Origin of the sequence: Bacteroides sp. AF39-16AC (assembly GCF_003602735.1) — a bacterium.
Lineage (GTDB): Bacteria > Bacteroidota > Bacteroidia > Bacteroidales > Bacteroidaceae > Bacteroides > Bacteroides uniformis.
Window position 1 is genome coordinate 1 of sequence record NZ_QTLN01000005.1, and the last position, 198,580, is coordinate 198,580.

The 198,580-nt window shown below is 48.7% G+C and carries 125 protein-coding genes and 2 tRNA genes; 88 read left to right on the plus strand and 39 right to left on the minus strand.

Annotated features, from left to right (window positions below):
- Positions 1-189: 189 nt before the first annotated feature.
- From DW039_RS06650 to DW039_RS06675, 6 genes are all read left to right on the plus strand, one after another.
- The gene (locus DW039_RS06650; protein ID WP_016272490.1) at positions 190-3,585 is read left to right on the plus strand and encodes a TonB-dependent receptor; all 3,396 of its coding nucleotides are present in this window, start codon (positions 190-192) and stop codon (positions 3,583-3,585) included.
- A 22-nt stretch (positions 3,586-3,607) separates the two neighbouring features.
- Positions 3,608-5,293, plus strand: coding sequence for a RagB/SusD family nutrient uptake outer membrane protein (locus tag DW039_RS06655; RefSeq protein ID WP_008662805.1), 1,686 nt, complete (start codon positions 3,608-3,610; stop codon positions 5,291-5,293).
- A gap of 208 nt (positions 5,294-5,501) precedes the next feature.
- Entirely contained in the window at positions 5,502-6,116 is a 615-nt protein-coding gene (locus DW039_RS06660) for a hypothetical protein (RefSeq protein ID WP_008662802.1), read from the plus strand.
- Positions 6,117-6,226: 110 nt separating this feature from the next.
- Positions 6,227-6,583 carry a hypothetical protein gene (locus DW039_RS06665; RefSeq protein ID WP_034529289.1) on the plus strand — a complete coding sequence of 119 codons (357 nt, stop codon included), beginning with the start codon at positions 6,227-6,229 and terminating at the stop codon, positions 6,581-6,583.
- Positions 6,584-6,689: 106 nt separating this feature from the next.
- Positions 6,690-7,130 carry a nucleotidyltransferase substrate binding protein gene (locus DW039_RS06670; RefSeq protein WP_008662800.1) on the plus strand — a complete coding sequence of 147 codons (441 nt, stop codon included), beginning with the start codon at positions 6,690-6,692 and terminating at the stop codon, positions 7,128-7,130.
- A gap of 3 nt (positions 7,131-7,133) precedes the next feature.
- Positions 7,134-7,442, plus strand: a complete 309-nt coding sequence (locus tag DW039_RS06675; RefSeq protein ID WP_005824948.1) for a nucleotidyltransferase domain-containing protein — start codon at positions 7,134-7,136, stop codon at positions 7,440-7,442.
- A 148-nt stretch (positions 7,443-7,590) separates the two neighbouring features.
- Here the strand turns inward: DW039_RS06675 and DW039_RS06680 are convergent, their stop codons facing one another.
- Positions 7,591-8,214, minus strand: coding sequence for an HU family DNA-binding protein (locus tag DW039_RS06680; RefSeq protein ID WP_008662797.1), 624 nt, complete (start codon positions 8,212-8,214; stop codon positions 7,591-7,593).
- A gap of 371 nt (positions 8,215-8,585) precedes the next feature.
- Between DW039_RS06680 and DW039_RS06685 the strand changes: the two genes are divergently transcribed.
- The 15 genes from DW039_RS06685 (at position 8,586) to DW039_RS06760 (ending at position 33,203) form a co-directional block, all read left to right on the plus strand.
- Complete coding sequence (locus DW039_RS06685; protein WP_008662795.1) at positions 8,586-10,679, plus strand: BT4734/BF3469 family protein; 2,094 nt, start codon at positions 8,586-8,588, stop codon at positions 10,677-10,679.
- A 230-nt stretch (positions 10,680-10,909) separates the two neighbouring features.
- Complete coding sequence (locus DW039_RS06695) at positions 10,910-12,076, plus strand: exo-beta-N-acetylmuramidase NamZ domain-containing protein (RefSeq protein ID WP_034532683.1); 1,167 nt, start codon at positions 10,910-10,912, stop codon at positions 12,074-12,076.
- A gap of 144 nt (positions 12,077-12,220) precedes the next feature.
- Positions 12,221-13,675: a sodium:solute symporter gene (locus DW039_RS06700; protein WP_008662791.1), complete on the plus strand. Its 1,455-nt coding sequence runs from the start codon at positions 12,221-12,223 to the stop codon at positions 13,673-13,675.
- 15 nt (positions 13,676-13,690) lie between these two features.
- Entirely contained in the window at positions 13,691-16,801 is a 3,111-nt protein-coding gene (locus tag DW039_RS06705) for a xanthan lyase (protein ID WP_008662789.1), read from the plus strand.
- A gap of 19 nt (positions 16,802-16,820) precedes the next feature.
- Positions 16,821-18,680 carry a PQQ-binding-like beta-propeller repeat protein gene (locus DW039_RS06710; protein WP_008662787.1) on the plus strand — a complete coding sequence of 620 codons (1,860 nt, stop codon included), beginning with the start codon at positions 16,821-16,823 and terminating at the stop codon, positions 18,678-18,680.
- 24 nt (positions 18,681-18,704) lie between these two features.
- Positions 18,705-20,165, plus strand: coding sequence for a glycosyltransferase family 2 protein (locus DW039_RS06715; RefSeq protein WP_008662785.1), 1,461 nt, complete (start codon positions 18,705-18,707; stop codon positions 20,163-20,165).
- A 1-nt stretch (position 20,166) separates the two neighbouring features.
- Positions 20,167-21,099, plus strand: a complete 933-nt coding sequence (locus DW039_RS06720) for a DUF4922 domain-containing protein (RefSeq protein WP_005824968.1) — start codon at positions 20,167-20,169, stop codon at positions 21,097-21,099.
- 41 nt (positions 21,100-21,140) lie between these two features.
- Positions 21,141-22,460 carry a SpoIID/LytB domain-containing protein gene (locus tag DW039_RS06725; protein ID WP_005834675.1) on the plus strand — a complete coding sequence of 440 codons (1,320 nt, stop codon included), beginning with the start codon at positions 21,141-21,143 and terminating at the stop codon, positions 22,458-22,460.
- Between the two features lie 27 nt (positions 22,461-22,487).
- Positions 22,488-23,810 (plus strand): MFS transporter, encoded by a 1,323-nt coding sequence (locus tag DW039_RS06730; protein WP_005824972.1) that lies wholly within the window; start codon positions 22,488-22,490, stop codon positions 23,808-23,810.
- A 48-nt stretch (positions 23,811-23,858) separates the two neighbouring features.
- Complete coding sequence (locus tag DW039_RS06735) at positions 23,859-25,100, plus strand: exo-beta-N-acetylmuramidase NamZ domain-containing protein (RefSeq protein ID WP_005824974.1); 1,242 nt, start codon at positions 23,859-23,861, stop codon at positions 25,098-25,100.
- A 175-nt stretch (positions 25,101-25,275) separates the two neighbouring features.
- The gene (locus DW039_RS06740; RefSeq protein WP_022401094.1) at positions 25,276-28,236 is read left to right on the plus strand and encodes an FAD-binding and (Fe-S)-binding domain-containing protein; all 2,961 of its coding nucleotides are present in this window, start codon (positions 25,276-25,278) and stop codon (positions 28,234-28,236) included.
- A gap of 33 nt (positions 28,237-28,269) precedes the next feature.
- On the plus strand, positions 28,270-29,454 hold the full coding sequence (locus DW039_RS06745; RefSeq protein ID WP_008662773.1) for an acyltransferase family protein: 1,185 nt from the start codon (positions 28,270-28,272) through the stop codon (positions 29,452-29,454).
- A 129-nt stretch (positions 29,455-29,583) separates the two neighbouring features.
- Positions 29,584-30,423 carry a BadF/BadG/BcrA/BcrD ATPase family protein gene (locus tag DW039_RS06750; protein ID WP_005824980.1) on the plus strand — a complete coding sequence of 280 codons (840 nt, stop codon included), beginning with the start codon at positions 29,584-29,586 and terminating at the stop codon, positions 30,421-30,423.
- Positions 30,424-30,469: 46 nt separating this feature from the next.
- A complete protein-coding gene (gene murQ / locus DW039_RS06755; RefSeq protein ID WP_005824981.1) occupies positions 30,470-31,279 on the plus strand; it encodes an N-acetylmuramic acid 6-phosphate etherase in 810 nt (269 codons plus the stop codon).
- A 28-nt stretch (positions 31,280-31,307) separates the two neighbouring features.
- Entirely contained in the window at positions 31,308-33,203 is a 1,896-nt protein-coding gene (locus DW039_RS06760) for a serine hydrolase (protein WP_005824982.1), read from the plus strand.
- A 144-nt stretch (positions 33,204-33,347) separates the two neighbouring features.
- On the opposite strand, the gene DW039_RS06765 is transcribed toward DW039_RS06760, so the two are convergent.
- The 12 genes from DW039_RS06765 to DW039_RS06820 form a co-directional block, all read right to left on the minus strand.
- Positions 33,348-33,992, minus strand: coding sequence for an FKBP-type peptidyl-prolyl cis-trans isomerase (locus tag DW039_RS06765; protein WP_005824983.1), 645 nt, complete (start codon positions 33,990-33,992; stop codon positions 33,348-33,350).
- 68 nt (positions 33,993-34,060) lie between these two features.
- Positions 34,061-35,602, minus strand: a complete 1,542-nt coding sequence (locus DW039_RS06770; RefSeq protein ID WP_005824984.1) for a glycine--tRNA ligase — start codon at positions 35,600-35,602, stop codon at positions 34,061-34,063.
- 238 nt (positions 35,603-35,840) lie between these two features.
- Positions 35,841-38,177: a glycoside hydrolase family 3 protein gene (locus DW039_RS06775; protein WP_057256294.1), complete on the minus strand. Its 2,337-nt coding sequence runs from the start codon at positions 38,175-38,177 to the stop codon at positions 35,841-35,843.
- A gap of 13 nt (positions 38,178-38,190) precedes the next feature.
- Positions 38,191-39,387, minus strand: a complete 1,197-nt coding sequence (locus DW039_RS06780) for an esterase (RefSeq protein ID WP_044468058.1) — start codon at positions 39,385-39,387, stop codon at positions 38,191-38,193.
- 35 nt (positions 39,388-39,422) lie between these two features.
- Positions 39,423-40,964, minus strand: coding sequence for a DUF1593 domain-containing protein (locus DW039_RS06785; protein ID WP_005834667.1), 1,542 nt, complete (start codon positions 40,962-40,964; stop codon positions 39,423-39,425).
- A gap of 21 nt (positions 40,965-40,985) precedes the next feature.
- Complete coding sequence (locus tag DW039_RS06790; RefSeq protein ID WP_005834665.1) at positions 40,986-42,533, minus strand: RagB/SusD family nutrient uptake outer membrane protein; 1,548 nt, start codon at positions 42,531-42,533, stop codon at positions 40,986-40,988.
- 20 nt (positions 42,534-42,553) lie between these two features.
- The gene (locus DW039_RS06795) at positions 42,554-45,610 is read right to left on the minus strand and encodes a TonB-dependent receptor (protein ID WP_005834663.1); all 3,057 of its coding nucleotides are present in this window, start codon (positions 45,608-45,610) and stop codon (positions 42,554-42,556) included.
- Between the two features lie 74 nt (positions 45,611-45,684).
- Complete coding sequence (locus tag DW039_RS06800) at positions 45,685-46,701, minus strand: GRP family sugar transporter (protein WP_005834661.1); 1,017 nt, start codon at positions 46,699-46,701, stop codon at positions 45,685-45,687.
- 35 nt (positions 46,702-46,736) lie between these two features.
- On the minus strand, positions 46,737-48,161 hold the full coding sequence (locus tag DW039_RS06805; protein ID WP_005830248.1) for an L-fucose/L-arabinose isomerase family protein: 1,425 nt from the start codon (positions 48,159-48,161) through the stop codon (positions 46,737-46,739).
- A 38-nt stretch (positions 48,162-48,199) separates the two neighbouring features.
- On the minus strand, positions 48,200-49,678 hold the full coding sequence (locus DW039_RS06810) for a glycerol kinase (protein WP_005830250.1): 1,479 nt from the start codon (positions 49,676-49,678) through the stop codon (positions 48,200-48,202).
- Between the two features lie 48 nt (positions 49,679-49,726).
- Entirely contained in the window at positions 49,727-50,650 is a 924-nt protein-coding gene (locus tag DW039_RS06815) for a transketolase family protein (RefSeq protein WP_005834658.1), read from the minus strand.
- 1 nt (position 50,651) lies between these two features.
- Positions 50,652-51,485, minus strand: a complete 834-nt coding sequence (locus DW039_RS06820) for a transketolase (RefSeq protein ID WP_005830255.1) — start codon at positions 51,483-51,485, stop codon at positions 50,652-50,654.
- A gap of 254 nt (positions 51,486-51,739) precedes the next feature.
- Here DW039_RS06820 and ribB point away from each other — a divergent pair, with 254 nt between their 5' ends.
- Together ribB and DW039_RS06835 are read left to right on the plus strand one after the other, a co-directional pair.
- Positions 51,740-52,354 (plus strand): 3,4-dihydroxy-2-butanone-4-phosphate synthase, encoded by a 615-nt coding sequence (gene ribB / locus DW039_RS06830; RefSeq protein WP_005830259.1) that lies wholly within the window; start codon positions 51,740-51,742, stop codon positions 52,352-52,354.
- A gap of 7 nt (positions 52,355-52,361) precedes the next feature.
- Positions 52,362-53,123: a DeoR/GlpR family DNA-binding transcription regulator gene (locus DW039_RS06835; protein WP_005830261.1), complete on the plus strand. Its 762-nt coding sequence runs from the start codon at positions 52,362-52,364 to the stop codon at positions 53,121-53,123.
- A 79-nt stretch (positions 53,124-53,202) separates the two neighbouring features.
- Here the strand turns inward: DW039_RS06835 and DW039_RS06840 are convergent, their stop codons facing one another.
- A complete protein-coding gene (locus tag DW039_RS06840) occupies positions 53,203-54,729 on the minus strand; it encodes a hypothetical protein (RefSeq protein ID WP_005830263.1) in 1,527 nt (508 codons plus the stop codon).
- A 138-nt stretch (positions 54,730-54,867) separates the two neighbouring features.
- Between DW039_RS06840 and DW039_RS06845 the strand changes: the two genes are divergently transcribed.
- Entirely contained in the window at positions 54,868-55,971 is a 1,104-nt protein-coding gene (locus DW039_RS06845; RefSeq protein WP_044467387.1) for a glycoside hydrolase family 43 protein, read from the plus strand.
- Positions 55,972-56,052: 81 nt separating this feature from the next.
- Here DW039_RS06845 and DW039_RS06850 read toward each other — a convergent pair whose 3' ends face one another.
- The gene (locus tag DW039_RS06850; protein ID WP_009037737.1) at positions 56,053-58,050 is read right to left on the minus strand and encodes a glycoside hydrolase family 2 protein; all 1,998 of its coding nucleotides are present in this window, start codon (positions 58,048-58,050) and stop codon (positions 56,053-56,055) included.
- Between the two features lie 244 nt (positions 58,051-58,294).
- Here DW039_RS06850 and DW039_RS06855 point away from each other — a divergent pair, with 244 nt between their 5' ends.
- From DW039_RS06855 to DW039_RS06990, 28 genes are all read left to right on the plus strand, one after another.
- Positions 58,295-62,305 carry a hybrid sensor histidine kinase/response regulator transcription factor gene (locus DW039_RS06855; RefSeq protein ID WP_057256296.1) on the plus strand — a complete coding sequence of 1,337 codons (4,011 nt, stop codon included), beginning with the start codon at positions 58,295-58,297 and terminating at the stop codon, positions 62,303-62,305.
- 119 nt (positions 62,306-62,424) lie between these two features.
- A complete protein-coding gene (locus tag DW039_RS06860) occupies positions 62,425-65,601 on the plus strand; it encodes a TonB-dependent receptor (protein ID WP_005834643.1) in 3,177 nt (1,058 codons plus the stop codon).
- Positions 65,602-65,644: 43 nt separating this feature from the next.
- Positions 65,645-67,267: a RagB/SusD family nutrient uptake outer membrane protein gene (locus DW039_RS06865; protein ID WP_009037735.1), complete on the plus strand. Its 1,623-nt coding sequence runs from the start codon at positions 65,645-65,647 to the stop codon at positions 67,265-67,267.
- Between the two features lie 40 nt (positions 67,268-67,307).
- Positions 67,308-68,765: a glycan-binding surface protein gene (locus DW039_RS06870; RefSeq protein ID WP_005834641.1), complete on the plus strand. Its 1,458-nt coding sequence runs from the start codon at positions 67,308-67,310 to the stop codon at positions 68,763-68,765.
- Between the two features lie 138 nt (positions 68,766-68,903).
- Positions 68,904-70,337: a cellulase family glycosylhydrolase gene (locus DW039_RS06875; protein ID WP_005830286.1), complete on the plus strand. Its 1,434-nt coding sequence runs from the start codon at positions 68,904-68,906 to the stop codon at positions 70,335-70,337.
- A gap of 31 nt (positions 70,338-70,368) precedes the next feature.
- Complete coding sequence (locus DW039_RS06880; protein WP_057256297.1) at positions 70,369-72,441, plus strand: glycoside hydrolase family 97 protein; 2,073 nt, start codon at positions 70,369-70,371, stop codon at positions 72,439-72,441.
- A complete protein-coding gene (locus DW039_RS06885; RefSeq protein ID WP_243635016.1) occupies positions 72,438-76,163 on the plus strand; it encodes a glycoside hydrolase family 2 TIM barrel-domain containing protein in 3,726 nt (1,241 codons plus the stop codon). Before DW039_RS06880 ends, DW039_RS06885 begins: the two co-directional genes overlap by 4 nt.
- 26 nt (positions 76,164-76,189) lie before the next feature.
- Positions 76,190-78,250, plus strand: a complete 2,061-nt coding sequence (locus DW039_RS06890; protein ID WP_005830295.1) for a beta-galactosidase — start codon at positions 76,190-76,192, stop codon at positions 78,248-78,250.
- 22 nt (positions 78,251-78,272) lie between these two features.
- Positions 78,273-81,380, plus strand: a complete 3,108-nt coding sequence (locus tag DW039_RS06895; RefSeq protein ID WP_057256299.1) for a glycoside hydrolase family 2 TIM barrel-domain containing protein — start codon at positions 78,273-78,275, stop codon at positions 81,378-81,380.
- Positions 81,381-81,437: 57 nt separating this feature from the next.
- Positions 81,438-83,054 (plus strand): alpha-L-fucosidase, encoded by a 1,617-nt coding sequence (locus DW039_RS06900; RefSeq protein ID WP_057256300.1) that lies wholly within the window; start codon positions 81,438-81,440, stop codon positions 83,052-83,054.
- A 14-nt stretch (positions 83,055-83,068) separates the two neighbouring features.
- Positions 83,069-85,459 (plus strand): TIM-barrel domain-containing protein, encoded by a 2,391-nt coding sequence (locus DW039_RS06905; protein ID WP_057256301.1) that lies wholly within the window; start codon positions 83,069-83,071, stop codon positions 85,457-85,459.
- Positions 85,460-85,508: 49 nt separating this feature from the next.
- The gene (locus tag DW039_RS06910; protein ID WP_229031904.1) at positions 85,509-88,349 is read left to right on the plus strand and encodes a family 43 glycosylhydrolase; all 2,841 of its coding nucleotides are present in this window, start codon (positions 85,509-85,511) and stop codon (positions 88,347-88,349) included.
- Positions 88,350-88,507: 158 nt separating this feature from the next.
- Positions 88,508-88,633, plus strand: a complete 126-nt coding sequence (locus DW039_RS21420; protein ID WP_255342453.1) for a hypothetical protein — start codon at positions 88,508-88,510, stop codon at positions 88,631-88,633.
- Positions 88,634-88,770: 137 nt separating this feature from the next.
- Positions 88,771-91,452 carry a DNA gyrase/topoisomerase IV subunit A gene (locus DW039_RS06920; RefSeq protein WP_009037727.1) on the plus strand — a complete coding sequence of 894 codons (2,682 nt, stop codon included), beginning with the start codon at positions 88,771-88,773 and terminating at the stop codon, positions 91,450-91,452.
- Between the two features lie 61 nt (positions 91,453-91,513).
- Positions 91,514-92,368 (plus strand): DUF3316 domain-containing protein, encoded by an 855-nt coding sequence (locus tag DW039_RS06925; RefSeq protein ID WP_005830316.1) that lies wholly within the window; start codon positions 91,514-91,516, stop codon positions 92,366-92,368.
- A 44-nt stretch (positions 92,369-92,412) separates the two neighbouring features.
- Positions 92,413-93,429, plus strand: coding sequence for a S41 family peptidase (locus tag DW039_RS06930; protein WP_085931088.1), 1,017 nt, complete (start codon positions 92,413-92,415; stop codon positions 93,427-93,429).
- 76 nt (positions 93,430-93,505) lie between these two features.
- A tRNA-Leu gene (locus tag DW039_RS06935) sits at positions 93,506-93,587 on the plus strand.
- Positions 93,588-93,755: 168 nt separating this feature from the next.
- A complete protein-coding gene (locus DW039_RS06940; RefSeq protein ID WP_005830320.1) occupies positions 93,756-96,620 on the plus strand; it encodes a hypothetical protein in 2,865 nt (954 codons plus the stop codon).
- A 178-nt stretch (positions 96,621-96,798) separates the two neighbouring features.
- The gene (locus DW039_RS06945; protein ID WP_057256302.1) at positions 96,799-99,822 is read left to right on the plus strand and encodes a TonB-dependent receptor; all 3,024 of its coding nucleotides are present in this window, start codon (positions 96,799-96,801) and stop codon (positions 99,820-99,822) included.
- Between the two features lie 18 nt (positions 99,823-99,840).
- Positions 99,841-101,391 (plus strand): RagB/SusD family nutrient uptake outer membrane protein, encoded by a 1,551-nt coding sequence (locus DW039_RS06950; RefSeq protein WP_005830324.1) that lies wholly within the window; start codon positions 99,841-99,843, stop codon positions 101,389-101,391.
- Positions 101,392-101,403: 12 nt separating this feature from the next.
- Positions 101,404-103,503, plus strand: a complete 2,100-nt coding sequence (locus tag DW039_RS06955) for a family 43 glycosylhydrolase (protein WP_057256303.1) — start codon at positions 101,404-101,406, stop codon at positions 103,501-103,503.
- Between the two features lie 17 nt (positions 103,504-103,520).
- Positions 103,521-104,912 (plus strand): glucoamylase family protein, encoded by a 1,392-nt coding sequence (locus DW039_RS06960; protein WP_057256304.1) that lies wholly within the window; start codon positions 103,521-103,523, stop codon positions 104,910-104,912.
- A 134-nt stretch (positions 104,913-105,046) separates the two neighbouring features.
- Complete coding sequence (gene bglX / locus DW039_RS06965) at positions 105,047-107,338, plus strand: beta-glucosidase BglX (RefSeq protein WP_005830329.1); 2,292 nt, start codon at positions 105,047-105,049, stop codon at positions 107,336-107,338.
- A gap of 137 nt (positions 107,339-107,475) precedes the next feature.
- Complete coding sequence (locus tag DW039_RS06970; RefSeq protein WP_057256305.1) at positions 107,476-110,511, plus strand: TonB-dependent receptor; 3,036 nt, start codon at positions 107,476-107,478, stop codon at positions 110,509-110,511.
- An 80-nt stretch (positions 110,512-110,591) separates the two neighbouring features.
- Positions 110,592-112,112, plus strand: coding sequence for a RagB/SusD family nutrient uptake outer membrane protein (locus DW039_RS06975; RefSeq protein ID WP_009037721.1), 1,521 nt, complete (start codon positions 110,592-110,594; stop codon positions 112,110-112,112).
- A 271-nt stretch (positions 112,113-112,383) separates the two neighbouring features.
- Positions 112,384-114,714, plus strand: a complete 2,331-nt coding sequence (gene bglX / locus DW039_RS06980; RefSeq protein ID WP_057256333.1) for a beta-glucosidase BglX — start codon at positions 112,384-112,386, stop codon at positions 114,712-114,714.
- Between the two features lie 39 nt (positions 114,715-114,753).
- Complete coding sequence (locus DW039_RS06985) at positions 114,754-115,617, plus strand: endonuclease/exonuclease/phosphatase family protein (protein WP_008662722.1); 864 nt, start codon at positions 114,754-114,756, stop codon at positions 115,615-115,617.
- A 44-nt stretch (positions 115,618-115,661) separates the two neighbouring features.
- Complete coding sequence (locus DW039_RS06990; protein ID WP_035447069.1) at positions 115,662-116,996, plus strand: glucoamylase family protein; 1,335 nt, start codon at positions 115,662-115,664, stop codon at positions 116,994-116,996.
- A gap of 87 nt (positions 116,997-117,083) precedes the next feature.
- Here the strand turns inward: DW039_RS06990 and DW039_RS06995 are convergent, their stop codons facing one another.
- The 12 genes from DW039_RS06995 to DW039_RS07045 all read right to left on the minus strand — a co-directional run bounded on the left by DW039_RS06995 (position 117,084) and on the right by DW039_RS07045 (position 136,528).
- Complete coding sequence (locus DW039_RS06995) at positions 117,084-119,615, minus strand: TonB-dependent receptor domain-containing protein (RefSeq protein ID WP_117922851.1); 2,532 nt, start codon at positions 119,613-119,615, stop codon at positions 117,084-117,086.
- Positions 119,616-119,765: 150 nt separating this feature from the next.
- The gene (locus DW039_RS07000; protein WP_022402137.1) at positions 119,766-121,061 is read right to left on the minus strand and encodes a DUF4010 domain-containing protein; all 1,296 of its coding nucleotides are present in this window, start codon (positions 121,059-121,061) and stop codon (positions 119,766-119,768) included.
- 34 nt (positions 121,062-121,095) lie between these two features.
- Positions 121,096-121,563, minus strand: a complete 468-nt coding sequence (locus DW039_RS07005) for a CYTH domain-containing protein (RefSeq protein WP_005830347.1) — start codon at positions 121,561-121,563, stop codon at positions 121,096-121,098.
- Between the two features lie 19 nt (positions 121,564-121,582).
- Complete coding sequence (locus DW039_RS21425) at positions 121,583-121,717, minus strand: hypothetical protein (RefSeq protein WP_005830349.1); 135 nt, start codon at positions 121,715-121,717, stop codon at positions 121,583-121,585.
- Positions 121,718-121,797: 80 nt separating this feature from the next.
- On the minus strand, positions 121,798-122,913 hold the full coding sequence (prfB, locus tag DW039_RS07010; RefSeq protein ID WP_005830350.1) for a peptide chain release factor 2: 1,116 nt from the start codon (positions 122,911-122,913) through the stop codon (positions 121,798-121,800).
- Positions 122,914-123,027: 114 nt separating this feature from the next.
- Positions 123,028-123,780 carry a carbohydrate-binding family 9-like protein gene (locus DW039_RS07015; protein WP_022402138.1) on the minus strand — a complete coding sequence of 251 codons (753 nt, stop codon included), beginning with the start codon at positions 123,778-123,780 and terminating at the stop codon, positions 123,028-123,030.
- Complete coding sequence (locus DW039_RS07020; RefSeq protein ID WP_120381827.1) at positions 123,777-125,180, minus strand: family 10 glycosylhydrolase; 1,404 nt, start codon at positions 125,178-125,180, stop codon at positions 123,777-123,779. The genes DW039_RS07015 and DW039_RS07020 overlap by 4 nt, the downstream gene beginning before the upstream one ends.
- A gap of 5 nt (positions 125,181-125,185) precedes the next feature.
- Positions 125,186-126,412, minus strand: coding sequence for a DUF5009 domain-containing protein (locus tag DW039_RS07025; protein ID WP_057097756.1), 1,227 nt, complete (start codon positions 126,410-126,412; stop codon positions 125,186-125,188).
- Between the two features lie 11 nt (positions 126,413-126,423).
- Entirely contained in the window at positions 126,424-128,874 is a 2,451-nt protein-coding gene (locus tag DW039_RS07030) for a glycoside hydrolase family 9 protein (protein ID WP_005834585.1), read from the minus strand.
- A 424-nt stretch (positions 128,875-129,298) separates the two neighbouring features.
- Positions 129,299-130,900 (minus strand): SusD/RagB family nutrient-binding outer membrane lipoprotein, encoded by a 1,602-nt coding sequence (locus DW039_RS07035; protein WP_181989123.1) that lies wholly within the window; start codon positions 130,898-130,900, stop codon positions 129,299-129,301.
- A gap of 15 nt (positions 130,901-130,915) precedes the next feature.
- The gene (locus DW039_RS07040) at positions 130,916-134,005 is read right to left on the minus strand and encodes a SusC/RagA family TonB-linked outer membrane protein (protein WP_005830357.1); all 3,090 of its coding nucleotides are present in this window, start codon (positions 134,003-134,005) and stop codon (positions 130,916-130,918) included.
- 717 nt (positions 134,006-134,722) lie between these two features.
- Entirely contained in the window at positions 134,723-136,528 is a 1,806-nt protein-coding gene (locus DW039_RS07045; RefSeq protein ID WP_117922853.1) for a long-chain fatty acid--CoA ligase, read from the minus strand.
- A 217-nt stretch (positions 136,529-136,745) separates the two neighbouring features.
- Between DW039_RS07045 and DW039_RS07050 the strand changes: the two genes are divergently transcribed.
- Positions 136,746-137,363 carry a porin family protein gene (locus DW039_RS07050; RefSeq protein ID WP_005834577.1) on the plus strand — a complete coding sequence of 206 codons (618 nt, stop codon included), beginning with the start codon at positions 136,746-136,748 and terminating at the stop codon, positions 137,361-137,363.
- A gap of 90 nt (positions 137,364-137,453) precedes the next feature.
- The gene (locus DW039_RS07055; RefSeq protein WP_117588744.1) at positions 137,454-138,524 is read left to right on the plus strand and encodes a M20 family metallo-hydrolase; all 1,071 of its coding nucleotides are present in this window, start codon (positions 137,454-137,456) and stop codon (positions 138,522-138,524) included.
- A 7-nt stretch (positions 138,525-138,531) separates the two neighbouring features.
- On the opposite strand, the gene DW039_RS07060 is transcribed toward DW039_RS07055, so the two are convergent.
- The 4 genes from DW039_RS07060 to dut are packed head-to-tail and all read right to left on the minus strand — an operon-like array spanning position 138,532 to position 142,779.
- Positions 138,532-139,833: a murein hydrolase activator EnvC gene (locus DW039_RS07060; RefSeq protein WP_005830365.1), complete on the minus strand. Its 1,302-nt coding sequence runs from the start codon at positions 139,831-139,833 to the stop codon at positions 138,532-138,534.
- Between the two features lie 49 nt (positions 139,834-139,882).
- On the minus strand, positions 139,883-140,470 hold the full coding sequence (locus DW039_RS07065) for a DUF4292 domain-containing protein (protein ID WP_008662710.1): 588 nt from the start codon (positions 140,468-140,470) through the stop codon (positions 139,883-139,885).
- Positions 140,448-142,298 (minus strand): tetratricopeptide repeat protein, encoded by a 1,851-nt coding sequence (locus DW039_RS07070; RefSeq protein WP_117588745.1) that lies wholly within the window; start codon positions 142,296-142,298, stop codon positions 140,448-140,450. The genes DW039_RS07065 and DW039_RS07070 overlap by 23 nt, the downstream gene beginning before the upstream one ends.
- 46 nt (positions 142,299-142,344) lie before the next feature.
- Positions 142,345-142,779 carry a dUTP diphosphatase gene (gene dut / locus DW039_RS07075; protein ID WP_034532753.1) on the minus strand — a complete coding sequence of 145 codons (435 nt, stop codon included), beginning with the start codon at positions 142,777-142,779 and terminating at the stop codon, positions 142,345-142,347.
- 212 nt (positions 142,780-142,991) lie between these two features.
- On the opposite strand from dut, the gene DW039_RS07080 reads away from it, so the two are divergent.
- On the plus strand, positions 142,992-144,320 hold the full coding sequence (locus DW039_RS07080; RefSeq protein ID WP_044468530.1) for a deoxyguanosinetriphosphate triphosphohydrolase: 1,329 nt from the start codon (positions 142,992-142,994) through the stop codon (positions 144,318-144,320).
- 28 nt (positions 144,321-144,348) lie between these two features.
- On the opposite strand, the gene DW039_RS07085 is transcribed toward DW039_RS07080, so the two are convergent.
- Together DW039_RS07085 and DW039_RS07090 are read right to left on the minus strand one after the other, a co-directional pair.
- Positions 144,349-145,326: a GNAT family N-acetyltransferase gene (locus DW039_RS07085; RefSeq protein ID WP_008662703.1), complete on the minus strand. Its 978-nt coding sequence runs from the start codon at positions 145,324-145,326 to the stop codon at positions 144,349-144,351.
- A gap of 43 nt (positions 145,327-145,369) precedes the next feature.
- The gene (locus DW039_RS07090) at positions 145,370-146,188 is read right to left on the minus strand and encodes a 1-acyl-sn-glycerol-3-phosphate acyltransferase (protein WP_034523012.1); all 819 of its coding nucleotides are present in this window, start codon (positions 146,186-146,188) and stop codon (positions 145,370-145,372) included.
- Positions 146,189-146,403: 215 nt separating this feature from the next.
- Here DW039_RS07090 and DW039_RS07095 point away from each other — a divergent pair, with 215 nt between their 5' ends.
- The 17 genes from DW039_RS07095 (at position 146,404) to DW039_RS07180 (ending at position 166,576) form a co-directional block, all read left to right on the plus strand.
- Positions 146,404-146,907 (plus strand): RNA polymerase sigma factor, encoded by a 504-nt coding sequence (locus tag DW039_RS07095; RefSeq protein WP_008662699.1) that lies wholly within the window; start codon positions 146,404-146,406, stop codon positions 146,905-146,907.
- A 376-nt stretch (positions 146,908-147,283) separates the two neighbouring features.
- Positions 147,284-147,787: an RNA polymerase sigma factor gene (locus tag DW039_RS07100; RefSeq protein WP_117922854.1), complete on the plus strand. Its 504-nt coding sequence runs from the start codon at positions 147,284-147,286 to the stop codon at positions 147,785-147,787.
- Positions 147,788-147,955: 168 nt separating this feature from the next.
- Positions 147,956-149,377 (plus strand): glycoside hydrolase family 125 protein, encoded by a 1,422-nt coding sequence (locus DW039_RS07105; protein ID WP_085931532.1) that lies wholly within the window; start codon positions 147,956-147,958, stop codon positions 149,375-149,377.
- A gap of 521 nt (positions 149,378-149,898) precedes the next feature.
- Positions 149,899-150,375 carry a division/cell wall cluster transcriptional repressor MraZ gene (gene mraZ, locus DW039_RS07115; protein WP_005834563.1) on the plus strand — a complete coding sequence of 159 codons (477 nt, stop codon included), beginning with the start codon at positions 149,899-149,901 and terminating at the stop codon, positions 150,373-150,375.
- Positions 150,376-150,385: 10 nt separating this feature from the next.
- Complete coding sequence (gene rsmH / locus DW039_RS07120) at positions 150,386-151,306, plus strand: 16S rRNA (cytosine(1402)-N(4))-methyltransferase RsmH (protein ID WP_008662693.1); 921 nt, start codon at positions 150,386-150,388, stop codon at positions 151,304-151,306.
- Between the two features lie 9 nt (positions 151,307-151,315).
- The gene (locus DW039_RS07125; protein WP_005830386.1) at positions 151,316-151,666 is read left to right on the plus strand and encodes an FtsL-like putative cell division protein; all 351 of its coding nucleotides are present in this window, start codon (positions 151,316-151,318) and stop codon (positions 151,664-151,666) included.
- 87 nt (positions 151,667-151,753) lie between these two features.
- Complete coding sequence (locus DW039_RS07130) at positions 151,754-153,892, plus strand: penicillin-binding protein (protein WP_005830388.1); 2,139 nt, start codon at positions 151,754-151,756, stop codon at positions 153,890-153,892.
- A 45-nt stretch (positions 153,893-153,937) separates the two neighbouring features.
- Positions 153,938-155,386 (plus strand): UDP-N-acetylmuramoyl-L-alanyl-D-glutamate--2,6-diaminopimelate ligase, encoded by a 1,449-nt coding sequence (locus DW039_RS07135; RefSeq protein WP_009037699.1) that lies wholly within the window; start codon positions 153,938-153,940, stop codon positions 155,384-155,386.
- Positions 155,387-155,508: 122 nt separating this feature from the next.
- The gene (mraY, locus tag DW039_RS07140; protein ID WP_005830392.1) at positions 155,509-156,777 is read left to right on the plus strand and encodes a phospho-N-acetylmuramoyl-pentapeptide-transferase; all 1,269 of its coding nucleotides are present in this window, start codon (positions 155,509-155,511) and stop codon (positions 156,775-156,777) included.
- Between the two features lie 105 nt (positions 156,778-156,882).
- A complete protein-coding gene (gene murD, locus DW039_RS07145; protein WP_022402146.1) occupies positions 156,883-158,217 on the plus strand; it encodes a UDP-N-acetylmuramoyl-L-alanine--D-glutamate ligase in 1,335 nt (444 codons plus the stop codon).
- Positions 158,218-158,308: 91 nt separating this feature from the next.
- Entirely contained in the window at positions 158,309-159,625 is a 1,317-nt protein-coding gene (locus tag DW039_RS07150; RefSeq protein WP_005830397.1) for an FtsW/RodA/SpoVE family cell cycle protein, read from the plus strand.
- A 99-nt stretch (positions 159,626-159,724) separates the two neighbouring features.
- Positions 159,725-160,948 (plus strand): undecaprenyldiphospho-muramoylpentapeptide beta-N-acetylglucosaminyltransferase, encoded by a 1,224-nt coding sequence (murG, locus tag DW039_RS07155; RefSeq protein ID WP_117922855.1) that lies wholly within the window; start codon positions 159,725-159,727, stop codon positions 160,946-160,948.
- A 69-nt stretch (positions 160,949-161,017) separates the two neighbouring features.
- On the plus strand, positions 161,018-162,463 hold the full coding sequence (murC, locus tag DW039_RS07160; RefSeq protein WP_057256314.1) for a UDP-N-acetylmuramate--L-alanine ligase: 1,446 nt from the start codon (positions 161,018-161,020) through the stop codon (positions 162,461-162,463).
- Positions 162,456-163,193 (plus strand): cell division protein FtsQ/DivIB, encoded by a 738-nt coding sequence (locus DW039_RS07165; RefSeq protein ID WP_005830403.1) that lies wholly within the window; start codon positions 162,456-162,458, stop codon positions 163,191-163,193. The genes murC and DW039_RS07165 overlap by 8 nt, the downstream gene beginning before the upstream one ends.
- Positions 163,194-163,276: 83 nt before the next feature.
- A complete protein-coding gene (ftsA, locus tag DW039_RS07170; protein WP_008662688.1) occupies positions 163,277-164,710 on the plus strand; it encodes a cell division protein FtsA in 1,434 nt (477 codons plus the stop codon).
- Positions 164,711-164,743: 33 nt separating this feature from the next.
- Positions 164,744-166,057, plus strand: a complete 1,314-nt coding sequence (gene ftsZ / locus DW039_RS07175) for a cell division protein FtsZ (RefSeq protein ID WP_005830408.1) — start codon at positions 164,744-164,746, stop codon at positions 166,055-166,057.
- 69 nt (positions 166,058-166,126) lie between these two features.
- Positions 166,127-166,576 carry a GatB/YqeY domain-containing protein gene (locus DW039_RS07180; RefSeq protein ID WP_005830410.1) on the plus strand — a complete coding sequence of 150 codons (450 nt, stop codon included), beginning with the start codon at positions 166,127-166,129 and terminating at the stop codon, positions 166,574-166,576.
- A gap of 337 nt (positions 166,577-166,913) precedes the next feature.
- Here DW039_RS07180 and recO read toward each other — a convergent pair whose 3' ends face one another.
- The gene (gene recO / locus DW039_RS07185) at positions 166,914-167,642 is read right to left on the minus strand and encodes a DNA repair protein RecO (RefSeq protein WP_005834546.1); all 729 of its coding nucleotides are present in this window, start codon (positions 167,640-167,642) and stop codon (positions 166,914-166,916) included.
- 288 nt (positions 167,643-167,930) lie between these two features.
- On the opposite strand from recO, the gene DW039_RS07190 reads away from it, so the two are divergent.
- From DW039_RS07190 to gyrB, 3 genes are all read left to right on the plus strand, one after another.
- Positions 167,931-168,002 (plus strand) — tRNA-Glu (locus DW039_RS07190).
- 40 nt (positions 168,003-168,042) lie between these two features.
- Positions 168,043-168,297, plus strand: a complete 255-nt coding sequence (rpsT, locus tag DW039_RS07195) for a 30S ribosomal protein S20 (RefSeq protein WP_016272441.1) — start codon at positions 168,043-168,045, stop codon at positions 168,295-168,297.
- A gap of 205 nt (positions 168,298-168,502) precedes the next feature.
- The gene (gene gyrB / locus DW039_RS07200; protein ID WP_008662686.1) at positions 168,503-170,464 is read left to right on the plus strand and encodes a DNA topoisomerase (ATP-hydrolyzing) subunit B; all 1,962 of its coding nucleotides are present in this window, start codon (positions 168,503-168,505) and stop codon (positions 170,462-170,464) included.
- 124 nt (positions 170,465-170,588) lie between these two features.
- On the opposite strand, the gene DW039_RS07205 is transcribed toward gyrB, so the two are convergent.
- On the minus strand, positions 170,589-171,170 hold the full coding sequence (locus DW039_RS07205; RefSeq protein WP_005830425.1) for a DUF3109 family protein: 582 nt from the start codon (positions 171,168-171,170) through the stop codon (positions 170,589-170,591).
- Between the two features lie 112 nt (positions 171,171-171,282).
- Complete coding sequence (gene gpmI / locus DW039_RS07210) at positions 171,283-172,797, minus strand: 2,3-bisphosphoglycerate-independent phosphoglycerate mutase (RefSeq protein WP_120381828.1); 1,515 nt, start codon at positions 172,795-172,797, stop codon at positions 171,283-171,285.
- A 266-nt stretch (positions 172,798-173,063) separates the two neighbouring features.
- Between gpmI and DW039_RS07215 the strand changes: the two genes are divergently transcribed.
- On the plus strand, positions 173,064-173,990 hold the full coding sequence (locus tag DW039_RS07215; RefSeq protein ID WP_005834540.1) for a magnesium transporter CorA family protein: 927 nt from the start codon (positions 173,064-173,066) through the stop codon (positions 173,988-173,990).
- 6 nt (positions 173,991-173,996) lie between these two features.
- On the opposite strand, the gene DW039_RS07220 is transcribed toward DW039_RS07215, so the two are convergent.
- A complete protein-coding gene (locus tag DW039_RS07220; RefSeq protein WP_120381829.1) occupies positions 173,997-174,605 on the minus strand; it encodes a ribonuclease HII in 609 nt (202 codons plus the stop codon).
- Between the two features lie 97 nt (positions 174,606-174,702).
- Here DW039_RS07220 and DW039_RS07225 point away from each other — a divergent pair, with 97 nt between their 5' ends.
- The 9 genes from DW039_RS07225 (at position 174,703) to DW039_RS07265 (ending at position 193,580) form a co-directional block, all read left to right on the plus strand.
- The gene (locus DW039_RS07225; protein ID WP_008662676.1) at positions 174,703-176,325 is read left to right on the plus strand and encodes a tetratricopeptide repeat protein; all 1,623 of its coding nucleotides are present in this window, start codon (positions 174,703-174,705) and stop codon (positions 176,323-176,325) included.
- Positions 176,326-177,352: 1,027 nt separating this feature from the next.
- Positions 177,353-180,430, plus strand: coding sequence for a TonB-dependent receptor (locus DW039_RS07230; protein WP_119958260.1), 3,078 nt, complete (start codon positions 177,353-177,355; stop codon positions 180,428-180,430).
- A gap of 28 nt (positions 180,431-180,458) precedes the next feature.
- A complete protein-coding gene (locus DW039_RS07235; RefSeq protein ID WP_005834532.1) occupies positions 180,459-181,994 on the plus strand; it encodes a RagB/SusD family nutrient uptake outer membrane protein in 1,536 nt (511 codons plus the stop codon).
- 126 nt (positions 181,995-182,120) lie between these two features.
- Positions 182,121-184,130 (plus strand): trehalase family glycosidase, encoded by a 2,010-nt coding sequence (locus tag DW039_RS07240; protein ID WP_044467897.1) that lies wholly within the window; start codon positions 182,121-182,123, stop codon positions 184,128-184,130.
- A gap of 69 nt (positions 184,131-184,199) precedes the next feature.
- Positions 184,200-187,436 (plus strand): glycoside hydrolase family 2 TIM barrel-domain containing protein, encoded by a 3,237-nt coding sequence (locus tag DW039_RS07245; protein ID WP_117704098.1) that lies wholly within the window; start codon positions 184,200-184,202, stop codon positions 187,434-187,436.
- Positions 187,437-187,537: 101 nt separating this feature from the next.
- A complete protein-coding gene (locus tag DW039_RS07250; protein WP_016272434.1) occupies positions 187,538-187,816 on the plus strand; it encodes a LysO family transporter in 279 nt (92 codons plus the stop codon).
- Positions 187,813-188,415 carry a lysine exporter LysO family protein gene (locus DW039_RS07255; RefSeq protein WP_005830487.1) on the plus strand — a complete coding sequence of 201 codons (603 nt, stop codon included), beginning with the start codon at positions 187,813-187,815 and terminating at the stop codon, positions 188,413-188,415. The genes DW039_RS07250 and DW039_RS07255 overlap by 4 nt, the downstream gene beginning before the upstream one ends.
- Positions 188,416-188,487: 72 nt before the next feature.
- Entirely contained in the window at positions 188,488-191,631 is a 3,144-nt protein-coding gene (locus tag DW039_RS07260) for a glycoside hydrolase family 2 TIM barrel-domain containing protein (protein WP_117704099.1), read from the plus strand.
- Positions 191,632-191,651: 20 nt separating this feature from the next.
- Positions 191,652-193,580, plus strand: coding sequence for a trehalase family glycosidase (locus tag DW039_RS07265; RefSeq protein ID WP_120381830.1), 1,929 nt, complete (start codon positions 191,652-191,654; stop codon positions 193,578-193,580).
- A 154-nt stretch (positions 193,581-193,734) separates the two neighbouring features.
- Here the strand turns inward: DW039_RS07265 and buk are convergent, their stop codons facing one another.
- The gene (buk, locus tag DW039_RS07270) at positions 193,735-194,817 is read right to left on the minus strand and encodes a butyrate kinase (RefSeq protein WP_005830498.1); all 1,083 of its coding nucleotides are present in this window, start codon (positions 194,815-194,817) and stop codon (positions 193,735-193,737) included.
- Positions 194,818-194,861: 44 nt separating this feature from the next.
- Positions 194,862-195,782 carry a phosphate acyltransferase gene (locus DW039_RS07275; protein ID WP_005834523.1) on the minus strand — a complete coding sequence of 307 codons (921 nt, stop codon included), beginning with the start codon at positions 195,780-195,782 and terminating at the stop codon, positions 194,862-194,864.
- Positions 195,783-196,040: 258 nt separating this feature from the next.
- Between DW039_RS07275 and DW039_RS07280 the strand changes: the two genes are divergently transcribed.
- Genes DW039_RS07280 through DW039_RS07290 form a run of 3 tightly spaced genes read left to right on the plus strand, consistent with a single transcriptional unit; the run spans position 196,041 to position 198,449 of the window.
- Complete coding sequence (locus DW039_RS07280; protein ID WP_005830507.1) at positions 196,041-196,979, plus strand: LD-carboxypeptidase; 939 nt, start codon at positions 196,041-196,043, stop codon at positions 196,977-196,979.
- Positions 196,976-197,989, plus strand: a complete 1,014-nt coding sequence (locus DW039_RS07285; RefSeq protein ID WP_005830510.1) for a M28 family peptidase — start codon at positions 196,976-196,978, stop codon at positions 197,987-197,989. The genes DW039_RS07280 and DW039_RS07285 overlap by 4 nt, the downstream gene beginning before the upstream one ends.
- A gap of 37 nt (positions 197,990-198,026) precedes the next feature.
- The gene (locus tag DW039_RS07290) at positions 198,027-198,449 is read left to right on the plus strand and encodes a SufE family protein (RefSeq protein ID WP_034525971.1); all 423 of its coding nucleotides are present in this window, start codon (positions 198,027-198,029) and stop codon (positions 198,447-198,449) included.
- Positions 198,450-198,580 lie beyond the last annotated feature (131 nt).

Sequence of the window (198,580 nt, forward strand, 5' to 3'; positions counted from 1 at the left end):
AAGTTCCGTCTGGACTTGGCAAACAAATAGAAAAACAAGAGATAATATAAAGTTATAAACCTTTAAAAAGAGAAAATGCCTATGGAAAAAGAAACAATCCTGCAAGTTGAATAGTCTCACTATTCGGTCCTTATTACCCTTACCCTAAATTTAAGAAGTATTTAATTAACAACAAATCATCAATCATTTATGAATGAAGATCACAAAAAACGAGGACTAACACATAGCAAACTCCTCACAGCAGTGGCAATCAGCTCACTGTTATTAAGCAGCGGCAACGTGATGGCTGCACAAGCCAATCCTGATAATTCGCTTGGCGTAACAGAACAATTACAAGCTATCACTATCAGCGGTTTAGTTGTCGATGCAGCCGGCGAACCGATTATCGGTGCCAGCGTAGTAGAAAAAGGGACTACCAACGGCGGAATTACCGACTTAGACGGTAAGTTTACATTGACCATAACACCGGGAGCAACACTAAAAATATCATTTGTGGGCTATCAGACACAAGAAGTGAAGGCAGCCAAAACGATGAGAATAACTCTGAAAGAAGATACCGAGATGCTGGATGAAGTAGTAGTAGTAGGCTACGGTGTACAAAAGAAGGCTAACTTGACAGGAGCAGTTTCTACAGTGGACTTAAACAAGACAATGGCAGGTCGTCCACAACAAGATGTAGCCAAAGCATTGCAAGGGGCTGTTCCGGGACTAAGCATTCTCACCACAAGTGGTGCCATCGACGAGACAGCCTCCATGCGTATACGTGGTTTGGGGACATTGAGTAATGGAGAAGTCAGCAATCCACTCATTGTAGTGGACGGCGTTCCGATGGATGACATTTCTTTCCTCGATACGCAAGACATCGAAAATATTTCCGTACTGAAGGACGCTTCCGCTTCCTCCATTTATGGAACGCGCGCCGCTTTCGGTGTGATTCTAATCAATACCAAGAGCGCAAAGCCTAGCGAAAAGGTTACCATCAATTACAGCAACAATTTTGCATGGGATCAAGCTACTTACCTGCCGGACTATCCCGATGTACCCACACAATTAAAGATGGGTATCGAAGCCAGTATGAACGGTGGTGCCGGTATGCCTGAATTGTTCGGTATGTATTTCGACAAATTGTTACCTTACGCCGAAAAGTGGCAGCAACAGAACGGCGGCAAGACCGGCTACCGTCCTATGAACCTCTACCAAAGCGATAGTAACGTGGGTGACTATATCGTATTGGACGGCACTCCTTTTTATTATGCTGACTGGGATGTACAGGACATCTACTTCAACAAAGCTGCTCCTTCCATGAGCCACAATGTTTCTATACAAGGAACATCTGGTAAGACCAATTACTACCTATCTTTCGGCTACAACGAAAAGCAAGGACAGATGAAGATTCACCCGGACGAACTAAAAAAGTACAATGCCTCAGTCAATGTCACCACTAATGTTTACGACTGGCTACAGGTGGGTGCACGCATCAACTATAGTCGTAAGAACTATAAACGCCCGGACACATGGGCCAACACCTACCAATATTTGTGGCGTTGGGGTTCTTATTTCATTCCTTCGGGCACAATCGACGGCTATGACACACGCGTCATGGCCATGCAGAAGCAAGCTGCCGATCGTGAAGTGACAACAGACCTGACCCGTATGAACACCTTCTTGAAAGCTGAAATCGTTAAAGGACTGACCCTTAATGCAGACTTTACATATGCCATTCAGAATATGAACAGCGGTTCGCAGGACAACTCCGTTTACGGCATCAATTGGAGCGGGAAACCGGTACCCTCTTACATCGTCACTAAAGGCAATAGCGGTATCTGGAGAGACTTTTCCAAACAGAACACATGGACGGCCAACGCATACGTAAACTATACCAAAACATTTGCCAAAAAACACAACCTGAATGTAATGGCAGGTGTCAACGCAGAAGAAGAGGAATACAAATATCTGTATGGTACCCGCAATGTGATGTACGATCAAGAGGGATACCCCGAACTGAATATGGCTGGCAAGGATGGACAAGATTTGAGTTGGAATCATACATCCCGCGCTTCTGCCGGTTATTTCGGCCGTATCAATTATGACTACAAAGGCATTTATTTATTGGAACTGAACGGACGTTACGACGGTTCTTCCCGTTTCCCCCATACCGACCAGTGGGCCTTCTTCCCTTCTGCATCCATCGGCTACCGCTTCTCCGAAGAAGCCTACTTCGCCCCACTGAAACATATTGTCAGCAATGGTAAGTTGCGTGCTTCTTTTGGCGAAATCGGCAACGAGGCTGTGGGCGACTACATGTTCGAACAATTAATAAGCCAACGGTTGAACAATAAAAGTACCGGCTATATCTATTGGATTGAAAACAATAATGCCAACGCTAATCTCCTGACCATGTATAACATGCCGGATTTGGTATCAAGTACTTTGACCTGGGAGCGTATCCGCACCCTCAATATAGGTCTTGACCTGGGTCTCTTGAATGACGAACTGACTATAGGTTTCGACTGGTTCCAACGTGAGAATCGTGACATGCTGGCACCGGCACAAGTATTGCCGAACACTCTGGGTGCTTCTGCTCCTTATGAAAATGCCGGTACCTTACGTACACGTGGATGGGAGTTGAACTTGAACTGGCGCCATACCTTCGGCGACTTCGACGTATATGCCAACTTCAACATCGGTGACTCCAAGACTAAAGTAACAAAGTGGGACAATGATTCCAAACTGCTCAGCACCTATTACACCGGTAAAACCTACGGTGACATTTTCGGTTTTGAAACCGACCGTTACTTCGAGGAAAAAGACTTCACCAGCCAAAATGCAGACGGCTCATGGAATTATGCAAACGGCATTGCAAGCCAGGCAGGACTGGAATCCGGTAATTTCCATTACGGCCCGGGAGACGTCAAGTTCAAGGATTTGGACGGCAATGGCAAGATTGACGGTGGAAAAGGCACAGCAGACGACCACGGCGATTTGAAAGTCATCGGAAACTCTATGCCACGCTACGAATACAGCTTCCATTTAGGCGGAGCGTGGAAAGGTATCGACCTTGACCTCTACTTCCAAGGTGTAGGCAAACGTGAGGACTGGACGACTTCTTCCCTAAACCTTCCCGCCATGGTACATGCCGACGTAGCCATCTATTCCCACCAAACAAGCTATAACAAAGTGCTTTGGAATTCAGACTATACCGCCATTACCGGTTATGAGGTAAATCAAGGCAACCGTTATCCACGTCTTTATCGTGGTACAAATAATAGTGGAGGTACCGTATCCGGTATAGCTAACGGCTGCAACAACTACTATCCCCAATCCCGCTATTTGACAGACATGTCCTATCTTCGTCTGAAGAACGTAACTGTGGGATATACCCTTCCGAAAGAGTGGACACGCAAAGCCTACATTGAGAAAGCACGTATCTACTTCAGTGGCAGCAACCTCTTTCTGCTCCACAAAGGGAATGACCTTCCAGTCGACCCCGAAATCAGTACAGGCAATGGACTTACAGCCGGTGGATGGGGACGTATAGCTCCTATTACACGCACATTCTCATTTGGAGTCCAGGTAACATTATAACAACCTCAAAAACTTAAGAACAATGAAGAAATTATTTATATATGGGGTCACAGCGCTGGCGATGTTAACCGGTTGCAACGATTTGCTGGACAAATCCCCCTTGGATACCTTCACGAATACTCCGGCATACTGGAGCAACACCGATAATTTGGATAATCAGTGCAATACTTTTTATAACAACTTTACCGGCTTTGGCAACGGAGCCAGTGGAGGATGGTTCTACTTCAAAACAATAAGCGATGACCAGGTAGATGCAGAAAGCCATAACTGGACTTACACTAACGTGGTCGCATCTTCCACAAACTGGTCAGCCCCTTTCACAGAAATCCGACGCGCCAACTATATCATTGCCGGTGTACAGTCTTCCTCTCTTGATGAAGCAACAAAGGCCCACTATGAAGGTCTTGCACGCATGAACCGTGCGTGGGAATACTATCAGTTGGTCCGTATGTACGGCGATGTGCAATGGATAGACAAAGTTATCGACCCAGCCGACAGCGAAGCCCTCTACGGACCACGCACCGACCGGGATGAAGTGATGGACCATGTGCTGGCAGACATCAATTATGCGTGCGAACACATTACCGCAAACAGCAATCGGCAACGTTTCAGCACCGACATGGCATATGCCATGAAAGCAGACATCACCTTATATGAAGGTACATACTGCAAATATCGCACTCAAGCCGAGAATGGCAAAGCCGCTGATGAGAGCCGCGCCAACAAATACTTGCAAGAATGTGTATCAGCCTGCGAATATCTTATGGCCAAAAACTACTCTCTAAGTAACAGTTACAAAGCCAACTATAATTCTGTCAGCCTGGCAAGCAATCCGGAAATGATTTTCTACAAGCCTTATGCACAAAGTTCGCTAAGGCACTCCACCATTGACTACACAATCAACACAAGTGGTACGCACGGCATTTCAAAGGACGCATTCGACAGTTTCCTTTTCCTTGATGGAAAACCGTTGGCAACAACCTCGAAAAACAAGGACGATGCAGCCGTATTGGATGCAGACAAAAATTACTCTATAAGAGAGGTTTTGGCCGTACGCGACAAGCGCCTGTCCGAAATTCTTGACCCGGTACTTTCTTTCAGAGGCCACGCCTACAGCCGTGCCGGTGTAGCAGCCTTCACCACATCGACCGGTTATGGCATCGCCAAGTATGATAACCCCGAAGAATTGAGTGTAAGCGACCGAAACAACATCGGCTACCAATACACCGACTGCCCGCTCTATTGGATTTCAGTTATTTATCTGAACTTTGCAGAAGCCAAAGCCGAAATGGGTTCTCTCACACAAGACGATCTCAACAACTCCATAAACAAGCTTCAAGCTCGTGCCGGCCTGCCGGCTATGACAACTACTCCAGATGCCGATCCTGCCAATAATATGGGAGTAAGCAATCTGATTTGGGAGATACGCCGCTGTCGCCGTTGCGAACTGATTATGGATAACTGGTACCGATATTGGGATTTAATCCGTTGGCACCAGCTCGACAAATTGGATTCAACCAAGTACCCGAACACCATGTTGGGCGCCAACGTAAGCAATGTGCCTGACTGTGAAGAAGCGACCAAGAACGGATATATAGATGCCTCCGATGCACAAATCCGTACTTATGAAGCCAAACATTATTTCTACCCGATTCCAACTACACAGTTGACCCTAAATAAAAACATGAAGCAGAATCCGGGTTGGTAATCAACTAAAAACAGCATATCGCGCTGTACCTCGTTTGGATTTAATTAAAGCGTTCATACATTCCATGTATCTAAATACAAATGTATGGACGCTTTTGTTATTCCCTTTAAAAGGTGTATAGAAACACGAATAGCACCTTCTAAAAGGAACCATAAATCAATATCATATACTTTCCCTTCGTTCATAACATACTAACAAGAAACATATCATGAAAAAGAAGAACATATTTTTCGTACTACTAATCTGCTTCATCAATAGTAGTTGCAACAAAGAAGAACAAACAGACGAGTTACAAGATAAGGATTTCTATTCTGATGTCACAACACGTGCTTCCTACATAAGCGGTACTATTACGGGCGAAATGAACCCCTATGTTAGTGATGGTTACTACACTTATGATTTAAGTATTCCTATACAAAAACAATCTGTAGGTATAAGAATTTCAGCAGTCGGTGGAGAAGCACGATTCAAAACAAACTACCAAGAACGATTCGAGAGTACATGGGTAACCCAAATTCCAGCAGGAAAAAACCATTTTCCAATAAATGTATTATGGACTAAAGCAGGTAGTAATTCTACCCTGATGGTACGTCCTGAAAAAAGTACAATCGAACTTACCGCAGATCTAAGAAACATCAATGTCAAAATGAAACCTATGCCAATCAATGCCCCTTCAACATTTGAATTGGGAGATACGATAACACTTTGGTGCAATTATTCCATAAACAAAGATACGGGCATAAAGTGGACTTACGATAAAAATCTATTCGCTGAAATCTCTCAAAGTGCATCTGCTACAACAGTAGTAAAAGTTTCAGTATAAAAGACCAACCTCCCGGTTCGAGTGTACAATGGAGTACTACCGGAGGGACAAACCCACAAAACTACATAGGAGATGTTTATACTTGTAAAAACATTAGTTCTACCATTACAATGCCCAGATTATACGCAACTATAGTCTTACCCTCTGGATTCACAATAGAAAAAGAAAGCTATCTCAGACTTTTCAATCCAAATGCTTCTTTTGAAAAAGGGAATTTAGTTCCAGACCAAATCGATGCTGTCAATGCAAATATCACTGTAAGTTTAATGGGATATCCAAATTGGGCCACTAATTTTACTTGGTCATCGACAAACGTCTCTGAAATTTGCATACAAGGGCAATCATGGACATGTATTTCTTACAACTCTTTTGAAGTATGGGATAATGAAGTAGAGATTAAAGTCGCATATCAATCACCTTGTGGGGACTGGTATGAAGTCAGTGAAATGTTCCCAATCGTTCATTAATGATAATACTATAACATATCGCCCTCACAAGCGAAAAAGCACCCGTCCATTTGCTCGTTACACAAAAGAAGCTTATATTTGCTTACCTAAAAAACAAACAGCTATCATGGTACAGCAAGACATACGATGGATACAGCGTTTTTCCAACTACCGCAAGGCTTTAGCCAAATTAAGCCAAGCCATGGCAATCATGTCCGAACAATTAGCGTTCAACGATGGAGTGGACGAATTATTGCAGGAAGGCATGATACAGCGTTTTGAATATACCCACGAACTGGCTTGGAAAGTGATGAAGGACTATGCCGAGTATCAGGGGTATACCGACATCCGCGGCTCCCGTGATGCCATACGCAAAGCCCTTGAAATGGGATTGATTGATGACAAGCAATGGATGGAGACTATAGAAGCCCGAAATCTGACATCGCACAATTATGACAACGATGTAGTCTCTGAAATCTATGAAAACATCACAAACTTCTATTTCCCCCTATTCTGCAGATTTGAAGAGAAAATGCAATCCTTGAATACACCATCCTTATTCGATTGAGCTATGTACGGATTGACCGACAATGAACTGGAAAAGCTATGCAATCTCTTCCGGAAACATGAAGAAATAGAGCAGGCTGTTTTGTACGGCTCACGAGCCAAAGGAAATTTCAAGCCTTTTTCCGACATAGACATCACGCTGATGGGAGACAGACTTACGTATAATACTTTAAGCAGCCTTTCCGATGAAATAGACGACCTGCTTTTGCCTTACAGCGTAGACCTTTCCATCTATGGCAAATTAAAGAATGCCGACCTTTTGGAACATATACACCGTATGGGAATACCCATATTCAGCCGCCCATCAAACTAAACTAAATTTCACACATCCACCCTCACCACCCTCACCTTTCGCACGCATCGCCCTATTCATCGGCATTCAAGAGGTGGGTGAGAGCAAATTTAAAAAGTGAGGGCAAAATTTGCCCTCACCACAAGATTTCTTCGTTCAAAGTTATAAGTCACTCATTCTTACCGTAATATCCTGAAACGGGTACATAAATCGGTTGCAGCATTGTTCCCTCATTCTTCAACTTTCCTTCGGTGCGCAGCCGACGGATATGCCGCATGGCAGTAGTACGCATCATGCCGCAAACGCTTTGAAAGTCATTCCGTGTCATAAAAGGGCGAGTGGCGAAATAGTTGGTCAGCCGACGGTCTATCTCTTTATCCGTCAGTTTAGCCGAATGCTCGTTTGCCTTCAAAACCTTTGCCTTGATGGTACCAATTTCATTTTTCAGTTTCTGGTCGGCACGAAATTTCACACCCGCCATCTTCACCTTCGTCAACTTACGCTTGGTAGCAGCCACTACCGGTTCGGTCGTGGTGAGCGACACGCGAAAGTAGCCGATGCCGTCGAGATGCACCTGCCTTCCTTCGGCAAGTTCCCTGCCCATGACGTGCGACACAGCATCGAGCACAGCCGTCACATCGGTTTCTGTCAATGAGCAACGTGCCTGGATGTCCCGCCGCAATTCATCGGTAGACCTGCTCCCATTTAGGCGGAGACGGGGATGAAGGATTTTATCTTCCGGAGATTTGTCGTACGAGTCCGGATTCTCGTACCAATCAAACAAAATAGCCATAGTTCAAACTGCGTTAAAGGGTTACATTATACGATAAAGCACTGCACGGAACACGTGCGAAGTACGTACGCAGTCTGTTGAAGTACAAAGGTTATATCACAGCCCAGCCCGTGAGCAGAACCGTTCACTGTAGTGAGCTGCTCCGTTCACTAATATGAACAAGAAAGACCACTTTAGTGGACTGTTCATAAACTCTGGTGTAAAAGTAGACAAAACTATGGGGATAAGCAAAGAAACAAACACCTTTTATAAAAGAAACATATAGACATTCCACCCCAAAAAAGAAGCCAATCGGAAAATAATCCTTGAAAAGCTTGTATCCCCCCCTTTCCCGGCGTATCTTTACAAGAATATTACATACACGATAAAGAATGAAAATCACACTGATCAGAGAGGAACGCGAAAGCGGAAAAGAGGCCGTCAGCACACAAGAAACGGACATGTTGATGGAAAAGCTGAAAACCGAGAACAAGACCGGATACATTACGGAGCTGCGTAGCATCATCCCGCATTTGAAAGGGACCAACGCCCGATATGAGCATATCGACAGACTGCCGCGTCTCTATCCCGCCGTAGAAATGACCCGCACCAAAGCAGGAGAACATCGGATAAAGACCTACAACGGGCTGATACTACTGGAAGTAAACAATCTGGCCGGGGTGGCCGAAGCCGAACTGGTGAAACAACAAGCCGCCCTGCTGCCGCAAACCTTTGCCGCCTTCTGTGGCTCCAGCGGACGAAGCGCCAAAATATGGGTACGCTTCACCCTGCCCGACGGAGGGCTTCCAAAGAATGAAGACGATATCGCCTTATTCCACGCCCACGCCTACCGCCTGGCAGTGAAGTGCTACCAACCCCTTCTCCCTTTCCCCATCACCCTCCAGGCTCCTTCACTCCTACAAAGCTGCCGGATGACCGTGGACGAACAGCCCTATTATAGCCCCACCGCCGTGGCCTTCTGCCTGGAACAGCCCTGCGCCCTGCCCTCGGAAGACAACTACCGCCAACGGAAACAGCAGGAAAGCAATCCGTTGCTGAGAATGACTCCCGGCTACGAAGTGGCGGACACATGCAACCTGCTCTTCGAGGCCGCCCTCGACCGCGCCTTCCGCGATTTGGACAACTGGCGACAGGGCGACGACCTGCGCCCGCTGCTGTCCCGCCTTGCCGAACATTGCTTCAAAGCCGGCATTCCTGAAGAAGAAGTGGTGCGCCAGACACTGATGCACTACTACCGAGAGGCAGACGAACCCCTTGTACGCCTGACGCTGCATAACCTTTACGGGGAATTGAAAGGCTTCGGCACCCGCAGTAGCCTAAACAAAGACCAGGAAACAGCTTTCCGGCTGGAAGAGTTCATGAAACGCCGCTACGAATTCCGCTACAACACCGTGCTTGGCGACTTGGAATACCGGCAGCGCGACTCCATCCACTTCTACTTCCAGCCTGCCGACCAGCGCGTACGCAGCAGCATCGCCATGAAGGCACTGAAAGAGGGAGTACGTGTGTGGGACCGCGACATCACCCGCTTCCTGTCTTCGGACTACGTGCCGCTATACAACCCCATCGAAGAATATCTCTATAACACCGGACGCTGGGACGGCAAAGACCGCATCCGCGCATTGGCCGACCTCGTGCCCTGCCACAATCCCCACTGGAGGGAACTGTTCTACCGGTGGTTTCTTGGCATGGTGGCACATTGGCGGGGAATCGACAAACAGCACGGCAACAATACCTCGCCCCTGCTCGTAGGTCCGCAAGGTTACCGCAAAAGTACTTTCTGCCGTATCCTATTGCCACCGGAACTGCGTTTCGGCTACACCGACAGTATCGACTTCAAGAGCAAGCAGGAAGCGGAGCGCAGCCTTGGCCGCTTTTTTCTGATTAACATCGACGAATTCGACCAGATAAACGCCAATCAGCAAGGCTTCTTGAAGCACCTCCTGCAAAAACCGGTTGCCAACCTGCGAAAGCCCTACGGTACCACTATTCAGGAAATGCGCCGCTATGCCTCCTTCATCGGGACCAGCAATCTGAAAGACCTGCTGACCGACCCGTCGGGAAGTCGCCGTTTCATCTGCATCGAAGTGACCGGTCCTATCCAGACAAACGTCACTATCAATTATCACCAGCTCTATGCCCAAGCCATGCACGACATCATGAAGGGTGAACGCTACTGGCTGGACGACACTGACGAAGCAATCGTAAAGGAGTACAACCGGGAATTCGAGCGGGTAGACCCATTGGAAGAACTTTTCCTTTGCCATTTCCGTGGCGCGGAGGAGAGCGAAGAAGGCGAATGGCTCACAGCCATGCAGATTTTCAACGACCTGCAACAGAAAACGAGGGATAAGTTGGCCATCAACCGGATAGCAGCTTTCGGGCGCACGCTCCGCAAGCTGGACATCCTCAACAAGAAATCGAACCGGGGAACACTTTATCATCTGGTAAGAATAGAAGAATGAACCGGCACTCCCACCGATTGTACCAAAGTGAGGGCAAACTTGGCCCTCACTCTTTTTATAAAAAGTATTTCCGTACGCAGCTGATGCAGTTCAACCATTATTTAATAAGGTGAACAGTTGACTATTTGCAAATTATGATTGATAATACTAAAAATACCCAAATAAGTGTTTTTGATATTAAAATAAAACGTATCTTTGTTGCAAACAACGTCCTCCTTAATAATACTATTATGAAGAAACTGCTGCTTTTAGCCTTTGTGCTATGTAGTTCTTTACTGTGCCGGGCACAAGAAGAACGAGTTATTTTAGGTGATGAACAGACTTCCGAGTATTTTCCAATCCTAAAAGATAAACGAATTGCCATATTCTCCAATCATACTGGAATGATAGGAGACAAGCATCTGCTGGACATTCTGCTGGAAAACAAGTTCAATGTAGTAGCCATTTTCTCCCCTGAACACGGTTTCAGAGGAGATGCCGACGCAGGCGAACACGTGTCCAGCTCGGTAGACAAGAAGACCGGAGTACCTATCCTCTCGCTGTACGACGGGAAATCCGGAAAACCAAGCGAAGCATCCATGCGCAAGTTTGATATCCTTGTGGTAGACATCCAGGATGTAGGCCTGAGATTCTATACTTATTATGCCTCTATGTGCCGGCTGATGGACGCTTGTGCAGAATACAACCGCAAGGTGCTGATACTGGACCGCCCCAATCCGAACGGACACTACGTGGACGGCCCGATACTGGACATGAAATATAAATCCGGTGTAGGTTGGCTGCCGATTCCCGTGGTGCACGGCATGACGCTGGGCGAACTGGGCCTGATGGTAAACGGCGAACGCTGGTTGCCGGCGTCACGCACTTGCGACCTGACCGTCATTCCCTGCAAGAACTATACGCACCAGACCCTATACAAGCTGCCGATTCCCCCGTCCCCCAATCTGCCGAACATGAAGTCCATCTATCTGTACCCCTCGACCTGCTATTTCGAGGCCACTCCGGTCAGTCTGGGAAGAGGAACCGACCTCCCCTTCCAGGTCTACGGGCATCCCAACATGACGGGCTACAGCTACAGCTTCACCCCGCGCAGTGTTCCCGGAGCCAAGAATCCGCCCCAGCTGGGCAAGCTTTGCCACGGCGTGAACCTGAGCAACATGAGCGACGAGGAAATCTGGAAACGCGGTATTGACTTGAGTTACGTGATAGACGCTTACCGGAATCTGAACATGGACGACCACTTCTTCCGTTCCTTCTTCGAACTGTTGATAGGCACCGACTACGTGCGCAAAATGATAAAGGAAGGGAAGAGCGCCGAAGAAATCAAGGCAAGATGGAAAGACGACGTAGAGAAATTCAAGGTACAGCGCAAGCCCTATCTGCTCTACGAAGAATAAAGACATGTACAATTCACTATTTACAATGTACAATTTCAGAGAAGGTACAATTCAAAAGTAAATGGGAAGGTACAACAGTTTATACTAAAGAAACGCCGCATGGTAAATTGTAAATTGTAAATGAACAAATTGTAAATAAACATTATGACTCCACTATCCGTAATCATCACCATAGCCGCCTACTTCGCGATACTGTTCACGGTATCCTATATTGCAGGAAGGAAGGCAGACAACGCCGGCTTCTTTGTAGGTAACCGCAAGTCATCCTGGTATGTCGTGGCGTTCGCCATGGTCGGTTCCGCCATTTCAGGTGTGACCTATGTATCTGTACCCGGCATGGTTGCCGCCAGCAGCTTCGGCTATCTGCAAATGGTGTTGGGCTTCATTGCCGGACAGCTCATCATAGCCTATCTGCTGGTACCGCTGTTCTACAAAATGAACCTGGTATCCATCTACGAATATCTGGAGAACCGTTTCGGCATGTCTTCCTACCGCACGGGTGCCTGGTTCTTCTTCATCTCCAAAATGCTCGGTGCCGCTGTCCGTCTGTTCCTCGTATGCCTGACGCTGCAACTGCTGGTATTCGAACCTTTCGGACTGCCTTTCCTGCTGAACGTGGCCATCACGGTGGCACTGGTCTGGTTGTACACTTTCCAGGGTGGCGTAAAGTCTCTTATCTGGACAGACTCTCTGAAGACATTCTGCTTGGTGGTGTCGGTCGTACTCTGCATCTGGTATATCGCTTCCGACCTCAATCTGTCATTTACCGGTATGGTAAGCACCATTGCCGACAGTGACATGTCCCGCATCTTCTTCTTCGACGATGTGAACAGCAAGCAGTACTTCTTCAAGCAGTTCCTCGCCGGTGCCTTCACCATGATTGCCATGACCGGGCTGGATCAAGACATGATGCAGCGCAACCTGAGCTGCAAGAACTTCAAGGACTCACAGAAGAACATGATTACCAGTGTCATTTCGCAGTTCTTCGTCATCCTGCTTTTCCTGATGCTGGGCGTGCTGCTCTACATCTTTGCCGCCAACCAGCAGATTGCGGTGGAGAAGAGTGACGAACTGTTCCCGCTGATTGCCACCGGCAACTATTTCCCTGCCATTGTGGGCATACTGTTCATCATCGGCCTGATTTCTTCTGCCTATTCAGCCGCAGGCTCGGCACTCACCGCGCTGACCACTTCCTTCACCGTAGACATTCTGGGAACGAAAGGCAAGTCGGAAGAGACGGTTGTGAAGATGCGCAAGAAAGTGCACATCGGCATGGCGGTTGTTATGGGAATCACCATTTTCGTATTCAATCTTCTGAACAACACCAGTGTCATCGATGCTGTATATATCCTGGCAAGCTATACCTACGGTCCTATCTTGGGTCTGTTTGCTTTCGGCATCTTCATGAAACAACAAGTGCGTGACAAGTACATCCCGCTGGTTGCCATCGCCTCCCCGGTTCTCTGCTTCATTCTGCAGAAAAATTCCGAAGCCTGGTTCGGAGGTTATCAATTCAGCTACGAGTTGCTGATTTTCAATGCACTGTTCACTTTCATCGGTCTCTGTCTGTTGATTAGGAAAGATAAAAAGAACAATTAACTTAATACATCATCTATGAACGTAAGACGTCAGTTTTTACTAAGTTTGCTTGCCGCCTCCCTCTTCCCCCAATGGGGAGGTGCGCAAGAACTTCCGACGGATGTCCGCCAGGAAATCGGGAAATTCCTGGATACCACCGCACGGAAAGAAGTTTCCGTAGGACGTATCAGCATCGACTCAGTGGCCGTGGAAGGAAATACGCTGCAACTGTTTGCCAACATGAACTGTGCCTATATTCCTTTCCGCGAGGACAATGTAGCCGAAATATACCAGGGCGTAAGTGCCCTGCTACCGGCGGAGTTTACCAAATACAAGCTGCAAATCCGTACCAACAAGCGCAGCATCGAAGAACTGGTTCCCCAAGTCCTGCGTAGTAAAAAAGACAAAAAGACGAAGACATTCAATCCCGTCGCTTCCAAGCCTTTAGTTACCGACATTTCCGCCCCCTACACCCCTACCAACGGCTTGCAGAACCGGCACATCGCCCTATGGCAAAGCCACGGCTGGTACTACGAGCCGAAACTCGACCGTTGGGAATGGCAGCGTGCACGTATCTTCCAGACCGTGGAAGACCTCTACACCCAAAGCTACGTATTGCCTTTCCTCGTGCCGATGCTGGAAAATGCCGGTGCCAACGTGCTGCTTCCCCGCGAACGCGATTGCCAGACGGCAGAAGTCATCGTAGACAATGACGGTTGCCTGACCGGCCGTTCCGTCTATACAGAAAATTCCGGTGACAAGCTCTGGAGCCAGGGAGCAGGACAAGGCTTCGCCCACCTGCGCCCCCAATACATAGACTTTGAGAATCCTTTCAAGGAAGGCACTTACCGCGCTATAGAAACCATCAAGAAAGGAAACGCAAGCACCGCCGAATGGATTCCCGAAATCCCTTCGACCGGACAATACGCCGTATACGTCTCTTACCAAACCTTGCCAAACAGCGCGGACGATGCCCTTTACACCGTCTATCACAAAGGCGGCACCACGCAGTTCAAGGTAAACCAGCAAATGGGAGGCGGCACCTGGATTTACCTCGGCACCTTCGGCTTCAATGCCGGTCGGAACAATGAATGCAAAGTCGTTCTGAGCAACCTTTCCTCCAAAGTAGGAAGAATCATCACCGCCGACGCCGTGAAGATTGGCGGCGGTATGGGGAACATCGCCCGCCGCATCTCCAACGAGGGCGCTACGGAAAACCTGAAAAGCTCCGACACCCGCAACCTGCAAAACACCCATACAGGCAACATCCAAGACCGTGTAACCTATTCTCCATTGTCCACTATCAATTATCAACTATCTAACTATCCCCGTTTCTGCGAAGCCGCCCGCTACTGGCTGCAATGGGCAGGCATACCGGACAGCGTATATTCAGAAAGCAACGGAAAGAACGACTATACCGACGACTACAAATGCCGTGGTATCTGGGTGAACTACCTTTCCGGAGGCTCTGCCGTGAATCCGACGGAGAGAGGGCTGAACATCCCCGTCAACATGGCCTTCGCCTTCCACTCCGATGCAGGAACTACACTGAACGATTCCATCATCGGGACACTCGGCATCTACTATACCAACGCCTACAATGAGAAATTCGCCAACGGAGCATCCCGCTACTTGAGCCACGACCTGACAGACTTGATTCAGTCCAACATCGTGCGTGACGTGCGTACCCTCTACGAACCCCAATGGACACGCCGGGGCAAATGGAACCAATCCTACTATGAGGCCCGTGTACCCCGCGTACCTACCATGCTACTCGAACTACTTTCCCATCAAAACTTTGCAGACATGCGCTACGGACTGGACCCGCGTTTCCGTTTCACCGTAAGCCGCGCCATCTATAAAGGTATGTTGCAGTTCCTCTGCTCACAATACCACATGGATTATGTAGTGCAACCGCTACCGGTAGACCACATGGCCCTGCGCATGACCGGTGAAAATGAAGTGGAACTGACCTGGCGACCCGTAGCGGATGCGTTGGAACCGACTGCCATAGCAGAGAAATACATTGTCTATACCCGCATCGGCGACGGAGATTTCGACAACGGAGTATTGGTGGACGGCAACAGTTACCGCACCACACTCCCCGCCGGCATGGTGTGCAGCTACAAGGTTACCGCTGTCAACAAGGGCGGTGAAAGTTTCCCTTCCGAAATTCTTTCTGCCGGACGGGCGTTCAATTCCAAAGGTACCGTATTGGTGATAAACGGATTCGACCGTATCAGTGCCCCTGCCGACTTTACGGCACCCACCCCCGCCGACACCCTCCTTGCCGGATTTCTGGATGAGCAGGACCACGGGGTCCCCTATATCCGGGACATCAGCTACATTGGCAAGATGAAGGAATACCGCCGTTCCATTCCCTGGATGGACGACGATGCCTCCGGTTTCGGCGACAGCTATGGGAACTACGAAACTCAAGTGATTGCAGGAAATACGTTCGATTATCCTGCCATACATGGTGCCGCTATCCTGAAAGCGGGATATTCGTTTGTATCGGTTAGTAATGAAAGTCTCTCCCCCGTAGGAAAGGGAGAGAAGAATACTCCAGTGGATATGAGGGAGTATAGGTATGTGGACTTGATACTTGGGAAGCAATGCCAGACCAAGATGGGACGGGGAGGCGTAAAACCGTTGGAGTTCAAGACTTTCAGCAAACCGATGCAGGAGGCTATTGTGGCTTATTGTAAGCAAGGTGGAAATATCTTTGTTTCGGGCGCTTTTGTAGGAACGGATTTATGGGACAACCGCCTTGCAACTGCCGACGAAGCCGACAAGAAATTTGCGATGGAAGTACTGAAATATAAGTGGCGTGTGGGACAAGCGGCTACAATGGGTAAGGTGAAAAGCGTAGCTTCTCCGTTCCCCGCCCTTTCAGGAAACTATACCTATCACAATGAGCTGAATGCCGATTCGTATGTGGTGGAATCACCGGACGCCATTGAACCGGCAACCAAAGATGCACACACCGTAATGCGGTATTCTGAAAACAACCTGAGTGCCGGTGTGGCCTACCAGGGCGACTACAAGACTTTTGTATTGGGATTCCCTTTTGAATCCATACGTACTGATTCTGAAAGAGAGGCACTCATGAATGCTGTGCTGACATTCTTCAACGACAACAAATAATATCAACCAATCATCATCTATGAACAGAAGACTGTTAATAATTGTCCTGATGGCTTGCCTGCTCCCCCTGGGGATGCAGGCACAGCAAGGGACATTCCGTTTTGCCCAACTGACAGACATTCATCTGACCCCGAACAATCCGAATCCCACTGAGGACTTGCTGCGTTCCATAGCACAGATTAATGCCACCGACAGTATTGACTTTGTCCTGGTGACGGGCGACCTGACCGAAGAAGGCGACCGTGCCACCATGGAAAAAGTGAAATCGTGCCTTGACTTGCTGAAAGTACCCTACCACGTAGCCCTTGGCAACCATGAAACGAAATGGAGCGACTCCGGCTGCACCGCTTTCGGAGAAATCTTTGGCGGCGAACGCTTCGAGTTCGAGCATAAGGGATTCCTTTTCCTCGGCTTCAACTCCGGTCCGCTGATGCGTATGGCCTACGGGCATGTAGTGCCGCAAGATATCCGTTGGATGACGGAGGAAATGGAGAAAAATGGCAAAGACAAACCGGTGATACTTGTCACCCACTACCCGCTAATGGACGGGGATGTGGACAACTGGTATGAGGTGACGGATGCCGTCCGCCCTTACAACGTGCGCCTGTTTATCGGCGGGCATTATCACAGCAACCGGGATTTACGTTATGACGGCATTCCGGGCGTACTGATGCGCAGCAACCTGCGCGACAAAGAAGGAAAACCGGGTTATGGCATTTACGAAGTAACCAAAGACTCCATCCGTGTATACACGCAACGTATCGGCGAGCCTAAGAAGCAATGGGCTGCCTTCTCGCTGGCCGGGCAATATTACGACCGCAATGGAAAAGCGGAGAAATATCCCGACTTCTCGGTCAACAAGGAATATCTGAAAGTAAAGGAACAATGGATGGTACAGACGGGTGCAGGCATTTACTGCTCGCCCGCCGTAGAAAAAGATAAAGTGTTCGTAGGAGACGATATGGGACGGCTGACAGCCTACGCCCTGAAAAACGGCAAAAAGCTATGGAGCTTTGAATCCGGCAAACGTATTGTCGGTACTCCGGCCGTAAGCGAAGGTATCGTTGTATTCGGGTCTGCCGACCGCCACATCTACGGATTGAATGCCAAAGACGGCAACCTGCTCTGGACGGTAAGAGCTGCCGAACCGGTACTCGGAGCCGTGACCATCGCAGACGGTACCGCCTACATCGGTGCCAGTGATGCCACTTTCCGCGCCACAGACATCCATACAGGAAAAGTAATCTGGACCTACACCGGCGTGAAGGGCTACATCGAAACCAAGCCGTTGGTGACGGAAGACAAGGTCATCTTCGGCGCATGGGACAATACACTGTATGCCTTGAACAAGACTGACGGACGTGAGTTGTGGAAATGGACGGGCGGACTGACCCGCATGCACTTCTCTCCTGCCGCCGTATGGCCGGTAGCTGCCGACGGCAAAGTATTCATTACCGACCCGCAACGCGCCATGACCGCCATAGACATCCATACGGGCAATACCGTGTGGCGCACCTTCCAGTCCATGGTGCGCGAGACCATCGGACTTTCCGAAGACGGTGAACGTATCTATAGCAAAACGATGAACGACAGCATTGTTTGCTATGCAGCTCAAGGAGATACTCCGCGGGAGTTGTGGGCAACCAATGTAGGTTTCGGTTATGAGCATGCCCCCTCCATGCAAGTGGAAAAAGAGGGGGTAATGTTTGGCAGTACCAAAGAAGGACTTATCTTCGCACTGGAAGGAAAAACAGGCAAAGTACTGTGGAAACATAAAATAGGAAATTCACTCATCAGTACCGTAGTTCCGTTGAACGGCCACGAAGTTCTATTCACGGCAACCAGCGGGGAAGTGGGACTTCTGAGAATTAAAAATTGAGAATTAAAAATTAAAAGATATATCATGAATAAAATCAGTTGCTTTCTTCCCTACGCAGGAAAAGAACAAGTAGAAAAAACAGTGAATAGCCTACAGGCGACAGGACTTATAGAAGAAATCCGGTTAATCACGACCGATGCCACTCTGGAATCGCTCCCGGACTGCGAAATATTGTTTGTTGACATGCCCTACAGCAGTGCAACTCTCAAAGCTATTGCTAATGCAGCCAAGGGAGAATACACATTGCTTTATACCAAAGAGACTACGCTCGAAATGGGTATGTTTGCACTGGAACGTATGATACACATCCTTGAAGATTCAAGCGCCGGTATGGTATATGCCGACCACTACCAAATAGCAGACGGCAAGCAGAGCAACGCTCCGGTAATCGACTACCAATTCGGTTCCTTGAGGGATGACTTCAACTTTGGCTCCCTGCTCCTTTTCAACACCGAAAAACTAAAGGAAGCCGCCGGACACATGAAGTCTGACTACAACTTCGCCGGACTTTACGACCTGCGCTTGAAATTGAGCCAACATTCAAACTTGGTACATATCAACGAATACTTATACAGCGAGGTGGAAAACGATACCCGCAAGAGCGGCGAAAAGATTTTCGACTATGTAGACCCCAAAAACCGTGACCGCCAGATTGAGATGGAGCAGGCATGTACCGAACATCTGAAAGAAATCGGGGGATATCTGGCACCGGAGTTCAAGAAGATTGAGTTCTCTGCCGGTAACTTTGAGTATGAAGCTTCGGTCATCATTCCGGTGCGCAACCGTATCCGTACCATCCGCGATGCCATCAAGTCGGTACTGATGCAGAAGACAGACTTCAAATATAATCTTATCATCATCGACAACCACTCCACAGACGGCACAACGGAAGCCATCGACGAATTCAAGGACGACGAACGCCTCATCCATATCGTCCCCGAACGCAACGACCTCGGTATCGGCGGTTGCTGGAATGTAGGTGTACACCACCCCAAGTGTGGCAAGTTTGCCGTGCAGCTGGACAGCGACGACGTATACAAAGACGAAAACACACTCGCCATCATGGTACGCGCCTTCTACGAACAGAACTGCGCCATGGTGGTAGGCACCTATATGATGACGGACTTCAACATGAACATGATTGCTCCGGGCATCATCGACCACAAGGAATGGACTCCGGCAAACGGACGCAACAACGCCCTCCGCATCAACGGTCTGGGTGCCCCGCGCGCCTTCTATACCCCGGTACTGCGCGAAGTGAAAGTACCCAATACCAGCTATGGCGAAGACTATGCACTGGGACTGAACTTCTCCCGCCAGTACCAGATAGGACGCGTGTACGACGTGGTCTACCTCTGCCGCCGCTGGGACGACAACTCCGATGCCTCACTGGACATCGTGAAAATGAACGGACACAACCTCTACAAAGACCGCATCCGTACCTGGGAACTTCAGGCACGCATAGCGATGAACAAAAACAAGTGATATGAATCAAACGATACACCATCTTCTGACTGGACAATTGGCATCCTGGGAGACGGCACGCAACAACTATGCCGCCCTCTCCGGTGTGCGGGTGAAAGAGCTGAATGTAAACGGGATACTTTATAAGGTACAGTTCAACCCCGCACGCATCGTTTCCTCCGGTGCCAAAGTGGATGCCAAGTCCATCCTGGAACGGAAATGCTTTCTGTGCCCGGCCAATTTGCCGCCGGTACAGAAAGGTATCCCGTTCGGAGGACACTACAATATTCTGGTGAATCCGTTCCCCATCTTCCCCCGCCACCTGACAGTACCGGAACTGGCACATACCCCTCAACGCATAGCCACCCGCTTCACCGACATGCTGGAGCTGGCCGAGGCGCTGACGGATTACACCATCTTCTACAACGGTCCCAAATGTGGTGCTTCCGCCCCCGACCATGCTCATTTCCAGGCAGGAAACAAAGGGTTCATGCCTATTGAAAAGGACTGGCGCGGACAGACTGCCGGGAAAATAGCCGATTATAGGAAAGCAGCACTGTGGTATCTTGACGACGCTCCCCGTGCCACACTTGTGATTGAATCCACCTCCAAAGAGGACGCGGCAGACTTGTTCGACATCATTTACCGTTCTCTGGACGTGAAACCCGAAGAAGACGAGCCGATGATGAACGTACTGGTCCTATACGAGGCCGACCGTTGGGTGGTCTTTGTCTTCCCGCGCGAGAAACACCGCCCCGCCTGCTATACTGCCGAAGGAGAAGCCAATCTGTTGAGCAGCCCGGCATCCGTCGACTTGGGAGGTGTCTTTATCACCCCCGTAGAAAAGGATTTCTTGAAAATCACTGCGGAAGACGTGGCGCAGATATTAAGTGAAGTATGCCTCTCTGCCACAGATTTCCACAAGGTACGGCAGCGTATCAGGGAAAAAATATGACTTCTGAAATCCAAGAACTCTAATTTTAAAGAAATACCATTATGAAAGAGCCCAAAGTACAAGTAGGCATTCTGTTTGAACCGCAGATAGAATTCGTTTTGCTGAATCCGTATCGCATGGACGGAACGGAAGTCAGCGGCAAGCAGGTAGTGACCTACGACGAAGGCAAGATTCTCTGGAATGGACGCCGGTATGACGAACTGCTGTTTGAACCGCAACACGAGCAGACCGATGCCTTCGAACTATTGGACGTTACCATCGGCATCAATTTCCATTGGGAGCGCAAGGAAGACCAGCGTTTTCTGGGTGCTCTCAAAATCATCGTTGAGAATGGAAAGCTCACCGGCATCAACGTCATCCATGTAGAAGATTATCTGACCAGCGTCATCTCCTCCGAGATGAGTGCCACCGCTTCTCTGGAGCTGCTCAAGGCACACGCTGTCATCTCCCGAAGCTGGCTACTGGCACAAATACAAAAGAATAAGGAAATCACCGAAGCCCAAGCTAACTACTCGGCCTTTACGCAGACCGACGAAGAGCTGATTCGCTGGTACGACCGAGAAGACCACACACGTTTCGATGTATGCGCCGACGACCATTGTCAACGCTACCAGGGCATTACACGTGCCTCTACCGATATTGTGAAACAAGCCATCTCCGCTACCCGCGGCCAGGTACTGACATCTGATGGTAAGATTTGCGACGCCCGTTTCTCCAAATGCTGCGGCGGTGCTTTCGAGGAGTTCCAATACTGCTGGGAAGACATCAAATACCCCTATCTTGCCCAACAACGAGACAGCAAAACGCACGCCACACTGCCCGATTTGACGCAGGAAGTCGAAGCGGACCGCTGGATTCGTACCTCCCCCGAAGCATTCTGCAACACCACCGACAAGAAAATCCTCTCGCAGGTACTCAATAACTATGACCAGGAGACTACGGACTTCTATCGCTGGAAAGTGGAATATACCCAGGAAGAGCTTTCAGCCCTCATTCTGAAACGTTCAGGCATTGACTACGGACAAATCATCGACCTTATCCCCATAGCCCGCGGAACCAGCGGACGCCTCTGGAAACTGAAGATTGTGGGAACCAAACGCACACTCACCATCGGCAAGGAACTGGAAATCCGCCGCACGCTCTCCACTTCACACCTCTACAGCTCTGCCTTCGTGGTAGACAAAGAGGAGTTGTCCGCCGAAGGCATTCCCGGACGCTTCATCCTCACCGGTGCCGGTTGGGGGCATGGTGTGGGACTTTGCCAAATAGGTGCAGCCGTGATGGGCGAGCAAGGGTATAAGTATGATGCAATACTGTTGCACTACTATATAGGTGCCAGCATTGACAAGCTGTATGAATAATCGAATAGAACACAATAAATCAATATCATGAACCATACAAAAAACATATCGCCATGGGCATGGGTACCCACCTTGTACTTTGCACAAGGCATTCCATATTTTATCGTAAACAACATCTCCGTGATGATGTTTACCAAAATGGGCGTACCGAACGGAGAAATGGCCTTGTTCACAAGCCTGCTCTATCTGCCATGGACTATCAAACCCTTCTGGAGCCCGTTTGTCGACATCATCAAGACCAAAAGATGGTGGACCCTTTCCATGCAGATTCTGATGTCTGTGGCATTCATCCTGCTGACGCTGTCCATTCCACGGCCGGACGAGGCGACTATGGCGGCCGGAACAACCCCCATCAGCATGTTCAGCATCACGCTGATGCTGTTCATCATCACGGCTTTTGCCTCTGCCACACACGACATTGCCGCCGACGGCTTCTACATGCTGGCACTGAAACAGAGTGACCAGGCAGCCTTCGTTGGCATCCGAAGCACGTTTTACCGGCTCGCCTCTATCTTCGGACAAGGCGTGCTCGTAGCCATTGCCGGCGCCATCGAACTGAGAACCGAAAACATTCCGCTGTCATGGACCATCACGATGCTGGTTACAGCCGTTCTGTTCAGCCTGGTGACGTTCTATCACCTCTTTGCAGTCCCCAAACCCACCTCAGATAAGTCAACACTGGCTGCCGATGCCGCCACTGCAGGAGCTATATTCAGAGAATTCGGACGAACATTCGCCACCTATTTTACCAAACCGGGCGCATTGCTGGCCATCGTGTTCATGTTGCTGTACCGCCTGCCTGAAGCATTCCTCATCAAAATGTGTATGCCTTTCCTGGTTGCCTCCAAAGAATCGGGAGGTCTGGAACTATCGACAGCAGAAGTAGGTATCGTATACGGCACCATCGGAGTCATATTCCTCACCCTGGGCGGTATCCTCGGAGGATTGTTCGCATCACGCATTGGCTTGAAAAAATCCATCTGGTGGATGGCAGGATGCATGACTCTGCCATGCCTGACGTTTGTCTATCTTGCCATTGCCCAGCCCGACAATCTGTTTGCTATCTCAACCGCCATCGCCATCGAGCAATTTGGCTACGGCTTCGGTTTCACGGCCTACATGCTCTACATGATGTACTTCTCCGAAGGTGAATTCAAAACATCCCACTATGCCATCTGTACCGCATTCATGGCACTAAGCATGATGATACCAGGTATGTTTGCGGGATATATCCAGGAGGCTATCGGATATACGGACTTCTTCTGGTTGGTAATGATATGCTGTTTCGCCACGGTTGTTGTCACCATTTTTGCAGACAGAAGGATAGACCCGGAATATGGAAAAAAATGATTAATGGTTAATGATTAATGTTTTGTGAGTAATATTTAGTGATTGGTTATGAAGAGGACTATTATTATATCCTTGCTCTGCCTCCTTTGCGGAGGTGCGATGCAAGCACAGAAGATCAGAATAAAGACCGGTATCGAGGTACTGAAAGAACAGAATTTCCGATGCCTGGAAGGTAAGCGTGTAGGATTGATTACCAACCCGACGGGGGTGGACAACCGGATGAGGTCCACCATTGACATCCTGCACGAGGCGCCCAACGTGAACCTTGTGGCACTCTACGGCCCCGAACATGGCGTGCGCGGCGATGTGCACGCAGGCGACCATGTGACGGACATCAAAGACGCGACTACCGGACTGCCCGTCTATTCGCTTTACGGAAAGACCCGCAAGGCCACGCCGGACATGCTGAAAGATGTGGATGTATTAGTGTATGATATCCAAGACATCGGTTGCCGTTCCTTTACCTACATCAGCACCATGGGACTGGCCATGGAAGCCGCTGCCGAAAACGGCAAGGAATTCATTGTGCTGGACCGGCCCAATCCCGTAGGCGGATTGAAGATTGAAGGCAACTTGGTTGAAGATGATTGCATTTCTTTTGTAAGCCAGTTTAAAATTCCGTACCTTTACGCCCTCACTTGCGGTGAGCTGGCACTGATGCTCAATGGCGAGAAGATGTTGAAGGATGGGGAACAATGCAATCTCCACGTAGTGAAGATGAAAGGCTGGAAACGCAAGATGGATTATACCCAAACCGGACTGCAATGGGTTCCCTCCTCTCCACACATTCCACATCCTCATTCTGCATTCTTCTACCCCGTCAGCGGCATTCTGGGCGAACTAGGATATATGTCTATCGGCGTGGGGTATACCATTCCGTTCCAGATGTTTGCCGCACCATGGATGGAAGCGGAAAAGCTGGCCGGAAACCTGAACCGTCTGAACGTACCGGGGGTCATCTTCAGACCGATGTACCTAAAGCCGTTCTATAGTGTAGGCAAAGGCGAGTTGCTGCAAGGTGTGCAAGTGCACATCATGGATTTCGGCAAAGCACCGTTGAGCGACCTGCAATTCCTGGTCATGCAGGAAGTCGCCGCCCTCTATCCTGACCGTGCCGTGTTTGACCATGCCGACAAGGGACGTTTCAACATGTTCGACAAAGTAAGCGGTTCGCGGCAGATACGCGAGCGCTTCTCGAAACGGAACCGTTGGGAGGACATACGCGACTACTGGTATAAAGATGCCGAAGACTTCCGTAAGTTGTCGAAAAAGTATTATTTATATAAATAAATTTACAGATAAATAAGGAAGGGAAAAGAGCCTGATACGGAGACTATTTCAGTCGTATACAGAACCACATTCAGTCGTATACTTAAATATATTCAGTATACGACTGAATGTACCCCCTCGTAAGACACGTTTACAGAGCACTTTGAAGCGAAGTGATGCAATAAAAAAAGTGAACATGAAAGAGCATAGTTACATGGCTTTCCTGCAGGAAGCAAAACAATTCATTCCGCAGGAAAGGATTTACACCGACGAACTTCGCCGGCTGGCTTGGGGTACGGATGCCGGTTTTTACCGACTGATTCCCCAGATTGTAATCCGTTCGAAAGACGAAGATGAAGTTTCACAACTGTTGAAACTGGCGAGCCGCCACGGGCTGCCCGTCACCTTCCGAGCGGCAGGGACCAGTTTGTCGGGTCAAGCCATTAGCGACTCCATCCTCATCGTAGCCGGTAAGAATTGGGAAAAATACAGCATATCCGCCGACTACGAACAGATAACCCTCCAACCGGGCATCATCGGACAACGTGTGAACGAACTGTTGGCTCCCTACGGCCGTAAGTTTGCACCGGATCCCGCCTCGGTGAAAAGCGCCATGGTAGGCGGTATTGTCATGAACAATGCTTCCGGCATGAACTGCGGTACGCACGCCAATAGCGACAAGGTGCTTGTTTCCGCCCGTATCATCCTAATGGATGGTACCCTGCTGGATACCGGAAATCCCGTCAGCCGCGCCTCCTTCGAAGTGAGTCACCGTGACTTCATTCGCCGCATCTGCGAACTGCGCGATGAAATACGTACCAACGAAAAACTGGCCGAACGCATCCGATACAAATATTCCATCAAAAATGTAACCGGGCTCAATCTGCTGCCCTTCGTCCGTTTCGACGACCCATTCGAAATCATTGCCCACCTCATGGTAGGTTCCGAAGGTACACTGGCGTTCCTTTCGGAAGTGACGATGAAGACTGAATATGATTATCCCTACAAGGCCAGCGCTATGCTCTACTTCAAGACCATCAAAGAAGCGAGCCGCGCTGTGGTAGCCATGAAGAAGCTGGTCGACGAAACCGGCGAATGGACAGTAAAAGGGGCTGAAATGCTAGACTATAAGAGCCTTTCTTCCGTCAATGACCCCGTATTCCTAAAATACAAAGGCAAAGTTGCCTCCTCTGCCCTCCCCGGCGTGGAGCCCGGCGACGAAACCGGGTTGACAGCAGTGCTGACCGAAACCAAAGCCCGTACCCCGGAAGAACTGCAACAGAACATATCTGCCATTGAAGCTTGCCTGCAAGCCTTCACCACCTATATTCCGGTACGCTTCACCGACCGTCCGGAGGAATATTCCAAATACTGGGCCATCCGTTCCGGCATCTTCCCCTCTGTGGGAGGTACGCGCCAGCCGGGAACCACTTGCCTCATCGAAGACATCGCCTTCCACATTGAAGACCTTCCGGAGGCAACGGCAGAACTGCAACAGCTCATAGCCCGCCACGGATATAATGACGCCTGCATCTACGGCCATGCTCTCGAAGGCAACTACCACTTCATCATCAACCAGTCCTTCAGTACCCAAGCGGAAGTGAAACGCTACGAAGACTTGATGAATGACATCAAGACCTTGGTAGTAGATAAATATGACGGTTCCCTAAAAGCCGAGCATGGCACGGGCCGGAATATGGCTCCCTTTGTCCGCCATGAATGGGGAGATGACGCCTACAAAGCCATGAAAGCCGTCAAAGAGCTGTTTGACCCACAAGGATTGCTAAACCCCGGTGTCATTTTCAATGATGACCCGCAATGCCATATCAAGAACTTCAAGCCGCTGCCTTTATTAGTGATGAGTGACAAGAGACAAGCTACGTCACTCGTAGCTGACAAATGCATTGAGTGCGGTTTCTGCGAAGTCAACTGTCTCTCCTGCGGCTTTACCCTTTCCTCGCGCCAGCGTATCGTGTTGCAGCGCGAAATATCCCGGCTGAAACAAAGCGGTGAGGACCCGACACGCCTTGCACTGCTCGAAAAACAATACCGCTATCCCGGCAACCAGACTTGTGCCGGAGACGGCCTCTGCTCCATGTCGTGCCCGATGGGTATCAATACGGGCGACCTTACCCATATAATCCGCCAGGAAGCATTACCCAAAGGCAGTCTGGGATACAAAGCCGGAGACTTTGTCGCCAATCATTTCGCTGGTGTCAAGAGTGCACTGCGTCCCGTATTGTCCTTAGCCAACTTCGGACATTCACTATTAGGGACAAAGGCGATGAGCGGCATTACCAAGGGGCTGCACAATGCATTAGGCATACCTCTATGGACGCCGGCTATGCCGAAAAGTTATCAGTTACAAGCTACGGAGTTACAAGCTACAAGCACTATGCAGCATAATAGCGCAGCACTTGTAGCTCGTAGCTCTGTAACTCGTAACTACAAAGTCGTCTACTTCCCCAGCTGCATCAACCAGACTATGGGTCTGGCAAAGAAGTCTCCCGTAGAGCAGCCATTGGTAAATAAAATGGTGTCCTTGTTGCAAAAAGCCGGTTACGAAATCATCTTCCCGAAAGATATGGACAAGCTTTGCTGTGGCACCATTTGGGAAAGTAAAGGGATGCTGGACATTGCCGATCGCAAGACAGCCGAACTGGAGGCCGCACTTTGGGAAGCCAGCGAACAAGGCAAATACCCCGTCCTCTGTGACCAAAGCCCTTGTCTGCACCGCATGCGCGAATGTATCAAGAAGATGAAACTGTATGAACCTGCAGAATTCATCTATACATTCTTACGTGAGAAGCTGATTTTCACACCTATTAACCGCCCCGTAGCAATCCACATCACCTGCTCCATGCGGAAAATGGGACTGGCAGATACCATTATAGCCCTTGCACGCCTTTGCTCCAGTAAAGTCATCGTGCCGGAAGAAGTAGGTTGCTGCGGTTTTGCCGGAGACCGGGGATTCACCTATCCTGAGCTGAACTCGTACGCCCTACGCAAACTCCGCCCGCAAATAGAAGCGTCCGGAGTGAATATAGGCTACTCTAACAGCCGTACTTGTGAAATCGGATTGACAACAAACTCAGGTATCCCCTATGTATCCATTGCCTATCTGGTAGACGAATGTACAAAGGCAGCTGATAATTAGGATTGATAATTAACTTAACACACAAATATTACAATGAACAGTACAAAAGTAAGTAAACGCATCCTTGCACTCGACATTCTCCGTGGTGTCACCATCGCAGGTATGATTATGGTAAACAACCCCGGTTCGTGGGGACATATCTATGCCCCCTTGCGGCATGCAGAGTGGAATGGTCTGACCCCCACCGACCTCGTCTTTCCCTTCTTCATGTTTATCATGGGAATTTCCACATACATTTCCCTGAAGAAATACAACTTCGAGTTCAGCCACGCCGCCGGCATGAAGATACTGAAACGCACCATCGTCATTTTCCTTATAGGCATGGCTATCGGCTGGTTCTCGCGTTTCTGCTATTACTGGGCCTCCGCTCCGGACGACCTCAGTTTCGGAGAGAAGCTATGGGCTTCCGTCTGGACATTCGACCGTATCCGTATTCTGGGTGTCATGCAACGGCTGGCCCTTTGCTACGGAGCAGCCTCCATCATTGCACTAACCATGAAGCATAAACATATACCTTATCTGATAGCCGGCCTATTGACAGGCTACTTCATACTGTTGATGTGCGGCAACGGTTTCGCCTATAATGAAACAAACATTCTTTCCGTGGTAGACCGTGCCATCCTGACCCCTGCACACATGTACAAGGATAACGGCATAGATCCCGAAGGTTTGTTAAGCACCATTCCTGCCATTGCACATGTGTTGCTGGGCTTCTGTGTAGGGCGGCTGATGCTGGATGGCAACAAGTCGGAAGACCGTGCCTCATTTCTCAATTCGCAGCTTATCACACTGTTGCTGGTAGGTGTTATCCTTACTTTCTCCGGTTTCCTGCTAAGCTACGGTTGCCCCATCAACAAGAAAATATGGTCTCCTACCTACGTACTCGTCACTTGCGGACTGGCATCCAGTTTTCTGGCATTGCTTATCTGGATTATTGATGTGAAAGGCTATAAGAAGTGGAGCATGTTTTTCGAGGCATTCGGTGTGAATCCGCTGTTCATGTATGTATTGGGCGGCGTACTTAGCATACTTTTCGGTAGTATCAGTTTCCCGTGGGGAAACAGCAGCATCAGCATACACGGATTCTTATACAATATAGTCCTCATGCCCGTTTTCGGTGAAACCGCCGGTTCCCTTGCCTTTGCCCTGCTGTTTATCGCCATTAACTGGTGTATCGGCTACCAGTTGTACAAACGAAAAATATATATCAAAATATAAGGATTAGGGGTTAGTGATTAAGGATTAGTGATTAATACGTTGCCTATAATTAAGAAACAGTATCACCTACCATTAATCACTAATCCTTAATCACTAACCCCTAATCCCTAATCATTAAACATTATTTATATGATTCTAATAGCAGACAGTGGCTCTACAAAGACCGATTGGTGTGTTGTAGAGAATGGAGTACTTCTCCAACAGATATTCACGAAAGGGACGAACCCTTTCTTTCAGTCGGAAGAGGAAATCAGTAATGAAATAGCAACAGCGCTATTACCTCAGCTGAAGACAAGTGAGCTGGATGCCGTATACTTTTATGGTGCAGGATGCGGATTTCCCGACAAGATAAGTATGGTGCACCGTGCCATAACCAAACACCTCAGTGTGAAAAATGAAGTGGAAGTCAATACCGATATGCTGGCTGCCGCACGTGGCCTCTGCGGACATGACTCAGGCATTGCCTGCATCATGGGGACCGGCTCCAACTCATGTTATTATGACGGAAAAAGCATTGTCACCAATGTATCTCCTCTGGGATTCATCTTGGGAGACGAAGGCAGCGGAGCCTGCTTGGGCAAACTGTTGGTAGGCGATATCTTGAAAAATCAGATGACACCCGAGCTGAAAGAGAAATTCCTCAAACAGTTCGACCTGACACCTGCTGATATCATCGACCGTGTCTACCGTAAACCTTTCCCCAACCGTTTCCTGGCAAGCTTGTCACCATTTCTTGCACAGAATCTGGGTGAACCTTGTGTACGCGCTCTGGTACTGAACAGCTTTAAGGCATTCCTTAAACGCAATGTCATGCAATATGAAGACTATCAGCATCAAAAAGTACATTTCATCGGTTCCGTAGCCTTCTATTACAAGGAAGTTCTGGCAGAAGCTGCCAAAGAAATGGGTATCCAACTGGGTGCAATCATCAAGAGCCCCATGGAAGGACTCATCAAATATCACAACTGAAAGTGACAAATCGTAAATAGTAAATCGTCAAATAGTAAATAGCCTTATGTTCGTAAAAATCTCAGAGCAACCATCGCTCTACAATGACTTGGAAAAGAAATCAGTCCGTGAAATTCTGGAAGACATCAATACCGAAGACCAGAAAGTGGCGCTTGCCGTACAGAGGGCAATCCCTCAAATAGAAAAGTTGGTAACCCAGATTGTGCCCCGCATGAAACAAGGCGGACGCATCTTCTACATGGGTGCGGGTACCAGTGGACGTCTGGGCGTACTCGACGCTTCGGAAATTCCACCGACTTTCGGTATGCCCCCCACGCTGGTTATCGGCTTGATTGCCGGTGGTGACACTGCATTGAGAAATCCGGTAGAGAATGCCGAAGATGACATTCACCGCGGTTGGGAAGAACTGACGGAACGCAATATTACAGATAAGGATACGGTCATCGGTATTGCTGCATCCGGTACCACCCCCTACGTGATTGGTGCCATGCACGAGGCACGCGAACACGGCATACTGACCGGCTGTATTACCAGCAACCCGGACTCTCCAATGGCAGCAGAGGCAGATGTAGCCATCGAAATGATTGTAGGGCCTGAATATGTGACGGGAAGCTCACGCATGAAATCGGGAACAGGACAGAAAATGATACTGAATATGATTACTACTTCCGTCATGATACAGTTGGGACGCGTGAAAGGCAACAAAATGGTGAATATGCAGCTCAGTAACAAAAAGCTTGTGGACCGTGGTACCCGTATGATTGTAGAGGAACTCGGACTGGACTATGGCAAAGCCAAGGCGCTGCTGTTGATGCACGGTTCGGTGAAAAAGGCAGTGGATGCGTACCGGATTTAGCTATTACTCACTCTTAAATTCCTTTATTATGAAAGCAATATATTTTTTTCTCTTTTCTCTTTGTCTGCAAGCTGCCACCGCGCAACCCTTGCAACGCGTAGCCCCTGAACAAGTGGGAATGGACTCACGCAAGTTGATGTATGCTGACGAAGCGATTGAAACAGCCATCTCCAACAAGGATATTCCCGGTGCCGTACTTGCTGTAGTACGTAACGGCAAGATGGCCTATCTGAAAGCTTACGGCAACAAGCGTATTTATCCCAATGTGGAGCCTATGACTGCCAATACTATCTTTGATATGGCATCTTGCAGCAAATCCATGTCGACCGCCGTATGTACGATGATACTGGCAGAACGCGGCAAGCTCCGTATGCTGGACCCCGTCAGCCTCTACATACCCCATTTCAAGAATTGGGAAAGCGAAGACGGCAAAGAGAAAAAGGTAATCCGCATTGCCGATTTGATGACACACACTTCCGGTCTTCCTCCCTATGCACCGGTAGCCGAGCTAGAAAAGCAGTACGGTTCTCCCAATCCTGATGGGCTTATGGAATATATTGCTACTTGTAAACGCGACTTCAAGCCGCAGACTGATTTTCAATACAGTTGCCTCAACTTCATCACTTTGCAGCACATTATCGAGACTATAAGCGGACAGAGCCTGCGTGACTTTGCACGTGAAAACCTATTTGATGTACTCGGCATGGAGCATACCGACTATCTGCCTTGCCAACGTGATAAGGATGGTAACTGGATTACGATAGTTGACAAAGGAACGAGAAAACAAGGACACAAGGAAAACAACGTAGCCAATTCTCAATTTTCAATTCGCAATTCTCAATTGAATAACATTGCCCCCACTGAAAAGCAACCTAATGGACAAGTTCTCTGCGGACAAGTTCATGACCCGCTGGCACGTGTCATGAACGGAGGTATCAGCGGTAATGCAGGAGTATTCTCTTGTGCTGATGATATTGCCATACTCTGCGCAGCCCTGCAAAACGGAGGTGAATGGAACGGACGCCGCATCCTGAGTCCGCTGGGTGTAAAAGCCATGCGTACTGTGCCACGCACTACCGCCAGTCTGGGACGCACTCTCGGTTGGGATAATTTTACAGCCTATGCCTCCAACAATGGAGATTTGTTTGGTCCTAATACCTATGGGCATACCGGCTACACGGGTACCTCCATCATTATCGATCCGGACAATGACACTTCCGTCATACTCCTTATCAACGCCGTACATCCGGAAGACGGACACAGCGTAGTTCGCCTGCGTTCATTGGTTGCCAACGCTGTGGCGGCTTCCATCTACCCCATTCCGCGTATTTATACAGACCATTACTACAAACGTTTCCTACAGTTTATGGATGAGCCTGCCATTACAAGCAAGGACATCGTCATGCTTGGCAATAGCCTGACTGAAGGTGGCGGTGACTGGTCTGCCCGTCTTGGTAAGAAGAATGTACGTAATCGCGGCATCATCGGTGATGAAGTGATGGGTATCTATGACCGCCTGCATCAGATACTTCCCGGACATCCCGCCAAGCTGTTCCTGCTTATCGGAGTCAATGACATTTCCCATGACTTGGCACCAGACAGTATTGTAGACATGATTCGCATGACGGTGGAACGCATCCGGAAAGAATCTCCCGACACAAAACTCTACCTACAAAGCCTACTCCCTTTCAATGAAAGTTTCGGCCGATACAAAAAACTGACTGGAAAGACAGATATGGTTCCTGAAATCAACTCCCGTCTGGAGGCGTTTGCCAAAGAGGAAGGCATTGCCTATATCAATCTTTTTCCACTATTTACAGAGAAGGGAACAAATGTACTACGCAGTGAGTTGACCGGCGACGGACTGCATTTGAATGAGGATGGATACAAAATCTGGGTAAAGGCCATTAAGAAGAAAATATAAAACGAACCAGTCTCCGAACGTCTGCCACACTACCAACAGGCTAAAGAAGACATCTCTCCATTAACTAGATTCCCCCTGCCATAGACATCTATAGCAGGGGGAATTCTTATATTCGGGGCGTTTCGGCACACACCCTCTTTTATCTCATTCGGCAAAGCTAACCAGTTGCAAGTCAAACGTCAACAGAGAGCCTCCGGGGATTGTATTTGTAGAATAAGGAGCAGTATAATCATTTATACCATATCCGCTTTGATAAGGGATATACAACATCCACCGCTCACCCATCCGCATAAGCTGCAAGGCAGCTGCCCAACCGGCAACGACACCCGAAACTTCAAAATCCACGAATGAATCAAAAACCGTAGGTTCTTTTACCGGAGGAATAGGTATATCGCGGTCAATAGCACTATAACCGTCAAAGCAACCGTCGAATTCTTCGCCATTCACATAAGTCCCATAATAATAAGCATTCACCTTTGAATGATAACCCGTATACAACGGGCGTTCACCCGTCTCATTCTTCACAAGCTTCTTGCAATAGACATACTGAGCACCTTCAGAAGTGCTTGCAGTCGTCTGTATGGCATACAGTTTCCCGAGTTCCATAGCATCGGCCTGCTCTGCTGTGGCGACATAATTCTCGCCAGTCAGCCTTTTTATCGAGTCAACAAAAGCCTCGCCGCGTTCTCTCCAATTATCATACTTTCCAGCCTCTTCCACTTCTTCACAAGAGATAAAAGCACCCACCAGCAACAGCAAGAAAGGCAAAAACAAAAGGGACTTTTTCATTTACTATTTTACTATTTTACTATTTACTATTTCAGTTTGTTCACGCACCGGTCTATTCCATAACCGCTTTATTGCAAGGTTTTCAGCAACGATGTGATGCTTACACGGTCTGCAATAATATTATTCAGTTCAGAGATAGCCACGCGCTCTTGCTGCATGGTGTCACGATTACGCAGTGTCACACAGTTATCTTCCAAAGTCTGATGATCCACGGTGACACAGTACGGAGTACCAATGGCATCCTGGCGGCGGTAACGCTTACCAATAGAATCTTTCTCATCATACTGACAATGGAAGTGGAACTTCAGATTGTCAATGATTTCGCGCGCTTTTTCGGGCAGCCCATCTTTCTTTACCAACGGCATTACGGCCAGTTTCACCGGTGCCAGTGCAGCAGGCAACTTCAAGACAACACGGGATTCACCGCTATCCAACGTCTCTTCACAGTAGGAAGCCGACATGATGCTAAGGAACATGCGGTCTACACCGATACTAGTCTCGATGACATACGGGGTATAGCTTTCGTTGGTTTCCGGATCGAAATACTTGATGTTCTTGCCGGAGAACTTCTCATGCTGGGACAAGTCGAAATTTGTACGGCTGTGAATACCCTCTACTTCCTTGAAACCGAAAGGCATCAAGAACTCAATGTCTGTAGCAGCATTAGCGTAGTGGGCCAGTTTGTCGTGGTCGTGATAACGGTAATGGTCATCACCGAAGCCCAGCGCCTTGTGCCATTTCAGGCGAGTAGCCTTCCAACTCTTGAACCAGTCAAGCTCTGTACCCGGCTTCACAAAGAACTGCATTTCCATCTGCTCGAACTCGCGCATACGGAAGATGAACTGGCGGGCTACAATTTCGTTACGGAAAGCCTTACCAATCTGGGCGATACCGAAAGGAATCTTCATGCGACCGGTTTTCTGTACATTAAGGTAATTTACGAAGATACCTTGTGCCGTTTCCGGGCGAAGGTATATCTTCATGGCACCATCGGCGGTAGAGCCCATTTCAGTTGAGAACATCAGATTGAACTGGCGTACCTCTGTCCAGTTCTTTGTGCCACTGATAGGGCAAACGATTTCTTCGTCAAGGATAATCTGACGGAGTTCGTCCAGATTATTATCGTTCAAAGCCTTGGAAAAACGTTCATGCAAGGCATCACGTTTGGCCTGGTGTTCCAGCACACGACCGTTGGTACTGCGGAACTGAGCCTCATCGAAAGCCTCACCAAAACGCTTGGCAGCTTTGGCCACTTCTTTGTTTATCTTGTCATCGTACTTAGCAAGCTGGTCCTCTATCAACACATCGGCACGATAACGTTTCTTGGAATCGCGGTTGTCAATCAAAGGGTCATTGAAAGCATCTACGTGTCCGCTGGCTTTCCAGATGGTGGGGTGCATAAAGATTGCTGAGTCGATACCGACAATATTTTCGTGCAGCAGCACCATACTCTGCCACCAGTATTGCTTGATGTTATTTTTCAGTTCCACACCCATCTGACCATAGTCATACACAGCTCCCAGTCCATCATAAATCTCGCTGGAAGGGAACACAAAACCATATTCCTTACAGTGTGATACGAGTTTCTTAAAAACGTCTTCTTGTGCCATTTTCTGTTGTATCTAAATTAATTTGAATCTTATTTTCAGCTAAAAAGCGCCACAAAGATAGGGATTTATATCGTAAGTAGGACACGGAGGGTATTAATTTATCTTATTACCAAATAAAAGAAGAAGCTACCTCATAACTCCGAGGCAGCTTCTTTCCCAATTTTACCCAATTACAATTAATTTACCTAAGCACTACAAATCAACCTAATCACAACCAAGAATAATATTATACTCACCTTCAGCGTTTTATCGTATTAACAGTCTCTTGTGGTTTCAATATGTCATTTGTTTTTTCCACAACTGATACCACATCAACATCAAGTACAGCCTTAATATCCTTGGAAGAGGTTCCAATCAAAAACTTATAATTTCCAGCATCCACTACCCATGAAGAAGAAGCTTCATCATAAGAAGCCAAATCCGTAGTGTTCAGTTTCAAAGTGGCAGTAACAGTCTCACCTGGCCTCAATTCCTTAGTTTTGGTAAAAGCTTTAAGTTCTTTTTCCGGTTTGTTCATCTGAAACCTATTGGGAGTGGAGACATAAAGCTGAACAACCTCTTTCCCTGCAAACTTACCAACATTCTTCACATCAATAGAAACAGTATATATACCATTATCAACTTTGACAGACGGATTGACATACTCGAATGTTGTATACGAAAGACCATAGCCGAAAGGATAAGACACTTGCTTTCCGAAACTATCGAAATAGCGATAACCGACAAAAATATCTTCTTCATAATCCGTATAGTCTACATTCTTCACTGAAGAGCTTTTGTCCTCCTTATTCCTCACATCTGTATTAGCCCTAGCATCCATAGGAAAATTGGTCGAAGAAGCAACGTCCATCAACTTGTTCGGGAAAGTCATTGTCAACTTACCCGATGGAGATACCTTACCGCTCAACACATCCGTCACACTATTTCCACCCTCCTGTCCTGCCTGCCAAGCCAGCAAAATAGCATCCGGTAGTTTTTTCCAAGAAGCTGTTTCGATTACACCTCCGATATTCAATACCACCACCACTTTCTTCCCAGCAGCATGGAAAGCTTGGCTGACGGACTTCAGCAGTTGCAATTCTTCCTCACTCAGTTCAAAATCACTGACATTACGGTCTACAAATTCACCGGAAGTACGTCCCAGCGTAACCAATGCAACATCCGCTTTAGCAACTTGTTCTGACAACACCTTTGTAGTAGGGATAAGTTCTGTCGGGCGAGGTACCGGCATAAATCTGGAGAAAGGCTGAGACGAGTCAGGAGTATTTTTCTTATTCTCGGCCTCAATATACTGTTCATAATCGGCCTTCAATGCTTCATCTATCTGGTATCCAGCATTCTTCAAACCATCCAATAATGAGACTGTATAGGCACGATTCACATTACCTGAGCCGGTACCTCCTGCTATGAAATCATAGGAAGTACACCCGAAAAGAGCTATATTTCTGACCTTCCTTTCAAATGGCAAGGTTTCGTTATTATTCTTCAACAAAACCATTCCTTCAGTCGCTGACTGGCGGGTAACTGCTGCGTGCGCCTTCAAATCAGGTTTATTGGAATATTTGTATTCTTTAAAATGAGGAGTTTGGAGAATAAGTTCAAGAACACGCTTCACATTACGATTCAGTATGGATTCATCCAATTTTCCGGATTTCACCCCTTCGATAATCATATCATACTGGTTAGCCCTTCCCGGTTGGAGCATATCATTACCTGCTATCATCTGAGCCACGGCATCCTTCCCTCCAAACCAGTCAGTTACCACCATACCCTCGAAATTCCACTCATCACGCAATAAAGTGGACAGCAAGTCTGTATTCTCAGAAGCATAGGTGCCATTAATATGATTGTAAGAGGACATTACTGTCCATGGTGCCGATTCCTTCACTGCAATTTCGAACCCCTTCAAATAGATTTCCCGTAAGGCACGGGGAGTGACACGAGCATCATTGGCATTCCGATTGGTTTCCTGATTGTTGACAGCAAAATGCTTGATGGAAGTTCCCACTCCATTGCTCTGTACCCCTCTGACATAAGCGGCAGCTATCTTGCCGGATACAAGCGGATCTTCGGAATAGTATTCAAAATTACGCCCGCACAACGGGTTCCGATGGATATTCAAGGCAGGAGCCAACAAGACATCCGCACCATATTCCAGCACTTCATTACCTATCGATTTCCCGACTTCCTCCACCAAATCTTGATTCCAAGTAGAAGCAAGTAATGTACCGATAGGGAAATGCGTACAATAATAAGTAGCAGAATCGCCTTCGCGGACAGGATCGATACGCAGGCCGGCAGGTCCATCTGCCAACACAATGGCCGGGATTCCCAAACGGGGTATCGGATAAGTGGTGCCCGCAGCACCGGGAACCAGCTTCTTGGTAGTGCCAATCACCGTGCTGTCACCCGAGGTACCCGCCATTCCGGTACCGATAACCAAGCGCGCCTTTTCTTCCAGCGTCATAGCGCCAATGACATCCTCAACGGAATCTTTACCCAGTTGGGGAGCCGCCGGTCCACAAGCGCTCAAAACGCTTGCGACCAACAGCAGACTGAATAGTTGTTTCTTCATGGTGTGTTATGATTTATTTGAACAACTTGGGAGCAAATACAGAGAGATAAATACGCCAGCAAGTCCATACATGCCCACCGGGAGTTTCCATAAACTCATACTTATATCCCTTCTTATCCAAATCGGCGCGATAGGCGGCATTGTTCTTATACAGGAAATCGTCTTTGCCGATACCCAGCCAGTAGAGTTTAGGAGCTTTTTCAAACTGGACAGCCAGCTTCTTGTCCATATCCTGATAAACCGGGCTATTCCGCTGGCCTGCACTCTGGACATTAAGAGCGGCAGAGAACAAACCTACATAATCGAACATATCGGGATAGTTCAAAGAAATATTGGCAGAATGAAAGCCACCCATTGAAAGGCCTGCAATGGCACGGTGTGCCTTGTCTGCCTGCACACGGTAATTACTTTCTACGAACTTCACAATCTCGGGGAAATAGGTTTCAAATGCACCGTCCATGGTTCCGTTCTTCATGTGGTAGGGCTTATAGTAACCCAGGCTGCTTTCACCCGGTGCAGCTTCCATGGCGGCATGTCCATTGGGCATCACGACAATCATCGGTTCAGCCTTGCCTTGTGCTATCAGATTATCGAGAATCTGTGCCGCACGTCCGAAAGTAGTCCATTCGTCTTCATCACCGCCCATGCCATGCAACAAGTAGAGCACAGGATATTTTCTGTTACCGGACTGTTCATAACCCGCCGGTGTGTAGATGTTGATACGGCGATCCATTTTCATGCCATCAGAGTGATACCAACGGTGGGCCAATGTTCCATGAGGCACTTTATTGACCTTATATAAATCAGCCTTGCCATTCCCTACGATGAATACATTGCTTGTTGTGGCAAAGTCACGATAGACATAAACATTGTTGGGGTCTATGGTCGGTACGCCGTCTACCATGAATTCATAACTGTAGAGTTCCGAGTCCAGCGGTTTGGTGGTATAGGTCCAGATTCCTTCGGCATTCTTCGTCATGTCTATCAGGCCTGCGCCCACCATACCGCCAATGTGTTGTCCCTCCGCCCTTTCGGCAAAGTCACCTGCAATCTGTACCTTCTTGGCATCGGGAGCCTTGAAGTTAAAAGTCACTGTGTTGTCTTTATTCACGATTGCAGACTCGAGGTCTTGCGCAACAAACAAGTTCTGCTGGGCAGACATTTGCAGTCCACAAGCTGCCATAAATGCAGCCAATATAATCTTTTTCATTTCAGTTCTTCAAATTAAAGTTCATTGATTCAAGTTCATTCTGCCACTGTAATAATCAGGCGGTGATAGCGGTTCATCTGTGGCGTACCGTTATCCGTAGCTTCCAAAATCAAGTGGATGGTATCACCGGGGTTGGCATCAGCCGGAACAGTAAAAGCTGTATTTGCAGAAGCAGGGTCATCTACCGTTACTTTGCCCCGATATGTACCGGCTGACACATACTGCCACCATTTAATGGTAAGGGCATCCTTATCCGGATCGGTTACAGTGTATTTAAGTTTCAGCTTCTCACCCGGCTTGGCACTCATGGCAAGCGCCCCTTTTATCACCGGCTCATGATTTGCGTCGGCATAGTTTGGAGTGACCGACCATTTAAAGCGGGCAGCCAATCCATTCATTACCGGAGCTGTGAAGTCGGGCAAAGGATAGTGCTCGGCTCTATACTTCATCTGCTCCATGCGCGGAAGATTCTTCACCGAATCGGGAAGGACGGTTCTTCCACCGCACCATCCCCCATAAGTGGGGTCTTCGTGACCACGCAGGCCGTTACCTATCAAATTCAGGAAACAGTAAGTATCGCCTTCAGCCAGATAGGAGCCTTTCGGCTGGATTCCGGTCCAAACCACATAGCCTTGCTTTTTCAATTCATCAACCGTATAACCCGACAAACCGAAGAAATCGAACTTATCACCTTTCACCATCTGCTTACCGTCTCCCCAGACCCGATACATTTCACCGAAAGGACCTTTACTGCGGATGTTCTCCTGCATCCATTCCGGAGAGTAGAAAACCTGATTTTCCTTGGAGGCTCTTAACTGTGCATTATAAGCCAGGCCGACTGTCATCCCCCCCATCTCCATTTGTCTGAGTTCCGGCCAGAAAGGTCGGATATACCGTGCATACGTATCATCCTGATCACCCGAAAGGGAAAGGACCACTTTTCCTATTATCTTCTCACGGATGCCTTTCCAGGCATCGGTATGCTCATAAATATCCTGAATGGACTTCAAGGCACGGGCGATGGTGCTGCCACCTCCCCAAGCATTGATGAATACCGGATCCGTACAATCATCGAGCAATACAGCTTTAATCAGCTCCGACCCCGGAGTGTCCTTGGAAATATCACCGTCGAACTCGATATTACCGATACGCACTTTAGACTTCAGGTATTCGGGAGTCGGATAAGACGGGTCGTGCACTTTCAGATTGGGATATACTTTCTCGTAAGCTTCCACGGCATCGTCAATGAAACGTTCATCCGGATCCCAACGCCAGCTTTCCATAGGTCCGTAGTCTATGCCATTACGGGAATATTCACGTCCAGGCACATACCACTTCGTGCCGTGCCCGTCACCTTTCCAATGGAACTGGCTGCTGGCATAAATCAAGCCTTCCACACGGAAATCCGTACTGAAAAGCAGGAAACGTATCAAAGAGTTCAGGTCATCAAGTTCCGGGTCACAAGTAATGATGACACGCGGTTTTGACGATTTTTCACCGGGCGTCTGCTGTCCGCTCATGCAAACCGGCATCACAGCCATAAGGCCTGATAGGAATAAGCATTTTAATTTATTCATAAACTAAGTTTTATTGATTAATTACCAACCCGGGTTCTGGGTCATATTCTTATTGACATTCATTTCAGTAGCAGGGAACGGAAGCAGTTCATGCTTACCGCTCTTGAAGCCGGCAGAAGCATTTTTCTGTTCATCCCAACTTACACGGCCGTCTTTGTAAAGAGCCGGTCTTTCCTGCCCTCTCTTGGCAAGTACCGTAGCAGCATCACCCCACCGAATCAAATCCTGGTAACGGCAGCCTTCCATCCAAAGCTCCAGACGCTTCTCTTTCTTGATATCATCCATAGAGACGCTGCCCAATGCAGGCAACTGGGCACGGTCACGCACTTTATTCACATATCCGGCAGCCTTACTTGCATTTCCGGACTGAAGACTCGCTTCAGCAGCAAGCAGCAGAACCTCGGCATAACGCATGGCACGGGTATTGTTAGGACAACGCAACCACCAATAGTTGATGACATCTGCTTCATAAACACGGTATTTCCAGCTGAAGTAACCGGCATTGTCCGGCATATAAGCTATGGCATTGCTCAATGAGATACCCATATCCTCCATTTGCCGGTATGTCTTGATAGAGGCATTCAAGCGATAAGTATCTCCCATTTCGACAAACGCATCGTAGCTTTCCTTCGTCGGATTAAAAAATCCCCAGCCGCCATGAGAATAGATTTGAGTAGGCTCATTGAATGCAAGCATGTCTCCACGCCAATGCACATATACCCAAATCATGTTACTCATAATGCCGGTAACATTGTTGGCGTCGTAAACATAATTACTTTCAAACAGACTTTCACAATTCGCCTCGCCTTTGGTAGTCTGGATATTCTCATAATCACTGTAAAGGTCGTACTTCCCGCTATTGATTACCTCATCCAAAACTGTAACAGCAGCACCATAATTCTTCTGGAATACGTATGCCTTGCCCAACAAGGCTTGTGCAAATTGTTTGGTGATACGATAGGTAAAGTTGTCCAAGCTTGTCTTTTCCTCCAAATTGCCACTGTTGACAGCTTCGGTCAAATCTTGGTTCACCAATGCCCAAAGCGCCTCTGTATTACCATTTGCCTGGGAATATTCGTTTGCTTTCAACGGATGGTCCACCAACGGCGGAGTTCCCCAAAGACTGATCAATTCGATGTAGGACATCGCACGGAAAACCTTTGCCTCTGCACGTGCACGAAGCTTAACCTCAGAATCATCGCCTACATACTGCAAAACAATGTTGGCGGCATAAATCACTTTATAAAGATTCGTATACAACGTTTTAATATGGGAAAAATCAGAGTCGAACGTATAAGTCGACAGCAACTGTGCACTGGCAGCCGTCCAGCTTTCCCCTGCCGAATAGCAATCGTCAGAAAGAAGATTCTTCAGCCAGAACGCAGGCGCATAGGTGTCCTTCCAATTGCTATAGCAGGCTATAATGGCTTCTTCCGCATCGGCATCCGTTTTATAGAAATTTTCGAAAGTGCTTACCCCATGCTGCGAAATATCCAGATTGTCCTCACAAGAGGAAAAGAAAGTGCAGCCGGCAAGTAACAGACTTGATAAAATATATTTTGCTTTCATATTTCGTATTGAATTAAAGATTAAAATACTACGTTAAGACCGAGCACGACTTTCTTGCTGGACGGATAAGAGCCCATATCCAAACCCATCGCATTGCCTGTACTCGTAAATTCAGGATCAAATCCGGGATATTTGGTAAATGTGAAGAAGTCGTCTAAAGAACAATACAAACGAAGGTTACTCAAACCCACCTGCTTCAACAAATTCTTAGGCAGGTTATAGCCCAACTGTATCTGCTTGATTTTAAAATATGAACCGTCGAATACAAATTTGGAGCTCTTTAAATACTTATCATAATTGCTGGGATTGGAACGGGCATATTTTGCATTGTCTCCCACAGCAGTCCACCGTCCGTCATAGAATTCCTTCAAGGTATTCGCTTTCATACGGGAAGTACGGTTATAGCCGGCAAACACATCATTGCCATGAGAACCGGAACCAAAGATTGTCAGGTCAAGGCCTTTCCAGGCAGCTGTCAAAGTAATACCATAAGTAAAGTCGGGAATGGCAGAACCGATTTCTGTCTGGTCGGCATCTCCAATAATGTCATCATCATTCTTGTCTTTGAATATTGGGTCACCCGTTTGCGGATCAATACCCGTGCACTCATAACCGCGCATGTACCAAATGGGATGTCCTTCTTCAAAATAATTCATAGTGCCGATACCTGCACTTGTTGTACTGGCAATACGCTCCAATGTTTCATGAAGATAAGTTACTTTATTCTTCAAAGTAGCGATGTTAGCTTTTACACTATAACTGAAATCTTTGATATGATCACGCCATGAGAGTTCAAACTCAAATCCGCTGTTCTTGACATTTCCCGCATTCATAGGTGAAGTAGTGTTACCCACAATCAAAGAAGGAGTAATACCGGTTACAATCAAGTCTTTGGTTTTCTTCTCATAATAGTCAAATCCGAAGCTCAAACGGTCATTCAGCATCCGGAGGTCAATACCCAAGTCTATCTGTTCGGAAGTTTCCCACTTCAAATCATAGTTACCGGTTGCAGATGGCAACGAACCTGTTTCATAAGACACATCACCGGACATTGGATAATTGATTCCAGACAAAATCGTAGCATCATACATATAGTCTGCCAAACCGGCGATACTACCATTCTGTCCCCAGCTTGCACGCAACTTCAAATGAGAGATTGACTTGAGGTTTTCCATAAATTTCTCGTTGGAAAGTACCCAGCCGACAGACACAGCCGGGAAATAGCCCCAACGTTTCTGCAAAGGAAGGATAGACAAGTCGGCTGCATCCGCACGAAGGGTGAATTGGGCAAAATACTTGCCTGCATAGTCATAAGATGCCCGGCCAAAGTAAGAAAGATTGGCATACCTCCGTTTCTCTCCACCACTTACCGTACGGGTGGCAGTACCGGTCCGAAAAGCAAAATAGGCATAATTGGGATCCAACTTGGTAATACCCAAATCAACCTTGTCGCCGGAACGGCTACCATTGATTCCTCCCGTCACTCCAAAGGAAGTATTGGAAGAATAGGACATACCAAGCATCACGTTTACATTGTGCTTATCTGCAAATGTCTTGGTATAGTTGGCAAAGTTTTCCCATTGCCAGTACGTGGTGTTGGAGCTTGTCGCACTTACCGATACATAGTCCTGATAAAGGTCAGAGCAGGTAATGTTAGGCATAACATAGCCGTAGGAATTGCTGTAAGTATAACGGTATCCCAAACGTGAAGTGATGACCAGCTCTTTAATCGGAGTAAAATCCAGATAAGTGGAGCCGCTGAACACAAAACCATCTCTTTTCGTTGTACCACGGTCACGCATAATATACGGATTGATATTATTGGAGTCACCATAAGGGGAAATAGAATAATAATCACCATTGGCATTCTGAAGCAAGGTATGCCCTTGGTTCATATAATTAATCATAGTGTCGGGCAGTTTATCCGGTGTATAGGTAACTGGAGTAAGAGGGTCAAGCTGAATGGCAGACAGCATCAAAGAACCGGTTGCTGAGCCTTCGCTTACAGACTGTACATGATAACGGGAAAATGAATTGTTTGTCGTGAACTTCAACCAATCCTTTACTTTATAATCTGCATTGACAGTGCCGGTAATACGGTCAAAAACGTCCTTATTGCCTACAATGGGACCATTGTTGCTTAAATAAGAAAGCGATGCAAACAGTGAACCATTATCATTGGCCCCTTGGAAATTGACATTGTGACGTTGCATCATGGATGATTCAAACGTTTCTTTCACCCAATCAGTATTTGTCTTTCCATCCCAATACCTATCTATTGTTTCTCTGGGAATAAGATTGCCTTCAGTCATATAATTGACGTATTCCTGAGCATTCAGAATATCAGGAGTACGACCCAAAGACTGGGAGGACAACTGGAAATCATAAGAAATACGGCGGACTCCCTTTTTTGCCTTCCGGGTGGTAATCAAGACAACACCGTTACCGGCCTGGGCGCCATAGATAGCAGCAGAGGCAGCATCCTTCAATACTTCCATACTCTCAATATCGTTCGGATCGAGGTTGCTGATGTCTTTCGTACGCAGACCATCGACTACATACAAAGGATCTGAGCTGGCATTACTGCTATATCCACGGATACGAATGGCGGGATTCGAACCAGGAGCCGCAGATGCAGAAATAATTTGCACACCGGCTGTCTTACCCTGCAAGGCCTGCTCGGCATTGGTAATGGTACGATTTTCAAAATCTTCAGCCTTTACGGAAGAGATGGCCCCCGTTACGGAGCTTTTCTTCTGTACACCATATCCCACTACAACCACTTCATCCAAGGTCTTGTTATCTTCTTTCAGTACTATATTCATAGTACCCGCAGCGGCTTTCTTTTCCTGGGTCACATAACCTATATACGAAAAGACGATAGTGGCGCCCTCATTCACCGACAAGGTATAATTACCATCCAAATCAGTTATGACACCATTTGTCGTACCTTTTTCCAATACACTTACACCAATCATCGGTTCATTAAGTTCATCGGTGATTCTGCCAGATACACTTACATGTTTCTGTGCAAAAACAGATGTCATACCTACCAAAAGGAACAGCACCAAGACCATTAACCTTTTCTGTTTAATTTGTCTTACAATCGTTTTCATTTATTATTATTTTGGGTTAACAATGAATTAAAATATCAGTTTGAAAGCGTAATCAGTACCAGCCCCACAACAAAGAGTACAAACATAGTCGCAATCATAGGTACAGTTCCTTTGGGAGCTCCTTTGAACTCTTTCCATACAAAGAATCCCCAAATCATGGCTACCACCGGTGCGGCATTGCTCAGCGCATAGGCTATGGCCGGATTGGCTGATCCGGCTCCCATAAAGCTGACCACCATACCGCTCATCCAGATAAAGCCGCCCAACATACCGATCAGGTGTGTACGGGTATCACCTTTCAGATAGTCCTTCATTGTGACCTTGTTTCCTTGAGCCGGATGACTCATGGCAAACGTATTGAAAATGGGAGTAGTGATAAGGACACCGGCGGCAAAGCAAAATACGCCGGTATAGGGAGTCAGTGTTCCCGTACCACCCGCAACATACTGGGGATCGAGTGATTTTACAACCAATCCATAGAAAAACATGATGGCCAATCCTGCCACAATAGCCAATAAGATACCTTTTTTAGGGGTGGATGCCTGACTCGCCGACATCTTTCCATAAGCCTTCCCGCAAATGCAGATGGCTACAATGATAACAACTACCCCTATCCAAAGCAATGCCTGGTTTCCGGGGTATACTTCACCGGCCAAAGTTATCAGCAGATAATTAAAAATTATACCGCCTATCCAGGCTAAGCCTCCGCCAATGGGAAACCCTATCGACATACCGGCCACAGCGATGGCTGCCGTCAGAAAGATATTACCGAAATTCCAGACAATACCACCCAACAGTGCATACTTCATACTGTTCCAGTCCATTGCCGCCAAGTCCTCAAAGAAAGTACGGCCTTCACTTCCCAAGCTTCCCAATGTCAGAGCCCCCAACAGAGCCGTGAAAAACAAACCGAAAGCCAAGTCCCAATAGAAAAGCTCGAAACTCCAGCTTTTCGAGGTCACCATCTTCTGCGTATTCGCCCAAGAGCCCCAACAGAGGCAGCAATAGACACAACACAGAATGGCCAAAATATAGTTGTCAACAAGTATCATAATTTATCTTCTGTTGTTTACCGTGTGTTTACTTTTCATTCATGCACATATAGATTCCAGCCCAAATAGTCCTCGATGGCTTCGTTCAGAATTTCCTTCACATCATTGCGAACCATAGCCACATGATGTTCAAAACCATTTTTACAAATATACTTCATCAGAGTCTGCAAGTTATTCACCTTGGTGACAGCTATGCATCCATCCATTCCATACGGGTCATCCGTGATTTCACCAGTACCCAAATAAGCCTTGATAGCGCCTTTTGTATCATCTGTGGAAATACGGAAGAATGTGAAATCACCTTTGGTCACTTTACCATATACGGCACCGAATGTATTGACCTTGCCCAGCGTACGTCCCAAAACGCCCAGTGTACCAAGCTTCAAGTCATTTCTGACAAACGATTTCGGGAAGTTACCGCAATGGGTACATACACATTTGTTCCGGTCTTCTGCAAAATTGTTATTCCAGTCAAGCAATGCCGATTGACCTTGCGCTGCCAATGTCAAAGCATACATGGACACAGCGCCGGCAATATCTACCTCACAAGCGGCAGGAAGTAATTTTTCACCCAGCATACTCATTGTCACACATGCTGCACAACCATAATTTTGTTCCAAAGAGTCCCAACACTGAACAGCAACAGCATCAATCTGATTGGCTTCGATCCAACGTTCTACAGCCACACCGAATTTTGCCTGAAGCACCAGCTTGTCACTATATTCCTTGGGAACTGCCGCATAGCACTTAATTTCTTCAAGCTTCTTCAGCAACTCCGCATCCGTATCCTCAATCTTACGGGCAGCACCGAGTATTTCAGAAAGGTCGACCGGAACGACTGTAATGCCACTCTTCTGTAACAGTTTCTCACTTGCACGTACAGTCTGGAAACCAGCCGGACGAGCACCGATAGCACCGATACGTGCATGGCGCAAGCCATTGACTACACGACAGATACCAGCAAACTTATTGATATCCTTGGCCAGTAATTCGGAGTATATAGAATAGGTGTGTAGCGTGGTATCTGTAAAAGGTATGCCATATTGATACAGATTGTTACAAACAGAAATCTTACCGCAAAAAGCATCACGGCGGCTGTCCAGATCCACCTTGTCGTTCTCGTCGTCACAAGCCTGTACCAAAACGGGGACATTCAAATCGGCCACGCTGATAGCATTGATGATTCCAATCTCAAAGCCAAAGTTGGGCAGGGAAACTATGATACCGTCAATGCGGTCACGATTCTGTCGGAACAGTTCCGCACACTTCAATCCGTCTTCGCGGGTTTCAATACTGCTACTGCCGGTAGGAGTAGCGTCTTCAGGTAAGATCACATAATCATAGCCTTCGTCGGCAAGTGTTTTCAACAATTGTTTGCGAACATCTTTAGCCAATTCTGAATTAAAATAAGCACGAGTGCCGATAATTATACCGAAACACATTCTTTCCTTGTTTTTCATTGTAGATAGTGGGTATTTAAATTATACTTTGAAAATATTTATCTGATTAATTGGTTTACCGCTTTCAACCAGCCTTCACACCATTTTTCTACCTGTGATAGGTTACTTTGCGGCTCTATGCGGTAGCGGCTCCGGCGTAATACGGACACCTGCTCAAAGCTCGTCCATATCTTGCGAGCCATTCCGTTCATTACAACGGCTCCCAAGGCCGAAGCTTCTTCAACATCCGAACAATTGATCGGTACACGTAAGCAGTCGGCCTGGAACTGCATCAGGAATTTATTTTTTGTAGGTCCTCCATCGGCTCTGACTTCTTTCAGCTTTATACCTGCCTGACTGGTCATCGCTCTGACCAAATCATTCACTTGATAGGCTATGGATTCAAGTGCTGCCCTGAGAACATGCGGTTTCCCGGTACCTAAGGTCATCCCTAAAATGGCAGCCTTTACATCCCCTTGCCACCAAGGAGCTCCCAACCCGGCAAAAGCCGGTACGACATACACACCTCCATTGTCTTTTACTGTAGCCGCCAACTCTTCCGCTTCGTCTGGCGAACTAATCATCTGCAATCTCTGTTCTAGCCACTTGATGGTAGCACCAGTACAATGGATATTGCCTTCAAAAGCATAGAATATTTTTCCAAGTGCGGCAAAACCGATGGAAGTGACCAATCCACGGGGAGCAACGGCAGCTTTTTCACCAATATTCACCATCACTGATGAGCCGGTTCCATAAGTGACCTTGCCCAGCCCTTCTTCAAAGCACATCTGACCGGCCAGTGCACCGTGTGAATCCCCCAATACACCGGCTATGACAATAGGATTCTTAAATAATCCTCCCACCGTAGTTTCTCCAAAAACAGCATCACATGGCAGTAATTCAGGCATCATAGTTTCGGGGATGGTAAATAGCTCCAGCAGGTCACTGTCCCATTGCATCGTATGAATATTAAACAAAAGAGTCCTGGAAGCATTGGTATAATCTGTCACATGGCGTTTACCATCAGTCAATTTCCAAATCAGCCACGTATCAATGGTTCCCATCAATAAGTCACCGTTATCAGCAGCCTGACGGGCTCCTTCCACATTGTCAAGTATCCACTTCACACCACTGGCTGAGAAATAAGGATCCAATAGCAAACCGCTTTTCGCCTGTACTATTTCGCTGTACCCACTGGCTTTCAACTCATTACAGATATCAGCACCACGCATGCATTGCCATACCACAGCATTGCATATCGGTTTGCCCGTATGCTTATTCCATACAACCACTGTTTCACGTTGATTGGTGATGGCCAACGAATACATATTGTCTGCCACTTCCTCCTTTATCAGTTCGGCTATACTTTTCTGTACATTCCGATAAATTTCTTCAGCATCATGCTCCACCCATCCGGATTTGGGATAATATTGTTCATGGGTGACATTGACGCGCCTCAGCATTTCACACCTCTCATTGAATAGCATGGCTTTGGTAGCCGAGGTGCTTTGGTCTATTGCAATTATCAGGTTTTCCATTTCAGGTATTATTAAAGGCTAATTGATTTCAAATTTATCGAATCGGAGTTACTTAAGGAAGTCAAGGGCAGTTTTCACGATACCGGATGAGTCGAGTCCATAATGGGCAAAAATTTCCAGGGAGTTCCCATGCACCACATTCTCATCAGGGATACCCAGGATTTTCACCGGTACGGGATGCTCGGATATGATTTCAGTCACCATCGCCCCAAGACCTCCATACTGGCTATGCTCCTCAACCGTGATGATTCGCCCGGTTTCGGAAGCGGCTTTCAAAACAGCTTCCTCATCACAAGGTTTAATAGAGGACATATCCAATACCCGGGCCGAAATACCATATTCGCGTAACTTCAAAGCCGCCTGACGTGTGTGGTATACGGTTTCACCGGTTCCGATAATAGTCAGATCTGTTCCGTCCAGCAACATGTTGGCCTTACCTATGGCAAAATCAAAATCATCATTTTCATAGACATCGGGAACTGCTGCACGACCTACACGTACATAAACCGGTTCGGGATAATCAACCAAAAGCTCAACCAGTTTTTTAGTCTGTCGGGCATCGCAAGGTAACACGATATTCATTCCGGGAAAAGTACGCAGCACGGCAATGTCGTGTAAGCTATGATGGGTAGCCCCCAAAGCTCCGTAAGCTACTCCTCCACTTACTCCCAATATTTTTACGTTGTTCTGGCTATAAGCCAAGTCCACCTTTACCTGTTCCAAGCTACGAGCCACATAAAAACAAGCCGGACCACATACAAACACTTTCTTTCCGCTATGAGCCAACCCGGCTGAAATACCCACAGCATCCTGCTCCGCAATACCACACTCCACGAATTGCTGCGGCAATTCTTTGGCAAAATCATTTAACGTCACCGAGCCACGGGCATCCGTCGTCACAGCAATGATGTCCTTGTCCATCCGAGCCAATGACAACAAAGTGTCGGTGAAACTTTTTCTGCAAGCTATCATATCAATTATATTCTAAATCCTTAATTCTTTCTGATATTTCTTGAATGGCCTGTTCATACTGTTCGTTACTCGGAACCCCATGATGCCATTTAGCTACCCCTTCCATGAAAGATACTCCTTTCCCTTTTGTCGTATGAGCCACCAGCAAATGAGGGTGACGGTTTGCATAATCAATGGAACGGAAAGTCCGGATAATATCTTCCATGTCGTCACCATTCATATCCTTTACCTCCCAGCCGAATGCCGTCCAGCGATCATGGATATCATCAATTCCCATCACATCTTCCGTATTTCCGCTAATCTGCAAATGATTACGGTCTATTATAGCCACCAAATTATCTAATCTATACTGCCGGGCAGCCATTGCTGCTTCGTAGATGGAACCTTCACCCTGTTCACCATCCCCCATCAACACATAGGTTTTATAATCCCTGTTGTCCATTTTGGCAGCTATCGCTATACCTACCCCAACAGACAAACCATGTCCCAAGGCTCCGGTATTCACTTCAATACCCGGAACTCCGATAGTGGGATGTCCCGAAAGGATAGAGCCATATTGTCCCAATGTATCCAAAATGCCTTCTGTTATAAACCCTTTGGATTCCAGCGTCACATACAAAGCCTCCACACAATGCCCCTTGCTCAAAATGAAACGGTCACGCAAATCATCTTTAGGACTGTCCGCATTCACATTCATCACATCAAAGTAAAGAGCCGTAAGAACATTGAGGCAAGACAAATCTCCGCCGATATGACCGGCTTTTGCCTTATAGATAATTTCAATTAATCTTTTTCGATTCCTTTCTGATTGAAGAGTCAATTCTTTTGTTTTCATAGCTTATTTGCTTTCATTTCTTTGCAAAGAAAACAAATAAAAACCACAAAACGAAAGAAAACGAAAGTTTTCCATTGTTTATTAACATGTTTTATAATTAGACCAGGGCGAAAAACGAAACAAATAAATAAAAAAGAGAAAGGAACTACAGTGCAAAAGATAATATATAGAATAAAAAAGAAGAAAAACAGCAAGAATAGACTTTCATTTGACTTTTTCTGACTACCTTTGCGGAAAAATTAAATGATTATACAATGCTCAATACTGTAGACGAAGGAATAGAAGCGGTTCGACAAGGGAAAATAGTGATAGTTGTCGATGATGAAAATAGAGAAAACGAAGGCGATTTTATTGTATCCGGTGAAAAAATAACTCCTGACATTGTTAACTTCATGATTACACACGGAAGAGGGCTTCTTTGTGTACCGCTACCGCGTTCACGTTGCAAAGAACTCCAACTGCCCCCAATGTCGGAAGACAACACTTCCCTTTTAGGCACGCCGTTCACCATGTCCGTCGATCTGAAGGGCTATGGCTGCACAACGGGAGTTTCCGCCTATGACCGCTCCGCTACCATACGTGCTTTGGTTACCGGTAATATAAAGCCCTCGGAACTGGCACGTCCCGGACACATTTTCCCCCTTTACGGACATGAGGACGGAGTATTGGGACGTGACGGACATACAGAAGCATTACTCGACCTGACAAGAATGGCAGGATTGACACCCGGCGGCGCTCTCATTGAAATACTGAACCAGGATGGGACAATGGCCCGCTTGCCACAACTACTTGAAATGGCAAAAAAGTTCCGACTGAAGATTATAGCGATCAAAGATATACAGGATTATCGTAGAAACAACAATATATAAAGTAGATATGGCACTAAACCAAAGAAGAGTCAAGATTCTGGACCTTATCCGCGAAGACGGGCATGCAAAAGTTCAAGAATTAAGCAGGATTTTCAATGTAACGGATGTAACAATCAGACAAGACCTGGAAGCCCTTGAAAAATTAGGGTATATCCAAAGAGAACACGGCGGAGCCTTCCTGAAGGATGTGGGCTCATTTGCAAAAACCGGAAAGGTTTTCAATCAGACCCATATTGAGGAAAAAAGAGAAATAGCCCAAAAAGCAGCGTCGTTTATCAGTGAAGGTGAATGTATCATTCTCGACTCCGGTTCTACTACCACAGAAATAGCCAAACTACTTACACAATACAAAGAGCTGACCGTCATTACCAATGCTCTGAACATAGCACTTATATTGGGCGAAAATCCAGGCATCAACCTCATTGTGACAGGAGGAGAATTCAAAGCACCCACCCTTTCATTGACAGGAAAGATGGCAGCCGATTCACTCAAAGGTTTCCATGCCAACAAACTATTCCTTGCCACAGCAGGAATATCCCCAGACATGAGTCTGACCTATCCGAGCCTCAGCGATCTGATGGTTAAATCGGCCATGATAAAAGCCGCCGAGGAAGTCATTCTGGTAGCTGATTCCTCCAAGATAGGAATTAGTGCATTTGCCAGTTTAGGTTCAATATCTATGGTAAATTCTTTCATCACAGACAGCAATATCTCGGAAGAGAATATCGAAAAGATGAAAGAAAAGAACATAAACCTTCTAATTGGATAACTTAAAAGATTACCCCTTCCAGAAGATATTGAACAGACAATATAGTAACGATTGGAATAAGGAACAATTAGAAGTAAAACTATAAAACATGTTTTTTAGCCAGCCGATACGCTTCCCCGACCACTTCCTTCGGATAACCGCACATCTCGATAATCCGGATGGCATTACGTTCCGTCGCCGGTCCCGGTTTCAGCTTATAATCAAAAGACAAGGTATTGTCGGCAACACATTCACAAAAATGAAACGATTCATATTCGTTCTCAAGTAAGGAAGCCAGTTCAACGTCGTGAGTGGAAGCAAACACGATACTGTTCTTGTGTGCCAAAGCAGATAGCACAGCTTTGGCTATAGCTATCCGTTCCACCGTGTTCGTCCCTTTGAACAACTCATCCAGCAGGAAAAGCTGCCTACGTCCCTTTCCGACCTCCAGCATCTCTCGAACAATCTGTACCTCCTGCAGAAAGAAACTTTTTCCTTCCATCAGACTATCCTCCAGATGGATAGCAGAAAACAATGCGGTATCCATGGGAAAACGAAAACTGCGGGCGAAACAAGTATGGAACACTTGTGCGGAAAGCAGGTTAAGTCCGATAGCACGGATAAAGGTTGTCTTACCAGACATATTGGAGCCGGTAACAAGGACAGAACTGCCACAAAGCGTAATGTCATTGGGGATACAATGCTCTATAAGCGGATGATAAAGGCCCTCTGCATGAAGCGTTTCACCCTCGTCACAAGCTTCCGGAAGAGTATAATAGGGCAGCCCATCCCGAAGCTCGGAAACAGAGCAAAGCGCATCCACCAATCCAAAATAGCGGAAAACCTCTTCAATCTGTTCTTGCCTGCCCTGCAATAGAAAGAAAGCCTTGGAAACCGGAATAACCTCCCGCAGGAAAAACACATTCACCATCTCGATGAAGAAATAAGCAAGAATGGCGATGTCGCTCTCCAGCTTGATACTGAAACGGAAAGTGGAAAGTTGCTTTCGTAACGGACGCAGCGCCTGCAAAGTCTTTTGGATATCCCGATGCACCGATACACACAACGGAATCTGTGCCAGCCTCTCCGCTTGCCTGAGCAGCAGCCATAACTGAGGGATGGAAAAGAAATAGCCCTGAATCCGTGCCTTGCTGCGATAGTGCAATACCATGTTCACCAATACCGATATACACAATAACCCCAGAACGTAAAGCGAAGATGTAACATAAACCATCCCTGACAAAACAAAAGGCACGAACTGCAATATACTTAGCAAACGGTAAAAGCGGCGGGAATATATGGGATGGGAAATGGAAAACAACGATGCAATGGCGCAAGCATCCGGCGTATCCAGTTTCTGCAACTCCGACCGGATTTCTGCACGCAACTCCTTGTCGGCAGAGAGTTCGCGAATCACTTCCTCCTGTTCCGAAATCTCCGAAAGGCGGTTGTAATGCAACAAGTCGTAGAGGTACTGTCGGCCCACACAAGAAGAGGTACGGTCGGCCCATTCGAAAAAGTCATCCAGATTGAGGTCGTCCCAGGTTTTCTGTGACACCAAATGTTCTTTCTCCTTCACCGACCGGTACTCGTGGTATAGCGATATATCCGAAAATGACTGTCCCATCAAAGAATTATTTAGAATGATGCACAAAAATAATGAAAAGCTTGCATTCTATCTAATTTCCTTGCAGCTTTCCCTATATTGTGTTTACTTTGCAGATACAAACACTTTTCGTTACTTCAACATTTAAATTCTAACAAGATGAAGCACACCCTTTTCACATTGGCACTGGTCTTATTGGCTCTGCTGTCAGCATCATGCGGAGATAAGAAGAAAGTAGTATATCAGAACCCACTTCCCATGGCCTTCGGAGACCCGTTCCTCCTGAAAGCTTCCGACGGGAAATTCTATATGTACGGGACGGGGGGAGTACAGAACGGCTTCAAAGTATATTCCTCCGATGACCTGGTGACATGGAAAGATGAGGGTCCCGTCTATCAAGGCGGCACATCCGACTCATGGGCCACCGACTGTTTCTGGGCGCCCGAAGTGTATGAGCGCGACGGCAAATACTACTTATGGTTCAGCGCCAACTGGAAGGAAAACCCCACTCAGGAGCAAGAGAACTTCCGTATCGGCGTAGCCGTAGCCGATAAACCCACCGGGCCTTTCAAAGATTTGTCCGACCGCCCGGTATTCGACCCCGGCTATCCTATCATCGACGCAAACATACTCTTTGACGATGCATCCGGAAAGACCTACCTCTACTACTCCCGCTGCTGCTACAAACATGCCGTCGAGAGCGAAGTCTCAGCATGGGCCAAAACAAAGGGCTGGTTTGACGAGATTGAGGAGAGCTGGATTTACGGCGTGGAGCTGAAACCGGATTTCTCCGGTGTCATCGGAGAGCCGGTAGCATTGCTTTGCCCGCCCAAAACGATGGACGACCCTCAAGCGAAATGGGAGAACCGTTCGGTGACTACACATGAGGTCAACAGACGCTGGACAGAAGGTTCGTATATGGTGAAACACGGGAATCTCTATTACATGCTTTACTCTGCAAACTTCTTCGGAGGAAAGAATTATGCGGTGGGCTATGCAACCTCCCAAAGTCCTTTAGGCCCATTCACAAAGGCTGCCAACAATCCGGTGCTGCAAAAGAACACAGAGCAAGGCGGCATCGTGACCGGAACCGGGCATTGTATGCTCATCGACATTCACAATCGGCTCTACTGTGTCTACCATGGACGCACCGAAACCACCGGTGACGAACGAATGGTATTCATCGACCTCATAGACATCCAACCAGACGGGAAACTGGTAGTCCACGGACCGAATACGGATTTACAGAAAATCACATATTAAAGCTATCAGGCGCAGACTGTACAGCATTTCACGGTTCATTATTCCCCGTGGCTCTCCTATACATTCCGCGCCTGATGAAAATTAAAAAGGACATATCCATACACAACAATCCGCTCCATATTTGTTCCTGACTTCAATTCTATTTTCACCGGTATCCAATACAATGCCTTTCCATTCCAGTACATTTACGGAATCAGGTTTTGCAGTCCCATATGCTTTGCCATTGATATACAATTTGGCAGCTCCGCTATTGCTGAATACTTGCACATCAACGGTTTTGCGGGTTCTGTTTACCAATCGTTTTCCTGCGATATATACAAACTTATCTTCTTGATTCCAGTTTGCCTTATAAAAGTAAAAGGCATCTTTCTTTATTTTCCGGTCGTAAGTCACCAGCCCCTTATCGTTGCGTCCCATAATGGATCCCTCCCTACGGCCTGCCGCCGAAAAGTCGAACATGCACCAGATGAAGTTGCACCACAAGAATTCACGTTCCTGAAGCTGTTTCCAATTCTCCACATGATAATAAGTCTGCCAGTTTTCGGGATGCCATTGCCCCCACGGTTCCGGATGCCTCAGCGAGTCTGCCTGCTGGAATACGCATGCCCCGGCACCATACTCGCTGATGCCCATCTTCCGCTCCGGATGTGCTGCATGCTCGCGGTCTATCCAGCGCCCCATGTCATCCATGTTGTCGCCATACCAGCCGAAATACTTGTTGAAAGCAATCAGGTCGGTGAATCCGTTGAAGTCGTCATCCTGATTACTGGCTCCCATAGTGGGACGGCTCGAGTCCAACTGACGGGCCAAAGCATGAAGCTCTGCCGCCATACGCGAAGGACGGTCCAGCCAACCGGAATTTATCTCATTGAACAGCCCCCAGAACAAAATGCAGGGGTGATTGTAGTTCTGTAAAATCAGTTCCTTCAATTGCAGGCGCAAGTTTTCATCATAAGCAGGATTATTCACATAAACATTGACAAAAGGAATCTCAACCCATGCCACCAGTCCCCGCTTGTCCATCTGTTGATGCATGTATTTGGCTTGCGGATAGTGACAAAGACGCACGGCATTGCATCCCATTTCCTGCATCAAGTCCAAATCTTCATCATGGTCTTGCGGATAAAATGCCGAAGCGCGTTCTGCCCTATCCTGATGCCGGTTCACGCCATTCAAGCGATAAGGCTTTCCATTCAGGAAGAAACCTTTCTCCGCATCGGCATGAAAGTAGCGGAAACCTATCTCTTCTTCGCGGCGGTCTATCTCTTTTCCATCCTTACGCAATATCACCACTCCTTTATATAAATAGGGATTCTTCACTCCATCCCACAAATGAGGCCTTTCAAGCACTATGTCCATCATCACCTTTTTATCCTCACCCACCTCTGCACTGGCAACACGGCAAAGCAACTTTTCCTTGTCATATAGTCGAAACTCCACCTCGCAACCGGTCACAGTAGTTTCCCTTGCCGAAAGCAGTGCTTCAATTTTCAAATGGGCCTTTTTCTCCGATACATCGGACTGAGTGAAGAATACACCTGAAGAGGCATAATAAGCAGGTTCTATGCAGACATCCTCCGTTACCAGCAGCTCCACTCCCCGATACAACCCGCCAAACATATTGAAGTCACCGCAAATGGGAGCGATATCCATAGTCTGAGCATTGCTGACACGAATTTCCAATACACTTTCTTTTCCCGGAACCAAGAAATCAGTCAGTTCTGCTACAAATGCCGTATAACCACCTTTATGTTGCATCACAAAATAATGGTCGATAAAAATGTCGGCAACCGTCTGTGCAGCCATCACTTTCAAGAAAAAACGTTTGCCCCGATAATGGGCAGGAACAGACAACTTACGACTGTAATTGCATAATCCCCTATAATAATCGGCATTGCCAAACATGCCATCGCCCGCATTCCAAGTGTGAGGCAAAGTAACCTTCACTATTTCCGAAGCAGGTGCCTGAAAACCCCGGTGGAAATTCCATCCTTCATTCAGTGGAATCACCTCTACGGCAAATACACATGTTGACAATATTCCCAAAGAGAATAAAAATAAAATGATGAATCTGTTCATTTTCGATAAAGTATTAGAAGGTTAATCATATTGGCAGGAACCAGTCCTTCCCTGCAAAGGTATGAAATAAATGTTGAATAATAAATGAGAAAAACACTTCAAGACACGCAAGACAACAAACGGATGACATGTTTAAGACTTATACGACCGCGATGCAACATTACAGACCTATTAATGCAACATATTTACGTTTATTTAAATAAGATATTGCTATCTTTGAGAATTCAATTTCAGATTATATAGTATGTCTTTTACAAACTATTTACACAAATTAGTGTTCCCCCTCATTATTCTGTTACTGGCTTATCTGCCGTTAGCAGGACAAACTCCGTATGTATTTCGCCATCTGAAAGTAGAAAACGGGCTTTCAAACAATAACGTAAAAACCATATTGAAAGACTGTGAAGGCTTTTTATGGATAGGGACCGCCAATGGATTGAACCGATACGACGGATATAACTTTAAAGTGTATCAACCCAAAGAAAAAGACATCCATTCTTTATTGTCTAACGACATCTGGAACTTACAGGAAGACGGTTTGGGCAATTTGTGGATTGGAAGCGAGGCAAGATATTGTATATACGACCGAGACAAAGACAACTTCATTACCGATATTCCCTCATACCTCCTTAAAATAGGCATCCAGATAAATGGTACCTACAAAGTACATGTTGACAAAAGACACAATTTATGGGTACTGCAAGGCCAAAATGCTTTTTACTTCAATTTTTCTCATAAAACCCTTAAAACATTCAAAATAGAAAACTTTCCAGAAGAAACTCCGGAACTGAGTATCAGCGATGATGGTGAAAACCTATATCTTCTTTGGAATTCGACCTTATTGAAACTAGAGAACAACGCAAAGAAATGTAAACGGGTAGATAACATCAGCTTACCCTCCAACTCTATTATCGAAAAGCACATATACATTGATTATCATGGAGGCATCTGGCTATATTCATATACCGATGAACAAATATTCTATAAGAAAAACATAAAATCGGAATGGAACCAAATCAATCTCCATTCCAAAATAGAGACAAAAAGTAATGCGGTAAGGAGCATACTGGATGACTCGAACGGACATGTCTGGATAGGAACGGACCATAAAGGAGTATTCATTTATGACTACGTAAATGATAACCTTGTCAACCTCCTGAATACCCCTATGTCTTCCACATCCCTTGCTTCCAACAGAATAAATACAATCTACCGTGATGATTCAGGCGTCATTTGGTTAGGAAATTTCAAAAAAGGAGTTTCTTATTATCACGAAAGCTTCCATGAATTTATTGATACCCAGCATAAAGAATGCGGTGATATAGCCTCCATTTTAGAGGATAAGGCCGGAAACATTTGGCTGGGAACAGATGGGAACGGACTTTATGTAAAAGAAAAGCAAAAAGGATTTGCCATTCGCAAACTATCCATCCCCGACATAGCCATCATCAGTCTTCTCGAAGACCATAAAGGACGGATTTGGGCAGGAAGTTATCAAGACGGATTGTTCTGCTATGAGAACAACAGTATTCGCCATTTTACTCCAGAGAACAGCCAACTGCCATACAGTGGCGTATGGAGTATGAAGGAAGACCGATATGGAAACTTATGGATAGGTTATGTACTGGAAACTTTGGTTTGTTTTAATCCGGACACAAATACTGCGACAAGTTATCTACTACCTGATGGGAATAATATCAATGTACTCAATATCTGTTATGACTATGGAGACAAAATGTATATCGGGACTACATACGGACTCTGTGTAATGGACATCGTGACGAGAAAACCCGAAATGATTTATGCCAATCGAAAAGAGACACAGCCATTCAAGCAGCTCTTCATTTCCACTGTATTCAAGGACGACAGAGATATATTGTGGTTAGCCCATAAACAAGGATTGACTGCCTGGGACTTAAAAAATGATTCACTACACTGGTTCGACGTAAACAACGGATTGTGTGACAATCTCATTAACAGTATAACCCAAGACAATCATGGTAACATGTGGCTTGCAACAAGTAACGGATTGTCTATATTGGAAGTAACCCCAGACACCCAGGAAGGAGTAGACTTTTCTTTCAAGAATCTTTCTACCAGAGACGGATTGCCAGAAAATCATTTCAACTCCCATTCCGCTTGTAAATTGTCCAGCGGAGATTTACTGCTGGGAGGCACCAGTGGCTATACATCTATAAATCCGAACAAGCTGACCGAAAAGAGCCGACCGCTGGCAAAGGTGTATTTTACAAATCTGACCATTGGCAATCAACATATAGAAGTAGACTCAATATATGAAGGGCGTAAACTATTAACAACTGTACTTGGCAGAACCCCATCATTGTCTGTCAGATATGACGATTATTTAATCTCCATCGAATTTGCCGCAGGCGATTTGCTGAATGCTGATAAAATAAGATATGCCTATAAACTGGAAGGATTAAATACCCAATGGTACTATACAAACGAGAACAAAGTAGCTTTCACCACCCTTCCTCCTGGCAATTACAAACTATTGATTAAAGCTTGTAACAGTGACGGTATATGGAATGACGAAGCTAGTGAGTTGAATATAACCGTTTCATCTCCAATATATTTATGTAATGTTGCTATCATCTTATACATATTGTTTGCCATTGGTATAATATCCTATGTAATATACCGATTCAAAAAGCATCACAACATAAGACTGGAGCAACAACGAGCAAAACTGGAGCAAGAACAAAAGTTGCTCCTGAATGAGATGAAGCTAAAGTTCTTTACAAATATAAGCCATGATTTACGTACACCACTGACGCTTATCATTAGCCCGTTACAAATGTTATTGTCAGAAACCCTGGATGACGGAATACGCAAAAAACTAAATACAATCAATAAAAATGCACAACAATTACTTACATCGATAAACTCTCTGCTTGATTTCCGGAAACTGGATGTAGGAGCCGAGACAGCTCATTACAAATCGGGAGATATTGTCAACTTTATCCGCGAGATTTGCAGTACTTTTCAAGAGTATGCTCTTGACCATACCATCAGCTTCTGTTTCATGTGCGAAGTAGAAAACCTGAACATGTCCTTCGATCCGGTTAAAATAAAAAAAGTAATGAACAACTTGTTGTCCAATGCCTTCAAATACACTCCTGATAAAGGAGAAATCAATGTACATCTTTATCGCGAAGATGACAATGTATGCATCTGTGTGGCAGACAACGGACAAGGTATCATAGACAAAGACAAGAAACATATCTTCGAACGTTTTTATCAGGTGCAACAAACTTCGGAAAAAACCGGCAGTGGAATCGGCCTGCATATTGCAAACGAATATGTACATCTACACAAAGGAACAATCTCCGTTACAGACAATTTTCCTAAAGGTTCCGTATTTACCGTTAAATTGCCTATCGTCACATATGCCAGTGAAAAGGAGGAATTACTTCCGGAACTGCTAAACAATGACAAAGCTCCGAATGAACTTCCCGTTCCAAATGCGGAAGAATTGCGGTATACCATCTTGTTGGTGGACGACAACAAGGATTTCTGTAGTTTCATGTCTGAATACCTGTCCGATGAATACGCCATACAGGTTGCCTACAATGGAGCAGAGGCATTGAAGATATTAGAAAAAAACAGTGTCAATATTGTAATAAGCGACATCATGATGCCAGTGATGAATGGAACAGAGCTATGTCGGCAAATCAAAACAAACATGCAATGGTCCCACATTCCCGTTATATTGCTTACAGCCCGTATGGCAGAAGAATACAAAAGTGAAGGATTTGAGCAAGGAGCCGATGACTATATCGTAAAGCCTTTTGACTTCAAATTACTAAAGCTGCGCATCAGGAAATTTATTGAATGGACAGAAAAAAGCCATCGTAAATTCAGTCAGAAAATAGAAGTGACACCTAATGAAATAACAATCACTCCACTAGACGAACAATTTATTGAAAAAGCTATCAAAATAGTAGAAGAGCGCATGAGTGATTCCGACTTCTCTGTGGAAATGTTAGGAGCAGAATTGGGGTTGAGTCGTAGCCATCTCTACAAAAAGCTGATGTGTATCACCGGTAAAGGTCCGGCAGAATTCATCCGGATTATCCGTTTGAAGCGCAGTAAGCAACTTCTAAAGGAAAGCCAGAAACAAATTGCAGAAATTGCCTATGAGGTGGGATTCAGTTCTCCAAAAAGGTTCACTGTAAACTTCAAGAATGAATTTGGAATATCACCATCTGATTACATCCGCAGTCTAAAATGATAACTTGAAACATAAAGGTATGTTATTTGAGACATGATAGACCTATGCTATTATGATAACTTTCCATATTTGCAGTAGCTTTTAATAACAGTTATTTTTAAATCTTAAATTAAAGTATTATGAAGTTACACGCAAATGTATGCTCTCAATGGGAATGGACAAAATTGAGACAATTGCTTGTTATCGTGTTACTAGGTTTGGGTATTGTTTCCACGTATGGACAAACCAAAACAGTATCCGGTATCGTTAAATCAGAATCGGGCGGTGAGCCACTTGTAGGAGCCACCGTCAAAGTGAAAGAAACCAATACGGGCGGCATTACCGACATCGACGGCCGTTACACCATCCAGGCAAATCTGGGACAAACATTGATAGTCTCTTACATCGGCTACCGCACCAAAGAGGTGAAAGTAGAGCGCACCACCCGCATCGACATACTGCTGCAAGAAGACAATGAGATGCTGGACGAAGTAGTAGTAGTGGGATACGGTACGATGAAACGCAGTGACCTGACCGGTTCCGTAGTCAGCGTGACGGGTGACGAACTGAAAAAGTCCGTAGTCACCTCGCTCGACCAAGCTTTGCAAGGACGTGCCGCCGGTGTGCAGGTGACCCAGAATTCCGGAACTCCGGGTGGCGGTATCTCGGTCAGCATCCGTGGTATCAACTCCTTGAACGGCAACGAACCGCTCTACGTTATCGACGGTGTAGCCATCTCAGGCAACAACACCAGCAACAGCAGCGTGCTCAGTTCCATCAACCCTGCAGACATCGTTTCCATGGAAGTATTGAAAGATGCATCGGCCACAGCCATCTATGGTAGCCGCGCCTCCAACGGTGTAGTACTCATCACCACCCGTCAGGGCGAAGAGGGCAAAACGAAGGTCTCCTACGAAGGTTACTATGCCTTGCAACAGCTTCCCAAGAAACTGGAAACACTGACACTCCCCGAATATGCAGTTTACCAGAACCTCCGCGCCGCCACCATCGGCTTCGGTGCACGCGAAGAGTTCAAAGACCCCTCACTCCTCAGCCGCGGTACCGACTGGCAGAATGAAATCTTCCGCACTGCCCCGATGCACAACCATCAGATAAACATCTCCGGAGGTTCGAAGAGCATGAAATACTCGCTCTCCGGCGGCTACATGCAGCAAGACGGTATTGTATTCGGTTCGGACTTTGAGCGTTTCTCTTTCCGCGTCAACATGGACAACGACATCAACAAGTGGCTCACCACCGGCTTGCGCGCCTCCGTAGCCCGTACACAGCAGACCAACAACGTAGACGGTTCGGGTGCCATCTACAATGCCCTGAACCAGCTCCCCGAAGTGCCTGCCCGCAACCCGGACGGCAGTTTCGGCATGCAGACGGAGAACATGTATGGAACTTACTTCTCCAACCCCCTCTCCGACCTTATCCAAAATGAAAACTATAGTCGCAACACACAAGTCTATGTCAACGCCTTTGCCGACATCAAGCTGTGGAAAGGACTCGTATTCCGCACGGAATATGCCGCCAACTTCAATTACAGCAACGACTATAAGTTTACCCCCTCCTACGACTACGAGCACTTCAAGCAGCAGTCGTCAGCAAGCCGTGGAGCCGGCAACGGAAGCAACTGGACATTGAAAACTTACTTTACTTATAATAATACCTTCGGCAAACACGGCCTCTCTGCCATGCTGGGACACGAAGCGCAAGAAAACAAGTACGAGTCGCTGAGCGGCAGCCGTACCAACTTCCTCTTCAACTCCGTACACGAACTGGATGCGGGTGATGCCACAACAGCAAAAGCCAACAGTTCCCGTGGTTCATCCGCCATCGAATCATACTTCGGCCGTCTGAACTACAACTACGACGACCGCTACTTGCTGACCGCTACGCTCCGTGCCGACGGTTCGTCTTCGTTTGCCAAAGAAAGTCGTTGGGGTTGGTTCCCTTCGGTAGCATTGGCTTGGAAAGTCAACAACGAAGCTTTCCTCAAAGATGTGGAAGCCATCAACTCACTGAAACTCCGCCTGGGTTGGGGTGTAGTAGGTAACCAATGGGCGGGTTCCTATGCCTACGGCGTCACCATGGCTTCGGCAGCCTCCATCTGGGGTACTGGTTTCTATGCAGGCAACTATCCTAATCGTGAACTGAAGTGGGAAGAAACAAACTCCTTCAATGTAGGACTCGACCTCGCCCTCTTCAACAACCGCATAGAGTTCATCGCCGATGCTTATTACAAGAAAACGGACAATCTGCTGATGCAAGCTTCTCTTCCTACCTACGTAAGCGGTCTGATTCGTGCACCGTGGGTCAATGCCGGTGCCATGACCAACAAAGGTGTAGAATTTACCCTGAACACGCACAACATCCAGACACGTGATTTCACCTGGACCTCAGGACTCACCTTCTCCATCAACCACAACGAAGTGACGAAGCTCTACTCCGAATCATCCGCTATTTCGGGAATCAACGGTTCGGAAACACTGACCTACACCATGGTGGGCGAACCGGTCGGGCAGTTCTACGGCTATAAAGTAATCGGTATGTTCAAGGAAGAAGGAGATTTCTACAAGAAAGGTGCCGACGGCAACTTCCTGCTCGACGAAACGGGCAACCGCATCCAAGTAGCCATCCCGAAAGACCAGACCATCGGCAAATCGGGCATCTGGGTAGGTGACTACATCTATGAAGACCGCGACAACAACGGTGTAATTGATGAGAAAGACCGCACGTTCCTCGGCAATCCGGCACCCAAATTCACGTTCGGCTTCAACAACTACCTTTCTTATAAAGGATTTGACCTCAACATCTTCCTGAACGGCTCGGTGGGCAATAAGGCTATCAACCTGATTCGCCGCACCTTCACCGATCCCATGCGTAACAGCAACCTGCTGAAAGAAGCTACCGGCATTGCCCAAATCGCCATGCACGACCCCGAAGTGGGCGACGAGGTACTTTCCAATGTTTACGTGGCCAACGCCGATGCAGCCAAAGTACAACGCATCACTACCAGTAGCGCCAACGACAACAACCGTATCTCCGACCGCTTTGTTGAAGACGCTTCCTACCTCCGCATAAAAAACATCTCGCTGGGGTACACCTTCCCACAGAAATGGTTGCGCCGTTTGCAGATAGACCATCTGCGCCTCTACGTCAACATCCAGAACCTCTGTACCATCACAGGCTACAAAGGCTACGATCCCGAAATAGGCGCTTTGAACTACAATGTATTGCTACGTGGTGTGGACGATGCGCGCTATCCTTCGCAACGTATCTATACATTTGGCCTTAACTTCAATTTCTAATGAGCCAGACAAATCATTTATCATTTAAAATCTCAATATAGTTATGAAACACAGATTTCTAACCCTTATATCATCGCTCCTTCTGCTTACGGCATGCAGCGACTCATTTTTGGAACGTGCTCCCGAAGGAAACTACGTAGATGTGACATACTACACTTCCGACGATGCACTCGAACAAGCCACTGCACCGCTTTACAACCGTGCATGGTTCGACCTCAACTCCCGCGCCATCGTGCCGCTGGGCAGTAACCGTGCCAACGATAACTTCAGTCGCTGGGGAGCTCCCGAGTTCACCAACTTCAAGGTGACAGCCCTGAGCGAAAACCTTGCCAATGCATGGACAGGTTTCTACTCGGTCATTACAATGGCCAATGCAGTTATCAGTGATGTGCAGACCAAATGTAGCAACAGCGTAAGCGAACGTGCCAAGCGCACAGCCATTGCCGAAGCCCGCCTGATGCGTGCTTGTGCCTACTTCTACATGGTTCGCCTCTGGGGACCGGTTATCATCATCGAAGACAACGACAAAGTGGTTGCCAATCCCATGCAACCGCTCCACCGCGAAGAAGATGTGCTGGAACTCGTTATTCGTGACCTCACTTATGCAGTCGAGAATCTTCCTGAAGTGGCAACCGCCAAAGGACGTGTCAACGCATGGGGTGCAAAAGGCATGCTTGCCAAAGTCTACCTCGCCCGCTCAGGCTGGAAAGGAGGCACACGCGACAACGCCGACCTGGAGAAAGCCAAGGAACTGGCCGCCGACGTGATAAACAACAGCGGCATCAGCCTTTACGAAAACTATGAAGACCTCTTCAAGTATAAGCACAACAACAATCCCGAATCGCTCATTGCCATGCAGTGGGTGCCACTGGGTGATTGGGGCGTATGCAACACTCTGCTTGCCGACCTCGCCGGCAACAGCAAGATGACCGGCGGTGTAAACGTATGGAGCAGCTATCAGGCAAGTATAGATATGCTCCAGCAATATGAGTTGGGCGACACTATCCGCCGCAACGCCACCTTCTGCACACCGGGTACATACTATTCATACATCTGCATTGCCGACGGTGGTTATACTTACGACGGCGCCACCTCTTGCATTAAAAAAGGTGTACCGGGCGGTCCGGACGACGACAACGACGGTTATATCCAGTCCATGAACTCTCCGCTCAACACCTACATCCTACGCCTTGCCGATGTTTACCTGACCTATGCCGAAGCTTGTCTGGGCAACAGCGAAGAACTGACCGGTGGTCCCGGCCTGGAAGCATTGAACCAGGTGCGCGACCGTGCACGTATCCCCCGCAAGGAACGCGTAACCTTCGAAGACATCATTCGCGAACGCCGCGTAGAGTTCTCGATGGAGTATTGTAACTGGTATGACATGGTATCGTGGTATCACTGGAAACCCGACTACATGCTGAATTACTTCCAGAACCAACACCGCGGCTACACAGTAGACCTCATCGTGAAAGACGAAGACGGTTACCTCCACTTCGGCAAGAAAGAAGGCGACACTTTCCTCGAAGGCATAGAAAATTGGCAGGAACCGGGCGAGAACATCGAAATCCACCACGGCAACATCCTGATGCCTTATCCGGAAAGCGATGTCATCCAGAATCCGCTACTGAACGAAGAACCGGTAGCATACGAATTCAGTGAATAAACCAAGTTATACATTCATTATCTCAAATAACGACTTTAATATGAAATATATACATTTTCCTTTTGTGTTGCTCACCATCCTGTTGGCATGCAACCTTTTCACCGCCTGCAACGATGACGAGGGCGGCGGTGTTCCCGTAATCCACCACATCCGTCTTGTCGACCCAGAGAAGGCCGACAGTACGTTCACCGATGTAAATCCGGGCACCATGATTGTAGTCATCGGCGAAAATCTGAATGATGTGCGGAAAGTGTTCATCAACGAACAAGAAGTTTCGTTCAATAGCAACTACGGCACTTCCACCAGTCTCATCCTCACTATCCCCGGCGAATTGCAACTGACGGGTGCCAACCCCGAACTGAAAGGCGAACTGCGTATCGAGACCTCGCACGGCATTGCCACGTACTCCATGCATGTACTCTCGCCCGCACCCTACATCACCCGTGTAGCCACAACCTTCCCCGTGGAGACGGGCACGCCTCTGCGCATCGTGGGCGGTAACTTCTACGAAATTCAGCGCGTTTATTTCACCACTGCCGTGGACGACATCACCAATGCACCTGTTTCGGTAGAAGTAACGGACTACACGGTAAACAAGAACTTTGACGAAATATCATTCAATGCTCCCGCAGGCCTGATTGATGAAGGCAGTCTGGTAGTGGAGTGCTATACCGCATCCGCATTTACTCCCTTCCGTCGCACAGCCCTCCCACCAAGTATCAGCAAGGTAAGCTCCATGATGCCTATCACGGGTACCACAGTTACCGTACTGGGACAGAATTTTATGGATATCGCCTCCATCACAATGGGCAATCGCTCGGTAGATCTCTCTACTGTTACCGTAAGCGAAGCTAACGATATGCTTACCTTTACCATGCCGCGTGCACCGCAAGGCACTTGCTCACTCGCCATTACCACAATGGGCGGTACTGCCGAAGTTCCGGGCTTCTATCCTTTGGAGAATATAGTATTGAACTATGACAACATCGGTTGGTTCTCCTGGGGCGGGCAAGCTGTACCCGTCACTGCCGACGGTACAGCAGCTCCTTTCTTCTCGGATGGTAAATGCTACAGCATATCAGGGGAACTTTCAGCATGGAATTACTGGTGGGGCCAATTGCAGAACGGTGCCGTATGGGGCATTGACACAGCCTTCCTGCCTACCGATACACCGACTTCCGAACTGGCTTTGCAGTTCGAATGCTTCGTGGCAGTGGAATATGGCGAAGGTCCTGTATTCCGCATCTACCTCAAAGGGAATGAGGCTCACAACTACACGAACTATCGTCCGGTGAGCGACTTCACCGGAAAAACCGAAGTAGGCCAATGGATGCAGTGCAGCATTCCGCTCTCCGAACTGGTAGACGAAACCACTTGGGGCGAGTTCCAAAAACGTGACGGTGACGAGTTGGCACTCCAGATGACAAACCCCAGCGAAAACGGTCCGTACAACATCGAAATGTATTTTGATAATTTCCGAGTTGTCAAGATACAATAATTCAATAATTTGAATTAAAATCGGGCACGGGATTACACAAAGTGACACCTTCTTTTAAACTCTTAGACGCTGATTCAATTGAATCAGCGTCTAAAAATAAATACACCGAAATTATTAAAACGAAATTTTACCGATACCATGACACAAATCTTCAAGAAAACCTTATTAACCAGCCTGGTTCTATTTCTGATGACAGCTTGCTCTGACGATAAAAAGGAGCTGAAAATCATCGTAGAGCCTACTTCTTTCCATTTTGAACAAACGGGTGGTAGCAAGAAATTCGGTATCACCCCCAATGAACCAGCCACTTTCCAAAGTTCGGAAGCATGGTGCAAAGTAACCTCGGAAAGCAGCACTCCCGTACAGGCAATCTATAACATAACCGTAGAACCCAACACTACGCCCGACGTGCGCAACGCCATCATCACCGTCAGCGTAAAGGAGCATATACAAGAAATCAACGTGGAGCAGGCGGCCTATATCCAAAGCGATGAACCGGAAAAATACACTGTACGCGAGAATCTCACAACCCACCAACTGATTAACGAAATGGGACTGGGCATCAACCTGGGCAACACGCTGGATGCCGTGGGCGACTGGATAGACCCAAGCAACATTCTCAATTACGAACAAGCATGGGGAAGCCCTATTATCACACAAGAAATCATTGAAGGATATGCCAAAGCGGGCTACTCATCTCTGCGCATACCGGTCAGCTGGGGCAATCTGCTGTCCGACGACTTCAAAGTGCATCCTGACCTGATGGACCGCGTAGAGAAAATCCTGAACTGGACCCTCGACTGTGGCATGGTGGCTATCATCAATATCCACCACGAAAACGAATGGATTAAACAAGTACCCACCGACAGCAAAGCAAAAGAAAAATTCACTTCCATCTGGAAACAGATATGTGAACGCTTCGAAAAGTACGGTGACCACTTACTGTTCGAGCCAATGAATGAAATCGGATACGATGAGATTTGGACTCCGTGGGGCGGTAGTGAAGCCGACAAGGCAAAGGCACTGGGATACGTGAACGACCTCAACCAGCTCTTTGTCGACATAGTAAGAAACAGTGGCGGCAACAACGCCAAACGTCATCTGTTGGTGGAAATCTACAACACCAACTTGGAGTATGCTTACGACCCCTTGTTCAAGATGCCGAATGATCCCGCAAACCGACTTGCTCTTACAGTGCATTACTATACTCCCGCAAACTTTGCCATACTGGGTGGAGGCGAGGTTGTCGATTGGGGTGTAGGCCGGGAAAGCTGGGGAACGGAAGCTGACTTCAAGGAACTGAACGACAATATGGACCTACTGAAGAAGAATTGCGTAGACAAAGGAATCCCCGTCATCATAGGCGAATATTGCGCCGACTCCAGAAACAGAACAAAGGAAGTGATAAGGCTCTTCTGTGTTTCCGTAACCGAAGCCATCTACTCGCGCGGCATGTGCCCGATGCTCTGGGACACTCCGGGGGGACAATACAACCGACAGACTTGCCAGTTTGACGATCCTCTCTTCTTAGAAGAAATGATGGCTATTCCGGTTAAATATCCACGGAATTAAACAAATATTCATAATCAATAATCAAATAAAAATGAACAGAATCAGCACTTGTTTCGCCAGCCTATTGCTTTCTTGTGCATTGACGGCACAAGCACAGCAATATCAACTGAATTCACCGGACGGAAAACTAATTGTCAACATCGAAGCCGGACAAACCCTCAACTGGGCGATTGCCCACGACGGTACCACCGTTCTTTTGCCTTCAGACATTGCCATGCAATGCACCGAAGCTGAGGGAAAGCCCATTGCTTTCACCTTCGGCAAAAATGTGAAGGTGACCAAAGCTACCCGTACTTCCGTCGACACTTCCTTCCCCACTCCTTTCTACAAAAAGGCGAATGTGAAGGACACTTATAACCAACTCACGCTGAAATGCCGTAACGGCTATAGCATACAGTTCCGCGCCTACGACGACGGAGCCGCCTATCGTTTTGTTTCCGAACTGCGCAAACCTTTCTGCGTGAAGGACGAGATTGCCGAGTTCAACTTCGACCGCGATTACCACGCTTTCGTGCCCTATATTAACGACAATCGCGCCGGCGAGCGTTACTGCTACTCCTTCGAGTCCTACTACGATGAGGCCCCCCTCTCTCGCATGTACAAAGACTCGCTTGCCATTACTCCGCTGATGGTAGAACTGGAGAACGGAAAGAAAGCCGTCATTATGGAAGCCGGATTGTCCAACTATCCCGGCATGTTCCTCACTGCCAACCCACAGATGCCCCACGGAGTGAAGGCAGAATTCGCCCCCTATCCACAGGAAACAGTCATCGGAGGCTATGACCGCTTGAACCTCGTCCCTACCAAACGTGCCGACGTTATCAGCAAGCCCAACAATGCCCCCTACTTCTGCCCCAACGGGCGTCCCACAGGGAAACAGACCTATCCTTGGCGTGCCGTGCTTGTTGTTACCCACGACACACAACTCGCCAACAACGACATGATGCAACGCCTCGCACCCGAATGCCGCATCGCTGACACATCCTGGATTAAACCCGGAAAAGTGGCATGGGACTGGTGGAATACTTGTAACCTGACCGGCGTGGACTTCAAGGCAGGCATGAATACGCCCACCTATAAGAAATACATCGACTTTGCCGCCGAAAACCAGCTGGAGTATATCATCATCGACGAAGGTTGGAGCGGAAAGGAATCATTAATGGAAGACATCAGTCCCGAAATCAATCTCGAAGAACTGGTGGCATACGGCAACCAAAAGGGCATAGGCATCATCCTCTGGGCAAGCTGGCGCAATCTTACGGGAGGAGGCGACATCTCCCCTGCCGTGGAACAAGTTATCAGCCACTACGCACAAATGGGAATCAAAGGTTTCAAAATTGACTTCTTCGACCGCGACGATCAAATCGCCATCTCTTCTACCGAACAGCTCGCAGCATGCGCCGCCAAACATCACATGTTGCTTGACCTACACGGACTGAAACCCTTTGGTATCCAGCGCGCCTATCCCAACATCCTCAACTTTGAAGGTGTGAAAGGACTGGAAAACAGCAAGTGGGAGCCCATCGTGAACGGTGCGCCCTTGCATGACTTTCCACGCTACGACGTTACCGCTCCCTATCTGCGCCAACTCGTCGGTCCGATGGACTATACGCCGGGAGCTATGGTAAATGCCACCCGTTCCTTGTTCCGCTCCGTCAACGATCACCCCATGAGCCAAGGTACGCGTGTACACCAGATGGCTATGTACACCGTCTTCGAGGCACCCTTGCAGATGCTTGCCGACAGTCCCAGCAAATACATAAAGGAACAGGAATGCACCGACTTCATCGCCAAGGTTCCCACTACCTTCGACGAAACCATTGCCCTTGATGGTAAAATAGCCGAATACATCACGATAGCACGCCGCAAAGGAAACACTTGGTTTGTAGGCAGCATGACCAACTGGACTCCGCGCAGCTGCACCATCGACCTCTCCTTCCTCGGCGAAGGAAACTATGAAGCTGAAATCTTTGCCGACGGCGTCAATGCCGACCGTGAAGCTACCGACTATAAAAAAGAAGTACGCATCGTCACTGCCAAAGACAAACTCAATGTACAACTGGCACCCGGCGGTGGATGGACAGCACGAATTACAAAAAAATGAATCTGAGAAAACTGTTTCTGCCATTGTGTTCAGTAGCCTTGTGCCTGCAATCCTATGCACAAGACAAATCCTTCCTTAAGGATATGCTCTGGTATATAGACAACCCTTCTGTATTTGAAAAAGGACAAGAGGAAGGACACGCTTGGCATATGCCCGAAAAGAGCATGCTACTGAATGGGACATGGAAGTTTTTCTGGTGCGATACACCGGAAGGGATACTTGCACACTTTTTTAACCCCGAATTCCCGGATAAGCAATGGGGCGACATCAAAGTTCCCTCAAACTGGGAAATGCAAGGTTATGGTGACAAGCTGTTCAGAAATGTATCTGCTCCCTTCGGGGTGAATCCACCACATGCTCCCAAAGAGTATAACCCTACCGGACTATACCGGCGAACATTCAAGGTACCTGCAAGTTGGGCAGCAAAAGACCAGATATTTTTAAGGTTCGAGAAAGTGGCATCCGCTTCTTTTGTATGGGTCAACGGTCATGAAGTGGGCTACAATGAAGGAGCACAAGAACCTGCCGAATACAACATCACTCCTTATTTGAAGCCGGGCGAAAACACGCTGGCTGTCTGTGTACTAAAGTATTCGGACGGCTATTACCTGGAAGGACAAGATTATTGGCGACTGGCCGGAATCTTTGACGACGTATGGTTGTACGCCACACCTGCTGTCAGGATATTCGACTGGCAAGTAATCACAGAGTTTGATAATACGTATACCGATTCGCAGTTAAGTATTCAGGTAAAAATCAAGGACTACCAAAAGAAGCCAAATGAGAATTATGGATTGAAAGCTTACTTAAAGGATAAAAACGGCAAGATTATCTGTAACTTTTCCGCAGCTCCATTTGAAATGGACGCTGCGGAAAAGACAATACAGTTGCATACCTTGGTACAAGAACCCCGGAAATGGACAGCCGAGACACCCGAGCTTTATACGCTCGGTCTGGAATTATCCAATCCGGCCGGTCTGCAGAAAGACAAGATAGAAACGGTCATCGGATTCAAAAAGACGGAAATCAAAGACGGTGTTTTTTATCTTAACGGTATCCCACTGAAAGTCAATGCACAAAATTCGCACATGCAGCATCCCGAAGAGGGACATGTCATGGACGAAGCCACCATACGCAAGGATTTTGAATTGTTGAAACAGTTTAATTTCAATGCCGTACGTACCTCTCACTATCCTCCGGTGAATAAGTATTTGGAACTGGCCAATGAATACGGGCTTTATATCATAGACGAGGTGGGCGATGAAGCCCATGCCTCGGAATGGATTTCAAGTCTCCCGGAATACGAAGAGATGTATCGCGAGCGATGCCGCAGAATGGTGTTACGGGACAGAAACCATCCCTGCGTCTTGTTCTGGAGCGCAGGAAACGAAAGCGGTGAAGGTATCAACATTACCCACACCATTGAAGAAGGGAAATCGCTGGACCCCACCCGCTTCTGGATGTATGGCGGAAATGCATTCTCCCATCCGGCAGAAGATATTATCGGACCCCGTTACCCTACTCCTATGGAACTGGAAATGCAGGTAGGCATAGGAGAGGATTCCCGACCATCGTTTATGGATGAATACTTATCGGTTGCAGGCAATGCCGGCGGTGCCCTGGACGATTATTGGGAAGCCATCTACCGACATCCCCGCCTGATGGGAGGGGCCATCTGGGATTTTGTAAGTCCGGGACTGACCGAACGGATAAGGCAAGTGGACGACCTTTCGCCCTTCCATACTCCCGCCCATCTGATGGGAAATGCCCGCTTAGTGAAGGAAGGAAAGAACACGGTGCTGGACTTGAACGGTCACGACCAATGGGTAGAGGTCTATCGTGCAGACAATGTGGAGTTGAACAGTAATGAACTGACACTCACTTGCAGAATCTACCCCCGGAAACTAGTAAGCAGTTGCGGCTCATTCATCACAAAAGGCAATTATCAGTTCGGGCTGCAACAACGCGGTAAAGACAAACTGGAATTTTATATCTATACTGATAAAAAGCATTCCGTATGCGCCTCCTTGCCTACTGACTGGGAATACAACTGGCATCAAGTGACGTGCGTCTACGACGGACAGAAAATGTCCATCTATATAGACGGAGCAGAAAAGGCCTCCACACAAGCATCGGGCAATATCCGGAACTTCCCCTACCCCGTCAACATCGGTCGGAATGCAGAAACACACGGCCAAGAGACTTCGGTCTACATCTGCGATGCTCAAATGGACGAAGTCGGCATTTTCGCCAAGGCACTGACTTCCTCTTTTCACCCGGAAGAAGCCGCTCTGTGGCTAGATTTTGAGCAAGAGACGGAAAATGGTACATTCTACAGTTACGGCATCGGTGCACGTACGTACGGCAGCATCTGGCCCGACCGTAGCGTACAGCCCGAAATGTGGCAAATGAAGAAAACCGGACAACCTCTTTCTTTTTCCATGTCGGATGTGACAGAGGGAGTCGTTGAGTTATGGAATCGCAATCATTATACAAATGCTTCCCGATATGCCATACGATGGGAATTGAAAGAAGATGACAAGGTTATTCAATCGGGCGACTTGGCACTCTCAACAGCGCCGCTTAGCCAAGAGCTGGTGCACATACCTTATAAGAAGCCAGCCCTGATTCCCGGCAAAGAATACCGCCTGATGCTTCATGCCGTCCTGAAAAAAGATGAATTGTGGGCAAAAGCCGGACATGAGGTGGCATGGGAAGAACTTGAACTGCCTTGGAGCCTGCCATGCTCTTCGGAAGAAAAGGCTCAAGGCGTACCTTCCTATTCACTTTCGGAGAAAGAATTGGTTGTCTCCGGAGATGGCTTCAAATATGTATTCAACCGTACCGACGGACAACTGACGTCGATGGTTGTTCAAGATATGGAACTGCTGGAATCACCGCTCCGGCTGAATCTTTGGCGTGCCCCGCTGGCCAATGAGCTGGACAACTGGAATGCCTCCAGCGCCCGCTCCTCCAACTGGAAAGAAGGTTACGGATACACGGTAGCCACAGAAATGTATTCTGCAGGGATTGACCGCCTGACACATCAGCCCCTCTCTTTTTCGGTGTCCGAAACCACCGAAGGCGTACATATACACATCATTGATGCGGAATTGATGGGCAAAGGAGAAAAAGAGAAAAAAGACCTCTACATCGAAGGAGTACAGAACAACGGCATCATCAACCACTATGAGTATATTATCAATAGTGAAGGGACGATAGAGATACGCCATGTATTGAAGCCTGAAGGGAAAATGCCGCTTTGGTTTCCTCGCATAGGACTTACGCTGACCGTAAGCGATGCGCTCGACCAAGTGAAATGGTACGGCCGAGGACCGCAAGAGAACTATCCGGACCGGAAAACCGGCTATCCGATGGGGATATATGCCTCTACCGTACAAGCTATGTACGAGCCCTATCTAATGCCACAAGATTACGGATTGCGGACAGATGTACGCTGGCTGCAACTGACCACGGACAAAGGCATCGGCCTTCAATTCAAGATGAACGAATGGTTCAACTTCAACATTTATCCGTACAGCACAGACAATCTGACGAAAGCGATGTATACCTACCAATTGCAGAAGCAGAAAGGCATGACCCTGAATCTCGATTATGCCACTACCGGGGTCGGCTGTACGGCCCGCGGTGTATTCGGTGCTTACAAGGCGATGCCGCAGGAATATCGGAGAACCATCAGCATAAGACCTATGATGAAATAAAAATATTGTATCGGACTGGTAAGATTATGAAAAACAAAAATTACTTTATTCTATTAGTGTTGTTTTTAAGCGCTTTACAAATAAAAGCGCAGTATTCATTCGACAACGTGCTTTATGGTGCAGCCTACTATCATGAATATATGCCCTATGAGCGACTGGATGAAGATATCCGGCTGATGAAAAGAGCCGGCCTGACAGTAGTGCGCGTTGGAGAATCTGCCTGGGGAGTATTTGAGCCGCAAGAAGGAAATTTTGAATTTGAATGGATGGACCGCATTCTGGACAAGATGCATGCAGCAGGAATCAAAGTCATCTTGGGAACTCCCACCTATTCCATTCCTGCATGGCTGGCATACAAACACCCGGAAGTGCTGGCAGAACACGCCAAAGGAAACAAAGCCTATTATGGAATCAGACAGAACATGGATTTTACAAACCCGACCTACCAATTCTATTGCGAACGGATTATCCGCAAGATGCTGGAAAGATATGCACAGCATCCGGCAGTCATCGGGTATCAAGTGGACAACGAAACAGAAGCGCGCGGAGTAAACAACAGAGACTATTTCTTCGGATTCAGGAACTACATCAAACAGAAATTCAACAATGACCTGAATCTGCTTGCCAAGGAATGGGGAATGAACTACTGGGGAATGAACATCAACACCTGGGAAGAGTTCTATCCGCGCGATGGAGTGACAAGCCCCTCGTACAAGAATGAATGGGAACGCTATAACCGGAAGGAAGTGGCCGATTTTCTGAATTGGCAGTGCGACCTTGTAAATGAATACAAGCGTAAAGACCAATTTGTCACCCACTGCTTTATGCCCGACTTCCATAATATAGACCAAGTGGAAAGTTTCAGGCAGATGCAATATCCTGCCATCAATGTCTATCACGATGTACAGGATAAACAAGACGGCCAGCGCATCGCTTATGCCGGTGACTTCGTGCGCACCGTGGCCGACAACAATTACATCGTCATGGAAACCAACGCACAAGGCATCGGCTGGGATGCCCGCACCCAGTTTCCTCCCTACGACAACCAGTTGCGGCAGAATGTGTACGCACATTATGCTTCCGGAGCCAATATGGTGGAATACTGGCACTGGTCTACCCTGCACTACGGGCAGGAGACATACTGGCGAGGCGTGCTGGGCCATGACCTCCAGCCCAACCGCATATACAAGGAATTCACCACCACCGCCAAAGAGTTGGAAAGAATAGGCAGCCACATCGTGAACTTGAAAAAGAAAAACCGGGTAGCTATCCTCTACAGTCATGATTCTTATCATGCTCTCGGCTTCATGCCCTACACTTACAAGAGCAATTATCCCATTGATATGGTGCATAAAGCCCTCTATTTCCAAAACATAGAAACGGACATCATCCCTTGTGACAAGACAACCGATTTCAGCGGATATGACATGCTTGTCATTCCCCCTTTGTATGTGGCTACCGACCAATTGCTATTAGCCATTGATGAATTCGTACAGTCCGGCGGACACGTGGTAATGATGCACAAAAGCGGTTACTGCAATGAGCACTCCGCAGTTCGGGCCACCTTGGCTCCCGGGCCGCTACGCAAAGCCTGCGGCTTCCATTACCAGGAATTCTCCACTATCGGTGACTTATCATTAAAGGATAACCCCTTTCAATTAGAGGGAAAGAACCAGATAAGCGACTGGTATGAATTCCTGATTCCCGAGACAGCCACCCCGTTGGCTTATGCAGAGCATCCGTTCTTCGGCAAATGGCCCGTTGTCACCGAAAACAAGTATGGCAAAGGCAAACTGACCTACATAGGAGCCTACCCTTCGCAGGAATTGCTGAATGCCATCGTGCGAAAGGCAGCCATCCATGCCGGTATCATCTCTTCAGAGAGCGACGTGTTCCCCATCATACAGCGTTCGGGAATAAACAAAGCCGGAAAAGCCATCCGTTACTTCTTCAATTACAGCAGCGAGAGTAAAGAAATCACTCATAACTATCCGACATCCAAAGAGCTGATTTCCGGCAAGACTGTAAAAGAAGGAGACCATGTAACATTGCCCCCCTGGGGAGTTCTCATCATGGAAGTTTATTGACCATCAGAAAACATGAGAAAAAATGAGAAAAAAGATATTTGCCTTTCTATTGCTAAGTGCCCTATATGCCGGCGCCCAAGAAGCTCCGGACTGGGAGAATCCTATTGTAGTCGGCATCAACAAAGAGCCGTATCATGCCACACTGACATTGCCTTCGCAAAAAGTCGATTGCAAAGAAATCATATCCCTGAACGGCAAGTGGCGATTCCAATGGTCTGCCGACCCGGGAAAGCGCCCGGCCGACTTCTACAAGAATGATTTCAATACCGACACATGGGATACCATCACAGTGCCGGGAGCATGGCAATTGCAAGGTTATGGGAAACCTATCTATTCCAACGTAAACTATCCCTTCCAGAAGGATGCACCCAGAGTGACAAGCGAGCCTCCCGCCGAATATTACAGTTACGGGCACAGAAATCCCACAGGCTCTTATGTCACCACGTTCGAAGTGACGCCCGATATGAAAGACAAGTGCCTATACCTTCACTTTGAAGGAGTAAAATCGGCCATGTATGTCTGGGTAAACGGAGAGCGGGTAGGCTACAGCCAGAATTCGATGTCGCCTGCCGAGTTTGACATAACCGAATTTGTGAAGAACGGAGCCAATCGTCTGGCAGTGGAAGTGTATCGGTGGTCGGACGGCAGTTATCTGGAAGACCAGGACATGTGGCGGCTTAGTGGAATACTCAGGCCGGTAGAGCTATGGGTACGTCCCCGGACAAATATCCGGGACTATAGGTTCAGCAGCGACTTGTCGGACGACATGCGTTCAGCTACATTCGGAACCGAAATTTGGATAAGAAACCAGACCGACCGCAAAGTAAAAGACCTGACCGTAGAAATAAACCTGGTGGGGAAAGACAACAGAGGAAATAAACTCGACAAAAAAATGGTGGCTCCCGTAGGTACTATTCAGGCCTTTTCTGAAACGAGCGTCACACTGTCCGAAATGCTCCGGGAGCCTCAACTATGGTCTGCCGAAAAACCGCATCTATATGACATCCACATCAAGCTTCGCAGGAAGAATGAACTTTTGGAATCGTTCGAATACCATTGGGGCATACGGAAAATAGAAATCGCGGGAGACGTCTTCAAAGTCAACGGGAAAGCCGTCAAGCTGAAAGGAGTGAACCGTCACGACTTCCATCCCCGTATGGGATTCTTTGTCGACAGCCGGACGATGGAGAGAGATATCCGGCTGATTAAACAAGCCAACATCAACATGATACGCACGTCCCACTATCCACATCTGCCATTGCTGTACGAGCTATGTGACAAGTATGGAATCTACGTAATGGACGAAGCGAACCACGAAAGTCATGCCTACGGTTTGGGGAACAAAGTATTAGGAGACAACCCTCAATGGACACTGGCCCATGTGGACCGGGCAGTAGCCGTGGTGGAAAGGGACAAGAACCATCCGTGCATCCTATTCTGGTCATTGGGCAACGAGGGTGGAAGCGGTGCCAATTTGCGAGCTATGGCAGACACAATCCGTGCCTTAGACCCCACCAGACCGATATACGACGATACAGACCGCACCGTATCCGATGTCTATGACGAAGCTTATCTGCATCCCGACGCTTTGAAGGAACTTGGCGAGAAAATAACCGACCGCCCCGTATTCATGAGAGAGTATGCCTACGCCATGGGAAATTCCATCGGCAACCTCAAGGAGTATTGGGATGTGATTGAAAAGGACGAAAGTATTATCGGAGCTGCCATTTGGTGCTGGGTAGACCAAGGCATTCCTAAAAAGCTTAACGGTGCACCGTTAAGTTTCGGCGAGAGCCCCTCGTCACTCCCATTACTGCCCGATGAATTCTGGGCGTATGGAGGAGATTTCGGGGACTATCCCAACGACGGTCCCACCGGCATTAACGGGCTGGTATCTCCCGACCGGGTGCCTCACCCCCATTACTATGAAGTACAAAAAGTATATCAATACATCAAGTTTGAAAAGAAGGGAACACAGCAAATCAAATTGACCAACGGGTATGCGTTTTCCGATTTGGATGAATTCGATTACAGCTATGAGTGGATATGCAACGGAAAGGCTGTACGCAACGGCGACCTCCACTTGTCCGAAGGGAATCTGCTGGAGGTACCTTCAAGACCGGATAAGTGTGGGGAACTTTGCCTCAATGTATATGCCACGTTGAAGGAATCCACGACGTGGGCAGAGAAGGGCTTCAAAGTTGCCAAGGAACAACTTACGTATCATGACTATGAATTCCCACAATTGAAGGATGACGGCGGGAAGGCCACGTTTAAGGAGACACCCGAAGCGGTGGAAATTATAGCCGCCGATGCCTTGTTCACCATAGAAAAAGGTACCGGTGCTTTGGTGAGTTGGCGAGTCAAGGGAGAAGAGTTGTTGCACAGTGCCTTGGAACCCTATTTTTGGAAACCGGCAAATGACATTCAGGTCCGCAACGGCTACAATGAACGTTTGAGCGCTTGGAAAAATGCAGAGCAAAAACGTATCGTAAAGGCATACCAAGCAACCGTAAACGATGGTATGGTGATAGTGGATGCCAGTCTCTCCCTCCCCCGGATAGGAGCCGGTTACCATCTCCGCTACACTGTGGACGGCAAAGGCCGCATACAAGTAGAAGCAACCTATCAGCCTGAAAAGGAAGATATTCCGCTGATGCCCAAATTCGGTATGCGCATGAGAATGCCCTCGGCGCTGAACCGGATAGCCTGGTACGGACGCGGCAAGTTCGAGAACTATCCCGACCGCAAGAGCGCCGCTTTCCTGGGAGTCTACGAGTGTGGCATACACGAATTTATCACGAACTACATCGTACCGCAAGACAATGCCAACCGGTGCGATACACGCTGGTTCATGCTGGGAGACAGTGAGCGATGGAAAATACAAGTCAAAGGCTTGCAACCCCTATGTTTCCGTATATGGCCCTACGGGGAAGAAGACCTGGAAGGGAAAGAGCATGCGCACGAACTGCCCGAACGCGACTTCATCAACCTGAATATCGACTCCAACATACACGGAGTAGGTGGAAACGACGGATGGGGCGCACAGACCATGAAGCCATACACCATTGACGGCAATCGCTCCTACCGGTATGGGTTTATCATGGAGTATATGGACAAAACAGAATAATCCGTTCATCAATGCATTCAAAAAGGGAATAAACATTTTGTAAACAACAATAAAGGTATGAAAAGAAACATCTTTAAAACAATTCTCCTATCCGCCTGCATCCTGCAAGGGGGCAGTGCATTGGCACAACAAGAGAAAGCAGAACCGGGCAAGTTCTCACCTACCTGGGAGTCATTGTCCCAATACGAAGTGCCCGAATGGTTCCGCAACGCCAAATTCGGCATATGGGCACACTGGGGTCCGCAATGCCAACCCGAAGCCGGCGACTGGTACGGTCGTGGCATGTACGAAGAGGGCGGTGCTGCCTACAAGTGGCACTTGGAGCATTACGGACATCCTTCGGAATTCGGCTTCAAGGATGTAATCAACGAATGGAAAGCCGAAAAATGGAATCCGGAGAGGCTGGTAGCCCTTTTCAAGAAAACCGGTGCCCGATATTTCTTTGCTATGGGCAACCATCACGACAACATGGACTTGTGGGACAGTAAATACCAATCATGGAACTCCGTCAACATGGGCCCCAAGCGAAACGTACTGGGCGAATGGGAGAAAGCGGCCCGCAAAAACAAACTTCCCTTCGGTGTCAGCATCCACTCCTCCCATGCTTGGACATGGTATGAAACTGCACAAGGAGCCGACAAGAAAGGCCCATACGCAGGAATCTCCTACGATGCCCGCGTAGTGACTAAGGAAGACGGCAAGGGAAAATGGTGGGAAGGCTACGACCCGCAAGAGCTATACGTACAGAATCATGCCCTGAGCGGACATGCTTGGGCTGCATGGGACTGGCCCGAAGGAACCTCTGTCCCCCCACAGAGCTACTACGACAACTTCTTCGACCGCACAGTGGACATGATAAACAAATATCATCCCGACCTGGTCTATTTCGACGACAGCGTACTCCCCTTCTGGCCCATCAACGATACGGGGCTGAAAGTCGTGTCGCACTACTATAACCAGAACATGAAGCTTCACAAGGGCAATCTCAATGCTGTAGTCTTCGGAAAGAAGCTGGAAGCTAAACATAAAGAGGCCATCGTATGGGATGTAGAAAAAGGGGTTCCATCGGAATGCCAGGACAAGGCGTGGCAAACCTGTAGTTGCCTCGGTACTTGGCACTATAACCGCTCTGCTTACGAAGACAACTGGTATAAATCAGCCGGGACCGTCATCCACATGCTCATTGACATCGTCAGTAAAAATGGCAACCTATTACTAAGCGTACCAATGAAAGGAAACGGCACCATCGACGACAAGGAAGAAAAAATTCTGGAAGACATAGCCGCCTGGATGGAGGTGAACGGAGAAGGAATATTCGACACACGTCCCTGGTGTATTTATGGTGAAGGTCCCTCCACAGAAACAGCAATACCTTTGGACGGAGCAGGATTCAACGAAGGCAAGAACGCACCCTACACTTCTGCCGACATCCGGTTTGTGAAAAAAGGGAAATACTTGTATGCCCATATCATGAAATGGCCCTCAGACGGAAAAATACAGATAAAATCACTGGCTACCGGCAGTCCCTACTGCAAAGGAGAAATCGAAAAGGTAGAATTATTAGGAGGCGGAAAGGCAAAGTTCAGAAGAACTTCCAAAGGCTTGCTTATTGACCTTCCCAAAGACAAGACACCCAATCCTATTTCTTTGGTACTGAAAATCACTAACCGTTAAACTGCTGATATTGTATGAAAAAGGGATTTTTTTTAAGATTATTTGTCCTGCTGATGCTGACATTTTTCATAGCAGAACAAGGCAGAGCACAAACCTACCAACGCACCTCACAAGGCATAAAAAGCACTGTGCAAGGTATAAATATAGATATTAGCTTCTTCTCTCCTGTCACAGTGAGAATCTTAAAATCGCCTGACGGCTGGAAGTATACCAAAGAAAGCTTGTCGGTCATCGGGCAACCGGAAAAAGTAAAACTATCCGTCTCTTCGAAAGGGGGCATATTGACTATCAAAAGCCATCAGCTTACAGTCCATCTCAACGAAGAGACCGGACAAATAACTTTTGCCTCTTCCGATGGAAAATCGCTGTTGCAAGAACAAAATAAAGGTGCACGTTTTGATGATTTCAACGATGCCGGCACAAAAACCTTCAGCGTTTATCAATCGTTCACCTTAGAGAAAGACGAAGCTATTTATGGATTGGGACAATTGCAAAACGGCAAAATGTCGCAACGTAACCAGACCAAACGCCTTATCCAAGACAATCTTGAAGATGTGATTCCCTTCTTCCAGTCCGTCAAAGGCTACGGTCTCTTTTGGGACAACTATTCGCCAACCATCTTCAAAGACAATCAAGAAGAGACATCCTTCCTTTCTGAAGTCGGCGACTGCATTGACTACTATTTCATGTACGGCGAAAATGCCGATGGAGTAGTTGCCCAGATGCGCTACCTCACAGGACAAGTGCCCATGTTTCCATTATGGACATATGGATTCTGGCAAAGCCGTGAACGCTACAAAAGCCAAAAAGAGATTGTTGGCGTAGTGCAAAAATACCGCGAACTGGGTGTGCCCCTCGATGGAATTATCCAGGATTGGAGATACTGGGGAAGCAACTACCTGTGGAACGCAATGGATTTTTTGAACGAAGAATTCTCCGACCCCCAAAAAATGATGGAAGACATACACGGAATGAACGCCCACATTATTATCTCCATTTGGTCAGCTTTCGGACCACATACCAAACCCTATCGCGAGTTAGACAAAGGGAACATGCTCTTCAACTTCCGCACATGGCCCGAATCCGGTTCCGAGAAGTGGCCTCCCAATATGGACTATCCATCCGGTGCCCGCGTGTACGATGCCTACCATCCGCAAGCACGCGACATCTATTGGAAGTACCTGAACGAGAACCTACGTTCTGTGGGTATAGACGGCTGGTGGATGGACTCTACCGAACCCGACCATTTTCACCCCATTCCTGAAGATTTTGACACGCCCACCTATTTGGGGTCATTCCGTAAAGTACGCAATGCCTACCCTTTAATGAGTGTAGGTGGAGTGTACGACCACCAGCGTGCCGTAACTTCAGATAAACGCGTATTTATCCTTACCCGCTCAGCCTTTGCCGGCCAGCAACGTTATGGTGCCAATACATGGACAGGAGATATCACAGCATCATGGGAAGTTTTGGAGAAGCAAATACCTGCGGGATTAAACTTCTCACTATGTGGCATTCCCCATTGGAACAGCGATATCGGCGGATTCTTCCTATGGCAATATCCCTTGATGCTGGATGACCCGGATTATCGCGAGCTTTATGCCCGTTGGATACAGTTCGGTACATTCTGTCCCATGATGCGGTCACATGGGGAAGGTGCTCCCAGAGAAATCTATCAATTCGGCAAAAAAGGCGAGCCAATATACGATGCGATTGAGAAATACATTCGGTTACGCTACAGTTTGTTACCATACATCTACACAACTGCCTGGGAGGTAACTGCCAATCAGTCCAGCTTCATGCGTGCCTTGGCAATGGATTTTGCCCACGATCGCAACGTGTGGAACATCCACAATCAGTATATGTTTGGCAAATCCCTATTGGTATGCCCTGTAACCCAACCCATGTATACCCAAACAGTTTCGGACACCATCCGTGTAGAAGATTTCAGTACCGTTAAGTCTATACGAATATATCTGCCTAAAAATACGGAATGGTATGATTTTTGGACCAATCAGAAACACTCCGGCGGACAATATATCGTGAAAGATACCCCTATTGACATTTTACCACTTTATGTGAAAGCAGGTTCCATCCTGCCAATAGGTCCCGAAGTGCAGTATAGCACCGAAAAATCATGGGACAACTTGGAGATAAAAGTGTATCCCGGTTGTAACGGCGAATTCACACTTTACGAAGACGAGAATGACAACTACAATTATGAAAAAGGAATGTACAGCACCATTACGATGAAATGGAATGACCGTACTCGCATGCTCACTATTGAAAATCGGAAAGGAGAGTTTTCCGGTATGTTGAAAGAACGGAAATTCAACATAGTAACTGCTGATGGCGCAAAAAAGGCAGTGGCTTATAATGGGAAAAAAGTAACGGTTAAAATGTAATGGTTTCTAAAAACAGCTATTAATTTGCATTATGGAAATAAATACTCGTATGAAAAAATACCATCATTATCTTACCCTTTTAAGTTTATTTATGCTGCTCGGCATCCTGAAATTGCAAGCAGCGATACAACTCCCTGCCATATTTTCCAACCATATGGTGCTACAACGTAACTCAGAACTTACTTTCTGGGGATGGGGTATTCCGGGAGAAACAATTTCCATCGCCCCCGAATGGATGAAAGGAGAAATAATCAAAACCCAAGTCAATAATACGGGGAAATGGTCAGCCCGTGTACCTTCCGGCGAAGCCGGCGGACCTTATGAGATTCGTTTCAGCGGCTCGTCAGAAGTAACCTTGACCGATGTCATGCTAGGCGAAGTTTGGCTGTGCAGCGGACAATCCAATATGGAATGGAGCGCCAACCACGGCATAAAGAACGGAGACGAGGAAACGGCAAATGCCCATTGTCCCAATCTCCGAATTTTTCACGTGGCCAGAATAGCCGCCCCGTTCCCTCAAGAAAACTGTTTCTCGCAATGGACACAGTGCACGCCCGAAACGATGCGCAGCACGAGTGCCCTGGCCTACTTCTTCGGCCGCAACATCCAGGAAGAGCTGGACGTGCCGGTAGGAATCATCGTAGCCGCATGGGGCGGAACCACCGCCGAGACATGGACGCCCCGCGAATGCGTAATGAGCGACCCGGTCTTGTGCGACTATCCGTATGAATCCAATCCTTGGTTTCCGGCTGAAACAGGCACGTTGTACAACAGCATGATTTATCCCGTGATGCCCTACGGCATTGCCGGATGCATCTGGTATCAGGGAGAAGCCAACCAAGGCCGTGCCAGCTCCTACGCCCGGGTGATGCAGCGGCTGATAGGCTCGTGGCGTACCGGATTTAACAAGGAATTCCCATTCTATCTGGTCCAGATAGCCCCCTTCCAATACCACTCCAAAGACAACGGACCGGCACTGCTACGCGAGCAGCAGGCCATGTTGCCCGAAATGCTGGACAAGGTCAAGATGATTACCGTGTCAGATTTGGTGGACAATGTGCAGGACATCCATCCACGTGACAAAAGAAGCGTAGGCAAACGTCTCGCCAATCTTGCACTGGACGATACATACCATATATATGCAGGCCCCTATAAAAGCCCGGTCTTTGAAAGCGCCTGCCGCAAAGGCAACCATGTGACAATCTCTTTCAAAGACATAAAGAACGGACTGGCCGTACACGGGAAAAGGATAGAGGGGCTGATGATGGCCGCAGCCGGCCAGGAATGGCAAGAGGCCCGGGCCAGGATAGACGGGGGAAAGCTGATTGTCCCGGTAAAAGGAATCGAAAGCCCGGTTTCCATTCGCTACTGCTTCAGTGACGCTGCTCAAGGCAACCTTTTTTCAACGGAAGGCATCCCCTTAGCCCCCTTCCGGGCAGACAGCATTGCCTCTTCTGAAAACATTCCGGTTTCTACAGACAGCGCTTTGGAAGAATCTTTTGAATTCTCGCCCAAGTTCTCTACCGGCAATGCCAATCCCCTTCTCGACTTCCAATACATGGCCGACCCCACAGCAGTGGTGCACGACGGCCGCATTTATGTGTACGGTACTAACGACCACCAGCAATATGATGTAGTGGGCCGTAACGGGAAAAACACCTATCAGCACATCCATTCGCTGACGATGGTCTCTTCTGACGACATGGTGAACTGGACTTATCACGGAGTAATCAATGTAAAGGCTCTGGCTCCCTGGGGAATGGCTTCGTGGGCACCTTCCATCGCTTCGCGCAAGGAGGCCGACGGCAAAACCCACTTCTATCTGTACTACTCCAACAGCGGTTCCGGTGTAGGTATGCTGACCGCCACTTCCCCCGTGGGGCCCTGGACAGACCCATTGGGCAAATGCGTGGTAGACGGCAATACTCCAGGACTCGGCAAGTGTAAAGCTCCCTTCGATCCGGGAGTAGTCATCGACGACAAGGGCATCGGCTGGCTCTCCTTTGGCGGGGGCGACAGCGACGACTACATTCCCGGAGACGCACGCATCGTGCGGCTGGCAAATGACATGAAGACGCTGGACAGCGAAATAGTTGAAATAAAAGCGCCATACCACTTTGAAGCAAACGAACTGAACTATCTGAACGGCACTTGGATTTACACCTACAACACCAACTGGAAGAACCGGGATGCATGGCCCCACAAGGATATAGACAAGCCGAGCCGGTGCTGCATGAGCTACATGACGAGTCGCACGCCACTTGAGACAGACAGCTGGACCTATCGGGACAACTACTTCAAAAATCCCGGCGACTATGGCATGTCCGACAGCAACAACCATACACATCTGGTAAAATTTCAAGGGAAGTACTATCTCTTCTACCACTCACTGGGCTTGCAGGACAGCCGCGACCTCAAAGTGGGTGTCCGCAGTATCTGCGTGGAAGAAATAGAGGTGGACGAAAAGGACCTCACTATCCACATGGGCACAGCCACAGCCAAGGGCGTTTCACAAATCAAGCCTCTCGACCCGTTTGCGCAGCAACAGGCCGAGACCACAGCCGCCACACGCGGCGTTGCCTTTGAACCGACCGGACAGACAGGCAACATGTCTGCCGTAGGAAACAAGAGCGGACAGGCCATCTGTGTCCGCGGTGCGGAATTCCCGCAATCACCTCAAGCCATACAGATGAAGATAAAAGGGAAAGGCTCCATCGAAATACACATGGACAGTCCAGACGGTCCGCTCCTATCCACCTTGACCTTTGATACCGATACGTGGCAAACATTGACAAAGCCGTTGGACAAACGGATAAAAGGCAAACACGACATTTACTTCGTATTCGGGAACGGAAAGTTCTTATTTGACGAATGGAAATTCACAAAATAATGAATCCGTCGGCAGAATCTGCCCAGTATCTCTTCACCCTTGTGATGATATCGCTGCACAATTCGAGCCAACACACAACAAGCCAGCAAGTTACTTTGCCAGCGTTTTGCCACCATATTGGCAAAGTTTTGCCATGCCTTTGGCAAAGCTTTGCCAATGTGGTGGCAAAACCTTGCCAACTTGTCGGCAAGAAAGACAAAAGCAACATCGCTGTCCGCAAAGAGGCGGAAGCACGTCCTCAATATAATTCCGCTAACGGGAAAGAGACAGATTGGTTCCATTAACGGGCAGAAGTTTTAAAAAATGGGAAGGATTTGGCACAATAGTTCCGCGCAAATTCTCATTTATCGAACAAAAATTGTATTTTTGCCTGCGACTGAAAAATCAGTAATATCATAGAATAGACAATTCCCGAACAAATATGAGCGAAGATTTTGAAGCACCGAAAGATGATTTGGACAAGGAACTCCCGGCCGGGAGCGAAGAACACTCGGATTACAAACCTGCGGACGCAAAGGATGCCAATATAAAGCACCAACTGAGCGGCATGTACCAGAATTGGTTTCTGGACTACGCCTCATACGTTATATTGGAACGTGCCGTACCCCATATCATGGATGGTCTGAAACCCGTACAGCGGCGTATCCTCCACTCCATGCGCCGCATGGAAGACGGGCGCTACAACAAGGTGGCGAACATCGTAGGACATACCATGCAGTTCCATCCGCACGGTGATGCTTCTATCGGCGATGCTCTGGTACAACTGGGACAAAAGGACTTGCTCGTGGATTGCCAGGGAAACTGGGGTAACATTCTGACGGGTGACAGCGCCGCTGCCCCCCGTTATATCGAAGCACGTCTCTCCAAGTTCGCACTGGACGTGGTATTCAACCCCAAGACCACCGAATGGAAACTCTCTTATGACGGGCGAAACAAAGAACCGGTTACACTACCGGTAAAATTCCCACTGCTGCTTGCACAAGGTGTGGAAGGTATTGCCGTAGGCCTGTCATCCAAAATATTACCACATAACTTCAATGAGCTGTGCGATGCTTCCATCAGCTATCTGCACAACGAAGAATTCAAGCTGTACCCCGACTTCCAGACGGGAGGCAGTATCGATGTATCCAAATACAACGACGGTGAACGTGGCGGTGCGATACGCGTGCGCTCCAAAATAGAAAAGATAGACAACAAGACACTTGCCATTAAGGAAATTCCTTACGGGAAAACGGTGGCCAGTGTATGCGACTCCATCGTAAAGGCCAGCGAAAAAGGAAAAATCAAGATACGTAAGGTAGAGGACCTAACATCCGGCAGTGTGGAAATATTAGTGCATCTAGCCCCGGGTGTATCATCCGACAAGACCATCGATGCCCTCTATGCCTTCACCGACTGTGAAGTGAGCATCTCTCCCAACTGCTGTGTCATCGACGACCAAAAGCCCCACTTCCTCACCGTGAGTGATGTATTGCGCAAATCAGTCGACAACACATTGGCACTGCTACGCCAGGAACTGGAAATCCGTAAGGGAGAGATACTGGAAAGCCTGCATTTCGCTTCACTCGAAAAGATATTCATTGAAGAACGTATTTACAAGGATAAGGAGTTTGAACAAGCCAAAAACATGGATGCCGCCTGCGAACATATCGATGAGCGCCTGACTCCCTACTACCCGACTTTTATCCGCGAAGTGACCAAGGAAGACATCCTCCGGCTGATGGAGATAAAGATGGCACGTATCCTCAAATTCAACTCCGACAAGGCAGAGGAACTGATAGCACGCATGCGAAAGGACATAGAGGAGATAGACTGCCATCTGGCAAACATCGTGGAATATACCGTCGACTGGTTCCGTATGTTGAAGGACAAGTACGGCAAAGCCTTCCCCCGCCGCACGGAACTGCGTAACTTCGACACCATCGAAGCAACCAAAGTCATCGAAGCCAACGAAAAGCTGTACATCAACCGCGAAGAGGGTTTCATCGGAACTGGATTGAAGAAAGACGAATTCATAGGCAACTGCTCGCCCATAGATGACGTGATTATCTTCTTCCGCGATGGAAAATATATCATCACACCGGTGGCCGACAAGAAGTTCGTGGGCAAGAATATACTTTATGCCAACATTTTTAAGAAGAACGACAAACGTACCATCTACAATGTCTGCTACCGTGACGGCAAGGAGGGGACAAGCTATATCAAGCGTTTTGCCGTCACTTCCGTGGTGCGTGACCGCGAATACGATGTGACGCAAGGTACTCCCGACTCCCGTATCACCTACTTCACCGCCAATCCCAATGGAGAAGCTGAAATCATCAAGGTAACCCTGAAACCCAATCCCCGTGTACGCCGTATTATCTTCGAGGAGGATTTCAGCAACATCAATATCAAGGGACGGCAGGCCATGGGAAATATACTCACGAAACTCCCCGTACACAAGATAGCCTTGAAACAACGTGGAGGCTCCACGCTGGGTGGACGGAAAGTCTGGTTCGACCGTGATGTGCTACGTCTCAACTACGACGGGCGCGGAGAATATCTCGGAGAATTCCAGAGCGAAGACACCATCCTTGTCGTACAGAACAGCGGAGAGTTCTATGCCACCAACTTCGACTTGAACAATCACTATGACGATGGCATACGCGTATTGGAGAAATACGATCCGAACAAAGTATGGACCGCCGTACTCTACGATGCCGACCAGCAGAACTATCCTTACATCAAGCGTTTCTGCTTCGAGGCAACCGCCCGCAAGCAAAACTACTTGGGAGAAAACAAGAACAGCAGCCTCATTCTGCTGACAGACGAGTGCTACCCGCGTTTAGAGGTGGTGTTTGGCGGCCACGACAATTTCCGAGAGCCGATGGTGGTGGAAGCCGACGAATTCATCGCCGTGAAAGGCTTCAAAGCAAAAGGTAAGCGCCTGACCACCTATACTATAGAAACCATCAACGAGCTGGAGCCTACCCGTCAACCGGAACCCTCGCAGAAAACCGAAGAGCAGGAAACGGATGAAGAACCGGAAATTCTGGACCCCGACCACGGTAAAAGCGAAGGGGACATACTGGACGAGATGACAGGACAGATGAAACTCTTTTGATGAAGGACGGAAATGAAGTATTAGTGGCTAACGATTACTAATTTGTAATTGATAATTTAATATGTACATATACAAGATAATAATCCTATGCGGACTGCTCTTGGGAAGTGTCGGACTGAAAGCACAAGAAGCACAATGCAGCATCGACCGGAAGCTACGGGCTGACTCCACCAACCGTAACCGTATTATCACCCGTGCCACCATGTATGGTGTCGGCTTCACCAACGTGTTCGACACTTATCTTTCACCTCAGGAGTATAAGGGAATCGATTTCCGTATCTCCCGCGAAAGCATGCGGATGACACGGTTGATGGACGGCAACGTGTCTCTGCAAACTTTCTTCCAGGCAGACTTGGGATATACACACAACAAAGTAGACAATAACAATACATTCTCCGGACTGGCCAACTGGAACTACGGCCTGCATTATAATTTTCCAATCACGGGCAATTTCAAACTGCTTGCCGGAGGAGTCGGCGACTTCAACGGTGGCTTTGTCTATAATCTGCGCAACGGAAACAACCCCGCCCAAGCACGTGCCTATATCAACCTTGCCGCATCGGGAATGGCTATTTGGGACTTGCGCATCAAGAACCGTCCCATCACACTACGCTATCAGGTAAATCTTCCCTTGGCAGGTATCATGTTCATGCCCAACTATGGACAGTCCTACTACGAGATATTTACGTTAGGACATTGGGACGGAGTAGTGAACTTCACCTCCCTGCACAACCAGCCCTCTCTGAGACAAATGCTGACCGCAGACTTTCCGGTGGGACGTGCCCGGATGCGTTTCGCTTACATATGGGACGCACAACAGTCCAAAGTAAATGAAATAAAGACACATACTTACTCGCACGTATTCATGGTGGGGTTCGTAAAGGAACTCTATCTGTTTCCTAACAAGAGAAAGTAAAAAGTGACAAGGTGATAAACGATAAGATGATAAGGATAATGTGCATGAAAAGAAGATATATTTTAATAATTTGGAGTATCCTACTCACGTTATTGCCCCTATTGAACGGATGTATTCGTGAGGAAGAGTTCGACAATACCCCACAAGGCAATTTCGAAGCCTTGTGGAAAATAATAGACGAACAGTACTGCTTCCTGGACTACAAGCAAATAGACTGGGATGCCATCCATGACAAGTACCAGCCACTCATTACCCCGGGAATGAGTTACGACGGTCTATTTGAAATATTAGGTAACATGCTTGCCGAGTTAAAAGACGGACATGTCAACTTGTACTCTTCTTCCAACATGGCGCGCTACTGGGACTGGTATCTGGATTATCCTCGTAACTTCAACGAAAGTATCATTGAAAAGTACCTGGGAAGAGACTACCGCATTGCTGGAGGCGCCAAATATACCATATTGGAGGACAACATAGGATATATCTATTACGGTGATTTCTCCAGCGGCATCGGAAACGGCAACCTGGATGAGATTCTGTTATACCTTTCCGCTTGTAACGGCCTGATTATCGACGTGCGCAACAATGGTGGCGGCAACCTGACAAACGCCACCCGAATGGCACAACGCTTCACGAATGAAAAAGTACTGACGGGATATATTCAGCACAAGACCGGCAAAGGCCATAGCGATTTTTCAGATCCGACTCCCATTTATGTGGAACCTTCCAACAGTATCCGCTGGCAAAAAAAGGTAATTGTCCTGACCAACCGTCATTCCTATAGTGCAACCAATGATTTTGTCAACTCCATGCGCTGTTTTCCCAATGTCACCCTGGTTGGTGACAAAACCGGCGGCGGGTCGGGCCTGCCATTCTCTTCGGAACTGCCCAACGGATGGGGGGTACGCTTTTCTGCCAGCCCGCACCTCGATGCCCAAAAACAGCATATCGAGTTCGGCATCGACCCGGACAAGAAAGTGGATATGAGCAAAGAAGATGAGAACAATGACTTGGACACCATCATTGAGGAAGCAAGAAAAATACTGAAAGTGACTTTCTAAAACGACTTTATCTACAAAACAATTTGCCAAAACGAAAATTCTTTCTATCTTTGCTCCCGCTAATCGGAATTATTCCGCGGATGTGGCGTAATTGGCAGCCGCGCCAGACTTAGGATCTGGTGCCGTGAGGCGTGTAGGTTCGAGTCCTATCATCCGCACAATCCCTATAATAAATTTCAAAAGACAAACAACTAAGAGGGGAGGATATTCATTAAGAAGCATCCTCCCTAACCGCTTCAAGTACCTTTTTTATCTCATCAAAACACAATATTTAGAATACTTATTGTATCTTTGCTTCCAAGAAACACTTCGATTAACCTGAAAAAATGAAACAAAATACGATAAGACCGATGCTTTTCAAGTATTGGGTAGTGTGCCTTCTATTGTTCATCCTCTTCATCCAGGCCAGGGCTTCTTCCTTCATGCCCGCCGTCACCAACTATCTTGCCAAAGACTATGAAGCCGGTTATCAGAACTGGGCATGTGCGCAAGGCAGCAACGGCGAAATGTATTTCGGCAACAGCCAGGGGCTCCTGGTATATGACGGTTATCGCTGGACTCTCCACAAAGTGCCGGGGAACCATATTGTCCGTTCGGTGTATGTGAAAGAAGACCGTATCTATGTGGGGGCATTCGAGGAATTCGGCTATTTCAAGTATTCGGAGGCAGGCACTCTCCGATACCATTCTTTGAGCAAATTCCTGAAAAATTTCCCCATGGAGAACAACGAGATATGGAACATTGTAGAGCTGGACGGTCGCATCTACTTCCAGTCGTTCAGCGCCTGGTTCTCCTACGACGGGAAGATGGTACACGCTTTCCGCAACAGACAGCAACAGCCGCTCTACTTCTACACCCAAAACGGACATATCTACACACAGATGATTGATGAGGACTTCTATGAATTCGACGGCAAGGATTTCCTTCATCTCTTCCCCCGCAGCCAAGTGAACGATGACAATGTAGTGGCATTACTGCCCGACGGGGACGACAGCTTCCTGATGGTCACAGAGAATAACGGATTGTTCCGCTACAACGGTGACATCACCCCCTGGAAAACAGACATTGATGCAGAGCTGAAGAAACAGCGGGTGAACCGCGCCGTCATGACCAATGATTCCATATTCATGATAGGTACAGTCTTGAATGGCATATACGCCATCGACCGCAAAGGACATTGCCTCTGGCACTTCAATCTGGATAACCGTCTGGACAACAACACAGTCCTGGGCTTGTTCTGTGACAAAGACAACAACGTATGGGCAGCATTGGACGACGGCATCGCATACATCCACCACAACTCACCCGTCATGCTGCTGACTCCTGCCAACCATGAAACCAAACTGGGCATGGTGTACGACATAGCCCACCGGGGCGACTGTTTCTATCTGGCCACCAACCAGGGCTTGTACGAATACCACCAGGTTACCGAGAATCTGCGCCTGCTTCCCCATACTGAAGGACAGAACTGGTATGTGAAGGACATTGACGGGCAACTCTTTGCAGGCAACAATGCCCATACCTTATTAATAGGCGAAAAAGGGAATGTTTCCGTCATAAGCAATACCAACAGCAGTACGTGTCTGATAAAGTGCACCCTCTATGGCGAAGAGATACTGTTGGAATCATCCTACGCCAATTTGCGTATCTATAAAAAGAAGAACGGGCAATGGACCTTTTCGCATGTCATAGACGGCTTCATTGCACCGGTCATGCACTTGGAGGTGGACCAAAGCGGTGTCATCTGGGCTTCACACATGTATCAGGGAGTCTATAAAATAGTCTTGAGCGATGACTTGTCGGCTGTAAAAAGCGTACGGCACATCTCCCATTTAGGCTCGGAATATATCATCGGCCCTATCCAAGTAATGAAAATGCGAGGACGTATCGTCTTTTCCAGTCCCAACGGCTTCTATACCTATGACGACATCACCCGGCAGATTATCCCCTTCCAAAAGCTGAATGCCATTCTGCCTTACATCAGGAATGCTCATTCTGTGGTATCCGTCACGAACGACCGCTTCTGGCTGTCCGGTTCACATGAGTACGTACTGGTAGAGTACGCAGAAGGAGAGTACATCGTGAAGCAGCGCATCCTCATCGAACTGTTTGATTCTCCATGCATAGAGAACTACAACAATGTGTTCGTCGACAATGACGTTGTCTATTTTAATCTGAACAACGGAATCGCCAGTTACAGCAAAAACACAGACAGCCTCAGTCCTACTCTGGAGTCCGCCCTCTCACTGAGCTCGGTCACTGCTTCCTCTTCCGATAAAAAGGAGAAACGCCTGCCTCTGTCTGGAAATGTCGAACTGGAAAGCAATTACCGGGATTTGCTGTTCTCAGTAAGCCTGCCGCATTACAATAAATTGTCCGTACATTTCCATTATGTCCTGCAAGGAGGACAAGGCATGGCGCTGACATCGGACCTGAAAGAGCCCGAAATCCGCTACGGTAGCCTGGATTACGGAGAATACACATTCCAGGCAGAAGCCTATAATGATTTGGGACAGAAAATCGGTGAGGTGGAATATCATTTTGCCATAGCCCGCCCTTTCTACCTCTCCTATTATGCCTTTGCGCTCTATCTCATAGTTCTCACAGCGCTTGTCTACTTTTTCTCCAAGTGGCGCGCCAACCGTGCCATGGAAAAGAAACGGAAGGAGTATGAGGCAGAGCAGGTGCAGCAGAACATCAAGATGCGCGAGCAGGAGCATCTGATAACTCTGCAGCAACAGCAATTGCTGGAAGCCGAGTTGTCGGCAAAGAGTAAAGACCTTGCCAGCATGGCACTGGGTGTATTTGCCAAGAACGAGGTCCTGGAGAAACTTCGTACTGTCGTACAAGAGTCCCTGGTGAAAGGGCAATATGGACGCAAGAACCTCGAATCTCTGCTGAAGCTCATCAACGAAAACATCGAGACACAGGAATTTTGGGATGTATTCCAGAACAATTTCGACCTGATTCATGAGAAATTCTTCCGTAATTTGCGCGAACGTTATCCCAGTCTTACCGCTACCGACCTCCGTTTTTGTGCGCTGCTGCGCCTGAATCTTTCTACGAAAGACATTGCGCAAATGACCAACCTCACTATCCGGGGAGTAGAGGCAGCACGCTACCGTTTGCGCAAGAAACTGGATATCCCCGACGGAACGGGATTAGTGGATTTTCTCATCGACTTGAAATAAAGCGGCTACAAATCATTCAATCACAACAAACTGATTATTAGAAACAAGTAACACGAAAACGTAGTAAAACGGTACCCATTTTTACCCTAAACGTATTATCGTGGTAGTGTTTTTTTTTGCCTTACTTACCGTAATTACTTCCTTTGCCGGCAGAATTATTAACTCTTAAATTTAGTTTATGAGAAGGCAAACTTTATTTCTTCTATTCATGATTTTGTTCTCATTGCCACTGACAGTTTTGGCACAAGGAACAAAGACAGTTAAAGGAACTGTTGTTGATCAGAACAACGAACCGATTATTGGAGCCACGGTTGTAGTAAAAGGCTCTACTATTGGAGCAGCTACCGACCTCGACGGTAACTATGTACTGAACGGCGTCCCCGAAGACGCAACTCTCGTATTCAACTATTTGGGCATGTTGCCGCAGGAAATAAGCGCTGCGGGACAATCCGTCATTAATGTAAAGCTACGTGAAGATGCACAACTACTGGAAGAAGTTGTTGTTATCGGTTACGGTTCGGCCAAGGCGAAAGACCTGACGGCCCCGATTGACGTTGTCAAAGAGAAAGAACTTATCAATGTTCCTACCTCCTCCCCGATGGCAGCATTGCAGGGAAAGGTACCGGGTGTTAACATCATCAATTCGGGAACGCCGGGCGAAGGTCCTAAAGTGACCATCCGTGGTATGGGTTCCTTCGGTGACACCTCTCCTCTCTATGTAGTGGACGGAATGTTCTACGACAACATCAACTTCCTGAACAATTCCGACATTCAGGACATGACCATCTTGAAAGACGCATCCGCATCTGCCATCTACGGTGTACGCGCCGCCAACGGTGTTGTAATCATCACCACCAAGAAAGGAAGCCGCAACCAGGATGCCAAGATTACCTATAACGGTTATGTAGGTATTCAGAAAGCCACCAACCTGCTGGAGATGTGTAACTCTCACGAGTATGCCACCATGATGTTGGAAGCCAACCCGGAAGCTTACCGGTCGATTTTCGAAAAGTCAGTAGCCGAATTCGGAGGCAATATGGAAAACCTGCAATTCAATGCCGATACCAACTGGTATGACGAACTGTTGCGCACAGCCATGATGACCAATCACAGCTTGAATATCTCCGGTGGTACGGAAAAAGCGACCTACTCTGCCGGCATGAGCTATCTGGCACAAGACGGTATCATGGACGTGGAAAACTACTACCGCCGCTTGAACTTCCGTGCCGCCCTTGACTACGAAGCCCGCAAATGGCTGAAAGTAGGCTTCAACGGCGTATTCAGCAACTCGCAGCAGCAGCTTCCCAAGAATGCCGCATGGCAACAGGCATACAACACACCGTCTATCATCCCGGTGTATGATGACCGCCGCGACGATGCCGTATTCCCTAAGAAGTACACATCACCCGAGCAGGTGGGCTTGACCAACAACTTCAACAATCCGGTAGCCACTGCCAACTATTACGACAACCGGAACGAGACCTACCAAGTGCTGACCAACTTCTATGCACAGCTCAACCTCATCCCCGACAAGCTGAATATACGCAGTAGCTACAGCTACGACTACTCAATGATTCGCGGTTCTGAGTTCACTCCTACCTACTATGTAGGCACCAACCAGAAGAAAGAGGTTACCGAACTCACTAAAAAGAACACTAACTACTACAAATATATATGGGACAACGTGGCCACTTATACTGACAAGTGGGGCAAACACTCCTTTACCGGTATGCTGGGTGCATCCATGCGTCAAGAGCAATACCGCCTGCTCGAAGGTACCGCCACCAACGTGCCCGAAGGTGAGGACGTGTGGAAATACATCGCACTGGGCAACAAGGAAGGCGCTACGGTGAAAGACGACGGCTGGAAATACCGCGGTCTCTCCTATTTCACCCGACTGAATTACAACTACAACGACAAGTACATGTTGATGTTCACCTTCCGTGCCGACGGCTCGTCCAAGTACAACGACAAATGGGGCTACTTCCCCTCCATCGGTGCCGCATGGGTCATCTCCCAAGAACCGTTTATGAAGAACCAGAATATCTTCGAATACATGAAGCTGCGTGCCAGCTGGGGTAAGCTGGGTAACGACAAGATTGCTGCCAGTGCAGGCTTCGCAAGCATACAGAACGTACAGTCCGTATTCGGTCCCAATACCGCCATCGACGGATTCATCAACACCACCAACTTCAGCTGGCTGGGTTGGGAAGTAGTGAACGAAACCAACGTGGGCGTCAACTTCAGTACACTGAAGAACCGCTTGAACGCCGACATCGACTGGTACTACCGTCTGACTGACAACGCCGTGATTTCACCCAAGCTCCCGATGAGTGGCGAGCTGCTGGCCGGCAACAACGGACAGATTCTGAATACCGGTATCGACCTCTCCTTGAACTGGAACGACAAGATTGGCCAGGACTTCAATTACAACATCGGCGTCAATCTCTCTTATCTGCATAACGAAGTGAAAAGCCTAAAAGGAAACATGAAAATCATCAAAGGCGGAAAGACCGTGAATATGGTGGGCGAGACGATGAACTCATTCTATGGCTACAAGGTCATCGGCATCTACCAGACTCCTGAACAATGTGCTGCCGACCCCATCGCCGTGGCCAACGGACTGGAACCCGGCGACTTCATCTACGAGGACGTGAACGGCGACCATGTGATAGACGGAAACGACAAGCAGGTGTTGGGCTCATACGTGCCCAGCTTTACTTATGGCTTCAATGCCGGATTCTCTTATAAGAACTTCGACTTCAGCCTCACTACCTACGGACAAGCAGGCGGCGAACTGTGGAACCGTAAGCGTGCCCTGCGCTATGCAGCCGACTACTATAACTTTGACCGTGCACAGTATGAGAACCGCTGGACGGGTGCAGGCTCTACCAACGAACATCCGTCGGCCAAGGCTCTTCTCAAAACCTGGAACAAATCAGACAGTAACAACGCTTCCTATTTCGTAGAAAGCTCCGATTACTTCCGCATCCAGAACATCACGCTGGGCTACTCGTTCAAGAACTTGAAGATAGGCAGCTACGTGATGCCGGGACTCCGCCTCTCATTGACGGCCGACCGCCCCTTCACTACCTTCAAGGCCAACAGCTTCACACCTGAAGTGTCGGATGCCGAAGGTTGGGATACCGAAGTATACCCTCTGACTTCAACCTATACTTTCGGAGTGCAAATAGATTTCTAAACCCTAAAACGTAAAACAATGAAATTCTTAAAGAAAACATTCGCATATATACTTCCGGCCATGATGGTACTGGGAGGAGCTACCGCTTGCACCGATTTCATAGAAATCGATCCGGAGAACAAAGTTCCCGAACAAGGCGTGGACTTTACCAACAAGAACAATATGTACCAACCCGTAGTGGGTGCCTACTCCAAAGTACGCACACAGGGCATGCACTGGTGCAACGCACTATTGATGTTCACCCGCGACGGTGACGTGTGGTCGGGCCGTACCGATGACCAGGGCGATGCCGTGGCCTTCGGACGCAAGTTCAACTACAACAACTCATTCTGGGCACTGAACCAGGTATGGATGAACTTCTACGACATCATCCGCATCACCAATGCCGCCCTGCAAAGCCTCGACGGTTATGCCGAATATCTTGCTGCAGGAAGCGAAGATTACAAAACCTACGAATCCTATTGCGGCGAAGTACGTACCATCCGTGCATGGGCTTACTATTGTCTGGTGACCAATTTCGGTCCCACCGTCATCTACCGTGACAACCTGCAGACCGATTTTCGCCGTTCTACCGTAGAGGCCGTATATAATTATATGCTGGAAGATTTGAACTACGCCATCGACAAACTGCCCCGCATGCGTCCCAACCAGATGGAACACAAGGGAGCCGTGACAGCCTTCACCGCCCAAGCATTGGCCGCCCGCATCTATCTGCTGAAAGGAGACTATGCACAAGTGGAGACACTGACCGATGACATCATCAAGAACGGTGGATTCCGTCTCTACGACGACTTCTACCAGCTGTTCAAAATTCCCGGAAAGTTGTGTGACGAATCTTTGTTCGAATGCCAGGTAACAGACTACGGCAATGGTTCTGGCGATTACCTGGGCGTAGACCAATGGTTCAATTTCCAGGGTCCGAACATGGCAGAGAGGTATGATGAAGTAGTGAACGCAGACGGTACCATCAGCTACAAGCAAGCCGAAGGCACCAAGTCCATAGGCGGCTGGAATTTCATAGGCTATGAACCCGAGTTCGTGGCATGGGCCGAAGCCCGTGGCGAAGGTGTGCGTGCCGAGACTTCTTTCCTGAAAGCCCTGAGCAAGACACGCGAGGGTTGGCAGGTAGGTCCCACATCGGCCACCAAGACCGACTGTTGGAACGGCAAAGGTTACCTTCCCTACAATCAGATGACTCTTCCACGTACGACCTACGGAGCCAACAACAATGTGCGTATCATCCGCTATGCCGAAGTGCTGCTGATGAACTCCGAAGCCAAAGTCAGACTGGGCAAGGATGGAGACGCAGGCTACAACGAAGTGCGCCGGCGTGCAGGCATGAGCACCAAAACCGGTGTTACCCTGAAAGACGTGATGGACGAACGCCGGATGGAGCTTTGCGGCGAATGGTGTGCCCGTTATGTGGACTTGGTGCGTACCGGCGATGCCGCCACCGTACTCGGTCCCAAAGGATGGACAGCAGAAAAGACTTATTGGCCCATACCGGCCAACCAGTTGGACGACCTTCCTGATTTGAAGCTGGAACCCATTGACGGAATTGCCGAATAAATCCGTTCCAATATGGTAAAAAGATTCCTAATCAGTTGTGGAATAGCCTTTGCCGCTCTGGCGGCAAAGGCAACCCCTGACGATTCCATCAAAGTGGTGAAGGGGCAAGTCAGTGACTATTACATCACTGTAACCCAAGACCGTATCGTAAAAGGACACGTACTGGACACCAACCGCCAGCCACTCGCAGGCGCCACAGTCATGTTCTTCGCAAGTCCCATGCACAATACCACTGCCCACGACGGCAGCTTTGCCATCAAAGGAGCGAAGAACGACGTGCACCTGTATGTCTACTATCCCGGGAAAAAGATAGTGAACAGAATCCTGGCACTGGATGAAACCGATATTGAGGTAGTGATGGAAAAAGAGGTACACAAGGCAACCGCAATCCGCCGCCCCGCCCAGGCGACCCGGTGGTATGACCCACAGGCGCCTCTGTCGCGCACCTTCTGCAATCCGATGAACATCAGTTACAACTTCGAGCCTTTCAACAACAATGTGCGTCCCAACGGTTCGTTCCGTTCCTCTGCCGACCCGATGGCGGTGGAATACAAGGGAGAATACTTTCTGTTCTCCACCAACCAGGGCGGTTTTCACTATTCCAAGAACCTGGTGGATTGGGATTTCGTTCCTGCCGGCTTCCAACGCAAGCCTACGGACGACGACCAGTGCGCACCGGCAGCCTATGTAAGCGGTGACACGCTGTTCTATACCGGCTCCACCTACGAAGGCCTCGCCGTGTGGTACAGCACACACCCCAAAACGGGACGTTTCAAACGTACCATCGAAAAGAATGTGCTTCCCACATGGGACCCCTGCATGTTTCTGGACGATGACGGCAGACTGTATATGTATTATGGCTCCAGCAATGAATATCCGCTAAAGGCGGTGGAACTGGACCGAAATGATTTCTATCCCATCAGCAAGATTCACGACGTGATGATGCTCCGCCCCGAAGAACACGGCTGGGAACGTTTCGGCATGAACAATGACGATGAAGTGACACTCCGCCCATTCACAGAGGGCGCTTACATGACCAAACACAATGGCAAATATTATTTCCAATATGGTGCTCCGGGCACTGAATTCAAAGTCTATGCCGATGGCGTATATGTTTCGGATTCCCCGCTGGGCCCGTTTGTCTACCAGAAGCATAACCCGATGTGCTACAAGCCGGGCGGTTATGTGCAAGGTGCCGGTCATGGAGGCACGTTTCGCGACGTGAAAGGCAATTACTGGCACGTTGCCACCTGCATGCTCTCCCTGAAGTACAAGTTCGAACGCCGCATCGGTCTTTATCCGGTGGCTTTCGACAAGGATGGTGTCATGTATTCGTCCACTGCCTTCGGCGATTATCCCAACTGGGCAGAACCGATGGACGTAAAGAACCCTGCAGAGCGTTTCACGGGATGGATGCTTCTGTCCTACGGCAAACCGGTGGAGGTATCATCTACGGATAGCATCCATGCAGCTTCCAACCTGACGGACGAAAGTATGCGCACCTACTGGGCAGCCCGTTCCGGCAACCCTGGCGAATGGGCGGGGATAGACCTGGGCAGCACAAAGAATGTACGTGCCGTGCAGTTGAACTTCTACGACCATAAAGCGGTTCAATACAACCGTGCCATGGATATTTATCACCAATACCGTATTTTTGCTTCCGAAGACGGAAAAGAATGGACATTGGTCATAGACAAGAGCGACAGTGACAAGGATTGTCCGCACGACTACATCGAGCTCAACGAGCCGTTGCGTGCCCGTTATCTGAAATACGAGAATGTGCACATGCCTACGGGAAATGTCGCCTTGTCCGGCTTCCGCGTCTTCGGGAACGGTGACGGCGATGTCCCGCAAGCCGTGAAAGGACTGACTGTGAAACGTGACAGGAAAGACCGCCGGAATGCCCTTATCTCCTGGCAACCCGAAGCAAGCGCCTATGGCTACAACATCTACTACGGCACCGCCGAAGGCAAGATGTACAATGCCATCACGGTACTGGGACAGACGGAATATGACTTCCGCGGACTGGATGCGGACACGGACTATTACTTCACTATCGAGGCGCTGAACGAAAACGGCCGCTCGCCATTGTGCAAGACGACAAAAAATTAAACACAAGAAATAAAGATATGAAAAAACCAATAATGATACATGTGCTGGCTTTGTTCCTGATTTCCACATTGGCGGGCTGTGCATCCTGCTCTTCCGACTTGAAGGAAAACGGGAAAGAGAACGGAAAAGAGGAAAAGCCCGACACAGAGGAAGTACGTCCCGAATCATTCGCTTCGGATGACGAAATGCTTGATTACATCCAGAAGGTACATTTGAACTACATGTGGGACGGTGCGGAACCGACCTCCGGACTGGCACGCGAACGCATCCACCTGGATGGGGATTATCCCGAAAAGGACCAGAATGTTGTCACCACCGGCGGCAGCGGATTTGGTATAGCCGGACTGCTGGTAGGCATCGAACGCGGCTTCATCCCCAGGGAAGAAGGCGTGAAGCGCCTGACCAATATTGCCGATTACCTGAAACGCGCCGACCGCTTCCACGGCGTATGGCCCCATTGGTTGTACGGCCCTACCGGTAAGGTGAAACCTTTCGGACAAAAAGATAACGGCGGAGACTTGGTGGAAAGCTGCTTCCTGATGCAAAGCTTGCTTTGCGTACGCCAATACTTCCGCGACGGCAACGAGCAGGAAAAGGCGCTGGTAGAGAAGATTGACCAATTGTGGAAAGAGATGGAGTTCAGCTGGTATCAGAATGGCAAGGATGTCATCTACTGGCACTGGTCTCCCGAATACAACTGGGAAATGAACTTCCCGCTGGAAGGCTACAACGAAGCATTGATTGTGTATGTGCTCGCAGCCTCCTCCCCCACTTATCCCGTTCCGGCTTCAGCCTACCACAACGGCTGGGCACGCGGCGGCGGCATCAAGTCCGACTCTGCCCCCTACGGCCTGCCTTTGGAATTGAAACACAACGGAGCCGAGAAACTGGGCGGTCCCTTGTTCTGGGCACAATACTCGCACATCGGTCTGGACCCGCGCAACCTGAGCGACCGCTATGCCAACTACTGGAACGTGGTGCGCAACCATGCCCTCTCCAACTACCGCTACTGCGTGGAGAATCCCAAACAATACAAAGGTTACGGCGAGGACTGCTGGGGACTGACCGCCAGCTACTCTACCAAAGGCTATGCAGCCCACTGCCCGGGCGACAACGACCATGGTGTCATCACACCGACAGCAGCCTTGTCCAGTTTTCCCTACACACCGGAGGAATCCATGCGTGCACTGAAGTATTTCTATTCCAAAGGCGACTGGATTTGGGGCAAGTACGGATTCTACGATGCCTTCTCCGAGGGAAGTGACTGGACGGTGCCCCGCTATCTTGCCATCGACCAATGCACCATTGCCCCGATGATTGAGAACTATCGTTCCGGCTTGTTGTGGAAACTCTTCATGAGCTGTCCCGAGGTTCAAGAAGGATTGCAGAAGCTGGGATTTAAGGCTTAGGGATTTACGATTTGACGATTTACGATTGAAGTTAGTATGCGACATGATGGAGCAGCTAAGCTTAAGTTGAATTTCTATATCACTATTCCCCTCCCCCTTCAGGGTGCCGGAGGGGATAATCAAAATTATATCATATGAAGAAATACACATTATTAGCAGCCTTGGCTTTCTCTGCCCTCACCGTGACGGCAACGCCCAAAGAAAACACATCCCAAGGCAATCCGCAGGAGATGGATAAATTCATTACGGAGCTGATGGGCAAAATGACGCTGCACGAGAAAATCGGTCAGCTCAACCTGCCGGTAACGGGAAACATCGTCACCGGACAAGCCAAGAGCAGCGACGTTGCCGGTAAAATCCGCAACGGTGAAGTCGGAGGTCTGTTCAACCTGAAAGGCGTGAAGAACATCCGCGAAGTGCAGAAACTTGCCGTAGAGAACAGCCGCCTGGGCATCCCCTTGCTGTTCGGTATGGACGTGATTCACGGTTACGAAACGGTATTCCCCATCCCCTTGGCACTCTCGTGCAGTTGGGACATGGAGGCTATAGAGAAATCGGCCCGTATCGCCGCCATTGAGTCGAGTGCAGACGGTATCTGCTGGACGTTCAGCCCGATGGTGGACATCTGCCGCGATGCCCGTTGGGGACGTGTATCAGAAGGCAACGGTGAAGACCCCTTCCTGGGTTCAGCCATTGCACAAGCCATGATTCGCGGTTATCAGGGCAAGGATATGAGTGCCAACAACGAGATAATGGCTTGCGTAAAGCACTTCGCACTGTATGGCGCCGGAGAAGCCGGCCGCGACTACAACACGGTGGATATGAGCCGCAACCGTATGTTCAACGAATACTTCCCTCCCTACAAGGCTGCCGTAGAAGCCGGTGTGGGTAGCGCAATGACCTCCTTCAATGAAATTGACGGAGTACCCGCCACTGCCAACCACTGGCTGCTGACCGACGTACTGCGCAACCAATGGGGCTTCGACGGCTTCGTGGTGACAGACTATACAGCCATCTCCGAAATGATAGACCACGGAATCGGCGACCTGCAGGAAGTATCCGCACGTGCCCTGACCGCCGGAACAGACATGGACATGGTAGCCGACGGATTTATCGGCACACTGGAAAAGTCTCTGAAAGAAGGCAAAGTGACCGAAGCCGACATTGACAAAGCCTGTCGACGCATCCTGGAGGCCAAATACAAGCTGGGATTGTTTGCCAACCCGTACAAATACTGCGACGTGAAGCGTGCCGAAAAAGAAGTGTTCACTCCCGAGCACCGCTCCATTGCCCGCCAGATTGCCACAGAGACATTCGTGCTGCTGAAGAACCAAGACAACCTACTGCCCTTGCAACGCAAAGGCAACATCGCCTTGATTGGCCCGCTTGCCAACACCCGTGCCAACATGCCGGGCACTTGGAGTGTGGCAGCCACAGCAGACAAATACAGCACCCTGCTGGAAGGTTTCAAGAATTCTGTCGGCTCCAAGGCCAACATTCTCTATGCACAAGGTAGCAACCTGATGTACGATGCCGACTACCAGACACGCGCCACGATGTTCGGCCGTGAACTGCCCCGTGGCAATGACCAAGAACTGCTGGACGAAGCCCTGAAAGTAGCCGCACAAGCCGATGTCATTGTAGCCGCCCTCGGCGAGTCCTCCGAGATGAGTGGTGAGAGCAGTAGCCGTTCCGAACTGGAAATGCCGGACGCACAGCGCCACCTGCTGGAAGCATTGCTGAAAACGGGCAAACCCGTAGTATTGGTATTGTTCTCCGGACGTCCCGTAGTGCTGACTTGGGAGAATGAAAATGTTCCCGCCATCTTGAATGTATGGTTCGGAGGTAGTGAAGCTGCAGACGCCATTGCCGACGTAGTGTTCGGAGACGTTTGCCCCAGCGGTAAGCTGACCACCACTTTCCCGCAGAATGTGGGCCAGTTGCCTATGGCATACAACCACAAGAATACCGGCCGTCCTCTGAAAGAAGGCAAATGGTTCGAGAAGTTCCGCAGCAACTACCTGGATGTGAGCAACGACCCGCTGTATCCTTTCGGCTATGGCTTGAGCTACACCACCTTCCAGTACAGTGACATCACGCTCAGCTCCAAGCAACTGAATGCGGACGGCAAGCTGACCGCTTCCGTAACCGTAACCAATACGGGTAACTACGATGCAGATGAAATCGTACAGCTCTATATCCGCGACTTGGTGGGCAGCATTACCCGCCCCGTGAAAGAGCTGAAAGGCTTCGAGCGCATCCACCTGAAAAAAGGCGAAAGCAAGCAGGTGACCTTCACCATTACCCCCGAATTGCTGAAGTTCTACAACTACGACATACAGTATGTATACGAACCCGGCGAGTTCCATGTAATGATTGGACCCAACAGCCGCGATGTAAAGACTACGAGTTTTGAGTTGAAATAGGTATAGTTTTGCTTTTAGGTAAGAGGGCAGTCCGCGAAAACCGGGCTGCCCTTTTTTAACACCGTCACCAAATCTTTTTTGCATTTTGATTGTTCAGAGGAGAAACTGAATGATTTATCCACTAAAAAATCAATGTAATGAAGAAGAACCTAAACCTTCCCAAGAAGAAAACCGGAAGACTGAGAAACCTATTTCTGACGGTGTGCCTGCTGGCAAGTACCGCCGCATCGGCGCAGGAGAAAACAGTAACCGGTACCGTGACCGATGCCCTGGGTGACCCGCTGATTGGTGCCACCGTATTGGTGCAGGGAACCTCCAATGGCGTGATTACCGACATAGACGGCCGGTACTCCATCCAGGCCACCCCGGAGAACACATTGGATTTTTCCTATGTAGGCATGGTGAAGCAAGCTGTCAAGGTAGGCAGCCAGTCGGTAATCAACGTCCAGATGAAAGACGACTCGCAGATGCTGGCCGAAACCGTTGTCATCGGTTATGGCAGCGCCAAGAAGCGAGACCTTACGGGCTCCATCACCAACATTAAAGGCGACGAAATCGCCAACAAGCCGGTGGTCAACCCCGTATCCGCACTGCAAGGAAAGATTGCCGGCGTGCAGGTGATAAACTCCGGCAAGGCAGGCTCCGACCCGGAAATCCGTGTACGCGGAACAAACTCCATCAACGGCTACAAGCCACTCTATGTGGTGGACGGACTGTTCAACGACAACATCAACTTCCTGAATCCGCAGGACATCGAATCCATGGAGATACTAAAAGACCCGTCGTCGCTCGCCATCTTCGGTGTGCGCGGTGCCAACGGCGTGATTATCATCACCACCAAGAAGGCGAAAGAGGGACAGACACGCGTCAATATCAACGGCTCGTTCGGTTTCAAGTCCGTCACCGACAAAATTGCACTGACGGATGCCGAAGGCTTCAAACTGCTGTACAACGAACAGTTGAGGAATGAAGGCAACCCGGAATACAACTTCTCGGACTGGACGGGAAACACCAACTGGCAGGATGAAATCTTCCAGACTGGGTTCATCACCAACAACAACATCAGCATCACGGGTGCCTCGGACAAGAACAGCTTCTATCTCGGTGCGGGCTATGCCTACGAACAAGGCAACATCAAGCACGAGAAGTACAGCAAGATTACGCTGAACATCAGCAACGACTATAAAGTGACGGACAACCTCAAGGTAGGTTTTCAATTCAACGGGGCACGCATGCTGCCCGCCGACACGAAGAGTGTGGCTACAGCCCTGCGCGCAGCTCCGGTGGCGCATGTATTCAACTCCGAGTACGGCCTCTACACCTCACTGCCCGGATTCCAGAAGGCACAGATGAACAACCCGATGGTGGACGTAGACCTGAAGGCGAATACCACGAAAGCCGAGAACTACCGTGGCTCGGGCAACGTGTACGGGCAATGGGATTTCCTGAAACACTTCCAGTTCAAGGCCATGTTCTCCCTGGACTATGCCTCGAACAGCACACGGACATACACCCCGGTTATCCAGGTATATGACGCAAGCGTCGAGGGAGACATAGCCACGCTGGGCAACGGCAAGACCGGAGTGTCCCAAGCCAAAGAAACGGAAATGAAGGTACAGAGCGACTATCTGCTGACCTACACCAACTCCTGGGGAGACCACAGCGTGACGGCCACAGCCGGTTTCACCACCTACTACAACAAGCTCGAGAATCTGAACGGCGCCCGTACCCAAGGGGTAGGCCTGGTCATTCCGGACAATCCCGACAAATGGTACGTAAGTATCGGCGACGCAGCCACCGCCACCAACGGCAGTACGCAGTGGGAGCGCTCCACCGTGTCCGTGCTGGCACGCGTGCTCTACAACTACAAGGGCAAGTACCTGTTCAACGGCTCCTACCGCCGCGACGGTTCTTCCGCCTTCTCCTACACCGGCAACCAGTGGCAGAACTTCTACTCCGTCGGCCTGGGCTGGCTGATGAGCGAGGAAGCATGGATGAAGGACATCACCTGGCTGGATATGCTGAAACTGAAAGGCTCATGGGGCACACTGGGCAACCAGAACCTGGACCGCGCCTATCCCGCCGAACCGTTGCTGACGAATGCCTACTCCGCCGTATTCGGCACCCCGTCCGCCATCTATCCGGGCTACCAGCTTGCCTACCTGCCCAACCCCAAACTGCGCTGGGAGAAGGTGGAAGCCTGGGAAGCCGGTGCAGAAGCCAACTTCCTCCGCAACCGCCTGCACTTTGAAGGCGTGTACTACAAGAAGAAAACCAAAGACCTGCTGGCCGAAGTGCCGGGCATCTCCGGAACCGTACCGGGTATCGGAAACCTCGGCTCCATCGAGAATTCGGGCGTAGAGCTGGCCCTAAGCTGGCGCGACCGGATAGGCGACTGGAACTACAACGTGGGGATGAACCTTGCCACCATCAAGAACAAGGTACTGAGCCTCGTGCAGGAAGGCTATTCCATCATAGCCGGAGACAAGCAGCAGAGCTACACAATGGCCGGATACCCCATCGGCTACTTCTACGGCTACAAGGTGGAAGGTGTCTACCAGACCCAGGAGGAGATTGAGCACTCTCCCAAGAACACGCTGGCAACCGTCACCCCGGGCGACCTGAAGTTCCGCGACGTGAACGGTGACGGTGAAATCACCACGGCAGACCGTACGATGATTGGTAATCCTACACCCGATGTCACCTACGGCTTCACGCTCGGCCTGGGCTACAAGAACTGGGAGCTGGCAGTAGACATGATGGGACAAGGCGGCAATCAGATTTACCGTACCTGGGACAACTACAACTGGAGCCAGTTCAACTTTATGGAGCAACGCATGGACCGCTGGCACGGTGAAGGGACCAGCAACACCCAGCCGCTGCTGAACACCAAGCATACCATCAACAACCTGAACTCCGAGTATTACATAGAGGACGGCTCGTTCTTCCGCATCCGTAACGTGTCGCTGGCATACAACTTCGACAAGGCGCTGATTTCGAAGATAGGCATGCAGGCGCTGAAGCTCTACGTGAACATACAGAACCTGAAGACGTGGAAGCACAACACCGGATATACCCCGGAACTGGGCGGAAGCGCCATCGCCTTCGGGGTGGACGACGGCAGTTATCCGATGCCGGCGATTTATACGTTCGGATTTAATCTGACGTTCTAAAAGCCTCTCCCCTAAAAAAGAGTAACTTCAAACCTCCCCCGACTCCTTCAAAGGGAACGGGGAATGAAAAATATAAATTTATGAAACTGATAAAATACATATTTACATTGCTGGTGGGTGCAACAGCCCTCTCACTGACATCCTGCAACGACTTCCTGGACCGCGATCCGCTGGGGCAGTTCACGGAAGATGACTCTCCCAACGCCCTTGTAGGCGGGAAGATATTCAACGTCTACTACCTGATGCGCTCGTACGACATCACTGCCGGTATTCCTGCTTTTATGGTGCACATGGTGCGCAGCGAGGACTCCGAGAAAGGCAGTGACGCCGGCGACGGCAGCAACGAGGCCGCCATGTGGGACGACTTCGAATACACTGCCTCCAACGGCCCTCTGAGTGCCTATTGGGGACAGAACTACAAAATCATCTACCAGTGCAACGAAATCCTGGACGACATTGAGAAGAGCGGACACAAGGACGACACCGAAGCCATCCGCAACCGTGGCGAAGCGCTCTTCTTCCGTGCCTGGTGCTACTTCAACCTGGTACGCGCCTTTGGCGAAGTGCCGCTGGTCACCATCAAGGTAGTGGAAGCCTCCGATGCCAACGTGCCCAAGACCACGGCGGAAAAGATATACGAACAGATTGACAAAGACCTGACCGAAGCCGAAGAATGCCTGCCCCTGCGGTGGGACAGCGACTACACGGGACGGCTGACCTGGGGCGCCGCACGCTCCCTGCACGCACGCACCTATATGATGCGGAACGATTGGGACAATATGTACACAGCCTCCACCGAAGTGATAAAATCGGGCATCTACAACCTGAATACACCGGTCGACAAAGTCTTCACCGTAGAAGGGGAGAATTGCGGTGAGAGCATCTTCGAACTGCAATGCGAAGCCACCGATGCCATGAAAGAGGACGCCAGCATCGGCAGCCAGTTCTGCCAGGTGCAAGGGGTGCGCGGAGCCGGCGAGTGGGACCTGGGATGGGGCTGGCACATGGCCACCAAACTGATGGGAGAAGCTTTTGAACCGGGCGACCCGCGCCGGAACGCCACATTGCTCTACTTCCGCCGCAGCACGGACGAGCCCATCACACCGGAGAATACCAACCAGCCTTATGGCGAGTCACCCGTATCCACCGCCATGGGTGCCTACTTCAACAAGAAGGCCTACACGGACCCGACACTGCGCCGCAAGTACACCCGCATGGGTTTCTGGGTAAACATCCGCCTCATCCGCTACCCGGACGTGCTGCTGATGGCTGCCGAAGCCGCCAACGAGAAAGGGCTGACGGGCGAAGCCGCCGGGTATCTGGAACAAGTACGCGCCCATGCCCGCGGCACACTGGCAGACGTGCTTCCGAAGGTAGAATCTGCCAGCCAGTCTGTGCTGCGTGACGCCATTCGCCACGAACGCCGCGTAGAGCTGGCACTGGAACCCGACCGCTTCTACGACCTCGTGCGCTGGGGCATTGCCAAAGAAGTGCTGCAAGCTGCCGGAAAGAATTACCAGGACAAGAATGCGCTGCTGCCTCTGCCCCAGACAGAGATAGACAAATCGAACGGAGTACTGGTGCAGAACCCCGACTATTGATACCCGGCCAAAGGAAACAGCCGACCCAATCAATGGCAAAAGGTCTATTTCATAACTTGCTTTCAATCAAAGCATTGCTACTGCAAAGAGCTGCAAACTTTTTGCAGTGGCACTGCAAAAGTGTTGCAGTAGCACTGCAAATCGTTTGCAGTATCACTGCAGAGAAATTGCAGCACCGTTGCAAAGAAGTCATAGCGCCACTGCAATAGAGTTACGGCAATCTAAAAACAATGAAGGGAACATACTTACAAACAATTAATTCAATATGAATATGAAGAAAATTTTCAAGAGAACAAGTCTGCTGCTCGCGACCGCTTTAATAGGCGTCACCGTGCAGGCGCAGAAGTCTCCGCAGGACATGGACCGCTTCATCGACGCACTGATGCGCCGGATGACTGTGGAAGAGAAAATCGGCCAGCTCAACCTGCCCGTGACCGGAGAAATCACCACCGGTCAGGCAAAGAGCAGCGACGTGGCCAAGAAGATTGAGCAGGGGCTCGTGGGAGGGCTTTTCAATCTGAAAGGAGTGGCCAAGATACGCGACGTACAGAAACTGGCCGTAGAGAACTCCCGCCTGGGCATCCCCCTGCTGTTCGGCATGGATGTGATACATGGCTATGAGACCATCTTCCCCATCCCCCTCGGCCTCTCCTGCACGTGGGACATGGCAGCCATCGGGCAGTCTGCCCGCATCGCCGCCATCGAAGCCAGTGCCGACGGCATCTCATGGACCTTCAGCCCGATGGTGGACATCAGCCGTGACCCGCGCTGGGGACGTGTATCCGAAGGTTCGGGCGAAGACCCGTTCCTCGGAGGCGCCATCGCCCGCGCCATGGTGTTGGGGTATCAGGGAAAAGACCTGAACGACCAACTGACACGGAACGACGAAATCATGGCATGCGTCAAGCACTTCGCACTGTACGGTGCCGGAGAAGCCGGACGCGACTACAACACCGTAGACATGAGCCGCAACCGCATGTTCAACGAATACATGTACCCCTATGAAGCAGCCGTCCGCGCCGGAGTGGGTAGTGTGATGGCCTCCTTCAACGAAGTGGACGGCGTGCCCGCCACCGCCAACCACTGGCTGATGACAAACGTGCTGCGCAAACAATGGGGCTTCAACGGTTTTGTGGTGACCGACTTTACCGGTATCTCCGAAATGGTGGAACACGGAATCGGCAACCTGCAGACCGTTTCCGCTCGTGCGCTCAACGCCGGTGTGGACATGGATATGGTGAGCGAAGGTTTCGTGGGCACGTTGAAAAAGTCGCTCACCGAAGGCAAAATAACCATGAAGACACTAGATGCAGCCTGCCGCCGCATCCTTGAAGCGAAATACAAGTTAGGGCTGTTCGATGACCCTTACAAATACTGCGACCTCAGCCGTCCCGCACGCGACATCTTCACCCGCGAGCACCGCGCCGCCGCACGCCGGATTGCCGCCGAAAGCTTTGTACTGCTGAAGAACGAACCTTTTGAGGGACAAGGCAAGCAGTCTTCTCGTCCCGTCCTTCCCTTAGAGAAGCAAGGCACCGTCGCCGTCATCGGCCCCCTGGGCAATACCCGCAGCAACATGCCCGGCACCTGGAGCGTTGCCGCACGCCTGGACGACTATCCCTCTCTGTACGAAGGATTGAAAGAAATGACAGCCGGCCGGGTGAACATCACCTACGCCAAAGGCAGCAACCTCATCGGTGATGTAGCCTACGAGGAACGCGCCACCCTATTCGGCCGATCGCTGGGCCGGGACAACCGTACGGATAAGGAACTGCTGGACGAAGCTTTGAAGGTGGCCTCCGGTGCCGACGTGATTGTAGCCGCCCTGGGCGAGTCTTCCGAAATGAGCGGTGAAAGCTCGAGCCGTACCGACCTCGACATCCCCGACGTGCAACGCACCCTGCTGGAGGCCTTGCTGAAGACCGGAAAGCCCGTTGTACTAACCCTCTTCACCGGCCGGCCGCTGACGCTCACCTGGGAGCAGGAACATGTGCCCGCCATCTTGAACGTATGGTTCGGTGGCAGTGAAGCGGCATACGCCATCGGCGACGTACTGTTCGGCGACGTGAACCCAAGCGGTAAGCTGACCATGACTTTCCCGAAGAACGTGGGGCAGATACCTTTATTCTATAACCACAAGAATACCGGTCGCCCGCTGGCTGCCGGCAATTGGTTCGAGAAGTTCCGCAGCAACTATCTGGATGTGGACAATGAACCGCTGTATCCCTTCGGATACGGACTCTCATACACCACTTTCCAGTACAGCGACATCGCCCTCAGTACCCCGGTCATGGGACAAAATGGCTCCACCACTGCCGTAGTCACCGTGACCAATACCGGCAAGCGTGACGGCGCAGAAGTCGTGCAGCTCTATATCCGCGACCTCGTAGGCAGCATTACCCGCCCCGTACGCGAGCTGAAAGGCTTTGAAAAGGTGTTCCTGAAAGCGGGCGAAAGCAAGACCGTATCCTTCAAGATTACCCCTGAGCTGCTCCGCTTCTACGACTACGACCTCAACCACGTGGCCGAGCCGGGAGATTTCGATGTGATGATAGGTGGCAGCAGCCAGGCAGAAAAGACAGCCCGACTGACACTGAAATAAAATAAAATATTTAATATTGCACTCTAAAAACAAGAAAACATGAGATATACTACTTTACTCCTTTGTTTTTGCAGCATTCTGCTCCTTGGCAGCTGCAAGAGCCAGCCCTCCGCACAGAACGGACAGCCGCTGGAAGTGATGACGTTCAATGTCCGCCTGGATATTCCTTCGGACAGTGTAAACAACTGGAATTACCGCAAGGGTGACGCCTGCCGTATGATAGCCTACTACAGCCCCGACTTGCTGGGCATGCAGGAAGTGCTTCACAACCAAATGGAAGACCTAAAACGCGGGCTGCCGCAATACACAGCACTCGGTGTGGGGCGCGACGACGGCAAGGAAGCAGGCGAATACTGCCCGATATTCTTCCGGACCGACCGATTTACACTGGTGGAATACGGTAATTTCTCCCTCAGCGAGCAACCCGAAACTATCGGCATCAAGGGCTGGGACGCTTCCTACAACCGTGTCACCACCTGGGCGATACTGCAGGAAAAGAACAACGGACAAAAGTTTGTATATTTCAACACCCATCTGGACAACGACGGAAAGACAGCCCGCAAAGAGGGCGTGCAACTCATTCTCGACAAAATCAAGGAGATAGCACCGGACATGCCCGCCATCATCACTGGTGACTTTAACTGTACGCCCGGTGAAGAACCTCTGCAAACGCTGGAAAAGGGAGGAATGGAAAATGCCGCAAAGACAGCTGCCGTCACCTACGGTCCGTCCTGGTCTTTCCATGACTTCGGCCGTCTGCCGGTGGAGGAACGCGTACTGCTGGACTATGTCTTCGTGACCAAAGGCGCAAAGATAGACCGCTACCGCGTTATCCAAGACAAACCGGAGAACAGCTACCTTTCCGACCACTGTCCTATACTTGTTGAATTGACCGTGCAATGAATATAGATAAGTAAATGATAAAAAAACAAGTAAGCATTGGTACAATGAAAATACAATACTGTTTATTATTGTTCCTGCTGTTGCTCGGTTTCACGCAATGCAAAAGCCCCGCCGCCAAAGAAGACCGGCTGAGCGACGATGCCCTGATGGACACCGTACAGCGCCGTACCTTCAACTACTTCTGGGAAGGTGCCGAGCCCAACAGCGGACTGGCACGCGAACGCATCCACATGGACGGTGTCTATCCGGAGAACGACCAGAACGTAATCACGTCCGGCGGAAGCGGCTTCGGCATCATGGCCATACTTGCCGGTATAGACCGCGGCTATGTCACCCGCCAGGAAGGGCTGGAACGAATGGAGAAAATCGTCTCCTTCCTCGAAACCGCCGACCGTTTCCACGGTGCCTACCCGCACTGGTGGTATGGCGATACGGGCAAGGTGAAACCCTTCGGGCAGAAAGACAATGGCGGCGACCTGGTAGAAACAGCCTTCATCATGCAGGCGCTGCTCTCCGTCCACCAGTACTACATCGACGGTTCGCCCGCCGAGCAAGCCCTCGCCGCCCGCATCGACAAGTTGTGGCGCGAAGTGGACTGGAACTTCTACCGCCAGAACGGCCAGAACGTGCTCTATTGGCACTGGAGTCCGGAATACGGTTGGGAAATGAACTTTCCCGTACACGGTTACAACGAATGCCTCATCATGTATATCCTTGCCGCCGCCTCGCCTACCCACGGCGTGCCTGCAGCAGTCTATCACGAGGGCTGGGCGCAGAACGGGGCCATTGTAGACCCTCATAAAGTGGAGAATATCGAGTTGCATCTGCGCTATCAAGGCACAGAAGCCGGACCGCTCTTCTGGGCACAATACTCGTTTCTCGGCCTCGACCCCATCGGGCTGAAGGATGAATACTGCGCCAACTACTTCGACGAGATGCGTAACCTGACGCTTGTGAACCGTGCCTACTGTGTCCGCAACCCCAAGCACTACAAAGGTTTCGGGCCCGACTGCTGGGGACTGACAGCCAGCTACTCCGTCAACGGATATGCCGCCCACGCTCCCAACGAACGCGACGACCAGGGAGTCATCTCTCCAACTGCCGCCTTGTCATCCATCGTCTATACCCCGGAACAGTCGTTGCAAGTGATGCGTCACCTCTACGAGATGGGAGATAAGGTCTTCGGCCCCTATGGCTTCTACGATGCTTTCAGCGAAACGGACAACTGGTATCCGCAGCGCTACCTCGCCATTGACCAGGGCCCGATAGCCGTCATGCTCGAGAATTATCGGTCGGGACTGCTGTGGAAGCTCTTCATGAGTCATCCGGATGTGCAGAAAGGGTTGAAGGAGTTGGGGTTCTCAACAGTCAGCAAGTAACTTACTATCATAAAAAATCCCCTTCTGAAACTTGTATTCTCTGATGAATAGCGAGGTACAAGTTTCAGAAGGGGATGTATTTACAACCTATTCACCGCCGCCACCGGAACCACTGCCACCGCTCTTCACATCATCATTGCTGATAGTGCGCGCAGCCTTTTTCACGCTTGCCTTCAACTCACCGATACGGTAGCTGACGCTTATGCCGAAGCGTTGGCGGCTGTACTTATAATTGCTTTCCCGTATAAAACCGCTGCCTTCGGTGGTGGAGCTTTGGTCCATATACTTCTTGAAGAAGTTGCTGGCAAAGGCAGACAAGGTGAGGCGCTTGTCCAGGAAGGACTTGTTGACGCTCAAGCCATAATCAAAGAAGCTGCTGCCCTTACCTTGCAGCATAATCCACGGCGTCTGTCCGAAGACATTCAGACTGATGCGCCAGTCATGGGGCAGCGTCTGCTGTGCACCGCCGTAGGCAAAGAGGCTCCAGCCATCGTTACGCATGCCTTCACTGCCCTCCAGATAAGAGTAATTGCCGCTCATGTTCATGTAGATACGTGTACGTGGAGTGGCATTCCAGTTGACGTAGCCGTTCACACTGGCATAACGGGTCTTGCCAATGTTGGCATAGGTAGAATAAAGCACATCCTTGCCCGTGGGATTCTTCAATCCCTCAATCTCCGTATCGGGCATGAGCCTTGTCACATTCTCAATACTGTTGTTGGTAAACGAGTAACGGGCCGAGATATTGATGTTGAACTTCTGTGTGAAGTTACTGTAACTCAAGTTGAAAGCATGGCTCTTCTCGCTGTCCAGCTCCGGATTACCCTGGCTGATGTAGGAGGGGTCCGTATCATTCAGATAAGGATTCAGAGACCAGATTCCCGGACGATAGATACGCATGTTGTATCCTAAACGCAGATTGGACATATCCGTCAGCTTGTAGCCGATGGAAGCGGAAGGCACTACGTCGTCAAAGTTCTTTGTGAAATCCTCACCGCGGCCCACCAGATACTTCACATCTTGGATGGTATGCTCGTAGCGTAATCCCAAACGGCCCGAAAGTCTCTTCACCTTCAGTCCATATCCCAGATAGGCGGCGATAATATCGTTCAAATGCTTGTAGTGTGAGCTCTGGTCCTTGTTGTATTCATACTTTCCGGTATCGTCCGCATCAAAACGGTCGTCTTCGGAGGAGTTGTTGCGCAGAATGTACTTGGCACCTGCCTCCAATGTATGCAGCTTGCCGATAGGCGTGGTATAGTCGGCCTGGAACGTATGCTCCGTGGTATTCTGCTCACCGTCGTTATGCTGGTTCTTCAAACGGTTCAGATAGTCTGCCCAATCGGGGTTATAGCCATTGTCTATTTCATATTCCGTATAGGAATCCGACGTTTGCGGACGGGTGTTTATCTTGTAGGAGAACGTCAGCATGCGGTCCTTGACCTTGAACAGACGCTGGTAGTCGATACCTCCGTCGATAGAATACCAGGAAGACTTGCTGCGGTTAAAGGCAGAATAACTGTAAATGGGAGCAGCGTTTATGTTCTCTGGAAAGGTGGCGATGTAGTCCGTAGAGCCGTTACTCTTATTCCCACCGCCCCAAAGTCCGAAAGACATGGTAACCAAGCGTAATGTATCTATTTCGTAGCTGGCCTCCATGCTGCCCGACTGGAAAGAACCGTGTCCCTTGTTGCTGCCGTCATAGTCCAGATTGGAAGAATTCTCCGTAACAGCTTCCGGTGTCACGTGCTGGCTGCCACTGCTGTAGTTGCGGGGCTGGTCGTTGTAATTGTAATTGTAGCGGGCGCTGACGGTCAGCTTTCCGCTCTTTATGGTACCGAATGCCCCGCCGCCTGCACCGCGGTTGCTGACGTTGGCACTGAACGTAGCCGTATAGCCTTCGAGTCCGCTGCCCACGGTGACGATGTTCAGAATACCGCCCACACCCTCGGCGTCATACTTGGGGCCGGGATTGGTTATCACTTCAATATGCTTGATACTGTTTGCAGGCATACTTTTCAGCACTTCCGTCGGGTTGTTGCTCATCATGTTGTTGGGCTTTCCGTTGACATATACCTTAAAGCTGCTACTCCCGTTCACCTGAATATTGTCCTCGCCATCCACCGTTACCAACGGTACCTTGCGAAGCATTTCCAGCACGGAGTTCGACTGGGCGTCAGGGTCATCCTGCACATTGTACTCTATCTTGTCAATATCTGCCTTCACCAGAGGCTTCTGTGCCACTATTTCCACCTGCCCCAGCTCATTGGAGGCATCTACGATATACAGCGTGCCGAAGTCCACCAGCTTCTCCCCTGCCTTCACAGAAAAGTCCTTCACGATGGGAGTACGTCCCACGGAAGTGATGGTCATCACGAAGTTGCCCGTACCGGGTACTTTCTCCTGGAACTGGCCTTTCATGTCCGTTACCAGCATTTTCAGCGCCTTTGCAGGGGCCTCTTTCTTCACGATTTTAATGGTAGCATAAGGTTCACCCTCCTGGGTGAGTGAGTCGAGCAAAATTCCTTTAACCTGGAAAGAAGTGTTTGCCGTGTTTTGCGCTGCAAGCAGTCCCGAAATCATCAGCATCCATAGCAGCACAGTCCATTTTGTTCTCATTGCGTTTTTATATTTAGTGACTATTCATGTTTATTGTCTTGGTATTAGACGTTTCCCGTTCGAGTTTTGTCACAATGAATTCGGCAAAAATAGCCCCTTTTTCATGCATTTACGAGACTTTCGGAGTTAAAAAAGCAAAAAGAAAGCAATTTAGAGAAAATAGAAGAAAAGTAACAGACAGATATTTGCGGCAATAACAGAGCCGAATCCCCCCAATATCCACGGCCGCAAAGGGCTTTTTCCACCGGCAAAGAATAACGCGTAGCACATGTTTACCGCTATATTGCTGACAATAGCCTGCATGCTACAAGCCGTAATCACCAGCACCGCCACACTGCCCGTTCCTTGAAGCAGGTTCAGGATGAAAGGAGTAATGTCACTGAACCCCGAAATGAAAGAGAGCAAGTTCAGTCCACCCGTGCCGGCATACACCAGCGTATAGTGGGTCAAGATAGTGAACACCACAAACAGCATGGCAAAAATCAGCGCTACCTTGAACTCCAACGGATTACTGCTGTCCTCGTCCTCCGTGGTCTGCGTGCCGTCGTCCACCCGTTTCCGCTTGGAATGCAGATACCATGCCACGGCTGCCGTTACCACCGACATTATCAGCAGGTAGGGATAAATGGTCAGTAGCGTCTCCCGGCTGAAAATACCTATCAATATCAAGAAACGGAGGAACATCATACTGACCGCCAACAACATGGCCGCCACATATTCGGGAGCATCCTGCACAGAAGCCTTACGGCTCTTTCGCGCCAGTACGGAAATGGTAGCCGTGCTGCTGTACAAGCCTCCCACGATGCCCGAAACCAGAATGCCCGACTCATGGAAGACGTAGCGCTTCAACAGATAAGAAAGGTAGGAAATGCCCGATACAACCACCGTGGCCAGCCAAATACTGTATGGCGTCAGGTTGATGCCGGGAATAAGGTTCTCATTGGGCAGCATCGGCAGGATAATGCCGCTGATGGCAAGGAACTTGGCAAGCGTAATCATCTCGTCGTTCTTCATGCGCTGGGCCAGTTCCGTGAAGGTGTGTTTCAGCTCGGTGAAGAGCAGGACGGTCACTATGACCATGACGTAGAACCACGACGGCTGCGTGGCCACAATGGGAGCAATGCAGTAGGTGATGAGTGCAATAATGATGGTGGTTACTCCGAACACATGGTACTGTGACTGCTTCACATAATAGTTCAGTCCGAGCAGCAGTCCCAGAATGGCTCCTCCTCCCATGAACAGACGATAGCCCGTAGGGTCGAGGATATAGAGCAGATAGCCCAGAATGCCTATAAAAGTGAAGGTGCGGTCGGTACCGAAAAGCGTAGTTTCCCCTTCGCGCTTCAAGCTGATTTTACGCTGTGAAAGCCCGATGAGTAAAGAGAATACAGTGACCAAAAGGAAGGTGACCAGTTCTCTTGGCAGGTAGTCGTAAAGTTTCTCCATGACGATTAAACAAGTACGGCATACAATTGGTTTGCTACCATGTGGTGAAAGGGTGTTTCATCAGTTGCGAGTTATAGTAGCGGACATCTCCCGTCACCTCCCGTCCGATGAATGCAGGTTTCACGAAAGGCTCGTCTTCCGAGGAGAGTTCCACCTCGGCCACAGTCAGTCCCTCATTCTCGCCATAGAATTCATCCACCTCAAAGACGTGCTGTCCGCTGCGCACCAGGTAACGGGTCTTGTCGATGACACCCGGTTCGCACAGCTTCAGCAATTCCCGCGCTTCGCACAGCGGAATTTCCTTTTCCCACTCGTAGCGGCTGGTTCCCGATTCATTGGATGCACCCTTGATGGTGAGAAATCCCCGTTCATCGCGGATGCGCACCCGTACTGTCCGTCCACGTACACTGCTGATGTATCCTTGTACGATACGGCTGTGTGCATACGCTTGTGGCTTGTATTCTCCCGTCACGAGGAATTTCCGTTCTATCTCCTGCGGCATGTCGTTTCCAGTGATTTTATCAGCCCCAGTAAGAGTAAGCCACAAACATGGCGATGACCAATACAATGGCTATTACTCCCATCGTCATCATCACTTTCTTGGCTTGTTGCTCTTCCTTCTGGCTGTGCATTGCTTTCTTTTTACTTTTTCCCATGGTGTGTTTTATAGTTTAAAGTTCAACGATGAACAAAGTAAGAAGAAATTCGGGAAGAATGCAAATGAAAGGGAGAAAATTTATTCGCCACTTCCTGCAAACTCCATCAGGTAAGCTTTGATAAAGCCGTCTATCTTTCCATCCATCACACCATTCACATCACTGGTCTGGAAGTTGGTACGGTGGTCCTTCACGCGGCGGTCGTCGAAGACGTAGCTACGAATCTGGCTACCCCATTCGATTTTCTTCTTACCGGCTTCCACCTTTGCCTGCTCGGCCATGCGGTGTTGGAGTTCCTTGTCGTAAAGCATGGAACGGAGAAGACGGAGAGCGTTCTCGCGGTTCTTGGGCTGGTCTCGTGTCTCGGTATTTTCAATCAGGATTTCTTCCTCTTCGCCCGTATATGGATCCTTATACTGATAGCGCAGACGGACACCGGACTCTACCTTATTGACGTTCTGTCCACCGGCGCCACCACTTCGGAAGGTATCCCATGACATGCGGGCAGGTTCGATGTTCACCTCGATGGTATCATCTACCAAGGGAGTGACAAACACGGATGCAAAAGAAGTCATACGCTTGCCCTGGGCATTGTAGGGCGAAACACGCACCAAGCGGTGTACACCGTTCTCACCTTTCAAGTAGCCGTAGGCATAATCACCGGAAATCTCGATGGTACAAGTCTTGATACCTGCCTCGTCTCCTTCCTGCAGGTTGGCGATGGTGGCCTTATAGCCGTGAGTCTCGGCATAGCGCAGATACATACGCATCAGCATGCTTGCCCAGTCCTGGCTCTCCGTACCACCGGCACCAGAGTTAATTTTCAGCACACAGTCCATCTGATCGGCTTCCTCGCGAAGCATATTCTTGAGTTCGAGGGCCTCGACAGCAGTGATTGCCTTGGCATAGGCATCGTCCACTTCCTCTTCAGTCACCAGTTCGTCTTTGTAAAAGTCGAAAGCCAGTTGTACCTCGTCAGTCAAGGTCTTTACCTCATTGTAGCCGGAAATCCATTGCTGCAAGCCTTTCACTTTCTTCATCTGAGCCTCGGCAGCCTTCTGGTCGTCCCAGAAACCGGGAGCCTGGGTGCGGAGCTGCTCTTCTTCCACCTGTATCTTCTTTCCTTCAATGTCCAGATAGCGGTTCAACGCCTCGGTACGTTCTTTGATATCTTTCAGTTGTTCTGCGGTAATCATATATGCATTTACAATTTAGGAAGTGCAAAGGTATAAAAAAACACATAATTCCGCAATTGTCAATCCAATAAGTAATGCTAACGGCAAATGATTCCACCAGAACACCCTAAAGATTTATTCAAAAGACAAGGTGCCGAAAAAGGCCGGACAGTGGAACATGGGGCGTTCCAGCCCGATAGGACTCCAAGAAAGGAAGTGGGGAGTCTGGAGTTTGTCACCACACTTGTAGAAATTCCCTTTCATTGTTTTTCCGTCCAGAGAACCGACGGAATGCTGGAAGAAAGCGGAAACGGGAATAACCATGACCAGTTCCCAGCTGCACTCGCCCAAACGTTCCTCGAAAGGTTCGCCGGCCAACGAGCTCCAACGTTTCACCATGCCCAGCACCTCCTGACTCGCCGTAGGACGGCGCTCATTGACTGCACCTCCCTGAATCAGCAGCCTGCCGGCGCAGTTACATTCGAAATTGTAATAGCGGTCGTCACCTTCGGGAGATACGAAGAATTCCACACAAGCATCTTCCCATACCCGGCCATTGTCTCCGGAGGCCACTGCACGCACACTGGCTTCCTTCACTTTGTAGTGAAGCAGGATTTCGCGCCCCGTATGGGCTATGCGGAAACTCACTTCCGGCTTGTAGGGATAATCTTTCCAGTTGACCACATCAAGGGGCTGAAACTCTATCCCGTTCTCGTCCAGCAAGGACGGCACAGCCTCACCTTCCGGTGAAGCCGTACACATTACTTTCTTTACGGACAAGCTCTTTCCACTCTGGGCATTGCAACAAACCATGCCTACCATTGAAAACACCAAGAGCAGAAGGAGTTTGCTCCCGTAATCTCTCACTATCATAAAACGTCCTTTCATTTCTTATTAGTAGAAGCCTTGTCTGCTACTGCTACATCCCAACCGGAAACAACGTCGCCGTAAAGATAGAATGTCACGTCAAAAGTAGTCTTGCTATTCTCATCCACCACTTGGTAGCAGCGTGTCGCGTCATAGGAATCCACCTCCTTGTACTCGCCCAATGCCAGCAGAGCCGGCTCTTCCTTGCCGGCAGCCTTGGCTATGATTTGCTGCATGCGTTCCTGCATCAGCTTCATAATGCCTTCATGCTTGAAGGGGTCGGGATCCGCCACTTCGGGATGGGTAGCCTTTATCACCCCGCCATTGGCGGCACGCACGGCTCTGACACTGTCCGTATAAGCCTTGAACTGCCTCTTCACCTCCGGAGAACGCAGTCCATGAATGGTAAATACGGCAATTCCCTGGGCGCCGTTGTTGAGAGCGGCATCCATGCATTCGAACATCATCGGGCCGTCGGTGGCGGTCATGCCGCAGTACAGTGTAGTCATATCGTTCTTGTCGCGTACATTCTCAACCGTACAGTCGGAAATGAAGCTGGCATCGCCCGTATAGAAGGTATGGTAAACCATCGGGAACACGATGTCGAGATTCCATTTGCCCCAGTCCTGGCGCACCATGCGTGAAGCCATCTTCGGGGTGGGGAACGGGGAGGCAGCCATTGTCTTGCCGTAGGAGTGCACCACTTCGGCAATCATATTGGCCACTTCGGTTATCTGGTCGCAACGGAACTGGCGCCACTTCACATCGAGGGAAGGGTCTTCCTGCTCGCGGGGGTCATAACCGTACTGCTCCTTGAACAACCTGAGCATTTCCGGATGGTAACCGTAATCCCACGCAGCGTATTCACGGTCCTGCACAATGCCATAATGGGGCCACAAGGTGGTGGGAAGCACCACATCCACAAAACGATGATAGTCGATGGCAATGCCATTCAAGCCTTCCACTTCGCAGTAGGCCTTGATTTTTTCCTTGATGAACTCGCGGACTTCGGGCAATGCCGGGCAGAGAAACTTGTAATAGCCTACATAGGCGGTAGTGTCTGCCAGGCTCTTGCCGTTACGATTCACGCTGAACCATTCGGGATGCTCCTTCAATATCTTGTCACGGTCGTGTTCCAGATTCATGGTCCATAACCAGGCATACACTTCGATTCCGTGTTTATGGGCAACCGGTATGGCAGCCCGGTAATCGTCGGGAGTCGGCGCATTCAGCATAATTCCATCCATGCCGATGTCGTTCATCACTTGGCAGATGGAGTCGAAGTTCATGCCGGGACGATAGTCCAGCCACGTCCAGAACATGGGATATTCCTTGGTTGTTTCCTTAGCTCCCTGCTGGCACGAGAACATGCCCAGCGCAAGGAACAGCAGCAAGAATGCAGGTAAAAAGCTCTTTTTCATTCTATCTAAATTTTAAGTTTAACATGCAGTTTTTCCATCACCCACGTAACGCCGATTACCACAAAGGCAAAACAAAGGCAGTTGACCAGCCCCATGAATCCATGTGTGAACCAGTCCGGCAGGACAACACCGGTCACATCAGCAAAGCCATAGAAGACATAAGGCACCAGATAAGTGGTCAGCGTAGCCGTTCCGGCAGGGCGTATCAGGTTGAACCAACCTGTGACCTGATGGCTGACCAGATAGCTGAGCAGTGTGTAGAGCCCCACGGAAATGGCAGTCACATAGAACACCCAGGGAGGAGTGCCACCCATCTTGGCCACAATCCAGAAATGGTGTGTCCCAATTCCGACCAGCAGAAGCAGAACGGCAACCGTCAGCCCATTGCGGAGTTTCCAGCCGTCACCCTTGCCGGCATAGCGGGCGCTGAGAATGGAAAGGATGACACCTCCCATTGTAAATGCGGGCAAAGCCCCGTTGCCGATATGCAGGATGGACAACATGCCCTGATAGAAGTTGCGTTCGGGAAAGGCAAGGATAGCCTCACCGCCAAAGCCCTCGCGCAAAGGCGTACCCAGCAGGCATATCAGGATAAAGGCACCCCAGGCAGGCAGCAGATACTGCAACCGGTCACGGCTGAAGATATAGATTACGGCACATACCAGATAGGTCCAGCCGATGGAGCCCAATATTCCCCAATAGGCACCGAATACACCTCCCTGCGGATTGCGGAACGTGAAGGCAAGGTAAAGGAGAACCAATACTCCGATTATTTTAAAAGCACGGAAAAGGTTCTTCTGAGTGCCGGAAGCCGGTTTCGGATATTGGTTCCACACACCGATAAAGCCTATGGCCATCAGGAACCAGTATACTCCTATCGGATAGGGAGCTTCCGGTAAAAGCCGGAACTCCGAGTTCGTTATAAACGCCCCCATCACCAGCAAGGCAAAGGTGCGGGAAAGGATATGCCCCAAGGTGGACTCTGCCGAGAAGCCCTTGGCATATCTGCGCTCAATGGCGTAAGGTATGGACATTCCCACTGCAAACAAAAAGCAGGGGAATACAATATCCGCCAGTCCCATAAAATCCTCACCATAGACGGCATGTTCCAGCCAATGGGGTACGTCATGCACTTTCCAGAAGTCATTGACGAAAATCATGATGAACATGGTCAATGCCCTCAGCATGTCGATGGCCAGGTTGCGCCGTGAATAAACAGTCTTGTCACTCATATCATCTTGCTTTAGAATTCAGAAACCAACATCAGCCATCTGGCTGCCGAAGAGCCCCACACCTCTTTATAAGTAGCCGTATTGAACTGTGGCCAATAGGGCGCGTCCTCATTGAAATAGGACTGCATGCCTACGGGTATCTCTCCCACCGTTTCTCCGGGCAATGCCGTGTAGAGCTGCGGATAGTTGCTGCCTTCCCCATAAATCATGGACTGCCCGAAAGGATTCCGGCCTACAACCCAGAAGAGCTGCTGTTCTGCAATGTCTTTCAGTTCCTTGTCCTTCAGTACCCTGGCACAGATAGCGGCAGCTTTACCGGTAGACAAATGTACGGCAATATTTCCCTTAAACGAGAACCAGACGGGGAATATGCGCAAATAATGCTCTTTATCCAGACGGATACCGTTTTCGAGCTGTTCCTCGAAATCCTTATCGGCACCGCTGCGAATCCCTACCTGAACGGCGTAGAAGTTGGCGGAATCCTTCACTTCATCTTTGTGATAGATGCCACTGGGCACCATTCCATAAGGATATACATACTTCATGATATTCTTCAGATAACCGCCATAGAGTTTCATGGCACGAATCCACTGCTCATACTCGGCATGGCCGGACTGTGTCTCGCAAAGGGCGGCAAGGGCTTCCATATAGGCATAGTCGCGGGACTGGTGGGTATAGTGTACAATGGACTTCCTGGCCAAATCACGGTAGAAGAAGCCGCAGGTCTTGTCTTTGTCTTTCAGCGGTTCGGTGCGCTGGCACTGCAAGGTGTAGCGGATAGCCTTCACGGCCTCATCGGCATACTGCTGTTCGCCGGTCAGCTTGTAGAGCATGCTGGCTGCCCATGAAATATTGGCGTGATACTGGCTTTCGGATGCCATGGCGGCATGTCCCCCACCCTTCTTTATCAGTTCGGCAAAGCCCAACTCATTAAAGCGTTTCATGGCATAACCGAAGTCTTCCTTTGCAATCTTTTTCAGATTGCTCCTGAGGGCTTCATCCTTCTCAACCATCATGGAGGCATACGCTTCAATTCCTGCAAGCAGGAAGTTTTCCAAAGCTCCGTTATGGACAAGCAGTTCACGGCGGCCGGCATCGTCGTCGGTGCCTACCTCACCGTCAGTCCATAGATTGGTACCCCATGTCTGTGCACGGTAACCATCGCCCAGCCGGGTCTTCATCACATAGTCCATTCCCCACAAAGCCTCTTCCATCAGGCGGTTGTACAAGTCGACATTGCCTTTTTCTTTGGCGCGTTCGGCCATCAAGAGCAAGGAATAGGCTATTTCTCCCGTCTGTAAGGTCTGTTGGGACATGTCGGCAGCATCGTGCCATCCTCCGTTTATAGGAATAATATGTCCGTTGTAAGTGGCATGCAAGTCATTATGACAAGCCCCGTGCTTTCCGGGAACGGGATAACCGCAACGCTCGCAGAACAGGAAGTTCACCATACGCCAGGCAGAATCCTCCCACACATCCTGATGGATATAGAAAGGCAAGGTGGTGACATCCCCTACCTGAATGACGTAACGGCCTTGTGTCTTGAAGTCCGAGAAGTCTATCGTCTCGAACTCTCCCAGGCCGGTCTTTTCCTTACGAACAGGACCGGTATAAACGATGGCCTGCGTAGCGGCATCCTTCAACTGGAACTGTCCGCCGTGCTTTTCCACATTGACAATGGCGCTTTTGGGGCTCTCTATACTATAACCGGTAGTAGAGAAGATAATGCGGTTCTGTGCAGGCATCCAGCCTTTTACGGTTTCCGGGTTCTCCACCTTCTGAAGTTCCACGGCATCTACATCGAAGCGAAGGAAGTCGCCCATAGTACGTTCTTTGCCGAACACTTCGATGGCAAATGAAATCTTGGTTACCTTGTCGCGCGCCAGTCCAGACATCTCGACGAAGCATTCGTTCCATTGGTTATTTTTCAGATTGATTTCGTGGTAGCCTTCCCGACCGTAAATGTCGGGTACTTTTATTTCTCCGTCATTCTCCACATAAAGGTTGAGGTAGATGCTGCGTGCTCCTTCGCACGTGGGATAGATATAGAACTTCAGGCGGTTGTAACCTTCCCAGTTCACACCTCCTATATCATAAGAGGCCATGCAAGTACCGCGTCCCAACCCCCAGCCGAGAATCTTTTCCGGATGGGCGGGCGCTTCCAGGCGCAGGCTGTACTTGCCGGACTTGCTCCGTTCGTCAGTCAAACCAATCTTACCGATGCCCTTGTGCGACCATTTGGAGAAATCCTCCATATCACACAGCATCACAGTTTCCAACACTTTCTTTTTCAAGCCGAATGTCTCGAAAGCCTTTGTCTCGTCGAGCGGCAACGGACTGTGCACGTAGCCCGTGCTGACGATGTCGGCTTTCAACTTTTCATCTACTTGGGCATGAAGCAAAACAGCCGGGGCACAAAGCAGACCGGTCAACAAGCAGAGAGGTTTAATGAGTTTCTTCATAATATATTTTTTAAGATTAAATCAGGCTATTGAAAAATGGGGTTCAGTAGCCTGATTGTGCTAAGTTAAGAATTCCCCTTTATAGTAAGAACCGACGAGAAGGTTCAAACCCTAATGTAAAAGCGCAGGTTATTAGTTAATTATTCTAAACCAAGTCAGTTCAGTCGTATACTGAATGCAGCGCATTATAATAACACTGATAATCAAGAAGCTGCAAAGCGAGTACAAAACATCGATAAATTACAACAAATTATTAAAATATCATTGTACTCACTTCGTAGCGGATACATAAAAGAATTTGGGTACGGTGACCCTATATCAATATAACATAAGGAGAAGTATGAAAAACAGATTTCATACTTCCCCTTAAAAAAACATGCTTCAAAAAGTCCTCATCACTTAATCTCTATGATAATAATGCGGATTAGAAGTTCGGTTTATCTACATCCCAGAAGATGCGAGTACCGCCATTGTCCGGTCCGCCCAACATTTCGACGGCTTTGGCATAACCGGTAGGATTATTGCCTTTTTCATTGATGGTGAAGGGTAAACGGCGTGGGCCAAGATCTGTATCAATCTCACCTTGACTGTAGTTCACCATTACCGGGAATAATTTGGGATAACCAGTGCGACGTATCTCAGCCCAGCCATTCATACCTTCAGGATAAATAGCAATCCAGCGTTGTGTGGCAATCTTAGCAAATTTTTCCTCGTTACTCAAAGACTCGTCCCATTTAGCAGTCACCTTGCTCTGGCCTTCAATGCTGGCAGCGGGAATAACGGGGTCTACATACGCTGCAGCAGTAGTCGTACTGCTTAAATAATCGCCCACAGCGGCTCCCCATTGTTCGAACGATGTCCGTATACCCTTTTCATACAAGCTCTGAGCGGTGCCCTTACCATTTACATCCCAACCACGCAAAGCAGCTTCGGCTTCCAACAAAATGGTTTCGGCAGCAGTTGCCAAAATAGCAGGAGAGGTTTCTGTCAAGTTGGGTCGACTTACAATCGCCTTATAGGCATCCGAAAACCCTTCTTCTTCCAGTCCTTTAATACCAAGACGAATACCAAAATATTCACTCTTGCTGTTCTGTGTAGCATACTTATCAAGACGCGCATCGCCCATACCAGACAAGATAGAAGGAATATTAGCACCTAAAACACCATCTCCATAGTTGAATGCAATACCGTAAAGCGGATTGACATAACCGTTTCCTGCAATGCCGAAATTAGCATCATTGGTTTCAATCAATCCATTACTATCGTTCATGGCAGCTTCCGCCTCACTTTTTGCCCAAGCAGCATCATACTTCACAATACGCATGGCCAAACGCAAACGAATGGTGTTACACAACTGCGCCCATTTGTTCAAGTTACCTCCATAGGCATAATCAAACATTATAAACGAAGCCACATCCTTTTCTTTAGCAGTACGCAGCACGTCTGCAGCTTCTTTCAATTCTTCAAAGAATTTTTTATAAGCATCCTGTCCTGAATCATACTCACCACCAGTAGCCGATTCGCCATAGTGAGAATAGATAATACATCCGTATTGGTCGGCAAGACGCGACATAGCTATTACGCGGCAGATGGTATTGATAGCCTCGAAATGGGCATACGTCTCCATATCGTCTTTGCACTTGTTGGTGATTTTCAAGCTTTCCACCATTACGTTTCTATAAGCATAATCCCAACAGTTGTCATTCCATCCTGCATTCATGGCATAGGTCACATTACTTACATTGCCGGCAAATGCAGTAGCCGTACTGATATAGCCTGACCACAAATCGGCATTCAAATTTTGAATAAGCTGATATTCCCATACATTGACACCTGCATTTTTATTATAATAGATAGACTGCATCATGGGAATGAAGTGCATACCAATGTAGTTGTTATCTTGTTTTAGTTCTTCATCGCTCACTCCCTTCGGATTAGTGTTCATATCCTCGAACGCTCCCGTACATGCCGAGAATAAGGTAGCTGCCAGCAGCGCTACAGCTGTAAGTCTAAATATATTTTTCATAATCATATCTACTGTTTAAAAATTAACTTTCAAGTTGAACCCAATCGAACGGTTGGTAGGCATACCAAACACATCAACTCCTTGCAGACGGTTGCTGGTAGAAAGCATGCCATCAGGATCATATGGAGCATTGTTCTTGAAGAAGAACAGGTTGCGGCCTACAAGTGAAACCTGTGCGTTCTTAATGACACCAGTCTTTGCCAACCAAGCCTGAGGCAGACTATAGCCAATGGAAAGTTCGCGCAAACGTATGTTGGTAGCACTGTACATATAATGCTCGGTCACACCCGCACGGCCACCAACCTGATTATAGAAGCCTTCCACATCTGTAATTTGACGGCCTTCCAGCATCACGTAACCACGGTCACGAGCATCACCCGTTGCCTTGCTTACTCCCTGCTGATCGAGGTCGGCTTCCGTCAAAGACATCACTTCACCTCCAAAACGTCCATCAATCAAGAAGTAAAGAGAGAAGTCCTTCCACGTGATTGTATTGCTCCACCCCAAGTTAAAATCAGGAGTAGAATTACCCAGTTTCACCGGATTTGTCTTGTCCACCAATGGAAGTCTATCACTATCTTTTTGTCCTTCTTTTGCAGGTTCATACTGAATATTGCCTTTTTCGTCACGTACAAAAGTAGTACCGTAAATGTCACCAAACGAACCACCTACTTCTAAACGACTCCATACATTGTTACTTTCGCCACCGCTAAATGTAAAATAACCAAAGTCATCACCAGCCAGTGCCTTTGCTTCGTTCTTATTGGTTGCAAAGTTAACACCGGTTTTCCAGCGGAAATCCTTAGTCATGACAGGAGTTCCATTCAACATAACTTCGACACCGGTATTCTGAATATCACCGGCATTGATGTAATATCGGGCGTATTGTGAACCTGACGGAGCATCCAACGTAAAGAGTTGATTCTTTGTATTAGTCTTATAATAAGTGAAGTCGAACTCCAAGCGGCTATTGAAAAAGCGCCACTCAGTACCAAACTCAATGGAAGTAGTCATTTCCGGTTTCAGTTCTGCAAACGGAGCTGTACTGTTGAAATTGATGCTACCACTCTTTGTAATGGAGTTGAGAGGATTTGAAGTATAAGTATTCAAACCGTTACCCACCTTTGACCATGCACCGCGAATCTTACCTAAATCAATCCAAGAAGGTAATTTCAATGTTTCGTTCAGCAACCATGTCACACCTACTGACGGATAGAAAAAGCCTTTGTTTTTGTATTTGGTAAATGCCAATGTTGAAGTCCAGTCGTTACGTGCTGTCACGTCCACATAAATCTGATCTTTGAAGCCTACCTGACCGGTGAAGAACACACTCTGGCTTTGAGTATGGGTTTTCCAATCGGTCAATGAGCCCTTGTTCAAGGAGCAGTTCTGCATAGTGAATACGTTGGGCACAGAGAGTATACCCGGATAGGAATCGAAACCTGTACCGTTTCCTGTATAATCGTTGATGCTGGCACCTACCGAAGCATTGACACTGAAGTTAGTGAATTGCTGTTGATAAGTAAACAAAACATCCCCATAAGAAGAAAGGCTACTTGATTCACCGTAGATGTAACGACCGTTAGTTCCTGTTCCAGCCGGATTCATACCACACAACACCGGGCTGGTACCTGCATACATACGTGTATTGTTCTTGTCTACAACATAGTCGGCACTACCACGAGCCTGTATACTGAACAGGTCATTGAACTTATACTTCACACTCAGATTCAACAATGTACGATAACGGGTATCCTCATTCGGAACCTTATTAATCAACCAATAGGGATTCTGCTCCATATCAGTACCTTGAGATTTATACCAGTTCTGGTCCATTATGTTACGACCGGCATTAAGAATCTGATAATTATCTTTGTAGTAGTTAAAGTCCTTTCCACCTTCAACACCACCACGCGGGAAGTGATAAAGACCTACCAAAGGATTCATGTAATAACCTCCCGAAGTAGTACGGTTGTTCCCCCTTTGATACATCGCATTGATATTGGCATCAACAGTCAGTTTGTTATTGAGGAAGTTGGCAGTTTCGCGAAAATTGAAATTATGCTTCACCAAGCTATTACCTTCCACCACGCCCTTGCCGTAAGTATTAGCATAGGAAAAGTAAGTTTGCATAGCTTGCGAACCCATGCTCAACGAGAGCGAGTTGATAGTAGTGACACCTGTTTTGAAGAAATCGTCTGTATAGTCGGGACTACCTTTGATATCACTGCCCCAACTGGTTGACACACCCGTATAGTGATTCTGGAATTCGGGAATACCGTATGCAGCTATATCGAAAGTGGTGCTGGTATTGAAACTGATACTGGCGCGTCCTTCCTTGCCCTTCTTAGTGGTAATAATCACCACACCATTGGCAGCCGAACTACCGTAAAGTGCAGCAGCGGCAGGGCCTTTCAATATGTTCATGCTCTCAATATCATCGGGATTCAGATTGGAAATACCGTCGCCACGGTCGTAGTTACCACTGTCGTTGTCTCCGCCGATAGTAGTTGAGGTATTTTCGTTGGTAGATGAACCGAACGGTACACCGTCTATTACATACAACGGCTGGTTACTTCCGCTTACCGAACGGTTACCACGGATAATCACTTTGGAAGAACCTCCCAAACCGGAAGAACTCTTATTAATCTGCACACCTGCCGTCTTACCGGCCAATGCATTCATCATATTGGGGTCTTTCACACGTGCCAGTTCATCACCGTTTACCACCTGGGTAGAGTACGTCAGTGATTTTTCTTTCTTTGCGATACCCAATGCCGTTACCACCACTTCATCCAGCAGCTTGGCATCATTCTTTAATGTGACTCTTATCGTCCCCGGAGTGATGGGAACTTCTTGTGTTATCATACCTACGAAAGACACTTGCAGGATTTTCGCACCTGCGGGCGCATCTGTAATAGTGAATTTGCCGTCTAAGTCTGTTACGGCTCCGGTAGTGCTTCCTTTTACCAATACGGAAGCTCCGATAATCGGTTCATTGTCCTCAGCTGAAATAACGATACCGGTAATGGGGGAATTTTGGGCTGCTACCCAACCGATGGCTGCCAGCAGGCAAACCAAGGTCAGCATAATTCTTTTTTTCATAAGCTGTTTTTCGGAAAATAAATATTAGATTAAATATGTGTTAAGTTAATAAACAGATTCTCGGAAATCTGTTATCCCGATCGGCCAGTTTGATTGGCTGTTCCTCTCATTTCTTCTTTGTATGCTTCATAGGCTATTAGTATGTTACGGTTAATATTTAAGCTTATCCAAATGTCTTTATTCTGCAGATTTCTTTCAAGCTCTCGTATATAAAACCGGGGGCACAACCGCAACCCTATCGGAAAAGGATGATTTATTTGCTAATAAAAGTTAATGAAGAAAAGCTGCTGGCAGAACCGGTGCTTTATTGCATGGTTTTAAGCAGATTACGGCATCACCCTTCTCTCCCTCGCCTAAGAGTGAGGCTTTCATTATCTACAAGAGAACTCTCCCCCGGCACCGCGACAAATTAACCTCTCCACTGCGACAAACTAACTATTTTCTCGCATCTCATTATTCTTATCACAGTCATGTTAGTTTCTTACAACAGCTGTATTCTTTTCTTATAACAGCTGTGTTCTTTTCTTACAACAGCTGTTGTAAGAATAATAAGAAGCATAAAAACTGCCAGTCAGCAGTATACAGATGATTAGTTTCTCGCAGTGCAGGGGGTAGTTTCTTTCTGTTCAGAAGAAGGAGATAAAAAAACAGACCGTCCGGCCCGGAATGAAAAAGATTCACCCCAGGTCGGACGGTTATAAACAAAAAAACAAAGTTTTATTCTTCGTACATCTTATCAATCAGCTCCTTGTAGTTCTTTGCCACAACAGAACGTTTCAGCTTCAGCGTATTCGTCAGTTCCCCACGCTCCATGCTGAATGGTTCCGGCAGAAGCGTGAAACGCTTCACTTGCTCGTAATGGGCGAACTGTTGCTGCAAGGTATCGATACGGGCACGGAACAACGCTTGTATCTTGGAATGTTGCAGTAACTCATCCATATTGTTGTATGCAATGCCTTTCTCCTTGGCATAATCCTTCACAAAGCCATAAACGGGAACTATCAAAGCGGAAACAAACTTACGCTCATCGGCAATGACAGCAATCTGGTCAATGTAACGGTCAATAGCCAGCTTCGTTTCCAATGCCTGCGGCGAAATGTATTTTCCGTTGGAGGTCTTGAACAAGTCTTTGATACGCTCCGTCAGATACAGATGGCTATCCTTCAAATAACCGGCATCACCCGTGTGGAACCAACCGTCACGGTCGATGGCAGCAGCCGTTGCCTCCGGTTTCTTGTAGTAGCCGGTAGTGATAGTCTTACCACGAAGAAGTATCTCGTTGTTCTCGCCAATCTTCACCTCCACATCAGGCATCACCGTACCTACGGAACCAATCTCATAGCCTTCGTTGAGGAAGCAGGAAACGGTAGCCGTAGATTCCGTCAGACCATAGCCCACCACCATGTTTATACCTACAGAATGCACAAACTCGCAGATTTCATCGGGCACAGCAGCACCTGCCGTAGGAAAGAAATTACCGTTCTCAATACCTATCGTCTTCTTCAGCAGAGCATAAATGGTCTTTTCGTAGAACTTGTATTTCAGATGAAGCATCATCGGAGGAGTCTTTCCTTGGCGCAAATAATCAATGTTATGCGTCCTGCCCACCTTGATGGCATCCAACATCATCGCCTTACGCAGACCGGTTTCCTGGGAAATCTTCTCCTGCACACCGGCATAGACTTTCTCCCAAAAACGGGGTACACTGCACATCAGTGTAGGGCGTATCTCTTTAATAGTAGTTTGGATATCTTGTGGACGGAGATTGATGCAGACCTGCACTCCCCGATGTATACAAAGGTAGGTCCATGCCTTTTCGAATACATGGGTCAGCGGAAGGAAGTTCATGGAAACATCCTGGTCTGTCATGAAAGGCAATCGGATATCATGAATGCGGAAAGCCTCTCTATAATTGAAATGATGGAGCATGACACCTTTCGGCTCACCGGTAGTACCGGAAGTATAAAGGATATTGGCGAGGTCATCATCTGAGGCAGCTGCTGTACGTTCTTCTACAATGGCATTGTGCTGCAACTCTTCATCCATTGCCATAAATTCATCAAAATAGATGGAAGTCATGTCGCGCGGATCTTTCACCACAGCACGGTCGAAGATGATGAGCTGCTGCAGAGACTGGCAAAATCCGAACACGCTGAAAGCGGCATCGTACTGGAACTGCTCGCCTACAAACAGATAACGTATCTGTGCATCGTTGATGATATACTGTGCCTGGGCCGGTGAGCTGGTAGCATACAAAGGTATAGTCACCGCCCGGTTGGCGAATGCACCGAAATCAGTAAAGAGACATTCGGGTTTATTCTGCGAGAAGATACCGATATTCTCTTGTGGCTCTATTCCCAAAGCCACCATTGCATTGGCAGTCCGGCGTACAGTCTGTGAGAACTCTTTCCAAGAGATGGGTATCCATTGTGCAGTTTCATAGTCCCTGTATTTCAGGGCTATTTTGTCTCCATACTTCTCTGCCTGGCGATGCACCAGGACAGATAAATGATGATAAGTCATAACTTTTGATATTGGTAAATACGGTACAAAGGTAGTGGTTTCATTTGAAACTAATTTGATATTAGCGGGTAATTATTCAAACTTTACCTTTAAAGTATCCGACCATCCGTTAGCAAATTATCCACAAAAGATACTTTCTTTACCATTAAAACAATAGAAATATATTAAATATCTATATATTTGTGGTGATATACAAACTAAATCAAATTCAATGAACATGAAAAAAGTATTGCTTTTAATGGCTATGCTGACCATAGGTTTAGCAAGCATCAATGCTCAAGACAACCTCAGATGGGGAGCAACAGTCGGCATGAACTCCAGTAACTTCTCCATTACCGGTTTCGACAGTAAAATAGGCTTTCATGCTGGGGTAAAGGCTGAAGTAGGATTGCCTCAAATTTCAGAAGGAGTCTACCTCGATATGGGTGCATTACTTACGCTGAAAGGAGCCAAAATAGACGGAGGCTCTGCTGCTTCTATCAAGTTCAATCCCTACTACCTGGAAATTCCTGTACACATTGGCTATAAATATGCAGTGAATGAGAACTTTGCCATATTCGGCAATGCCGGTCCTTATTTAGCCATCGGTCTTTTTGGCAAAGCCAAGGCAGAAGGAGATATTCTTGACGAATATGAGTTTGATGATAACTCCACCAATGTATTCGGGGATGATGCCATGAAGCGTTTTGATTTCGGTCTCGGATTAAAAGCCGGAGTCGAATTCAGTCAGAAATATCAGATTTCCATCGGTTATGACTGGGGACTGGTAGAGAACATTAAAGATTCAGGCAACAAAAACCGCAACTTGATGATATCACTCAGTTGCTTCTTCTAAACAATATTGAAAAAACAGAAAGGACGTCGGTTTGGCGTCCTTTTCATTTTTTATCCGTAAGTTTGCGGCCAGATTATTTATTTACCGAATATGATTTACGATATACCGACTTTAACTTCCGAAGCAATCGGATTGCTCAAATCACTGATAGCCATTCCTTCCTTGAGCCGCGACGAGGAGAAGGCGGCAGATTATCTGCAGAACTATATCGAAATGCAAGGCATGGCAACAGGACGTAAAGGCAACAATGTATGGTGCCTCAGCCCGATGTTCGACTTAAAGAAACCGACCTTGCTGCTGAATTCCCATATCGACACCGTAAAACCCGTCAACGGGTGGCGGAAAGATCCTTTCAAACCAACGCTGGAAAGTAATGGAAAGCTCTACGGGCTGGGCAGCAACGATGCCGGAGCCAGTGTAGTCAGCCTGCTGCAAGTATTCCTGACATTGTGCCGCACCACTCAGGCCTACAATCTGATATATCTTGCCTCGTGTGAGGAGGAAGTATCAGGCAAGGGGGGAATAGAATGCGTATTGCCGGAACTCCCTCCCATACAGTTTGCCATTGTAGGCGAGCCGACAGAGATGCAACCTGCCATTGCAGAAAAAGGATTGATGGTGCTGGACGTAACTGCTACCGGAAAATCGGGACATGCTGCCCGAAACGAGGGAGATAATGCTATATATAAGGTATTGGATGATATTGCCTGGTTTCGTGATTACCGTTTCCCAAAAGAATCTTCCCTGCTGGGTCCCGTGAAGATGAGCGTAACCATGGTAAACGCCGGTACACAGCATAACGTCATTCCCGACCGTTGTACTTTTGTCGTAGACATTCGCAGCAACGAGTGTTATAGCAATCAGGAGCTATTCGATGAAATACAGAAACACATCACGTGTGAAGCCAAAGCCCGCTCCTTCCGGCTAAGCTCTTCACACGTAGCTCCGGAGCATCCGGTAGTGCAAAAGGCTATTACCATGAAACGTACTCCTTTCGGCTCACCGACCTTGTCCGACCAGGCACTGATGCCATTCCCTTCTCTGAAGATGGGACCGGGGAAAAGTGCCCGTTCACACACTGCCGATGAATTTATCTTTGTCAAGGAGATAGAGGAGGCGATAGGGATGTATCTGGAGCTGCTGGAAGGAGTAAAAATTTAAATTATCATTATCTGTTCAGCCACGGCTCCGGATTCAGTTTTTCCTTCTCTTTCCTCAATTGGAAGTGTAGCACCGTACGACCATTGTCGGCCCCATCCGAGAAGATTTGTCCGAGAGTCTGTTTGGTGGCAACATCATCGCCCTGCTTCACCGAGGCCGATGACAAGTTGCAATAGACTGATATATAATTCCCGTGACGGACAAGGATATTGAACAGTCCGTTCAGTTTAAAGACAGCCGCCACTTTACCATTGAAGATGGCACGGGCTTGGGCACCCGGTTTCCCTTGTATATCAATGCCCTTATTGTCCAGCTTGACATTGCGCAAACCTTCCACAGAATACTGGCCGTAATGGCTGGTAATGATATACGCTCCGGTGATGGGCATCGGCAACTTACCGCGATTATTAGCAAAGTTCCCTGATAATTCACGGTCTGCCTTACTCATGGAGTAAGTTTCCAAAGGCTGTGCCTTCGGCTTTGCGGGCGTAGAGGCAGTTGCCGTTTTTTCGGTTTTCTCACCAGCCTTTTTACGTGCGGCTGCCTCACGGCGCGCTTCTTCTGCCGCACGCTTACGCGCTTTCTCTATTTCTTCCGCTATCAGACGGTCAATGCGTGCATTGAGCTGATTGGCTTCACGGCGTTTCTTATTCAGTTCGTTCTGCAATCCCCGCTGTTTCTTTTTCAGATTGGCTACCAACAACTTTTGTTCCTTCTCCTGCGCTTCCAGCTTGACTTTCTCCTCTTCACGTTCTTTCAACAATCCTTCCTTGGCAACCTTCACTTGCTGAAGCTCAGTCTTCTTACGGTTCACCTGCTCCTGCTTTTTCAACACTTCCTCGCCTTGCAGGCGCTGATAAGTAGCATATTCACGTACATAGCGCATGCGTCGATAGGTCTGTGCCAGGCTCTTGGCAGAGAAAATGAACATCAGCTTCTCTTCAATGGAGCGGTTCTTATACAAATATTGAACGGACGATTCGTATTTCTTCTTCTTGTCCCTTAGGTCACGTTGCAGGCGGGTCAACTGACGTTCTAATGAAGACAACTCGCGCTCTATGGATTCCACATCATTATTGATAGTCAGAATATAGCGTTTGCGCTCTTCTATCTGTCCGGTCAGTGCAGCAAGACCGTTCAACTGGCTTCCCACATCCTTCTTGGTGGTTATCAACAGCGTTTCCGACTCTGCTATCTGTTTCTGTAAGGCACCACGCTTGCTTTCCAGTTCCTTAATCAGCTTGTTGGACTGGGCAAGGAGCGGAGAAACCGGCAAAAGGAGGAGAAAGAAGAGAAGGAGAAGCTTCATAAGTTATGAGTTATAAGTTATGAGGGATTATCTGACAATTATCAACTAATCAAAGGTCCATCAGCATTTCCAGCAGTTCTTCCAGCTCCACCTCTTTATATTTCTGTGAGAGCTGGGTAGGAGTCAGTGCAAAAGGCTTATCCGAGAAGTTGGAAAGTTCAATCTTTCCCTTTTCCAGAGAGGGTATCCCGAGTTCCTTGCCGGTAAGCACCTTCTTGCCATTGGGTTTGGAAGCAGCATAAAGCAGTTTCTCCAAATGGGCAAAATCCGCCTTCTTGGGCAGCACATCCTTCAGTTCCTTACGTGTTGCACGGACATAACGTTTTCCCATACGGTCTACCAACAGAATCTCATCCGGGGTGACTTCCATACGTGCCACCTCCGTACGAAGTATCGGCATCAGAAAGGAAATCTGCATGCATTCTTCCTTCTTCAACTTCATCGTACCGTTCACAGTAAGGGTGGCATCTTTATGGGGTACCGTCAGCTGCACTTTGGAGGAAAGGCAGGCAGATTCTCCGGACAGAGAACTTGAGTGACGCGAAGTCTTGCAACCGGCAAGCCCCACAGCCAGCAACAACAGCAAGGACAACAGGCGGCATATCCTTGCCATATCATTCAGCAGGTTTAGTTTCATCTGATATATATTTCTTTTTTTGTATTTTCTGTTTCAACGTATCAGAGCGATTGCCCTTATCCCAGGCTTGTTTCCAGTATTTCAAGGCACCTTCCGCATCGCCAGTCATGTAATAGATATCTCCGCAATGTTCCAAGACCACGTCACTGCTATCTTTATCATTCTTTATCGCCTCATCTATGTAGAGACGCGCCTCGGCATAATTACCTTTAACAAACAATATCCATGCATATGTATCGAGATAGGTGGAATTGTTCGGCTCGGCTTTCACTGTCTTGTAGCTCATCTCTTCCGCCTTGTCCAAGTCGCGGCGCTCCACGGAAAGATAATATGCGTAGTTATTCAAGGCACCGATGTTTGAAGGATTGTACACCAAAGCGGAATCATAAGCCGCATAAGCTTCCGCATGCAGATTCTTGGTGTGATAAGCATCACCGATAATGGCATAAAAATCTGATACGACCTCCTTCTTGCTGTCGTCCTTGACGTGCGACAAAGCCTTTTGACAGATGGCAAGGGCATCATCCGTCCGTTCCGCCTGGTTGTAGGCAATGGCCAGATAGAAATAGAACTCCAACATATCGGGATTGGACTCCACACCGGCTTCGCACAAATTCATTATTTCCTTGTAATCCTCCTGGCGCACAGCTTCCCCCAGCAATGTCATACGAGCCGCTGTGTTGGTAGGGTCTATCGCCAGAACCTGGCGCAGAACCGGTCCAGCCTCCTTGTTCATTCCTTTGGAAAGAAGATATTGGGCATACAGCAAAGGTAATTGCGCCTCATCGGGCTCCTGCTCCATGATACGGTTGAAGAGCGTAATGACACGTGTGCTGTCCTTGCCTGCCTGCTCGTTCTGCACGATGAACTGCCGCATCACATTCAGTTTGGTGTCCGAAGCCACTTTCTTGTTCAGCAACAGCGTGTCCAATTGCTGTTCATACAGCCCCTTCTGTCCGGTCTCTTCGTAGTAAGAAGCCAATGAGTACATGGCCATTGCATTGTCCGGCTCTTCGGCCAGCACCTTCTTGTAAATCTCATAAGCTTCCTGCTTTTTCCCGTTCTGCATATAGACATCCCCCAGCACAACTTGATAGCGCATATCGTTGGGATACTCTTCTACCAGACTTTCTATTTCATGAAAGGCGCTCTTGTCGTCCTTCTTTTGCAGATAGATGCGGAACTTCTCCATACTGAGCTGTTCATTCTTGCCCATCCGTTCCTCGAGCTTGTTCAGTATACCGATAACTTTGTCATACTCTTCCTGGCGGTTGTAAATCTCCAGCAAGTTGTATAGCGGGTCCAGCTTATCCGAGAAACGTACCGCCATATTTTCCAACAAGGCAGCGGCTTTCTCCGTTTCGTTTTGCTGCATATACAGATTGGCAAGTCCCTGGGCATACCAGTAATTATCGGGAGCATTCTCCACCGCCTTTTCCAACGCGGCTTGTCCCAACGGCACCTGCTTGAGGTACATATAATACTGGGCCATCTCATACAAAGCCGATGATGCGTTCGGGTTTATCGTCAGGCAATGTTGCAGGACATCGAAAGCCGCATCATAGTCTTTCTGGACTTTCAGACGGGCGGCTTCAAGAAAGAAGTAGTCGTAACGGCGCTGCTGTTCGGGGGTAAGCTCCTTTACGGGCGAAACGTCGGCTTTCTTCGACTTCTTCCGTTTCTTCAATTCCTTCCGTGCCTTTTCAGACCGACCGTACCCGCTCATTTTCTCCTTAGAAGCTTGAACATTGGCAGCCTGCACTCCGTACGTAGTAAAGCAGAAGGTACCTATCAACAATGCAAGTATTATTTTTACTCTGATTCTCATCTATTTAATTATAAATTCTTAACCCGTAAAACGGAACAATATCCATTCATTTTTTACCCGTATGCCCGAAGCCACCGGCACCGCGCTCCGTCTCATCCAGCACTTCCACTTCCCGCCAAAGAGCTTGTTCGTGACGCGCTATCACCATTTGTGCAATCCTCTCCCCATCTTCGATGACGAAGGTTTCTGCAGAAAGGTTGACGAGAATAATACAAACTTCACCACGGTAATCGGCATCAATCGTTCCAGGGGAGTTCAGCACGGTAATCCCCTTCTTAATGGCCAATCCGCTACGCGGACGCACTTGCGCCTCAAATCCTTCAGGAAGAGCGATATAAAGGCCAGTAGGCACCAGACACCGCTGCATCGGAGCCAGCGAAATAGGTTCATTAAGGTTTGCACGGATATCCATTCCTGCAGACAGCTCAGTGGCATAAGCCGGAAGCGGATGCTTTGATTTATTGATGATTTGTACGTTCAACATGATGTTATTTACGATTTGACGATTTACTATTTACGATTGGGGCTACTTCTATTCTTACAATTCGAGTAATTCAAGTTTCGCAATTCATCTTCCTTTTACTATAAACTTGGGCGAAAATACGGCTTTTTATACAAAATAGTGATACATTTGCAGTTAAATAATAGTAACTTCAATCGTAAATAGTAAATCGTCAAATCTCAAATAACATCATGATGAATTGGAATACGCTCATATCTGCCAAACGCTTCGGACTGGAAGAGTTTCACCAGGAACGCCATGAAAACCGCTCGGAATTCCAACGTGACTATGACCGCCTTGTCTTCTCTGCCCCCTTCCGCCGTCTGCAGAACAAAACCCAGGTATTCCCTCTTCCCGGTAGTGTATTCGTCCACAACCGATTGACACACAGCTTGGAAGTATCATGCGTAGGCCGCTCATTAGGCAACGATGTATCGAAAGTTCTCATTGCCCGCCACCCGGAACTGCAAGGCAGCTACCTCACCGAAATAGGCTCCATAGTTTCGGCCGCCTGCCTGGCACACGACTTGGGAAATCCTCCTTTCGGACATTCGGGAGAACGAGCTATTTCCACCTTTTTTTCCGAGGGAAAAGGAATGTCCCTGAAGGGCCAACTGACACCTGCCCAATGGGAGGACCTTACTCACTTTGAAGGGAATGCAAATGCGTTCCGTCTGCTTACCCACCAGTTTGAGGGAAGGCGGCAGGGAGGATTTGTACTCACCTACTCCACCCTGGCAAGCATCGTGAAATATCCCTTTTCATCGAGTCTCGCAGGCAAGAAGTCAAAATTTGGTTTCTTCATTACAGAGGAAGAAAGTTTTCGCCGCATAGCAGAAGAACTGGGTATGGAGAAGCAGAACAATGCCCCGTTGAAATATGCCCGCCACCCGCTGGTCTACCTGGTGGAAGCCGCCGATGACATCTGCTACCAGATGATGGATATCGAGGATGCCCATAAACTAAAAATTCTGACTACACAAGAAACCAAAGAGTTACTTCTCTCTTATTTCTCGAAAGAGCGCCAAGCACACCGGCTCAAAACCATGGAGATAGTAAGCGACACCAATGAGCAAATAGCCTATCTGCGTTCCAGCGTTATCGGACTGCTTATCGGCGAGTGCGTGCAGGCCTTTGTAGACAATGAAGAAAAGATTCTGAAAGGAGAATTTGAAGGAAGCCTCATCAACCATATATCCGAAGTACCTGCCAATGCCTACAAGCACTGTGCAGACATCTCCCTGAAGAAGATTTACCGCTCACGCGACGTGCTGGACATTGAACTTGCCGGTTTCCGTATCATCAGTACCCTGCTCGAACTGATGATTGACGCCGTGTGTTCTCCGGAAAAGGCATATTCGCAACTGCTCATCAATCGCGTATCGGGCCAGTACAACATAAAAGCGCCTGCACTCTATGAAAGAATACAGGCGGTATTGGATTACATCTCCGGAATGACGGATGTATTTGCACTCGATTTATACAGGAAAATAAACGGGAATAGCTTACCAGCGGTATAACAGACGACAAGCATTCTTCCGGATAGTCCTATGATACAACCTTATTTGCTCCCGACGTAAGCTTGCACGACTCCGGTTCGCTCGCTATGAACGACTCGATGTGGCGGATGCGCTTTTCTGCCAGAATCTCGTCCACGGCAATCAGGATACCCGTTTCCTCCACATCTCCGAAACCGTAATTGATGGCTGTACCGAACATACGCATGGTAGGGCTAAGACTCATATAGGCATTCACCAACGGGGGAATATTGTACCCCGCCTTACGGATTTCACAATTCAAAATCTTATAGTCTTCCTTAAAAGAGTCTTTACAGAATAGAGCATCCAATTCATTCTCGTCCGACTCCAGAAGCAACGGTTTCATCGGAGTAATCAGGTTGTCCTTATCCGCAAAATGTTTCCGAAGGAAATAAAGAATCTTATCACGGCTCTGACGATGATAGCTGGGATACATAGTCACCTTTCCGAAGAAATACTTCACATTGGGCATGACTACGGTCAGTGCGCCCAAACCATCCCACAGATTATCCAACGCAAACAGACCTTTACTGTCTGCACGCGTAGACTGATACTCCAACGTAACGAACGAACGTCCTAACTCGATGGTCGTAGGAAGATAGTCCTTCAAAAACTTATCCGAAAAGTTAAACATATGGGCAGTTGCCAGAATAGGGGCACCATGTTCATCAAAACGCACATCCGTACCTAAGATATAACGGTATCCACCCAAAATTTCTTCTGCTTCCGGATTCCAGACAATCAACTGCTTGTACGGGTTGTCCATGATGTCATATTCATCAATATCCATAGACTTGCCCGTTCCTCCTCCCGCAGCACGGAATGCAATCTCGCGCAAACGGCCGATCTCCTTCATTGTATTCGGAGAGTCTTGGGCAGTAATGATATATATCTGATTATGACTTCTATTGGTCATGCGCAGACGCTTTTCCTCAGTCAACTCCGCTTTCAACAGCTCCTTGCTTATCGGTGCAATAACATCTTCCATATTTTTCTGTTAGTAGTTCTTCTTTAATATAAATACGGTCTCTCTACAATTTATATACAATATCCTTCACATATTGCGCCCATCCGGCCGGGCTTTTCGATTTGTCGAAAGTTTGCCAGGGGATAGGCTTCCCTATGGTGATGGTAAATGTTTTATGACGATTCTTCAGCATTTCATCTGCCAGGTAAAGCATGGCGATATTGAACTTGATACCCAATATCTTACAAAGATTGGCAAGATTATAAAAGAAGTTGGAATTCCGCCCCTCGAAGTGGATGGGAACGACATCACGGTGGGCTTCGACACTCTTCACGATAAAGGTCTTTTTCCAATCCAAGTCACGGATGACCCCATTCTGCCTACGCGAACAAAGCCCTGCTGGAAACATGATGAGCTGATTGTCCGAAGCAAATCCCGCCTCCACCATTCTGGGGAAGTCTTTGGCCTGCTTTCCCGTCTTGTTGATGGGGATGCAAAGCGGCGCCAGTCCGTGCAGGTTCATCAGCAGGTCGTTGACCATATATTTCACCTTGCCACCATAAAAGGAGCCCAGGACATAACCCAGTGCCACTCCGTCCTGCCCACCCAGGGGATGGTTGGACACAAAAGTATAAAGCCCTTCTTTAGGCAGATTTTCCTCCCCCTTTACCACAATATTGGCATCAAGGAACTCCAGACAAGCTTTCAGGAAATCTACACCGACTTTATCTTTCGACTCCCGCAAAAAGACATTCAATTCCTCTTGATGAACGATATGCTTCAAATAAGAAACCACGAACTTGGGGATATACTTAGACTGCTTCGGAGCCTTTTCCCGAAGTATCTTGTCTATGTCAATCAAAAATAAAGAGTCGTCAGCCATTCTTCTTTTGATGAAATGAATGCGCAAAATTAACTCATCTTTTTAATTAATCGCAAAAAAATGACAGAAAACTGCACCCGAAATCTATCAAATAGCACCTAAAAACTGTCAATTGATAGTTTTTCCCCTAAAGTGTGTTTGAAATCCGTCTGCCTGAAAGAGAAAACTTCCGTAAACTTGCAATATCAAGATTAACGAAAAAAAACATAGCACATATGAACAATATAACATTTAAAAAAGACCTGCTCGGAGTTCAAGACGATTTATTGCGTTTTGCATACAAACTTACTTCCGACCGTGAAGAAGCCAACGACCTCTTGCAGGAAACATCCCTGAAAGCTCTGGATAACGAAGAGAAGTATACGCCCGATACTAATTTCAAAGGATGGATATACACCATCATGCGCAATATCTTCATCAACAATTACCGCAAAGTGGTGCGTGACCAGACTTTCGTGGATACCACGGACAATCTCTATCACCTGAACCTGCCGCGCGACGCCGCTTTTGAAAGCACAGAAAGCGCATATGACCTGAAAGAGATGCACCGCATTGTCAACGCCCTTCCACGGGAGTACAAGATTCCCTTCTCCATGCATGTCTCCGGCTTCAAATACCGCGAAATTGCAGAGAAGCTAGGGTTGCCCTTAGGCACGGTAAAGAGCCGCATTTACTTCACCCGCCAAAAACTACAACAAGACTTGAAGGATTTTGTTTAAGAACTCAGCATATAAAACCAGTGATTTCCATAAATTAAGAAGAGTACAGATTTTAGTTGTATCAAAAGAGAGAAAGGCAGGCCGGGACAATCCCGCGTCTGCCTTTCATGGTCTCGCCCCTTGTATTTCGTACACAAACTCATTCAAGCCGTTACGCTTTGCGATAATATTATTTACAAAAATCAGGATAGCAATCTCTGGCTACATCCCACTTTTCCACCTATCCGAGGCACTGAAAGCTAACCAAAGCCACCCGAAAACTGCCAATTGTTAGATTTTACCCCAAAGAGAGTTTGATTTCCGTCTATCAAAAAGAGAAATCATCCGTAGCTTTGCATCATCAATAAAACGAACAATAATTTAAAAAACATCCATTATGAATAATAGAACATTTACCCAAGACCTACTCGGAGTTCAAAACGACTTATTACGCTTTGCATATAAATTAACCTCCGACCGCGAAGAGGCCAACGACCTGCTTCAAGAGACATCCCTGAAAGCTCTGGACAATGAAGAGAAGTACACACCTGATACCAACTTTAAAGGATGGATATATACCATCATGCGTAATATTTTCATCAACAATTACCGTAAAGTGGTACGTGACCAGACATTTGTAGATACCACAGACAATCTCTATCATCTGAACACGCCGCACGACCTCACACTCGACAGCACAGAAGGCGTCTACGACCTGAAGGAAATGCACCGCATTGTCAATGCCTTGCCACGTGAGTACAAGATACCTTTCTCCATGCATGTCTCCGGTTTCAAGTACCGTGAAATCGCAGAAAAGCTGAACCTCCCACTTGGAACAGTAAAGAGCCGCATCTTCTTTACCCGCCAGAAACTGCAACAGGAACTGAAAGATTTCAGATAAGAGAATACGGCAACCTAAGAATTGTTTATTAATTGGCCGGATAAAAAAGTAAATATGCTTATCTTTGGGCAATCATGGGACACAAACCAAGATACCTAAAGAAAAACCGAGTAATTAATAAACAACATGAAGAAACAGACAATCATTACAGCCTGCACATTTGCAGCAATGACAATGGCTACTCCTGCCGTTTTTGCCGTACAGCCGGCCATGAGTAACCACGTATGCGCCTCCGACGCTATCAAGAAAGACAACCGACCGGTAGAATCAAAACGACTGTTCCGTTCCAAAGCCGTAGAAGAACAAATTCAACGGATACAGCAGCTGCTGAAAAATCAGAAGCTGTCATGGATGTTCACTAACTGCTTTCCCAACACGCTGGACACCACCGTCCATTTCCGCAAGGACAAGAAAGACGGGAAGCCCGACACATTTGTCTACACCGGAGATATCCATGCCATGTGGCTCCGCGACTCAGGTGCGCAGGTGTGGCCCTACGTACAGCTGGCCAATGAAGACAAGGAACTGAAGACGATGCTTGCAGGAGTCATCAACCGCCAATTCAAGCTGATTAATGTAGACCCGTTTGCCAACGCCTTCAACGACGGCCCCATCCCCGACGGACACTGGAAAACCGACCTTACCGACATGAACGACGAGGTGCACGAGCGTAAATGGGAAATCGATTCACTGTGTTATCCGCTACGCCTTGCCTACCATTACTGGAAAACGACCGGTGATACAAGCATCTTCGATGCCGAGTGGATAAAAGCAATCCAAAACATCCTGACCACCTTCCGCGACCAACAGCGCCGTGACGGACGCGGTTCCTACCATTTCCAGCGGGTAACTGAACGCGCACTGGACACGATGACCAACGACGGCTGGGGCAATCCGGTGAAACCGGTCGGACTGATTGCATCTTCTTTCCGCCCTTCCGATGACGCCACCACCTTCCAATTCCTGATACCCTCCAACTTCTTCGCCGTATCTTCGCTGCGTAAGGCAGCCGAGATTCTGACTGAAGTCAATAACCGCCCGGAGCTTGCAAAAGAATGTACCGACCTGGCCGGAGAAGTAGAAACCGCCCTACGAAAATACGCTACCTACAACCATCCCAAATACGGCACCATCTATGCCTTCGAGGTAGACGGTTTCGGCAACCACCTTCTGATGGACGACGCCAATGTACCGAGCCTTATCGCACTGCCCTATCTGGGCGATGTGGACATCAACGATCCTATTTACCAGAACACCCGTCGTTTCGTATGGAGCGAGGATAACCCATACTTCTTCAAAGGTACGGCAGGCGAAGGCATTGGAGGTCCGCACATCGGCTACGACATGATTTGGCCGATGAGCATCATGATGAAAGCCTTCACAAGCCAGAACGATGAAGAGATTAAAACTTGCGTGAAGATGTTGATGGATACAGAAGCCGGAACCGGCTTTATGCACGAGTCTTTCCACAAAGACAATCCCGCCAAGTTCACCCGCGCCTGGTTTGCATGGCAAAACACATTGTTTGGCGAACTCATTCTAAAACTGGTGAACGAGGGCAAGCTAGACTTGCTGAACAGCATACAGTAAAAAAACATTTATCCCCCCTGGATTCTGTGGATGAATGTAATAATCAACCACTCCAGGGGGAATATTATCACTCCTCCCTCCCATCATCTTCCGGTAAGTAGTAACGTTCACAAAATAGACGGGAAGTTAACAAAAAAAGTTTCAGAAGTTAATACTAAAACAAGAAAGAGTTAAGAAAGAGCTTTATCCCAAACTTTGGTTTTTCCAAACCAAGCCTGGGGATAGAGAAACCAAGTCTTGGTTTAGATATCCGCAAAGCTGGGAAAGAAGTTTCCCACCCAAGACACCATTCCACCAACAAGCGACTTTCAAACCAAAGACCGTCATCCTCAACCGAATCTTTTCAAAAGAGACTACACGAATCCCCCACCAGCAAAGCGTTTCAAAAGCAGCTTCATTATCAAATGAATAAGCTATCAACAAGGTGTTGAAAACTTCTTCCTAAGATTTTAGTTAAAAGATTGTGGGGAATTGTGGGGAAATGTGTATTTTTACCGTCGCTTATTATAATAAGGTGAGAAATGATACAATTTTTAGGTAATATCGAGGCTAAGGCGGATGCAAAAGGAAGAGTTTTCATCCCGGCCACCTTCCGGAAACAGCTGCAAGCCGCTTCTGAAGAAAGACTCGTGTTGCGTAAGGACGTGTATCAGGATTGCCTGGTGCTCTACCCGGAAAGTGTATGGTTTGCCACTCAAAACCAACTTCGCTGCCGACTGAATAAATGGAACGCCAAACAACAAATGATTTTCCGCCAGTTCGTAAGTGACGCGGAAGTCATGACCCCTGACGGGAACGGACGCATCCTGCTCCCAAAACGTTACCTGCAAATGGCGGGTATACAAAGTGATGTCCGCTTCATTGGTGTGGACAACACAATAGAAATCTGGGCTAAGGAACGTGCCGACCAACCATTCATGAACCCCGACGAGTTCAGCGAGGCTCTTGAAGAACTGCTGGGAGACGAAAATATTTGTTGTGACGAAAATAAGCTATAAACAACAGATGATGAAAGAAGAAACAACATATCACATCCCCGTATTGCTGATGCCGAGCGTAGATGCAATGAACATCCGTCCGGACGGCACGTATGTAGACGTAACGTTTGGTGGAGGAGGACATTCGCGCGAGATACTGTCCCGCCTGGAAGACGGCGGCCGGCTGCTGAGCTTCGACCAGGACGAGGATGCGGAACGCAACATTGTGAACAACCCGCATTTTACATTCGTACGCAGCAACTTCCGCTACCTGCACAACTTCCTACGCTATCACGGCATCGAAAAAGTGGATGCCATACTTGCCGACCTCGGCGTATCTTCCCATCACTTTGATGACAGCGAACGGGGATTCTCCTTCCGCTTCGACGGGGCACTGGATATGCGTATGAACAAGCGTGCCGGCCTAACCGCTGCCGACATCGTGAATACCTACGAAGAAGAAAAGCTGGCCGATATTTTTTATCTGTACGGCGAGCTGAAGAACAGCCGGAAACTGGCATCTGTCATCGTTAAGGCACGGGCTACGCAGAGAATTGCCACCATCGGCGAATTTCTGGAAATCGTCAAACCACTCTTCGGCCGCGAACGCGAGAAGAAAGAACTGGCAAAAGTATTCCAGGCATTGCGCATTGAGGTAAACCAGGAAATGGAAGCACTGAAAGAAATGCTGTATGCGGCAACAGAAGCGCTAAAGCCGGGAGGCCGCCTGGTGGTGATAACCTATCACTCCCTGGAAGACCGTATGGTGAAGAATATCATGAAAACCGGCAACGTGGAAGGCAAGGCCGAAAAAGATTTTTTCGGGAACGTATTGACCCCGTTCCGGCTAGTCAACAACAAAGTGATTGTACCGGACGAGGAAGAGATAGAGCGCAATCCGCGTTCGCGCAGCGCCAAGCTGAGAATTGCAGAAAGAGTAATGAATGATTAGTGACTAGCAATGGAAAAGAAGCAAGAAGAAAAGAATACGGAAAAGGTGAAAAAACGCACCTCACTGAAGAACATCATCGGAGGCGACATTCTGGCCACAGACTTCTTCCGCCGCCAAGCCGGATTGTTGTTCCTTATCATGGTGCTTATCATTATTTACATCAACAACCGTTACGAATGCCAACTGCAACTGATAGAGATAGACAATCTTAAAAAAGAGCTGATAGACATCAAGTACGATGCCCTGACACGCAGTTCGGAATTGATGGAGCGGAGCCGCCAATCGCGCATCGAGGAATACATCGCCACCAAAGAAAGCGATTTGCAGACTTCCACTAATCCACCGTACTTACTAAAATAATGGAGAATTGAGGATTAAAGTAATTTCAATAGTACATCGTAAATCGTTAAATCGTAAATAACATTGGCTGTAAATAAAAAAAACATAATGACCCGTTACTTCTTCGTCGTCCTACTCATGGGGTTGGTGGGGATAGCTATTGTTGTGAAAGGCGCCATGATTATGTTTGCCGAGCGACAGTACTGGCACGATGTAGCCGACCGCTTCGTAAAAGAGAATGTAACGGTGAAGCCCAACCGGGGAAATATCCTGTCCTCGGATGGCAAACTGATGGCAAGTTCGCTGCCGGAATATAAAATATATATGGACTTCATGTCCGGCGAAAGGGACGAGAAGCGCCGCAAAAAGGACCAGCAGCGCAAGGATTCTATCTGGAAAGCCAATTTCGATTCCATCTGTATCGGGCTTCATCAGATTTTTCCGGACATCAGTGCCGCCACCTTCAAAAGCCATCTGCGCAAGGGGCGGGAGATGAAGAGCCGGAACTACAACATTCTTCCCAACCGCAACCGGCGCATCTCTTACATTCAGTATAAGGAAGCCAAGCGGTTACCCGTATTCAAGATGAACAAGTACAGAGGCGGGTTCCACGAACAGATATACAACCAGCGTAAAAAGCCGTTCGGTTCTTTGGCAGCCCAAACCCTGGGCCGTCTCTATGCCGATACAGCCATGGGAGCCCGTAACGGCATTGAACTGGCCTTCGACACCCTGCTGAAAGGACGAAACGGTATTACCCACCGTCAGAAGGTGATGAATAAATACCTGAATATCGTAGACCTTCCCCCGGTAGACGGTTGTGACATCATATCCACCCTCGACGTAGGCATGCAGGACATCTGCGAAAAAGCCTTGGTGGACAAGTTGAAGGAAATCAATGCCAACGTCGGGGTAGCCGTACTGATGGAAGTGGCTACCGGAGAAGTAAAGGCCATTGTCAACATGATGAAAGCCGGAGACGGCAATTACTACGAAATGAACAGTAATGCCATCAGCGATATGTTGGAACCGGGCTCCACCTTCAAGACAGCCTCCATTATGGTGGCACTGGAAGATGGCAAGATAACCCCGGATACCGAGGTAGACACGGGCAACGGTATTATGAATATGTACGGCAGTAAGATGAGGGACCACAACTGGCACCGGGGAGGTTACGGAAAGATAGATGTGACACGTATTCTGGAAGTTTCTTCCAATGTGGGTGTCTCCTACCTCATCGACAAGCACTACAAGGATAATCCGCAGAAGTTCGTGGACGGTTTGAAGCGCATGAGCATCGACCAGCCGCTTCATCTGCAAATACCCGGTGAAGGGAAACCCAACATCAAAGGGCCTAAAGAGCGTTATTTTGCCAAAACGACTTTGCCGTGGATGAGTATCGGTTACGAAACCCAGGTACCTCCCATGAACATACTGACCTTCTACAATGCCATAGCCAACAACGGGGTCATGGTACGCCCCAAGTTTGTGAAAGCAGCGGTAAAGGACGGTGAGGTAGTGAAAGAATATCCTACGGAAGTAATCAATCCCAAGATATGTTCCGACCATACCCTGACACAGATCCGCGAAATCCTTCGGAAAGTGGTATCGCAAGGTCTGGCAAAACCCGCCGGCAGCAAGCAATTCTCCGTATCGGGCAAGACGGGTACGGCACAGATTTCACAAGGAGCCGCCGGATATAAGTCGGGACGGGTGAACTACCTTGTAAGTTTCTGCGGATATTTCCCCTCGGAAGCACCCAAATACAGTTGCATCGTTTCCATCCAGAAGCCTGGGTTACCAGCTTCAGGCGGTCTGATGGCAGGTAGTGTCTTCGGGAAAATAGCAGAAAGAGTTTATGCCAAAGACCTGCGTTTTGACATACGCAGTGCCATAGACAGTACCACCAATGTGATTCCTCCCGTGAAAGCCGGAGAGATGAACGAAGCACTCCTTGTACTGAATGATTTGAAAGTGCCCGTTCAGAAACAGTTCGCCGGACAAAAGAAAAAGGAACAGTGGGGGCATACACAAGCAGCTCCGTCGGCAGTCATCCTGCAAGACCAGGAACCGGCCTCGGGCACCGTGCCCAGCGTGGTAGGTATGGGAGCGAAAGATGCTGTCTACCTTTTAGAGAGTAAAGGACTGAAAGTAAGGCTAAACGGCGTAGGACGGGTGAGGAACCAGTCCATAGCAAGCGGTAGCCGGATAGTGAAAGGACAAACCATAGCCCTGACACTACGTTAACATGAGAATAAACAAGATTTGGATATACACTATATATAATAAGGTATGAGATTAAGTGATTTGTTGCAAACAATACAGCCGGTCCGGATTACCGGAAGTACAAGCATGGAGATAACGGGGGTGAATATAGATTCCCGCCTGATAGGAACCGGACATCTGTTCATGGCCATGCGTGGTACGCAGACCGACGGGCATGCCTATATTCCGGCTGCCATCGATAAAGGGGCTGTTGCAGTATTGTGTGAAGAATTGCCGGAAGAGCTTAAGGCCGGCATCACCTACATTCAGGTGAAAGACAGTGAAGATGCCGTAGGGAAAGTGGCTACCACTTTCTATGGTGACCCTACATCCAAGATGGAACTCATCGGCGTGACCGGAACCAACGGAAAAACAACCGTTGCCACCTTATTATATAATACTTTCCGCTATTTCGGCTACAAGGTCGGACTGGTTTCCACTGTATGCAATTACATCGACGACCTGCCCGTACCGACCGAACACACCACCCCGGACCCGATAACCCTGAACCGCCTGCTCGGAGAAATGGCAGATTCCGGCTGCAAGTATGCCTTCATGGAAGTCAGTTCCCATTCCATTGCCCAGAAGCGCATCAGCGGTCTGAAGTTTGCCGGCGGTATTTTCACTAATCTGACCCGCGACCATCTGGATTATCATAAAACGGTGGAGAACTACCTCAAAGCCAAGAAAAAGTTCTTCGACGAACTGCCAAAAGGAGCTTTCAGCCTGACCAACCTGGATGACAAGAACGGACTTGTGATGACGCAGAATACCCGTTCGAAGGTATACACCTACTCTTTGCGTAGTCTTAGCGACTTCAAAGGCAAAGTCTTGGAGTCTCATTTCGAGGGAATGTTACTCGACTTCAACAATCACGAACTGGCAGTACGTTTCATCGGAAAGTTCAATGCCTACAACCTGCTGGCGGTATTCGGTACTGCCGTATTGCTTGGCAAGAAAGAAGAGGATGTACTGGTTGCCCTCAGCACGCTGCATCCGGTAACCGGCCGCTTCGATGCCATCCGTTCACCGAAAGGCTACACCGCCATTGTGGACTATGCGCATACTCCAGACGCCCTGGTCAATGTATTGAACGCCATTCACGGAGTGCTGGAAGGAAAAGGGAAAGTGATTACCGTTGTGGGCGCCGGCGGCAACCGCGACAAAGGCAAGCGTCCCATCATGGCCAAAGAATCCGCCCGCTTGAGCGACCGGGTCATCATCACCTCCGATAACCCGCGCTTTGAAGAGCCGCAGGACATCATCAACGACATGCTGGCGGGACTGGATAAAGACGACATGCAGAAAACCATCAGCATCACCGACCGCCGCGAAGCCATCAAGACAGCCTGCATGCTGGCACAGCCGGGAGACGTGATTCTCGTTGCAGGCAAGGGGCATGAGAATTATCAGGAGATTAAAGGCGTGAAACACCATTTTGACGACAAAGAGATATTAAATGAAATAATGTGCTGATATGCTAATGTGCTAATTGCCATGCGTCATGTAGGATATTCATTCCTTTACCAGCAGATATACCAGACTATCAATTAGCATATTGGCACATTAGCACATTAAACAATTAAATAATTAACATCATGTTATACTATTTATTTCAATGGTTAGACAAATATGACTTCCCCGGTGCGGGCATGTTTGGCTATACATCCTTCCGTTCGTTGATGGCAATCATTCTGGCATTGCTCATTTCGAGTATCTGGGGAGATAAGTTCATCAATCTACTGAAACGCAAGCAGATTACTGAAACGCAACGTGATGCCAGCATCGACCCGTTCGGCGTAAACAAGGTGGGAGTACCCAGCATGGGCGGTGTCATCATTATTTTTGCCATACTCATTCCTTGCCTACTACTGGGCAAATTGAGCAATATTTATATGATATTGATGCTGATTACCACAATCTGGCTGGGGTCGCTGGGCTTTGCCGACGACTACATCAAGATATTCAAGAAGGACAAGGAAGGCCTGCACGGTAAGTTCAAAATCATCGGTCAGGTAGGCTTGGGACTTATCGTCGGACTGACTCTCTACCTCAGTCCGCAGGTGGTTATCCGCGAGAACATAGAAATAGAGAAACCGGACGGACAGATAGAAGTGGTGCATGCCGCCAAGGAAATCAAGGCAACACAGACCACCATCCCATTCTTCAAGAGCAACAACTTCGACTATGCCGACCTAGTGGGCTTCATGGGTGAACATGCCCAGACAGCAGGTTGGATACTGTTTGTGATTATCACGATTTTCGTAGTTACCGCCGTCAGCAACGGAGCCAACCTGAATGACGGAATGGACGGAATGGCGGCAGGGAACTCTGCCATTATCGGACTGACCTTGGGAATACTCGCCTACGTATCGAGCCACATTGAATATGCCGGCTACCTGAATATCATGTACATTCCCGGCTCGGAAGAACTGGTAATCTTTATCTGTGCCTTCATCGGTGCACTTATCGGCTTCTTGTGGTACAATGCCTATCCGGCCCAGGTATTCATGGGCGATACGGGCAGTCTGACCATTGGAGGAATCATCGCAGTATACGCCATCATTATTCACAAGGAACTGCTGATACCCATCCTTTGCGGTATCTTCCTGGTGGAGAACCTTTCGGTCATCCTGCAACGCCTCTACTACAAGGCAGGCAAGCGGAAAGGCGTGAAACAACGTCTCTTCAAAAGAACACCGATACACGACCACTTCCGCACTTCCATGAGCCTGATAGAGCCGGGATGCAGCGTAGTATTCACCAAACCGGACAAGCTGTTCCACGAATCCAAAATCACCATCCGCTTCTGGATTGTGACGATTGTATTGGCAGCGATAACGATTATAACATTAAAAATTAGATAACAAACAAATGAAGAACTAAGAATGAAGAATGAAGAATTTAGCTGTACATCATCTCGCTGCATAGCGATTCTTCATTCATCATTCTTAATTCTTAATTAAAAAAGTATGAGTAGAATTGTAGTATTAGGAGCTGGCGAAAGCGGCGCAGGCGCTGCCGTACTGGCCAAAGTGAAAGGATTCGACACGTTCGTCTCCGACATGTCCGCCATCAAAGACAAATACAAGGAACTGCTGGATAAATACGGCATTGCCTGGGAAGAGGGACACCACACAGAAGAGCTGATTCTGAATGCTGACGAAGTAGTGAAAAGCCCCGGTATTCCCAACGACGCTCCGCTCATTATGAAATTAAAGGAAAAAGGTACGCCCATCATCTCTGAGATAGAGTTTGCGGGACGGTACACTGACGCAAAGATGGTCTGTATCACCGGCTCGAACGGAAAGACTACAACCACCTCGCTCATTTATCACATCTTCAAGAGTGCAGGCCTGAACGTCGGCCTCGCCGGCAACATCGGCAACAGCCTGGCCTTGCAGGTAGCCACGGAGCAGCATGATTACTACGTCATTGAGCTGAGTTCCTTCCAGCTGGACAATATGTATAACTTCCGTGCCAACATTGCCGTACTGATGAACATCACACCAGACCACTTGGACCGTTACGACCACTGTATGCAGAAATATGTGGACGCCAAATTCCGCATCACCCAAAACCAGACATCGGAAGACGCTTTTATCTTCTGGAACGACGACCCCATCATCAAGCGCGAGCTGGACAAGCATGGCCTGCGCGCCCATCTCTACCCGTTCGCTGCCGTGAAGGAAGACGGGGCCATCGCATACGTGGAAGACGGTGAAGTGGAAATCAACGAACCGATAGCCTTCAATATGGAGCAAGAGGAGCTGGCGCTGCACGGCACACACAACCTATACAATTCGTTAGCCGCCGGCATCTCGGCCAATTTGGCCGGCATCCGGAAAGAATATATCCGCAAAGCCTTGTCCGACTTCAAGGGAGTGGAACACCGGTTGGAGAAAGTAGCCACCGTACGCGGCGTGAGCTTCATCAACGATTCCAAGGCTACGAACGTAAATTCCTGCTGGTATGCCCTACAAAGCATGACCGGCAAAACCGTACTTATCCTCGGCGGTAAAGACAAAGGAAACGATTACACGGAAATCGAAGACCTCGTACGCGAAAAGTGCTCTGCCCTGGTCTATTTGGGATTGCACAACGAAAAGCTGCACGCCTTCTTCGACCGTCTGGGACTGCCCGTAGCCGACGTGCAGACCGGCATGCAGGATGCCGTAGAAGCAGCCTTCAAGCTGGCAAAGAAAGGTGAAACCGTGTTGCTCAGTCCTTGCTGTGCCTCCTTCGACCTCTTCAAGAGCTATGAGGACCGCGGCGATCAGTTCAAAGCATGTGTCAGAGCACTATAAGATACGGATGCCGCAACAGTCCTATTACGCATCCCGTAACAAGAACGGCAACTTTTAATTCTTTAATTATTAATTTTTAATTTGCGAAGCATTGGATTTATTAAAGAGCATATTCAAAGGCGATAAAGTGATTTGGATTATTTTCCTTTTCCTTTGCCTCATCTCCATCACAGAGGTATTCAGTGCTGCCAGTACGCTGACCTACAAGAGTGGCGACCATTGGGGACCGATTACGCAGCACAGCATCCTCCTGATGGTAGGCGCCGTCATTGTAGTACTGGTACACAACATCCCCTATAAATGGTTTCAGGTGTTCCCGGTATTCCTGCTTCCGATATCCATCGGACTGCTGGCTTTTGTGATGCTGATGGGATTCATTACCGGCGACCGCGTAAACGGCGCAGCCCGCTGGATGACCTTCATGGGCATTCAGTTCCAGCCGTCAGAAATAGCGAAGATGGCCGTTGTCATCGTTACCGCCTTTATCCTCTCGAAAGGGCAGGATGAAGACGGTGCAAGTCCGAAAGCCTTTAAGCGCATCATGATTATTACCTGCATTGTCTGTGGCCTTATCCTGCCAGAAAACTACTCGACGGGAATGCTGCTCTTCGGAACGGTCTACCTGATGATGTTCATCGGGCGGGTATCTGCCAGGAAACTGCTGATACTGGGAGGAGGAATTGTGGCATTCGTAACAGTCTTTGTCGCCTTCCTGCTGGCCACGCCAGACAAGACATTGGAAAATATACCGATGGGGCACCGCTTCACCACTGTAAAATCCCGTATTGCAGACTTTACCAACAAGGAGGAAGTTCCTGCCGCCAAATTCGACATCGACGGCGACGGGCAAGTGGCACATGCCCGTATTGCCGTAGCTACGAGCAACGTTGTAGGCAAGGGTCCGGGAAACTCCGTACAGCGTGACTTTCTGAGCCAGGCATTCTCCGATTTCATCTATGCCATCATCATCGAGGAACTGGGACTGGTAGGCGGAATAGTCGTTGTGTTCCTTTATGTCTGCCTATTGGTGCGAGTGGGCCGTATCGCCAAAAAATGCGACCGCACTTTCCCCGCTTTCCTCATTACCGGAATAGCCTTGCTGCTCGTCACGCAGGCGCTGTTCAACATGATGGTTGCCGTAGGTCTGGCACCCGTCACGGGACAACCGCTTCCACTCATCAGCAAGGGTGGTACATCCACTTTCATCAACTGTGCCTACATCGGCATGATACTGAGTGTCAGCCGCTATACAGCCAAGCTGGAGGAACAGCGGATGCATGATGCGCAAGTGCCGATGCTGATAGATGCCGGAAATGCCGAGCACCCGGAACAACCGGCCGATAGCGAAGCACAGACAGCCGCCGAGCCGACAGCAAAGGTACTGAACAGTGATGCGGAGTTTGAATAACAGCCTCTCCCCCAACTCCTCCCCCGTAGGGAGGGGAGAAAAGAATAATAGAGTAATGGAGAGCATGCCAATAATACAAAAATAAAAAAGAACAAGAATATGAGTAAAGAGGCGAACAACTATACAACCCAAAGTAACTCTACCCCTCTCCCTACGGGGAAGGGGGTGAGGCTTATCATCAGCGGCGGCGGTACCGGAGGACATATCTTTCCGGCCATCTCCATCGCTAACGCCATAAAAGAGTTGTGTCCCGACGCGGAGATTCTCTTCGTAGGTGCCGAAGGAAGAATGGAAATGCAGCGTGTTCCAGATGCCGGTTACCGGATTATAGGCTTACCCGTTGCCGGATTCGACCGTAAACATCTGTGGAAGAACTTCTCCGTACTGCTGAAACTGATACGAAGCCAGTGGAAAGCACGGAGCATCATCAAGGAGTTCCACCCGCAAGTAGCCGTCGGTGTAGGTGGCTATGCCAGTGGTCCTACGCTGAAAATGGCGGGCATGATGGGTATTCCCACGCTGATACAAGAACAGAATTCCTACGCCGGTGTCACCAACAAGCTGCTGGCACAGAAGGCATGCAAGATTTGCGTGGCCTACGAAGGTATGGAAAAATTCTTCCCGGCAGAAAAGATAATCATGACAGGTAATCCGGTGCGCCAGAACCTGCTCGGACATTCCATCCTGCACGCAGACGCCGTAAAGTACTTCGGATTGAACCCGGAAAAGAAGACTATCCTCATTCTGGGCGGCAGCCTGGGAGCCCGCACCATCAACCAGACATTGACTGCCGGACTGGATGTCATTCGTACCCACCCCGACGTACAGTTTATCTGGCAGACTGGCAAGATATACATTGACCAAGTCAGAGAAGCCATTACAGCCACTACGGGAGAAGCCGTACGTAACCCGCATATCAGTGCCATTCCGAATCTGTATGTGACGGACTTCATTAAGGATATGGCAAACGCCTATGCCGCTGCCGATCTGGTGATTTCACGTGCCGGAGCCGGTTCCATCTCCGAGTTCTGCCTGCTGCACAAGCCGGTCATCCTGGTTCCCTCACCCAATGTGGCCGAAGACCATCAGACCAAGAATGCGCTGGCGCTGGTGGATAAGGATGCAGCTATCTATGTGAAGGATGTGGAAGCGAAAGAGAAGCTGCTGCCGGTGGCGTTGGAGACAATCGCTAACCCCGAGAAGCTGCAAGACTTGAGCAAGAATATCGCCAAGCTAGCGTTGCCGGACTCGGCGACAATTATTGCGAAGGAGGTATTGAAGAGCCTCTCCCCTTGTCCCTCCCCCGTAGGGAGGGGGGAATAGATAGTACTGCTATCGTTCTTTTTATAATATCATACTTTTGGAAGAAGAGTTTGAAGAAAAAATTTGAATATGAATAAAAATATAAACAATAGTAACTCATCTCCCCTCCCTACGGGGGAGGGGCAGGGGGTGAGGCTTGAAGCCATTCGCTCCGTTTATTTCGTCGGTGCCGGCGGCATCGGCATGAGCGCTCTGATACGCTATTTCCTCTCTAAAGGAAAGACAGTAGCGGGCTACGACCGTACGTCGAGCGAACTGACAGAACGTCTGATTACGGAAGGAGCACAGATACACTACGAAGAGGATATCAACCTTATTCCGGAGGAGTGCAAAGACAAGGCAAGCACGCTCGTGGTCTATACCCCCGCCGTGCCGCAAGGGCATGCAGAACTGACCTATTTCCGTGAAAACGGTTTCGACATACATAAGCGCTCCCAAGTATTGGGCATCATCACCCGCAGCAGCAAAGGTCTGTGCGTGGCAGGTACGCATGGCAAGACTACCACCAGCACCATGGCTGCCCACCTGCTGCACCAGTCACACGTGGGCTGCACCGCCTTCCTCGGAGGTATTTCGAAGAACTACGGTACGAATCTGCTGCTTTCCGCCACCAGCCCTTATACCGTTATCGAAGCAGATGAGTTCGACCGCTCCTTCCACTGGCTATCGCCCTGGATGAGTGTCATTACTGCCACCGACCCCGACCACCTGGATATATACGGCACCAAAGAAGCCTATCTCGAAAGCTTCCGCCACTACACCACGCTTATCCAGCCGGGCGGCGCCCTGATTCTGCACAAAGGACTGGAAATGCAAGCCGACGTACAACCGGGCGTCACCACCTATACCTACTCGCGCAACGAAGGCGACTTCCATGCCGAGAATATCCGCATCGGAAACGGTGAAATCTTCATCGACTTCGTGGCGCCTGACACCCGCATCAACGATATTCAGTTGGGTGTTCCCGTCAGCATCAACATCGAGAATGGTGTTGCCGCCATGGCACTCGCCCATCTCAGCGGTGCCACCGACGAAGAAATCAAGCAAGGCATGGCAAGCTTCCGCGGAGTGGACCGCCGTTTCGACTTCAAGCTGAAGAATGACCGGATTGTATTTCTCAGCGACTATGCCCACCACCCGGCGGAAATAGCCCAAAGCGTGAAGTCCGTCCGCGAGCTGTACCAAGACAAGAAGATAACCGTCATCTTCCAGCCTCACTTGTACACCCGCACCCGCGACTTCTACCGTGACTTTGCAGACAGCCTTTCCCTATCCGACGAGGTGATTCTGACAGAGATATACCCTGCCCGCGAGCAACCGATTCCCGGCGTGACGAGTCAGCTGATTTATGACAACCTCCGCCCCGGCATCGAGAAATGCATCTGTAGGAAAGAAGACGTCCTCAGCCTCCTCGCCCAAAAGCACACCGAAGTATTGGTAGTGCTGGGAGCCGGTGACCTGGACAACTATGCGCCCCAAATCACCCAACTATTATCAGAAAAATATCATGGTTAAAAGGATTCTACTTTCTATCGTTCTGTTGCTTGTCATTGCTTACCTGGTAGTGGCTGTCACAGCTTTCAACCGCAAGCCCACCTCGCAGGTGTGCCAAGACGTGGAACTGGTGATAAAAGACACGGTATATGCCGGCTTCATCACGAAGAAGGAAGTAGCTACCCTGCTGGAAAAGAAAGGCATCAGCCCCATTGGGAAAGACCTGGAACGCGTGCGTACCAAGACCTTGGAGCGCGAACTTGCCAAGCATCCCCTCATCGACCAGGTGGAGTGCTACAAAACCCCGAGCGGCAAGCTCTGCATCGAAGTGACCCAGCGCACCCCCATCCTGCGCGTGATGAGCGCCAACGGCGAAAACTACTATCTGGACAACAAAGGTACCGTGATGCCCCCCGATGCAAAGTGCGTTGCACACCTCGCCGTTGTAACCGGAAATGTAGAAAAGTCGTTTGCCATGAGGGATTTATATAAGTTTGGTGTATTTTTGCAAAAGAATTCTTTTTGGAATGCACAGATAGAGCAAATTCACGTATTGCCCGGCAAGAACATCGAGTTAGTGCCCCGTGTCGGCGACCATCTTATCTATTTAGGCAAGATTGCCGGATTCGAGAAGAAGCTGAAACGTGTAAAGGCATTCTACGAAAGAGGATTGAACCAGGTGGGTTGGAACAAATACTCCCGTATCAGCGTTGAATTTGATAATCAAATCATCTGCACAAAGAGAGAGTAGAGAAAGGGATTTACTAATAGTCCTTCTTTATCAAAGCGCAGCAAATAGTAAATTGTAAATAGTAAAATAGTAAATAAATAGATATGGCAACAACAGATTTCATCGCCGCTATCGAGTTGAGTTCTTCCAAGATTTCCGGTATCGCAGGAAAGAAGAGCAGTGACGGAAGTATCCAGGTGTTGGCTTATGCACGCGAAGATGCATCCCCGTTTATACACAAAGGGGCCATCTACAACATTGACAAGGCCGCACAAGCGCTGACTTCCATCATCAACAAGCTGGAAGGCCAGTTGAACAACTCCATCGCCAAAGTATATGTAGGCATCGGCGGACAATCATTGCGCACGGTGAGGAATGCGGTAAGCCGTACGCTGGAGGAAGAGAGCATCATTTCGCAAGAACTGGTAGACGAGATTTGCGACGAGAACCGTGATGTACCCTTGGTAGACATGAGTGTGCTGGATGTAGCCCCGCAAGAATACAAGATAGACAACACGCTGCATGTGGAGCCCGTAGGAGTTGCCGGAAGATACATCACCGGGCAGTTCCTCAACATCGTGGCGCGTGCCTCGCTGAAGAAGAACCTCGAACACAGCTTCGAGCAAGCCAAAGTGGAAATTGCCGACGACCTGCTCGTGGCTCCCACTGCGTTGGCCAAAGCCGTGCTGACCGAAAACGAGATGCGTTCAGGCTGTGCACTGGTGGACTTCGGTGCCGACACCACCACCGTGCTGGTCTATAAGAACAATATCCTGCGCTACCTCAGCGTACTGCCGCTGGGTGGAAACAACATTACCCACGACATCACTTCCCTGCAAATGGAAGAGGAAGATGCCGAGAAGCTGAAACTGCAATACGGTGATGCCCTCTACGAGGAGGAAGAAGACGCCGAGACCCCTGCCGTATGCACGTCGGAAGACGGCCGTACCTTCGAACTGGCCCTGCTGAACAATATTATCGGAGCACGTGCAGAAGAAATTCTTGCCAACGTATGGAACCAGTTGCAACTTTCCGGCTACGAGGACAAACTTTTCTCCGGTGTTGTATTCACCGGTGGAGGAGCCAATCTGAAGAATCTTGAGAAAGCCTTCCATAGAGTGAGCAAGATTGAAAAGGTAAAGACCGCCAAGTTCGTACAGACCACCGTCCACACACGCAGCGACGAGCCCAAGAAGGACGGCATGCACAACACACTGCTGGGCCTGCTGGCTGCCGGCAACGAGAATTGCTGCCTGCAAGAGGTGAAGCCGGTGCAGCAGCCTGCCTCCAATGTTCCTCCCAAACCGGTCGACATATTCGTTGACGACGAAGCGCTGAAAGAGCAGGAAGCCGCCGCACGCGCCGCCAAGGCACAGCGCGAGAAGGAAGAGAAAGAACGCAAGGAGCGTGAGCGCAAAGAAAGGGAACTGCGCGAAAAGGAAGAAAAGAAGAAGAAAAAGAAAGAAGGCCCCAGCTGGTTCGAAAAGACTTTCAACAAGCTTTCCAACGAAATCTTCTCGGACGACGATATGAAGTAATAATGTGATAATGTGCCAGAAAATTAAGTTATTATGGAAGATATAGTACAATTCGATTTCCCGACCGATTCACCGAAAATCATTAAAGTAATCGGTGTAGGCGGAGGTGGCGGCAATGCCGTGAACCATATGTACCGGGAAGGTATACACGACGTGACGTTCGTACTGTGCAACACAGACAACCAAGCGTTGAAGGACTCTCCCGTGCCCGTGAAGTTACAGCTTGGAAAAGAAGGCCTGGGAGCCGGAAACCGCCCTGCCCGTGCCCGCAAGGCAGCAGAAGAGAGCATCGAAGACATCAAGAATATGCTGAACGACGGCACCAAGATGGTATTCATCACTGCCGGAATGGGCGGTGGTACCGGTACGGGTGCCGCACCCATCATTGCACAAACCGCCAAGGAAATGGACATCCTGACCATCGGCATCGTCACCATCCCTTTCCGCTGGGAGGGCGACAAGAAGATAGACCAGGCACTGGATGGCGTAGAGGAAATCAGCAAGCACGTAGATGCCCTGCTGGTCATCAACAATGAAAAGCTGAGCGAGATATACAGCGAGCTATCCGTGGACGACGCGTTTGACAAGGCCGACGACACCCTTTCGGTAGCCGCCAAGAGTATTGCCGAAATCATCACCCTGCATGGAAAGGTGAACCTCGACTTCAACGACGTGAAAACAGTGCTGAAGGACGGCGGCGTAGCCATCATGAGTACCGGCTACGGCGAAGGTGACAACCGTGTCAGCGAAGCCATCAAGAACGCGCAGCACTCGCCGTTGCTGAACAACAACGACATCTTCAACTCCAAGAAAGTACTCCTCAACATCTCTTACAGTGCACAATACAAGCTGATGATGAGCGAGATGGACGAGGTGAAGGAGTTCATGAACCGTTTCAGCCGCGACTTCGAAACCAAATTCGGTATGGCCATTGACGACAAGCTGGAACAGAAAGTGAAAATCACCCTGCTTGCCACTGGTTTCGGTATCCAGGACATCCACATGAAGGAGATGGACGACCGCATCACCCAGCGCACCGCCGAAGAACAGCAACGCCTTGCCGAGCTGGAGGAGGAAGAGGAACAGAGACGCAACCGCCGCGAAGTGTACTATGGCAAGGATGCCAATGCCCGTTCCCAGCGCAGCCGCCGTCGCCATATCTATCTCTTCAATCCCGAAGACATGGACAACGCCGACATCATCAGCATGGTAGAGAATTCTCCGACCTATCTGCGTGACAAAAGTACGCTGAACAGCATCAAGATGAAGGCAGAGCAGGAAGGGCAGCTCGCCACCGAAGCCGCGCAAGAGGCAGAAGGCGGTGCAGGGGGAGTCATCACCTTCTGATTTTTCCGTTCCCGATATGTAAAACCATCCTCCTCCCCTTCGGGGGAACAGGAGTAAACCTATAACAATATGGATTTATTTGAAAAAGTCAGCGAAGACATTAAAACAGCCATGAAAGCCAAAGACAAAGTGGCTCTCGAAACATTGAGAAACGTAAAGAAAGTATTCCTTGAAGCCAAAACCGCTCCCGGAGCCAACGATACCCTGAGCGATGCAGATGCTTTGAAGATTATCCAAAAACTGACCAAGCAAGGCAAAGACGCCGCTGAAATCTATGTACAGCAAGGTCGCCAGGACTTGGCAGACGATGAGCTGGCACAAGTAAAGGTGCTTGAAACCTATCTGCCCAAGCAGATGAGCGCCGAAGAACTGGAGGCAGCCTTGAAGGAAATCATAGCCGAAGTCGGCGCCACCAGCGGCAAGGACATGGGCAAGGTGATGGGTGTAGCCAGCAAGAAACTTGCCGGACTTGCCGAAGGCCGCGCCATCTCAGCCAAAGTAAAAGAGTTGCTGGGATAAAGAAATACACTTCCCCTATCATATAAGCCGTGCTTCAACAGAGGGACTCAGCGTCCAAAGTCTGTTGAACACGGCTTTTTACATACCAATCCATATCCTCCCCCACAAGAGATTATACGCTATCTATCAACGCATTATATTTACCGACCGTTTACCATAAGATGTAAAAGCCGTTACCTAATGATGTAACGACGGTTACCCTATATTGAAACGGTCGTTACCCTATATTGTAACGACCGTTACAGCTTATCGTAACGACCCTTACAGCAGTAAGTAAAACTCCCTACTCCTATAATAAAGGCAGCGCACACTTATTGGGCCGTTACATCGACGATAATCAATCAAAAAGCTCCTTCAATACCTCAAGTGATTTCAATACCGGGAAATCCGGCAGATGCAGACGATAATATTCATTCATAATGTTCAGGCAGCGGGTACGCTCCAACCGGTTCATGGTGAAAAGATGCATCGTTTCATAATTCATGCGCATCAGCTGTGTCAGGCGGGCCGCCTCCTCGGGAGCGATGTAATTGGAATGGAGCTGCGGACGCAAGGGAGTGAAACAAGCATTCTGCAAATCGAAGTAATCTCCGGCATGATAATCCTCCAGGTTGGGATACAAACCGAGAAAACGGGAAAGGCGCATCAGGAAGACCAGATGGAAATTGGCAAACCCCTCCCTGCATTCATCCAGCCAGATGACGGAATGATACAGATAAGCAAACAGCGGACGGTTCTCTGCCTCCTCCCGGACGGCGCGATAAAGGAATTCCGAAAGAAACAAAGCGATGGCAGATTTGTAGGGATCGTAGGGAAGCGTGGCGAAAGGATAAAGAGACTTCGCCTCCTTCACCTTATATATAGTGGCATTAGGACGGAAATCGGCTTCAAGTTCCACCAATGCCAGCGGCTGGAAGAGTACCGGCTTCACCGCCGCCTTGCGCGAACGGGGTATGGACACCATGAAGGAAGCCCTGCCAGCCACCTCCGTATAGATGTCTGCAATGAGAGATGTATCCTTATATTTCAAGGTATGCAGCACAATTCCCAGTGTTTTCTGTAACATTCCCGATTTCTTTATCTGGTTTCAATCTGATAACAAAGCTACAAAAAAAGCCCGAAAGAAGAGAAACAAAAGGAGAAGAATAAAAAAATAAGGTAAGGAGTGTAAAAAAATAAAAGCACATACCACACTGATTTTCAGCAGATAAAATTCCACCCTAAGACAAAAAGCAACAAAAAGCTATATTTTTTTCTTGCGAATGTTTTGGTAATTCAAAAATAGTTTCTACCTTTGCATCCGCAAACGAGAAATAAAGGCTCTTTGCAAGAGCGGAAACGCTCACCAAAGGATGGCCCGTTCGTCTATCGGTTAGGACGCAAGATTTTCATTCTTGAAAGGGGGGTTCGATTCCCCCACGGGCTACAAAATAAAAAAATAAACGAATTAAAAAAGATTAGTCGAGATGGCAAATCATAAATCATCACTGAAGAGAATCAGACAAGAAGAAACAAGAAGACTTCACAACAGATATTATGGCAAGACCATGAGAAACGCTGTTCGTAAGCTTCGTGCTACTACAGACAAAGCTGCAGCAACAGCGATGTATCCGGGTATCACAAAACTGTTGGATAAATTGGCTAAGACTAATGTAATCCACAAGAACAAGGCTAACAACCTGAAGTCAAAATTGGCTATCTATATCAACAAGCTGGTTTAAGTTGACTGTTACACAAAAGATATTACAAGGCTGGACTTTTTAGTCCGGCCTTTCTCATTTATACCTCTCTATTTACCTGCTTCCACACAAGTTTCTTTTCTGTGCTAAAAAGCTGTAAACTACCCGAATTTATCCGTTTGTTTAGCACCATATCCCGAGGATTTTCACTATATTTGCTCTGTTATTACAATAAGGAAAAAAGATTATGACTGAAGAACAGATTCACTCCAATAACGGGAGCTATTCTGCCGAAAACATCCAGGTACTGGAAGGTTTGGAAGCAGTGAGAAAGCGTCCCGCGATGTATATTGGCGACATTAGCAGCAAAGGACTTCACCACCTGGTGTACGAGGTTGTGGACAACTCCATCGACGAGGCACTTGCCGGCTATTGCGACCACATCGAAGTCACCATTAACGAGGACAACTCCATCACCGTACAAGACAACGGACGTGGTATCCCGGTAGACTATCACGAAAAGGAAAAGAAATCCGCACTGGAAGTTGTAATGACCGTACTGCATGCCGGAGGTAAGTTCGACAAAGGTTCCTATAAGGTATCGGGAGGTCTGCATGGTGTAGGTGTATCTTGCGTAAATGCCTTGTCTACACACATGACTACCCAGGTTTTCCGTAACGGAAAAATCTATCAGCAGGAATATTCCTGCGGACATCCGCTCTACTCCGTCAAAGAAGTGGGCACAACAGACATTACCGGTACACGCCAACAGTTCTGGCCGGACGGTACCATCTTTACGGAGACAGTCTACAACTATGATATTCTTGCCACTCGCATGCGCGAGCTGGCTTATCTGAACGCAGGCATCAAGATTTCACTGACCGACCTTCGCGTAAAGGACGAAGAGGGAAATGCCAAGAAGGAAATCTTCTACTCGGAAGAAGGCCTGAAGGAGTTTGTGCGCTACGTGGACTCCTCACGCGAGCACTTCATGAACGATGTAATCTACATCAACACCGAGAAGCAAGGCACACCGGTGGAAGTAGCCATCATGTACAACACTTCTTATAACGAAAATGTACACTCTTACGTAAACAACATCAATACCATTGAAGGGGGTACCCACTTGGCAGGTTTCCGCCGTGCACTGACCCGTACATTGAAAAAATACGCCGAAGACAACAAGATGCTGGAGAAAGCCAAGGTAGAGATTGCAGGCGACGACTTCCGCGAAGGATTAACTGCCGTTATCTCCATCAAGGTGGCAGAGCCTCAGTTCGAAGGACAGACCAAGACAAAGCTGGGTAACAACGAAGTGATGGGTGCCGTAGACCAGGCTGTGGGCGAAGCCCTCACCTACTACTTGGAGGAACACCCGAAGGAAGCCAAGCTGATTGTAGACAAGGTGATTCTTGCCGCCCAGGCACGTATCGCCGCACGTAAGGCACGCGAATCTGTACAACGCAAATCGCCGATGTCCGGCGGTGGCATGCCCGGTAAGTTGGCCGACTGCTCCAGCAAGGACCCGGAAGAATGCGAATTGTTCCTCGTCGAGGGTGACTCGGCAGGCGGTTCAGCAAAGCAAGGCCGTAACCGTGCGTTCCAAGCTATCCTGCCGCTTCGCGGTAAGATTCTGAATGTGGAAAAGGCCATGTGGCACAAGGCATTCGAGAGCGACGAAGTAAACAATATCATCCAGGCGCTGGGCATCCGTTTCGGCGTGGACGGTGAAGACAGCAAAGAAGCGAACATTGACAAGCTGCGCTACAAGAAGATTATCATCATGACCGATGCCGACGTCGATGGTTCTCACATCGACACGCTGATTATGACGCTTTTCTTCCGCTACTTCCCGCAAGTTATCCAGCAGGGTTGCTTGTACATCGCCACTCCTCCCCTTTACCTTTGCACCAAAGGCAAGGCGAAAGAGTATTGCTGGACAGACCAGCAGCGCCAGAAGTTCATCGACACTTACGGCGGCGGTTCGGAAAACGCAGTACACACCCAACGCTACAAAGGTTTGGGTGAAATGAACCCGGAACAGTTGTGGGAAACCACCATGAATCCGGAAAACCGCATGCTGAAGCAGGTGCATCTTGAAAATGCAGCCGAAGCCGACTATATCTTCTCCATGCTGATGGGTGAAGACGTGGGCCCGCGCCGCGATTTCATCGAAAAGAATGCAACGTATGCAAATATTGACGCTTAATAAATAACCAACCTCACATCTTACAACGAGGAAGCCCCGGACGGGCAGGATAATCCTGCTGACCGGGGCTTTTCCTTTATCCCTCTTCTCCTCCAAAGAAGAGGTTCGTCTCCGCACGGAAGAACTATAGGATTCCTTGTTTTTTCATCTCTTCCACTACCAATTCCAGCTCTGCATACCAGTCCTCACCAAACTTACGGATAAGCGGCTCTTTCAGAAACTTGTACACGGGCAGATTTTCCTTTTGCCCCAACAGTATAGCGGCTTTGCAGACATCCCAACGATGATAGTTCACTGCCTTATAGAGTCCGTAGTTCCCCACCCTTATCGGATAGAGATGACAGGATATGGGTTTGTAGAAGTTGGTCCTACCCTCACGGTAAGCCTTTTCGATGGCGCAATAACAACAGCCTTTATCATCATAGCAGGTAAAGACACAATCCTTGTTGTTCACAATAGAAGTCACCAGGTCACCTTCACAATCGGTATAGACCACACCTTGCTCCTCTATCACGGTGCGGGCTTCGGGAGAAAGCTCGTCCCAAATCAGCGGAAGCACCTCTTCCAGTTTCTCCACCTCGTCCAGCTCTACGGGAGCACCGGCATCGCCCTCAATGCAGCAAATCCCCTGGCAGGCACCCAAGTCACACAAGAACTTCTCGCGCAAAACATCGAAAGAAACCACAACATCACCAATCTGTATCATAATCGTTCTATTGAAAAAAGACGCGGATTATCCGGATTGCACAGACTCAACTTTAAGAGCATCCGTGGAATCCGTATAATCCGCGTCTAAATATTGTTACGGCTTTGACGCCTTACTTAATCAAATCCTTACCAGTCATTTCAGCCGGCTGCTCCATACCCAAGATATGCAGGATAGAAGGAGCTACGTCAGCCAATACACCGTTCTCAACCTTGGCGTCCTTGTTTGCAGTAACGTAAACGAAAGGAACGGGGTTCAGAGAGTGGGCAGTATTCGGAGTACCATCCTCATTCAGAGCATGGTCGGCATTACCGTGGTCGGCGATGATGATTACTTCATAATCGTTTGCCTTGGCAGCCTCAACGGTGTCTTTCACACATTCGTCGATGGCTTTCACTGCCTTCTCGATAGCTTCGTAGATACCGGTATGTCCCACCATATCACCATTGGCGTAGTTCACCACGATGAAATCGAACTTCTGGGTCTTGATAGCTTCAACCAACTTGTCCTTCACCTCGTACGCACTCATTTCAGGCTTCAAGTCGTAAGTGGCAACCTTCGGAGAAGGAACCAGGATGCGCTCTTCAGCATCGTAGGGAGTCTCGCGGCCACCGTTGAAGAAGAAAGTCACGTGTGCATACTTCTCTGTTTCGGCAATGTGCAGCTGGGTCTTGCCATTGGCAGCAAGATATTCGCCCAATGTGTTCTGTACATTCTCCTTATCAAAAAGGATATGTACACCCTTGAAGCTGGCATCATACGGAGTCATGCAGTAGAACTGCAGGCCCGGAATGGTTTGCATGCCTTGTTCGGGCATATCTTGCTGGGTGAGGGCAACGGTCAATTCCTTGGCACGGTCGTTGCGGTAGTTGAAGAAGATTACAACATCACCTTCCTTGATGGTACCGTCGAAGCCACCGTTCACAATCGGCTTGATGAATTCATCCGTAACGCCTTCGTCGTAGGACTCCTGCATAGCCTGGACCATATCCGTAGTAACCTTGCCTTCACCGTTTACCAACAAATCGTAAGCAACCTTCACACGTTCCCAACGTTTGTCACGGTCCATTGCATAGAAACGTCCCACGATGGAAGCAATCTTGCCGGCAGACTTCTCGCAATGGGCAGTCAACTGTTCAATGAATCCTTTACCGCTCTTCGGGTCGGTATCACGACCGTCCATAAAACAGTGGATGAAGGTATTCTCGATACCGTATTCCTTGGAAATATCGCAGAGTTTGAACAAATGGTCAAAAGAGCTGTGCACGCCACCGTTGCTGGTCAGTCCCATAAAGTGGATATTCTTGCCGTTTTCCTTTGCATATGAGAAAGCAGAAACAATTTCCTTGTTCTTCAGGATGCTGCCATCGGCACAAGCACGGTTAATCTTCACCAAATCCTGGTAAACAATGCGTCCGGCACCGATATTGAGGTGACCTACTTCAGAATTACCCATCTGTCCGTCGGGCAAACCAACGTTTTCACCGCTTGCCTGAAGCTCGGAATGCGGATAAGCTGCCAACAGACTGTCCCAATACGGAGTAGGTGTATTGAAAATCACATCATCTTTGCCTTGATCGCCGATGCCCCAGCCATCAAGAATCATTAAAAGGGCTTTCTTACTCATAATATTAATCGAATTTAATTGTATAATCTTTTTGTATGATACAAACGTTCTTTATAGTAGGAACCTGTTTTTGCGCTGCAAAGGTACAAAAAACAGCCGTTAAAGCGTACTGTTTCAAATGATTTATGTACTTTTGCCACGCTTAAAAAATAAAAAACAAGAAATATGGACGATTCAAACCCACGAACGTGCAATAGTATTCACCAATAAAACGAACGGAGACGTTGACTGCAATGCCTCTGTTCCAACCTGAAAGGAGGCAAACAATGAGAAAGTATCTCTACAGTGAAAACGGCTTCACTGAAAAGGCCGAATGGCAACCCAACTGCTGGGTCAACGTAGAATGCCCGGACAACGATGATTTCAAATTCCTTACCGAAGAGCTGAAAGTTCCCGAATCATTCTTGGAAGACATAGCCGACGTGGACGAGCGCCCGCGTACGGAAACAGAAGACAACTGGCTGCTGACCATCCTCCGCATCCCGATGCAGAGCAACCAACGCGGCGTGCCGTTCATCACCGTGCCCATCGGCATTATCACCAATGACGGAATCATCGTTTCTGTCTGCTATCACCACACGGAGCTGATACCGGACTTCATCCAGCACACACGCCGGAAGAACATAGTCGTCAACAATAAACTGGATTTGATTCTGCGAATCATCTACTCTTCCGCCGTCTGGTTCCTGAAGTATCTGAAACAGATAAACAACGATGTGGCCACCGCCGAAAAAGAGCTGGAGAAAAGCATCCGCAACGAAGACCTCCTGCAACTGATGAAGCTGCAGAAGACGCTGGTCTACTTCAACACTTCCATCCGTGGCAATGAAGTGATGATAGGACGGCTGAAAAACATCTTTCAGGACACCAATTATCTGGATTTGGAATTATTGGAAGACGTGGTCATCGAGTTGAAGCAGGCATACAATACCGTGAACATCTACAGTGATATTCTGACGGGAACCATGGATGCCTTCGCCTCCATCATCTCCAACAATGTGAATGCCATCATGAAACGTATGACAAGCCTCAGCATTACACTGATGATTCCCACGTTGATAGCCAGTTTCTACGGCATGAATGTGGACATCCACCTGGAGAGTTTTCCGCACGCGTTTATTTTCATCATACTTTTGTCGGCAATATTATCAGCAGTGACATTCGTATGGTTCAGAAGGATTAAGTGGTTCTAAACAGCATCATTGTCCGAAGTTCAGCGACAACTGCCCATCCCCCAAGAGATTGAACGTCAAGCGATGATAGGGTGTAGTGCCCCGCCCAGCAATGGCGGCACGATGTTTCTTGGTGGGATACCCCTTGTTACGATTCCAGTCATAATACGGATATTCCTCGTGAAGGCGGTTCATGTAGTCATCACGATAGGTCTTTGCCAAAATGGAGGCGGCAGCGATGGAAAGATACTTCCCGTCTCCTTTCACTACGGTAGTATGCGGCAAGTCCCGATATTTTTTAAAGCGGTTGCCGTCTATCAGCAGATGTTGCGGACGGACATTCAGTTGGTCAACAGCACGGTGCATGGCAAGAAAGGAGGCATTGAGAATATTGATTTTGTCAATTTCTTCGGGAGAGACGACGCCCACCGCCCATGCCAGAGCCTCTTTCTCAATCACTTCACGCAAGGCATAGCGTTGTTTTTCCGTCAGCTGCTTGGAGTCGTTCAGAAGTTCATTCTTAAAGTCCGTTGGCAGAATAACAGCAGCGGCATAGACCGCACCGGCCAGACAGCCGCGACCGGCCTCATCGCATCCTGCCTCTATCAAATCTTTATTCAAATAAGGTAATAACATATATATCGCTATCTTTGAGGCACAAAGATAAATCTTTTTGGAGGGAAACCGGACTTCTAAGAAGAATTAATTAAATTTGCAGAAACAAGACGATGCCATGAAGAAAAACCTATGTCTACTACTCGTATGTCTTCTGTCAGCAGCTGCCCCACTGCAAGCTCAAGACATGCAGCAAGCACAGAAATTGATTGACCAAGCACAGAAATACCTGTACAACAACCCCAAACAAGCTTCCTACTATGCAGCTCAGGCTTCTGCCTTGTTTCCCGAAGATGAGCCCAGTGAGGTCCGCGCACAAGCCATGATTCTCTACTGTCAAGCCGAACAATTGTTGGGGAACTTCGACCTAAGTATCAAGAATCTTTATGACACCCAAAAATATATCCATCCCACCAACAAAAAACAAATGGCACAACTCTGCTCCTTGATGGGGCGTGTATACAGCAAACTAGGCGATTACAACAAAGCCATTGAACTGAACGACAAAGCAACCTCCATCTTCAAATCCATCGGCGATTCCACCTCTGTGGCCGGATGCTATAACGAACGTGGAGTAATGCACCACTTCATGAGTGAATTTACCGTTGCCGAGCGTTTCTTCCAGCGTGCGCTGGCCATCAACCGTGCCCAACGAAACCTGAAAGAGATTGCAACCAACCTGAACAACCTCTGTCTGTACCGGGGAAATACGGAAGAGAAACTTTCTTTCATCCAGGAAGCCATCACCATCAACAAGAATCTGGACGCCCAATGGTCTCTTGGCGAAAACTACAACAACATGGGGAAACAGTATTACTATGACAAGCAATACTCCAAAGCCTTGGAAGCCTTGCATAAAGCCTACGAGTATGCCCACAACATCGGAGCCCGCGAACTGATTTGCGACAATTACGAATATTCGTCCATGGTATATGCAGCTATAGGTGACTATGCCCAAGCTTATAAGTATCTGGACAAGAGGTACCACCTGGGCAAGGAACTGCAAAGTAGCAACAAGCTACGTAACATCGAGCAGGAAATTTCCTATAAAAGATACCAAGACCAAAAATATGCCACTGAAATGCAGGAACAAACCTACAAGATAGAGCTACTGAAACGCAATTTGTGGCTTTTGGGCAGCGTACTTATTCTGGGAATAGCTTTCAGCATCTTTCTATATAAATGGTATAAACGCCGAAAAGATTTGCAACTGATAGAAGCACGTTACCAATTGCAACTGTCCGAAAAAGAAGTGGCCGAACTGAAGATGCATCAGCAAGAGCTGGAACTTCAAAATGTACACAATGCCCTGGCTACCAGTCGGCAGGAGGCAACCAGCTTCGCCGTATTCCTGAAAAGCCGCAATGAACTGCTGGACAAAATACGCGGAATGGTGAAAGAAGGATATAAGATGGACGCGCAAGCCATCACGCCCCACCTGAAGAAAATCAACGCATTCATCAGCCAGAGCCAAAGCGGAGACAAAACCAACAGTGCCCTATTGACAAACATCGATGATAAAAGCAATGAATTCCTCCAAAGACTGGTAGCGATTCATCCCAAACTGACACAAGGCGAGAAATATCTTGCCACCCTGCTAAGGGTGAACCTGTCTACCAAAGAAATATCCATGTTGACCGGCACCACCCCCAAAACCATCAATATGAACCGATACCGCCTGCGCAAATCCCTCAACCTCTCTTCCGAAGAAGACCTAACCGACTATCTACAGAATATATAACCCGGCTCAAGGCTGAAAATATTTATTTTGCATTTCTACCCTCACCGCCCTCACTGCTTACCTAAAAGTCTTTATTCATCGGACTTTCAGAGGTGAGTAAGGGCAATTTCAAAAAGGTGAGGGTAAAGTTTGCTCTCACTTTGTCTCAGTAGAAACAAGGCATCGAACAAGTAAGCATAGGCTCGCAAGTCCGGAAGAAGGGACTACTGTATCAGTATGCAAATGAAAGAACCGTCTACTAATGGCGTTTATAAAGAAAAAAAGTGTCTAGTGAAATCAGGAAAAGACAGCTTTCTTTTTGTTTCCCCCAATATAACCGCTTGTTTCAACACACAGAACGGTTTGTTTCGACGTGTAGAACAATGTGTTTCATTAGGGCGAACACTTTGTTCCATTATAGTGAACACTTTGTTTCATACTATATAAACACCTTGTTTTATGTTGTGCAAACAAAACGTTTTATACTACATGAACGAAGTGTTTTGTACTGCAGAAACAAAGTGTTCATCACTATGAACTAATAAGTTATCCGTATTTTGCAAGAGATAAGATATGAATGTCATCCGTCTTATACTCGACTTCCTCTTTTACAGATGGCTTGCAGATAAAACATCTGCAAACCATCTGCAAGGGACATCATTGATAAACAGTAGTATCTCAACTCTCCTCCGGGGAGGAGAGTTGAGATACTACTGTTTATCAATGATTATAAAAGACCTGCGAAACTTGAGTTGCTTGATATTTCTAAAAGAGTTGGTTTCCTTCTTCATCTAATCACCGTTTACTTGCGCAACTCAATAATTAATGTAAATCGGGAAAAGTTTATGTGGATATAGTTTTGTAGATATAGAATATCTCATTTACTCCTATTTATCAAATACTTACAAAACTATTTGTAGATAATAAAACAAAGAATATCCCTCTCTTGTAGTCTGCTTGTAGATAACATTCATTAGCAATTCCTGTTTATGAAGCTTAATTTAGTATTGTGAAAAACCAATAGTATTAACCTTAAAAACTTATTCAAATGAGTAAAAGTAACTACTACAAAGAAAGAGTCATTCAGCTACTTCTCTTCTTTGCTTTTATGCTGCCTATGGGCGCATTGGCACAGAACATTCAGCTGAACGGTACCGTAACCGATGTTTCCGGTGAATCCGTCATCGGAGCCAGTGTATTAGAGAAAGGAACAACAAATGGAGTAATCACTGACATCGACGGTAACTTTACCCTCAGCGTTTCCCCAAAAGCCACTATTATTATCTCTTACGTGGGCTATGCTCCACAAGAAATCGCCCTCAATGGTCGCAAGGAATTGAAAGTGGTGCTGAAAGAAGACACCGAACTACTGGACGAAGTAGTCGTTATCGGTTATGGCACACAAAAGAAATCGGATGTTTCCGGTTCGGTAAGTTCCGTATCGGGCGATAAACTAAACAACATACCTACCGCTAATGCCGAAACTGCCCTGCAGGGTATGGCTCCCGGTTTGATAGTTAACTATGGTAGCGGTGCCGCCGGCTCCACTCCCAGCCTGCAGGTGCGCGGTGTAACCACTTATGGAACAGACAACTCTCCGTTGGTAATTATCGATGGCGTTCCGGGTGATATGAGTTTTCTGAACCCCGAAGACATCAAGTCAATGTCTGTATTGAAAGACGCTGCCACCGCCGCTATTTACGGAGCACGCGCCGCCGCAGGCGTTATCCTGATTGAGACTTACCGTGGTACCAAATCCAAACCCAAAATCACGTTCTCAGCTTATTGGGGAGTGGATCAGATAGCCAAGAAACTGGATGTCTGCAATGCCGAAGAATTTATCCACATGGCAAAGATGGCCCGTACAAACGCCGGTCAAAACCCCAAAAACTGGCCTGCTTACATTGCGGCTTATGAGCAAGACCCCACACAGTTTGGCGACACCGATTGGCAGGACGAATACTACCGCAACGGCTTCACACAGAAATACAATGTGGGGTACACTAGTGGCAGTGAGAATGCCAACGTAGCTTTGTCCGTATTCTATTCAAAAAACGAAGCCATCGTGACCGGCACGGGTGACGAGAAATATGGCTTCCGCTTAAACTCAGACATGAAACGCGGCAAGTTCAAAGTGGGCGAATCAGTAAACTACAGCCGTTGGGAATCGGAAATGGAAGCCAACTCAGGTTTTCCCGGCATATACCAAGTGACCAACATGGAACCTATCGCACGTCTGTATGACGAGAATTGTGACGGCGGATACGGTGGTGCCATCCCCGGCATGAACATGAGCGATGCTGCCAACATGGTAGGTTATAATAACCTGATTGAGAACACCCGCGCCACAGATTACATCAAAGGATCGGGCTATCTGCAATATGAGCCCATCAAGGGACTGGTAATCAAGGCACAAGCAAGCCGTAGCCTCCTTTTCCGCGAAACCCGCGTATTCAAACCTACTTACGAACTGGGTGCCATGAAGTGGAACGAAAGCGCCTCACTATCACAGACCCGCACCAGAAGCGTCAACGACCTGCTGGAACTGACTGCCAACTACAACTTCACCATCAAAGACAGTCACGACTTCGCCTTCCTGCTGGGAGCTTCACAAGAAGAAAGCACTTACGACCTATTGGGTGCATCGGGTTCCGAATTCGAGAACAACGACATGGGCATTCTGGGCCAGGCACGCAAAGACTATGGTGTGCAAGGTGAAAAGACCCGTAGCGGCTTGCGTTCCGTATTTGGCCGTGTGAACTATAGTTGGAAAATGCGCTACATGTTAATGGCCTCGTTCCGCTATGACGGTTCTTCACGTTTTGCCGACGGTAACCAGTGGGGGTTCTTCCCCTCTGTATCAGTAGGCTGGAACATTGCCAACGAACCTTTCTGGGAAGATATGAAAGAAACAGTCAGCTCCTTCAAATTGCGTATGAGCTACGGCGCCCTCGGTAACCAATCGGTACCTCTCTATCTCTACATTCCCAAATTGGACTCCAACGCCGACAACATCAACTACCCCTTCGACGGCAAAGTCGTAAACCAGGGATATGCAGTACGTAGCCTCCCCTCAAGGAACATCAAGTGGGAAACTACCTTCTACAAAAACATCGGTGTGGACATGAGCCTATGGAACAACAAACTGGAATTCTCGATTGAAGGTTACATCAAGGACACCAAGGACATGCTTTCCGAAAAGAACATCAGTCTGTCTACCGGTTACGGTGCACTGACGGTGAACGACGGTGAACTGCGCACCACCGGTATGGAAATGCAACTGATTTACCACGGTAATGCAGGTAAGGACTTCAAGTATGACCTTGACTTCAACCTGAGCCACTTCAAGAGTAAACTGAAATCAATGGCAGACCCCAACTATATGTACGAATATGGTGCTTCACGTACCTACGTGGGTGGTTACTTCGGTGAATTCTGGGCTTACGAAACCGCAGGCATCATCCAAAATGAAGCAGAAGCCAAACTTTGGAAAGAATCACACGGACGCAAGGACAGCAAAGGCAACTGGATTCCCATGCAGCCCAACGCAGAACCCGGTGACCTCCGCTTCGTAGACCAAAACGGTGACGGCATGCTGGACAGCGATGACAAGAAGCTTCTGGGCAACGGTTGCCCCAAGGCCTCTATCGGCTTCAACGTAACACTGAATTACAAGAACTTCGATTTGGTAGCCAACTTCTACGGTGACCTCGGTGTAGACCGTTACAACTATACCAAATATCAATTGGAACGTATGGATACCAAGTTCAACTATGGCAGAAACGCACTGAAAGCATGGACTCCGGAGAACCCCAACACCAACATTCCACGTGCCGTATACGGCGACCCGAACAAGAATGCTCGCACTTCCGACCGTTTCATCGAACGAGGCGACTTCTTCCGCCTGAACAACTTGCAACTGGGCTACAACCTGCCTGCTACAGTTTGTGGTAAGTTGGGCATCAGCAACCTCCGTTTCTATGTAGGTGGTACACGCATCTTTACCATCACCGGTTACAGTGGCTATGACCCCTCTACCAACGGTGGTATTGACCGCATGGGTTACGACTATGCTTCATCACCTCTATGCCGCACTTTCATGGCCGGTATTAAATTCGGATTTTAATTGAACCAAAACTTTAAAAAAGATGATTATGAAATTAAAGAATATATTATTGTGCGCCTCAGTCTTAGGAGGCCTGGCACTCTCTTCATGTACCGGAAATTTCCTGGATGAAGACAGAAACCCCAACTCACTGGACCCCGAAAACTTCTGGAAGAGCGAATCCGACATCCTCAAAGGACTTACCGCAGCCTACGCTGGACTACAGCCTACCATCGAATGGGCGCAACCTTTCGAACGCTACATTGTGATAGACAACTACCGCAGCGACGAGCTGGACTACCGCCCCGACGTGACCGCCTGGATGGAACTGGCCATGTACAACAACGAATCGACCAACTACGTGCCCAACGATGAATGGACCAACCTCTATACCAGCATCAACTATTGCAACCAGTGTCTGGACAACATTCCCAATGTGCCCGACAACGATGACGAAGGCATCAAGCAGACCAAAGCGACCAGTATTGCCGAGGCACGTTTTCTGAGAGCTTTCTACTACTACCGTCTCTTCATCAACTTCGGTGAAAGACTACCAATGTTCGAGCACGAACTCGAAGGTACCGAAGAGGAATTCTATCCTCCTCAGGTAGAAGCCGGCAGACTGAAGACTTTCATCGAGACAGAACTGAGTGAATGTCAAGCCAACCTTCCCGAAAAATGGAATACAAACATGGCCGGACGCGTCACTAAATATACTGCCGCAGCACTCTTAGGCAAATACTATATGTTCATCGGCGAAAAGGCCAAAGCCAAAACAGAATTCTGGAAAGTCATTGACAGTCACAGATATGAACTGATGGAGAACTATGGCGACAACTTCAACGGACTACACGAGAACAATAAGGAATCCATCCTTGAAGTACAGTTCACCGGAAGTCTGGAAGGCGGGCACTACGAATACAATCTCTTTACCTTGCACTTGGGTCCCGACAGTGGCTGTGGCGCATACGAGGAAGCATATCCGTCCAAATGGTTATTCAATACACTGAAGAAAGACCTCACCGAAGATGGGGAATACAGCGACCGATTGTATGAGACTATCATTTTCGACGATCCCAAATCCCGTCCGTTCTATTACGAAGACGGCAAAGGATTCAGTGATTACCACCAAGAAGACAATATCTACTGGCGCAAATATGTGACTTACGACAAGTCATTGGGTGATTACTGGGATTATTCCGGTTTCAACATCCCCCTCATCCGCTATGCGGACATCCTGTTGCTCTATGCCGAGTGTCTGAACGATGAAGGAAACTCTAAAGAAGCCATCAAATACATCAACAAAGTACGTGACCGTGTACACGTAACGCCACTGTCCGACACCCTAAGTAAAGAACAAGTGCTGAAGCACCTGCAGGATGTGGAACGTCCTTGCGAACTGGCTCTCGAAGGCTCACGCTGGTATGATCTCATCCGTTGGGGCATTGTGGAAGACGCACTTAAGAGTCATGAAAAGCCTTTCGCAAGCAATTTCATATCGACCAAGCATATCAGACTCGCTATCCCTCACAAAGAATTCCTGATGAATCCTGATTGGGTGCAAAACGAAGGTTACACAAAATAACCGATAACCCTACAACTCAGTCTCTATCGGAAGCGAAATGCCGGAAACGGGATCCCATCCGATAGAGATTGCTTTTAATAGAACTCTCTGTTTCAAGACTTCATTTCATCATATACTTAATTTACCATGAGACATCCAAATAAAAACATCGCTTTGACTGGCATCGTTGCCTGCATACTGACCTCGTGCGTCAAAGCTCCCACTTCTTCAGAACCGCTTTTATCCAAGCAAGCGGACTTCTGTAATCTTATCAACATAAAGAACACTCCCGCCGGAGCCGTAGACTGGGATGCCTACGTCTTTGCCGACAAAGGTGCTTGGATGGCATACTCACTGCCCGACAACGAAAACCGTCGCCATGCCGGTGCTTTCATGGGACCTATGGTCATGACCGGACGCGGATGGATAGCTGCCGGACTCGCCGAACCTACGCTGTGGGTGAACGGCGAACAGTATAGGATGGTGTACAATGTACAGACCACCCGATACCTCCCCGGCAAACTGATACAGGAATACAACGATGAGAACTTAAACTTCACTACCGAATTGTGCTACCTCACCTCACGTTCCGTAGCCATACGTTCAATCGTGAAGAATATGAGCCAAAAACCGGTAAAGGTCAGCTTCGACTGGAACGGAGGCGTATACGAGCCTACCTCTGTCGTAAGCAGCATAGATAAAGGTCTCTCTTTCATCCGCCCCAAAGATTCCACGAACACGGTAATCCGATTCCTCACAGCAGACAAGATTCAGGCTGTGGGGAGCGATAGCCTGCACGTCACAGAAAAAAGTGAAATGACCCTGGAACCCGGCAAGACTTATCAGTCGGAGATGACCCAAACCCTAACGCTGCGCGGTGAAGACACAGCCAAAGAACTGGCTGCCATAGCAACGCTGAATATAGACAATTGCTTTGAACTAAACGAACAGCAATGGAACGCACAAATCGCTTCGTTGCTGAGCGGAAACAGCAAGTACCTCAAGGACAACAAATACCGCAAGGTACTCGTAAAAGCAATGATGACCCTAAACAGCAACTACCGCACCCCTGCCGGTGACATCCTGCATGGCGGCAGCAACCCGTCGTACAACGGATTCATCAACGGCATCTGGTCGTGGGACTCCTGGAAGATTGCTTCGGGCAACGTACATTTCAACGAGGAGATAGCCAAAAGCGAAATGATTACCCTCTTCGACTATCAAGCCGATAACGGCATGGTACCCGACTTCATCAGCTACAACAAGAAATACAATAACTGGCGCGATGCCAAACCGCCCGTAGCCGCCTGGGGAGCCATGAACGTGTATAAAGCTACCGGCGACAAGAAATTCCTCGAAACAATGTTCGACAAGCTCTATAAGTTCCATCAGTGGTGGTATGCCGAGCGCGACCACAATCACAACGGCATCTGCGAATACGGTTCCACCGACGGCACTCTCATTGCTGCCTGTTGGGAAAGCGGCATGGACAACGGCGTACGCTTTGACGATGCCGTGATGCAGAAAAACAGCGAGAAGGCATGGTCCATGAACCAGGAGAACATCTGCCTGAACTCGTTCCTCTACGTAGACAAGACCATCCTCGCCGAAATGGCAACCCTCCTGAACAAGCCCGAACTGGCGGCACAGCTTAATGCCGAAGCCAAAGTCATCAAGGAATTCGTACAGACAAAGATGTGGGACAAGGAAACCGGATTCTTCTACGACACCCGTATCGATACCGGCGAGCACATCAAAGTGATGGGTGCCGAATGCTGGCTGCCACTCTGGGCAGGCATCGCCACTCCCGAACAGGCCAAACAGGTGATGCAGAAGATGATGGACCCGCAGAAGTTCAACTCCACCCTTCCATTGGGTACCTTGGACATCAGCCATCCTCGCCTGCGTCCCGTGCGCGGCTACTGGCGCGGCCCGGTCTGGGTAGACCAAGTGTACTTCGGTATCACCGGCCTGCGCAACTATGGTTTCGACCGGGAAGCCGACATACTGACTGAGAAGTTCATCAACAACGCCCAAGGACTCACCACCGACGGCCCTATCCACGAGAACTACAACCCGCTGACCGGCGAAGCGCTCAATTCGCCTAACTTCGGCTGGAGTTCGGCATGTATCATCAAGATGCTGCTCGATGAGTAACTCTCACGCAAAACAACTCTCAAAAGTCTGAAAAGACAAACGATTATACATCATTAAAAGCATACGAATATGAATAAGATACATTCAATCTGCACCCTCGCACTGATGCTACCGTTATGCGCATTTGCACAGTACGACGGTACACCCATGAACAAGACGGGCGACACCAAGAAAGCGGAAACCGCCGTAAGAACCGACAAATATCCTCACTCGGACAACGATTGGGAAAACTTTGATGTGTTGCACATCAACCGTCTGCCTTCTGCCGCCACCTTCATGGCCTACACCACCAAAGAGAAAGCAGTGAAGAACGACAAGAGTCAATCGGAATATTTTCAGTCGTTGAACGGTACCTGGAAGTTTCAGTTTGTTCCCCGTTCGGACCAGCGCCCGATGGACTTCTTTGAAAAAGGCCACGATGTAAGCGGATGGGGCAACATCAAAGTGCCTGCCAACTGGGAAATGGAAGGCTATGGCCATCCTTTCTATGTAGGTGCCGGCTACGGCATCAAGCGCAACCCGCCACTCATTGCCGTGGAAAACAGTCCCGTAGGTTCCTACAAACGCACATTCAACGTCCCTGCCAACTGGAAAGGCAAGCAAATCGTCCTCCACTTCGGAGGCGTGGCCTCAGCTTTCTATGTGTGGGTCAACGGTGAAAAGGTGGGTTACTCGCAAGATTCCAAGACCCCCAGTGAGTTCGATATCACCCCCTATGCAGTAACCGGACAGAACGAGATTGCCGTGCAGGTATTCAAGTTCAGCGACGGCTACTACTTAGAAGATCAAGATTACTGGCGCTTTGCCGGTATACAACGTGATGTGTACCTTTATGCCCGTCCCAACATCCACGTGCGCGACTTTGAAGTAGTGACCGACCTCGACAACGAGTACAAGGACGCCGACTTCCACCTCTATGTGGAACTGGACAATGCCCAAAACTCCCAACGTACTCAAACGCCCAAGGTAAAAGGTGCCGAAGTGGAAGTGAGCCTGACGGACAAAGAGGGAAAAGTCATCTACACCGAACGCCAACGCGCCAAAGACAACAAGCTGCACTTCCTAAAACACATCGAAGCGCCCCTGCTGTGGAGTGCTGAAAAGCCCAACCTATACCAGATGATGATTACACTGCGTGCCAACGGCCAGACACAGTACATCTGCCGCAACATCGGATTCCGCAAATCGGAAATCAAACATGCACAGTTACTCGTCAACGGGCAACCCGTCTACATCAAGGGCGTAAACCGCCACGAACACGACCCTTACCACGGCCATGTAGTGGACGAAGCCTCCATGATACGCGACCTGGAACTGATGAAACAAAACAACATCAACAGCGTGCGCACCTCCCACTACCCCAACGACCCGCGCTGGTATGAACTGTGCGACATCTACGGCATGTATGTAGTGGACGAGGCCAACATCGAAAGCCACGGCATGGGCTACAAACCCGACCAATGCCTCGCCAACCAACCCGAATGGCAGAAGGCTTTCATCGACCGTACAGAACGTATGTTTGAACGCGACAAGAACCACCCCTGCGTCATTATTTGGTCATTGGGCAACGAAACCGGCTCAGGCTGTAACTTCCAAGCCACCTATGCTTGGATTCATGCCCACGACCGTTCCCAACGCCCCGTACACTCTGAGGACTCTGGCAAAAACCGTCCTTTCACCGACATCTTCTGCCCCATGTACAAGAAGATAGACGTGTTGATAAACCATGCTCTCTATCTGCCCACCATGCCCCTCATCCTCTGCGAATACGCTCATGCTATGGGTAATAGTGTGGGCAATCTGCAAGACTACTGGGACATCATCGAGAAGTACCCTTCTCTACAAGGCGGTCACATCTGGGACTGGGTGGACCAGGGTCTTTACAACAAGACCGACGACGGTAAGTTCTACTGGGCCTACGGCGGCGACCTTGCCCCCGAAGGCACTCCAAGCTCGGCCAACTTCTGCATGAACGGCCTAATTGCCGCAGACCGCACATTGAAGCCCCACATACATGAAGTGAAACGGGTGTACCAGAATATGGCTTTCAGATTGCTCGATTATCACGAAGGATTGGTAGAGCTTAGAAACAAGTTCTTCTTCACCAACCTGAATGATTTTGACTTCACTTGGCGTTTGGAAGGCAACGGCGAAGTATTGGCACAAGGACGCATAGATAATGTAGATTTGCCCGCCCAACAGACAGGCGTATTCCGGACACAGTTCCCCACCATCCATTCCTCCGAAGGAGTAGAATATTACCTGAATTTCTATGCCAGCCAGAAGCGCGACGAGGGTCTGCTGAAGGCCGGTACACAATTGGCTGCCGAACAAGTGAAGCTTCCCTTCTATAAGGCTGTTACCCCCAAAGCTGCCTCAGGCAACGTGACGGCAACCGACAGCGAAGCCCTGCTTGTCCTCACTGCCGGAAATGTCAGTGTAGGATTCGACAAAGCCACCGGAGCACTCTGCTCGTTCAAGGAAGGCAAGGAAGAGATGATTAAGGAAGCACTGCGTCCCAACTTCTGGCGTCCGGTGACGGACAATGACATGGGCAACGACATGAACAAGACCCTGCGCCCATGGCGTGAAGCCGGACGTGGCGCCAAACTCACCTCATTGGAGAAAACAGCGCTCGACAAAGATGGCTATGAAGTAGTGTCACACTACCGTCTGCCCGAAGAAGTTGCCGGTTCGGAATTCATTGTCCGCTACCGCTTCTCACCGAGAGGCAGCCTCGATGTGAACTGTACTTTCATTCCTGCCAACGACACTTTACCTTTGATGCCCCGCATGGGTGTGAGCATCACCCTGAACAAGCAATACGACCAAATGGCATGGCTAGGTCGAGGTCCGCACGAGAACTATTGCGACCGCAACGGTTCTTCCTTCGTGGGTCTGTACAAAGGTAGCGTAGCCGAACAGTACTTCGCCTACGACCGTCCACAAGAAAACGGCAACAAGACCGATGTACGTTGGATGAGCCTCACCGATCTGAAAGGCAATGGCCTGATGGTTATCGGTGCACCCACAATCAGCGGCAGTGCCTACCTCTTCCCGACAGAAGATTTGGATGAACCCGGCACACGCAAGTCACAACGCCATATCTCAGACATCCAACCCAAAGATATGGTGACTTGGAACATAGACTTCAAGCAGATGGGTGTGGGTGGAGATACCAGTTGGGGAGCCTACCCGCATCAACCATACCTGATTCCTGCCCGTAAGATGGAATTCTCATTCCGCTTATGCCCTGCACAAGAAAAAGGAGTGAAAGAGAACCAAAGATATTTGGAAATGAAGTAATTTTGCAATTGTCAAACCTCAGAAGCGCCTCCCCCTCTTTGAACAGGAGGTGCTTTTGAGGGTAAGACAGCTTTCCATCTATTCACAAAACCATACAGACAATGTTTACAATCATCGGACTAATGCTCACAGGAATGCTGCTGGGCTACCTCTTACGGAAACGGGACTTAAAGAAGGTCCATCCAATCATCACCCTGCTTATCTGGCTGCTACTGTTTATCCTCGGTATTGAGGTAGGAAGTAACGAAGAGATTATCAGAGGACTCCATACCATCGGATATGAAGCCGTTGTCCTCACCTTGGGAGGGACCTTGGGAAGTGTTATCGCTGCTTGGGCACTCTGGAGAGCCTTGTATAAAAGGAAAGGAGGCAGGGCATGAAAGGAAGTCTTATCATTGTGGGCTTTTTTGTATTGGGTACGATTTGTGGTGTGTGCCATCTGCTGCCTTTTGATATTGCAGAAACCAATATCAGCTACTACGCGCTTTGCGCGCTGATGTTCAGTGTAGGGTTGAGCGTAGGCAACGACCCGCAGACCCTGAAGAACTTCCGTTCACTCAATCCGCGACTGGTATTCCTGCCCATCATGACGATACTGGGAACACTGGCAGGTTCGGCAGCCGTCAGTCTGATTCTGACACACCGTTCTATAACGGACTGTCTGGCCGTAGGCTCGGGATTCGGCTATTACTCGCTCTCCAGTATCTTCATTACCGAATACAAGGGAGCCGAGCTGGGCACCATCGCCCTGCTTGCCAATATCAGCCGGGAGATTCTGACACTGCTGGCCGCCCCGTTGCTGGTACGATGGTTCGGAAACCTTGCCCCCATCTCTGCCGGAGGAGCCACGACGATGGACACCACACTGCCGATCATCACACGGACAGCCGGACAGCAGTTTGTCGTAGTTTCCATCTTCCACGGGTTTGTGGTCGATTTCAGCGTTCCGTTCCTGGTGACATTGTTCTGCTCGATATAGGGCTTTTACCCTCTTTTGACAGACACCGGTCTCTGACAAGAGCCATTTTTATATCACTAAATCCTATTAATAATGAAAACCAAACTTTATACCTTTCTCCTTTCTTCGCTGCTTTGCACCGGTGCCCTGGCCGACAACGAGCCGTGGCAGAACCCGCAAGTCAACGAAATGAACAGAGAACCGATGCACGCCCACTTCACTCCGTTTACGAATGAAGCCAACGCATTGAAACAACGTGCCTTGCCCGCCGACGTACGGTTCGACGTTAATCCTGCAACGGAACGCCGTATCACTCTGGACGGCACCTGGAAATTTCTTTTTTCAAAGAACAATGACCTCTGCCCCAAAGACTTTCACAAGCCCGGATTCAGTACCCGCAAGTGGGGTAAAATTGAAGTTCCGGGAAGCTGGGAACTGCAAGGCTTCGATGCACCTATCTATACAGATACCCGTTATCCGTTCCCCCCCAATCCGCCCTACGTGCCTACCGACTACAATCCCGTAGGTGCTTATATCCGCGAGTTCACCATCCCGGCAGGTTGGGAAGGCATGGACGTTTTCCTCGATTTCGAAGGAGTGGAGTCTGCCTACTATGTATGGGTAAACGGCGAATTGGCGGGTTATGCCGAGGACAGCCGCCTGCCGTCGCACTTCAACATCACCAAGCTGCTGAAGAAGGGCAACAACAGACTGGCTGTAAAAGTATTCCGTTATAGCGACGGTTCCTACTTGGAAGGCCAGGACTACTGGAAATACAGCGGCATCGAACGGAGTGTTTATCTCTACGCCCGCCCCCAGAGCCGCGTCAAGGACTTCCGGATGACAGCGGAACTGATAAACAACTACAAGGATGGCGAACTAAAGCTGGACGTATTCCTCCATCGGCCTAAAGCCGGAGAAACGGTGGAAGTCAAGGTAATGGACAAGGACAAGGTTATCTATGACCGGAAAAAGTCCATAACCTCTGCCACAGACACTTTGTTTACCCAGCAGCAAGTGTTCCCGAATGCACGAGCCTGGAATGCCGAAACACCGAACACCTACACGCTGGTAGTCAGCACCTTTGATGCACAAGGGAAACCTCTGGAATCCTTTACGCACCTTTTCGGCTTCCGTACCGTGGAAATGATGAACGGCATGCAGATGATTAACGGCCGGGCCGTCCTCTTCAAGGGAGTGAACCGCCACGAGCACGAAGCCGTCAAAGGGCGCACCGTCAGCGTAGCTTCCATGATACACGACATCCAACTGATGAAGCAGTTCAACCTGAACGGCGTGCGCAACTGCCACTACCCGAACAACCATGCATGGTACGAACTTTGCACGGAGTTCGGCCTCTATATGGTAGACGAAGCCAACATCGAAAGCCACGGCATGATGTTCCACAAAGATGAGACCCTTGCCAACTACCCCGACTGGGAGGTGCCTTTCATGCAGCGGATGAGCCGTATGATTGCGCGCGACCGTAACTACTCCGCCATCGTGACTTGGTCCATGGGCAACGAGTCGGGCTACGGCAAGCACTTCGAAACTCTGTATGACTATACCAAGAAGATAGACCCCACCCGTCCCGTACAATACGAAGGGGGTGGTTACAACTCTAAGAGCGACATCTATTGCCCCATGTACGCACGCATCTGGAGGTTGCGCCAACACGTGAACCAGCGTGATGCCCGCCCCATGATTCTCTGCGAATATGCCCATGCCATGGGTAACAGCGTAGGAAACTTCCAGGACTACTGGGACTTGATTTATAAGTACGACCAGCTGCAAGGCGGTTTCATTTGGGACTGGGTAGACCAGACGTTTGCCATCAAGGACGAGAACCAGCGCGACATCTGGGCTTTTGGCGGCGACATGGGATTTGTAGGTGTCGTCAACGACTCCAACTTCTGTGCCAACGGCCTGGTTGCTGCCGACCGCACCCCGCACCCGCACATTTACGAAGTGAAGAAGGTATTGCAATACATCCACTTCGAACCGCTTGCCTTCACCCCGAACAAGATAAAGGTCACCAACTGGCACGATTTCATCGGATTGGAAGGATATACCCTCCGCTGGGCAGTGGAATGCGACGGCAAGACCGTTCAGAACGGTGAGATGGATTTCCCCAAGATTGCTCCCAGAAACTCTGCCAACATAGAATTGCCACTGAAAGCGCTGCCTGCCGACGGCAAGGAGTATTTCCTCACACTGCGTGCATTCACCAAGCACGAAGCGCCATTAGTACCGAAAGGACACGAGGTTGCCATCGAACAATGGGAATTGCCTTCTGCACCGTCAGCCAAAACCGTTCAGCCGGTGGAAGGAACGCTGACCGTAGACCGCAACAACGAAACACTGACCGTGAAAGGCAACAACTTCCAGGTAGCTTTCTCTACCCGAAACGGTGAAATGACAGAGTTGAACTACACCGGAAAGAATCTGATTAAAGAAGGGCTACAACCCAACTTCTGGCGCCCGTTGACCGATAATGATATTCCAAATGGGCACCTGATACGCTGCGGCACCTGGAGAAACGCCGGACGCGATGCCAAACTGCAGAACATCGAAGTTGCAGAAGCCGGACAAACGGCTACTGTCACTGCGACCTACCGCATGGAAGAACAAGATGCTGATTTGCAGACTCTCTACAAAATCACTCCCGACGGCAAGGTTCAGGTAACCATGCACTTCACCCCCGGCAAGAAGCCATTGAGCGAGATGCCTCGTCTGGGCATGCGCATGATACTCCCTGCCGAATATGAAATGATGACCTGGCTGGGCCGTGGTCCGCAAGAGACGTACGCCGACCGCAAGACGGGAGCATTGATAGGCCTCTACAACGCCACGGTGTGGGAACAATTCCATCCGTATGTACGTGCCCAAGAGACGGCCAATCATTGTGACGTACGCTGGGTGGCCCTGCGCAATGCTGCCGGTGAAGGTCTGCTGGTAGTGGGCGAGGAACCGTTGAGCGTAAGCGCCTGGAACTTCCCGATGGAGGACATTGAATACCGTCCCTCACAGATGGAGCGCCGCCACGGTGGAAGCATCCAGAAGAAAGATATGATATGGCTCAACATCGACCACAAGCAGATGGGCGTAGGCGGTGACAATACCTGGGGAGCACAAGTTCATCCCGAGTACACCATCACTCCGCACGAATGGAAATACAGCTTCACGCTCGCCCCTCTCGCACCGGAGGATGATGCGGCGGAACAAGCGCACAAATAACCGTTAAATACCTCATTCATATGAAATACAAATTTATACGCATACTCTGCTTCACATTGTTGGCTGCAGGCATCGCAGCCTGCACCCCCGGCATGAAAAGCACTACGGAGAAACGGTATGCCTTCGCCGACATACTGGACATCTCCTACACTCCCGACACTCTGCACCGCTGCTACGGTTGGTTCACCGACGCCGGCTCGTGGATGGGCTTCACGCTGCCCGAACGGCAACAATGGGTCAACGGCTTCTGCGGCCCCTTCAGCCTCGATATGTTCCGCCGCCAGTGGATGGCACAGTCAGCCGCCGTCGTAGGCTTTGCCAAAGATACACAAAACATTTTTGTTCCGGATTCCACTTGCTATTACCCCGGCGAGCTCTATATGTCGGCACATTCCACCCACGGGAGCATCACGCAACGGCTCAACTTCACAAGTGCCTCGACCGCCTTGCTGCGCATCGAAGCCGACACGGCTGAAGACCTGCTGCTCTCCGGTAGCCAATGGGGCAAAGACATCACCGTCAGCGTAGAACAGAACTCCGTCATCGCCCGTCATCCCAGTGGCGAAACCGTAACCGTGACCTTCACTCCTAATGTAGAGCTGGCCAAGACCGACAATAACTATACAGCCCTCGTCCGCTCTCCGCGCTACCCTGTCAACGTAGCCATCTCTTTCTTCACTTCCGAAAAAGAGATGACTGCCAACCTGCAAAACCTGCCGAGCCTGCTCAACAATCCCGCCCCCGCCCTGCAAGCCAATGCCGAACGTTGGGAAGGTTACCTCACCAAGATACTGCGCAAGGACATGAAGCCCGAATATGACCGTATCGCCGTGAAAGCCGTCACCACGCTCATCTCCAATTGGCGGACACACCGCGGTGGATTGCTTCACGAAGGTATCATCCCGAGCCATGCCGTAGGCTATTTCGTCGGCTTTTGGGCATGGGATAGCTGGCGCTTCAGTGCCGGAACCGCCAAATTCGACCCCGAACTGGCCAAGAACAACATCCGAGCCATGTTCGACTACCAGCAACCGGACGGCATGATTATCGACTGTATCTACACCGACCCCTCCGAGAACAATGCCCGTGACAGCAAGCCTCCCTTGGTATGCTGGGCTGTCGATGAAATATTTACCCATACGGGTGACACCGCCTTCGTTGCCGAGATGTATCCGCAACTGCTCTCCTATTATAGATGGTGGTACGAGAAGCGCGACCACAACCGCAATGGCATGTGCGAGTACGGTGCTACCGACGGAACACTGGAAGCTGCCGCCTGGGAAAGCGGCATGGACAACGCCATCCGTTTTGACGGCGCCGTGATGCTGAAAAACGGAGGCTACGAGGATGCCTGGAGTATGGATCAGGAGAGTGTGGACTTGAACGCTTATCTGGCACTGGAATGCAAACTGCTGAAGAAATTCTCCAGCCTGCTGAAGATACCTTTCGACGCACCGGACTACAGTAGCCAGGTAGCCGACTATTTCTTTGACAAGAACATCAACTTCTTCTGCGATCGCCGCCTGAAGGACGGTTCATTCATCGAAGAGCCGGGCTGCGAAGCCTACACTCCGTTGTGGACCCGGATTGCCACACAAGCGCAAGTGGACAGCATGCTGCCCATGCTTCAAGATACGGCAAAGTTCTCCACGTATATCCCCTTCCCGACCATTGCCGCCGACAATCCCAAATACAATCCGCGCGGCTACTGGCGTGGCCCCATCTGGCTGGACCAAACCTACTTTGCCATCCGCGGACTGCGCAACTACGGCTACAACCGGCTGGCAGATGAATATACGCTGCAAGTCTTCGACCGCCTGAGTGGCCTGAAAGAGGGTGCTCCCATCCACGAGAACTACGGAACCCATACCGGCGAACGCCTGAAAGCTCCCCATTTCAGCTGGAGCTCCTCACATCTGTTGATGATGTACGACGATTACGGTAAGTAAACCGGGATTCCATATATGTCATAACTCACCACAGATTACACAGATTCACACAGATAAATATGTCAGATATCAATAAACTAAAAAAATCTGCATGAATCTGTGTAATCTGTGGTGAGTTATGACACTCTCATGAAGAACAAAAGCGATATGATTATTATCGGTAAACCTGCACCGGAAGTTCTCCACGCAAAGCTCCCAGCGCATTCATTACCAATGCTTCCAATTCGTCTTCTCCGGGATAGACGTGAACAGGGGCAAGAAAAGAGACACGCTCCTGCAACCGCGAAGTGATGTACTCGGAATGTGCCATACCTCCCGTAAGCAGAATGGCGTCCACCTTGCCATAAAGCACAACAGCAGCACCGCCTATCTCCTTGGCAATGCGGTAAATCATGGCATCAAGCACCAAAGCGGCATGGGTGTCTCCCTCAGCGATGCGCCTCTCTATGGCGGGAATGTCGGTAGTACCCAAATGGGCGGCAAGTCCCGCCTTGCCGGAAATACGTTTCTTCAGTTCTTCGGTAGTGTAACGCCCCGAGTGACAAAGGTCTATCAGTTGCCCGGCGGGCAGGGTGCCTGCACGTTCGGGCGAGAAAGGGCCGAAACCGTCGAGGGCATTGGGCACGTCCACCGCACGGCCGTGGCGGTGGACTCCTACGGAAACGCCTCCACCCAAGTGACAGACAATCAGATTGAGGTCTTCGTAATGCACGGGAGCTTCGGGCTGCAGGGCACTACGCTCGGCAGCATAGCGCCGGGCGATGGCTCGCTGGTTCAAGGCGTGCCAGATGGTGATGCTGGGCATCAGAGGCGAACCGGTGATGCGTGCCACATCGTCCAGTTCGTCCACCACGCCGGGATCGGCTATGAAAGAGGGGCAGCCGGGCAGCATGGCGGCAAGTTCGTGGGCTATCAGACAACCTAAGTTGCAGGCGTGGGTACGCATGGCGTGGAGCATATCGTCCAACATGGCATCGTTCACGGCATACACACCGCCAGGAATGGGTTTCAACAATCCCCCACGGCCGACGATGGCATCGAACTTAAAGGGAATGTCATTGGCCTCCAGCGCTTCCAGCACCAAGTGCTTGCGGAATTCGAACTGGTCGATGATGCGGGGAAATTGGGAAAGCTCCTCCACCGAATGCCGGATGTTGAGTACCAGACGGGGAGTTTCATCCTCATAGACAGCAATTTTTGTCGAGGTGGAACCGGGATTTACTGCCAGTATTTTCATTGATTACGATTTACAAATTACGAACTACAAATTACTAATTACAATCAAGGCTCTTTCACCCCGCTGGTCAGGCAAGCCATGGCAATGCTGTAATATTTGGACAAACCGGAATCGCTACGCGACGGTAATACCACCGGACATGAGGGTCCTTGCAGCAACCCGGCCATATCGGCATGAGAAAACAGAGATACAGCCTTATAAAAAGCATTGCCCGATTCGATGTTTGGGAATATCAACACATCCGCCTCCCCGTCAATCGGTGATACAATGCCTTTGATGTTACCGCTCGTCTTCTCACAAGAGGTCTTCACATCCAGCGGGCCGTCGATGATGACATTGCCGAACTCTCCGGCTTCCGCCAGTTCCACAATATTCACATAGTCCAATGAATGGGGGAATTTGGCGCTTACCTTCTCCGTGCAATGAATCAGCGCGATACGTGGCTGCTCTATCCCGAAATGGCGGCAAGTATGGATGGCATACCAAATCATTTCAATGCGCTGTTGCAGCGTCGGGCGGGGAATGACCGCAGCATCGGAGAAAAAGAGCAGTTTATCGTAAGTAGGTATCTGCATCACGGCCAGATGGGTCAGAATCTTTCCTTTAGGCAACAAACCATGTTCCTTGTCCAGAATGGCACGTAGCAAATTGTCGGTATTGATGATGCCTTTCATCAGGATGTCCGCTCCACCCTCGCGTACGATACGCACCGCCTCACGTGCAGCCTCATCGGAATCTTCTATATGCAAGGTACTGACATATTGAGGATATTTCTTCAAGGTGGGATATTTTTCCAATATGGCAGAATCGCCAATCATCAGAAATTCCGCAATCCCTTCCTCCAAGGCACGGGATATGGCATATTCTGTATTAGGGTCATTGGCACAGACTACCGCAATACGTTTCCTCTTATTCAAGGTTTTCAGGTGGGCTGTTAACTGGGCAAAGTTCCGTATCGGTTCCATAACGTTAGATTTTTAGCAAATATCTAAAAAAATGTCGAGAAATACGGCATTTGCCCCATTGAAATTTTATATGTTTAATATCATTTTGATATGTTCACCACAGATTACACAGATTGACACGGATTTGAACAGAATTTGAGTTACTCTGTTGATTATATATCATATATAACCTCCCTCTCTTCTGTTAAAAATCCGTGTTAATCTGTGATATCTGTGGTGAATTGTGTACTTTTGCCCAAAATAGATTGATAATATAATATGGGTAGTCTTATTTTCCCTCCGTATCTGCAGGAAGGTGACCGTGTCATTGTTCTCTCCCCTTCCAGCAAGATTGACAAATCTTTCCTGAAAGGCGCCTACAAACGTTTGAAGTCCTGGGGGCTGGAAGTCGTATTCGCAAAGCACGCGGGGAGTTCCAACGGAACGTATGCAGGAAATATCCGGCAACGCCTCGAGGACCTGCAGGAAGCCATGGACGATGAAGAAGCCAAAGTCATATTCTGTAGTCGGGGCGGTTACGGAGCCGTGCATCTGATAGGCAAACTGGATTTTACCAAGTTCAGGCAGCATCCCAAATGGCTCATCGGATTCAGTGACATCACCGCCCTCCATAATCTGTTCCAGCAGAATGGCTTCGCGTCGTTGCACGCCCCCATGGCGCGCCATCTCACAGTAGAACCGGAAGACGACTTCTGCACACAAGCACTGAAGGATATACTATTCGGGCAGGCATTGGGAGGAACCGAAGCATTCAGTTATGTCTGCCCGGGGCACAAACTAAATCATAAGGGAGAGGGAAAAGGCGTGTTGCGCGGCGGCAATTTGTCTGTGTTCTACGGGCTGCGTGGTACTCCTTACGATATTCCCGCCGAAGGCACCATCCTCTTCATCGAAGATGTGGGAGAACGCCCGCATGCGGTGGAACGCATGATGTACAATCTCAAACTGGGCGGTGTCCTCGACAAGCTTTCCGGTCTCATCATCGGACAATTCACCGAATACGAGGAGAACAAGTCCCTGGGAAAAGACCTATATGGCGCATTGGCCGATTTGGTGAAGGAATACGATTACCCGATATGTTTCGATTTTCCCGTCGGACATGTCAGCATGAATGTACCGCTGATAAACGGCGCTGCGGTAACACTGAAAGTTGGAAAGAAAGAAGTGAAACTAAGTTTTAATACAGAAAGAGAATGAAACGGAATTATACATTCATCCCGTTGCTGCTGTTGCTGATTGTAGCGATAGTGGCATGCAGCAACAACAGCAGCAAGTCTGCAGCCGATAATGACAGTGAGGGCGATGCGACCAAAGCGACTGTCCAAGTGCCCCAGTTCAGTGCAGACAGTGCATACCAATACATACAGACCCAAGCGGATTTTGGTCCGCGCGTGCCCAACACCGCCGCCCACAAAGCCTGCGGAGAATTCCTTGCCAAGAAGCTGGAAGAATTCGGCGCCAAAGTATACAACCAGCATGCCGACCTGGTGGCTTACGACAACACTATCCTGAAAGCGCGCAATGTTATCGGCGCCTATAATCCGGAAAGCAAAAGGCGTGTACTGCTCTGTGCCCATTGGGACAGCCGTCCTTATGCCGACCAGGATGCCGACAAGACGAAGCATCACAGCCCCATCCTGGGTGTGAACGATGGAGCCAGCGGTGTGGGCGTATTGCTCGAAGTGGCCCGCCAACTGCAACAGCAGGCTCCAGCCATCGGCATCGACATCATCTTCTTTGACGCTGAAGACTATGGCATCCCCTACTTCTATCAAGGTGCATACAAGAACGACACTTGGTGCCTGGGCTCGCAATATTGGGGACGAGTACCCCATGTAGACGGCTATAATGCCCGCTACGGCATCCTGCTCGACATGGTAGGCGGAAAGAACGCCACCTTCTACAAGGAACAGTTCTCTCAAAGAACCGCCGGTAAGTACGTGAACAAGATATGGAACACAGCCCACCGCCTGGGCTTCGGCAACTTCTTCCCCAAAGAAAAAGGCACCGAAGTGACAGACGACCATATGTATGTATACAACCTGCGGCAGATTCCCTGCGTGGACATCATCAACTATGACCCGAACTGCGACACCGGCTTCGGTGACTTCTGGCACACGATAGACGACACCATGGACATCATCGACAAGGGCACTCTCAACGCAGTGGGACAGACCTTGCTCGAAGTCATCTACAATGAGAAATAGACAATCAAATAGTAAATCGTAAATAGTAAATTCCATGATAAGTATCAACGAAGTACAAGATGAAGTAATTGCCGAATTCAATGATTTCGACGATTGGATGGACCGGTACCAACTTCTTATTGATTTAGGAAACGAGCAGGAACCGCTCGACGAAAAATACAAGACGGAACAAAACCTGATTGAAGGTTGCCAGAGCCGCGTATGGCTGCAGGCAGACGAAGTGGACGGAAAAATTATTTTCCAGGCCGAAAGCGACGCACTGATTGTGAAAGGAATCATTTCACTGCTTATCAAAGTACTCTCCGGGCACACACCGGATGAGATACTGAACGCCGACCTCTATTTCATTGATAAAATAGGACTGAAGGAACACTTGTCGCCCACCCGTAGCAACGGACTGCTGTCTATGGTAAAGCAGATGCGAATGTATGCGCTGGCCTTCAAAGCGAAAGACATCTAAAGGTTACGACCGACAATATATAAGCTAATAATCAGCAGATTATATTTACCGGATGTTTACCCTATAATGTAAAAGCCGTTTGTCTTATCCTGATATAGGTAGACACATTTACAAACTAATAAATGTGTTAC

Excerpts from the sequence above, each read along its gene's own strand:
- gyrB (WP_008662686.1), top strand. The coding sequence starts at position 168,503 with ATGACTGAAGAACAGATTCACTCCAATAACGGGAGCTATTCTGCCGAA.
- DW039_RS06835 (WP_005830261.1), top strand. The coding sequence starts at position 52,362 with ATGGCACTAAACCAAAGAAGAGTCAAGATTCTGGACCTTATCCGCGAA.
- DW039_RS06955 (WP_057256303.1), top strand. The coding sequence starts at position 101,404 with ATGGTAAAAAGATTCCTAATCAGTTGTGGAATAGCCTTTGCCGCTCTG.
- DW039_RS07070 (WP_117588745.1), bottom strand. The coding sequence starts at position 142,298 with ATGAGAATCAGAGTAAAAATAATACTTGCATTGTTGATAGGTACCTTC.
- DW039_RS07125 (WP_005830386.1), top strand. The coding sequence starts at position 151,316 with ATGGAAAAGAAGCAAGAAGAAAAGAATACGGAAAAGGTGAAAAAACGC.
- DW039_RS07275 (WP_005834523.1), bottom strand. The coding sequence starts at position 195,782 with ATGGAACCGATACGGAACTTTGCCCAGTTAACAGCCCACCTGAAAACC.
- DW039_RS06985 (WP_008662722.1), top strand. The coding sequence starts at position 114,754 with ATGAGATATACTACTTTACTCCTTTGTTTTTGCAGCATTCTGCTCCTT.
- DW039_RS06810 (WP_005830250.1), bottom strand. The coding sequence starts at position 49,678 with ATGGAAAACCTGATAATTGCAATAGACCAAAGCACCTCGGCTACCAAA.
- DW039_RS06840 (WP_005830263.1), bottom strand. The coding sequence starts at position 54,729 with ATGGGACAGTCATTTTCGGATATATCGCTATACCACGAGTACCGGTCG.
- DW039_RS07220 (WP_120381829.1), bottom strand. The coding sequence starts at position 174,605 with ATGTTATTACCTTATTTGAATAAAGATTTGATAGAGGCAGGATGCGAT.
- DW039_RS06670 (WP_008662800.1), top strand. The coding sequence starts at position 6,690 with ATGGTACAGCAAGACATACGATGGATACAGCGTTTTTCCAACTACCGC.
- DW039_RS06715 (WP_008662785.1), top strand. The coding sequence starts at position 18,705 with ATGAATAAAATCAGTTGCTTTCTTCCCTACGCAGGAAAAGAACAAGTA.
- DW039_RS07250 (WP_016272434.1), top strand. The coding sequence starts at position 187,538 with ATGTTTACAATCATCGGACTAATGCTCACAGGAATGCTGCTGGGCTAC.
- DW039_RS07105 (WP_085931532.1), top strand. The coding sequence starts at position 147,956 with ATGACAATGGCTACTCCTGCCGTTTTTGCCGTACAGCCGGCCATGAGT.
- DW039_RS06700 (WP_008662791.1), top strand. The coding sequence starts at position 12,221 with ATGACTCCACTATCCGTAATCATCACCATAGCCGCCTACTTCGCGATA.
- DW039_RS07040 (WP_005830357.1), bottom strand. The coding sequence starts at position 134,005 with ATGAAAAAAAGAATTATGCTGACCTTGGTTTGCCTGCTGGCAGCCATC.
- DW039_RS06970 (WP_057256305.1), top strand. The coding sequence starts at position 107,476 with ATGAAGAAGAACCTAAACCTTCCCAAGAAGAAAACCGGAAGACTGAGA.
- DW039_RS06745 (WP_008662773.1), top strand. The coding sequence starts at position 28,270 with ATGAACAGTACAAAAGTAAGTAAACGCATCCTTGCACTCGACATTCTC.
- DW039_RS06820 (WP_005830255.1), bottom strand. The coding sequence starts at position 51,485 with ATGAAAACAAAAGAATTGACTCTTCAATCAGAAAGGAATCGAAAAAGA.
- murD (WP_022402146.1), top strand. The coding sequence starts at position 156,883 with ATGAGTAGAATTGTAGTATTAGGAGCTGGCGAAAGCGGCGCAGGCGCT.
- DW039_RS06855 (WP_057256296.1), top strand. The coding sequence starts at position 58,295 with ATGTCTTTTACAAACTATTTACACAAATTAGTGTTCCCCCTCATTATT.
- DW039_RS07255 (WP_005830487.1), top strand. The coding sequence starts at position 187,813 with ATGAAAGGAAGTCTTATCATTGTGGGCTTTTTTGTATTGGGTACGATT.
- DW039_RS06655 (WP_008662805.1), top strand. The coding sequence starts at position 3,608 with ATGAAGAAATTATTTATATATGGGGTCACAGCGCTGGCGATGTTAACC.
- DW039_RS07005 (WP_005830347.1), bottom strand. The coding sequence starts at position 121,563 with ATGCCGCAGGAGATAGAACGGAAATTCCTCGTGACGGGAGAATACAAG.
- DW039_RS07000 (WP_022402137.1), bottom strand. The coding sequence starts at position 121,061 with ATGGAGAAACTTTACGACTACCTGCCAAGAGAACTGGTCACCTTCCTT.
- DW039_RS07135 (WP_009037699.1), top strand. The coding sequence starts at position 153,938 with ATGAGATTAAGTGATTTGTTGCAAACAATACAGCCGGTCCGGATTACC.
- DW039_RS07030 (WP_005834585.1), bottom strand. The coding sequence starts at position 128,874 with ATGAAGAAACTCATTAAACCTCTCTGCTTGTTGACCGGTCTGCTTTGT.
- DW039_RS06705 (WP_008662789.1), top strand. The coding sequence starts at position 13,691 with ATGAACGTAAGACGTCAGTTTTTACTAAGTTTGCTTGCCGCCTCCCTC.
- DW039_RS06845 (WP_044467387.1), top strand. The coding sequence starts at position 54,868 with ATGAAGCACACCCTTTTCACATTGGCACTGGTCTTATTGGCTCTGCTG.
- DW039_RS07285 (WP_005830510.1), top strand. The coding sequence starts at position 196,976 with ATGAAACGGAATTATACATTCATCCCGTTGCTGCTGTTGCTGATTGTA.
- DW039_RS07180 (WP_005830410.1), top strand. The coding sequence starts at position 166,127 with ATGGATTTATTTGAAAAAGTCAGCGAAGACATTAAAACAGCCATGAAA.
- DW039_RS07215 (WP_005834540.1), top strand. The coding sequence starts at position 173,064 with ATGAGAAAGTATCTCTACAGTGAAAACGGCTTCACTGAAAAGGCCGAA.
- DW039_RS06680 (WP_008662797.1), bottom strand. The coding sequence starts at position 8,214 with ATGGCTATTTTGTTTGATTGGTACGAGAATCCGGACTCGTACGACAAA.
- DW039_RS06880 (WP_057256297.1), top strand. The coding sequence starts at position 70,369 with ATGAACAGAATCAGCACTTGTTTCGCCAGCCTATTGCTTTCTTGTGCA.
- rsmH (WP_008662693.1), top strand. The coding sequence starts at position 150,386 with ATGAAAGAAGAAACAACATATCACATCCCCGTATTGCTGATGCCGAGC.
- DW039_RS07045 (WP_117922853.1), bottom strand. The coding sequence starts at position 136,528 with ATGACTTATCATCATTTATCTGTCCTGGTGCATCGCCAGGCAGAGAAG.
- DW039_RS06720 (WP_005824968.1), top strand. The coding sequence starts at position 20,167 with ATGAATCAAACGATACACCATCTTCTGACTGGACAATTGGCATCCTGG.
- DW039_RS06910 (WP_229031904.1), top strand. The coding sequence starts at position 85,509 with ATGAAAAAATACCATCATTATCTTACCCTTTTAAGTTTATTTATGCTG.
- DW039_RS06945 (WP_057256302.1), top strand. The coding sequence starts at position 96,799 with ATGAGAAGGCAAACTTTATTTCTTCTATTCATGATTTTGTTCTCATTG.
- DW039_RS06650 (WP_016272490.1), top strand. The coding sequence starts at position 190 with ATGAATGAAGATCACAAAAAACGAGGACTAACACATAGCAAACTCCTC.
- DW039_RS07245 (WP_117704098.1), top strand. The coding sequence starts at position 184,200 with ATGAATAAGATACATTCAATCTGCACCCTCGCACTGATGCTACCGTTA.
- DW039_RS07085 (WP_008662703.1), bottom strand. The coding sequence starts at position 145,326 with ATGGAAGATGTTATTGCACCGATAAGCAAGGAGCTGTTGAAAGCGGAG.
- DW039_RS07095 (WP_008662699.1), top strand. The coding sequence starts at position 146,404 with ATGAACAATATAACATTTAAAAAAGACCTGCTCGGAGTTCAAGACGAT.
- DW039_RS06925 (WP_005830316.1), top strand. The coding sequence starts at position 91,514 with ATGTACATATACAAGATAATAATCCTATGCGGACTGCTCTTGGGAAGT.
- DW039_RS06725 (WP_005834675.1), top strand. The coding sequence starts at position 21,141 with ATGAAAGAGCCCAAAGTACAAGTAGGCATTCTGTTTGAACCGCAGATA.
- DW039_RS07015 (WP_022402138.1), bottom strand. The coding sequence starts at position 123,780 with ATGAAAGGACGTTTTATGATAGTGAGAGATTACGGGAGCAAACTCCTT.
- ftsZ (WP_005830408.1), top strand. The coding sequence starts at position 164,744 with ATGGAAGATATAGTACAATTCGATTTCCCGACCGATTCACCGAAAATC.
- DW039_RS06875 (WP_005830286.1), top strand. The coding sequence starts at position 68,904 with ATGACACAAATCTTCAAGAAAACCTTATTAACCAGCCTGGTTCTATTT.
- DW039_RS06895 (WP_057256299.1), top strand. The coding sequence starts at position 78,273 with ATGAGAAAAAAGATATTTGCCTTTCTATTGCTAAGTGCCCTATATGCC.
- DW039_RS07025 (WP_057097756.1), bottom strand. The coding sequence starts at position 126,412 with ATGAGTGACAAGACTGTTTATTCACGGCGCAACCTGGCCATCGACATG.
- DW039_RS06950 (WP_005830324.1), top strand. The coding sequence starts at position 99,841 with ATGAAATTCTTAAAGAAAACATTCGCATATATACTTCCGGCCATGATG.
- DW039_RS06780 (WP_044468058.1), bottom strand. The coding sequence starts at position 39,387 with ATGAAAAAGATTATATTGGCTGCATTTATGGCAGCTTGTGGACTGCAA.
- DW039_RS06760 (WP_005824982.1), top strand. The coding sequence starts at position 31,308 with ATGAAAGCAATATATTTTTTTCTCTTTTCTCTTTGTCTGCAAGCTGCC.
- gpmI (WP_120381828.1), bottom strand. The coding sequence starts at position 172,797 with ATGAGTAAGAAAGCCCTTTTAATGATTCTTGATGGCTGGGGCATCGGC.
- DW039_RS06870 (WP_005834641.1), top strand. The coding sequence starts at position 67,308 with ATGAAATATATACATTTTCCTTTTGTGTTGCTCACCATCCTGTTGGCA.
- DW039_RS06765 (WP_005824983.1), bottom strand. The coding sequence starts at position 33,992 with ATGAAAAAGTCCCTTTTGTTTTTGCCTTTCTTGCTGTTGCTGGTGGGT.
- DW039_RS07265 (WP_120381830.1), top strand. The coding sequence starts at position 191,652 with ATGAAATACAAATTTATACGCATACTCTGCTTCACATTGTTGGCTGCA.
- murC (WP_057256314.1), top strand. The coding sequence starts at position 161,018 with ATGAATAAAAATATAAACAATAGTAACTCATCTCCCCTCCCTACGGGG.
- DW039_RS06660 (WP_008662802.1), top strand. The coding sequence starts at position 5,502 with ATGAAAAAGAAGAACATATTTTTCGTACTACTAATCTGCTTCATCAAT.
- DW039_RS06975 (WP_009037721.1), top strand. The coding sequence starts at position 110,592 with ATGAAACTGATAAAATACATATTTACATTGCTGGTGGGTGCAACAGCC.
- DW039_RS07230 (WP_119958260.1), top strand. The coding sequence starts at position 177,353 with ATGAGTAAAAGTAACTACTACAAAGAAAGAGTCATTCAGCTACTTCTC.
- DW039_RS06785 (WP_005834667.1), bottom strand. The coding sequence starts at position 40,964 with ATGAATAAATTAAAATGCTTATTCCTATCAGGCCTTATGGCTGTGATG.
- DW039_RS07055 (WP_117588744.1), top strand. The coding sequence starts at position 137,454 with ATGATTTACGATATACCGACTTTAACTTCCGAAGCAATCGGATTGCTC.
- DW039_RS07050 (WP_005834577.1), top strand. The coding sequence starts at position 136,746 with ATGAAAAAAGTATTGCTTTTAATGGCTATGCTGACCATAGGTTTAGCA.
- bglX (WP_005830329.1), top strand. The coding sequence starts at position 105,047 with ATGAAGAAATACACATTATTAGCAGCCTTGGCTTTCTCTGCCCTCACC.
- DW039_RS07060 (WP_005830365.1), bottom strand. The coding sequence starts at position 139,833 with ATGAAGCTTCTCCTTCTCTTCTTTCTCCTCCTTTTGCCGGTTTCTCCG.
- DW039_RS07205 (WP_005830425.1), bottom strand. The coding sequence starts at position 171,170 with ATGATACAGATTGGTGATGTTGTGGTTTCTTTCGATGTTTTGCGCGAG.
- DW039_RS07065 (WP_008662710.1), bottom strand. The coding sequence starts at position 140,470 with ATGAAACTAAACCTGCTGAATGATATGGCAAGGATATGCCGCCTGTTG.
- DW039_RS06775 (WP_057256294.1), bottom strand. The coding sequence starts at position 38,177 with ATGAAGAAACAACTATTCAGTCTGCTGTTGGTCGCAAGCGTTTTGAGC.
- DW039_RS06750 (WP_005824980.1), top strand. The coding sequence starts at position 29,584 with ATGATTCTAATAGCAGACAGTGGCTCTACAAAGACCGATTGGTGTGTT.
- DW039_RS06740 (WP_022401094.1), top strand. The coding sequence starts at position 25,276 with ATGAAAGAGCATAGTTACATGGCTTTCCTGCAGGAAGCAAAACAATTC.
- DW039_RS07090 (WP_034523012.1), bottom strand. The coding sequence starts at position 146,188 with ATGGCTGACGACTCTTTATTTTTGATTGACATAGACAAGATACTTCGG.
- DW039_RS06860 (WP_005834643.1), top strand. The coding sequence starts at position 62,425 with ATGAAGTTACACGCAAATGTATGCTCTCAATGGGAATGGACAAAATTG.
- DW039_RS07235 (WP_005834532.1), top strand. The coding sequence starts at position 180,459 with ATGAAATTAAAGAATATATTATTGTGCGCCTCAGTCTTAGGAGGCCTG.
- murQ (WP_005824981.1), top strand. The coding sequence starts at position 30,470 with ATGTTCGTAAAAATCTCAGAGCAACCATCGCTCTACAATGACTTGGAA.
- murG (WP_117922855.1), top strand. The coding sequence starts at position 159,725 with ATGAGTAAAGAGGCGAACAACTATACAACCCAAAGTAACTCTACCCCT.
- bglX (WP_057256333.1), top strand. The coding sequence starts at position 112,384 with ATGAAGAAAATTTTCAAGAGAACAAGTCTGCTGCTCGCGACCGCTTTA.
- mraY (WP_005830392.1), top strand. The coding sequence starts at position 155,509 with ATGTTATACTATTTATTTCAATGGTTAGACAAATATGACTTCCCCGGT.
- DW039_RS07130 (WP_005830388.1), top strand. The coding sequence starts at position 151,754 with ATGACCCGTTACTTCTTCGTCGTCCTACTCATGGGGTTGGTGGGGATA.
- DW039_RS06905 (WP_057256301.1), top strand. The coding sequence starts at position 83,069 with ATGAAAAAGGGATTTTTTTTAAGATTATTTGTCCTGCTGATGCTGACA.
- DW039_RS06940 (WP_005830320.1), top strand. The coding sequence starts at position 93,756 with ATGAAACAAAATACGATAAGACCGATGCTTTTCAAGTATTGGGTAGTG.
- DW039_RS06790 (WP_005834665.1), bottom strand. The coding sequence starts at position 42,533 with ATGAAAGCAAAATATATTTTATCAAGTCTGTTACTTGCCGGCTGCACT.
- DW039_RS06710 (WP_008662787.1), top strand. The coding sequence starts at position 16,821 with ATGAACAGAAGACTGTTAATAATTGTCCTGATGGCTTGCCTGCTCCCC.
- DW039_RS07035 (WP_181989123.1), bottom strand. The coding sequence starts at position 130,900 with ATGAAAAATATATTTAGACTTACAGCTGTAGCGCTGCTGGCAGCTACC.
- DW039_RS06730 (WP_005824972.1), top strand. The coding sequence starts at position 22,488 with ATGAACCATACAAAAAACATATCGCCATGGGCATGGGTACCCACCTTG.
- prfB (WP_005830350.1), bottom strand. The coding sequence starts at position 122,913 with ATGATTACCGCAGAACAACTGAAAGATATCAAAGAACGTACCGAGGCG.
- rpsT (WP_016272441.1), top strand. The coding sequence starts at position 168,043 with ATGGCAAATCATAAATCATCACTGAAGAGAATCAGACAAGAAGAAACA.
- DW039_RS06805 (WP_005830248.1), bottom strand. The coding sequence starts at position 48,161 with ATGAAAAACAAGGAAAGAATGTGTTTCGGTATAATTATCGGCACTCGT.
- DW039_RS07020 (WP_120381827.1), bottom strand. The coding sequence starts at position 125,180 with ATGAAAAAGAGCTTTTTACCTGCATTCTTGCTGCTGTTCCTTGCGCTG.
- recO (WP_005834546.1), bottom strand. The coding sequence starts at position 167,642 with ATGTTACAGAAAACACTGGGAATTGTGCTGCATACCTTGAAATATAAG.
- DW039_RS07165 (WP_005830403.1), top strand. The coding sequence starts at position 162,456 with ATGGTTAAAAGGATTCTACTTTCTATCGTTCTGTTGCTTGTCATTGCT.
- DW039_RS07100 (WP_117922854.1), top strand. The coding sequence starts at position 147,284 with ATGAATAATAGAACATTTACCCAAGACCTACTCGGAGTTCAAAACGAC.
- DW039_RS06865 (WP_009037735.1), top strand. The coding sequence starts at position 65,645 with ATGAAACACAGATTTCTAACCCTTATATCATCGCTCCTTCTGCTTACG.
- DW039_RS07225 (WP_008662676.1), top strand. The coding sequence starts at position 174,703 with ATGAAGAAAAACCTATGTCTACTACTCGTATGTCTTCTGTCAGCAGCT.
- DW039_RS06885 (WP_243635016.1), top strand. The coding sequence starts at position 72,438 with ATGAATCTGAGAAAACTGTTTCTGCCATTGTGTTCAGTAGCCTTGTGC.
- DW039_RS06675 (WP_005824948.1), top strand. The coding sequence starts at position 7,134 with ATGTACGGATTGACCGACAATGAACTGGAAAAGCTATGCAATCTCTTC.
- ftsA (WP_008662688.1), top strand. The coding sequence starts at position 163,277 with ATGGCAACAACAGATTTCATCGCCGCTATCGAGTTGAGTTCTTCCAAG.
- DW039_RS06960 (WP_057256304.1), top strand. The coding sequence starts at position 103,521 with ATGAAAAAACCAATAATGATACATGTGCTGGCTTTGTTCCTGATTTCC.
- DW039_RS07080 (WP_044468530.1), top strand. The coding sequence starts at position 142,992 with ATGATGAATTGGAATACGCTCATATCTGCCAAACGCTTCGGACTGGAA.
- DW039_RS07260 (WP_117704099.1), top strand. The coding sequence starts at position 188,488 with ATGAAAACCAAACTTTATACCTTTCTCCTTTCTTCGCTGCTTTGCACC.
- DW039_RS06800 (WP_005834661.1), bottom strand. The coding sequence starts at position 46,701 with ATGATACTTGTTGACAACTATATTTTGGCCATTCTGTGTTGTGTCTAT.
- DW039_RS06995 (WP_117922851.1), bottom strand. The coding sequence starts at position 119,615 with ATGAGAACAAAATGGACTGTGCTGCTATGGATGCTGATGATTTCGGGA.
- DW039_RS06890 (WP_005830295.1), top strand. The coding sequence starts at position 76,190 with ATGAAAAACAAAAATTACTTTATTCTATTAGTGTTGTTTTTAAGCGCT.
- DW039_RS06795 (WP_005834663.1), bottom strand. The coding sequence starts at position 45,610 with ATGGTCTTGGTGCTGTTCCTTTTGGTAGGTATGACATCTGTTTTTGCA.
- DW039_RS06900 (WP_057256300.1), top strand. The coding sequence starts at position 81,438 with ATGAAAAGAAACATCTTTAAAACAATTCTCCTATCCGCCTGCATCCTG.
- DW039_RS06920 (WP_009037727.1), top strand. The coding sequence starts at position 88,771 with ATGAGCGAAGATTTTGAAGCACCGAAAGATGATTTGGACAAGGAACTC.
- DW039_RS06735 (WP_005824974.1), top strand. The coding sequence starts at position 23,859 with ATGAAGAGGACTATTATTATATCCTTGCTCTGCCTCCTTTGCGGAGGT.
- DW039_RS06990 (WP_035447069.1), top strand. The coding sequence starts at position 115,662 with ATGAAAATACAATACTGTTTATTATTGTTCCTGCTGTTGCTCGGTTTC.
- buk (WP_005830498.1), bottom strand. The coding sequence starts at position 194,817 with ATGAAAATACTGGCAGTAAATCCCGGTTCCACCTCGACAAAAATTGCT.
- mraZ (WP_005834563.1), top strand. The coding sequence starts at position 149,899 with ATGATACAATTTTTAGGTAATATCGAGGCTAAGGCGGATGCAAAAGGA.
- DW039_RS21425 (WP_005830349.1), bottom strand. The coding sequence starts at position 121,717 with ATGGGAAAAAGTAAAAAGAAAGCAATGCACAGCCAGAAGGAAGAGCAA.
- DW039_RS07240 (WP_044467897.1), top strand. The coding sequence starts at position 182,121 with ATGAGACATCCAAATAAAAACATCGCTTTGACTGGCATCGTTGCCTGC.
- DW039_RS06770 (WP_005824984.1), bottom strand. The coding sequence starts at position 35,602 with ATGGCACAAGAAGACGTTTTTAAGAAACTCGTATCACACTGTAAGGAA.
- DW039_RS06665 (WP_034529289.1), top strand. The coding sequence starts at position 6,227 with ATGCCCAGATTATACGCAACTATAGTCTTACCCTCTGGATTCACAATA.
- DW039_RS06685 (WP_008662795.1), top strand. The coding sequence starts at position 8,586 with ATGAAAATCACACTGATCAGAGAGGAACGCGAAAGCGGAAAAGAGGCC.
- DW039_RS06695 (WP_034532683.1), top strand. The coding sequence starts at position 10,910 with ATGAAGAAACTGCTGCTTTTAGCCTTTGTGCTATGTAGTTCTTTACTG.
- DW039_RS06850 (WP_009037737.1), bottom strand. The coding sequence starts at position 58,050 with ATGAACAGATTCATCATTTTATTTTTATTCTCTTTGGGAATATTGTCA.
- DW039_RS06815 (WP_005834658.1), bottom strand. The coding sequence starts at position 50,650 with ATGATAGCTTGCAGAAAAAGTTTCACCGACACTTTGTTGTCATTGGCT.
- DW039_RS06930 (WP_085931088.1), top strand. The coding sequence starts at position 92,413 with ATGAAAAGAAGATATATTTTAATAATTTGGAGTATCCTACTCACGTTA.
- ribB (WP_005830259.1), top strand. The coding sequence starts at position 51,740 with ATGCTCAATACTGTAGACGAAGGAATAGAAGCGGTTCGACAAGGGAAA.
- DW039_RS07280 (WP_005830507.1), top strand. The coding sequence starts at position 196,041 with ATGGGTAGTCTTATTTTCCCTCCGTATCTGCAGGAAGGTGACCGTGTC.